The organism is Micromonospora sp. WMMB235 (assembly GCF_001855515.1).
Classification (GTDB): domain Bacteria; phylum Actinomycetota; class Actinomycetes; order Mycobacteriales; family Micromonosporaceae; genus Micromonospora; species Micromonospora aurantiaca.
Genome location: NZ_MDRX01000001.1, coordinates 748,154 through 971,960 on the forward strand (window position 1 = coordinate 748,154; position 223,807 = coordinate 971,960).

Genomic DNA, 223,807 nt, shown 5'->3' on the forward strand with positions numbered 1-223,807 from the left:
AGCGGGCTCTCCGGTTCCGGCCGGCCCGGTTCTGGCCGGTTCATCGCGTCCGGCGGGCTCGGTTTCGGCTGGCTTGTCGGCTCCGAACGGCACGGCCGCCTCGGCGGACCGCACGGCTGAGCCGGAACCGACCGGCGTGCAATCGGCGCCGCTCGTCATCTCGCCGATCGTGCGGCGGCTGGCCAAGGAGCACGGCATCGACCTGGCGTCGCTGCGCGGAACCGGGCCGGGCGGCGTGATCCGCCGGGCCGACCTTGACGCCGCCGTGGCCGCGCCCGCTGCTCCGGCGGCCCGGCTGGCAGCGGTGCCGGACGCCCCGGCCGCGCACGTCGGGCTCGCCCCGGCCGGCGACGGCGACACTGTCATCCCGCTCACCGGCATCCGCAAGGTGATCGCCGACAAGCTCTCCCGCAGCCGGCGGGAGATCCCCGAGGTGACCATCTGGGTCGACGTGGACGCCACCGGCCTGCTGGAGACGCGCGCCGCGATCAACGCGGCCACCCCTGACACGCCGGTGAGCATCCTGGCGCTGCTGGCCCGGATCTGCCTCAGCGGCCTGCGGAAGTACCCGCAGCTCAACGCGCACGTCGACACCGAGGGCCAGCGGATCGTCCAGTCCGCGGGCGTACACCTGGGCATCGCCGCGCAGACCGACCGGGGCCTGGTCGTGCCGGTGCTGCGCGACGCGCAGCGGCTCACCACCCGGGAGCTGGCCGCCGCACTCGCCGAGACCACTGCGGCGGCCCGGGCCGGCACGCTGCCGCCGGCGCGGCTGACCGGCGGGACGTTCACGCTCAACAACTACGGCGTGTTCGGCGTGGACGGCTCCACGCCGATCATCAACCACCCGGAGGCGGCGCTGCTCGGCGTCGGCCGGATCGTGGACAAGCCGTGGGTGGTGGACGGGCAGCTCGCCGTCCGCAAGGTGACCCAGATCAGCCTCACCTTCGACCACCGCGTCTGCGACGGTGGCGTGGCCGGCGGCTTCCTGCGCCACGTCGCCGACTGCGTCGAGCAGCCCGCCCTCTTGGTCGCCAACGTCTGACCCCGCCCTCCCGGCCCCGGCCCCGGCCCTCCCCACGGAGAGCCGGGGCCGCTTCCGTCCCCGCCGCCCGCCCGCTCGCGATCTTGCACTTGCGGCCCGCGGTGTGCCCGATTCGCACCCTTCTCCAGGGCCAGGGCCGAAACTGCAAGATCGCGCGGCAGTGGTGCGGGCGGCGCGGCGGCAGTGGTGCGGGCGGCGCGGCGGCGGTGGCGGGTGGCGCGGACGAGAGCCGGGCTCGGCCGGCCTGCGGCGTCCAGCGCCGCCCTTGCGAGATCGTTGTTCCGACGGGTGGGACCGGTCGAGATCTTGGTACGAAAGTGCCCCTATGGGGGCCGTTTCGTACCAAGATCTCGCTCTGCCTCGCGCCCGGCGGTGGGTGAGGGGGTGGGGAACCGGGCGGAGGGCGCGTGGGGCGCAACCGGGGACGGGAATTACCTGTCCGGCACAATTCGCGCAGCTGTTTCCGAGCAATTCCGCCGAAGGTGCCACGGCGGGATCCCAGGCCTACAGAATGTGGGCGAGAGGGTTCGGAAATGGGGGGCGAAATATGTTTGCGAGGCGCCGACTGACGCTTTTCGCGATGACCGTCGCAGCCGCGCCGCTGGCGGTCGGCGCGTGTACCGCCGGCCCGAAGTCGGTGACGAAGCGGGCCGAGGCCGCGCCGCCGTCGGTCGCCGTGACGCCGGCCGACCGCACCCGGGACGTGCCGATCAGCGCGGAGGTGGGGACGAAGGTCAGCAACGGCAAGGTGACAGCCGTCAAGCTGACCGACGACAAGGGCAACGCGGTGCCGGCCCAGCCGCGTGAGGACGGCTCCGGCTGGGTGCCGGACCGGCCGCTCGCCAATTCCCGGACGTACACCGCGGAGGTGACCGCGACCGGCGATTCGGGCAGGACCGCCACGCAGAAGACGACGTTCACGACAATGGCGAAATCCACCAAACCGGCAGTCACCAGCGAATTGTATTTCCGGCCGAATCAGACGTACGGGACGGCGATGCCGGTCGTGCTCGGATTCGACCCGCCGATTCCGAAGGAGGCGCGCGCGGACGTCCAGCGCCGGCTGTTCGTGAAGACCGACCCGCCGCAGCCGGGCACCTGGTCGTGGGTGGCCGACGGCAAGCAGGCCGAGTACCGGGCGCCGGACCGGTGGAAGCCGGGCACGAAGATCAGCGTGCGCAGCGCGTTGCAGGGTCTGCCCATCGGCAAGGAGGCGATCGGCGACTCCGACCGGGTCGCGAGCGCCAAGGTCGGCCGGCAGGTGACGCTCGACATCGACAACGAGGCCAAGCAGATGACCGTCTACCAGGACGGCAAGGTGCTCAAGAAGATCCCGGTCAGCCTCGGCAAGCCGAGCACGCCGACGTCGAGCGGCAACATGGTGATCATGGAGAAGCACGAGCACACCACGTTCGACACCCGCGGTGAGCCCAACGGCGGCTACGTGGTCGACGTGGACGACGCCCAGCGGCTGACCTGGGGCGGCGAGTTCATCCACTCGGCGCCGTGGTCGGAGGGCGACCAGGGCAGCACGAACGTCTCGCACGGCTGCACCAACGTCTCGGCCACCGCCGCGGACTGGCTGATGGGCTTCACGCAGGTCGGTGACCTGGTGACGGTCAAGGGCACCGAGGTGAAGCTCGACCAGGGCAACGGATTCACCGCCTGGAACGTCGGCTGGGACGAGTTCGCCAAGGGCAGCGCGCTGCCCGTACCGGCGGGGCTGAAGCCCACGCAGAGCGCCACGCCGCACCCGGGCGCGGTGGCCGGCGGGTCGTCACCGGCCCCGGCCCCCTCGCGGAGCAACAGCGGCGGCTGAACCTGGGGAGGAACGGCCAGGGGGCCGGCCCGCGTCCGCGCGGGCCGGCCCCCGTCGCGCTCAGTCCAGGCCGACGCGGGCCACCCCGGTGGCGGTCAGGCTGCCCAGCCAGAGGTGGCGGCCGTGCTGCCGCACACCGGTGACCATCGGGTACGCCCCGCTCGGGCCGTGCAGCGTGCGCAGCACCCGGCCGTCGCCGTCGACCAGCGCGACCAGCCCGTAGCGGCGCGGCTGCGGCTGCACCGCGCCGGGCAGCAGGGCCACGATCTGCCGCACCCGGGGATGCGGCAGCAGCCGTTCCATGGCCCGCAGCCGCGGGCTGGGCAACGCGACCCAGTAGGTGCCGTCGCCGACGCCGGAGATGTTGTCCGGGTACGCGGGCAGGTCGGTGAGCACCGTGGCCCGCCCGCTGGGCAGGTCGACCCGCAGCAGCCGGTGGGTGGCGGTCTCGGCGAGCATCAGCGCCGACTCGTCCGGGGTGAGCGCGAGCCCGTTGGGGAAGTAGAGCCCGTCCGCGACCACGTCGGTGCGCCCGGTGCGCCTGTCGTACGCGAGGACCCGCCCGTTGGGCCGATGCTCCAGCAGGTCGCGCTTCCAGTGCGAGAGCGGGAACCGGTCGGACGAGTCGGTGAAGTAGACGGTGCCGTCGCGCCCCACCGCCGCGTTGTCGGCCAGGTGCACCGGCGGCGCGGTCCCGGTCAGCTCCTGCACCCGGCCGGCCGGGTCGACCCGCAGCAGCCCTCGGTAGGCGTCGCAGACCAGCAGCCCGCCGTCGACCGGATCCCGCTCGATGCCCAGCGGCCGTCCGCCGGTCTCGGCCAGCAGCGTCGGCGGCGTGCCGGGCGGGGAGTCGGCCGGCCACCACCAGAGCCGGCCGTCCTCGTCGCCGCTGATTACCCGGCCGTCGCCGTCGACCACCACGTCCTCCGGGCCGTGGCCGCCGGCCGGCAGCGGCAGCAGGTCGGCCCGGTCGAGCCGGGTGTCAGCGGGCGACCAGGGGCCGGTGAGCGGCGGCGGCACCGTCGCCGGCTCGCGGACCGGCCGGATCAGCAGTGGCGCTCGCGGGCGGGGGACGACCATCGGCTCATTGTGGCCCGGCGGCGTCGCGCTGGGCAGCCCCCGACGGCGTTTCGCCGTTTCCCGCGCGACGTGGCGTGGCGGTTGCGGGATGACCCTGAGACGGCTCGGGGTCGGTTCCCGGACACTACCCGGAACCCCTGCCGCGAGGTCCGGAAATGTCGGTGGGCCCGGGTAGGTTTGGCCGCATGGTACACAGCGGTGAGCGCTTCCACGTGGTGACGGACGTGCACGATCACGTGGTCGAGCTGCGCCCGGTCGGCGAGATCGACATCGCCTCCGTGACGGCGTTCCGGGCGGCGCTCTGGGCGGCGCCGGCCCGGCCGGTGCTGCGGGTCGACCTGTCCGGTGTGCGGCTGCTCTCCGCCGCCGGGGTCCGCGCGCTCGTCGCCACCCACCTGCGGGTGCGGGCCCGCGGCGGCGAGCTGGTGCTCACCGACCCCGACCCGGTGGTGGCCCGGGTGCTGCGGGTGACCGGCCTGCACCGGGTGCTCCCGGTGCGCTGCACCGACCGCGCCCAGGATCCGTCCGGCCGCGCCCATGAGCTGATGGCCTGCGCGGCCTGAACGGCCGGCGGCCCGAGGGCACGCGGCCCGGGCGCACGCCGGGCCGCCGGCGCGGAAGCCGACGGCCCGATGTGAACGGCGTTGCGCTCAGCGCACGCCGAGCAGGTCCACCACGAAGACGAGCGTCTCGTTCGGCTTGATGACGCCGCCCGCGCCCCGGGCGCCGTAGCCCAGGTGCGGCGGGATGGTGAGCTTGCGCCGGCCGCCCACCTTCATGCCCACGACGCCCTGGTCCCAGCCGGCGATGACCTGGCCGCCGCCGAGCGGGAACTCGAACGTCTCACCCCGGTTCCACGAGGCGTCGAACTCGCGGCCGTTCGAGTGGGCCACGCCCACGTAGTGCACGCTCACCAGCTGGCCCGCGCGGGCCTCCGGGCCGTCGCCGACGGTGATGTCCTCGACGACCAGATCGGCGGGCGGCGCGCCCTCGATCGGGCCGATCTGGGGCTTGTCCATGAGCGGGTCTCCTCGGTGCTGACGGTGTGGTCACAGTCGATCCTGCCGGATCGCGACCGGCCGATACGCGCCGGTCCCCGCACACCGGCGTGGCGGGTACACGAAAGAGGCGGGCGTCGCCTGTCGGCGACGCCCGCCCCGGGGCGAGCTGGTCACTTCAGCCAGGGGAGACGCTGGACCAGGGGGAGCCTCGCCCAGGCCCGGCCGAGGCCGAGGGTGTTGCCGGCGCCCACCAGGGCCAGGCCGGCCAGCAGGCCCGCGTAGATGAGGTGGTCGTCCATGAAGGGGTTGTTCGCCGGGGGCAGCACGGCCGTCCACATCAGGACCAGGAGCAGACCGCCCGCGACGGCGGCGACCCGGATGCCGATGCCGAGCATCAGGGCGACACCGATGCCGAGCAGGCCGACCATGAACAGCCAGTCCGCCCAGGCCGCGCCGGCCAGGTTCTGGTAGATGCCCGCGAACGGTCCCTCGACGGCGTGTCCGAGGAAGCCCTTGGTGGGGCTGCCGCCGTTGATCCAGGCGTTCTTCGCCGGGGTCTCGTGGCCGAGGCCGAACATCTTGTCGAGGAAGGCCCAGAGGAACACCCAGCCCAGGGCGAGCCGCAGCCCGGCCCAGACGTACCGGGTGGCCTTCTGGCGGGTGGTCTCGGTGTGCGCCGCCGGAGCGATGGTGGCGGCGGGGGTCCGCTTGACGGCGGGGGTCCGCTCGATTGTCGCGGTCATGGTCTCCACGTCCCTTCCTGTGCCTCGCACCGCGCTTCCCGGTGGCACATTCATTCCACCGCCGCGCGGCGCCCGGGAGCAGGGCCGAGAGGTGCCCTCGTGACCGGGTCATTGGTCCCGTCCGTACCCGGTCCGGTCGGCCCCTCGCAGCCGGTCCGCCGCCCCTGACCAGGCCTTACGCCGGCGGCCTACCGTCGCAGGTGGAGACCCGGCACGAGGAGGTCGTGATGAGGACGTGGCAGGTTACCGACGTGATGACCAGGGACGTCGCCACGGTGACGGAGGAGACCCCGTACCGCGAGGTCGTCGACGTGCTGGTGCGGCAGCGGATCAGCGGTGTGCCGGTGGTGGACTCGTTCCGCCGGGTGCTCGGGGTGATCTCCGAGGCGGACCTGCTGCACAAGGTGGAGCGGTCCGGTCACCCGGACGAGCGGCGGGTCTTCGAGGGACGGCGCCGCCGTACCGCGCGGGAGAAGGCGGGCGCGCTCGTCGCCCGGGACCTGATGACCGCGCCCGCGGTCACCACCCACGAGCGGGCGTCGCTCGCGGCGACCGCCCGGCTGATGGACCACGAGGCCGTCAAGCGGCTCCCGGTGCTGGACGACCTGGGCCGGCTCGCCGGCATCGTCACCCGCGGTGACCTGCTGCGCGTGCACCTGCGTTCCGACGCGGAGATCCGCGAGGAGGTCGTGCACGAGGTGCTGCGGCGGGTGCTGTCGGTGCGCGACGGCCTGGTCACGGTCCAGGTCCGCGGCGGCGAGGTCACCATGGACGGGCGGCTGGACCGGCGTAGCGCCGTCGAGCTGGCCGGCCGTCTCGCCGCCCAGGTCGCGGGCGTGGTCGCGGTGCACAACGCGATCGGGTACGACGTGGACGACACCACGCTGATGGAGCTGGACCCGGTGCACGCCACCCCGGTCGCCTGAGCGCCGCCACCCGGGCCCCGCCGGTCAGGTGGGGCCCTCGGTGGCGAGCTGGGCGGCCAGCAGCGCGGGGGCCTCGGCCAGCGACGGCCCGTACCAGGTGAGGTGCCGGCCGGACACCAGCGCCGCCGGCACACCGGGGAACGCCTCCGGCCCGTCGTCGGCGGTGAACCGGTACGGCTCGTCGGGCAGCACCACCAGTTCCGGCGCCCGGGCGCGCAGCTCGTCCAGGCTCGGCCGGGGATAGCGTTCCGCGTCGTCGGCCCAGCCGTTGCGCACACCGAGCCGGGCCAGCACGTCCCCGGCGAACGTGTCCCGCCCCAGCACCACCCACGGCCGTCGCCACACCGGCACCACGGCGGTGCGGACGCGTCCCGGCGCGGGCAGTGCGGCCCAGGCACGGCGGGCCTCGCGCAGCCACTGCGGCTCGGCCGGCGCGCCGAGCGCGTCGACCAGCTCACCGAGCTGGTCGAGGGCCTCCGGCACGGTACGCGGGAAGGTGACCCGGACCGGCACCCCGGCCGCGCGCAGCGCCTCGGCGTCGGCCAGCCGGTTCTCCTCCTCGTTGAGCAGCACCAGGTCCGGCTCCAGGGCGAGCACCCGGTCCAGGTCCGGGTACTTCGTCCCGCCGACCCGGGCGACGTCCAGCCCGGCCGGGTGGGTGCACCAGTCGGTCGCGCCGACCAGCGCCTCCGGGCGGGTGGCCGCGACCGCCTCGGTCAGCGACGGCACCAGCGACACCACCCGCACCGCGTCTCCTCCCCTTGAGCCGGACCGCCGGTCAGCGGGCCGCCGCGGTCACGGCGTCGGCGGTCTCCGGCGGCAGGCCCGCCACCGGAAGGCCCTTGCGTACCGCCCAGTCGACTGCGGCGCGCAGGTCCGCGGTGGGCAGCGGCCGCCGGGTGGTCACCCCGACCGCCGCGTGCACTGTGTACGCCATGAACGGGTACGACCGGGCCAACGCGCCGATCGCGTCGTGCAGTCGGCGCACCACCTCCAGCGCGGCCGGTTCGTCGAGCCCCGGCAGGAGGAGCTGGAACTCGTTCTCGGTGACGCGCAGCGCGCGGTCGACCGGCCGCAGCACGGCGGTGATCGCGGTGAGCACGGCGTGTCCCTCGCGGGCGACGCCGCGGCGGCCGAAGCGTTCCGGCGAGCCGGGCGGCGCGTCCACCCGCAGGCCGACCAGCGCCACCGGCAGCGTGCCGCAGGCGGTCACCCCGTCCGCGCCGGACCACCGGGCCAGGCCGGGCTCGTCCAGCATCGTCTCGGCCGGCTCGACCGGCTGGTTGTTCCGGTCGCCGCGGCGGGCCAGCAACCGCAGCGCCGCCTCGGCACGCGGTTCGCCGGGCCCGGCCGGGATGTCCCGCACCCGGGCGATCGCCTCGTCCAGCGCGGTACGCGCCGCGGCGGGCAGCCGCTCGGCGAGCTGTTCGCGCAGCCGGATCGCCTCGTGCAGCGCCTCGTCGCGGCGGAAGCCCCAGCGTCCCTCGAACAGCCGGCCGGACTCCAGCGTCGGCGCGGGCGCCACCTCGGCCCGGTCGTGCGCGACGAGTGTGGCGCCGAAACGCGGGCTCAGCGCCACCACCGTCCACTCCCGGGCCAGCGCCTCCGCCTCGTCCAGCGCCACGCCGTAGGTACCGTCCGGCAGGTCGGGCGGCGGTCCGCCGACCATCGCCACCACCGTCACGGCGGCGCGGCCGGCGATGCGCCGGTAGACCTCGCGCTCCCGGGCGAAGTACGGCAGCCGCTGGAACAGCGCGAGCACGACGAGAGGGCCGTCCTCGGCCTCGGCGAGCGCCGCGCGTTCGATGGCGTGGGAGACGGTGACGAGACTGCGTTTGGTGAACTGTTCCGGGGTCCGTCCGCTGGGCACGGGCAGAGCCTAGAGGGACGGGCGCGGTAGCGCACCGGTCGGCCGGACCGGTCGTGCCGCACGGCCTACACTCGGGCGTCGACCGGACGAGGGGGATCGGGGCGAGATGACGAGCACAGGCAGCGTGACCGCCTCCTGGCTGCGGCCGATCCCGCCCGGCGCCGCGCCGTCCCTGGTCCGTGCCGGCCACCTCGGCCACACCGGGCGGCGGCTCGGCGACCTGGTGCAGGGCCGCCCGCCCGGGGTCACCGGCAGCCAGTGGAGCACCGCCGGGCGGGCGTCGCTCGACCTGGTGGTCTGCGCGGCCGACACCGGGCTGCCGCGTTTCGCGGTGCGGTTCACCGTGCCCGCCCCCGACGGATCGGCCGCGCGACGGTCCGAACGGCTGACCGACGCGGTCTGCGTCGCCGTCGGCCTGCCGCTGGTGCGCGTCGAGTCGCCGACGCTGGGCGGCGCGGAGCAGGTCCGCCGGTTCGTCGAGTACGTGCTGGACGCGCGGGCCTACGCCGACGGTACCGACCCGGACGGCGGTGACACGGTCGGCTTCCGGGACATCATCGGCCGGCTGCCGGACGGCCGGCGCGGACCGGTGAACGACCTGGGCGCGCTGGCCCGGGTCGAGGCGGTCGAGGCGTACGTGGCGGGCCGGATCGCCGACCCGATCGTGCGCGGCCTGCACGTGCGCTGGACCGACGGTCCGGCGGAGGGCTGGGCCTGGGCCGAGGTGCGGCCCGGCCGTTGCCTGCTGGAGCGGGTACGGCTGACCTCGCGCGGTTTCTCCTGCGGCGTCGACCCGGGGCGGCTCGCCGAGGACCTGGCGGCTGTGGCGCTGGGGGAGCGGTTGCGTGACCTCGACGGTGCCGCGCCGTCCCTGCTGGACCGCGACGAGCTTCTCCGGCGGGTACGCGCGCTGGCCGCCCGGCGGGACTCCTTCGACGGCGGGTTCGCCTTCGATCACCTCTGCGCCGACTGAGCCGTCCGTCCTCGCCGGCGAGGACGGCGACTTTTCGATTTTTTTCCGATCTCCGGTTGAACCTTCGCCGACGGCGCTCCGTACCTCATCGGGAATGGACGCAGATCTTCCCCGCCGCGCCCGGACGGCGCGGAGACGGTGCGGAAAGGGCATCGTCGGCCATTGACGCGCGACTGAGCGTCGCAGTGATCTCACACCCCGAATTCGTCGGTCCGCCGGGATCACCAGTCAACTACCGGATCGTGAAGGAGAGCAATTCGATGCGCAGGTCCACACGGGCGCGCCGGTCATCCGGTAACGCGCGGAGCAAGCGGATGCTGGCGGTTGTCGGCACGCTCGCGGTCTTCGGCGGCATCGTCGCCGTCACCCAGATCTCGTCCGCCCAGGACCGGCGGACGACCACCCGCGCCGCCTCGGCGTCCTGCGTGCCCGCGAGCCCCGGGGCGACCGCCCCGGACGGCCAGGGCAGCACCACCCGTACCTGGCAGAACGGCCGCTGGGTCCGCAACCACTGGGGCGACGGGCAGATGTCGCCGGCCGAGTGCCAGCAGACCAACGCGGGCGGCGCGGGCGCCGGCACCCCGACCGTGGCCTGCCCGGACGTCCGGGGCCGGCTGCCGCAGGTGCCCGGTCAGGCCCGTGCCGAGGTGGACCGCACCCTGGCTCTGCTGGAGTCGCAGATCGTCGACGCGAACCGGCGGCTCGCGGCGGAGGGCCGCAAGGGCGGCGAGTTCATCAACAACGCGATCCTGCGTCCGCTCGCGGACAAGCGGACCGCGGCGCTCAACCGGATCGCCACCGCCATCGGCCGGGTCGCCCAGCGCCCGCAGGGCCTGGACCAGCTCGCCCAGTGTGCGGTGACCGACACCCCGCAGAACGGCGGCCAGAACGGCGGGAACAACAACGGCGGTCAGAACGGCGGCAACAACAACGGGGGCCAGAACGGCGGCAACAACAACGGCGGTCAGAACGGCGGGAACAACGGCGGCGGGAACAACAACGGCGGCGGCCAGAACAACGGTGGCGGCAACGGCCTGAACGTGCTCGCCAAGGACTGCTCCGGCAGCCAGCTCCAGGCGCACGACGGCTTCCAGAACGGCAACCGGTGCGTGAGCACCGCGTTCGGTGAGGTGGGCGCCGCGGCGAACAACCCGTCGCTGCTGATCACGCAGTTCCCGAACCAGGTGCGGCGCAACCAGCCGTTCACCCTCCGGGTCACCACCAAGAACCTGGTGCGGGACCGCTTCCTCGCCGCCGGCCAGGGCGGCTACTACCTGGAGAGCTCGCTGCTCAACGGCCAGGGCCTGGTGCGCGGCCACTTCCACACCGCCTGCCGCATGCTCGGCAGCACCCGGCAGCCTCCGAACCCGCAGGACGTGCCGGCCTTCTTCGTGGCCACCGAGGACGGGCGGGGCGGCAACCAGCCGGACGACGTGCTGATCCAGATTCCGGGCCTGGCGCAGTCGGGCGTGGCGCAGTGCGCGGTCTGGGCCGGTGACGGCTCGCACCGCATCCCGATGATGGAGCGGGCCAACCAGACTCCCGCCATCGACGTGGTGCGCATCCGGGTCAACTGAGCGGGCGAACGGCAGCGGCCGTCCGGGGGACTCCTCCGGGCGGCCGCTGCCGTTCCCGCGTACGGGCACGGTGGAAGGTGATCCCGGAAGAAATTTCGTGCCGGCGGTATCCGGCCGGATGAAAAGCGCTGACCGTAGAAAGCCGATCGGGCCCCCGCCGATTTCTCAGCGTGACCCCGGGATGCCCGACGGTGAACCGGTGGCGGTCAGCGGTTCTTGTACGCCTCGACCACCGACACCGGGATGCGCCCGCGCTCGGAAATCTCGAACCCGTTCTTGGCGGCCCATTCCCGGATGGCGCGGTTCTGCTCGCGGTCCATTCCCGAGGTGCTCGGCCGGGCGGTGCGGCGGGCGCCGCGGGCGACCTCGGTCGCTCCCCGGCCGATTCGCCTGCCAGCGCTGATGTACGGATCCAGCGCCTTGCGCAGGACGCCCGCGTTCTCGTCGGAGACGTCGATCGTGTACGCCACGCCGTCCAGGCTGAACTCGACGGTCCGATCGGCCTTTCCGCCGTCGAGGTCGTCGGTCAGAACGGTGATTACTTTCCTTGCCATCGCCATTACTCCCTGTGTCGGGCGGGGTGTGGCTAAGAGTTTGACCTACCGCGCGGTAATTCCGCAACAATAGCCGACTGTTTCCATTCGGCGGGTCGCGGTAAAGGGCGCCGCCATTGGGTGCGGAGCGCGGGAACGCGGCCCTTCGTAGTGGCGTGGGTCACAACCCGGAACAAGGGGCACGTTTTGTTACTTGAGCCAGACACGCTCAACCAACGTGATGGCAGGTGTTCGATGGCAACTCTTCCGGTACTCCCACTGACCGACGCCGTCCTGCTGCCCGGGATGGTCATCCCGGTGACCCTCGACCCGACCACCCAGGCCGCCGTCGACGCGGCCCGCGCCACCGGCGACAAGGAACTCCTGGCCGTACCCCGCCTCGACGGCGAGTACGGCTCCGTCGGCGTGGTCGCCACGATCGAGAAGGTGGGCCGGCTGCCCAGCGGCGAACCGGCGGCGGTCGTCCGCGGTCTCACCCGCGCCCGCATCGGCTCCGGCGTGCCCGGCCCCGGCGCCGCGCTCTGGGTCGAGGCGACCGAACTCGACGAACCCGCACCGGCGGGCCGCGCCCGCGAACTCGCCCGCGAGTACCGCGCGCTCATGACCTCGGTGCTGCAGCAGCGCGGCGCCTGGCAGGTGATCGACGCGATGGAGCGGATGACCGACCTGTCCGAGCTGGCCGACTCGGCCGGTTACGCGCCCTGGCTCAGCCTGACGCAGAAGACCGAACTGCTCGCCGCGCCGGACGTCACCGCCCGGCTGGAACTGCTCGTCGGCTGGGTGAAGGAACACCTCGCCGAGCAGGAGGTCACCGAGCAGATCAACAGCGACGTCCGCGAAGGGCTGGAGAAGTCCCAGCGCGAGTTCCTGCTCCGCCAGCAGCTCGCCGCGATCCGCAAGGAACTCGGCGAGGACGAGCCGGACGGCTCCGCCGACTACCGCTCCCGGGTGGAGTCCGCCGACCTGCCGGAGAAGGTCCGCGAGGCGGCGCTGCGCGAGGTCGGCAAGCTGGAGCGGGCCAGTGACGCCTCACCCGAGGCGGGCTGGATCCGTACCTGGCTGGACACCGTCCTGGAGATGCCGTGGAACACGCGTACCCAGGACAACATGGACCTGGCCGCGGCCCGGGCCGTGCTCGACGCCGACCACGCCGGCCTGGCCGACGTGAAGGACCGCATCCTGGAGTACCTCGCGGTGCGCAACCGGCGCGCGGAGCGCAACCTCGGCGTGGTCGGCGGACGCGGTTCCGGCGCGGTGCTGGCCCTGGCCGGTCCGCCCGGTGTCGGCAAGACCAGCCTCGGCGAGTCGGTCGCCCGGGCGCTGGGCCGCAACTTCGTCCGCGTCTCCCTCGGCGGTGTCCGGGACGAGGCGGAGATCCGCGGTCACCGGCGCACCTACGTGGGCGCGCTGCCCGGCCGGATCGTGCGGGCGCTGCGCGAGGCCGGCTCGATGAACCCGGTCGTGCTGCTCGACGAGGTCGACAAGCTGGCCGCCGGCTACTCCGGCGACCCGGCGGCGGCCCTGCTGGAGGTGCTCGACCCGGCGCAGAACCACACGTTCCGCGACCACTACCTGGAGGTCGACCTCGACCTGTCCGACGTGCTGTTCCTGGCCACCGCCAACGTGGTCGAGGCGATCCCCGGCCCGCTGCTGGACCGGATGGAGCTGGTCGCGCTGGACGGCTACACCGAGGACGAGAAGGTCGCCATCGCCCGGGACCACCTGCTGCCCCGGCAGCGGGAACGGGCCGGGCTGACCACCGACGAGGTCACAGTCGCCGACGAGGCGCTGGCGCTGATCGCTGGTGAGTACACCCGGGAGGCCGGCGTCCGGCAGCTCGAACGCGCTCTCGCCAAGATCTTGCGCAAGGTCGCGGTCGCGCTCGCCACGGACTCCGCGCCGGTGCACGTCGACGCCGGCAACCTGGCCCGCTACCTGGGCCGGCCCAAGTTCACCCCGGAGTCGGCCGAACGGACCGCAGTACCCGGCGTGGCGACCGGACTCGCGGTCACCGGCGCCGGTGGCGACGTGCTGTTCATCGAGGCCACCACGATGGAGGGTGAGCCGGGGCTGACGCTCACCGGCCAGCTCGGCGACGTGATGAAGGAGTCCGCGCACATCGCGTGGTCGTACCTGCGGTCGAACGGGCGGCGCTACGGGCTGGACCCGAACGCGCTGGCCGGGCGGCGGATCCACCTGCACGTCCCGGCGGGCGCGGTGCCCAAGGACGGCCCGAGCGCCGGCATCACCATGGTGACCGCGCTGGCCTCACTGGTGACCGGGCGGCCGGTTCGGCCCGAGTTCGGAATGACCGGCGAGGTGACGCTCTCCGGCCGGGTGCTGCCCATCGGCGGCGTGAAGCAGAAGCTGCTCGCCGCGCACCGGGCCGGCCTCACCGAGGTGATCATCCCGAAGCGCAACGAGCCGGACCTGGACGACCTGCCGGCCGAGGTGCGGGAGGCGCTGACCGTGCACACCCTGTCCGACGTGGCGGACGTGCTCGCACTGGCGCTGCGCCCGGTCGAGATCGGCACGGAGTCGCTGGACGGTCCGGCGCTCGCCGCGGCCTGACGACCGTCGCCCCGGCCACCGTACGCACGGTGGCCGGGGCGCCGTCGTGGTCCGCCCCCTGTGGTCTCCACGCCGACCGGCACGGAAGCCGGTCGCGCCGGGCTCAGCGGCGGTCGCGCCGCTCGTAGCCCCGGTCGCGGCGCTCGCCCGGCCCGTCACCGTCCCGGTCCCGGCGTACCGTCGCCTTGCGTCCCTTGATGGTGGTGCCGCGCAGCCCCGCGATGATCTCGTCGGCGACCCCCTGCGGCACCTCGACCAGCGAGAACCGGTCGGCGATCTCGATTGAGCCGATGTCCCGGCCACTGATGCGGGTCTCCCCGGTGATCGCGCCCACCAGGTCCTGCGGCCGTACCCCGGCCCGGCGGCCCAGACCGATGAAGACCTGGGTGGTGCCGCCGGTACGCGGGCGCGCCGGACCCCGGCGCTCACCCCGCCCGCCGGCCTCCGGGCGGCCCTCGCGCGGACCCCGGACCGGAACCTGCGGGATCTCCTCCTCGTCGTCCGAGCCCGGCGACGTCGCCTCGTGCGCCAGCTTCACCGCCGCCAGCGCCACCTCGACCAGGTCGAACTCGTCGGTGAGCGACTCCACGATCGCCCGGTACGGGTCGAGGTCGTCCTCCAGCAGGCTCTCCCGCAGCGCGCCCTGGGTCAGCTCCAGCCGCCGGGTACGCATGTCCGCGACAGTGGGGATCTTGTCGATGGCGATCCGCTGGCCGGTGACCCGCTCGATGGTCTTGAGCATCCGGTGCTCACGCGGCTCGGCGAGCGTGATCGCCACACCCTCCCGCCCGGCCCGGCCGACCCGCCCGATCCGGTGCACGTACGACTCCGGGGCGGACGGCACGTCGTAGTTGACCACGTGGGTGAGCTGCTCGACGTCCAGGCCACGGGCGGCCACGTCGGTGGCGACCAGCAGGTCCGCCGTACCGGCGCGCAGCCGGCCCATCACCCGGTCCCGCTGCTCCTGGCTCATCCCGCCGTGCAGCGCCTCGGCCCGGTAGCCCCGGCCGTTCATCGTCTCGGTGAGCCGGTCCACCTCCTCCCGGCTGCGGCAGAACACGATCGCCGCGGTGGGCGACTCCACGTCCAGCACCCGGCCCAGCGCGGCCGGCTTGTGCGCCCGGGCCACGATGTACGCGCTCTGCCGCACCCGGGGCGCCTCCCCGGCGACGGGCCGCTCCCGCTCGATCCGGATGCGGACCGGGTCGGTCAGGTGCTGCCGGGCCAGCCCGTCGATCCGGGCCGGCATGGTGGCCGAGAACAGCACCGTCTGCCGGCCGGCCGGAGCGTGCTCCAGGATCGCCTCGATGTCCTCGGCGAAGCCCATGTCGAGCATCTCGTCCGCCTCGTCCAGCACCACCGTGCTCAGCGCGCCCAACCGCAGCGTGCCCCGGGCGATGTGGTCCAGCGCCCGGCCGGGCGTCGCCACCACCACGTCCACCCCGTGGTCGAGCGCACGCAGCTGCCGGCCGATCGGCTGCCCGCCGTAGATCGGCAGCACCCGGGCGCCCAGGTCCTTGCCGTAGCGGTGGAACGCCTCGGAGACCTGCACGGCCAGCTCCCGCGTCGGCACCAGCACCAGCGACACCGGGTCGCCGTCGGCCCGCCCCACCGGCATCCGCTGCAACAGCGGCAGCGCGAATGCGGCGGTCTTGCCCGTACCGGTCGCCGCCTGGCCCAGCAGATCCTGCCCGGCCAGCAACGGGGGGATGGCCTCCCGCTGGATCGGCGTCGGTTCCTCGTAGCCGAGCGCGGACAGCGCGCCCAGCAACTCGGTGCGCAGCCCGAGATCGGCGAAGGCGATGCCGTCCTCGGCGTCGGCGGGAAGGGCGGGGTCGGTCGGGGTCGGTGCGGCGTTCATGCGACAAGCTTTTCATCACCGCCGCGCGGCGGTCGCGGCGACCGGGTCAAACGTTCGCCGCGCCACCTGTGTGCCGTCCCCTCCGGGTGATCCGGCGTGGCCCCGTGCCCCCGCCGGATCACCGGGACAGGACGGCCAGCAGCGTGGTGAGGCCCACTCCGACGTCGAACACCGCGCACCACAGCGCGTACCCGCGCGGTACCACCGCGCCGGTGCGGTGGTACCAGCCGTCCCAGGCCGCGTGGACGAGCCAGCCCACCCCGACGAGCACCCCGGCGACGTCGGCGGACGCGATCATCGCCACGACCGCCAGGCCGCCCCACACGGCCGCCCCGGCGAGCTGCGCCGCCAGCGCGCGCCGGTCGCCCCACTGCCGCCGCCAGGTGCCGATCAGCAGGTAGCCGGCCGGCAGGACCAGCAGCGTCCACGGCGCGAAGACGCTGGGCGCGAACCACATGTCCACCGTCATGAGCAGCCCCAGCCCGGCGGGCCACCCGCGCGCCACGGCCGCGGCGACCGGGTGCCGGCGCGGCGGCGCGGCGGGCGTGTGCCGGTGCCGCAGCGCCACCAGCAGCATCGCCGGCACCATCAGCAGGTGACCGCCGAGCAGCAGCGTGTCGTCCCCGACCCACCCGGCCCACCAGGGCGGGAGCAGCAGCAGGAACGGCACGTACATGGCCGCCGACATCTCCGCGGTGGCGGCCCGGCCGTCCCCCCGGTACCACATCCACGCGGCCATGCCCGCCGCCATGTTCGTCGCCATCACCAGCGCGCCCACGTCCGGCCGCGCCAGCACCGCCGCACCCCCCAGCAGGTTCCCGCCCACCTGCCACAGCGGCCCGAGCAGCACCATCCCGGCCACCATCGCCACCACCATCCCGGCCAGGTGCCGGGTCCGCGCCCACCCGGCCCACCGCCGGGGTACGCCCACAGTCATCTCCGTCATGCCCCGACCCTGCCGCCGCCCGGCGCACCGGAGAAGGCGCGTCAGTCATCGGGAAACCGTGCGGATCGCACGGTCCGGCCGTGACGTTTCTCGGGGGTGGGCGGGGCGCCGCACGCCCTAGGATCGGCGGGCATGACAGTCGATTCCGCCGACCACCGGCTGCGCCGGGCCCGGCGGGTCACCCTGCTGTCGCTGGCCACGAACGTGTGGACCACGGTGCTGCTGCCCGTCGTCGGCCTGGCCCGCGAGCCCGACCCGGTACGCGTCGCGCTGGGCGCCGCCGGGCTGCTCGGATTCGCGGTCGCCCAGATCGCGGTGCTGCACGCCGCGGTCACGCCGTGGCTGCCCGTACCGGCCCGTCGTCGCCGGCACGCCGCGCTGATCGCGGCGGCGCTGCTCAGCCTGCCGCTGCTCGGCCCGGTCGCGGCCGGAACCTGGCCCACCTGGGCGTGGCTGGGCGCGTCCCTGGTCGGCATGACGCCGCTGCTGTTCCGGCCCGTCGTCGCGGTGGTGGCGGCGGCCGGCGTCCTCGCGGTGTCGGCCGTCGTCACCTGGTCGACGGGCGGGCCGGTGACCACGGCGCTGCTGGTCACCGGCGTGGTGGGCGCCGGGATCGCCGCGCTCACCTGGGTCCAGGTCTGGTTCTGGGACCTGCTCGTCGAGGCCCGGCAGGGGCAGGCCGCCCAGGCGCGCCTCGCCGCCGCCGAGGAACGGCTGCGCTTCGCCCGGGACGTCCACGATCTGCTCGGCCACGACCTGACGGTGATCGCGCTCAAGGCCGAGCTGGCGGAGCGGCTGGCGCCGCGCGACGCCGGCCGGGCCGCCCGGGAGGCGGCCGAGGCCCGGCGGCTGGCCGGCTCGGCGCTGACCCGGGTCCGGGCGGCGGTGCACGGCTACCGCGCGGTCGACCTGGCCGAGCAGGCCGCGGCGGTGGGGGAGGTGCTGCGTTCCAGCGGCGTCCGCACGACAGTGGTCCCGCCCGCCGGTGAGGTGCCCGCGGCGGTCGCCGCCGACCTGGCCGCCGTGCTGCGTGAGGCCGGGACGAACGTGCTGCGGCACAGCCGGGCCGGCTGGTGCCGGATCGAGATCACCCGGGAGGACGGCGTGGTGACGCTGACCGTACGCAACGACGGTGTCCGCGACGACGCCGGACCGGACCGGCTCAGCGGCGGCCTGCGCGGCCTGGCCGACCGGCTCGCCCCGGCCGGCGGACGGGTCCGGGCCGATGCCGCCGACGGCGTGTTCAGCCTGGTGGCGACGGTGCCGGTGACGCCGTGATCCGGGTACTGCTGGCCGACGACGAGGAGCTGATCCGGCTCGCCCTGGCCGCGCTACTCGACCTGGAACCGGACATCGAGGTGGTCGCGCACGCCCGCGACGGGCGCAGCGCCCTGGACGCGGCGCTTGCCCACCGCCCCGACGTCGCCGTGCTCGACCTGGAGATGCCGCCGCCCGGAGGCGTCGAGGTCGCCGCCGAGCTGACCCGGGCGCTGCCCGGCTGCGCGCCGGTGATCCTCACCGGACACGGCCGGCCCGCCCAGCTCCGGCCGGCGCTCACCGCCGGGGTACGCGGGTTCCTCGCCAAGGGGGCCCCCGGCGGCGCGCTGGCCGACGTGATCCGCCGGGTGCACTCCGGGGCGCGTTACGTCGATCCCGCGCTCGCGGCCGACGCGCTCACCCTGCCGGAGTGCCCGCTCACGCCGCGCGAGCTGGAGACGCTGCGGCTGGCCGAGCTGGGCACCCCGGTCGCGGTGATCGCCCGGCGGACCCATCTGGCCGCCGGAACGGTCCGCAACCATCTCAGCGCCTGCGTGCAGAAGCTCGGCGCCGCCGACCGGGCGGAGGCGGTACGGCGGGCGCGCGAGGCCGGCTGGCTCTGACGTACGGGGCGTCGCGGGCGGCCGACGCCGACTAGCCTGATCACGTGCGGACGGTCGAACTGCTCTGCTCTCCCGAACTGGAAGCGGCGGTTCGCGCCGCCTGGGACCGGCTCGCCGCCGCCGGGCTGCCCAGCCTGGCCCGCAACACGCACCCGACGAACCGGCCGCACCTGACGCTCGCCTCGGTCGAGGAGTTCCCGCCCGGCGTCGAGCAGCGCCTGGCCGACCTCTGTGACGCGGCGCTGCCGCTGCCGGTGCGGCTGGGCCGGGTGGCGGTGCTCGACGGCAGCGCGCCACTGGTGTGGCTGGTCCGCCCGACCCCGCAGCTCGTCGCGCTGCACGGCGCGGTCTGGGACGTGCTCGCCGAGGCGTCCGGCGGGCACTCGTGGCACCAGCCCGGCCGGTGGGTGCCGCACCTGAGCCTGGCGCTGCGGTTCGGCGCGGCGGACCGGCGCCGGGCCCGGGCGGTCGCCGGGGCACATCCGCCGGCCGGGGCGTTCGTGGCGGCGCGCAGCTACGACGGCGACACCCGCACCGTCAGCGAGCTGACCACCGCCTGCCCTCGTTCCGGCGGCTGAGCGGGGCCGCCCCCAGGGGAGGGGACGGCCCCGGACGTCAGCGGTGGAAGCGCAGGTAGTCGAACTCGGCGGTCACCGCTGGTGTGGCCCCGCCGTGCGCCACCAGCCCGATCCGCGGTGTCGTGTCCGCCGGGAACGTCCACACCGCGCCCCACGTCCAGTGCTTGCCGTCGCGGCTGGACCCGGCCCGGAACTCGTGCTCGCCGTTGACCGGGTCGACCCGGTGGGCCAGCCGCAGCCAAGTGGTGGTGCCGGGGGTGCCGACGATGCTGCCGCCGTACACCGGCTGACCGGCGAACGGCAGCTCGTAGCCGTACTCGACCTGACGGGTGTTCCAGATGGCCACCTGGGTCAGCCGGGCGAACCGGTCGTCGTCGACGTACGCGACCAGGCCCGCCTGCTGGTAGTTGCGCACGCTGTCCTCGCCCAGGTCGAGCGTCACCTTGGTCTCGGCGACGTAGTTCCCGGCCGGGGCGTCGCGCAGCAGCACCCCTGCGGTGTTGCCGGTCCCGGACAGGTCGGCGTCCTGCACCGGCCAGCGCAGCGCGCCGCCGGACACGGTGGCGGCCGGGTCCTGGCGTACCCACCGCCACGCCGGGTCGAGCCCGCCGGTGAACTCGTCGGAGTAGCCGCGCAGCACCGGTCCGACCCGGGGGTCGGGGACGGTGTGCCGCGCCGGACGGTACAGCCGGACGGCGCTGACGTTGTCGAACTCGGCCGGGCCGCCATCGGCGCGCACTGACAGCTCACCGGCGCCGGGGCGGGGCAGCCGCAGCGACACCTGGGCGACCGGGTCGCCGAGGCGGGACGGGCTGAGCGTGGCGACGAGCTGCCGCCCGCGTACCTCGATGGCGAGATTGTGCCGGTCGCCCAGGTCGAGGCCGGCGGGCAGCACGGTGGTCGCGCCGCCCGCACTCAGCCGGCCGCGCCCGACGCGGACGTCCACGCCGTGAAGCCGCAGCCCGGCGGTGGCCGCGCCGGTCAGCCGCAGGTCGGTCTCCGCGCGCAGGTCACCGCCGATCCGGGTACGCGAGGTGAGCGTGCCGCTGCCGGTCAGCACCCCGCCGGTGGCCTGCCAGCGGCCGTGCCCGGCCCGCCAGCCGCGCAGGTCGGCGGTGGCGAAGCGGGCGTCGACCGGGCCGGTGGTGACCGGCGCGGGCCGGATGCTGTCGGAGGGACCGGCGCCCGCGTTGACTGTGGGCCACCCGTCGATCCAGTCGAGCCGGTCCAGGAGCATCGGCCGCTCGTTGACGCCGAACGGCTCGTCCAGGTACGGGTCGGCGCGGTCGATGGCGTGGTAGGCGATCCAGTCCTGCCCGGACAGGTCGGTGAGCACCGCGTTGTGCCCGGTGCCGATCCAGCGGTTGCCGTTCTGGGTGAGCACCGGTGTGCCGCCGGCCCGGGACACGTCGAGGCGCTGCCCGTCCCGGTCGGTGAACGGGCCGCGCGGGTCACGGGACCGGCCGACCTGGACGGAGTAGCCGGTGGCCGGGCCGGCGCAGCAGTTCGCGGTGGACGCGAACAGGTAGTACCAGCCGTCGCGGCGCAGCACGTACGCGCCCTCGAACTTGTTGTCGATAGCGACGGGCGTGGGCGTGCCGACCGCGCGCAGCCCGTCCGGGGACAGCTCGGTGACCGAGATGCCGCCGTAGTAGCTGCCGTAGTAGAGCCAGTGGCGGCCGTCGGCGCCGGTGAGCTGGCTGGGGTCGATCGTCCACAAATACCCGCCGCCGGCGCCCGGTCGCGGCGCGACCACTGGTGTGTCGGCGAACGTCCACGGCCCGGCCGGGCTCGGCGCGGTGGCCACACCGACCGCGGTGTCGAACGTGTCGTCGGAGACGCCTGTGTCGGTGACCGTCACGTACATCACCCACCGGCCGGCCACCCGCCGCACGTCCGGCGCCCAGAACGCGGCGCCGGGAGCGGCGTAGGCGGGCCGCTGGTCCGGGGCGAACGCGTCGCCGGCGTAGGTCCAGTCGACCAGGTCGGCGGAGCGGGCGATCGGCACGCGATGCGTGCGGCCCTCGCCCTCGCGCAGCGGGTCGGAGGTGCCGAAGGCGTACCAGAGTCCGTCGTCGCCGCGCACCACGACCGGGTCGGCGAAGGTGTCGGCGAACCCGGCGGAGACCGGGTTGCGGTAGCGGTCGGGCCCGGCGGCGGACGCGGGGGCCGCGCCGGCGAGCAGAAGCGTGAGTACGGCGGCGAGCGCGCCACCGCGGCGGAGGTGTCCCATCGGGCCTGCCCTCGGGGATAGACGGAGGTGCGGTGCCACCGTTTCTACAACGTTGGAGAGAGTGCTGTAAAGAACCCCCTGACCGTTCGGCGCGGCCCGAACCGTGCCCGTGTCAGCATGGGCCGATGACCACCGGTGCCGACGGCCGCGGACTCGCCGGGTTCGCCGCGCTGCTCGCCGACCCCACCCGGGCCGGCTTCTGCCTGGCCCTGCTCGACGGCCGCGCCTGGACCGCCGGAGAGCTGGCCCGCGCCGCCGGGGTCGCCGCGTCCACCGCGAGCGACCACCTCACCCGGCTGGTCGCCGGTGGCCTGCTCGTCGAGCAGCGGCAGGGCCGCCACCGGTACGTCCGCCTCGCCGACCCGGGCGTCGCCCAGCTCGTCGAGGACCTGGCCGCGCGGGCGCCCGCACCGGCGACCCCGCCCCGCACGTTGCGCGCCGCGTCGGCCGGCGCCGCCCTGGCGTATGCCCGCACCTGCTACGACCACCTGGCCGGGCGGCTCGGCGTGCTGCTGCACGACGCCCTGCTCGACCGAGGCGTCCTCGACCGCACCGGCGGCCTCGCGCTGACCGGGGCCGGCATGACCTGGCTGGACCGTCTCGGTGTACCGGTCGAACCGCTGCGCGCCACCCGGCGACCCCTGGTCCGCGACTGCCTGGACTGGACCGAACGGCGCCCGCACCTGGCCGGCGCGGTCGGGGCGGCGCTGTGCGGGCGCTTCCTCGACCTCGGCTGGACCGCGCGCGGCACCGGCCGGGCGGTACGGCTCACCGCCACCGGGCGGGACGCGCTGGCCGAGACGCTCGCCGTCGACCCGGCGCTGCTGGCCCCGCCCGCCTCCCGCGACACCGGCCCGGCGCGCGCCTGACCCGCCCGTGCCCCGCGGCACCCGTCCCGCCCGCGCCGGGCCGCCGGATGTGCCCGGCCGGATCGTTCGGTTCGGACCGAACTGTCGGCGCCCTACGGTCGGACGATGGATTCACCGACGATCACGGCTGCTCCGGGCACACCGCCCTGCGGGCCGCCGACCTCGGACGACGGCGGCTGGGTGGTCACCCGGTACGCGGACGTTGTCTCCGTCCTGACTGATCCCCGCTGCGTGGTGCCGCCCGCCGAGCAGGCGCCGGAGGGCGGCCTGGCATGGCTGCGCGCCTCGGTGAGCCGGTTCAGTCCGCCGGACCGGCATGCCGCGCGGCGAGCCGTCGGGGTGGCGGCGCTCGACGCCCTCGACCCGCGGGAACTGCGTGTGGCCGCGGAACGGCTCACCGGGCGGATCCTCGACCGCGCCGCGACCGGGGACAACGGCGGTGACCGGGTGGACGTGACCGGTGACCTGGCTCGGCGCGTACCCCTCGTGGTGCTGGCGGAGCGGCTCGGCCTGGCCGACCCGGCGGCGGCCGTCGCGGAGGTGACGGCGGTGGCCGCCGCCTACCACCCGGGCGCCGAACCGGCGGCGGTGCGGCGGGCGGACCGGGCGGTGGCGGCGCTGCTGGCCATGTCGCCGCCCGCTCCGGCCGAGGTGACAGCGAACCGGCTCGGGCTGCTGGTGCAGGCCGCCGACGCCACCGCCGGGCTGATCGTGGCCGCCGTCCGGCACGGGCTCGCCGCGCCGGACGGGCTCGGGACCGACGCGCTGCTCGCCGAGGTGCTGCGCCTCGACCCGCCGGTACGGGTCACCCGCCGGGTCGCCGCCGACCCGCTGAGCCTGGGCGGCCAACCGGTGCGCGCGGGGGAGCGGCTGCTGCTGCGGTTCGACGCCGCCAACCGCGACCCGGCGGCCTTCCCGGAGCCGGACCGCTTCCGCGCCGGCCGGGCGAACGCCGCGCTGACGTTCGGCGCCGGTCCCCGCGGCTGCCCCGGGCAGCGGCACGCGCTCGCCCTGGCCGCTGGCGTGGTCGGCGTGCTGCGCCGCCGCTGCCGTCCCGCCCGCCCGACTCCTGACGTTCCGACGACCCGACTCGAGGTGATCCTGCGATGACCGACCGGTACCGCGCATTTCGTGACCTGCACCGGCGCGGCGAACCGCTGCTCCTGCCGAACGCCTGGGACCACGCCTCCGCCGCGGCGCTCGCCGCCCGGGGACATCAGGCGATCGGCACGACGAGCCTGGGCGTGGCGGCGGCGGCCGGGCGGCCGGACGCGGTCCGCGCCACCCGCGCCGAGACGCTGGAGCTGGCGTACCGGCTGCGGAACCTGCCGGCGCTGCTGACTGTGGACGTCGAGGACGGCTTCCACGACTACCCGGCGGAGGTGGCGCGCTTCGTCGGCGAGCTGGCCGCGCTCGGCGTGGTCGGCGTGAACGTGGAGGACGGCCGCCGGGACGGGCGCCTGGCCCCGGCGGAGCACGTCGCCGCCGTGATCGCGGCGGTCCGCGCCGCCGTACCGCAGATCTTCGTCAACGCCCGCACCGACGCCTGGTGGCTGGGCGTGGCGTCGCCGCTGGACGAGGCGCGGCGGCGGGCGGCGCTGTTCCGGGCCGCCGGGGCCGACTGCCTGTTCGTGCCGGGCGCGCCCGACGAACTGGTCGGTGTGCTCGCCGCCGAGGCGGGGTTGCCGCTCAACGTGCTGTACCGGCCGGGCGGCCCGGACCTGGCCGCCCTCGGACGGCTCGGCGTGGCCCGGGTCAGCACCGGCTCACTGCTGTTCCGGGCGGCCCTCGGAACGGCGCTGCGCCTGACCGACGCGATCGGCGCCGGGCGCGACGCGGGCCTGCCGGCACCGCCCACGTACGAGGAGGTGCAGGCGCTGGTGCCACCGTCCGCCACCTGATCGGGCGCATCGGGGGAGATGGGGCGATTGCCGCCCTCTCGGCTCATTACGGTGTGTGCAGGCCCAATCACGCCGTGTCCTGACCGAGAGGGGACGGAGACCATGCGAGTGCCCAGCCGCAGCCCCGGTCGCCAGCCCGGTCCCGCCGTCACGTCCACCGCTCCCGCCCGGCGGGTGCCCGCCGGTGGCCGGCGCGCCGGCACCGAGCCGGACCTGTCCGCGTACCGGGCGGCGGTGGCGGAACTCCTGGTCGAGGTGGGCGCGCTCGCCGACGCGCCGTCCACCACCGCCCGCCAGGTGCTGCTCGACCAGCGGCTGCGCGAACCGGCCATCGCCGCCGTCCTCGACGCCACGCCGCAGGGCCTGATCGGCGCCCGGGAGACGCTGCTGCTGGAGATGGCCCGCTACCAGCCCAACGCGCGCAGCTCGGCGCAGGACCTCACCGCGCTGGTCCGCATCTACCTGCTCTCCCGCGTCGACGTGCTCTGGTGGCGGGACAGCCCGACGTTCCTCACCGACGACCAGGTCCGCACCAGCACCGAACTGGTCGACCTGGAGTGGCTGCGCCGCCGCGGCCTGATCGAGTTCCGCTACCAGGAACAGCCCGCCACAGTGGTGGGACGCGGGCTGCGGGCGGTGCGGCGACGGCTGCGCCCGGACGCCACCCCGCGTACCGCCGGGCTGCTGTTCCGCCGGGCCCGCCGCGAGATGATCGCGTTCCTCAACGACCTGGCCCGGGAGTTCACGGCCGTCGCGCCGGACGGCACGCCGCCGCTCTGGGTGACCAGCCTGGCCCGCAGCGCCGAGCACCAGTACCGGCTGCGCCGCCTCGGGTACGCCGCGATGGTGCCCAGCGGGCACTGCCTCGGCTGGGCCGCCGACGTCGAACTGGAGTGGTACGACCGCTTCGGCGCCCGCCCGGCGCTCGCCGGGCTGCTGCTGGCCCGCCAGGACGCCGGCGAGGTGAACGTGGTCGACGAGGGACAGGCCTGGCACGTGTGTCTCGCCCCGGCCGCCCGTCGCCGGTACCGGCGGGCGTACGAGTCCGAGATGGGGGTGTGACCCGGTGTGCGGCATCGCGCTGAGCATCGGCCCCGAGGCGGATCCGGCCACCTTCCGGCGGATGCTCGCCGCGCTCGCGCCGCGCGGTGAGGTCACCGAGACCCGGCAGGAGAACGGCCTGCTCGCCGGCGTACGGCGGCTGAGGATCGTGGACCGGGAACGGTCCGTCCAGCCGTGGATGTCGCCGGACGAGCGGCACCTGCTCTGCTTCAACGGCGAGATCTTCAACCACCACGAGCTGCGCGCCGAGCTGACCCGGCTGGGCCACCGGTTCATCACCGCGGGCGACACCGAGGTGGTGCTCACCGCGTTCCGCCAGTGGGGCGAGAACGCGGTCCGCCGGCTGCGCGGCGAGTACGCGTTCGTGATCGTCGAGCGCGACACCGGCCGGACGTACCTGGCCCGCGACCCGCTCGGCGTCAAGCCGCTCTACTGGTCCCGCCTGCCCGGCTGCCTGCACCTCGCCTCCGAGGTCAAGGCGCTGGTCGGGCACGGCGCGCCGATCGGCGAGGTGGCGCCCGGGCACCACGGCTGGGTCGAGCCCGGCGGACCGGTCCGGGTCGGTCCGCACGTCGACCTGCTCACCCTCGGCGACGGCCTGCCGGTGATCGACGACCCGGACGAGGCGGCCCTGCTGGTCCGCGTCGCGCTCACCGACGCCATGCGCGCCCGGCTGGACACCGACCTCACCGTCGGCGTGGTGCTCTCCGGCGGTCTGGACAGCTCACTGGCGCTGCTGCACGCCCGGGAACTGCACCCGGACTGCGTGGCGGTCACCATCGGCGTGCCGGAGAGCCCGGACGTCGCGTACGCCCGGCGGCTCGCCGCCGACCTCGGCGTACCGCACGAGGTGATCGAGCTACGGCCCCGCGACATCCGGCTCGCCGACGTGCGCGAGGCGATCCGGGTCTCCGAGCTGACTGAGTACGGCGACATCATCAACGCGGTCGTCTCGGTGCCGATCTTCCGGCGGCTGCGCGAGCTGGGCGTCCGGGTGGTGCTCACCGGCGACGGCTCGGACGAGCTGTTCGGCGGGTACCCGATGTACCACCGGGTCGGCCCGGAGCGGTCCCGTCGCCTGTTCCTCCACAAGATCCGCAACCTGTGCCGGACCGAGCTGCAACGGGTGGACCGGGCCAGCATGGCGCACGGCGTGGAGGCCCGGGTGCCGTTCCTCGACCTCAGCGTCGTCGAGCTGGCCATGCGGCTGCCGCTGGACGTCAAACTGCGCGACGGGCAGGAGAAGTGGGTCGTCCGGCGGGCCTTCGCGGACGTGCTGCCCTCCTACGTCCGGCAGCGGCCGAAGAACCCGATGTCGTACTCGTCCGGGCTGCACGAGCGGGCCCGCCTCTACAAGCCGCTGTTCGCCCGGCTGCACCGCTCCTTCGGCTACGACCTTCTGGAACCGGTCCGCCGGGACTTCGACAGCGTGCTCACCCGCTGCGGCAACGACCTCGACCGGGCCATCGCCGAGGGCATCGCCCGGCCCGACTACACGGTGCTGGAACACGCCCGGGACCTGGTCGGCGCGGCCCGCTGGAACGCCGCCCCGATGGTCCGCCGGCTGGTCAACCCGCGCCGCACCCGAGGCGACGAGGCGCCCCTGCCCGGGTGAGCCCGGTCAGCGTCGCAGGTCCACGTCGGCGGCCACGCCGGAGACCGGGTCGACGCAGTGCACAGTCGGGCCCGGACGCAACCGGGCGTCCGAGGCGTACCGCCGGGCCAGCTCCCGCCCGGCGGCGGCGTCGCCGCGGTCGGCTGCCACCAGCAGCGCGGCGACCTCGTCGACGAGCGTGAGGTCGGCGCCGGTCAGATCCTCGGTCATCGCACCGAACCCGTCCCAGAGCAGCACCTCGTCCTTGTGCCGGTGGGCCAGCTCCAGCAGCACGTAGTCGTGGACGAGCCAGTCGCCCCGGATCGGCAGCGACGGGTCCACGCCGTAGGTGCCGGGGTCGATCCGGCCCGCCCGGTACGCCAGCCACACCCGGGCCGCCGACTCGAAGTGCCCCGCCTCCGGGTCGATGTCGTAGCCGTCGAACGGCCGGTCGACGGCCGGGTCCAGCTCCGGGTCGGACCAGACCCAGCGTTCGCCGTCCCACCACTCCGCGAGCACGTGGTCGTGGTGCCAGTCCGGGGAGAAGTAGCTCACGAACCCGATCCGGCTGCGGGCCGGGATCCCGTGCTGGCGCAGCGCCGCGACGGTGAGCAGCGTGTGGTCCCGGCAGCAGCCGGCGACCCGCTCGACGGCCGGGCGTTCGGCGGTCAGCGGCAGCGGGAACCGGGACTGGTCGGCGTCGAGGATGCGGTCCAGCCAGCGCAGGTTCACCTCGGCCCGGCGGACGTCCGGCAGCTCCACGCCACCGGCGCGGTAGTGGACGATCACGTTGCGGGCGGTCGCCGCGACGGTGGGCAGGTCGGCGGGAACGGCGTCGAGCAGCGCCGCGTGGTGGCGGGGATCGCTGTACGGGGAGTGGGTCCGGTAGTCGTCGACGTCCATCCGGTCATTGTCGGCGCCGGATGCGGCCCGCGGGTGCCCGCTCGGCGCGCATTTTCGCGGTACCCGAACGCCAGGTCCGATCACCGCCAGCGCCGCGGTCCGGGCCGCGCCAGGCTGGGACCGTGACGACCACCCGTACCGCGTTTCTGATCCGCCCACTGCCCGCCGGGACGCTCGCTGAGCTGCGTCGCACCGGCCGCGACGCCACCGGGCAGCCGCCCGAGCACCGGCGCGCCACCGGCGGCGAGCCGCTGCGCTGCTGCCTGCGCGACGCCCGGCCGGACGAGGAGCTGCTGTTGTTCGGGTACGCCCCGCCGCTGCCGCCGGGCCCGTACCGGGAGGTGGGGCCGGTGTTCGCACACGCCGCCGGCTGCGCCGGCCCGGACGACGTGACGGCGTACCCGTCGCAGTGGCGCGGACGGGAGCAGGTGCTGCGCGCGTACGACAGCCGGGGCCGCATCGTGGGCGGACGGCGACACGACGGCGGCGACCCGGAGGCGGTGATCGCGGAGCTGTTCGCCGACCCGGCGGTGGACCAGCTGCACAGCCGCAACGTGGTGTACGGCTGCTGGATGTTCGCGATCGTGCGGAGTTGACCGAGTCCCGGATGGACATCGGCGGACGCCTCTTCTAGCGTCGCAGTCATGCGGAGGACCCTCATCGCCGGCGGGCTCGCGCTGCTCCTGCTCGCCACGGCCTGCGGGGAGAGCCGCCGGTCCGGCCCACCGGCCGCGGCCGGCTCACCGACCGCGTCCCGGCAGGACCCGGCGCAGGTCGAGCGGACCCTGGCCAGCCTCCGCAAGATCGACGACCTGCCGATGTACGAGATGACGTACGACGGCGACTACGACCCGACCGCCGGGCTGGCCGGGTCCACGCCGCCGAGCCCGTTCGGCTGCTCGCTGTTCGCCGCGCTGGCCGACCGGGACCGGCCGCTGTTCGCCCGCAACTTCGACTGGGAGCCCAATCCCGCGCTGGTGCTGCGCACCGACCCGCCGGACGGGTACGCCTCGATCTCCCTCGTCGACATCTCCTACCTGGGCGTGTCCGCCGACCCGACCGGGGACCGGCGGCTGCTGGACGCGCCGCTGCTGCCGTTCGACGGCATGAACGAGCGGGGTCTCGCGGTCGGGCTGGCCGCCGACGACGGGGCCCGCGCCGAGCCGGTGCCCGGCCTGCCGAAGGTCGGCTCGGTGCGCATCCTGCGCCTGGTGCTCGACTCGGCCGCCACTGTGGACGAGGCGGTCGCCGTGTTCCGGCGCTACAACCTCGACTTCGACGGCGGGCCGCCGCTGCACTACCTGCTGGCGGACGCGACGGGCGCGTCCGCCGTGGTGGAGTTCGTCGACGGGAAGCTCACCGTGGACCAGCGGCAGGGCCCGTGGCAGGCGCTGACGAACGTGCCCGCCGTCGGCGTGCCGGACCGGGAACTGCGCCAGGACCACAGGTACGGGGTGCTGGCGAAGGAACTCGACCGTACCGGCGGGGTGGTGGACGCGGCCGGTGCGCTGCGGCTGCTGAACGCGGTACGCCAGTCGCACACCCGCTGGTCGGTGACGTACGGGCTGCGCAGTGGCGAGGTGCGGGTGGTCACAGCGGGCGGCGGCACCCGCGACTACCGGCTGCCGATGAGCGACTGACCACGGCTGCGGCGCCGCGCCCTCTCAGACGATCGGCTGTCGATACCTGGCGGCGAGCGTGGGCAGGTCCGGCTCGCCGAACCGCTCGACGAGTGCCGCGAACCGGTCGACCTTGTCCGGGCCGAAGCGCCGCACCGCGACCGCGTAGGAGGCGGCGGAGACGAACGCCGGTGGCGTGGTCTTGCTGTGGAACTTGTCGGCGTACATCACGAGGTGTTCCTCGGCGGTGACGGCCGTGTAGTCGGCGGCCGGGATCGGCAGGCCCTGCCGGCGCACGTCCGCCCGGGTGATCCCGACGCCGGTGTGACGGGAGCAGAACCGGGCGATCACCTCGGGCAGCCCTGCCTCCCGTGCCAGCGCGTGGCCCAGCACGCCGTGCCGTACGTAGTTCCGCTCGTCGAGCCGCCCGGCCTCGTCGTAGAGGCGGTAGACCCCGATGTCGTGGAGCAGGCTGCCGGCCCGCACGAGGGCGGCGTCCGCGTCCGCACCGCTGCTGTCGAGCAGTTGTCCGGCGATGTCGCACACGATCCGGCAGTGCGTCCAGACGAGGTGCAACGCCTCCCGGGACGGCGCGAGCCGTTCGTGCAGAGCCCGGATCCGGGCGTCGCTCGGCACCGCCGTCCGGTCGTCGATCGTCACCGGCATGCGTCCGTTTCCCTCCCGGGACAGCACCGGGCCCGGCGCCCCGTGCGGGGAACGCCGGGCCCGGCCACGGTCAGCGGGTCACCAGCTCAGGTAACCGGCCTGCGTCTGCACGTTCAGCTCGGGCACCAGCAGGAACTGCGCCAGCCAGGTACGCGGGTCACGCAGCTCCAGCACGTCCAGTCCCTTCTGGATGTCACTGGAGTAGATGTGGCCGTTGTACCAGTAGGCCGACCAGGACCCGCCGGTACGCAGCTGCGAGGCGTCCAGCGGCCCGCGCTCCCAGTAGGCGATCTCCTTGGGCTTGCGCGAGTCGGTGAAGTCCCACACCGAGATGCCGCCCTGGTACCACGCCTGGACCATGATGTCGCGGCCGGGCACCGGGATCAGCGAGCCGTTGTGGGCCACGCAGTTCTCCGTGTCCGCGTTGACGCGGGGGATCTTGTAGTAGCTACGGAACTCCAGCTTGCGGGCGTCACCGCGGCCGGTGATGTCGTAGATGGCGTCCGCGCCGCGGTTCGGGCCGACCACCTCGTTGCAGGTGGCCGCGCCGCCGCCGCCCAGCTCGTCGGTGAAGACGACCTTGGTGCCGGCGTTGTTGAACGTGGCCGAGTGCCAGAACGCGAAGTTCTCCGCGTCGGTGACCCGCTCGATCACCCGGGGCGCCTCGCGGTTCTTGATGTCCAGCAGGACGCCGTCACCCATGCAGGCGCCCGCGGCCAGGTCCTTCGACGGGTACGCGGTGATGTCGTGGCAGCCGGTGGTGGCCGACGACTGGCCCGGGATGCCCGGGTAGCCGCCGTCCGGGAAGAGGTTCGGCGTGGCGACCACGGAGGCCGTGGTGGGGTTCTTCACCGGCACCTTGACGATGGAGATGGAGTCGTGTGGCGGCTGGCAGTCCGGGAACTCGGCCCGCGGGCTGTACGAGGAGACGTACAGGTAGACGTTCCGCTTGTCCTTGCCGGGCACCAGCGTGTGGGTGTGCGAGCCGCACGCCGTCTCGACCGACTTGATGTAGCGCGGGTTGCGCTTGTCCCGGATGTCGAAGATCTTGATGCCCTCCCAGGACTCCTTCACCGACGCCGGCTGGCTGGTGCTGGCGCAGGAGTCGTCGCTGCGGGAGGAGTCGGTCGACAGGAACAGCAGGTTGCCGTGGACCGAGATGTCGTTCTGTGAGCCGGGGCAGAGCACCTGGGACACGATCGTCGGGCGGCTCGGGCGGGAGACGTCGTAGACGACGAACCCGTCGTAGTTGCCGACGAACGCGTACCGCCCCTGGAAGGCGATGTCGGTGCCGAGGGCGGCCGTGGTGTCGAACGGCGCCTGCTTCGGCAGGTTCGCCACCTGGCGCAGGTTGGGGCTGCTGGAGATCTCGTCGACACCGGGGACGGCGTTGTCCACGGTGGCCGGCGCGGCCTGGGCGCGGGGGATCTCCTGGGCGCTGCTCGGCGGCGCGGTGACGACGCCGGCGAGCAGCAGGCCGGCGGCGGCCAGGCTGACGATCCGGATACGAGACGTGCGGATGTTGATCATCGGCAACACCCTTCGAAAGGGGGTCATGATTCGCCACACCTTACCTATTGGAGACGGCCATCAATGTGATCTGGGTCACACTGGGGAACTTTCGTCTATGGATAGGATCGCTGTCACCTTGACCGGAGGAGGCGTCGTATGACCAGCCGGCAGGCGCGCGTGTGGGTGGGCGTCACAGCACTGGTGACCCTCGTCGTGGTCGGGGCGCTCGCGCTGACCGGGCGCGAGGACGCCCGTACCCCGGAGGCTGCCGGAACCGCCGCGGCGGCCGCGCCGAGCGCGAGCGCCGCCGCGTCGGCGCCGCCGGTGGTGGTCCCGGGACGCCCGGGGGAGCCGGCCGCGACCCGCCCCGCCGAGCAGGTCCGGGGCGCCACCACGCCGCGATGGAACAGCCTCGACGTCTGGTACGTCCGGATGATGATTCCGCACCACGAGCAGGCCCTGGAGATGGCATCCCTCGCGCCCGAGCGCGCCGCCGACGCGCGGATCCGCGCCGTGGCCGAGCGGATCCGCGCCGCACAGGGCCCGGAGGTCGGCCTGCTGCGCGCCTGGCTCAGTACCCGCGACCTGCCCGCCGACGTGCCCGGGCACGACCACGGCAGCATGCGCGGGATGCAGTCCGCCGAGGCGATGCGGCGGCTCGCCGACGCCCGCGGCGCGGCGTTCGACAGGCTGTTCGTGCAGATGATGTCCGACCACCACCGGGGCGCGATCGTCATGTCCACCGACCTGCTGAAGGTCGGCGTCGACCAGCCGATGCAGGAGTTCGCCACCTCGGTGGCGGTCGAGCAGTCCGCCGAGATCACCCGCATGCAGGCCCTCCTGACCCCCTGACCTGAAGCGGGCTGGGGAGGACACAAGGGCGGGCCTAGGCTGGGGGATCGTGAACCGCCTGATCCTCGGTCGTCCGCTGCGGGGTGTCGCGTTCGACGCGGCCGTCTGCGGGCTCGTCGTGTTCTTCGCGCTGTCCGGGTACCTCGCCGGGCAGACCGGGCGCTCGGCGCGGACTGAGCACCGCCGCCCGGACACGGACGAGCCGGCTCCGCCGTGGGCGGGGCCGGCTCGTGGGTGCGTGGGTCAGGGCTGCGTGGCCGGCTGTCCGCCGGTGTCACCGCCGCCGGTGCCGGTGCCCGGGTCGGCGGTGGTCGGGTCCGGCGCGGGCGGCGTGGTGGGTGCCGTCGTCGTGGGCGCGCTGGACGGCGTGCTGCTCGGCTCGGCCGACGGGGCCGGCTCGTCCGTCACGCTCGGCTGCGCCGACGGGGTCGGGGAGGAACTCGGCGTCACCGAGGGTGTGGCCGACGGCCGGCCGCCCGGACCGACCGGGCGGTAGGTGTACTCGTCGTCCGCCGACGGCTCGTCGGCGACCGGCTCCGCGGCCGGATCGCTCGGCGCCACCGCGGGCGCCGTCTTGTCGATCTTCGTGGCCGGTTCGGCCGTGTCGTTCGCGGCGGCCACGAGCGCGCCCAGCGCGCCCATCGCCACCAGCACCGCGCCCAGCGCACCGACGAGCGTGCCGCGCCGGCCCCGCCGCCGCGACGTCGCCACCGCGGCACCCGGGCGGACCGCCGGCTGGTCGTCCCGCGACCGCGCCTGGCCCGCCGCACCGCGCAGCGCCACCGTCGCGGTCGGCGAGTCGGTACGCGCGGCCCGCGCCGCGTCGGCCATCGCCGCCGCGCTCGGGTAGCGGTCGGCCGGATCCTTGGCCAGCGCCCGGGAGACCAGCTCCCGCACCGACGCCGGGATCTCCGCCGGCAGCTCCGGCGGCTCGTCGTCGAGATGGCGTACGGCCACCTGGAGCGGGTTGTCGCCGGTGAACGGCGGGCTGCCGGTGAGGCAGCAGTACGCGACGGCGCCGAGCGCGTACACGTCGGTGGCGCCCGAGACGGGCCGCCCGGCGGCCTGCTCCGGCGCCATGTAGAGGGCGGTGCCGGGCACCGCGTTCGTGCTGGTGATGCTCGTGACGTTGGTCGAGCGGGCCACCCCGAAGTCGACCAGGACCACGGTGCCGTCGTCCTGCACGAGCAGGTTGCTCGGCTTCACGTCCCGGTGGACGATGCCCCGGCCGTGCGCCGCGTGCAGGGCCTGCGCCACCTGGGCCACGATCGACATGGTCTCGGCGACCTCGAGGCACCCGGCGGTCTCGATCCGCCGCGACAGCGGCTCACCGGCGACGAACTCCATCACCAGGTAGTCGGCCCGGCCGCCGCTGGGCAGGTCGTCCTCACCGCAGTCGAAGACCTGGACCACGCCGGGGTGGCGCAGGGAGGCCATGATCCGGGCCTCGGAACGGAACCGGGCGATGAAGTCGGGGTCGGACACCAGGGCGGGAAGGAGTACCTTCACCGCGACCGGGCGACCGAGGACAAGGTCTGTGGCACGCCAGACGTCGCCCATGCCGCCGGTGGCGACACGGTCATCAAGGCGGTACCGACCGCTGAGTACGACGTCTGAGGACAGCACCCCCATACCGTACCCACAGCAGGCCTGAAGTATTTCCCGCGATATCCGCGGCCGGTCCGGCCGGCCGTTCGGCCGGGTGTCCGGCACCCGGGACGCCGATCGGCTGATCGTGATCGACCCGGTACGATCGGCCAGAAAGTGACGCGCCCCCGCGCTCCCGGCCCGCCGTACCGGCGGGGGTCCGATCCGGGGAGCGTCGCGCCCGCCGTCGGTGTTACCCCGACACGCCGGTGGCGCAGGTAGACATTTCTCTCTGTTTCTCCGCCGTGCGGAGGCTTGCCGACGCATCCCGCCCGCCCCGGCGTCGGCCCGACTCCCGGCCGCCCCCGGACGCCGGTACGGTATGTCCCGCCGACGCCCGTGCCGCGCGCGGCAGTTTCCACGGCGCACCGCACCCTCGTGCGGGTGCCCGATCAGCTCACCGGGGGGCCGAGTGCGGATGGCGGTGTGGTCACTGGCACCCGTTGACGCCCGGCTCCGGGCCGTCATCCGGGTGGGGCGGCGCGCGTGACGGCCGAACTGAACGAGGCGGTCGCCGGGGCGCAGGCGGGCGACGAGGAGGCGTTCCGGTTCCTCTACCGCAGCCTGCAGCCCGCGCTGCTGCGTTACCTGACCGCGCTCGTCGGCGCGGACGCCGAGGACGTGGCCTCGGAGGCGTGGCTCCAGATCTCGCGCGACCTGCCGTCGTTCACCGGTGGCGAGTTCCGCGCCTGGGTGGTCACGATCGCCCGCAACCGGGCCATGGACCACCTGCGCCGGCAGCGGCGGCGTCCCTCCGTGCCGGTGCCCGTGCAGGCGCTCAACGACCTGGCCGCCGACGTCGACACCGCCGACCGGGCCGGTGAGGCCATCGCCACCGAGAGCGCGCTGGCGCTGATCCGTACGCTGCCACCGGCCGAGGCCGAGGCGGTGATGCTGCGGGCCGTCATCGGCCTGGACGCGGAGACCGCCGGGCGGGTGCTGGGCCGGCGGGCCGGCGCGGTCCGTACCGCCGCGCACCGGGGCCTGCGCCGGCTGGCCGCGATGCTGGAGCGCTCGGCGGCGCAGGCCGCGCCGGACGACACCCGGGACGCCGTCGCGCCGCGTCCCCGTACCGACCGCCAGGTGCCGCACGCGCCCGAGGCCGAGCCGGCGGAGGGCTGACGTGAGGGGAGACGACGGCATGCACGCTCGCCGGTCCGGCGGGCCCGCCGACCGGGCGGAGTCCGACCGCCTGCTCGACGCCGCGCGCGCCGGCACGCCGCCGGTGGCCGACGCCGACCCGCTGACCCGGCTGCTGTCCGCCGCCGCCGGACCGGCGGCCCCCGGCGAGGTAGCCGGGGAGGAGCGGGCGCTCGCCGCCTTCCGGGCGGCCCGCGCGGCGCGGGGAACGCAGCCGGCGGCCGGATCGGTGCCCGCACCGGTGGCCGCACCGCGCGCGCGGCGGCGCCTGCGCATCGCCGCCGCGTTGTCCGGGCTCGCCGCCACCGCTGTCGCCGGGGTGGCGTTCGCCGCAGTGCGCCTGGACCGCGAGCCGGAGCCGGTGGCCCCGCCCGCGACGACGGCCGGGCCCAGCAGCGCCGGCCCGAGCGGCACCGGCCCGACCGGCACCGGCCCGGCCGTCACCGGGCCGTCGCGGCCGGCGCCGAGCACCCCGGCCGGTGACGCGTCCGGTGCGGCGTCGCCACCGGCTCCGTCGCCGACGCCGGCGCCGTCCGGAACGCCGAGCGCCGCGGCCGGGAAATCCGCACCCCCGCCCGGCGGGCCGCAGACGGCCGGCCACTGCCGTGCCTACCTGGCCAAGTCGGAGCGGCAGCGGGAGAAGGCGCTCACCAAGCCGGGCTACGCCGAACTGGTGGCTGCCGCCGGCGGCCCCGAGCAGGTGGAGAGCTACTGCCGGAACCTGCTGGGCGTGCCGGCGGACGACCCGGCCGACGCGCCGGAGCCGGCGCCCCCGGGCCCGGCAGCGGACGGCTGAGCCGCCGCGGCGCAATCAGATTCCGGACAAAATTTCATCTCCCCGGGCAAGCGGATCTCGTCTGCTAGACAGAGGATGGTGGGGCGGCGTCCCGTGCCGTCCCGGCCGGGCGCGTCGCCACGACGTTGTCGCCCATCGCCGAGGAGGAGCCGTCCCATGGTGATGTCGCCGGATCTGGACCGGGCAGTCGTCCTGGGGGACGAGGAGGCGGCCCGGGGCCACCTCGCCCGGATCTGCTTCAAGACCGGGCCACCCGCACTCGTCGGCGTCGAACTGGAATGGACCGTGCACGACGCCGCGGACCCGGCCCGGCCGGTCGACCGCGAGCGACTACGCGAGGCGCTGGGGCGGCACAGCCCCGTGACCCTCGACCCCACCAGCCCGGCCGACGAGCTCCGGCGCGGCGGCGCCGTGACCGTGGAGCCCGGCGGGCAGGTGGAGATCTCCGCGACACCGCGATCGTCGGTCGCCGCGCTCATCCTGGCCACCGAGGCCGACGTCGCCGAGCTGCGGGCCCGGCTGGACGCCGCCGGCCTGGTGCTCGGCCGCAGCGGCATCGACCCCTGGCGCCTTCCCCGGCCTGTCGTGGAGACCCCGCGCTACCAGGCCATGCGGTGCGCCTTCGACCGGCGCGGCCCGGCGGGACGGGCGATGATGTACAGCACCGCCGGCCTCCAGGTCTGCCTGGACGCGGGCGAACCGGACCACGTGGCGCAGCGGTGGGCCGCCGCGCACGCCGTCGGCCCGCCGCTGCTCGCCGCCTTCGCCACCGCCGACCGGCACGCGGGCCGCCGCACCGGCTGGGCCTCCGCCCGGATGGCCACCTGGCTGGCCATCGATCCGGCCCGGACCCGTCCGGTCTGGTCGCCCGAGCGTGCCGACGAGGACCCGGTGGCGGCCTGGACCGGGTACGCGCTGGCCGCGCCGCTGCTCTGCGTACGCGGCGACGGCCCGGACTGGACCGCGCCGCCCGGTGTCACGTTCGCCGACTGGCTGGCCGGGGCGCTGCCCCGCCCACCGACCACCGACGACCTGGAATACCACCTCAGCACGCTGTTCCCGCCGGTACGCCCGCGCGGCTACCTGGAGCTGCGCTACCTGGACACCCAGCCCGGCCCGGAGTGGACCGTGCCGCTGGCGGTGCTGGCGGCGCTCTTCGCCGACCCGGCCACCACCCGGGACGCGCTGGCGGCGGCCGGCCCGGTCGCCGACCGGTGGCGCGCGGCGGCCCGGTGCGGGCTGGCCGAGCGTCCGCTGGCCACCGCCGCGGCGGCGCTGTTCGACCTGGCCCTGACAGCCCTGCCCCGGCTCGACCTGCCGGCCGGCATCCACGACGAGACCCAGCGAGCGATCCGGCGGCACCGCGCCGCCGCGGAGAGGGGACACCGGTGACCATCACCGAGCGACTACGCGACCGGATCGCCGCGGAACTGGAGCGGACCCGGGCCCGTACCGCGCTGCTGACCGACGCGGTGGACGACGACGACCTGGTCCGGCAGCACTCCACGCTGATGTCGCCGCTGGTCTGGGACCTGGCGCACGTCGGCAACCAGGAGGAGCTGTGGCTGGTCCGCGACGTCGGCGGCCGCGACCCGGTGCGCCACGACATCGACGACCTCTACGACGCGTTCAAGCAGCCCCGCAAGGACCGGCCGGCGCTGCCGCTGCTGCCCCCGGCCGAGGCCCGCGCGTATGTCAGTACGGTACGGGACAAGGTGTTCGACCTGCTCGACGGCATCCGCTTCACCGAGCGTCCCCTCGTCGCCGACGGGTTCGCGTTCGGCATGATCGTGCAGCACGAGCAGCAGCACGACGAGACCATGCTCGCCACCCACCAGCTGCGTGCCGGCGCCCCGGTGCTGGACGCGCCGCCCCCGCCGGAGCCCCGGGCCCGGGTCGGCGGGGAGGTGCGGGTGCCGGCCGGGCCGTTCACCATGGGCACCTCCACCGACCCGTGGGCGCTGGACAACGAGCGCCCGGCGCACACCGTCGACCTGCCCGCGTACGTCATCGACGCCGCGCCGGTGACGAACGGGCAGTACAGGGCGTTCATCGCCGACGGCGGGTACGACGAGCCGCGCTGGTGGAGCGAGGCCGGCTGGCGGCACCGGATCGAGGCGGACCTGAGCGCGCCGATGCACTGGCGGCGCGACGGGGACGGCTGGGCGTACCGCCGGTTCGGCCGCTGGTCGCCGGTACGCGACGACGAGCCGGTGGTGCACGTCTGCTGGTACGAGGCACAGGCGTACGCGGCGTGGGCCGGCAAGCGGCTGCCGACGGAGGCGGAGTGGGAGAAGGCGGCCCGCTGGGATCCGGCGACCGGCCGGTCCCGCCGCTACCCGTGGGGCGACGAGGACCCGGCCACCGAGCACGCCAACCTGGGCCAGCGGCACCTGTGGCCGGCGCCGGTGGGCGCGTACCCGGCGGGCGCCTCGCCGCTGGGCGTGCACCAGCTCGTCGGCGACGTGTGGGAGTGGACCTCCTCGCCGTTCCGGGGCCACCCGGGCTTCACCGCGTTCCCGTACCGGGAGTACTCGGAGGTCTTCTTCGGCGACGACCACCGGGTGCTGCGCGGCGGCTCGTTCGGCACCGACCGGTCCGCCTGCCGGGGCACGTTCCGCAACTGGGACTACCCGATCCGGCGGCAGATCTTCAGCGGTTTCCGCTGCGCCCGTGACGCCGGACCCGAGGAGTGAGCCGGCCCGATGTGCCGTCACCTCGCGTACCTCGGTCCACCCGTGCTCCTGCGCAGCCTGCTGTCCGACCCGCCGTACGGGCTGCTGCGCCAGTCGTGGGCACCGCGTGACATGCGTGGCGGCGGCACGATAAACGCCGACGGTTTCGGCGTCGCCTGGTATCCCGACGACGGCGACCCGGTCCGCTACCGGCGGGCCCAGCCGATGTGGAGCGACACCACGCTGCCGGAGCTGGCCGCCGTGACGCGGGTGCGGGCGGTGCTGGCCGCGGTCCGATCCGCCACCGTCGGCATGCCGCTGCACGAGACCGCCGCGGCGCCCTTCGCCGAGGGGCGGTGGCTGTTCAGCCACAACGGCGTGGTGAAGGGCTGGCCGGACAGCCTGGTCCCGCTCGCCGCCGGCCTGCCCGTGCGCGACCTGATCACACTCGACGTGCCGACCGACTCGGCGCTGCTGTGGGCGCTGGTCCGGCACCGGCTGCGGGCCGGCGCGCCACCCGACGAGGCGGTGGCGGACACCGTCGCGGCGGTCGCCGCCGCCGCTCCCGGCTCGCGGCTGAACCTGCTGCTCACCGACGGTACGACTGTGGTGGCGAGCACGGCCGGGCACGCGCTGTCGGTGCGCCGCGGCCCGGACTCGGTGCTGCTGGCGTCCGAACCGTTCGACGACGACCCGGCCTGGCGGGCCGTGCCGGACGGCCGGCTCGTGGTGGCGACCACGGGCGGGCTCGACGTGCGGGAGACGACCGCCGTCCGACGATCCGTACCCACCGCAAGAGAGGACACTCGATGAGCGCGGAGCCGCTGGAGATCCACCTGGAGCAGCAGGACCTCGACCGTGGGTTGCGGGAGGACGTGCGGGTCGGGCTGGCCGCGACGCCGAAGTGGCTGCCGCCGAAGTGGTTCTACGACGCCCGGGGCAGCGAGCTGTTCGAGGAGATCACCCGCCTGCCGGAGTACTACCCGACGCGGGCCGAGCGGGCGGTGCTGGCCGCGCACGCCGACGACGTCGCCACCATGACCGGGGCGAAGACGCTGATCGAGCTGGGTTCGGGCTCGTCGGAGAAGACCCGGCTGCTGCTCGACGCGTTCACCCGCCACGGCGACCTGGGCACGTTCGTGCCGCTGGACGTGTCGGTGAGCGCGTTGCGGTCGTCCACCGAGCAGATCGCCGCCGCGTACCCGGGGCTGCGGGTGCGGGGGATCGTCGGTGACTTCACCCGTCACCTGGACCGGCTGCCCACCGGCGGCCGTCGTCTGGTGGCGTTCCTCGGCGGCACGATCGGCAACCTGCTGCCGGTGGAGCGGGCCGAGTTCCTCACCGCGATGCGCGCGGCGCTGGAGACCGGCGACTGGCTGCTGGTCGGCACCGACCTGGTCAAGGACCCGGGCGTGATCGTGCCCGCGTACGACGACGCGGCGGGCGTGACCGCCGAGTTCAACCGCAACGTGCTCCGGGTGATCAACCGTGAGCTGGGCGCGGACTTCGACGTCGACGCGTTCCGGCACGTGGCGGTCTGGGATCCCGACCGGGAGTGGATCGAGATGCGGTTGCGCGCCGAGCACCCGGCCCGGGTGCGGGTCCTGGACACCGACGTGGTGTTCGCCGCCGGCGAGGAGCTGCGGACCGAGGTGTCGGCCAAGTTCCGGCCGGAGGGGATCGCAGCCGAGCTGACCGCCGCCGGGTTCGACCGGCGGGCGTTCTGGACCGACCCGGACGGGCTGTTCGGGGTGAGCCTGGCCCGGGCCGACTGAGGGCCGCCGTGGCCCCGCCCACACCCGGTGACCGGGGCGGCCGGTGATCGGCTAGGCTGGCGGCGCGAAGGGGAGTAGCCCCCAATGTCGTGGTCGACACACTGGTGCGTTCCGCATCCGGCCACGCGGCCCCGGTCTCCGGGGCGGGCGAGACCTTCGACTCAGGCTGTCGCAGCCGGGTCGAGGGCGCCCCCGTTCCTCCTCCCGGCTTGATCGGGAAGGTTCACATGGAGGGTTTCCTCGTCGCGCTGGTGGTCAGCTTCGGCGTCATCTTCGTCGCCGAGCTGGGCGACAAGTCCCAGCTCATGGCACTGACGTTCGCCACGCGGTTCAAGCCGGTGCCGGTGCTCATCGGCATCACGATCGCCACCGCCGTCGTCCACCTGGCCTCGGTGGCCATCGGGTACGGCCTGAACGCCGCACTGCCCACCGACTGGATCTCGCTCATCGCCGGTCTGGCGTTCCTCGGCTTCGGCGCCTGGACGCTGCGCGGCGACAGGCTGACCGAGGAGGAGAAGCGCAAGGCCGAGCGCGGCGGCCGGTCCGCCGTCATCGCCGTCGGTGTGGCGTTCTTCCTGGCCGAGCTGGGCGACAAGACCATGCTCGCCACCATCACGCTGGCCACCAAGTACGGCTGGTTCGGCACCTGGCTCGGGTCGACGCTCGGCATGGTCGCAGCGGACGCGCTGGCGATCCTGGTGGGCCGGATGCTCGGCCGGCACCTGCCGGAGCGGACCATCCGCTACGGCGCGGCGGTGCTGTTCGCCATCTGCGGCCTCTGGCTGATCTTCGAGGCGGTCTCCGAGCTGACCTGAGCGGAACCGACGTGAGTGGTGCGGCGGCGCCCGATGATCGGAGAGCGCCTCGGTGGGTAAGTAGCCCGGGTGAGCGCCGTGGCGGTGACCGCCCGGCGGAGGACGAATCGGCACGACCGGGAGGTTCCGCCCATGAGCAGGCACGACGAGCCCAACGAGTACGGCTTCGCCGGGGGCGCCACCGCGCCGGAGCCGCCGCCGGGCGGGCGCGAGGACGAGCAGGACCGCGCCGAGCAGGTGGCCGTGCCCGGTGACGACCTCACCGCCCCGGCCGCCGAGGCGCTCGAGGAACCGGAGCGCAAGCGCGAGCCGCGCCCGGCCGAGCGCCGGCGCTGAGGCGTACCGCGCCGACCCGTGCGGCGGGCGTGACCGGCTGGTCACGCCCGCCGCGCCGGTTCAGGCCGGGCCCTCCTGGTAGACGTCCGGGACGCCGTCGCCGTCGGCGTCCCGGCTCTCCCGTTCGCTGATCCGCCGGTAGACCCGGTTGCGGCGGACCAGCACCACCGAGGCCAGCAGCGCGGAGGTGAGCGAGCCGAGCAGTACCGCCACCTTGACGCCGTCCTCCTCCGGGCTGCCGGCGCCGAACGCCAGCTCGCCGATGAGCAGCGACACGGTGAACCCGATTCCGGCCAGCAGCGCCAGCCCGGCCAGGTCGGCCCAGGTGATCTCCTCGTCCAGTTCGGCCCTGGTGAACCGGGCGAGCAGGTACGTCGAGCCGAACACGCCGATCACCTTGCCGAGCACCAGCCCGGCGGCCACCGCGAGCACCACGGGGCTGGTGAGCACGCCGCCCAGGTCCACCCCGACCAGCGTCACCCCGGCGGCGAAGAAGGCGAAGACCGGTACGGCCAGGCCCGCGGAGACCGGCCGCCAGCGGTGCTCCAGCCGCTCGGCGAGGCCGGGTGCGCCGTCGCGTCCGCGCAGTACCGGCACGGTGAAGCCGAGCAGCACGCCCGCCACCGTGGCGTGCACACCGGAGGCGTGCACCAGCGCCCAGGCGGTCACCGCGAGCGGGATCAGCGCCCACCACCAGGTCCGCCGCCGCTGCACGAGCAGCCCGAACGCGGCGATCGGCAGCAGCGCGGCGAGCAGCGGCAGCGGGTGGAACCCGTCGGTGTAGAAGACCGCGATGATGGTGATCGCGAAGAGGTCGTCGACCACGGCGAGGGTCAGCAGGAAGGCGCGCAGCCCCTGCGGCAAATGGGAGCTGATGACGGCGAGCACGGCGAGCGCGAAGGCGATGTCGGTGGCGGTGGGGATGGCCCATCCGCGCAGGCCGTCGCCGCCGGCGCTGAGCGTCACCGCCAGGTAGACCAGCGCGGGCGCGATCATGCCGCCGAGCGCGGCGACCACCGGCAACGCGGCCCGGCGGGGGTCGCGCAGGTCACCGGCGACGAACTCGCGCTTGAGTTCCAGGCCGACCACGAAGAAGAAGATCGCCAGCAGCCCGTCGGCGGCCCAGGTGCGCAGGTCGAGGTCGAGGTGCAGGCCGGCGCCGCCGGGCCAGGGCACCCAGTGGCTCAGTTCGGCGTACGTGGCGCGCCACGGCGAGTTGGCCCAGATCAGGGCGAGCACCGCGCCGAGCAGGAGCAGGCCGCCGCCGACGGTCTCGGTGCGCAGCACGTCGGCCAGGAAGCGGGCCTCCGGCCAGGAGCGGCGGGACAGCAGGCGGGAGCGGTGCGGGGTGTGCTGGGGCATGCGGCGTCCGTTCGGAAGCTGGGGTCGGCGGAACCATCGCCGACCAGGCTTCCCGGCACACCTGGACCAACCCTAACGGGCGCCGCCACCGGCGGCGAGCCGAGCCGGCCGATGGGACGCCCGTCTCACCACCTGGGTGGGGCGTCCCGTCGGCCGGCGGGTCAGCGCTGCCCGGGCAGGGCCGGCAGGGACGCCCCGACCGGGTCGCAGAACGCGGCCATCCGCTTGATCAGCTCGTCCGGGTCGGCGTACGGGTCGAGCCCGCGCACCTCGTCCGGGTCCAGTTCGGGCACGGGGACGTGGGAGATGAGTGGGTGCAGCGGCCGGCTGTCCACCTCGTCTGCGCCGAACAGGTGCTCGTGCAGCTTCTCGCCCGGTCGCAGGCCGGTGAAGACGATCTCCGTAGGGCGGTCCGCCTCGGCGGCCAGCCGGCGCGCCACGTCGGCGATCCGGACCGGCTCGCCCATGTCGAGCACCAGCGCCTCGCCGCCCCGGCCGATCGTCGCGGCCTGGAGCACCAGGTGCACCGCCTCCTGCACGGTCATGAAGTAGCGGGTCACATCGGGGTGGGTGACGGTGATCGGCACCCCGGCCCGGATCTGCGCCTGGAACGCGGTGAGCACCGAGCCGCGGCTGCTGAGCACGTTGCCGAACCGGACGCTCAGGTATCGGCCGTTGAGCCGCTGCGCGTGGTAGGCGGTGAGCCGTTCGGTGATCCGCTTGGAGTAGCCGAGGACGCTCGCCGGGTTGGCCGCCTTGTCGGTGGAGATGTTCACGAACTCGGCGACGTCCCGGCACGCCTCCAGCACGTTCAGCGTACCCAGGATGTTGGTCTTGATCGCCTCGCCGGGATGGCGCTGGAGCAGCGTGAGGTGCTTGAGCGCCGCGGCGTGGAACACCACGTCGGGCTGCCGGTCGGCGATCACCCGGGCGATGCCCTCGGCGTCGCGGATGTCGGCGAGGATCAGCTCCGGCCCGTCCAGCAGCGCGCGCCCGTGCAGGGACATCTGCAAGGCGTGCAGCGCGGACTCGTCCCGGTCGAGCATCATCAGCTCGTCCGGCTCGCAGCGGGCGATCTGCCGGCACAGTTCCGAGCCGATCGAGCCGCCGGCGCCGGTGACGAGCACCCGGCGCCCGGCCAGCCCGCCGCGCTCCACGCTCAGCTCGGCCACCCGGTGCGCGCGGCCCAGCAGGTCGGTGAGCTGGAGGTCGCGTACGTCGGTGGCGGCCACCGGGCGGTCGAGGACCTCGCGTACCGGCGGCAGGACCTTGAACGCCGCGCCGGCCTCCAGCGTGCGGGTCCGGACGTCGCGCAGCAGCTGCGGGTCCGAGCCGCTCATCGAGAAGATGACTGTGCTCGCCCGGGTGGCACGGACGGCGGCGGCGATCTGTTCCCGGCCGCCGAGCACGCGCAGCCGCTCCAGCCGCAGACCGCGGCTGTCGGGCGCGTCGTCGAGCAGGCCCACCGGCCGGTAGCTGCTGTCCGGGTCGTGCAGCAGCACCCGGACGAGCCGCTCGCTCGCCGCGTCCACCCCGTAGATCAGGCAGCGCTCGGCGTGTCGTGCGGCGGGCGGCCGGCGGTCGGCGTGGGCCCGCCAGACTCCCCGGGCGGTCGCCATCACCACGAGTGCCACCGAGCCGCCGATCAGCGGCGTGCTGGCCGGCACCGGGTGCTGCGTCCACGGCAGCAGGGCGACGAAACCGACGGCCGCGACGAGCGCGACGGTGGTGGCCAGGCCCTGCGCGTCGCCGGCGCTGCCGATCGGATACCGGCCGTAGAGCCGGGACCGCAGCAGCGTGAGCACGGCGTACAGCGCGGCGCAGGCCAGCGCCATGCCGAGCGTACGGGCGCTGGCGGCGGCGGTGAGGTCGAATTCGTACCGCGTCCAGGCGGCGCCGAGAAAACCTCCGCACCACGCGGCCGTGTCCAGCGTTAACAGGGAAAGGGTGGCGGCGCGGTGGGTGATCCGGCCGGCGGGTCGAACGGCTGTGATCGCGTCACGATCCATGGGCTGCCCTCTACGTCCTATCCGTATTGAAAGGATTAGACCGTCTGTGCCTGTTCGGTCGTTTACTGTCGTCCAGTCACGTAACGTCGTGAATAGGCGATTCGATCCTGGCACGGCGACTGGTGTTTTTAGGGGGCTTTCGTGCAGTTTCATCGGCAGACCGGCGTGTCGCGAGGGGGAGCGTGATGGACGTTCTCGGCTACCTGCGCCTGGTCCGACGCCACTGGTGGATCGTGCTGGTGACGGTGATGCTCGGTCTGGGCACCGCCGCGCTGGTGACGGTCCGGACGGCGCCTCGGTACGAGGCCTCGGTGACGTTCTTCGTCACCACGCCCAGCCAGGGGGTCACCGACGCCTACCAGGGCAGCCTCTTCCTCCAGCAGCGGGTGAAGTCCTACGGTGACCTGCTCACCAGCGACCGGCTGGCGCAGAGCGTGGTCGCCGACGCGCCGCTCGGCCTCACCGCCGACCAGGTGCGCAGCCGGATCCACACCACCGCCACGGCCGGCACGGTCCTGCTCCAGGCGACGATCACCGACACCGACCAGACCCGGGCGTTGAAGACCACCGAGACGCTCGCGACGAAGTTCACCGATCTGGTACGCAAGGTCGAGACGCCGCCGGACGGCAAGGCCCCGCCGATCAAGATCGAGGTGGTCAGCGGTCCCCGCGTCACCTCCAACCCGGTCTCGCCGCAGCCCACCCGCAACCTGGTCCTGGGCGGTCTGCTCGGCCTGCTGCTCGGCGTCGGCCTCGCAGTGCTGCGCGGGGTGGCCGACGTCCGGATGCGCGACGGCGCCGGGCTGCAACGGGTGACCGGCAGTCCGCTGCTCGGCGAGATCCCGTACGAGACCGGCGCGCGGTCGGCGCCGCTGATCGTCGGCGACGCGGCCACCTCCGCCCGGGCCGAGGCGGTCCGCAAGCTGCGTACCAACCTGCGCTTCGTGGACGTGCACGAGCCGGCCCGGGTCATCGCGGTCACCAGCGCGTTGCAGGGCGAGGGCAAGACCACGATGGCCTGCAACACCGCCATCGCGCTGGCCGAGGCGGGCTGGCGGGTGCTGCTGATCGACGCCGACCTGCGCCGCCCCAAGGTCGCCGACTACCTCGGGCTCGACGGCGGCGTCGGCCTCACCGACGTGCTCGTCGGCGACGTCCAGGTCGGTGACGTGGTGCAGCGCTGGGGGGAGAAGTCCCTGCTGGTGCTGCCCAGCGGCGCCACCCCGCCCAACCCGAGCGAGTTGCTCGGCTCCAAGTCCATGGCGGACCTGCTGGTCGCGCTGCGGGACTCGGCGGACATCGTGGTCATCGACACCGCGCCGCTGCTGGCGGTCACCGACGGCGTGGTGGTGGCCGTGCAGGCCGACGGCGCGCTCCTGGTCACCCAGCAGGGGCGTACCTCCCGCAGCCAGGTCGCGGCGGCGGCGCACGCGCTCAGCTCGGTCTCGGTGCGCCTGCTCGGCTGCGTGCTGAACATGGCCAAGGTGGCCAAGTCGGACGCCTACCAGTACGAGGCGTACAAGGTGGTCGTGCCGCCAGCGGCGCCCTCCGTACCGGCCGACCGGGCCGGCACCCGGCGGGGCGCGAAGGCCGTGGGCGACCGGACGCAGGAACTCACCCGGCTGTCACGATGAGTGCGAGCACGGGCCGGATCGACCGCTCGATCTCCTCGGCACAGCGCCGGAAGTCGGCGGGCGAACCGCCGATCGGGTCGCGCAGGTCCTCCGCGTCGGGGGCGGCGGGTTGCAGCCGCCCCCGGGCGCGGACCGCGGCCGACACCGCCGCCCGCAACGGCGTGCCCGCCTCCGCCTCCGCCTCGGCGGGGCGGGCCTCGGCCGCCAGCCGGGCGAACTGCCGCAGCGTGAACGTCCGGGTCAGCGCGGCCGGCGCCAGCGAGGTGCAGGCCGAGCGTTGCCGGCGGGTCGCGGTCAGCACCAGCGCCGCCCCGGTCAGGTGCTCCGGGCGAAGCCGGCGGGTGCGGAAGGCCGCCGGGTCCGCGCCGGTGGCCGCGGTCACCTCGACCGCGTACGGGTGCATGGCAGCACCGTCGATCGCGTCGGTCCCCGCGCTGGCCACCGCCAGCGGCAGCCCGGCCAGCATCCGGCGGGCGATGAACTCCGCCATCGGTGACCGGCACATGTTCGCGTGGCAGACGAAGAGCACCTCGTCGACCATCTGCACCCCTCTCGTCGGCACGGTCGCGACGGAGGGTGCCGCGACGGCGTTCTTCCGGCGGTCGCGGCCGGACGCAGAGGGGATGCGGGAATGGTACGCGCTGCGGTGCCCGGCCGTCCGGGAAGCCGCGCCGGGAGCGCGGTCATGAGGGTCGGCATCCTCACCTACCACTTCCCGCCGGAGCCGGCGTTCGTCCCGGGCAGCCTGGCCGAGGAGCTGGTGGCCCGGGGCCACGAGGTACGGGTGCTCACCGGCTTCCCGGACTACCCGGGCGGCCACGTCTATCCCGGCTGGCGGCAGCGCTGGCGGCACCAGACGCACAGCGAGCGGCTGACCGTGCGCCGGGTGCCCCGGTACGCCGCGGGCGACGGTTCCGCCCGTGCCCGCGCCGCGACCTGGCTCTCCTTCGCCGGCAGCGCCGCGCTCGCCGGCCGGGGCCTGCTGCGCGACGTCGACGTGCTCTACGTCTACGGCCATCCGGCGGTCACGTTCGCGGCCACCGGGCTGCTGCGGCTGCTCGGCCGTACGCCGACCGTGCTGCACGTGCAGGACGTGTGGACGGAGCGGGACGGGCGCTCGGCGCAGGACAGCGGGTGGCCGGCGCGGCTGGAGGCCGCCACCCGCCGCCTCTACCGGGAGTCGGCGGTGGTGGCTGTCGGTTCGCCGTTCATGGCGGATCTGGTCCGCGCCGGCGGGGCCGACCCGGGCCGGGTGCGCGCCGCGCCGAACTGGACCGACGAGCGGATCTTCCGGCCCACCCAGGCCGGTCCGGCCGTGCGGCGGCTGGTCCGCCGGGACGACCGCTGCCTGGTGATGCACGCCGGGACGATCGGCGCGCGCCAGGATCTGGAGACGGCGGTCCGCGCGGCTGCGGCGCTCGGCGACCGGATGGATCTGGTGCTCGTGGGTTCGGGTCCGCAGGAGCGGCGGGTGCGAGGGCTCGCCGCCGACCTCGGCGCGGACAACGTCCGGTTCCTGGAGCGACGGTCCGCGGTGGACATGCCGCAGCTCTACGCCGCCGCCGACTACCAGCTCGTGGCCCAGCGCGACCTGCCGGAGCTGCGTGGCCGGGTGCCCGGCAAGCTCCAGGCCGCGCTCTCCTGCGCCGCGCCGGTGGTCGCCTCCGCGGCGGGGGAGACGGCGGAGGTGGTGGAGCGGGCCCGCGCCGGTCTGTCCTGCCCGCCGGAGGACTGGGCGGCGCTGGCCGACCGCTTCTGGCTGGCCGCCGCCATCCCGCCGGCTGCCCGGCTCGACATGGGCAGGCGGGGACATGACGCGTACCTGCGGGACATGTCGATGCGGGCCGGTGTGGACCGGATCGAGGCGCTGCTGTACGAGGCGGCCGAGCGACCGTCGAACCGAACAAAGTTCGCACACAGCAGTTAAATCGTTCAGAGTGTCGAATAATGCCTCGAACGGGCACTTTTTCATGCTAAAAAGCACTCGATCGCGAATTGTGTCTGATTCGACCGACGCATAGGGGGAATCCGTGAGCGGACCTGGTGCCACGCCCGTCCGGCGGCGCCGCTCGCGACGGCGCCGGCGCACCCGGGTCCGCCGGATCCTGCTGACCGGGCTGGTCGTCGTGTCGGTGCTGCTCAGCGCCGGCGGCTGGGTCGCGTTCCGGGGCTGGCAGGCCCGCGCTCACCTGGTGAACGCCGCCGGGCTGGCCCGGGAACTCAGCGCCCAGGTGCTCGACGGCGACGTGGCCCGGGCCCAGCGCACGCTCGCCGCATTGCAGGAGCAGGCCGCCGCCGCGCGCGGCGAGACCGGGGATCCGGTGTGGTGGGTCGGCCAGCAGACGCCGTATGCGGGGGACAACCTCGCCGCGGTGCGGCAGATCTCGGTGGCGGTGGACGATCTGGCCCGGCTGGCGTTCCCCACGCTGCTGCGCGTCGACCTCGCCTCGCTGGTGCCGAAGCAGGGCAAGCTGGATCTGGCCCGCCTGCGCGCCGTCTCGGCCGAGGTCTCCGCCGCCGACCAGGCGGTGCGCCGGACCGCCGACCGGCTGCGGCAGGTGCCCACCGGTGACCTCGTGACGCAGGTGCGCGACGCGGTCACCGCGCTGCGCGCCGAGCTGGACCAGCTCGGCGAGCTGACCTCGGCGGCTGACCGCGGCGCCCGGCTGCTGCCGCCGCTGCTCGGCGCGGACGGACCGCGCAGTTATCTGCTGGTCTCGCAGAACCCGGCCGAGCTGCGCGCCACCGGTGGCATGTTCGGCGCGTACGCCGTCCTGCGCGCCGAGGGTGGGCGGATCCGCCTCGTGAAGCAGGGCAGCTCGTCGGACCTGCGCTTCTTCGACCCGCCACTCAAGGTCGACGCGGAGGCGAAGCGGCTCTGGGGCGAGCTGCCGGGCATCTATCCGGCGGACGTGAACCTCAACCCGGACTTCCCGGCCGCCGCCGCGCTCTACCGGGACATGGTGCGCCGCCGGACCGGTACCACTGTGGACGGGGTCCTGGCGGTCGATCCGGTGGTCCTGTCGTACCTGCTCGGCGTCGTGGGTCCGGTGAACGTGCCGGACGGGCCGTCGCTGGGCGCCGCCACCGCCGTACGGACGCTCCTCAGTGACTCGTACCGGGACCTGGACACGAAGGACCAGGACGAGTACTTCACCAAGGCCGCCTCGGGCGTCTTCGACACCTTGTTCACCAAGACGGTCGACCCGCGCGCACTTTTGACCGTTTTTACCCGTTCAATCAATGAACGTCGGATATTGTTCTGGAGTGTCCGATCTGAGGAGCAACGCGCACTGGCCGGCAGCCGACTGGCCGGTCAGCTCCCGGAGAAGGACTCCGTGCCGACTGTCGGCGTGTTCCTCAACGACGGCAGCGGCGCGAAGCTCGGCTACTACCTCAGGTTCTCGGCCACCGTGACGGTCGGCGAATGCCACCCGGACGGGCGCCGTGAGCTGCGGCTGCGGGTCACGGTGCACTCCACCGCCCCGAAGTCGGGCCTGAGCAAGTCGGTCACCGGGCTTGCTCTGGCCGGCGACAAGTACACCGCACGCACCTTCGTCTCCGTCCACACGCCCACCGGCGGCGCCGTGCTCACCGGCCGGCTGGACGGGCGGGACACCGCGATGGGCAGTGGCACCCACGGCCGCCGCCAGGTTGCGGTGGCGAACGTGGAGACGCGCCCGGGGCAGACCCGGACGCTCGACGTCACGGTGCTCACCGGCAAGACCGGCGCCGGGACGGCCGAGCTGGTGCACACGCCCACCGTCACCCCATGGACCACCCAAGTAGTCAACGCACCAAGCTGTGAACAGTAGGAGGGAAACCATCATGCGGCTATCCCGCATCATCATGGCGCTCACGGTGGGCCTGGCCGTAGCGGCCGTGCCGACCGCGGCCGGGGCGGCGCAGCCGCAGCCCCCGGTCTACCCGCCCGAGGTCGCGTCGCTGACCGTCTCACCGACCACCATCCGGCTCGGCGAGACGTTCACCCTGCGGGGTTCGAACTTCGCGCCGAACGAGTCGGTGCGGATCGACGTGGCGATCTCGGGCCTGCCCGCGGCCGCCCCGGCCGAGGGGACCGCGCGGCGCAGCGACGGCAGCACGGTGGCGATGGCGCCTGTCGCCTACACGCCCAACCGTGCCCAGCCGCAGCCGGCGCCGACCACGTTCACCGTGACGGCCGACGCCAGCGGCAACTTCACCGTCACCTACCGGCCGACCCGGCCGGGCCGGTACACGTTCACCGCCACCGGTCTGACGTCCGGACGGATCGCCAGCGCCACCGGCACCGTCCTGCCGCCGCGGCCGACCCGGCCGCCGCACAAGGGTGGACTGCCGGTCACCGGTGACAGCATCGGCACGCCGCTGAAGCTCGGTGGTGGCCTCGCCGCCGCCGGTGCGGTGCTGCTCCTGGCCTCCATGGCCTGGCGCCGCCGTCGCCTCGGCTGATCCGAGGCGCGCCGGGGACGACCCGGCTCGATCGTGAGTGCCCGCCGGACCCGGTCCGGCGGGCACTCACGTGTCCGGCCGACACGACACAATGAGCCATGGACGCGACACCGTGGACCGACCAGGCCGGCCTGCTCACGCTGCCCGGGGGCGCCACCGTGCGCGGACGCCGGGTCGCCGAGTCCGGTTCGCCCGCCGACTTCGCCCTGCTGCTGGCGCCCGGTCCCGAGCCGGAATGGCCGGTCCGGCGGGTCCGCTGGCCCGACTTCTGGATCCCGGCCGACCGCGCCGACGCCCTCGACGCGCTGCGGGAGGCGTGGCGGCGCGCATACGCGGGGGAGCGGGTCGAGGTGGCCTGTCACGGCGGCGTCGGGCGCACCGGCACCGCACTCGCCGCGCTCGCCGTGCTGGACGGGCTGCCGCCCGCGCGGGCAGTGGCCTGGGTCCGCTCCCACTACCACCGGCGCGCGGTGGAGACGCCGTGGCAGCGGTGGTGGCTGCGCGGCGTGCGCTGACATCCCGGCCGGTCACCCACCGGGAGCGTCCGGTCGGCGCGGCGTCACGACACCGGTGAGCCGTCCCGACCTGATCATCGGGCTCGGTAGGGTGCCTTCTCATGAGAGCCCGGGCCCTGGCCGCCGCCACCGCCGTCACCCTGCTCGCCGCCGGGACGGCCGCCCCGGCAGCCGCCGCCCCGGCCACCACACCCGCCGCCCCGGTAGCCGCCCCTGGCGCCGCTCCCGTGCCCTGCCCGCGCCTGCCCGCCCCGAAGGTCAGCCGGCCGCCCCGCCCGGCACCGCCGGCCACGACGCCCGAACAGGCGGCGGTGGGCGGCGAGGCGCTGGCCGGCGCCGGGCTGGTCGTGCCACCGGGCAGCCCCGCGCCCCCGGCGGTCACCGCCACCACCTGGCTCGTGGCGGACCTGGACACCGGCGAGGTCCTCGGCGCGTGCGGCGCACACGTCCCCGGCACCCCGGCCAGCACCCAGAAACTGCTGCTGGCAGCCACCATGCTGAGCCGGCTGGACCCGAAGCACGTCGCCGTCGCCACCCGCGCCGACCTGGACATCGAGCCGGGCAGCTCGGCCGTCGGCCTGCTCGTCGGCGGCCGCTACAGCGTGGAGACGCTGTGGCTGGGCCTGCTGCTCCAGTCCGGCAACGACGCCGCGAACATGCTGGCCCGCCTCGGCGCCGGCAGCGCGCAGGCAGGCGTAGCCGAGATGAACGAGCAGGCCCGCCGGCTCGGCGCCGGGCAGACGCACGCGGTCACGCCGTCCGGCCTGGACGGTCCCGGCCAGTTCACCAGCGCGTACGACCTGGCGCTCATCGCGCGGGCCTGCTTCGCCGACGCCGCGTTCCGCCGGTACGCGCTCACCGAGCGCACGCAGATCCCGGCCCAGCCCGCGCTGAAGAAGGGCGGGTTCCAGATCCAGAACGAGAACCAGCTCATCTACCGCTATCCCGGCGCGCTCGGCGGCAAGACCGGCTTCACCGAGCTGGCCCGGCACAGCTACGTCGGCGCCGCGCAGCGGGACGGACGCCGCCTCGTGGTGACGCTGCTCGGCGCCGAGGCCCGCCCGGTACGCGGCTGGCAGCAGGGCGCCCAGCTGCTCGACTGGGCCTTCCGGCTGCCCCGGGACGCCTCGGTCGGCCGGCTGGTCGAGCCGGGTGAGCGGGACGCCGAGGCGGCGGAGCCCCGGCAGGCGGCGGCCGCCGAACCGAGACGTACCGCCTCCCCGCCGTGGCGGGGACCGGCCGGGACGGCGCTGCACCGCATCGGCGACGGGGACTGGCGGGTGATCGTGCCGGTCGCCGGTCTGCTGGCCCTCACCGTCGGCGGGGTGGCGGCGGTGCTCGCCGCCCGCCGCGGCCGATCCCGCCGCCGCGGACGCCGCCGCGCCTGACCCGGTCACCGGCGCCCCCGGGCGGGGTCGCGTGGACACCGGTTCCGTGGGTATGCGCCCGGCATGGAGCACCCGGGCCGGATCGTGGTGGTCTCGGCGGACATCGGCGCCGGACACGACCGGGCTGCCGACGAGCTGGCGCACCGGCTGCGTGCGCGGGGCTTCGCGGTGGACCGGCTGAACCTCCTGCACCTGCTGCCCCACCCGGTCCACCGGGTGGTACGCGAGACGTACCGGGGCGTGCTGCACCGGCTTCCCTGGGGCTACCACGCGCTGTTCCGGCTGACCGGCAGCTCGCAGACCGCCGTACGCGCGATCCGCGCACTGCTGCGGCCGTTCCGGCGTCACCTGCGCCGCCGCATCCCGCCCGACACGCGGGCCGTGGTCACCACGTATCCGTTCGCCAACCAGCTCCTCGGCCCGCTGCGGCGCCGCGGGCGGCTCCGTGTTCCGGTGATCACCTATGTGACCGATTTCGTGGTGCACCCGACCTGGCTCGCGCCGGGCGTCGACGTGTACTGCGCGGTCCGCCACGCCGAGACGCACCAGGCCCCCGCCGCCGACGTCACCGCGGTGCAGCCGCTGGTGTCCCGCGCCTTCACCCGCACCGGCCCGGAGGACCGGCGGCGGGCCCGGCAGCGGTTCGGTCTCCCGGCCGAGGGTGTGCTCGCGCTCGTCGTCGCGGGCTCCTGGGGCGCCGGCGAGGTGGCGGCCACGGTGGCCGAGGTCGCCGCCGCGGGCGTCCGGCCGGTCGTGGTGTGCGGGCACAACGCGGCGCTGCGCCACCGGCTGCGCGGCGCCGGCCGGCACGTGCTGGGCTGGGTCGACGACATGCCGGCTCTGATGCGCGCCGTCGACGTCATGGTGGAGAACGCCGGTGGGCTGACCTGCCAGGAGGCGCTGGCGGCCGGGCTGCCGGTGGTCACGTACCGGCCCATCGCCGGGCACGGACGCGCGAACGCCGCGATCCTGGCCCGCGCCGGCCTGAGCCGGTGGGCTGCCACACCGCAGCAACTCGGGCCGGTGCTCGCGGCGGTGATCGGGACCGGACCGGTGGCCCCGTCCCGCGACGACGTGTCCCAGGACCCGGCCGGCCTGGTCGCCGAGGCGGCACGCCGGGCACCGCCCGCGGGCCCGGCCGGTACACGTCGCCCCCTGCTGGACCCGGTCGGCGACGCGGTCGCCGTCCTCGCCGCGCTGCTCCAGTCCACCGGCGGGCTGCGATGAGAGCCGCCACCCTCGCCCGGGCCGCCGCGGTCGCGCTGCCGGCGGTGCAGGCGGCGCCGGTGGTGACGGCGCTGCCCGCCGTACGGCGGCTGCTGCTGCCCGGCCTGCACGGGCTCGGGGCGCCCGACCGGGTCGCGCTGACCTTCGACGACGGCCCGGACCCGGAGTCCACCGGCCACGTCCTGGACGTGCTGGCGGCGCACCGGGTCCGCGCCACGTTCTTCGTGCTCGGCGCGATGCTGCGGCGCCACCCGGCGCTGGGTCGCCGGGTGGTCGGCGACGGCCACGAGATGGCCGTGCACGGCTGGACGCACGACAACCTGCTGCTGCGCGGTCCGGCTCGCACGGTTCGCGATCTGACCCGTGCGTACGACCTGGTCACCGACGTGACCGGCCGTTCGCCCCGGTTCCTGCGACCGCCGTACGGCGTGCTCACCACCGCCGCGCTCGTGGCCGCCCGGCGGCTGCGCCTGCGGCCGGTGCTGTGGAGCTGCTGGGGCCGGGACTGGACCGCCACGGCCACCGCCGGCACCGTCGCACGCACCGTCCTGGCCGGGCTGGACGGGGGCGGCACGATCCTGCTGCACGACTCCTCCCGTACCGCCGCACCGGGCGCCTGGCGGGCCGGTCTCGCCGCGCTTCCGCGCGTGCTGGCCGAGTGTCGCCGGCGCGGATGGCACGTCGGCCCGCTCGCCGGCCACGGGCTCCGCGCACGCTGATCCGCGAACGGGCGGCGGAGCCTACCGCGTGCCCGCGGCGCCGGAACGCGAATCCCGGAGCCGGTGACCCGTTCGGGTCGGCGTGGCTAGCGTCCGGGTCATGAGGACCTGGGGACCCTTCGTGGCGCTGGCCGCCGCCCTGCTGCTGCCGGTGCCGGCGACACCGGCCGTGGCCGCCGTCCGCTCGCCCGTACGCCGGCTGCCCGCCGCGCCGCCCTGCCCGAACGTGCCGGCCCCGTCGACCCGGCCGCCGCAGCCGCCACCGGCGCCCGACCCGGCCGCGCGGGCCGTCGGCGGCGCCGCGCTCGACACCGCCGGCCTGGTCGTCCCGCCCGCGTCGAGCGCGCCGCCTGCGGTGACAGCCACCTCCTGGGTGGTCGCCGACCTGGACAGCGGCGCGGTGCTCGGCGGCTGCGGCCCGCACGAGTACGGCGTACCGGCGAGCGTGCAGAAGCTGCTGCTCGCCGCCACCATGCTGCCTCGGCTGGACCCGCACCGGGAGGCGACGGTGACCGCCGGGGACCTGGCTGTCGAACCGGGCAGCTCGGCGGTCGGGCTGGTGGAGGGCGGGCGCTACCGGATCGAGACGATCTGGCTCGGCCTGCTGCTGCGTTCCGGCAACGAGGCGGCCAACGCGCTCGCCCGCCTCGGCGGCGGCCCGGACGGGCTGGCCGGCGGGGTGCGGGCGATGAACGAGGAGGCGCACCGCCTGGGCGCCCGGCAGACGCACGCGGTCACCCCGTCCGGGCTGGACGGACCGGGGCAGTTCACCAGCGCGTACGACCTGGCGCTGATCGCGCGGGCGTGCTTCGCCGACCCGGCGTTCCGCAGGTACGCCGCCACCCGGATCGCGCAGATCCCGGCCCAGCCGGCGCAGCGGGCGAAGGGGTTCGCGATCTCCAACGACAACATGCTGCTGGACCACTATCCGGGCGCGCTCGGCGGCAAGACCGGCTTCACCGACCTGGCCCGGCACACGTACGTCGGCGCGGCCGAGCGCGGCGGGCGGCGTCTCGTGGTCACGCTGCTCGGCGCCGAGGTGACCACGCAGCGGGGCTGGCAGCAGGGCGCGGCGCTGCTGGACTGGGGGTTCGCGCAGCCCCGCGACGCCGCGGTGGGACGGCTGGTCGAGCCGGGGGAGCTGGACCGGCCGGCGCCACCGGCGGGCGGGGCGGCCTCGGCGCTGGCCGGGCAGGCCGGTCTGCGGGGCGGCGGGGCGGCACCCGGGCCGCGTCCCGGCACGGGCGTGACTGTGGCGGTGGGCGCGGTGCTGACGGCCGGGGGAGCGCTGCTGCTGGCCCGGCGTCGCCGTAACGCCGCCGCCGTCGCCCTGTCGGCCGGGTCGGCTCTACGGGAGCCGGAAATTCCGGAACAGGACTGAAAGGAGCGGCCCGGATCAGCGGTAGGCGGGCCCCGCTGTGCTGTCCCGCACCACGAGTTCGGTGGCCAGCTCGACCCGGGGCGAGTCGATCTCCTCGCCCTGGGCCAGCCGCAGCACCGTACGCGCGGCGAGCCGGCCCATCTCCACCAGCGGCTGGCGCACCGTGGTCAGCGGCGGTGAGGCCCACCGCGCCTCGGGCAGGTCGTCGAAGCCCACCACGCTCACGTCGTCGCAGACCCGCAGCCCGCGGCGGCGCACCGCCTCGTACACGCCGAAGGCCATCTGGTCGCTGGCGGCGAAGATGGCCGTCGGCGGGTCGTCCAGGTCGAGCAGCGCGCCACCGGCGGTGAACCCGGAGGCGTGGTAGAAGTCGCCGGGCTGCACCAGCCGGTCGTCGGCGGCGACTCCGGCGGCGGCCAGCGCGGCCCGGTAGCCGTCCAGCCGGGCCCGGCTGCACAGCAGATGCGGCGGGCCGGCCACGAAACCGATCCGGCGGTGGCCGAGCTTGAGCAGGTGCTCGGTGGCGGCCAGGCCGCCGGTCCAGTTGGTGGCGCCGATCGCCGGCACGTCGGTGGCGGCCACGCCGGCCGCCGGGTCGACCACCACCACCGGCACGTTGAGGCGCCGCAACTGGGCCTGCACGGCCGGGCTCAGGTGCGAGGTCACCACGATCACGCCGTCGGACGCGCGGGCGCGCAGGTTGTGCAGCCACTGCCGGGTGGAGCTGGACTCGCGGTGGATCGCCGAGACGACGGTGCCCACCCCGGCGGCGTGGCTGACGTCCTCCACGCCGCGGATGATCTCCACCGCCCACGGGCTGTCCAGGTCGTTGAAGACCAGGTCGACCAGGTCCGCCCGGCGCACGGTACGGCTGCCGCGGCGCCGGTAGCCGTGGTGGCGCAGCAGCTCCTCGACCCGTTCCCGGGTGTCCGGCGCGACGTCGGACCGCCCGTTGAGCACGCGCGACACGGTCGGGACCGAGACGCCGGCCTCCCGTGCGATCGCGGTGATGGTCACCCTGCGCTCGTCGTCCGCGCTCACCCGTGTTCCCTTCGCCGGCTGCCGGAACCGACCGGTAGACCGTCCCGCCCCACGCACATCTTGCCGTACGCCGAGGGCTTGACGACAGGCCGGACCGGCCCTAGCGTTCGCACGAGTTGCGGAAACGTTCCGGAAATGCGCCCGTCATCTTCCGACGGCTCGCCGTCCACCCCCGACGAACGACGAGGAAACCGAGGCGTGTTCACCGACCTGACCGAGGCCGAACTCCGCACCTACCGCAGCGACCTGCACGAGCCTCCGGACTTCGACGCCTTCTGGGCTGACACTCTGGCACAGGCGCGCTCCTGCGGCGACCCCGTGACGGCGACCCCGCTGCCCACGCCGCTGACCGCTGTCGACGTCTTCGACGTGACGTTCCCCGGCTTCGCCGGACAGCCGATCCGCGCCTGGCTGCGGGTGCCGCGCGGCGCGGCGGAGCCGCTGCCCACGATCGTGCAGTACGTCGGGTACGGCGGCGGCCGCGGCCACGCGCTGGAGAACCTGCTCTGGTCCGTGGCCGGCTTCGCCCACCTCCAGATGGACACGCGCGGCCAGGGCTCGGGGTGGAGCCGGGGCGACACACCCGACGTCGCCGCCGCCGGACCGCAGGCGCCGGGCATGGCCACCCGGGGCATCGAGGATCCGAACAAGTACTACTACCGGCGCTTCCTCACCGACGCGGTCCGCGCCGTGGACGCCGCGTGCGAGCTGCCCGCTGTCGATCCGGACCGGCTCGCCGTACTCGGTCACAGTCAGGGCGGCGCCGCCGCGCTCGCCGCCGCCGCGCTGGCCCCGCGGGTACGCGCGGCTGTCGCGCACGTGCCGTTCCTCTGCGACATCCCACGCGCCATCACGATCACCGACGCCACGCCGTACCGGGAGATCCGCGACTACCTCGCCGTGCACCGCGACCGCGAGGAGCAGGCGCTGCGCACGCTCGGCTACGTCGACGGCGTCGCGTTCGCCCGCCGCGCCACAGTGCCGGCCCGGTTCTCCGTCGCGCTGATGGACGAGATCACGCCGCCGTCCACCGTCTACGCCGCCTACCACGACTACCGGGGCGACAAGGATCTGACGGTGTGGCGGTTCAACGGCCACGAGGCGGGCGGCATCGACGACGACGCCGCCGCTGTCGACTTCCTGCGTACCGTGCTGGGCGGCTGACCACCGGTTCCGCCGATGCCGGCCCGTTCGGGCTGGTAGACACGGCGGATGGGCACCGGCATGCGCGCGACGGCGGTCCTGGCCGTCGCGGCCGCGCTGCTCGCCGCCTGCCAGCGGCCCGCGCCGTCCCCGTCGCCGACCGCGCCGCCCTCACCCACCCCGGCCGGCCCCCGGGCCCCGGCGGACATCGTGGACCTCACCACCGTCGACCCCACCGTCCGCACCGACATCCGGTACGCGGGCCCGCACAACTTCGTCGGCCGTCCGATCGACGGGTACGCCGAACCGCGCTGCCTGCTCACCCGCCCGGCGGCGCAGGCGCTGCACCGGGTGCAGACCGCCGCGCTCGCCGGCGGGCACAGCCTCAAGGTGTACGACTGCTACCGCCCACAACGCGCCGCTGACGACTTCGTCGCCTGGGCGAAACTCCCCGGCGAGCAGCGGATGAAGGGGGAGTTCTATCCCGGCGTAGCCAAGGACCGGCTGTTCGCCGACGGCTACATCGGCGCGCCCACCGCGCACAGCCGGGGCAGCACGGTCGACCTGACACTGGTCCCGGTCTCCGGGCCGCCGCAGGCCGCGTACACGCCCGGCCAGCCGCTCGTGCCCTGCACCGACCCGGCCGGGCGCCGCTTCGCCGACGACTCGATCGACATGGGCACCGGGTTCGACTGCTTCGACCCGCGCGCCCACACCGCCGACGCGCGGATCAGCGACACCGCCCGGAACAACAGGGACCTGCTGCGCCGGCTGATGTCCGCGCAGGGCTTCGAGAACTATCCGCTGGAGTGGTGGCACTACCGGTACGTCGACGAGCCGTACCCGGACACCTGGTTCGACTTCCCGGTGGCCGGTTCGTCACTGCGGTGACGCGGTCGTTCCACCATGATCGATTGCGGCTAGGCTCGACGCTCATGGAGACCGAACGGATCGGCCCGCCGCTGCTCGCCGGCGAACGGGAGTCGTTGCGCGCCTTCCTCGACTTCCACCGGGCCACGCTGGCCCTCAAGTGCGAGGGGCTGACCGACGAGCAGTTGCGCCGGCAGGCGTCGCCGCCGTCCACGCTGTCCCTGCTCGGCCTGGTCCGCCACATGGCGGAGGTGGAGCGCACCTGGTTCCGCCGGGTCATCGCCGCCGAGGACGTGCCGCTGGTGTGGTCGGACAGCGGCGACTTCCAGCAGGCGTACGACGCCCGCGACGCCGACGCGGCGGAGGCGTTCGAGGCGTGGCAGCGGGAGATCGGGCACGCCCGGCGCATCGAGCGGGAGGCCGAGTCGCTCGACGTGACCGGCCACCAGGCACGCTGGGGCGAGGACGTCTCGCTGCGCCTGGTCATGCTGCACATGCTGCACGAGTACGCCCGCCACAACGGGCACGCCGACCTGATCCGCGAGGCGGTCGACGGCACCGTGGGCGTCTGAGCCCGCTCAGCGCCCGCGCACCGGTCAGCGCGTGCGCAGCGGCAGCCAGGCCAGCACGTCGGAGATCCGCGCGTCCCAGTACGCCCAGTCGTGGTCACCCGGGCCGAAGTCGACGGTGACCGGCACGTCGCGCTTCCGGGCCACGTCGAGGAACCGCAGGCTGTCCTCGTACAGGAAGTCCTCGGTGCCGCAGGCGACGTAGAGCGCCGGCCGGTCGTCGCCGGAGCGCTCCAGCAGCCCCACCGTGTCGTCGTCGGCGGGCACCGGGCCGTCACCCCAGACGGTGCGCCACACCGCCGGGTCGACCGGACGGGTCGCATGGTGGCGGCGGCGCGTCACGTCCAGCGCGCCGGACAGGCTGGCCGCCGCCGCGAACCGCTCCGGGTGGCGCAGCGCCCACTTCATCGCCCCGTAGCCGCCCATCGACAGGCCCGCGACGAACGTGTCCTCCCGCCGCGTGGACAGCCGGAAGAACGACCGGCACACCTCGGGCAGCTCCTCGCTGAGGAACGTCCAGTACCGGTTGCCGTGCGCCTCGTCGCAGTAGAAGCTCCGCTGCACCTGCGGCATCACCACGGCCAGCCCGAGCGGCGCCACGTACCGCTCGATCGAGGTGCGCCGGGTCCACACCGTGTCGTCGTCGGTCAGGCCGTGCAGCAGGTAGAGCACCGGCGGGTCGCCGTCGGCGGCGGCGCCCGGCACGCCGATCCCGGCCGCGCCGCGATCGGGCAGCAGCACCGTCATCGACGTGCCCATGCCCAACGCCTCGGAGAAGAAGTCACACCGGATCAGCGCCATGAGGCGGCAGCGTACCTCGGAGGGGTTCGATGAGGGCGTTCCTATTGCCCCGGGACCGTCACACGGGAAAAGATGGCCGTGCGTGCCGGAAACACACTCGTAACCTGCGCGCTGCTGGTCTCTGTCACGAGGAAGTGGGAGTCAGTCATGAGCGACGTGTCGGCCGCACTGGGTGTGCGCCTCTACCCGGACCTGGTCGAGCCCGGCGGTCTCGCCCCCGCGCTCGTGGCGACCGCCGCCGCGCACCAGCTCGACGTGGGCGAGGTGACCGCGCCCGAGCAGGGGCGCAGCCGGTTCACCTGCGCCGAGATGACCTCCGCCCGGGGCGTGGTCTGCGTCAGCCTCGGCTCTCAGGCCCGCTACTTCATGATCGACCTGCGGGTGGACGGCGACGTCCAGGCCCGGGGCGACGCCACCGATCTGCTCCAGGTCGCGCAGGTGGCGGCCGCGTGGCGGGCCGGCATCACGCTCGCCGAGCTGACCGCGCGCTACCCGTTCATGGAGGAGATGCGGCGCCACCCGGTGGCGCACGCCGGCTAGCCGCCGGTCCGCCGGGCCGGCCCGGCACTCATGGAGCCGCGAAGCCGAGGGCGTCGTTCGTCGCCCCGCGGTCGCCCACGCGCGAAGGAATATCGCGTTGCCGCCCGAGTGCGGCGGCCGTACCGTGAGCGGGCAACGTCGATCCGATCCACCAGGGAGACTGCCGTGTCGCAGCAGAACCGCACCCGCGCCGAGCGGCTCGCGCCGCGCGCCGGTGTCCTGCTGCCCGAATCGGGCACGGGCCGGCGACGGCAGTGGCAACCAGGGTGGTGGCGCGTCTAGCGCCGGCGCGACGATCCGCGCGAACCGCCCGCCCCGACACCGGAGCCGGGCGGTTCTTCGTGTCCGGGGCACCTATCTCAGACGGACATGAGCAAGGAGACGACGATGGGTTTCACCCCGCTGGCCGGTACCCGGGCACCGGTCCGGGTCTGGACCGACCCGTACGCGATCGAGGCGCAGGCGGCCCGGCAGCTGCGCAACATCGGCGCGCTGCCGTGGGTGCAGGGCGTCGCGGTGATGCCGGACGTGCACTTCGGCAAGGGCGCCACTGTCGGCTCGGTGATCGCGATGCGGCAGGCCGTGTCGCCGGCCGCGGTCGGCGTGGACATCGGCTGCGGCATGTCGGCGGTGCGGACCTCGCTGACCGCCGCCGACCTGCCCGACGACCTCGCGCCGCTGCGGTCGGCGATCGAGGCGGCGATCCCGGTCGGCTTCGCGATGCGTGACGACGCTGTCGATCCGCGCCGGGTCCGGGGGCTGGAGCAGGCGGGCTGGGACGAGTTCTGGCGGCGGTTCGGGACGCTGGACCGGAAGGTGGCGCAGCTCCAGACGCGGGCGCAGCGGCAGCTCGGGACGCTCGGCGGCGGCAACCACTTCATCGAGGTCTGCCTGGAGCAGGGTGGCGCGGACGACGGCCGGGTCTGGCTGATGCTGCACTCCGGTTCCCGCAACATCGGCAAGGAGCTGGCCGAGCGGCACATGGCGGTGGCGCGCGGCCTGCCGCACAACACCGACCTGCCGGACCGGGACCTCGCGGTGTTCCTCGCCGGCACGCCCGAGATGGAGGCGTACCGGCGGGACCTGTGGTGGGCGCAGGAGTACGCCCGGCGTAACCGGGCGGTCATGCTCGCCCTGCTCTGCCAGGTGGTCCGGGAGGCGTTCCCGCACGCCGGCTACGACGAGCCGATCTCCTGCCACCACAACTACGTGGCGGAGGAGAGCTACGACGGGGTGGACGTGCTGGTGACCCGCAAGGGCGCGATCCGGGCCGGCCGGGGTGACCTGGGCATCATCCCGGGCTCGATGGGCACCGGCTCGTACATCGTGCGCGGGAAGGGGAACCTCGACGCGTACTGCTCGGCGTCGCACGGCGCCGGGCGGCGGATGTCGCGGGGGCAGGCGAAGCGGACGTACAGCACCGCGGACCTGGCCGCGCAGACCGCCGGGGTGGAGTGCCGCAAGGACGCCGGTGTGGTCGACGAGATCCCCGGCGCGTACAAGGACATCATCGAGGTGATGGCCCAGCAGGAGGACCTGGTCGAGGTGGTCGCCCACCTCAAGCAGGTCGTCTGCGTGAAGGGTTGACCGGCAGGGCCGGCGTCGAGGGGGCGCCGGCCCTACCGGGTACGCCGGGCGACGCGTACGCCGATGGCGACCGCGCCGATGACGAGCAGTGCGGACAGGAACTGGAGGCCGGGGGAGTCGTCGGCCTCGCCGTACACGAAGCCGGTGACGCCGAGCACGACGGCGAGCAGGGCGACGACGACGGCCAGGTATCTCATCGGTCCTCCTCGTCGGCGACCCATTCGAGCAGGTCGCCGGGCTGGCAGTCGAGCACCCGGCACATGGCCTCCAGGGTGCTGAACCGGACGGCCTTGGCGCGGCCGTTCTTGAGCACGGCGACGTTGGCCGGGGTGAGCCCGACGCGCTCGGCGAACTCGCCGACGCTCATCTTGCGCTTGGCCAGTTCGACGTCGATGCGCACGACGATCGGCATCAGATCACCGCTTCCATGTCGGTGCGCAGCGTGGTGGCCTGGCGCAGCAGCGCGCGCAGGACCACCATCAGCAGCCCCAGCACGCTGACGCCGGTGACCAGCAGGAACAGCAGCAGCGGCAACCCCGGGTCGTCGGCGTTGAAGCCGACGTAGAGGAACACGCCGACGAGCACCACCCATGCGGCGGCGACCGCCCAGACGATCCCGTCGACCCAGCCCAGGGACGCCTCGGTGAAGATGCGGTCGTTCTTGACCAGGGTGAGCAGGTGCCAGGTGCAGACGATCACCACCTGCACGCACAACACCCAGAAGATCGTCACCGCGGTGGCGGGCCACCGCAGGTACGCCATGTCCGGGTTCTCGCGCGCCATGTGCGCGAACTGCCCGGGCAGCGACATGGTCTGGAACAGCACCAGGATCGCGAACAGCAGGACCAGGAAGGCGCGGAGTGGTGTCACCGCGCGTTGCGCCGTCAACATGCATCGACTATCGCGCGGAACCTATCGAAAGTCAATCGGTATCACTCGCGCGACGGCCAACGGCGTACCTGACGTGCACCGCGTGGCGCGAGTGGTGCACGGCGCGGATCTCCAGGTCGACGTCCCGGTCGAAGCCCTCGAAGAGCCGCTTCCCGCGACCGAGGATCACCGGCGCGGTGGACAGGCCCAGCTCGTCGACCACGCCGGCCGCGAGCGCCTGCCGGATCACGTCGGCGCCCCCGCCGATGACCACCGCGCCGTCACCGGCCGTACGCCGGGCCGCCGCCAGCGCCGCGTCGAACCCGTCGACCATGAGGAAACCGGCGTCCGGGTCGGGCTGGTCGGCGGTGCGGTGGGTGAGCACGACCAGTGGAGCCTCGAACGGGTTGCTGCCGCCCCAGGCGCCGGCGCTGTCGTACATCCCCCGGCCGCACAGCGCGGCGCCGACGCCCGCCAGCAGCTCGTCGAAGTACGCGCGGTCCTCGCCGGTCATGCCGGTGCCGGGTTCGCGCGGCGTGTCGTACGTCCACGGCCCGCCCATCACCCAGTGGTGCAGCCGCTCGCCGCCGACGCCCAGCCCCTGGCCCGCGTGGTCGTCCGGACCGGTGACGTACCCGTCCAGGGACACGGTGACGAACGCCCGCACCCGGCCCCGCGTTTCCTTGGTGCTCATGCTTCCTCCCGGAGATCGGAGAACACCGACCCAGGGCAGACCGGCGGCCGATGCCGGACTCATCGGCGCCGTCGGTCCGGCGTCAGCCGTACACCGGATGTTCCGCCTGGAACGCCAGCCGCCGGTCCGCGCCGGCGGCCAGCTCGGCGAGGACGTCGTCGAGGTCCAGGAACGTCTGCCAGCGCTCCTGGCCGGTGATGGCGGCGAGCCGGTCGACCACGAGCTGCTCCAGGTCGGTGACCCGGCGGCCCTTCCACACCTTGTCGGCGAGGCTGACCAGCAGGTCCTCCAGCTGCACGCCGGGGGAGTGCCAGGCGGCGTGGGTGACGGCGAAACGGGCCCGCTCCTCCGGTACGCCGAAGCGCAACAGCAGCTGGTAGCCCGCCTCCTCGTGCGCCGACCCGGGGCCGGTCAGCTCGCCGGGATGCTCGACCTTGCCGAGGTCGTGCACTGCGGCGCCGAACAGCACCGCCTGCCTGTCGAACGGCACCGCGCCGAACCGGTCGGCGAACGCGGCGGTCAGGTGCCAGGCGACGTCGTGCACCAGCCGCAGGTGCGCGCCGAGGCGCGGCGGGGCGGCGAGGGCGTCCAGCAGCTCGACCGCCACGCCGGGAAGCGGGAGCAGCGGCGGGTCGCCCGGTTCGGTGAGGGCGCGGCGCAGCGCGTCGGAGGTCATCGGGGCGAGCGTACCGGGCCGCCACGGGCTCACCTCTGGTGATGGACGAGCAGCCGAGCGTGAAGCGGCCACTCGTCCGATTCCGGTGCGTCGATCCACTCGCGAGTGTGGGGGCCACGTCTCACACGGGGGTTGTCGAATGACCGCAATGAATCGTCGTGCCCTGCTGCGTACCGCCGCGCTGACCGGAGTCGCCGCCGCGACCGGGCTGGCCGTCGGGCCCCACGCCGCGTCCGCCGCACCCGCGTCCGCCGCCGACGTGGTGAACGGGTCGTGGCTGGTCAGCGTCGGCTGGGGTGTGCTCCAGGTCGACCCGGGCCGCACCACGCCGCGGGAGCTGCTGCCGAACGGGGACCACGCGAAGGCCTCGCCGGACGGCCGGTACGTGGCCTGGGTCAACACGGCCCGCTCGGGCGACGGCACGCTGGAGCCGTACGTGGCCGTGTACGACCGGGTCACCGGCCAGAAGCGCACACTGCTCGCCGACCCGTTCGGTGTCCGCTACGGCGCGCCGACGTGGTCGCCGGACGGCACCGAGATCGCGCTGGTCACCGGGCAGGGCAACGACCGGCTGATCGCTGTGGACGTGGTCACCGGCGCCACCCGCGTGCTGGTCGAGGGGCACTCCATGAGGGACCCGGACTGGTCCCGGGACGGCTCGATGATCGTCGTACGGTGGCGCAGCCGTTCGCAGGGCTGGCAACTGCGGGTGCTGGAACTCGCGACCGGCACGGTGCGGCCGATCTACACGCCGGTGGCGGGCGAGATGTTCATCTCGCCGGTCTTCATGCCCGACTCCGGGCGCGTCGTCTTCTGCACCAACCGCTGGCACCTGGACCGGGAGGTCTACAACCAGTCGCTGGCGTCGGTGCGGATCAACGGCACCGGGCTGAAGAAGCTCACCGACGAGCCCCGGTTCTACCTGTCGCCGGTGTTCTCCCCGGACGGCCGCTACTGCGCCGCGCTGTCGATCCCGCCGGAGAACGAGTACCCGGACGGCGGCAACATCATCGTGTCCACCAGTGGCTTCGGCGAGCAGTGGTGGATCCCCGGCGACGAGTACGACGACAGCACCCGGCTGGACTGGGCGCGGGCGATCTGACGTAGCGCCGCGCGCACATCCGGTGGGCCGGATGTGCGCGCCGCCGGGCGTAACCGGTGCGAGGCTTGGTGCGGACGCCGCCGAAGGGGCCGGCGTCCGCTGTGGAGGGGTGATGGCCGAGCCGCCGACCGGGACGTCGTCGCACCGCGCGCAGGCGCACGGCAGGCACGCCAACCACCGCCGCTACCACGACGGCGCCGAGGTCGACGGGTACGTCGACGACCCGTACCACCGGGTGCGCCGCGCGGTCGCGGCCCGGCTGATGACCGAGGGGGTGACCCGACGCGGGCCGGTGCTGGAACTGGGCTGCGGACCGCGCGGCATGCTCGACCCGGCCGCGCTGCCCGGCCCGGTGGTGCTCGCCGACACGGCCGAGACGGCGCTGCGCACGGCCCGCGCCGCGGCCCGCGGGCGGGCGCTGCCGGTCTGCCTGGACGCCACCCGCGGGCTGCCGTTCCGGGCCGGCAGCTTCGCCGGGCTGCTCGCCGGCGAGCTGATCGAGCACGTGTACGACCCGCTGGCGCTGCTGCGGGAGTGCCACCGGGTGCTGGCGCCCGACGGCCTGCTGGTGCTCACCACGCCGAACCTGGCGCCGGTGCAGGACCGGCTGGCGTTCCTCGCCGGGCGGGCGCCACGTCAGGTCGATCCGCTGCACCCGTACCTGTGGCTGCACATCCGCCCGTTCACCGCCTCGCTGCTGCGCCGGACGCTGCGCCGGGCCGGGTTCACGCCGGTGGCGCTGCGGTCCAACGAGGTCGGCTGGCGGCTGCCGGGCGGCCGGTGGGTGGCCTCGCGGCGGCTGGCCCGCGCCGCACCGGGGCTCGGCGGTTCGCTGATCTGCGCCGCCCGCCGGCACGGCGCACCGCCACCACCGCAGAACAGGGCGTGATGGCGACATTGACAGCGGGCTATCATGGAGGTTCCGTCGTCGACCGGGGGATGTCATGACGCGCCTGCTCGCCTGGGTCGTGACCAATCTCGACGCGTTCATCGGCCTCGTCCTGGCCCTCACGGTGTCCGTGCTCGGCCTCACCAACGCGGTCGACCAGGAGGTCGTCAACAGCGCGATCCTGCTGGTCCTGGGCCTGCTCGCGCAGGCGATGCTGCGGGACCGGCTGCGCCGGCGCACCACCGAGCGGGAGGTCCGCCAGGTCATCTCGGACACCCGCGACCGGCTGACCGACCTGGTGCCGCAGATGCAGGAGATCACCGGGCCGGAGGGCGCGCTGAACCGGGCCCGCGAGGCCATCGACAGCGTCTCCATGGTGCGCGTGCTGCACGGCAGCGAGGTCGGGCAGGCGCTCGCCGAGGCGCGGCGGCACACCGACCAGTGGAGCTTCAAGGGCGGCACCGGCACCTACCTGCGCGCGGTCACGCTGCCGGACTGTCTGGAACACGCCCGGCGGCGCAACGCCACGCTCACCGTCGCGATCGAGATCATCGACCCGACCGACGAGGAGGTCTGCGAGCGGTACGCGCGGTTCCGGCGCAGCCTCGACCCGGACGCGCCCGGCGAGCCGTGGACCGTCGACCGCACCCGCAAGGAGTCGTACGCGACCGTGCTGGCCGCCTGCTGGCACCTGCAACGCTCCGGCCTGCTCACCATCGACGTCCGGCTCTCCGCGCAGATGACCACGTTCCGCTACGACCTCTCCTCCTCCTGCGTCGTCATCACGCAGGAGAACCCGCAGACGCCCGCGCTGCGCATCGACCGCGGCGAGGTCTACTACAACCGTTTCAACATCGAGCTGGACTACAGCCGCCGGCAGAGCCGGCGCGTGCCGATCGAGGCGGCGGCCCAGGTCAAGCTCGACGACGAGCCGTCGGTCGAGCAGGTACGGCGGTTGTTCACCGCCCTCGGCCTGACGCTGCCCCGGTCCTTCGGCGACCGTGAGGTCGCCGGCATCATCGGCAAGGCCGTCCAGGCGAGGAACCCCTACTCATGACCAGTTACGCCGACCTCGAACGGGAGATCGACCGGGGCACCCGGCCGGAGATGCTGCGCGGCTGGGTGCTGGACGTGCTCGGCGACGTCGCCGACGGGCGGCGGCCGGTGCGCGCGGTCCGGCACCCGCTCGGCTTCACCTGCCTGCCCGTGGAACGCGACGGCCCGGACGGCATCTGCGTGCACGCCTGGCCGGCCGACCCGCCGCCGGTGCGCCCGACCACCTCCACCATGCACTCGCACAGCTGGGACCTGCTCAGCCACGTGCTGCACGGCACCGTCCGCAACGAGCTGATCGAGGTCGACGACGCGCCGGCCGACCCGGCCTGGCGGATCTACGAGGTGCACAGCCTCGGCGAGGTGGACGAGATGGCCGCCACCGACCGGCTGGTCACCGCGATGACCGCGACGGTGGAGACGCACTCGGCCGGCGACTCGTACGCGCTGCGCGCCGGCGGCTTCCACACCTCGGAGGTCGACGCCGGTGAGCCGGCGGTGACAGTGGCGCTCGGCCGGACCACTCCCGGCGCGTGCGACCTGAGCCTCGGCGCGGTGGACGGGCGCAGCCACCGGGTACGCCGGGACCGCTGCGACGCGGCGGAGACCGCGCGGATGGCGCGGGAGATCGCGCGACTGGTGGCACGGGGCTGACTGGCTGGAGGAGCCATGGACGTGGAGCCGAGCAGAGGCGGGCCCGACCTGCGCGACGCGCACCGGTTCGCGGTGGAGGCAGCGCAGGCGGCGGGCCGCCTGCTGCGCCGGGGCACCCGGGGGGAAGTGCACGCCCGGGCCAAGAACGACACCGGTGACCTGGTGACCGACCTCGACCTGGCCGCCGAGCGGCTGATCGTCGACCGGATCCGGGCCCGCTGGCCGGAGCACGGCGTGATCGCCGAGGAGGGCGGCGAGTACGCCCCGGACACCGCGTGGGCGTGGCTCGTCGACCCGCTCGACGGCACCAACAACGTGGCGATCGGCCTGCCCGCGTACGTGGTCGGGATCGCCCTATGCGACAACGGCTCGCCGGTGCTCGGCGTGGTGCACGACCCGGTCGCGGGCCGTACCTGGTCGGCGGTGCGCGGCCGGGGCGCGTTCGTGCACGCGTCCGGCCCGGCCGCGCGGCCGCTGCGGGCCGCGCAGCGCCCGGTGCCGTCCGCGCCGGTGCTGGCCTGGACCCAGGGGCACGAGGTACGCCGCGACGACAGCACCGCCCGCGCGCTGAAGGTGGTGCTGGACACCAGCGCGCGCCGGGTGCTGCAACTGTGGGCGCCGTTGCTGTCCTGGGTGATGCTGGCCCGCGGCGACATCGACGGCATCGTCGGCTACCGTCCCGAGGCGGTCGACCTGCCGGCCGGGATGCTGCTCGCCGTCGAGGCCGGCATGGCGGTCCGCGCGCTCGACGGCGGCACGTTCGACGACCGGTACGGCTGCCCCGCCGACCGGCGCAGCTTCGTGGCCGGGCCACCGGAAACCATCGACCGGCTGGTCAAACTGGTCACCGCGGCACAGTGGATCGAGCCGCAGGTACGCCGCCTCACCCCGGTCGGCCTCGGCTCGGTCGGCTGGTGAGCCGGGTCGGCTAGCCTCGGCGGGATGGCCGCCAGACAGCTCAAGATCGGGCTCCGGGTCCGCGACCTGGACCGCTCCCACCGGCTCTACCTGCGACTCGGCTTCAAGGAGATCCCGCAGACCGACCAGACGAACCTGCGTTACCTCACGTTCGGCCACACCTGGCTGATCCTGTCCGACCTGCACCGCCACGGGCACCACAACGCGGAGCGGGAACGCGAGGTCAAGGCCGGGCCGCCGGGGCTCGGTGTCGTCCTCACCGTGCCCACCGCCGACCTGGACGCCACGTACGCGCTGTGGCGCGACGAAGGGCTGCCGGTGACGCTGGAGCCGGAGGACGTGGGATGGGCGCGGATCTTCTACGGGCTCGACCCGGACGGCTACGAGGTCATGTGCGAGCAGTTCCACCCCGTCACGGGCGCCTGACCGTACGTGCCGGATGTTGCCGCCTGTTCATACGATTCGATGCCACGCCGCCGTGGCTAGGCTCCTCGCGTGTTCTCGCTGAGTAGTCCACATCAGACGGAAACCGGCCGGCCGATCGGGCCGCGCCATGGGTGAGCCGGACGAGTACTGGACGGACGTGCGGGACCGTTGGTCGCGGGTCGTGTCCGCTGTCGACAACTCCGGCGCCGGCCACTCGGGTGGCGGGCGGGTGTCGATCGCCGAGACCACGCGACGACCCACGAGTGACATCATCCCGGTGTTGGTGGCGGGCCAGCGCGGGGTCGGGAAAAGCGCGCTGTACCAGGCGTTGCTCGGCGACAACGGCTACATCCGGCGGCGGGACGAGGACCATGTGCCGCACCGCCTCGCGCTCGCGTCCGGCCGGCGCCAGGCCCATGTGACGCTGGTGGTGAGCCCCGGCCAGACCGCGGGCGGCGACTACTCCTCCGGCGAGGTGGACAAGTGGGACGCCATGCTCAAGCCGCCGAACCACCCGACGGGCGTCATCTACGTCGCCGCCGCCGGGTACGACGAGCCGTGGGATCCCCGCGAGGTCAACGTCCTCGAGGAGCGGCGGCAACGGCGTGAGGACGAACTCCGTCGGCAGGTCGAGGCCCGGCTCTGGGAGCAGTGGCAGGCATCCCTCGACGCGACGCCCACCGAGGAGGAGCGGCGGGACCGGGCCGAGCAGATCGCCCGCGAGGTCGAGGCGGCGATCCCGTCGCCGTCCGAGCAGCTCTGGGCGCAGAACCGGAACGTCGAACTCGAGCACTTCTCCCGGTTCTGCCAGAACCTGCTGCCCTGCTGGGTCGACAATCCGGCCGCCAAGGACCTCTGGTTCGTCCTGGCGGTCACCAAGGCCGACCTCTACTGGACCGACCAACTGGGCCAGGTCGAGGAGTACTACCTGCCGGGCGCCGACGGTGAGCCCACATCGGACTTTCAGCGACAGTTGGTCACTCTCATCCGTGCCTTCGGCCACCGCAATCGCCCCCGGCTGGCTGTGCTGCCGGTCGCCGGCCGCCGGCAGGACTACCGCTTCATCCCTGGAGTCGGTGAGAAACAGGCGATGTTCGACGACATGAAGTTCGCCGCGGTGCAGCGGAGCCTCCGGACGACCGTGGGAGAGTTCTGTGGGCTGGGATCCTGAGCGGGGCGGTGACCTGTCCGGCCCGGAGTTCGAGCGGCTCCTCGGTGGCGCGGAGCACCTGCTGACCCGGGTGGACGCGGCGCGGGAGCGGCTGCGCTGGTACGAGGCACTGCGGGCGGTCGTCCTGGCCGTACTGGTCCTCGTGGGCCTGGTCGCGGCCGTGTCGGCGTCCGACTGGTGGACCGGGGCGGGCGTCGCGGCAGGTGCCACGGTGGTCGTCGCGTGGTTCGCCGGGACCTTCCGCCGAAGCGTCGTCAAGCCGCTGCTGAGCCAGATCTACCGCGACGAGAAGCTGATGGTCGCCACCGTGAACATGCTGCGCGAGCTGCTGCCGCTGCTGAGCCACGACGAGCGGTGGAGCGAGGTGAGGCAGGATCGAAGCCGCCTGCGTCTCGGCCGCTTCCCCATCGAGCCACGGGGCCTGTGATGGCGCGGACGGAGAACGCGGCAGGCGGTCGGCGCGAGGCCGGCATCTGGCTCGTCGCCGGACGTGTCGGTGTCGCGCTCGGCGTGGTCAACGGGATCGTGCAGGTCGTCCGAACCGTCGTCGCCGGGCGGGTGGGAATCCGTGGCGTGCTCACCGACGGGTGGGTGCTCGGCAGCGCGGCGCTGACCGGAGGCTTCGCTCTGGTGTTCGGAGCGGTGATGGTGCTGTACGCCCGCTTCTGGTTCCGGTCGAGCCCGTTCGACGACTTCCGCCCGGACCGGCAGGCCGTGCGCCGGCGCATCGACCGTGGCGGCTGGAGCCTGGCCGGGCTCGGCGCGGTGATCCTCGCCGCCACCGGGGCGGCCTGGTTGACCCTTCGCTGAGCGGCGCTCCGGCGGCTCAGGCGACCGGCCGCGACGGCACTCGGTCAGCCAGGAAATCGGTCCAGGTCCGCACACCTCTCGCGGCGCCCGGCCGGGCGAGGTTCGCGCCTTCCCGGTACGCCCGGCCGGCCCGCCCGGGGATGTATACCGGCAGGCGTGCCCGGCGCTTCCCGGCGGCGGTCAGGTAGTCGGTCAGCATCTCGCCGATGCCGTACGTGTCCGGCCCGGCCAGGTCCGGCACCAGCCCGGCCGGTGCGCCGAGCGTGAGTTCGGCCAGCCGGGCCGCCACCTCGGCCGCGTCGACCGGCTGCAACCGCAGCCCACCCGGAACCGGCACCACCGGCAGTCTCGTCATCGCCGTCAGCATGGTGAACACCAGGTCGTGCACCTGCGCGGCGCGCAGCACCGTCCACGGGACGCCGGAGTCCACCACCGCGCGTTCGGCGTCGAGCTTGGAGCGGATCCAGGCCAGCGGCACCCGGTCGGCGCCGGTCACCGAGATGTGCACCAGGTGCGCCACACCGGCCCGGTGCGCGGCGCGGGCCAGGTGGGCGGTGGCGCGGTCGTCGCCCTTCGCGCCGCCGGCCAGGTGCAGCACAGTGGACACCCCGCTCAGGGCGGGGCCGAGGTCCGCGCCGCTGAGCAGGTCGGCGGCCACGTGGGTGACACCGTCGCCGGGCCGCCCGCCGCGCCGGCTGAGCACGCGCACCGGGTGCCCGGCGGCGCGCAGCAGCGGCACGACGTGCCGGCCGATCGTGCCGGTGCCGCCGGTGACCAGAATGGGTGCGTTCATCGTCGTCCTCCCGTTGTCGGTGCTGCCACCTCGACCCGCGCCGGCCTGCCGACGTGACAGGTGTGACGGCTGTCACCTGTGGTCACATCGGTGACCCGGCGCGGGTCGAGTCGATGTGCGGGAGGGGAGGCTCAGGTGATGGACCTGGCGGAGCGGTTCGAGCGGGAGCGGCCACGGCTGCGCGCGGTGGCGTACCGGCTGCTCGGGTCGCTCACCGACGCCGAGGACGCGGTGCAGGAGACCTGGCTGCGGCTGTCCCGCACCGACGCGGACACCGTGGAGAACCTCGACGCCTGGCTCACCACTGTGGTCGCCCGGGTCAGCCTCAACACGCTGCGGTCCCGCGCCGCCCGCCGGGAGGACCCGCTGGACGTACGCCTGCCCGACCCGGTGGTGGACACCGGCGCCGACGATCCGGCGCACGCCGCGGTGCTCGCCGACTCGGTGGGGCTGGCGCTGCTGGTGGTGCTGGACACGCTGACCCCGGCCGAGCGGCTCGCGTTCGTGCTGCACGACATGTTCGGCGTGCCGTTCGACGAGATCGGCCCGCTCGTCGACCGCTCACCGGCGGCGGCCCGGCAGCTCGCCAGCCGGGCCCGCCGCCGGGTACGCGGACAGGCGCCCACGCCCGATCCCGACCTGACCCGGCAGCGGGCGGTGGTGGACGCCTTCCTCGCCGCCGCCCGCGACGGTGACCTCGACGCGCTGATCGCGGTGCTGCACCCGGACGTGGTGCTGCGCTCCGACGCCGGGACCGCCCGCGCCCGCCACACGGTCGTGCTCACCGGCGCGACGACTGTGGCGGCGCAGGCCACCACGTTCGGCCGGCTGTTCCCGCACGCCCGGCCGGTGCTCGTCAACGGCGCCGCCGGGGTGCTGGTGACCGCCGGCGACCGCCCGCTGTCGGTGATGGCGTTCACCGTTGCCGGCGGACGGATCGCCGCCGTGGACGTGATCGCCGACCCGCGCCGGCTGGCCGCGCTCGGCCTCGCCGGCTGACCCGGAGTCGCGGACCGTCAGTCGACCAGAACCAGATTGGCCATGTCGACCACCGGCCGGAATCCGAGCCGGGCGTAGAGCCGGTTCGACACCGGGTTGGCCTGGTCGGTGAACAGGCACACCCGCGCGCCCTCGGCGGTGAGCAGCCGGCACACCTCGGCGACCGCGTTGCCGGCCCAGCCGCGTCCGCGCTGCTCCGGTGGCGTGTAGACCGGTCCGACGCGGGCCACGCCGAACGACGGCGGATTCGCGGCGGTCAGGTGCACCGGAGCCCCCGACTCGTCGGTCCAGAACCAGACCCGCCCGTCCCGGATGCGGCGCAGCAACTCGGCGCGGTCGGGCGTCTCGTGTGCGCTGGTGCCGGGCGGGCGGCCCGCCTGCTCGTCGGCGTCGGCCGTGAACGCGCCGAACCACGCGGCGACCAGGTCGACCTCGTCCGGCCCGGCGGCCCGCAACGCGCCCGGCACCGGGGCGGGCGGCGTCAGGTGGTCGAGCAGGTGCAGCCGGGTGTGCTGGGCCACAGCGACCCGCCCGCCGTCGAGGCGTGCGACCTCGTCGGCGCAGGCGCGCGCGGCGGGCAGCGCGCCGTTCACCGCGCGGACCCGCTCGCCGCGCCTCTGCCACGCCCGGGCCAGCGCCACCGCGGCCTCTTGCGGCATCGGCAGCAGGAACGGCGGTCGCGGCGGGAACGGCGCGGTACGCATCGCGGCGCCCACCACCGCCCCGGAGGCGTCGCGCACCACCAGCCACCAGTCGTCCTCGGGCAGCGCGACGCCCTCGGCGCGGCGGGCCGCCATCCGGCGCGTGACGCTGGCGACCACAGTGCCGACCACCGGGTCGGCGGCCAGGTACGCCTCGGCGGCGGCGAGGAACTCGCCCGGGTCGGTGCAGAAGTGCAGAGTGGGTGCGGCGGTCATGCGGGCACGGTAGCCACCGCCCGGGATCGGGCCGTACCGGTTTTTCCGCCCCGGCGAAAATGGGCGATGCCGCGATGCTAGGCGCCGGGACCGACAAGAAGCGCCGTCACGGTCGCGGCCGTGGCGAGCACGGCGAGCGCGGCACTGGTGGCCACGAACCGGCCCAGCGGTACGGCGACCCCGGCGGCCCGGCAGCGCTCGTACCAGATCAGTGTCGCCAGCGACGCCCACGGCGTGGCCAGCGGACCCACGTTCGTGCCGATCAGCAGCGCCAGCAACTGGGTGTGCCGGTCGGCCGCGATCACCGCCTCGCCGGCCAGGTACGCGGGCAGGTTGTTCACCGCGTTGCTGAACAGCGCGCCGACCGCGCCCGCCCGCAGCGCCCCCTCCGCGCCCGGGTCGGTGCCGATGAGCGTGCCCATCACCGTGTCCAGGCCGTGCCGGCCGATGGTCTGCACCACGAGGAACAGCCCGGTCACGAACACCAGCAGCCGCCACGGCACCAGCGCCGGACGCAGCCGGTGCCGGGCCCGGACCGCGAAGCCGGCGACCAGGATCGCGGCGGCCGCCCCGGAGGCGATGCCGATCTCCACCCCGGCCAGGATCCCGGCGACGAACAGCAGGCAGGCCGCCAGCGCGGTGCGGTAGAGCACCCGGTCCGGCGGCACGTACGGCGGCGGCGGGACGAACGGGTCGGCCCCGGCGCGCGCCGGCCGCCAGTACCACCACCACAGCAGCAGCGCGGTCACCGCGACGGCGACCAGTTGCGGCCACCACATCCGGGCCGCCCACGGCACCGGGTCCAGGTCGACCCGGTCGCTGGCCAGGATGTTCGTCAGGTTGGACACCGGCAGCAGCAGGCTCGCCGTGTTCGCCAGCCACACGGTGGTCATGGCCAGCGGCGTCGGCGGCACGTTCAGCGCCCGGGCCAGCGCGATCATCACCGGCGTGAGCAGCACCGCCGTGGTGTCCAGGTTGAGCGCGATCGTGGTCACCGAGGCGAAGCCGACGCACAGCCAGAACAGGGCCCGGAAACTGCCCCGCGCGGTCACCGCCACCCGGGTCGCGAGCGCGTCGAACACCCCGGCCACGGCGGTCAGCTCGGCCAGCACCACCACCGTGCCGAGGAAGATCAGGATGGGGATGATCCGCCGCATCGTCGCCTCGGCGTCGGCGCGGGGGAGCAGCCCGGTGAGCACGAACACCGCGCCGAGCACGGCCAGCCCGATCGCGATCCAGTCCAGCACGTGCAGGCGGCCCCAGCGGGAACGGTCAGGCACGGCGTTCGGCGGATCGCCGGGGGTCTCCACGAGGGATGATCCTCGCACATGCCGGCGCGGGCGCAGGAGCCGACGCGGGACGATCCGAGCTGCCGAGGGTGTCGATCTGTTGACCGTCGGTGGCCATAATGACCATGTGGTTGTAGGCGCGCACCCCACCCGGTCCGACCGCCCCATCGATTTCTTCATCAGCTACTCGCCGGCCGACGAACGCTGGGCCACGTGGCTGGCGTGGGAGTTCGAGGCGGCCGGCTATCGCACGTTGTTGCAGGCGTGGGACTTCGTGGCAGGCACCAACTTCATCGACTTCATGGACCGTGGCGTCCGCGAGGCCGAGGTGGTGGTGGCGGTGCTGTCCGAACGCTACCTGCACTCCACGTACGGCAAGCTGGAGTGGCAGGCCGCGCTGCGCGCCGACCCGGACGGCACCGGCAACAAGCTCGTCACGGTACGCGTCGAGGACTGCCCGATCGACGGCCTGCTCGCCACCATCACCTATGTGGACCTGGTCGGCGTGGACGACCCGGTGCAGGCCCGCAACCGGGTGCTCGACCGCATCCGGGAGGCGCTCGACGGGCGCGCCAAGCCGATGCGGCAGCCGGCGTTCCCGCACCACCCGGCCGACCCGCACGGGGTGCTCGCCGCACCGGCCGCCGGAGCGCCCGCGCCCCGCCGCGCCCGGCGTACCCCGATCAACCCGCCGCCGTTCCCGCCCGCCGCGGCGGCGCCACCGACCGCCCGGGACACCGTCACCGTGCTCCAGGTCGCCGGGCCGCGCTTCGGCCGGGGCGTGATCACCCCCGGCGCGCCGGTCACCCCGGGCGAGGTGCAGGAACACCTGATGGGCGACCTCACGCTGCTGATGAACGACGGCGTGCCCCGGCCGGACCTGCTCGTCGTCGCCGGCAACCTCACCGAGTCGGGCAGCCCGCGCGAGTTCTCCGACGCGCTGAGCTTCCTCACCGGCCTGCGGGTGCTGCTCGGGCTGGAGCCGCACCGGCTCGTCGTGGTGCCCGGCCCGCGCGACGTGACGATGGCCGCCTGCCGCGCGTACTTCGCCACCTGTGAGGCCGACGACGTCGACCCGCAGCCGCCGTACTGGCCGAAGTGGCGGCACTACGCGCGCCTGTTCGACGACCTCTACCAGGGCCTCGACGACCGGATCTTCGACAGCGAGCAGCCCTGGACGCTGTTCCCGGTGCCCGACCTGCGGGTGGTGGTGGCCGGGCTGAACTCCACCATCGCCATCACCCACCGCGAGGAGGACCGGTACGGCTTCCTCGGCGAGGCGCAGTCCAGCTGGTTCGCCCAGCGGCTGCGCCACTACCAGCAGTCCGGCTGGCTGCGGCTGGGCGCGATGGCGCACGCGCCGGGGGCGCGCAGCCCGTACGCCGACGAGGTGCCGCCGGACCCGGTGTCGCTGCGCGACCGGGGCTCGGTCAACCGGCTGGTCGGCCCGATGCTCGACCTGCTGCTCTCCGACGCCGCGCCGTCGGCCCGGGTGGACCCGGTGGTGCCGCTGGCCGCCGCGCCCCGCGACGGCCGGGCGCAGGTGCTGCGGCTGGGCGCGGACGGGATGACCCGCTGGGTGCTCGGCCGCGACGACCGGCTGGACGGCGGCGCGGTGACCGCCGTGTCCTGGCCGCACGCCGAGGCCACCTTCGGCGCGTCCGGCCCGGCCCAGGTACCCGACCCGCGCCGTCCGGTCGCCGTCGAGGGGGCCACCCAGGGCGCCGCGGTGGCCGCCGCGCCGGTCGCACCGGTGCAGCGGCTGCTGGACCGGCTCGCCGAGGTCTGCGAGGCCCGCTACGACCGGGTGGTGGTGCGCCGCGTCGGCACCGACCCGCCGCACCTCTACATCAGCTACCGCTCCGACGGGGTGGTCCGTCAGCAACGCGTCGGCGCGCACGTGGGCACCCCCACCGCCGCCGATGTGGACGTCTTCGCCCGGCGGGTGCACGCCACCGACCCGGACATCGCCTCCGAGCTGGTCTACGACGGCGACCGGGTGCCGCGCGGGCTCGCCGAGGAGGCACAGCGGCGGGGCGTACGCGTGCTGCACCTGACCGAGTTCCAGGGCCTGCTCGACCTGCGCGAGTACGTCGCCGCGCAGACCGCCCGGCTCCAGGCGGACCGGCTCTACCCACCCGGGCAGTACGTGCCGCAGCGCTACCGCCACCTCGTCGGCGCCGACCAGCGCGTCCGCGACGACGTGGTGGACGAGCTGCTGGAGACCGTCTCCGCGCCGGACGGCCGGTTCGTGCTGGTGCTCGGCGACTTCGGCCGGGGCAAGACGTTCGCGTTGCGGGAGGTGGCCCGGCGGCTGCCCACCGCAGCGCCCGACCTGATCCCGATCCTGGTGGAGCTGCGGGCGCTCGACAAGGCGCACTCCGTGGACGGCCTGGTCGCCGCGCATCTGGCCAACCACGGCGAGCAGGTGATCGACCTCAAGGCGTTCCGCTACATGCTGCGCCAGGGTCGCATCGTGCTGCTGTTCGACGGGTTCGACGAGCTGGTCGCCCGGGTGACGTACGACCGGGCGGCCGACCACCTGGAGACGCTGCTCCAGGCCGCCGAGGGCAACGCGAAGATCGTGGTGAGCAGCCGTACCCAGCACTTCAAGACCAACTCGCAGGTGCTGACCGCGCTCGGCGAGCGGGTCGGCCTGCTGCCGCACCGGCGCGTGCTGGCCGTGGAGGACTTCACCCCCGGGCAGATCGAGGCGTTCCTGCGCAACCGGTACGGCGGCGACGAGCGGGCCGCCCGCGAGCGGATGGACCTGCTCGCCGGCGTCAAGGACCTGCTGGGGCTCTCCCGTAACCCGCGCATGCTCGGCTTCATCGCCAACCTGGACGAGGGGCGGCTCGCCGCCGTGGCCGGGGCGGGCGGCACGTTCAGCGCCGCCGCGCTGTATCGGGAGATCCTGGAGTCCTGGCTGGACTTCGAGGAGCGCCGCACCCAGGGCATCCCGGGCGCACCGGTCAGCCTGCGCCGGCCCGAGCTGTGGCAGGCGGTGAGCCGGCTGGCGTTCCAGCTCTGGGAGAGCGGCGAGGCATACCTGCGCCTGGCCGAGCTGGCCGAGTCCACCGGTCAGCTCGCCGGGCGGGCCGACTCGCGGCTGTCCGGCCCGCAGGCTGCGCACGCGGTCGGCGCGGGCAGCCTGCTGGTCCGTACCGACGACGGGTTGTTCGGGTTCATCCACACCTCGGTGATGGAGTGGCTCGTGGCCGAGGGGGTGGCCGAGCAGATCAACCGGGGCGAGGAGCCGGGCGCGCTGGCGGTCCGGTCGCTGTCCGCGCTCGCGGTGGAGTTCCTCGGCGACCTCGCCGACCCGGCCCGCTGCACCGCGTGGACCGCCCGGGTGCTCGGTGACGAGTCGGCGGGCGAGACGCTGCGCGCCAACGCGCTGCGGCTGTCCGCCCGGCTGCGCCTGCCCGACCGGGCCGATCTGCGCGGCGCGGTGCTGCGCGGCGAGGACCTGTCGCACCGCGAGCTCGCCGGGGCCGACCTGACCGGGGCCGACCTGACCGACGCGCGGCTGGTCGCCACGAACCTGACCGAGGCGCGGCTGGAGCACGCCCGGCTGCGCGGCGCCCGCCTGGACCAGGCCCGCCTCGCCGGGGCCGACCTGCGCGACGCGGAGATGGCCGGCGCCCGCCTGTTCCGTACCGACCTGCGGGGTGCGCGCGTGGCCGGCAGCAGCTGGCACCGCACCGCGCTGATCGATGTCAGCGCCGACCCGGCGCTGCTGCGCGCCCCGGAACTGCGCGGCGCCGTCGTCGCGCCGGGCCGTCCGGTCGCGCCGGGCCTGGCCCCGCCCGCCGTGGGCGTCGGATACGGCTTCGAGGTGGGCCGGCTGCCGGTGCCGGTGGCGTACAGCCCGGACGGCGCGGTGCTCGCCGTCGGCAGCGACGACGGCGGTGTGCTGCTCTGCGACACCGCCACCGGGCTGCCGGTGCGCACGCTCCAGGGACACCGGTCCCGGGTGTACGCGGTCCGCTACGACGCCGCGTCCCACCAGCTCGTCACCGGCTCGGCCGACCTCACCGTACGGCTGTGGGACGCCGACCACGGCGACGTGCGGCACGTCATCGAGGACGTCTTCACCGGCTGGGTGTGGCCGATGCTCACCGACGGCCGCCGCGGCCGCCTGGTGGTCGGCGACGCGGCCGGCGTGGTGCGGCTCTACGACACCCGTGGCGCCCGGCTGCGTCACGAGTGGCCCGGCCACTCCGCGCCGATCTGGGGCACCTCGTTCAGCCCGGACGGGCGGCGCGTGGTGGTGGCCGACAGCGCCGGCACGGTCCGCGGCTGGGACATCCCCACCGGCAAGCTGGCGTTCGAGGTGCAGGAGCCCGAGGTGGTCTACCGGGTCGTGCACTCACCGGACGGCCGGCTGCTGGCCGCCGTCGGGCAGCACGGCCGCATCTGGATCCGCCGGGCCACCGACGGCGAGCTGCTGCGCGCGCCGCGCGGCCACGAGGCCGACGTGTACGCCCTCGACATCCACCCCGACGGCACGCTGATGGCCACCGGCGACACGCACGGCGCGCTGCGGCTGTGGGAGACCGAGACGGGCCGGCCGGTCCGGGTGCTCGGCCGGCAGCGCGGCGCGATCTACAGCGTCCGGTTCAACGGCGACGGCAGCCTGCTCGCCACCGCCGCCAGCGACGGCGCGATCCAGCTCTGGGACACCGACGACGGGCAGGTGCGGCACGAGCTGACCCGGCACCGCGGCTCGGTGTGGCCGGTGGTCTGGCGGCCGGACCAGAACCAGGTGGCGACCAGCAGCAACGACGGCACCACCCGGCTGTGGGACGTCCGCAGCGGGCAGCTCCAGCACACGCTGCGCGGGCACGGCCGCAAGGTCACCGCGCTGTCCTTCCGCGACGACGGCGAGGTGCTCGCCGCCTGCGGCAACGACGGCGTGATCCGGCTCTGGGAGCCGCGCACCGGCCGCCTGGTGCGGCAGCTCGCCAGCCCGGCCGACCGGCTGCTGTCCGTGGTGTTCTGCCCGGAGGAACCGCTGGTGGCCACGCCCAGCGGCGACGGCGGCGTGCACCTGTGGAACACCGACACGGGCGCCGACGAGCGTGAACTCAACGTGGACACCGACCACGTCTGGGCGGTCGCGTTCAGCCCCGACGGCGACGCACTCGCCACCGCCAACGACGACGACACGGTACGCCTGTGGTACCGCCGTACCGGCCGGCACTTCGCCACGCTCACCCCGCACCGGGGGCGCGTGCGCACCGTCGCGTTCAGCCCCGACGGCGAGACCATCGCCACCGGCTGCGACGACCAGGCGGTACGGCTCTGGGACGCCGCCACCGCCACCTGCCGGCTCACGCTCGAACACCACACCGACCGGGTCTACTCGGTCGGCTTCAACAGCGAGGGCACGCTGCTCGCCAGCGCCGGTAACGACGGCACGGCGGTGGTCTGGGACGCGGTCACCGGCGAGCGGCGCCTGGTGCTCACCGAGCACGACGGCCGGCTCTGGTCCTGCGCGTTCAGCCCGGACGGCAACCTGCTCGCCACCGCCGGCGACGACCTGGTGATCCGGCTGTGGGATCCGGTCACCGGCCGGCTGCACGGCACCCTTGCGGCGCACACCCGGCGCGTCTGGTCGGTGCACTTCAGCCCGGACAGCAGCCTGCTCGCCAGCGCCGGTGACGACGGCACGGTACGGCTGTGGGACGTGGCCGACCCCGAGCACGCCCAGTTGCGGACCACGCTCATCGGCCTGCCGGACGGGTGGGCGGCGGTCAGCCCGGACGGCCGGTACAAGCTGGACGGCGACCCGGGCGGCCAGTTCTGGCACGTCATCGGCACGTGCCGCTTCGAGGTGGGCGAGCTGGACCCCTACCTGACCCAGGTCCGCCGCCTCTCAGTAGACGCCCCCTTCTGACCCCCCCGGCCCCGGTGATCAAGGAGTTCGTGTCCGGCTCGGACGTCGTCTCCGACACGAACTCCTTGGTCAACTCCGGGCAGGCGGGGGAGACAGGGCGGCAGGTCCGGTCCAGCGGACCTCGCCGTCTTGCCACACGTCGGTCGGGGCCAGGCCGCAGGCCGTGGCCACCGCGGCCGACGCGCGGTGGTCGGGATGGATGTGGGCCACGAGGGTACGCACACCGCGCCGCCCCATCCAGCCGACCATGCCACGGGCGGCCTCGGTGGCGATCCCGCGCCCCTGCCACCGTGTTCCCACCACCCAGGCGATCTCCGCGACCGGTCCCGCGGTGGCCGGTGTCGCCTCGTCGAGGTGCCGGTGTCCTACCGCCCGCGCGCCCGCCGTGGCGGCGTCCGTCACCGTCCCGTGTGCCTCGGTGACTGTGGCCTGGACGAAGCCGGTCAGCCGGCCGCCGTCCCGGAGCCGGATGACCCAGTTGCACCACGACTCGGCCGGGTCGGGCGAGCCGGCGACAAGCCGTTCGTAGCGGGCCCGCAACGCCGCCGGGGTGGCGGGTTCGCCGCCGATGAAGGTGTGCAGCGCCGGGTCGGCGAGGACGGCTGCCATCTCCTCGGCATGCTCGACGCCCAGCGGCAGCAGGACCAGCCGGGCGGTGGGGATCGGTTCCGGCGTGAACCCGCTCATCGACGTCAGCGCGCCGGTCGACTCATCCATGATCGCGCTTCCAGTAGAGCGATGACCTGGTCTCGCGGGAGCGAAACGGACCTCACGGTATCCCAGACCGCCCAGAGAAACGCAACGCCGTCCGCGACCCTCAGGGCGGGCAGCCCCGGGCCGGCAGCCCTCGCTGATCTTGCAGTTTGTGCCCGGGCGAATGGGACATTCACGTCACCGCTCGGGCCGAAAGTGCAAGATCGCGGGGGAGAGGGGGAGGGAGGGCGGGGGCGGGGGGCGGGGGCGGGGGCGGGGATGAGGGGCGCCGGGGCGGGCGGGGTGCCGCCCGCCCCGGGTCGGGGACCGGTCAGCGCCGCCACTTCTGGTTGGCGCCGCCGGTGCAGTCCCAGATCTGCAGCCGGGTGCCGTCGGCCGAGCTCGGACCCGTCGCGTCCAGGCACTTGTTCGCCTGGGGGTTCACGATGTCCCCGGCCGCGCTGAACACCCACTTCTGCGCGCCGGTGCCGTTGCAGTCGTAGAGCTGCACCTTGGCGCCGCTCGCGGTCGATCCGGCGGCCACGTCGAGGCACTTGCCGAGTGCGCGGACCGAGCCGTCGGCGTTCCAGGTCCAGCGCTGGGCGGCGGTGCCGTTGCACGTCCAGAGCTGCACCGGGGTGCCGTTGGCGGTGCTGGCGCTCGCCACGTCCACGCACTTGTTGCCGTACCCGACGATCTGGCCGCCGGTGCCCCCGCCGCCGTTGTCCCAGGCCTGGACGCGGACGTAGTCGACGGTCATGGTCTGCGGGAACGTGGTGCTGCCGTCCGGCGAGCCGGGCCAGTTGCCGCCGACCGCCACGTTCATGATCATGAAGAACGGGTGGTCGAAGACCCAGCGGTTGCCGCCGATGTCGGCGGGCGTCTTGCGGGAGTACGCGACGCCGTCGAGGTACCAGGTGATCGAGTCCGGCGCCCAGTCCACTGTGAACGTGTGGAAGGCGTCGGCGAGCGCCTGGCCGCCTGGCAGCGAGGTGGACGCGCCGACGCCGCCGCCGCCGGAGTAGCCGGGGCCGTGCAGCGTGCCCCAGACGGTCGAGGGGGCGTAGCCGACGTTCTCCATGATGTCGATCTCGCCGCTGCCGGGCCACGGGTTCGTGCCGATGTCGTTGCCGAGCATCCAGAACGCCGGCCACAGCCCTTGTCCACGCGGGACCTTGATGCGTGCCTCGAACCGCCCGTACGCCTGGGCGAACGTGCCGTTGGTGAGCAGCCGGGCCGAGGTGTACTGGCAGCTTCCGTACCAGCAGGAGTAGCCGCCCGGGTTCTCCTTGCGGGCGGTGATGACCAGGTTGCCGTTGCCGTCGAGCGCGGCGTTGCGGGTGCTGTTCGTGTAGTACTGGAGCTCGTTGTTGCCCCAGCCGCCGCCACCGATGTCGTAGCGCCACTTGCTCGCGTCGGGGGCGGCCCCGGCCGGGCCGTTGAAGTCGTCGGACCAGGTGACCGCGCCGGGGGCGGCGGCCGCCGGGGTGCTGGGGACGGCGGTGAGGGCGGCGGTGAGGCCGACCGCTGTCACCGCCAGGGCGGCGAGGGTACGGATGGTGCGCACGGGGCGCCTCCTGCGGGGGTGGTGGCCGTTACCGTCACGGCGGCCGGCCCCGCCCAACGGTTAACAAACCATACAAATAGACTTCGATGAAAGTATGAATGAAGTCGGTCGATGTCAAGAGAGCGCTTCCCGCTGGCGCTCCGACGTCGGCTCGGGCTCCCGCTGCCGCACCACAGTGGATCGGCGCATGTCCCGCCACGGCCCGCCCAGCAGCGGCGTCAGCACCACCAGCAGGTAGCAGGCGCCCATCACGACGAGCGTGGACGTGGGGCCGAACCGGTCCGCGGCGAATCCCGCGCCGACCGCGCCGGCCGGCATGGCCGCCCACGCGCCGGCGCCGATCACGCCGTACACCCGGGCCCGCATGGCCGGCGGCACCCGCTCCAACTGGACCGCGCCCATCAGCGGGTTGAGCGCGCCGGCGGCCAGCCCGGCCATCGCCACCACGGCGGCCACCACCGGCAGCGGCGGCGCGGCGGCGAGCGCCCACAGTGGTGGGGCGCCGCACAGCACGTACGCGGTGACGAACGTGGCCCGGCGGGGCAGCCGGTGCCCGATCGCGCTGAACACCAGCGAGCCGACCAGCGCGCCGCCGCCCATGACGCCCACCAGCAGGCCGAACGCGGCCGGCCCGCCGAGTTCCCGTTCGGCGACCACCGGGAGCAGCACGTTGCTCTTCGCCGCGTCGAACAGGTTCGTCACCAGCACCAGCAGGACCATGGCGCGCAGCAGCGGCTCCCGGACCAGGAAGCGCAGCCCGGCGGCGAACTGCCGCCAGTAGCCGCCGGTCTCCGGCTCGCTCCCGTCGTCGGACGGCCGCAGGCCGCGCGGCACCAGCAGCGTCACCACGAGGGCCGACACGGCGAACGTCACCGCGTCGAGCGCCAGCACCGGCACCGCACCGAACACACCGACCAGCAGGCCGGCCACGGGTGCGCCGATCATCCGGGCGCCGCGCGAGGTCGCGTCCTCCCACCCGGCTGCCCGCTCGATCGGCACCCCGGCCGCCGCCGCGGCCTCCGGCAGCAACGCGGTGCGCGCGGTCTGCCCCGGCGTGTCGAGCAGGCCGCTGACGAAGACCAGGGCCAGCAGCGCCGGGAACGGCAGGCCGACTGTGGCGTGCAACAGGGGTACGGCGGCGATCGTCACGCCGGAGACCACGTCGGCGAGCACGCTGGAGCGCCGGTAGCCGATCCGGTCGACGAGCACGCCGCCGAACGCGCCGCCGAGCACCACGGGCGCGGTGGCGAACGCCCCGGCCAGCCCGGTGGCGGCGGGTGAGCCGGTCTCGGCCAGGACGTAGAGCGGCAGCGCGATGAGCGTGAGCACGTTGCCGGTCAGCGAGACGGCGTGCCCGATCAGCAGTCCGGCCAGGGGCCGGCGGTCGCGGGTCACTGCGGCCCCCGGTACGCCTGCCAGATCAGCGTGACCATCTCGGCGCCGGGCCGGCCGGGTGCGCCGCGCTCCTGCCAGCGCCGGCCCAGCGCGGACAACTCGTCGCGCAGCTCGACCAGTTCGTCAGGTGTCAGGCGCAGCACCATGTCGCTGCTGGTGGTGCCGCGGACCCACGCCGGGTCGAGGCTCGCCTCCGACTCCAGGTATGCCTGGTAGCGGTCCACATAGCGCTGCATGGCTGCCTGGCGCAGCATGTTGCCGGCGAGCCGGCGCTCCGGGTCGTCCAGCAGTTCGAGCGGATCCCAGTCGGTGGTGGCGTGCGCGGCCCGCCACCACCGCTCGCGCCGGTCCCGGGCCAGCTCGGGCGCCTCGGCCACGAAGCCGTGCTCGGCCAGCTTGCCGACGTGGTAGCTGACCGACCCGACCGCCTCGCCGGTCCGTTCGCTCAGCATGCCGACCGTCTGCGGGCCGCGCAGGCGCAGTTCGCCGAGCAGCCGCAGCCGGGTGGGGTGGGCCAGCGCCCGCATGGCTCGCGGGTCACTCACCCGCCGGTTGCCGGTTCCGTCAGTCATGCCGCCAGGTTAGACCGACAAGGAATGATGTACAAGGAGTCTTGTATTCATCGCGCCGCTTCCGGTGTATGGCGGTACAGGTCGCGCAGCAGGCACACCTCGGACAGGTGGTGGATCACCTCCCGGTTGATGTGCAGCACGAGCGTGGCCATCGGGACGTCGGCGAACGGCCCCTCAGCCGGGCCGCAGGGGCGGGCCAGGCCGTCCTCGCCGAGCGCCTCGACCCCTGCCGTCCAGGCGGCGTACTCCTCGTCGAGCTGGGCCAGCGCGCCGGCCGCGGTCGGGGAGTAGGGGAACGAGGCGTAGTCGGTGGGCGCGCGGCCGAAGTGCGACGCGTTGCGCATGGCCAGCACGCCCACGATGACGTGGGCGAGCCGCCAGGCGATGGTGGTGAACGGCGGCGGGTCCGGCTGCGGCATCGCGAAGTCGATCGCCGGAATGCCGTCGTCGCCGCGCGGGCGCACGCTCCAGCAGCCGGGGACCGGCGCCCAGAGGTATTCGGCGTCGGTGAGCCCGGCGAGGCGGTCGCGCAACTGGTAGGTCCAGTGCCAGGTGAGCTGCTCGCGGAGCAGCGGGTTCCAGGTCAGATCGGTCATACGCCTCAGCGTGCCACCGCCCTGGGACAGAAAACGGCGCGCTCAGCCCCGCCGCGCCGCCGTCCGGCCCTTGAGCCGGCGGCCCATCTCCCGGGCGATCTCGCGTTTGGCGTCCCGCTCGGCCAGCGCCTGGCGCTTGTCGTACGACCGGCGGCCCCGGGCCAGGCCCAGCTCCACCTTGGCCCAGCCGTCGGCGAAGTACATCGACAGCGGCACCAGCGTGATGCCGCCGTCGCGCAGCTTCTCCAGGATCCGGGCGATCTCCACCCGGTGCAGCAGCAGCTTGCGGGTGCGCCGGGGCGCGTGGTTGGTCCAGGTGCCGAAGCCGTACTCGGCGATGTGCAGGCCGTACAGCATGATCTCGCCGTCGCGCTCCTGGGCGAACGCGTCGACCAGCGACACCCGCCCCTCGCGCAGCGACTTGACCTCGGTGCCGGCCAGCACGATGCCCGCCTCGTACGTCTTGAGGATGTCGTAGTCGTGCCGCGCCTTCTTGTTCGAGGCGATCAGCTTGCGCCCGTTCTCCCTGGCCACGCGAGCAGAGTACCCGCCGGGGGCGGCTGCGGGCCGGTCGCCGGGCGCGCCGCGGCCACCCAGCCGGTGGTGATGAGCAGCAGCGCGGCGCAGTAGGTGGTCATCACCAGCAGGCCCCGCCCGGGCAGGTCCACACCGGCCGCGCCCACGCCGATGAGTAGGTCGGAGACGAGGAAGAGCGCCCCGCCCGCGGCGACCCGCGCGGACACCCCGGTCGCGGCGGCGGCCATCAGGCACAGCGCCAGGCTGTAGCCGAGCACCGGCAGCCGCAGCGGCCCGAGCATGCCCCAGAGCAGCGCGTTCGCGCCGGCCCAGGCGAGCAGGTAACCGGCCCACGCCACGCCCCGGGCGTGCCGGTACCGGACGAAGGCGGTGATGAACGCGATCTGGGTGACCAGGAAGAAGCCCATGCCGGCCAGGAACGCGGTGTCTCCCGGCAGGAGCAGGGCGACGTCGCCCGCGGTGGCGGCGACCAGGCCGACCGCCACCGCGTCGACGCGGTGGCGGTGCGCCCAGAGGTACGCCAGCAGCACCGGCGCGAGCAGCGGCTTGGCCAGCCACTGGAGCGCGGTCGAGTCGAGCGCGACCCCGACCAGTTCGACGGCCGCGACCAGCCCGAACAGGGGCAGCAGCCAGGAGCGCCTCATCGGGCCGGCTGCCAGCCGGGACGGCCGAACAGGTAACCGAGGCGGTGCCGCCAGGAGTCGGCCCGGCGTACGTCGGACCAGATCGCGGCGAACTCGTGGGTGGCCACCCGCAGCGGGTTGTAGGTGCCGATGTTCTTGGTGAGCCCGTAGCGCGCGGTGGCCCGCTCCGGCTCGAAGCTGCCGAACAGCCGGTCCCAGACGATCAGGATGCCGCCGTAGTTGCGGTCCAGGTACTCGGTGTTCGAGCCGTGGTGCACCCGGTGGTGCGACGGCGTGTTGAAGATCCACTCGATCGGCCGGGGCAGCACGTTGATCCGCTCGGTGTGCAGGAAGAACTGGTACAGCAGGCTGACCGACTGCTGGAGGAAGATCATCCACGGTGGGATGCCGAGCAGCGCCAGCGGCAGCCAGAACGGCAGCGAGGTCATCGGCGTCCAGCTCTGCCGCAACGCGGTGGAGAAGTTGTAGTAGACGCTGGAGTGGTGCACGACGTGGCTGGCCCAGAGCACGCGTACCTCGTGGTGCGAGCGGTGGAACCAGTAGTAGGCCAGGTCGTCGGCGAAGAACAGGATCACCCAGGTCCACCAGTCGCCGGGCGACAGGTGCACCGGCGCCACGGTCCACAGCGCCGCGAACAGGCCGACTGTGAGCAGCTTCCACGGGAAGCCGATGATCTGGCTGCCCAGCCCCATCGACAGGCTGGTGGTGGTGTCGCGCAGCTCGTAGCCGCGTTCGTCGTCGTCGGGCAGGAAGCGGTAGGAGACCGCCTCGATGACGATCAGGAGCAGGAACGCCGGGACGGCGTACAGCACGGCGGGGATCATGCGCGCGCTTCCCTTCCGGGTGTGGGGGTGGTGGGGGTGGTGACCGGCGCGGTCAGCAGCGCCCGGGCGTGCCGGGCCGCCGCCGCGCCCTGACCGGAGGCGACCGACGTGGCGAGACGGCGGTGCCCGGCCACGTCCAGCAGTTCGGCCGCGCGGGCGTCCGGGGGGACGTCGCCGACCGCGAACGTGCCGGCCACGAGGCTGTTGAACGCGAGCTGGTAGGCGGTGTTACCGCTGCCGCGCACGACCAGCCGCCAGATGGCGATGTTCGCCTCGTTCATCAGGTCCAGGTCGGGGGCCAGGTCGCCGTACTCCTCGGCGGCCCGGACCAGGGCGGCGACGACCGCGGCGTCCGCGCGCTCGGCGCAGAGCCGGGCCGCGTCGATCCCGACGCAGGCCCGCATCTCCAGCATGTCGCGCACCAGCGTCTCGACCGGGAGTACGTCAGTGGAGCGGGCCAGGGACAGCGCCAGGTCCAGCCCGGCGTGGACCCGCCAGTCCAGCACCCGGGTCGCGCCGCCCTGGCTGACCCGGACCAGGCCGAGCTGTTGCAGGCGGCGCAGCGCCTCCCGGACCGCGTGCCGGTTGACCTCGAACGCGCCGGCCAGCTCCCGCTCGCCGGGCAGCGTCTCGTCCGGTGCGTACCGGCCGGACACGATCGCGTCGCGCAGCCGCCCGAAGACGTGGTCGGAGACCGAGACACGAGGCGCGGGATCGAAGGTCATGCGCAGAAGTGTGGCCCCGAACACATCAACCCGTCAACTGGTTGTACCAGTGGATTTCGGGGGCGGCCGGTGCGTGCCGCAGCCGTCACCCCTCGTATCCTTTCCGCCGTAGGCCCGCCAGAGGAGAGGGAGTCGGTGTGAGCAACCGCGTCGAGACGTTGGAGTTCCAGGCCGAGGCCCGCCAGCTGTTGCAGCTGATGGTGCACTCGATCTACTCGAACAAGGACGTCTTCCTGCGCGAACTGATCTCGAACGCGTCCGACGCGCTGGACAAGCTGCGGCTGGAGTCGCTCGTCGACAAGGAACTGTCGGCGGACACCTCCGACCTGCACATCGAGATCGAGGTCGACAAGGACGCCCGTACGCTCACCGTGCGGGACAACGGCATCGGCATGAACCGCGACGAGGTGGTCGGCCTGATCGGCACGATCGCGAAGTCCGGCACCGCCGAGCTGCTGCGCAAGCTGCGCGAGTCCGCCGACGCCGCCGCGTCCCAGGAGCTGATCGGCCAGTTCGGCGTCGGCTTCTACGCGACCTTCATGGTCGCCGATAGGGTGACGCTGCTGACCCGCCGCGCCGGGCAGTCCGGCGGCACCCGCTGGGAGTCCGCGGGCGAGGGCACCTACTCGATCGAGGAGGTCGAGGACGCGCCCCAGGGCACCTCGGTCACGCTGCACCTCAAGCCGGTCGACACCGACGACAACCTGCACGACTACACCGCCGAGTGGACGATCCGCGAGATCGTCAAGCGCTACTCCGACTTCATCTCGTGGCCGATCCGGATGACTGTCGACAAGCCCGGCGAGGACGGCGCCACCACCCGCGAGGAGCAGACGCTCAACTCGATGAAGGCGCTCTGGGCGCGCTCGCGGGACGAGGTCGACGAGGCCGAGTACAAGGAGTTCTACCGGCACGTCGCGCACGACTGGGCCGACCCGCTCGAGACGATCCACATGCGCGGCGAGGGCACCTTCGAGTACGAGGCGCTGCTGTTCCTGCCGTCGCACGCCCCGCTCGACCTGTTCTCCCCGCAGGGCCGCCGGGGTGTGCAGCTCTACGTCAAGCGCGTGTTCATCATGGACGACTGCGACGCGCTGATGCCCAACTACCTGCGCTTCGTCAAGGGCGTCGTGGACGCGCACGACCTGTCGCTGAACATCTCCCGGGAGATCCTCCAGCAGGACCGGCAGATCCGCGCGGTGCGCCGCCGGCTGGTCAAGAAGGTGCTCGCCACGCTCAAGGACATGTCCGCCGAGTCGTACCGCACGTTCTGGACCGAGTTCGGCGCGGTGGTCAAGGAGGGTCTGCTGGAGGACCCGGACAACACCGAGACGCTGCTGGAACTGGTTCGCACCGCCAGCACCCACGACCCGGCCGAGCCGACCACGCTGCGCGACTACGTGGAGCGGATGAAGGACGGCCAGACCGAGATCTACTACGCCACCGGCGAGAACCGGGCCACCATCGAGAACTCGCCGCACCTGGAGGCGTTCCGCGCCAAGGGCTACGAGGTGCTGATCCTCACCGACCCGGTGGACGAGGTGTGGGTCGAGCGCGTCGGCGCGTACGACGGGAAGACGCTGCGCTCGGTCGCCAAGGGGCAGGTGGACCTGGAGACCGAGGAGGAGAAGGAGAAGGCCGAGGCGGAGCGCCAGGAGTACGCCGACCTGCTCACGTTCCTCGGCGGCGCGCTCGCCGACAGCGTCAAGGAGGTGCGCCTGTCCACCCGGCTGACCACCTCACCGGCCTGCGTGGTGGGCGACGCGCACGACATGACGCCGACGCTGGAGAAGATGTACCGGGCGATGGGCCAGGAGGTGCCCCGGGTCAAGCGGATCCTGGAGCTGAACCCGGCCCACCCGCTGGTCACCGGGCTGCGCAAGGCGCACGGGGAGGGCGGCGACACGGCCGCGCTGACCGAGACCGCCGAGCTGCTGTACGGCATGGCGCTGCTGGCCGAGGGCGGCGAGCTGGCCGACCCGGCCCGGTTCACCCGGATCCTCGCCGACCGCCTGGCCCGCGGCCTGTAGCCCCACCCCGACCCGGTTCGCCCGACCCGCCCCGGCGGGCCGGCGTGATCGACTCCATGCCGCCGAAGTGGCGGTATCGGCATGCCACCGATACCGCCACCTCGCCGAGCCGGTGTCGACCCCGCTCGGAAGTCGATGGTCGGGCGGGTGTCGTGATCCACTCCAGCTCGCCGAAGTGGTGGTATCGGACGGGCTCTGACCCCGCCATTTCGCCGAACTGGTGTTGATCACGGTGGGTCTCCCAGACTGGGGACGAGCGCTTGGGTGTCCCAGAGTGGGGGAGGCTGGTCCCAGATGGAGGGACCTCAGGCGGTTGTCGTGGCAGCCGGTTGGTCGGCAACGGCTCGCCGAGGTGGCGCCGCCACCTTGGAGGCGGGTCGGCTCAGGGGAGCGCGGGGTAGAGCGCGGCCACACCGCCGGACAATCCGGCCTGGACCCGGCGCGCCACGTCGTCGGCGAGGATCTCGTAGCTGTCGGACTCGATGCCGTCGGCCGCGAGCCGGGCGACGTCGGCCGGGTGGGCCTTCGGGCCGGGTACGGCGGCGGCCATCTCGGTGTCCATGTAGCCCACGTGCAGGCCCGCGACGTGGACGCCCCGGCCGGCCAGCTCCAGGCGCAGGGCGTTCGTCATCGACCACTCGGCGGCCTTCGCCGCGCCGTACGCGCCGACGCCGGGGAACGTGAACCAGGACAGCGCCGACAGCACGTTCAGGATCGTGCCGCCGCCGTTGGCCACGATCTGCGGCGCGAACGCCCGTACCACCGACAGCGTGCCGAGGTAGTGCGTCTCCATCTCCAGCCGGATCTGCGCGAGGTCGCCGTCGAGCAGGTCGGTGCCGGTGCTCACGCCGGCGCTGTTGACCAGCAGCGTCACGTCCCCGGCCCGCTGCGCGGCGGCGGCCACCGACTCGGGGTCGGTGATGTCGAGGCGTACCGGGGTGACTCCGGGCAGGTCCACGGTGTCCGGGTTGCGGGCGCCGGCCCAGACGGTGGCGCCGCGTGCGATGAGTTCGGCGGCCAGGTGCCGGCCGAAGCCGCGGTTGGCGCCGGTGACCAGGGCGGTGCTTCCAGCGATCTTCATGTCTCGCTCCGAGGTGTGGGGAAGGGAGGGGTCAGGCGGACAGCAGGCCCGGACCGGGCAGGACGGCCAGCTCGCCGGGGGGTACGTCGTGCCCCGCGCCGCAGCGCAGCCGGGCGTGTACCGCGGCGCCGCACTCCTCGTGGGCCACCCGCACCGCCGGGCCCGCCTCGTCGGCGGCGTACGTGTCGCCCCACTGCCGCAGCGCGACGAGCACCGGGATCAAGTCGCTTCCCTTCGCAGTGAGCACGTACTCGTCGCGGGTGCGCTGCCCGGGCTCCCGGTAGGGACGCCGGTCGAGCAGCCCGTCGGCGACGAGCTGCTTGAGGCGTGCGGCGGCCACCGGCTCGCTGACGCCGACCCGCCGGGCGAAGTCGTCGAAGCGGCGGGTGCCGAACGACGCCTCCCGCAGCAGGAGCAGCGTGGTGCGGTTGCCGACCACCTCCAGCGCCCGGGCGATCGAGCAGTTGGCGGTGGACCAGGAGTCACGCTGCGCAAGGAGGTCCGTCATGGCGTCGACGGTACCCCCTGACTTAAGTAAGCAGAAGCCAGCTACCTCACAGCTGGCCGGGGAAGAACCCGTGCCGGGCCAGCGGCTCGACGATCTGGTGCTCCTCGTACGACAGGTGCGACAGCAGCGTGTCGGTGAGCAGGTCCACCGCCTCCTGGAGCTGCGTGAAGTCGCCGGGCCGCCGGACCAGCTCCACGAGCGCCCGGTCGACGCTCTCCACCACCCCGTGGATCACCACGTGCTCCTCCTCGAGGCGGTCCAGCACCGCGGCCAGCCCGGCCTCTGAGCGGCGCAGGTGCGGGAAGACCGAGGCGTCCTCCAGCCCGTGGTGCTGGGTGACCATCGTGCAGTAGGCCGCGCAGTACGCCCCGAGCGTCCAGTTGTTCTGCCGCATGGTCATCTCGTTGAGCGCGGCCCGCGCCCGGCCCGGCGAGACCGAGCCCTGCTTGACCTGTTCGAGCAGGTCGCGCACCTGGGCCAGCTCCTGGCGCAGATGGTCGTGCACGTCCACCAGGTGCTGCCCGGCGGCCTGTCCCCGGGCCGGGTAGACGTGTCCGGCCGGCGGCGGCGGAGCGCTCGGGCGGGTGGACTCGTCCCACGGGCGGCGTGTGCTCAGGCGTACCCCCGGGTCGGGGGTGGGGGTGACGCGGAGCGTGCTCGGGCCGTCGGCGGTGGTCGGCTCGTCGGCGGCCTCCCGGGCGCCGCCGGCGGGCGTGGCGCGCTCGGCGGCGACCAGCTCCCGGACCGCGGGGGCCACCTCCTGGCCGAAGATCTGGATCGCGCGCGGCTCGTCGCTGCCGAGGATGAACGTGGTGATGCCGTGCTCCAGGGTGAGCCCGGCCAGTTCCTCCACCCACTGCTCCGGCGGCCCGGTCAGGAAACCGGCCGACGAGCGGGCGAACGTGCCGGTCACGTTGAGCATGCGGCGGATCGCGGCCGGGTCGCGCCCGGCGGCCCGGGCGCCCTCGTCCACGAGCGCGTTCAGGGCGGGCAGCTCGTCGGGGCCCTTGGGCAGGTACGACAGGGACGGCAGCCAGCCGTCCGCGGCGCGGCCCACCAGGCGCAGCATGCGCGGCTTGTACGCGCCGACCCAGATGCCGACCGGATGCGCGGGCGCCGGGCCGCGCTTGGCGCCGACCACCCGGTAGTGCTCGCCGTCGACACGGATCATGCCGCGGCTGCCGGTGTCCCAGACCTCGCGGATCACCCGGATCGCCTCGTCGAGGGCGTCGACGGCGGCGCCGGGGGACAGGCGCCGCCCGCCCGCCCCCTCGATCGCGTCCCAGAACGCGCCCGCGCCGAGTCCCAGCTCGACCCGGCCGCCGGTGAGCAGATCCAGGCTGGCGACGCTGCGGGCCAGTACCACCGGCTGGCGCAACGGCAGGTTGAGGACGTTTCCGGCCAGGCGGATGCGTTCGGTCGCCGCGGCCACGTAGGACATCAGCGTCCAGGTGTCCAGGAAGCCCGGCTGGTAGGGATGGTCCTGGAACGTGACCAGGTCCAGCCCGACCTGCTCGCACAGCCGGGCCAGCGCCACGACCTGGTCGGGCTGCCCGGCGGCGGGGGTGATGAAGCCGCCGAAGGTCAGCTCGTGTCCGTGATCGGTCATCCGTCAAGCCCTCCCGTGATCTTGCCTGGCCCTGCCACCGTAGCGCCGCCGCCGGTAGCCCGGCCGGGTGAAGAGCGTCACAAGAAGTGGACGATCGTCGCAAATCGCTCCTAGCGTCGGTTTCGTTCGCAGACGCGGACACCGCGGGCCGGAAACGCCAAATCCCGCCGCCGTCCCCGGTAACCGGACCTCGCGCGGGAGCGGGGGAACCACACGTTCCACGGTGCATCGTCACCTCGGGGTGAAGCCGCCACCGGCGGCCGGGCTCCTCGGCCCGAACCCGACAGCTCACCTCGTCGGCGTGGAGGAATCCACATGGCAACTGAATACTCAGCCCGAAGCCGCCGTACCGCCCTCGGAGCGGTCCTGGCCGGCGCCGCCGTCGGCGCCGCGACCCTGTTCGGCCCGGCCGCTCCGGCCAGCGCAGGCGTCAACTGGGACGCGGTCGCGCGCTGCGAGTCGGGCGGCAACTGGAAGATCAACACCGGTAACGGCTACTACGGCGGGCTCCAGTTCTCCCGCGCCACCTGGAACGGCTACGGCGGCAAGAAGTACGCCGCCCGCGCCGACCTGGCCAGCCGGTCCGAGCAGATCGCCGTCGCGGAGAAGGTGCGGCGCGGCCAGGGCATCGGCGCGTGGCCGGTCTGCGGCAAGAAGGGCGGCTCGGCGAGCGCGGCGACCCGGTCCGAGCGGGCCACCACAAAGGCGGCCCCGAAGCGGGCCGCCACGCGCGAGGCCGCGCCGGAGCGGGCGGCCACCCGCAAGGCCGCGCCGGAGCGCGCCACGACGACGGTGGCGCCGCAGCCGTCGTCCGGCGCCGGGACGTACCTGGTCCGGCGTGGGGACACGCTGTCGGAGATCGCCGTGACGCAGCGCGTCGACGGCGGCTGGCGCGCCCTGCACGAGCGCAACCGCGCAGTGGTCGGCGACGACCCCGGCCTGATCTTCCCCGGTCAGCGGCTGCGGCTGCGCTGACAGCGGTCCGAGAACGCCCGGCCGGGGCGACCCGGCCGGGCGTTCGCCCCGTCCGCGACACGCCGCGTCGACGGTGTCCGGCCTGCTCCCGGCGTCCGGGAGACGGTCCGCAACGGTGGTGACCGCGATTCGTCGGAGCCGGTTGCTAGGGTCACGATGCTCGGCTAAGACGTGAAGAAAGCGCGGATATGACCAACGACCCGTTCTCGGCGGCCGCGAGCATCGACGAGCTGCTGACCCGCACGCAGCAGGCGCTCACCGCGATGCGCTCCCGGGCCTCGGCGCACGCCGACGGCGAGCCCGGCGACCTGCTGCGCGCCGAGGGCACGGCCGCCGGCGGCCGGGTCCGCGCGGTCGCCGTCCAGGGTGGCCGGCTGGATTCCGTGACGATCGACCCGGAACTGGCCGGCGAGCCCTTCGACGTCCTCTGCGGACACTTCGTCACCGCCGCCAACGCCGCGCTGTCCGAGCTGGACGCCCGGGTCAGCGCGTCGGCGCGGGCCGACGCCGACGCGCTCGCCGCCCGGCTCGGCAGCATGGGCGACCAGGCCGAGCTGTTCGGCCGCGCGATGCACGAGGCGGCCGCGCGGATCCACCGCGACCGCGGCACCGCGTCCCAGGGCGCGCGCCGGGCCTGACACGGCGAAACGGCCGGCCCGACACGGCGGGACGCCGGTCCGGACACGGCGAGGCGGCCGGCCGCCGGGAGGACGACGACCGGCCGCGCACGCCACGGTCAGCTCAGGGTGACCGCGGTGTCGTCGACGACGAAGGACGTCTGCAACGAGCTGTCCTCCACGCCGCTGAACGAGATGGTCGCCGTGGTGCCTGCGAGCGACGAGATGTCGAAGGACCGCTGCACGTAGCCGGTGGCCTTGTTCAGGTTGGAGTACGTGGCCAGCGTGGTGCTGCCCGCCTTGACGGTGAGCTTGTCGTACGCGGTGCTGGTGGTCGACTCCGCGCTGTCGATGTGCAGCCAGAAGCTCAACGTCGCCCGGCAGCCGGCCGGGATCGTCACCGACTGGCTGAGCGTGTCGGTGTGCGACGAGCCGTACCCGTCCAGCCACGCCTTGTACGAGCCGCCGTGCGCGGCCTGGCCGCTGTCGGTGGTGATGACGCCGGACGAGGCGCTCCAGCTCACGTTGCCGGACTCGAAGCCCGGGTTGGCGAGCTTGTTGCCGGAGCAGCCGCCCGACGGCGGGGTGGTCGTGGTGCTCGGGGTGGGCGTCGGGGTGCCGCCGGCGCAGGTCGGGTCACCGGACTGGGCCGGCACGCTCACCGCGTCCCAGGCCGCCTTGACCGTGTTGAACTCCGCGCAGCTGCCCGGGTAGAGGTTCTTCGCCGCCTGGAGCGTCCAGGTGCGGTACTTCAGGTACGACGAGGACGAGGTCTTCAGCAGCATGCCGTTGTACATGATCTTCATGGCCTTCTGGATGCCCAGGCCGGTCACGCTGCTGCCGTTGCAGGTCGAGCTGGACGGTTGCCCGTTGGTGGGGCTGCTGCCGTTGGTGAGCAGGTAGAACCAGTGGTTGCCCGGGCCGGCCGCGGCGTGCACCTCGGTCGACGGGATGCTGCTGGAGTAGCAGTTCGGGTCGCCGAGCGCCGACGGGTTGTACATGTTGCGGATCGGGCCGGAGCCGACCAGGTTGATCTTCTCGCCGACCAGGAAGTCCGGCGCGTCGTAGCTGGACGGCTCGTTGGCGAACCACTCGGTGGCCGCGCCGAACGTGTCAGCCACGAACTCCTGGGTGCCGCCGCCGGAGATGCCGCCCGGGGTGTTGTCGTCGATGCCGTGGCCGATCTCGTGCGCCACCACGTCCAGCGAGCCGATCCACTGGCCGGCGGTGTTCTTGCCGATCTGCACCTGGCTGCCGTCGTAGTAGGCGTTCTGGTCGTTGAGGCCCACCCGGATCGGCCAGTAGCCGCCGTTGCCGTTGGCGCCGTTGCGGCCCAGCCACTGGGCGAGCATCTTGTGCTCGGTCTGCGCGGAGAACAACGCGTCCACGCAGCCGGTCTCCTTGTTGGTGGCGGTGCCGTTGCCCCACACGTCGTCGGAGCCGCTGAACGTGGTGTTGTTGGCCGCGTCCTGGCAGCTCAGGTTGGTGACGGTCGGGTCCTTCATGGTGTACGTGGAGCCCGACTGGGTGGTGTTGAGCGTGAGCGGGCTGGGCCCGTTCCAGGCGCCGGTGCCGGTGCCGCGGACGACGTGCTCCTGCTTGCGCAGGACCGCGCCGGTGCGGGCGTCGACGTCGACGGTGAGCCGGCTCGGCCCGTCCGCGCCGGTGCCGCGAACAGTGGTCTCCCAGGCCAGCGCCGGTGCGGCGCCGAGCGTGTAGACCACGAGCGTGGTGCCCTCGACCGCGTTCACGGTCTTGAGCTGGGCGCGCGCCGTCTTCGCGGCGGCGGCCGGAGTCAGCGCGGGCGTGGTGGCGAGGGCGCCGATGGGCCGCTGCTGGGCGACCGAGGCGTACTTCAGGTTGCCGGCCGAGTCCGTGGCGAGCACGAAGTCGCCGCCGACCACCGGGAGGCCCTTGTAGGTGCGCTCGTAGGGTACGTACTGGGTGCCCTCGGAGGAGATGACCGGCTTCTGGACGAACGCGTCGTCGGAGCCGGCCTGCAGGTAGGCGGGGCGGTTCGCGACCAGGGCGCGGGCCGAGTCGGCGGCGGTCGCGCGGGCCTGCGCCGGGTCGGGGGCGGCGGGTCCGGGTGGCGCGGCCTGCACGGCGGCGGCGGTGCCTGCGGCGAGTAGGCCGGCCGCGGCCGCGCCGGTGAGCGCGGCGAGGCGAGGTGAGAGTTTCACGGGGGTTTGCTCCTGTTCTACAGGCGCGCCGCACGGAGCCCGGTGGGGACGGGCGGCGCGGTGGTGCGAGGCAGGGTGACGGCCGGTCACCGGAGCTGCCGGCGTGGCTCCGGGTCGACAGATCGACCGTCGCGAGTCGCCGGGGGTCGGCGGCTCGCTGGTGCACAATCACACGCCGCCCGAGCCCGGAGCAATGGGTGACCTGGGCAACGGCTGACAGTCGGGCGCGCCGCCGCGCGCGCCGATCCAGGCAACCATGATCTTCAATAGGCCCTGATCAGGGCGAACATCGCCGACGGTGGATGGATGCCGGCGCAAATTGCGGACGTTGCCGCTGTGTGCGAATGGCGCGCATAGACGCGAGGCCGCCGTCAGCGCGGCCGGGCGGCGGCCGGACCGCCGCCCGGCCGGGTCAGCGTGGGCCGCGGGTCCGCGTCGGCGACACGGTGGGCAGCGGCGGCAGCGACGGCGTCAGCGTCGGCCGCGAGGTCGGCCGCCCGGTCGGGTCCGGGCTCGGGCTCGACGAGGAGATGCTCGGGCTCGGCGACTCCGACGGCGTCGGCGCGGCGGTGGTCGCCGGCGGAGGCGCCGACCGGGTCGGCTCCGGGGTCTCGCCGGGGAACTTCGGCTGACCGAAGCGGTACTTGTCCGGGTCGAGCTTCATGGCCGCGGTGGCCCGGGTCATGAACTGCCGCCAGATCGGCGCGGCGCCGGTCGAGCCGTACACCTCGTAGCTGCCGCCCCTGGTCCGCAGCGGCTTGCCGTCGGTGGTGCCCAGCCAGACGGCCGAGGCGAGCGAGCCGGTCCAGCCGACCATCCAGGTGTGCACGTTCTGCGTGGTGCTCTGCCCGGCCTGCCAGGTGCCGGTCTTCCCGGCGGAGTCCCAGCCGTTGCCCAGCTCGGCGGCCCGCACACGGCGCAGCGTCCAGTCGAGCTGGTCGATCGCCTCCCGGTCCAGGCCCAGGTCCGTCGTACGGAGCTGCTCGGTCCACACCTCCTCGTCGTCCTTGGTCACCGACCGGACGAAGTGCGCGTCGGCACGCTTGCCGCCGGCCGCGAACGTCGCCATCCCGTTCGCGTGGTCCTGCACGGTGATGCCGTACTGCCCGATCCCGACCTCGGTGGAGAACCGCTTCGCCACCTCGTCGGCCGGGTCGCTGCGCAGGTCGACGCGCTGCGGCCGGGGATTGCCCCGCACCGTCTCCCACATCGACTCCACGCCGGCCTGCCGCGCGGTCTCGATCACCTTGGCGGTACCCAGCTTCTCGGTCAGCTCGAAGTAGGTCACGTTCAGCGACGCGACAGTGGCCTCCCAGAGCGCGCAGTCCGGCTGGCAGGGCGCGCGCTCCGCGTTGCGGATCGGCCCGGCCGCGCTGCCCTTCGTCCGCCCCGAGGCGGGGAACTCCTTGGTGTCCGGCGAGTCGAACCGCTGCTTCACCGAGATCCCGTCGCGTACGGCGGCGGCCAGGTCGTACACCTTGAACGACGACCCCGGCGGATGCTGGCCGAAGCCGCGGGTCTCGCCGTTCTCGTCGTGGTACCAGCCGGCGTAGTCCGCGCCCGAGCCTTTGTCGCCACCGTAGTAGCCGAGCACCCGGCCGGTGCCCGGCTCCACCGCCACCAGCGCGGCCTGCCAGTTGCGCGGCTGGCCGCGTACCGCCTGCGGCGCGGTGTCGCGGCGGATGTCCGCCGCCGCCTCGGCCGCGTCCTGCACGCGCTTGTCGATCGTGGTGACGATCCGGTAGCCGCCGTCGCGGATCACCTCGTCCGGCTTGCCGCGGAACGGCTCGGTCTCGCGCAGCTCGGCGAGCACATGGTTGACCACCAGGCCGGTCGGCCGGTCCAGGTCGGAGCGGCCCGCGTCCTTGTCGATCGGCCGGACCGTGTCCGGGTACGCGAGATCCGCCGCCTGCTGCGGCGTCAGGTAGCCGAGCTTGACCATGCCGTCGCGGATGTAGTTCCACCTGTCGATCGAGTTCTGCCGGGCCAGCGCGTTGCGGCGCGGATCGTAGCCGGGCGAGCCCTCCGGGTCGGCCGGGTCCGCCTCCGGCTGCTTCACCATCGCGCAGAGCACCATCGCCTCGGCCGGCGTGAGCTGCCGCGCGGCGGGCGCGTCCCGGCGCACCGTCTTGCCGAAGTACGTCTGCGCGGCCGCCTCGATGCCGTACGCGCCCCGGCCGAACGGCACGGTGTTCAGGTAGAAACCGAGGATCTCCTCCTTGGAGTACGCGTCGTCGAGCTTCCACGCGATCACCGCCTCGCGCAGCTTGCGGGAGTAGGTGACCCCGCGCAGGTCCGCGGCGATGCGCGCGTACTGCTGGGTGAGGGTGGACGCGCCCTGCCGCTGCCCGCCGCTCACGTTGGCCCAGGCCGCCCGCATCACACCCTTGAAGTCGATGCCCTGGTTCGTCCAGAACGTACGGTCCTCGGCCGCCACGATCGCCTGCTTCGCCGAGTCGTTCATCTGGTCGTACGGCACGATGGTGCGGTTCTGCGCGCCCAGCTTCGCCATCGGCGTGCGCCCGTCTGCGTAGTAGACGGTGGTGGACTCGGGCAGCTTCAGGTCGCTGGGCGTCGGCACGCTGTCGAAGTAGTAGCCGCCGGCGACCAGCCCGCAGCCGGCCAGCAGCGTGCAGACCGCGAGGACGACCAGCAGACGCCGCCGCTTGCGCCTGGGGCGCACCTGGGTCGCGCCGCCCGGTTCCGGGGTGGATCCGCTGTTCCGCACGCGTTACCTCCGACTGCTCGGCTGAGTCGTGCCCGGCTCGCAGGCTAACCGAGCTGCGCCGACGGCACCGGCCGAAGAACCCGGACGGTGTGGCGCCGGTCCGGGCCGGGGCGGCGGTCGTCCGCCCCGGCCCGGGGCTCAGCCGGTCAGCGTGCCGCCCAGCCGACGGCCCGGTCGTCGCGTTCCCGGCGGGCGGCCCGGCGGGTCCGCCACCTGTCGTTGCCGCCCGCGTGGAACGGCGCCGACCGCCACAACGACCGCACCGGCGTGCCGTCCGGGGCGGCGAACGTCTCCCGTTCGGCGTAGCCGAGCCGCCGCAGCAGCTCCTCCTCCTGCTCACCGGCGCACGGGTGCGCGTACGTGGGCAGGCTCAACGTGTCCATCCGGCGCTGCGCCGCGGACAGCGCCTGCGTCGCGCCGCCCCGGGGCGCGGCCAGCAGCGCCAGATGGTTGTGCGGCTCGGCAGGACGGCGTGCCGCCAGTTCCTCACCGAGGCGGCGGAACCGGTCCTCGTCCGTCCCGGCGGCGCCGGCGAGCCGGTCGGCGTACCGGTGGGGGGCGGGGATCGGGCGGTAGCGGTGGAACCACACGGTGGCGGCGCTGCCGTCGGGCAGCAGGAACGCGTCGCCGAACAGCAACGCGTGTTCGGTCCAGATCCGCGCCACGGCGGCGAGGACCGGCAGGCGGCGGGACTTGTCGGGGACGAGCCAGGCGGCCAGCGCGGTGGGCGCGAGGGCCTCGGCGACGAGATCGGCGATCCGGCCGATGTCGCACCATCGGGCGCGGACGACGGGCAGGGCTGTGCTCATGAACGAACTCCTGTTTTCCAGGCGTGGTCGGGTCGGTTACGGGCGCCGGACGACTGTCGACGGCGCCGCCGCGGCATGCGGCAGTCGGGCGGGACACGCCCGTGCTCCGGATCGGAGGTGGTGCCTGTGGAGTCCGCTCAGGCAGGTCTGGTGCCGGGGCGCGACGTGCGCGACGGCGGCAGCGGGTCGGCCGACGGTCGCGCGTACCCGTGGGTCAGCGTCGGCAGTCGCCAGCGGTTCGCGTCCGCGTCGGCGGCCTCGCTGTGCACCGCGCCGCCGCCGTGGGTGACGCCGTCGAGCGGCAGCGGCAGGGCGGGTGTGGTCGTGACGTGCGCGGCCGGACCGACGGTCGCCGGTGCCCGGCTGCGTACGGGCTCGACCCACCGCGTGCCGACGACGGTGAGGCTGCGCGCCGCCGGGGCGGCGAGGACCGGCCCGCCGAGGCGGGGCGGCGTGTCGTGCGCACGCTCGGGAGCCGGTGCCGGCGTCGCGGCCGGGTCGGCCGGGACGATCGGGGCGCCGGGAGCGGCCGGGCCGGGCACGGGCTCGCCGGGCGCCGGGGGCGAGCCGGGTTCCGGCGCGGCCGGCGGGTCGATCAGATCGGTCACCGGGCTGAGCGGATCGAGCACCGGATCCAGCGGGTCGAGTACCGGTTCCAGGCCCCGCCAGACCGGGCCGAGGATCGGGCGCAACGGCTCCACGACCGGGGCCAGCACGTCCGCCACCGGGTCGAGCACGCCTGCCCTCAGCGGGTCGGTGACCGGGCGCAGGCCCTCCGCGACCGGCGCGAGCACGTGGTCGCGTACCGGGTCGGTGACGGGGCGCAGGCCGTCGGTGACGGGCGTGAGCACGTGGTCGTGTAGCGGCGTCACCACCGCCTCGACCACCCGGCCGGTGGCCGGCGTCGCGGGGGCCGGCTGCGCCTTCGGCCGGCCCGTGCCGGGCAACGGCGTTCCGGACGCGGGCGTGCCGGGCTTCGGCGCGCTCGCGTCGGGTGCGGGCACCGGCGCGGCGGAGTCGGACGCGGGTGCGGCGGGGCCGGGTGTGGCGGGGTCGGGAGCAGGCGCGGGCGCGGCGGGCGTCGCCGGCTGCGCCGCGGCGTCACCGGATCCAGTGGAGGGCGCGGCACCCGTTCCGGACGTGGGCAGGCCGAGCACCGTTCCGAGCGTGTGGGTGAGCACCCCGACGGTGGCGGTGAGCGGGCCGGACGGCTCGCGGTCGGCGGCGTGGGCGGCCGAGCCGGATGCGACCTCGTGGGCGCCCCAGACGACCGCCACGGCACCGAGCAGCAGGCCGAGGCGCAGCGTGCAGCGCGCCATCCACCCGGTCCGTTCCGACATCCCGCACCCTTCGGATCCACGCCCGGCGGCACCGATCGACGCCCCGCACTGTACCCAACGTGGCGGCCCGGGCACAGTACGCCGTCGATCCGTGTCGGGCGCGTCGCGCCGGGCGCAGGCGTGGGATCCGCGGCGTCCGGGTACCAGCCGGCCATGGACACGCGCACGGCCGAACGCCCGGACACCACCCCCGCCCCCGCCGCGCCCCCGGCCGGTGTGATCGCTGTCGTCGCCCACCGGAAGAAGACGTTCGGGGGTGGGCTCGACGAGCTGCGCTCCCGGCTCGTCGCCGCCGGGGTCGGGCGGCTGCTCTGGTACGAGGTGCCGAAGAGCCGCAAGGCGCCCAAGCGGGTGCGCGCGGCCCTGGACGAGGGCGCCGAGCTGGTGCTGGTGTGGGGCGGCGACGGCATGGTGCAGCGGTGCGCCGACGCGCTCGCGGGCAGCGGCGTGCCGATGGGCATCCTGCCCGCCGGCACGGCCAACCTGTTCGCGGTGAACCTGGGCATCCCGGTCGACCTGCCGGAGGCGGTGCGCATCGCGCTGCACGGCCGCCGGCGCGAGCTGGACCTGGGCCGGATCAACGGCGAGCACTTCGCGGTGATGGCCGGCGCCGGGTTCGACGGCGACCTGATCCGTGACGCCGACCGGCAGCTCAAGGGCCGGTTCGGCCGGATCGCGTACGTCTGGACCGGGCTGCGGCACGTGCGCGGCGAGTGCGTACGGACCCGGATCCGGGTCGACGGCGCCGACTGGTTCGACGACGAGGCGAGCTGCGTGCTGTTCGGCAACGTCGGCACCATCACCGGCGGCATCCCGGCCTTCGACGACGCCCGCCCGGACGACGGGGCGCTGGAGGTCGGCGTGTCCACCGCCAGCGGCGCGGTGGACTGGGCGCGCACGCTGGGCCGGATGGCCGCCGGGCGCTCCGAGGAGTCGCCGTTCGTGCGGATCACCCGGGGTCGCAAGATCAAGGTCCGGTTCGACGCGCCGAAGACGTACGAGCTGGACGGCGGCGCCCGGGGCAAGGCGAAACGACTCAAGGTGAAGGTGGTGCCGGGCGCGCTGACCGTGTGCTGTCCCGACCCGGCGGACTGACCGCGCCCGGGCCGGGGCAGGATGCCGGAATGCGCGACGACATCCGCGACTACCTGGCCGAAGTGGTCCGCCGCTCCCGGGACGTGCTCGGTGAGGACCTGGTCGGCGCGTACGCCGCCGGGTCGGTCGGGCTGGGCGCGTACCAGCCGGGCCGCAGCGACGTGGACGTGGCGCTGGTGGCCGCCGGGCCGATGCCGGAGCCGGACAAGCGCCTGCTCGTGGACCGGCTGCGGCACGAGTCGCTGCCCTGCCCGGCGCGCGGCCTGGAACTGGTCGTCTACCGCCGCGACGTGGCCGCCTCCGGCACCCCGGAGCCGGGCTTCGAGGTCGAGCTGAACACCGGTGCCACCATGCCGTTCCGCGCCACCTACGACCCGGCCGACCGGCCCGCCGCCGACGGGCGGTTCTGGTACGCGCTGGACCGCAGCATCCTGCGCCAGTCCGGCCGGACGCTACTGGGCCCGCCCGCCGCCGACGTGTTCGCCGACCCGTCACCCGAGGCGCTGCGGGCGCTGCTCGCGGACGCGCTGCGCTGGTGGCTGGCGCTGCCCACGCCACCCGGCGACGAACCGGCCCCCGGCGCGGAGGACGCGGTGCTCGGCGCCTGCCGGGCGCTGGTGCGCATCCGCGACGGCGTCTGGCTGGGCAAGGTCGACGCCGGGCTGCGGGTGGCCGCCGACGACCCGGACGCCGCGCTGATCCGCGCCTCGATCGCGGCCCGCCGGGGCGGCACGCCGCCGTCCGGCCCAGCCGCCCGCGCGTTCCAGCGGCGGGTGCTGGACCGGATCACCGCGCGGTGAGCCCCGCCGTGCGTGACTACTGTGAGCCGGGGGAGGTGCGGTGATCATGACGAAGCTGAGCGCGTCCACGCGGGCCGGGCTGGAGTCGGTGGTGCCCGGCGGCGTGACGACCCGGGCCGCGGACCGGCTGCGGATGGCCCACGACGCCTCGCACTACCTGCTGCACCCCGGCGCGGTGATCACGCCGGCCGACGCCGGTCAGGTAGCGGCGCTGCTCGCGTACGGGCGCCGCACCGGCACCGCGCTGACGTTCCGCTCCGGCGGCACCAGCCTCAGCGGCCAGGCGGTCACCGACGGGCTGCTCGTCGACGTGCGGCGGCACTTCCGCGACCTGACGGTGCTCGACGACGGGCGGCGGGTACGGGTGCAGCCCGGGGTGGTGCTGCGGCAGGTGAACGCGCGCCTTGCGTCGTACGGCCGCAAACTCGGCCCCGACCCGGCGAGCGAGTCCGCCTGCACGGTCGGCGGCGTGGTCGCCAACAACTCCAGCGGCATGACCTGCGGAACCGAGTTCAACACGTACCGGACGCTGGAGTCGCTGGTCCTCGCCCTGCCCGGCGGCACCGTGCTGGACACCGGCGCCCCGGACGCCGACGCCCGGCTGCGCGCCGCCGAACCGGACCTGCACGCCGGGCTGCTGCGGCTGCGCGACCGGGTACGCGGCAATCCCGACTCGGTGCGCCGCATCCGCGCCCAGTACGCCATGAAGAACACCATGGGGTACGGCGTGAACGCGTTCCTCGACCACGACGACCCGGCCGACCTGCTCACCCGGCTCGTGGTGGGCAGCGAGGGTACGCTCGCGTTCGTCGCCTCGGCGACGTTCCGCACCGTACCCGTGCACCGGCACGCCGCGACCGGCCTGCTGGTCTTCGACACCCTGGGCGCGGCGATGGCCGCCATGCCGGCGCTGGTGGCCGCCGGGCCGGCGGCGATCGAGCTGCTCGACGCCGCCGCCCTGCGCGTCGCCCAGCGCGACCCGAAGGCGGACGCCACGCTGCGCGGCCTGGCCGTGCGCGGGCACGCCGCGCTGCTCGCCGAGTGGCAGGAGTCCGACCCGGCGGCGCTCGCCGACCGGGTCGCAGACGCCGGACCGGTGCTGTCCGGCCTGCCGCTGAGCGCCCCGGCCCGGCTCAGCGGAGAGCCGGCCGCCCGCGCCGCGCTGTGGCACATCCGCAAGGGCCTGTACGCGGCCGTGGCGGGCGCCCGCCCGTCCGGCACCACAGCGCTGCTGGAGGACATCGCCGTCCCGGTCGAGGCGCTCGCCGGCACCTGCGCGTCGCTCGCCGACCTGTTCGAGCGGCACCGGTACGCCGACAGCGCGATCTTCGGCCACGCCAAGGACGGCAACCTGCACTTCATGCTCAACGAGCGGTTCGACGGCGGCGAGGCCCCGGCGCGCTACGCCGACTTCACCGAGGAGATGGTCGACCTGGTGCTCGGCCACGGCGGCACGCTCAAGGCAGAGCACGGCACCGGCCGGGTGATGGCCCCCTACGTGCGCCGCCAGTTCGGCGACGAGCTGTACGAGGTGATGCGCGAGCTGAAGACGCTCTGCGACCCGGACGGCGTGCTGAACCCGGGCGTGCTGCTCAGCGACGATCCGGACATCCACATGCGGCACCTCAAGACCGTGCCGGCGGTGGAGGAGGAGGTGGACCGCTGCGTCGAGTGCGGCTACTGCGAGCCGGTCTGCCCCAGCCGTGATCTCACCACCACGCCCCGGCAGCGCATCGTGCTGCGCCGGGAGATCGCCGCCGCGCAGGCCGCCGGAGACACCGCGCTGGCCCGGGAGCTGACCGACGACTACGACTACGACGCGGTGCAGACCTGCGCGGTCGACGGCATGTGCGCCACCGCCTGCCCGGTGCTGATCAACACCGGTGACCTGGTCAAGCGGCTGCGCGCGCAGGAGCACGGCCGGACGGCGGGGACCGCCTGGCGCGGGGCGGCCCGCCGCTGGGGCGTCACCACCCGGGGCATGGCCCGGGGACTCGACCTGGCCGGGGCGCTGCCGCCCGCGCTGCCCGAGGCCGCCACCCGGGCCGCCCGCGCGGTGCTCGGCGCGGACCGGGTGCCGCGGTGGCAGCGGGACCTGCCGCGCGGCGGCACCCCGCGCCGCCCCCACCCGGCCGACGACCCCGACGCGGTGTTCGTCCCGTCCTGCCTTGGCACGCTGTTCGCCCCGGCGCAGGGTGGCACCGGCGTGGCCGCCGCGCTGCTCACGCTCGCCGAGCGGGCCGGCGTACGCCTGCTCGTGCCGGACGGCATCGGTGACCTGTGCTGCGGCACCCCCTGGTCGTCGAAGGGCCTCACCGACGGCTACCGGTCGGTCCGCGACCGCGTGCCCCCGGTGCTGCGCGCCGCGAGCCGCGACGGCGCGCTGCCGGTGGTCAGCGACGCCGCGTCCTGCACCGAGGGCTTCGAGCGGCTGGTCGACGGCGCCGGGGACGTGCGGGTCGTCGACGCGGTCGCGTACACCGTCGGCACGCTGCTGCCCCGGCTGACCGTGCGCCGCCGGATCGGCTCGCTCGCGCTGCACCCGACCTGCTCGTCGGTCCGGCTCGGCCTGGACGACGCGCTGCTCACCGTGGCCCGCGCGGTCGCCGACGAGGTGGTGGTCCCGGACGGCTGGCAGTGCTGCGGCTTCGCCGGTGACCGGGGACTGCTGCATCCGGAGCTGACCGCGTCGGCCACCCGGGCCGAGGCCGCCGCCGTCGCGACGCGCCCCTTCGACGGGTACGCCTCGGTGAACCGGACCTGCGAAATCGGGCTTGCGCGGGCCACCGGGCAGCCGTACCGGCACCTGCTGGAGCTGCTGGCCGAGGTGACCGCGCCGTAGCGGTCCGGTCCCTCAAGATCGACACCAGTTCGGGGGAGTGGCGGGGTCGGGCCGGGTCTGAAGGCGCCACTTCCCGATGGTGGTGTTGATCTTGGTTGCCTTGGCCTGGGCTTTGGCCGGGTGGCTCGCTTCTCATGCAGGGGATGCCGCCGCTTCGGCGAGGTGGTGTCGGCCTTTGGTGGCGTGGGGTGCCGGGCGTGGGCAGGTCATACGTGATCGACACCAGTTCGGGGGAGTGGTGGGGTCCGGGTGGGTCGGATGTGGCCACTTCCCCGTACTGGTGTTGATCTTGGCCTCGGTCGGGTGTCGGTTGCTCGCGTGATCGACACCAGTTCGGGGGAGTGGTGGGGTCCGGGTGGGTTGGATGTGACCACCTCCCCGTGCTGGCGTTGACCTTGGATCGGCGGGTGCACGTGGGGTGCGTGCTTGACGCCAACTCCGGGAGGTGGCTGGTTCTGTCCAGAGGTGCGCCTCCACTTGGGCGAGGCGGTCGCCGGTTGAGGGAGGCATCGGTGATGAGCGGGCCGGGGTGCGGTGAGCTGGGCGGGCGTACGGGGATCTCGATTGCAGGCGGGGCGATGGCGGCAGGGCTTACGGTGCGAGAGGGGAGTCCACGGGAGGGGTGACGCGGTGGCGGGGGTGCTGTCGGGGCGGGTCGCTGTGGTCACCGGCGCCGCGCGGGGGATCGGCCGGGCCGCGGCGGTGGCGCTGGCCGAGGCGGGCGCGGACGTGGCCGGGATGGACGTCGCCGGGCCGGTCAGCCCGATCCTGGACCTGCCGCCCGCTACCCCGGAGGACCTGGCCGAGACCGGCCGGCGGGTGACGGCGGCGGGCGCCCGCTGGTCGGCGCACGTGGCCGATCAGCGCGACATCGGCGCGGTACGCGCTGTGGCCGAGGCGGTGGAACGCGAGCACGGCGGTGTGGACGTGCTGTTCGCCAACGCCGGGATCCAGGCGTTCGCGCCGCTGCTGGAGATGACCGACCGGCACTGGCACGACCAGATCGACGTGAACCTCACCGGCGCCGCGAACGTGCTGCGGGTCTTCGCGCCGTTGCTGGTACGTCGCGGCGGCGGCCGGATCGTGGTCACGTCGTCCACCCAGGGGCAGCACGGCACCACGAACGGGTCCGCGTACTCGGCGTCCAAGTGGGGACTGATCGGGCTGGTCAAGTCCGCCGCGCTGGAACTCGGGCCGCACGGCGTGACGGTGAACGCGGTGATCCCGGGCCTGGTCGACACCGCCCTGACCCGGCACCGGGACCGGTACGTCCAGGCGCTCGTCGAGGCGGGCAAGCCGGCCTCCGGTGACCTGGCTCAGGTGGAGGACGCCGCGATTCAGGCGCTGCGGGCGAAGACGCCGCTCGGCGTGCCGTGGGTGGAGCCGGAGGACGTGGCGCCGCTGGTGGTGTTCCTCGCCTCCGACGCCGCGCGGATGGTCAGCGGCACGTCGTTCGCCGCGACCGCCGGCGACAGCGCCCACGTGACCGCCTGACCTCGCCGGGCTGCCGCTGCCGGCGGTCGTGGCTAGGCTCGGGCGATGCATCGATCGAGGTTGTACGCCCTGATCATCGACGCGCCGCGGGACGAGGCGGGGGAGTGCGCCGCGTTCTGGTCCGCCGCGCTCGGCGCGAGCCTGCGCACCGATCCGGCCGAACCGGAGTTCACCGGCCTGGCCGACGTGGTGCCGGGGCTGGTCACCGCCGTGCAGTCGGTCGACGACGCGCCCCGTCACCATCTCGACATCGAGACCGACGATGTGGCGGCCGAGGTGGAGCGGCTGTGCGGGCTGGGCGCCACGCCGGTGTCCCGCTGGCTCGACTGCCACGTGCTGCGCGCGCCGGGCGGGCACCTGCTCTGCGTCATCCCGGTGGCGAGTGACAGCGAGGTGTTCGAGGCCACCGCGACCCGCTGGCCGTGAACCGGTAGGCACGAGCCGGCGCCCCGGCCGCGCGGGCCGGGGCGCCGGAACCGTGGGTCAGGAGCCGTACGGCAACGTGACCGTCGAGGCGTTGCCGACGCCGAGGATCGTGGGCGCGCCACCGATGGCGTTCCACACCTCGACGCGTACCGTGCCGCCGGACAGGTTGCCCAGCGTGCCGGTGGCCGAGAGCAGGCCCTGGGTCTGCCGGTAGCGCTCCGCACCCGGGATCGGATCGGTGGCGAAGTACCGGTAGGTCTCCACCCGCTCGACGCTGCCGTTGCCGGTCAGGTCGTACGAGACCCGGATCTGGACGCCGTTGCCGATCGCGGTCCCCGCGTCGACGGCCAGGTCGAACGCGGTCGCCCCGCCGGTGTACGTGCCGGTCAGCCCGGTGGCGGTGAACACCTGCGGGTTGGCCGGTGTGCCGTCGGAGTTGCCGTTCGCCGCCGCCACGTTCACCGTGCCGGCGGTGCCGGTGGTGCCGTCCAGCCCGCCGCCCGTACGCAGGTAGCGGACCGGTGTCAGCGGGGTGCCGGTACTCGGAGTGGGGCTGGCGGTGGTCGGCGTCGGCGTCGGCGTCGGGCTGGCCGTGGTCGGTGTCGGACTGGCGGTCGTCGGGGTCGGCGTCGGCGTCGAGGTCGGCGGCGGACCGGTCGGTACGGTCACGCCGCCGGTGGCGTCGCCGCCGCTCCACGCGTACGCCCCGGAGGTGGCCGTCCTCCCGGCCGGCACGGTGAGCGTGGTGCCGTTGGAGAACGTGACTGTGAGCGGCCGGGCGGTGATGTTCGACGCCACGTAGGTGCGGGCGCCGTTCTTGACGAACACCTTCGCCAGCGGGTGGTTCGCGGTGACCGTGGTGTCCACGGTGCCGAGCGCGGCGAGGTTGCGGATCCAGTGGAACGTGTGCGCCTTGCTCTCGCCCTCCTCGCTGGTGAACCCGCTGTTCGCCCGGAAGTTGCGCAGCGCCTGCTCGCCGTCGCCGAGGGCCAGGAACTCCCAGATGATGTCCTGCCACACGGTCGGCGGGCCGCCCTTGTTGGTGACCAGCTCGGCGTAGTTGGCCTTGACGTACTCGGGGTGGTCGCCCAGGTAGAGGTGACCGCCGGTGATCGGCAGCATGTTGATGCCCTGGATCATCTCCGGCGCGGAGGAGAACCAGGTCGCGTACGCCCCGCCGTCGCCCCACACCATGCCGACCGTCTTGTGCCCGAACGCGGCCGGGAAGTTCTGGTCGTACACGTCGAACCAGTACTCGGAGATGGCCGCCGACTGCGTGGTCCACAGGTAGACCCCGGCGTCGCGGACGGCGGTGTCGCCGGTGGCCTGACCCCACTGGATCAGCGCGTTGGCGAAGTTCATCCCCTCCGAGGAGGACTCCTGGTTGTTGCCGGCGAAGAACGGCGCCAGCCCGGAGGCCCAGTCGTGCCCGGCGTAGATGTCGAAGTCCCGCAGGTAGGGGAAGCGGCTGTCGGCGCGGTCGTAGTTGTTGGCGTCGCGGATGAGCAGGTCGATCATGCCGCCGTAGCGGCTGTCGTCGGCCCAGCCCGGGTCGAACTTGGCGACAGTGGCGGCGGCGGCGATGAAGTAGCCGTAGTGGAAGTGGTGGTCGTTGAGGTCCTCGTCGGAGCCGTACGAGGCCGGGTAGCCGATCAGCGTGCCCCAGTTGCGGTCGTAGTAGAACAGCTGGCTGGTCTCGCCCGAGCCGGCGGTGAGCCAGTTGGTCAGCCGGTTCTTCATCGCGGTCACCGCCGCGTCGCGGACCGGGGTCTGCCCGAGCTGGTCGGCGATCTCGGCGATCCGGGCGGCCCGGCCGAGTCCCTTGCCCGCCCAGTAGGTGTCCCGGCCGCTGACGCCCTCCGGGTTGCCCTGCTCGGCGTTGAGGTAGCCGGTGACGGTGGCCAGGTCCGCGCCGCTGGAGTCGCCGACGGCGGGCACCTCGGGCAGCACACCGGTGAAACGCATCGTGGTGGTGAACGACGGCACGCCGGTGAGCACCCGCATGGCGCCGCGCGCCGAGACGTACGTCGGGGTGATCGGGGTGGCGCCGGTGAGGCTGCGCCACTGGTGCGGGTAGAGCGCCACCACTGTCTTCGTCTCGCTGCCCTCGCGGGGCGTGGTGGTGAACGCGTACGTGGTGCGCACCGTTCCGGCCGACGGGTCGTACGTGTAGCTCATCCGGGTGCCGGTGACGTGGGCGTGGGCGTACCGGCCGTAGGTGTCGGCCAGGGCGGCCCGGTCGCCGCCGCCGGGCAGCACCGCGACCGAGAAGTACCCCTTGCCGGCCAGCGTCGAGCTGATGCCGGCGCCGTTGACGGTCCAGGTCGCGCCGGTCGGTGCGTACGCGACGTAGTCGTGGCCGTTGACAGTGAAGCCGATGGTGGCGCCGGAGTTGCGCCACACGGTGGGCGTCGCGGTGGCGGTGAGCTGCGCGGTGCCGCCGCTGACCGTGTAGTAGCTGAACGGCAGCCCGTGGCCGATGGTGGCGCGCATGGTGCGGCTGCCGTCGCTCCAGTCGGCGGTGACCGTCCAGTCGCTCCAGCCGGCGGCCTTGACGACCGGCGCGGACAGTCCGGGCATCCCGACGCGGACGTCCTCGCCGTACGGGTAGTGGAACTCGCCGACACCGGTCGCGGTGCCGCTGATGGCCGGGGTGGTGGTGTACGACAGGCCGAGCCCGTTGTTCTCGGCCTTGAACGCCAGCGGGTGGGCGTGCAGGTTCTCGCTGCCGGCGCAGTTGTTGCGCTTCCAGATCAGCGACGACCACCAGTCGTTGGTGGGGATGGCGCCGGCGGGCGCGTCGGGGGTGGTGAAGATGCGCGGGTTGGTGCTGATCGCGCCGCAGCCCTTGGGCAGCTGGGCGCCGGGCGGCAGCGTCTCGGTGTAGCTGCCCGCGCCGACGGCGCCGGCGGTGGCCGTGCCGCCGCCGCCGGCCACGGCGCCCAGCAGGCCGGCGGCGAGCACGGACGCGGCGACGAGGGCGGTCGCCCGCAGACCGCGACGGCGGGCCGGGGGCGGGACGGGCGCGGTCGGGGGTACGGGGTCGGGAGAGAAGTCCCGCAGGAGGTTCATGGAGGTCCCCTTCACGAGGAGAAGGCGGGGTACGAAGTGGTGTTCCGGCAGTCGTGAGAGCGCTCTCTTGAGAAGGGACAGTAAGGTTCGGGTTACGGCTCCGTCAATGTCTTGTTACCAAAGAGAGCGCTCTCCCGTGCGCACGGAAGGCCCTCCGGTCACCTCGCGAAGCGCCCTGACCAGCGTCGACGGCCCGCACGAAGCGCCGCCCCCGACCGAGGCGGCCGGGGGCGGCGCGAGGACGCGTACGCCTACGCTGAGTCAGGCGGCGGTGGCGGCGAGACTCCGCACGTCGGCGCGTGCCGCAGCCGTGCCCGGCTCGCCGGCGGCACCGGCTCGACCGGCGCCCGGCTGCCCGGCGACCGGCCGCGACGCGGACTGCGGGGAGCCGGCGGACTGCCGGGGCGCGGCGGGCTGCCGCGGCGTCCGGGCGGCGCTCAGCCCCGCCTGCGCGTTGTTCCAGGCCGCGCACGGCCACGCCGCCCCGACGCAGCTCGGGCTGGTGCAGACGCGCTCGGCGTCCGGCTGGTGCGCGTCGGCCACCGCGGCGGCCAGGTCCCACAGCAGCGGATCGGTCACCTCCGCGGGGCGGTCGGCGACGCGGTCTGTGCTGGCTTCGGACATGATTCGGTCCCCCTGTCGTGAACGGCCCCCACCTGTTTCCGGAAACCGCCCCGGCCAAACCTGCGCCCGCCCGGGCGTGGACATAGGCTGGCCGGCGTGGCGAGGTACTACGACCTGCATCCGGACAACCCCCAGCCCCGCGTGATCCGGCAGGTGGTGGACCTGCTGCGCGCCGACGGGGTGATCGCCTACCCGACCGACTCCTGCTACGCGCTCGGCTGCCGGATCGGCAACCGCGACGGCGTGGAGCGGATCCGGGAGATCCGGCGGCTCGACGACCGGCACCCGTTCACCCTGATGTGCGCCGACTTCGCCCAGCTCGGCCAGTTCGTCAAGCTCAGCAACGCGGTCTTCCGGCAGGTCAAGTCCGTCATCCCGGGCAGCTACACCTTCCTGCTGCCGGCCACCGCCGAGGTGCCCCGCCGGTTGCAGGACCCGCGGCGCCGGGTGGTCGGGGCGCGCGTACCCCGGCACACCGTGACCCAGGCGCTGCTCGCCGAACTCGGTGAGCCGCTGCTGACCAGCACGCTGCTGCTGCCCGGCGAGGACGAGCCGATGACCCAGGGCTGGGAGATCAAGGAACGGCTCGACCACCTCGTCGACGCCGTGGTCGACGCCGGGGACTGCGGGCTGGAGCCGACCACAGTGGTCGACCTGTCCGGCCCCGAGCCGGAGATCCTGCGCCGCGGCGCCGGCGACCCGGCCCGCTTCGAGTAACGATCACCCGTTCCGCCCCGCCGGACCGCCGCCGTAGGGCACCGTGATCCCCGGCGGACGGTGACGGGGGTACGGCGTGGAAGCACTCGTGCTGATCACGGTGCTGGGTGCCACCGTGCTCGTCGGCACCACGATCGGCGGTCGCTACAGCGTCGCGCCGCCGGTCCTGCTGATCGCGATGGGCGCGCTGATCGGCCTGCTGCCGCCGTTCGAAAACCTGATCCTCGAACCCGAGGTCGTGCTGGTGCTGTTCCTTCCGGCGATCCTCTACCGGGAGAGTCTGGTCATCAGCCTCCGCGAGATCCGGGCCAACCTCACGGTGATCGTCGGGCTCGCCGTCGTGCTGGTGATCGTCACGATGGTCGCCGTCGCGTACACCGCGCAGGCCCTCGGCGTGCAGCCGGCCGCCGCGTGGGTGCTCGGGGCCGTCCTGGCGCCGACCGACGCCGCCGCCGTGGCCGGCCTGGCCAAACGGATGCCGCGCGGCATCCTCACCACGCTGCGCGCGGAGAGCCTGGTCAACGACGGTACGGCGCTCGTGCTGTTCGCGGTGGCGGCGGGCGTGGTCGCGGGCGGTACGGTGCCCGGTGCGCTGACGCTCAGCGGCGAGTTCGTCGGCAAGTCGGCCGGCGGGGTGGCCGCGGGCCTGCTCGTCGGCGCGGTCGTCGTGCTGATCCGCAAGCACGTGGACGACCCGATGCGCGAGGGCGGGCTGAGCATCCTCACCCCGTTCGTCGCGTTCCTGCTCGCCGACGCGGTGCACGCCAGCGGGGTGCTCGCGGTGGTCGTGTCCGGGCTGCTGCTGTCGTACGCCGCGCCCCGGGTCATCCGGGCCCGTTCCCGGGTCACCGCGTTCGCGTTCTGGGACCTCTCCACCTTCATGATCAACGGTGGGCTGTTCGTGCTGCTCGGCACGCAGGTGCCGCGCTCGCTGCGCAGCATCACCAGCCACTCGCCGACCGCGTCGCTCGGCATCGCGGTGCTCGTCGCAGCGGTCGTGGTGGCGATCCGCCTGCTCTGGGTGCACCTGTCGGTGTCGGCGCTGCAACGGGTGGACCGGCGGGAGTCGAGCCGGGCACGGCACTTCGACGGCCGGATGCGTACCGCCGTGGGCTGGGCCGGCTTCCGGGGCGCCGTCTCGCTCGCCGCGGCGCTCGCCGTGCCGGTCACCATGCACGACGGGAGCCCGGTACGCGAACGTGACCTGATCATCTTCGTCACCGTCGTGGTGATCGTGCTGATCATGCTGGTGCAGGGCACCACGTTGCCCGCGGTCGTGAGCTGGGCCGGCCTGACCGGCGACCGGGAACGCGACGAGGAGGTGCGCTGGGCCCGGATCCGGGCCACCGAGGCGGCACTGGAGGCGCTGCCCCGGGCCGCCAGCGACGTGGGCGCCACCCAGGACACCGTGGACCGGCTGCGCGCCGACTACGAGGATCACCTGGCCGACGCCCGCGACCCGGGTGGCGAGGACGCGGAGGCGGAGCGGGAGATGGCCCGCCGGCTGCGGCTGCGGGTGCTCGACCACAAGCGGCAGGAGATCACCCGGCTGCGCAACACCAGGCAGATCGACGACGCGGTGCTGCGGCAGCTCCAGGCGGCCATCGACATCGAGGAGATCCGGCTGCTCGGCCCGGAGATGGAGGAGTGAGCGACGCCGCCCGCGCCGGACGTCCGGCGCGGGCGGCGGCCCGCTCAGCGTGCGTCGACGGCGACAGCCGTGTACGGGGTGGCCGGCGTCGGCGGGGTGGAGAACCGGGCGTTGGGCAGGTAGAGCCGCCCGAGGGCGCTGGCGACGGTGGTCGGCACGTCGAAGTCCGGATCGGTGAGCACCCGGCGCAGCACACCGGTGGTGCCGGCGCGGTTCAGCTCGACCGCGGCGACCTGGTTGAGCCGGTTCTGCACCACGTACAGCGTGCGGCCGAGCAGCAGCAGGCCGTCGCCGTTGACGAACGTGCTCCCCGGCACGTCGACGGTGGTGGTGACGCCGGTGGCCGGGTCCACCCGGAACAGCGTGCCGGTGTTCGACTGCACGACGATCAGCGCCCGCCCGTCCGGCGTGGGCGCGATGCCGTTGAGGTTGATGCCGGTGCCGGTCTGCTGGAAGTCGCCGGTCAGCGGCAGCGTGGTGAAGCCGCCGGCGGGCGGCAGCGTGCCACCGCGCCCCAGCGGCAGGCGGTACAGCACCGGCCGGTTCGAGTCGGTGAACCAGGCGGCGTCGCGGGTGAGCGCCACGTCGTTGACGAACGTCGGCGCGTCGGCGAACCGGTAGCTCGCGAGCACGGCGCCGGTGCGCGTGTCGATCACCCGGGCGTCACCGGCGGTGCCGCCGGCGACGAAGAGCCGGCCCCGCGGGTCGACCTTCAGGCCGAGCGAGGGGGTGCCGGTGGCGGGGCTGACCTGCCGGCCCGCTCCGGTGATGAGGTCGGCGCGGTAGATCTCGCCGGTGGCCCGCGACCCGAACCAGGCGTACCGGCCGGCGGCGGCGACGCCCTCCGGCTGGAAGCCGTCGGGCAGCGCGATGACGCTCGGGCGGCGGTCGTGGGCGGTGGCGGGGGCCGGGGCGGCGGTGGTGACGAGGGCGGCGGTCAGGGCGACGCCGAGGGCGGTCCTGATGCGTCGGTTCACTGTGGTCCTTCCGGCGAAACGGTGGAACAGGACCTACCCCACTGTACGGTCGCGGGCCGCTGCCCGCCCGGGACGCGACCCGGCACGGTGGCCCCGTGCCGGGTCGCGTCGACTGTCAGCCAGCCGCGCAGGCCGGCGTGCCGGAGGGCGCGGTACCCGTGCCCTGGAAGCCGAACTCGGTGGTGCCACCGGCACCGACCTGGCGGTTGTAGTCCACGTTGCGGAAGGTCACCGCACCGCTGGTGCCGCTGGCCTGGGCGCTCCAGGTGTTCGTGATCGCCGAGCCCGAGGGCACTGTCAGCGACACGGCCCAGCCGTTGAGTCCGGAGGAGCCCGCGGTGATGCGGACGTTGGTGACGAAGCCGCCCGGCCACTGGTTGACGGTGAGCGTGGCGGTGCAGGCGCCGGTCGGCGGGGGAGTCGTGGGCGGCGCGCTGGTCGGCGGCGTGCTGGTGGGCGGCGCCGAGGTGGGCGGCGTGCTGGTCGGCGGCGCGGTGGTGGGCGGCGGGGTGCCGCCCTCGTTGAGCGCGTTCAGCACGGCGGTGTACGCCTGCTTCTTGTTGCCGCTGCCGTCGAACAGCAGCGGGGTGCCGCTGGCCCGCCAGGAGTCGGTGTCCCGGATGCCCCAGACGGTGATGCCGTTGCAGCGCGGCACGGCCAGGCAGTCCCGGGTCACGTTGCCGTACGTGGTGGCCTGGCTGCTGCCCGAACCCTCGATGTCCAGCTCGGTGATCTGCACGTCGACGCCGAGCGCGGCGAAGTTCTGCAGCGTGGTGCGGTAGTTGCTCGGGTACGGCGACCCGCTGTTGAAGTGCGACTGGAGACCGACGCAGTCGATCGGCACGCCCCGGGACTTGAAGTCCCGCACCATGTTGTAGACCGCCTGGGTCTTGGCCCACGACCAGTTGTCGGTGTTGTAGTCGTTGTAGCAGAGCTTGGCGCCCGGATCGGCGGCGCGGGCGGCACGGAACGCGGCCTCGATCCAGTCGCTTCCGGTGCGCTCCAGGTTGGAGTTGCGGCGGGCGCCGCTGTTGCCGTCGTCGAACGCCTCGTTCACCACGTCCCAGGAGTGGATCTTGCCCCGGTAGTGGGTGGCGACCTGGGTGACGTGGTTGAGCATCGCCTGGCGCAGCGCGCTGCCGGACATGTTCTGCGCCCAGCCGGGCTGCTGCGAGTGCCAGGCCAGCGCGTGTCCGCGTACCCGCATGCCGTTGGCCTGGGCGTGCGCGACGAGCCGGTCGCCGCTGCTGAAGTTGAACTGGTTCTGGGACGGCTCGGTGGCGTCCCACTTCATCTCGTTCTCGGCGGTGACCATGTTGAACTCGCGGTTCAGGATGCCGACATACGTGCTGTCGGACAACTTGTTCACCGCCACCGCCGTGCCGAAGTACCGGCCCTGCTCCGCCGCCGACGCGCCGAGCGTCGTACCGGCGCTGGCGCTGGTCGCCGCCGCTATCGTGGCGGCGACCACCGCGGCCCCCGCCACCATCGCGACCACAGCGGTCCGCGGGCGTGACCGGGCTGCCGCGCTCCCGCTGCCGCGGGCGAGCACCTTGTCCATCTGAACGCCTCTCTAGCCTGTCAATGGGATCGGCTCGCCTCGGCCACCGCCCGCCACGATGTCGGCTCCGCGCGGCCGCCCGGTGGCCGCGCCAGGTGGGGGAGTGGATCCCCGGCACATCGTGAGTGGATCGAAGCGAATCTCTGCCCGGAGCCTACCGGAAGCGTTCCGAAAACTTAATCACCTCGATATGTCGACATCGGGGCACGCGGCGCCGGGCGAACGGGCGGAATCCCGGGCGGGGGCGGTAGGCGGGCACGCGCGTACCGCCCGGCGCGGCTCCGGAAGTTTCGGGGAGCGCCGGTTCTGCCGGTTGAGTCGATCGCGTCGCCGGGCCGATGCTTGACGAATCGACCGTAGACGATGGAGGAGGTCCTGGAGGATGCGCCGACCCGCGCTCGTCGTACTCGTCCTCGCCGCCCTGCTCGCCGGCACCCCGGCGGTTGCCCGGGCCGGCGCCGCCGCACCGCCGCCCGAGCCCGCCGCGCTCGCCGCGATCCGCACGCCCGGCACCGCCTGGGGGCACGACCCGGCCACCGGCCGGCTGACAGTCACCGCCGACGACACGGTACGCGGGCGCGAGCTGGCCGCGTTGCGCCGGACCGCCGACCGGGCCGGCGCGGTGCTGCGCCACGAACCCGGGCGGCTGCGCACGCTCATCGCCGGCGGTCAGGCGATCCACGGCGGCGGCGGGCGCTGCTCACTGGGCGCGAACGTGCGCAGCGGCGCCACCTGGTACTTCGTGACCGCCGGGCACTGCACCCGCCTCGCCGCCACCTGGTACGCCGACAGCGCCCGCACCACGGTGCTGGGCAGCCGGACCGGCAGCAGCTTCCCCGGCAACGACTACGGCGTGGTCCGCTACACCGGCACCGTCGCCCACCCGAGCGCGATCCACACCTACCCGGGGCAGGTCACCGTCACCGCCGCGGGCAGCGCGTACGTCGGGCAGGCGGTCTGCCGCAGCGGCGCCACCACGGGCGTGCGGTGCGGCACCGTCACCGGGCTGAACGCGACTGTCAACTACGCCGAGGGCAGCGTCACCGGGCTCATCCGCACGAACATCTGCGCCGAACCGGGCGACAGCGGCGGCCCGCTCTACGTGGCGGCGACCGGCACCGTCATCGGCGTCCTGTCCGGCGGCAGCGGCAACTGCACGAGCGGCGGCACCAGCTACTACCAGCCGATCCTGGAGATCCTCGCCGCGTACGGCCTGACCATCCCCTGACCGGCCGCGCGGGCGGCACGACCGCCGCCCGCGCCGGACCGGTCACCCGGTCAGGCGTCGCCCGGCACCGCCATCTCGCCCAGGCGCGACCAGTCCTGCTGTGGCACCGTCACGTTGACGATCCGGGGCGTCTCGGCCAGGTGCGGCGGCAACGTGCGCTGGGCGGTCCGGAAGTGCTCCGACTGCACGTGCGCGGCGCCCGCCTCGTCGTCCCGGAACGCCTCGACCAGCACGTACTCGGTCGGGTCGTCCAGGCTGCGGGACCAGTCGAACCACAGGCAGCCGGGCTCGGCCCGGGTCGCGGCGGTGAAGTCGGCGGCGATCTGCGGCCAGCGGTCGGCGTCCTCCGGGCGGACCCGGAACTTGGCGGTAATGAAGATCATGGGATCAGGCTACCCAGGGCCGGCGGCCACCCGCGCGGCATCAGCTCTTGGCCGCGGGGCCGAGCAGCTCGGCCGCCCGCCGGTCGGCGAACGCGGTGACCGCCTGCTGCCCGGCACCGAACACGATCGCCAGGCCCAGCAACGCGGCGGTGCTGCTCACGCTGGTCTCCACCAGGCCGCCGATGACCAGCATGATGCCGACCACCGCGACCAGCGGGCCGACGGCGAGCTTGAGCAGCCCCTGCTGGAACGGCAGCTTGTAGGGCAGCCCGCCGGACCGGGAGGTGATCATCGACGGCAGCGCGCTGAGGAACGCCCCGAGGGCCCCGGCGATCAGCACGAAGAACAGCAGCCGCCAGGCCGGTACGCCACCGGCGTCGGTCGGCGCCTCCAGCAGCCGGACGTCGTGGCTGAGCCACTGCACCAGCACCACCAGGACCTCCGCCAGCAGCGCGAACACCGACAGGCCCAGCATCCGGTTGCGCAGCCGGCGCGCCGACTCGTGGAACTCGTCGGACGCCGAGTGGTAGCGCAGCAGCAGCGCCTGCACCCGGGCGCGCAGCAGCGCCTCGGACGGGGCGCCGGCCGACGGGTCGAGGTCGGTGAGCACCTTGTCGTCGGCGGGCAGCACCTGCGCCGCCGCGCTGCGGTACGCGGGCAGCAGCCCGGTCAGCTCGTCCGTGCTGCGCAGCGCCACCATGGCCCGCTCCACCGAGTGGATCGTCTGCCACGCGTACTCCAGGTTGCCGCCGCGCAACCACTCGACCACGCCGCTGCGTCCGAGCACCACCTCCACCCGGGACAGCTGCGCGCGCAGCGCCTCGGCCCGCTCGGGGTCGCGCGGGGACAGCACCGCGAGCTGCTGGTACAGGTCGTCGAGCTTGGTCCGTACGCGGACCTGCCACACCGCACCGGGAACCGACGCGGCGGGCCGGGACGGCCCGCCCTCCGGCGCGTTCCGGGGCTCGGGTATGGCCTCCGGCTGGGTCTCCTGCTCGATCATCGTGCCCCACCTCTTTCCCCCCACGCCGCGCGGACCTGCTATCAGTATTCGCAGGTCAGGGCCATAATGGCTAGAGCACACCGGACAGTCGACCCGGCTCGCGAGGTGCGGGATCCGGCCCGACGGACGAGGCCGCAGCCGTCGGGCGGTCGGTAGCCTGAGCCGGTGACCGTCTACGCCCTCGCACAGCTCACCATCCACGACCGGGCGCGCTACGACAGGTATGCCGCGGCCTTCCCGCCGGTGCTGGCCCGATACGGCGGGAAGCTGCTCGCCGCCGACACCGCCCCCCGCGTGGTGGAGGGGGAATGGCCGCACCAGAAGGCGGTGCTCCTGTCCTTCGACAGCCGCGAGGACTTCGAGCGCTGGTCCACCTCGCCGGAGTACCGGGAGATCTCCCGGGACCGGGAGGCGGCCACCGAGGGCGTCGTGCTGCTGCTCGACGGGATCGGGCACGCCTGGCCGGCCTGACCCGCGGGCCCGCTCAGAGCCGGTGCCGCACCCACACGTTCGGCTCGACGTACGCGGCGTGGTCGTGGTCGGCGTCGACGAGCACCGGCGTCAGCGCTCCGGGCACGCGTACCGGGCCGGAGGTGTCGAACGGCAGCCCGGTCCAGCGCCGCCAGTCGGCGAGCGTGCCGGTCACCGTCATCGAGCGGGGCGCGATCCGCTCGATCACCCCGCCCGCGCGGACGTGCACCCGCAGCCACGGGTCGGCCGGCAGCCCGTCCGGGCGGTGCCGGGCCACGTACTCGGTCATCGGCACGTCCGGGACGGCGGCCTTGCCGCTCGGGCGCACCGGCGCCACCAGCGTGTCGAAGCCGGCGCGGGCCACCGCCGCGCGCATGGCCGTGAGCATCAGCCCGGACACCCCGCCGCCGCGCCGGTCCGGTCGCACGCAGATCTCCAGCGCGGACACCAGGTTCGGCGTCGACCCGGTGAGCCGGCCGAGCGTGGCCCGCTGGATCACCCGATCCCAGCCGCCGTCGGGCAGCTCGTCCTCGGTCCAGCGCAGCGGCACCGCGTACCCGCGGGCCACGGCCCGGCCCGGCTCGGCCGGGTCGACGGCGGCGAAGACGAACTCGGGGTGCAGCTCGTGCGCGACGCCGTAGTAGAGCGCCCCCATCGGATCCCAGAGCATGAACGGCGGCCAGGCGCCGTCGAAGTCGTTGTCCAGCAGCGGCGCCAGGTCGGGCCGCTGCGCCAGTGTCACGATCTCCAGGGTCACGCCGGGCAGGCTAGGGCCGCGCGGCCCGGACCGCACGCGGATTACCGCTGCGCCCCTGGTTAGGCTGCCGGCATGGCAGATCCGTTCCGGGTACGCGTCACCGTGCGCGGCTACGAACTCGACACGCAGGGGCACCTCAACCAGGCGGTCTACCTCCAGTACGCCGAGCACGCCCGCTGGGAGTGCCTGCGCGCCTCCGGCATCGGCCAGGAGCGGCTGCTCGCCGGCGGCGTCGGGCCGGTCGCGCTGGAGGTGACGGTGCGTTACCTGCGGGAGCTGCGCGGCGGCGACGAGGTCGACGTGACCTGCGAGTTCCACTGGGGCGAGGGCAAGACGTTCCGGATCGGCCAGGACTTCACCCGGGCCGACGGCACCCCCGTCGCATCGGTCAGCGGCGTCGGCGGGCTGCTCGACCTCACCGCACGGCGGCTCGTGTCCGACCCGCGCGAGCGGTTCCGGGCGCTGGCCACCGACCCCGGGCCGATGAGCCTGTAACGCCCGGTCAGCGCGCCGCGCGCAGCCAGGCGAGCACTGCCAGCACCCGCCGGTTGGTGTCCTCGTCCGGCGGCAGGCCGAGCTTGGCCAGGATGTTGCCCACGTGCTTGCCCACCGCCGCCTCGGTGACGTGCAGGCGGGCCGCGATCGCGGCGTTGGAGTGGCCCTCGGCGACCAGCCCCAGCACCTCCCGCTCCCGGGGGGACAGCGGGCCGAGCGGGTCGCGGGGGCGGCGCAGCAGGTGCCGCACCACGTCCGGGTCGACGGCGGTGCCGCCGGCCGCCACCCGGCGCAGCGTCGCGGCGAACTCGGCGACGTCTGCCACCCGGTCCTTGAGCAGGTAGCCGACCCGGTTGCCGTCGCCGCTGTCGAGCAGCGCGGCGGCGTACCCGCTCTGCACGTGCTGGCTGAGCACCACCACGGCCAGGTCCGGGCGCTCGGCGCGTAGCGTGACCGCAGCGCGCAGGCCGTCGTCGCGGTGCTGCGGCGGCATCCGGATGTCGGTCACCAGCAGATCGGGCCGGTGCGTGCGGACCGCGTCGAGCAGCTCCGGGGCGGAGCCCACGGCGGCGTCCACCGCGAAGCCGAACCGGGTCAGCAGGCCCACCAGGCCCTCCCGCAGCAGGATCTCGTCCTCGGCCAGGACGACCCGGATCACGGACGGCACGGCAGCTCCACCCGCACGAGGGTAGGCCCACCGGGCGGGCTGGACAGCAGCAGCCGCCCGTCCACCGCGGCCACCCGGTCCGCGAGCCCGGTCAGGCCGGTGCCGCGCGCCGGGTCGGCGCCGCCCCGGCCGTCGTCGCACACCTCCACCACCAGCAGCCGTTCGTCGCGGATCAGCCGCACCTGCGCCCGGGTTGCCCCGGTGTGCCGGGCCACGTTGCCGAGCGTCTCCGAGACCACGTACCAGGCGGTGGTCTCCACCAGCTCCGGCACCGGGCGGGTCAGGTCGGCGTGCACGGCGACCGGGACGACCGACCGGGCGGCCAGGTCACCGACGGCGGCGGGCAGGCCGAGTTCGGTGAGCTGCGCCGGACGGATGCCGTGGACGATCCCGCGCAACGTCACCATCAGCCCCTTGGCCTGCTCGTGCGCCGCCGCGAGCGGCCCCGCCGCCGGGGAGTCGTCCGGCACGTCGAGGCGGGCCAGCCCGAGCTGGAGCGTGAGGCTGGTCAGGCGCGGCTGCACGCCGTCGTGCACGTCCCGCTCGATGCGGCGGCGCTCCGCCTCGTACGCGCTCACCAGGCGGGCCCGGGACCGGGTCACCTCGCGCAGCGCCGTACCGGCGGGCGCGTCGTCGAGCAGCAGGCGGGCCACCGTCGCCTGGACCGCTACGAGCAGGCCGGCCAGGTAGACCAGCGCCGGGACCGCCAGCAGACCGGCGAGCGCGTACGGCACCGCCTCGGCCGGGGAGTCGACTGTGGCCCAGACCAGCACGATCCGGTCCTCGCCGCCGGCCAGCCACGGACCGGCGATCAGCACCGCGTCCAGCAGCGCGAGCAGACCGACCGTTCCGTACGCCGGCGGCACCGCCACACCCAGCACGGCCAGGTACGCGGCCTCCCGCCACCCGGCGGCGGTGGTGAGGCGGGCGGCGAGCCCACGCCACCGCGGTGCTGTCACCGGGCGGTCGTCGGCCAGGCCGAGGCGCCACCGCTCGACGGCAGCCACCGGCGCGCAGGCCAGCGGGGCGAGCGCCACCACCGCGAGCGCCAGCACGGCCAGCACCGCCAGCGCCGGGGCGTCGACCGGGCGGCCCCGCCGCAGCGCGCCGGCCACCAGCAGCAGTGGCGCGGCGACCACCGCCGCGCCGAGCGCCGCCGCGCCGGCCAGGGGCAGCGTCGTGACGGCGTACGCCAGTGCCCGCCACGGCCACGCGGACAGCAGGTAGCGGCGGCGGCGCAACGCGCCGGCCAGCCCGTGATCAACGGTCATGCGGTGACGCTAGCCAGGCCACGCCGTGCTTCCCAGCCGGCTGGACCCCGCTCTCCGGGTAGGCCTGGCCCTACCTCGAACCGGCCCGCCACGCCCCGTGCGCCGGGATGCCCCGGGACGGTGCACTCGGCGGATGAGAAACCGCCTCGCGGGCGCCTGCTGGCTGCTCGCCGCCGTGTCGTTCCTGGTCGCCAACGTGGTCGTCGGCCTGGCCTGGGAGCAGCCCCGGTTCAGCTGGGCCGAGCACAACATCAGCGACCTCGGCAACGTGACCTGCGGCGTGTGGGACAGGAGCCGCCCGCGTCCGGTCTGCTCGCCGTGGCACCCGGCCATGAACGCCGTGTTCGTCGGCGCCGGGCTGCTGCTCGCGCTCGGCGCGCTGCTCGCACACCGGGCGCTGCGCCCGGGGCGCGCCGCGGCCGTCACCGTCGCGTCGGCAGTGGCTGCCGGATCCGGGTACGTGCTGGCCGGCCTCCACCCGGCCGACGTGGACGAGAACCTGCACGTGCTCGGCGCGCTGCTGGTCTTCGCGCTCGGCAACGCGGCGCTGCTGGCCGCCGCGCTCGGCCGGTCGCCGCTGCTGCGCGAGCTGCGGCCCGTCAGCGCGTTCCTGGGCCTGCTCGGCCTGGCCGGCACCGTGCTGTTCCTGTCCCGGGTGGACGCCGGCATCGGCGTGGGCGGCATGGAACGCGTCGCCGTGTTCCCGCTGTTCGTCTGGGTGACGGTGACCGGGCTGCGGCTGCTGCGGTCGCGTCGGTCCCGGCCCCTATCCTGACCGGATGGAGCTGGCGTTCAGCGGCGAGGTGTGGTTCTGGCGCGGCCCGGCGCCGTACCACTTCGTCACGGTGCCCGACGAGCAGAGCGCGGCCATCGAGGCCGCCTCGGCGTCGGTCACCTACGGCTGGGGCATGATCCCGGTGACGGTCCGCATCGGCGGCACCGGCTGGCGGACGTCGCTGTGGCCCAAGGACGGCCGGTACGTGGTGCCGCTGCGGGTCGCGGCGCGCCGGGCCGAGGGCATCGAGCTGGGCGACCGGGTCGACGTGCGGCTGACGGTGGACGTGTGACCGGGCCGGAGCTGGCCGAGGCGGGCCGGCTGCTCGCCGCCGCCCGGCGGCCGGTGGTGTTCACCGGGGCCGGCATGTCGGCCGAGAGCGGCGTGCCGACGTTCCGGGACGCCCAGACCGGGCTCTGGCAGCGGTACGACCCGCAGGAGCTGGCGACCCCTGCCGCGTTCCGGGCCGACCCGGCGCTGGTCTGGGGCTGGTACGAGGCACGCCGGCACGGGGTGCGCCGGGCCCGGCCGAACCCGGGGCACCGGGCGGTGGCCGCGATCCGGGCCCGGTGCCCGGAGACCGTGGTGATCACGCAGAACGTCGACGACCTGCACGAGCGCGGCGGTGTGCCGGCCCCGGTACGCCTGCACGGCAGCCTGTTCGCGCCCCGCTGTTCGGCCTGCGCCCGGCCTGCGCCGCTGCCGTCCGACCTGCCGCCGCCCTCCGACGCGCCGGTGCCGTTCGGCAGTCCGGAGGCGCACGACGAGGCGGAACCGCACGGCGGGCCGGTGCCGCATGCGCCGGAACCGCACGACGGGCCGCTGACCCCGCCCGCGTGCGCCGGATGCGGCGCGCCCGTGCGGCCCGGGGTGGTGTGGTTCGGCGAGGCGCTGCCGTCGGCCGCGCTCGACGCGGCGGTCGAGGCGGCGTCCGGCTGCGACCTGCTGCTGACGGTGGGCACCTCGGCGCTCGTGCACCCGGCCGCCGAGATCCCGCTCGTGGCGGCCCGTCTCGGCGCGCCCGTGGTGCAGGTGAACCCGGTGCCGACGCCGCTGGACGCGATCTGCGCGGTGAACCTGCGCGGCCCGGCCGGCGAGGTGCTGCCCGCGCTTGTCCGCGCCGCCTGGCCGGACGCCGACGCCGGCTGAGCCGCCCGCCGCCGCCCTGCCTGACAGCCCGGCCGCGCCGCCTCGTCGTGCCGCTCAGCGGGCACCGGTCCGGCAGACCGCGCCGGGCGTGATCGCGGGAAACACCCGACCGCCCGTCCGGGGCCGCCTACCGTCGGCGCAGGAGGTGGACCGGCGGAGGGCGGCGGACGTGGCACGCGAACGGGTGCGAGGGCGGCTGCGCCCGCCCCGGCCGGGGCCGGACCAGCGCCGGGTCACCCCCTTCGAGATCTTCTTCGACCTGGTCTTCGTCTTCGCGCTCACCCGGATCATGGCGCTGATCGAGCCGCACCCGACCCTGACCACGATGGCCCAGGGCATGCTCCTGCTCGTGCTGCTCTGGGTGGCGTGGCTGTCGTACGCCTGGTTGGGCAACCACACGCCCGCCGACGTCGGGGTGGTGCGCGGCGGGTTCCTGATCGCGATGGCCGCGTTGTTCCTGGCCGCGCTCGCCATGCCGGAAGCGTGGACGCCGGGTCCGGGGCTGGACGGGCCGCTGATCGTCGTGCTGGCGTACGTGGTGCTGCGCGTGGTGCACCTGACGCTGTTCCACTGGGCCGCCGCGGACGACCCGGAGCTGCGCGCCCGGATCCGGTTCTTCGCGCTCGTCAGCGCCGTGGGCTGGGTGCCGTTGCTGCTCGGCGCGCTGCTGGACGGGGCCGCACACGCGGTGCTGTGGGTGCTGGGCTTCGCCGTCGAGGTGGCCGGTCAACGGCTGTCGTACGCCCGCCGGGGAGCCTGGCCGCTGCGCAGCCCGACGCACTTCGCCGAGCGGTACGGCCTGGTACTGATCATCTCGCTGGGGGAGTCGGTGGTGGCCGCGGGGGTGGGCGCGGCCTCGGCGGTGACCGAGCCGCCGGTCCTCGCCGTGGCGCTCGTCGGTTTCGTGGTGACCGCCTGCCTCTGGTGGCTGTACTTCCACCGCACGTCCCCGGCGGCGGCCCGGGCGCTCGCCGCCGCGTCGCCGGCGCAGCGGGACCGGATCGCCGCGGACGCCTACAGCCAGACCCATCTGCTGCTGGTCGCCGGCGTCATCTACCTGGCGCTGGGTATCGAACAGGTGCTGGAGCACGTCGCGGACCCGGAGGCCGGGCCCCGGCTGGACCGCTCCGCCGCGGTGGCGCTGTTCGGCGGCGCGGCCGTCTACCTGGCCGGGCGGCTGCTGTTCCGCCGGCTGACCGGGCAGCCGGTCGGACCGGCCCGGCTCGCCGTCGCCGGGGCGGCACTGCCGCTGGCCGCGCTCGGGACGGTGCTGCCGCCACCGCTGGCGCTGGCGGCGCTGGCCGGGCTCTTGCTGGCCGCGATCGCCGTCGATCGGCTCGGTGAGCCGGCCGCCGCCGGACGGCCGGGGGTCACCGACGCGCATCGACCGCTCTGAGGCCGGATCGCCGGCGCGGTCGGTGATCCTCACGCGTCGCGCGGCGCCCGCTTCGGGAAGACGGTGTACGCGACCGGCCAGAACACCAGCCAGCCGGCCATCACCACGCTGAGCCGGCCGGTCCACGCCCACAGCTCGGCGGTGCGCTCGCTGTCGCCCACCACGGCGATGCCGGCCAGCAGCACGGCGCAGGCGACCGCCCAGCCGATCATGCCCTTGCCCCACTCCCGCCACTCGTGCCGGGCCCGCGCCATCCCGTACCGGGGTGGCCGGCTCGGGGGAGGGCCGCCGGCGAACCGGTGTGCGAACCGCTGGTCGGCCCAGCGCACCATGCTGTGCCCGAACGCCACCGAGAACCCGAGGTACGCGGCGGCGAGGCCGTGGGCGAACGTGGCGGTCGCGCCCCGGCGCAGGTCGATCATCGTGGCTGCCAGCAGCACGAGGTCGACCACCGGCACGGCGATCAGCAGGGCGGCGCCGAGGCGGGGCCGTCGCAGCGGGTACCGGGCGATCAGGCCGGCGAGCAGCACCACCCAGAACGCCACCTCGCATCCGACGATCACTGCCACGAGCATGTGCCCTCCTTTTTTAGTACGCTGTGCGATAACCGTAACAGCGCTCGTCGACCAGGTTCCGGAGGGGCCCGTGCCCAAGATCGTCGACCACGACGCGCGCCGTGCCGAACTGGCACGGGCGATGTGGCGGGTCGTCTACCGCGACGGCGTCGGCGCCGCCACCGTCCGCAGCATCGCGGCCGAGGCGGGCTGGTCACCGAGCGCGCTGCGGCACTACTTCGCCACCCAGACCGAGCTGCTCGTGTTCGCCATGGAGCACGTGCAGGCCGAGGCGGCCGAGCGGATCACCACCGGGGACCGCACCGGCAGCCCGCGCGAGGTCGCCCAGCGGATCCTGGAACAACTGCTGCCGCTGGACCGTCAGCGCGTCCGCGAGGCCGAGGTGTGGCTGCTGCTCGCCGCGCGTACCCGGACCGACCCGGCCGCGCGCGCCCGGATGACCGAGGCCGACGAGGGCATCCGCCGCGCCGTCGAGTTCGCGGTCGTCCTGCTCACCGGGGAACCGGCCGCCGACCCCGAGGCGGTCGCCGGGCTGCACGCCCTGCTCGACGGGCTCGCGCTGCACGCGCTGCTGCACCCCGAGCGGATGCCGCCCCGGCGCGCCCGGGAACTGCTCGGCGCACACCTGGACGCGCTCGCCGCGCCCTGACGGTCAGTCGCCCGGCGGACGTCCCATCGCCGCGCCCAGCTCGGCGCGGCTGGCGATGCCCAGCTTGCGGTAGACCCGGGCCAGGTTGGCCTCCACAGTCTTCGGGCTGATGTAGAGCGCGTCGGCGATGAGCCGGTTGGTCTGGCCTCGGGCGGCGAGCCGGGCGACCCGCTCCTCGGTCGCGGTGAGCGTCGTCGGGGCCGGGGTGCGGGCGCCGATGCGGCCCAGCTCCGCCCGCGCCCGGTCGGCGAACCCGGACGCGCCGAGCGCGTCGAACTCGGCCACCGCCGCGTCGAGCGCCGCCCGCGCCTCCCGCCGCCGCCGCACCCGCCGGTACGTGCGGCCGGCGGCGAGCAGGCAGCGGGCCCGGTCCAGCGGCAGCACCGCCTCCGGCACCGCCGCCCTGGCCTGCGTCAGCGCGTCCAGCGCCGCGCCCGGATCCGCCCCGGTCGCCCCGGCCAGCAGCACCCGGCTGCGGGCCAGCCCGAGCGTGGTCCACGGGCGCGGCAGCCGGCTGTGGCGCCGCGCCAGCCGGTCCAGCGCGGCGTGCGCGGTGTCCAGGTCACCGGCGCCCACGCACGCCTCGATCCAGTCCGGCTCGAAGCGCTGACCCAGCGGTTCGGCGATGCCCGACCCGTCCAGGTCGGCGGCGAGCGCGCCGTACGCCGTCGCCGCGGTGGCCCACTCCCCGGAGGCCAGCGCCACCAGCCCGGTGAGCTGGTGGTGCAGCCGCCGGCTCCAGGCGTCGCCGAGGTCGTCGTCGCGGCGCAGTCCGGCGGCGGCGGCGCCCGCCTGCGCCAGCCGTCCCCGGTGCGCGTCGAGCACACCGGCCAGCCAGCTCTCGCCCACCAGCCCGGTGCCCAGCTGCTCACCCAGGTCGCGGGCGGCGGCGATGTGTGTACCGGCCTCGGCGAAGCGCCCCGCCAGCAGTTCCGTCTCGCCGAGGTGGGTCAGCACCTCGTGCCGCAGCGGGTCGTCGCCGCGTGCCACCGCCAGGTCCAGCATCACGTGCAGCCGGGCCCGCGCCCGGTCGTGGTCGTCGACCGACTTCCACCAGATCGCCGGCACCGAACCGGCCAGGAAGGACGGCTCACCGCCCTCCAGCGACAGTGCCCGGTCCAGCAGCTCGGTGGGCGCCGGGCCGCCGGCGCGTACCTCGTGGAAGAACAGCAGCAGCAGCGCGGCGGTGAGCAGCGGGCGGTGCTCGTCGCGGTCGGACAGCCGGGCGATCGCGGCCCGCGCATGCCGGCGGGCCGGCTCCGGCTGGTCGTGGAACATGGTCAGGTGGGTGTGGATCCGCCCGGCCAGGTCGCCGTCCGGCCCGGCGGCGGCGAGCGCCTGCTCGGCGACCCGGACGGCGGTGACCAGGTCGTCGGCGCACCACGCGACGAGCGCGCGCAACAGCAGCGCCTCGCCCCGCTCGGCGCCGGTCAGCTCGCCGGCCGCCGCCTCGGCGGCCCGCCCGGCCGCCGCGTAGTCGCCGCTGTCGATGCGGCACTGCACCGCGTCGAGGCGACGCCGGTTCCGGTCGGCGGTCACGGACGGCGGGGTCAGCTCGGCCGCCCGGGCGTACCAGTCGGCGGCGAGCGCTGACGCGCCGCGCATCCGCTGCCGGGCCGCCGCGGCGGCCAGGTCGGCGGCGACGGCGGCGTCCGGCGCCACAGTGCAGCGGGACAGGTGCCGGGCCCGCTCGTCCGGGTCGGCGACAGCGGCGGCGAGCAGCGCGTGCAGCCGCCGCCGGGCGCCCGGCGGGATGCTCTCGCGCACCGCCGCCGCGTACCGGGGGTGCGCGAAGTCGATCCGGCTCGCCGTGACCACGACCAGCCCGGCGTCCTCGGCCGCGTCCAGCGCCCCGGCCGGCACTCCCGCCGCCGCCAGGTCCCGCAGCGTCGGCACGGTCAGCAGCGCGGCCAGCCGCACCGCGTCGCGGCTCGGGCCGGGCAGCGCCCGCAGCGTCTCGGCGAGCAGCAGGCGCAGCGACGACGGTACGGGTAGATCCTCGTCGTGCGCGGGCGGGCGGGGCAGCCGCAGCACCGCCCGCGCGAGTTCGATCGCGAGCAACGGGTTGCCGTCGGCGTCGCGGGCCAGCCGGTCGGTGAGCGGACGGCTGAGCGTGCCGCCGAGCCGGGCGGCGAGGACGCGGTGCAGGTCGGGCGGGGAGAGCGGGGGTACGTCGGCACGCAGCAGCGGATGCCGTCCGGTCGGGTCGTCGTCCAGCCCGAGCGGCACCGGCACCGGCGGGCTGTCCCCGGCGCGGTGGGTGGCCAGGACGGCGGGCCACCGGGTCAGCCGGCGCAGCGCGAACCGCAGCGCCCGGGCGCTCGGCGGGTCCAGCCACTGCGGATCGTCGACGGCGAGCAGCACCCGGGGCGCGTCGGTGACCGCCGCGTCGAGCAGCGTACGGGTGGCCGCGCCCACCGCCCGCTCGTCCACCGCGCCGTCGTACTCGCCGGTCAGCAGCACCATGTCGGCGGCGACCCGTTGCGGCGCGGGCAGCCCCGGCAGCGCGTCCGCGAGCGGGCGGAGCACGTCGGCGAGTGCCGCGTACGGCAGCGCGGTCTCGGCCTCGGTGGGCGCGGCGGACAGCACCCGCCAGCCGGTCCGCCCGGCGTGGGCGACCACTGCCCGCCACAGCGCGGTCTTGCCGATGCCGCTCGGGCCGTCGAGCAGCACCGGCGTACCGGAGGTCAGGGCACGCCACACCCGCTCGACGACCGCGTCGCGGCCGACCAGTGCGGCGTCCATGGCGGGATGGTGGCACAGCGGCGCCCGCTAACCCAGCGTCGGCGCGGCCTAGCCCGGAAGCTGTCCGCATATCGAGACGGGCGGGATCACCTCCTGGTTGCGGTAGACGTCGGCGCTCCAGCTCGGCCCGCCCGACGCCACGATCGGCGGTATCCGGGGCGCCCGGGACGGGCTGAGCAGGCTGAGGAACTTGTTGATCACCTGGACGACGGGTTCCAGGATCCGGTAGCCGATCCCGAACCGCGCCCGCACCCCGAGCCCGACGCCCCGGCACAGCGCGTACGGCGCGCCGAGCGCGGAACCGATGGTGGCGCCGTACGAGGTGATCAGCTCGAACCAGATCCCGGCGGTGAACAGGAACGCGCTGATCCCCATGGTGAACCGCACGCCGTGCCGGACGACCAGGCCCATCACGCCGACCGGCACGCCGGTGAGCGAGTCGAGCAGACTGGCCCGGCGCGCGAAGCCCTCGGTCACGCGCGAGCCCACCCGGCCGTCGGCGTAGCCGAACCCGAGCTTGCCGGCCAGCGCGTACTCGCCGGCGCCGCGGAACGTGCCCCGGCGCGCGCCGAACGCGGTGGCCACCTCCAGCGTCTGGCTCACGGTGAACGACAGCGGCAGGCCGGCGACCAGCCCGATCGGGAACGCGATGTCGACCGGGACCGGGAACGTGCGGCGGTGGTTCTGGCCGCCGTCGATGCCGGCGGTGAAGTCCACCTTGATGCCGAAGCCGCCGCCGATCTCCAGCTCGGCCCGGTTCACCCGGCCGGCGCCGACGGCCAGGTGGAACGACGCGGCCGGGCGGCCGACGGTGAGCGTCACGGTGCCGGCCAGCCGGAGCCCGCCGTCGTCGTACGTGAAGTGCGTGCCGACGCCACCGGCGCAGCAGAACGTCTGCACCCGGTAGCCGTGGGCGGTGGCGCCCGCCTGCCCGCCCGGCGCGGGTGGCGGCTGCGCGGGCGCGACGGCGAGCGGACGCGACCGGCCCAGCGTGCCGCCGGCCGCCGCGGTCTCCCGGGTCCACGACGGTTCACCCGCCACGTAGACGGTAGGGCGGTCGAGGATGACGTCGTCCCCGCCGAACGTGCCGTCCCGGATCACCTCGGTGAGCGTGACCGGGCCGATCGTGACGACCAGGTCGCCACCGTCCTCGGCCAGGTCGAGCACCCGACCCACGCCGCGTCCGGTGAGGAACATGACCCGGCCGGGCGCGAGCCGGTCGGCGTCGCGGGCGCCCGGGTCGAGCCGCCAGGTCAGGCCGTCCGGGCTCACCGACCGCACGGTGCGGCTGCCGCCGCCGACCAGCACCACGTCCGGTTGCAGCGTGACGTCCTTCCCCGGCGCCGGGGCCTGCCCGTACCGGGGCTGCTCGCCGTCGCCCGCGCCGGCCGGGCCCGGCTCCGGCCCGAACGCGCCGCAGCCGGTCAGCGCGAGCAGCACCACCAGGCCGGCCGCGAGCAGCCGCCGGCCGCGCACGGGCCGCCTCACATCCGGCCGGCGACGGTACGGGCGAGCCGTTCCAGCGGCGCCCGGTTCTCCTGCGGGTCGTTGAGCCGCACCAGCCGCACCGCGACCCACAGCTCGCCCCTGCGCAGGAAGAACGCCTCGGCGGTGAGCAGCGCCTCGTCAGCCGTCCCGGCCAGCTCACGGATCTCGTGCCCGAGCTGCCGCTCGATGTCGAGGTACTTCTTGGCGCCCTCGCCCACGAACACCTCGACCTGGGCGGTCGGCCCGCTCACCGGTCCGGTGTAGGTGCACGACTGCCCGGCCACCACCGGTTCGTCCAGTGGCGTGCCGGCGAGGCGTTCCGCGTCGGCCTTCGACACCAGCGCGCACGCCTGCGGGGCGGCGTCGTCCACCGGTTCGGCGCTCGGCTCGGCCGGCGCCTCTCCGGTCGGCTCCGCGACCGGAGCGCCCGCCCCGGGTGCGGCGCCGCCGGGGGCCGGCGGCTCGTCGCCGCCGCAGCCGGCGGACGCGGTGAACAGGATCGCGGCCAGCGCGAGCGCGATCAGTCGGCGGGTTCGCATGCCTGCCCCGCTCAGGCCGGGATCGCGTCGAGCGTGCGGCGCAGGATCTGTTCGTTGCCGGCGGTGCCGCCGCCGAAGCTGCTGATGGTCACCGTGTAGGTGCCCTTGCCGTCGATCAGCACCGCCTCGCCGCGGACGTCCTTCACCGCGAGGTAGCCCCGCTCGCCCCGGTCCAGGTCGACGACCTTCTCGTACTGCTGGCCGGCCTGGTCGTGCTGGTAGTCGTAGGTGGCCTTGCCGGCGGTGGCGGAGGCGGTGGTGACCGCCAGCTGGGCGATGCCGTCGCCGAACGAGCAGTTGCCCTCGTCGCGCAGCTTCCGGTCGACCAGCTCGGAGACCTGGGCGGCGGTGAACGGGCACGGCGGACGGACGCCGTCGACCGCGCCCGCGTCCACGCCGCCGCCGTCCTCGCCCGCCGCCGTGTCGGCCGACCCGCCGTCGACGATCCCGTCGCCGGAGTCGCACCCGGCCGGCGCGAGCAGGGCGAGCAGCAGCAGGGGCAGCGCCAGGCGGGCGCGGTGGGTACGGGCGGTCCGGGCCGGTGTGAGCGCGTCAGATGCCATGGCTCCGACGCTAGGCGCGCCGTCACCGGCCGTAATCGGGGGTTTCCCTACGCGGTGACCTTGCGGACGGACGGATCCGCCCCGGCGGGCGTCGGCTGCACGTCGGTCGGCCGCCCGACGCGGATCGCGAGCCGCTCCAGGTAGCCGACCATGAGCGCGGCGAACAGCAACACGTACAGCACCAGCAGGGGAAGCGGCATGACCAGGCCCAGCGGAGGCCCGCCGTCGGCGCCGAAGCGGCGGTCGGCGAGCATCTGCACCAGCACCGGCGCGGTCATGCTGTCCGGACCCCGGCTCACGAGCATCGCCCACAGTGGCGCCTGGGCGTGCGCCAGCCAGGTCGGCAGCGCGGTCACGGCCAGCATCGGCAGCGCCGGCAGGAGCAGCGTACGGCCGACGCCGCCGCCGGAGCGCCACCGGGCGTGCTGGCCCCGGAAGAGCAGCGTGAACGCGAACAGCGCGGGCACCGACAGCCAGACCGGCGGGACCAGGCCGAGGAACGAGCCCAGCTGCCCGGACTCCTGGGTGCGCTCGTAGCCGGCGATCGCCAGCGGGCCGACGCCGACGAACAGCCACGGCGCGAACGGCACCAGCAGCAGCTCGCTGAAGCGCCCCAGCGGGCGCAGCGCGCCGATGCCGAACCCGGCGAGCGCCGCGACGCCCACCGCGACGAGCGTGGACAGCAGCGGCGGCAGCCAGGTGTTGACGAGCACCGTCGAGGTCTCGACCGCGGCCGGTAGACGCCCGGTGCCGGAGGAGGAGTTCCGCAGCCACGGCAGCGATGCCCAGACGGTCACGCCGACGACGACCAGGAGCGCGACCGCGACCAGCGCGGCGAACAGCGGCCGGCGGCCGGGGGAGGACTCCGCCGCCCCGACGGCCGGCCGGTCCCGCCAGCCGTCGAACTCGATCCGCAGCCGGGTGGCCAGGACGAGCCCTGCCGCGGCCAGCCCGAGCAGCCCGAGCAGCACCAGCAGCAGCGTCGACGTGGCGGATCCGAGACCGAAGCGCATCGTCCGGAAGGCGCCCTGCACGGTGGCGAACACCGGGGTGGCGGAGTCCCCGCGCGGCCCGCCGGCGGTCAGCAGCGCCGGGGCGGCGTAGGTCTGCAGGGCGGTGGCGAGAACGCCCAGGGTGAGCAGCCCGCCGACGGCGAGCACGGCGGGCGCGGGCCGGTCGCCGGGCTCGCGGCGGCGCAGCGCGCTCAGGTACAGCGTCGCGGCCACCGCGACGACCAGCCCGAACGTCACCTGCGCCAGCGCCGAGGTGAGGAACAGCCGAGGGGACTGCAGGTCCCGGGCGAGGGTGCCGTCCTCGATGCCCTCGGCGCGCAGGCCGAGGAGCACGGCGACCGGCGCGTACGCGGCGAGCGGCAGCGCGAGCACGCCCCGTGTCACCAGGCGGGCGGCCCGGCCGGCCCGGTCGGCGAGGACCGCGAGCAGCGGCGCGGCGAGCAGCGCCACCGCCAGCGGGGCCAGGCCGAGCAGCACCGCGAACCCGATCTGCCCGACCACCCCGTCGGTGAAGGCGGCCTCGTAGTTCGCCGTGCCGACCGACTCGCCCGAGCGGCGCGGCCCGTCCGCCTGGAAGCTGCGGGCCGCAGTGGACAGCGTGGGCAGGACGTACGACCAGACCCAGGCGATCACCGCCGGAACGGTCAGCGCCAGCCCGATCAGGACTCGCGACGGCCGGTACGGCGGCGTGGGCGGGGGCACTGGTGCTGTCGCCTGCGGCGCTGCCGGCTGACTCATCTGGACATCCACCCTCGAAGATCGACGATCATGGCCGTCGCGACGATAACCGATGTCGTCCACCCGTGCGCCGATCCGTCGCCGCCGCGGCGGATAGGGTCGCAACCGTGCGGACCAAGCAGGAGCTGTCGACGGCGATCCGGGAACGACGGCGGGCGGCGCTCGTGGTCAACGCCCACTCCCGCCGCGGCCGCCGGCTGTACGACACCGTCCACGCACGCCTGCGGGCGGCCGGTTTCACGCTGCTCGGCGCGTACCCGGTGGACCGGCCCGGCGAGCTGGACCGGGTACTCGCCGAGGCCGCCGACCTCGGGCCGGACCTGCTGGTCACCGGCGGCGGCGACGGCACCGTCGGCGCGGCGGCCCGGCTGCTCGCCCACCGGGACGTCGCGATGGGCCTGCTGCCGTTGGGCACCACTAACAACTTCGCCCGCACCGTCGGCGTCCCGCTCGACCTGGACGCGGCGATCGCGGTGCTCACCGACGGCAAGGTGATCGACGTCGACCTGGGCCTGATCGGTGACACCCGGTTCACCAACCACGTCGGGATCGGGCTGTCCGCCGACATCATGCAGGCCGCGCCGCCGGGGCTGAAGCGGGTCGTCGGGCGGCTCGCGTACCCGCTGACCGGGCTGGGGCTGCTCGCCCGGCACCGGCCGCTGGCCGTGACGGTCCGCGCCGAGGGCCGCGAGCACACGTTCACCACCCACCAGGTGTACGTGGCCAACGGCGGCTTCCACGCCGGCCGGCCCATCACCGCCGACGCCACCGCCGACGACCGGCTGCTGGTCGCGTACCCGGTGGGTGGGCCGACCCGGCGCGGGCTGCTGCGCGAGACGGCGCGCAACGCGGCGGCCGGCCACCGCCGCACCCTCGGCGACGAGCCGTTCCTGGCGGTACGCCAGCTGTGGCTGGACACCGACCGGCCGGCCCGCATCGAGGTCGACGGCGAGCCGTACGGGCAGACGCCGGTCCGCATCGGCCTGGACCCGAACGCGTTGCGGCTGATGGCCCGGGCGGACAGCCCGGATCACTGACCGTCAGGCCCAGTGCTCCTCGTCGGGCAGCGGGATCTCCGTGTTCTGCTCCACCGCGTCGGCGGCGGTGAGGTCGTCGCGCACCGACTCGCCCAGGCCGGCCCGGTCGCTCGGCGGGCGCAGCACGCCCTGCTCGGCCAGGTCCGCCTCGCTCGCCTCGGGCACCGCCGCGTCGACCGTGTCGGGCGGCCCGACGAGCGTCTCGTCCTGCCGCTGCTCCTGCGCGTCGGCCGCGGGCGGGCGGCGCAGCGCGTCCTCGCTCATCGCGTGCCCGTCACGCCGAGCGCCGTACGTACGGGGCGCTCTGGTCGGCCACGTCGCCGTACTCGGCCGGGAGCTGCCCGACGACCTGGGCGTAGACGGCCGGGTCGACGGCGTCGCGCAGTACGTCGAAGACCGCCGTGACCCCGTCCCGGGCGGCGTCCACGTCCACGTCGGCGCGTCCGCTCACCCGCTCCACGAACACGTCGAGCCCGAACGGCTCGGCGTCCTCGGCCGGGCCGAACGCGTACGCCCGCAGCGCCTCCGGCAGCCGGTCGGCGAGGTCGCGGGCCTCCCCGCCGTCGATGCGCTCGGCCAGCGTGGTCAACGTCGCCCGGGTGATCGCGGTGGCCTGCTCCGCGGACGCGCCGCACCGCTGGGCCACCGCGCCGATGAACTGGTCCTGGTCCATCTCGCCGCCTTCCTCCGCCGGGATCGCCGGATTCCCACGCTGGACCTCCGCAAACGGCCGCCGGGCCGGGGGGTAGCGTGCAGCGCGGAACCCGCAGCGAGGAGGCCCGGCAGTGCAGCCGACGACCGTGGACGTGCCCACCCCCGACGGAACCGCCGACGCCTACCTGGCCACGCCGGGGACCGGCGGGCCCTTCCCGGCCGTGCTGCTGTTCATGGACGCGTTCGGGCTGCGGCCCCGGGTCGCGGAGATGGCCGCCACGATCGCCGAGCGCGGGTACGTGGTGCTCGCCCCCAATCTGTTCCACCGCGCCGGGCGCGCCCCGCTGATCGACCTCGGCGCGCTCGCCGACGACAGCCGCCGGGGCGCCCTGTTCGAGAGCATCGGGCCGATGATGGCCGCGTTGACGCCGGACGCGGTGGCCCGCGACACGGCCGCCTACCTGGACTTCCTCGCCGCCCGTCCGGACGTCGCGCCGGGTCCGGCGGCGATCACCGGCTACTGCATGGGCGGCACGAACGCGCTGCGTGCCGTCGAGGCACTCCCGGACCGGATCGCCGCGGTGGCCGCGTTCCACGCCGGCCGGGTGGTCACCGACGCCCCGGACAGCCCGCACCTGGCCGTCGGCGCGGTGACCGGCGAACTCTACTTCGGGCACGCCGACGCCGACCCGTCGATGACCGCCGAGCAGATCGCCACGCTGGAGAAGACGCTGGACGCGTCCGGGGTGACCTACCGCTCCGAGGTGTACGCCGGCGCCCGCCACGGCTACACCCAGTCGGACACCCCGATGTACGACGAGCAGGCCACGCAGCGGCACTGGACGGCGCTGTTCGACCTGCTCGACCGCACGTACCGCCGCTGACCCGCCCACGGCGCGCGGGAGCGCGGCAGACGATTCACCGGCCCGGAGCCGGGTAACCGCCGTCATGACCGACCGCCGCGCCGACACCGTCCGCTCGCCCCTGGACCGGGCGGTCGAGCGGGGCGGTCTCGCGCTCTCCCGGGCCCGCGCCCAGGGCGGCGCGGCCGGCCGGAACCGGCTGCGCCAGCTGGAGATCACCGTGGTGATCTCCGCGCAGGCCGGGCTGGCCGCGGCGCTCGCCGCGCTGCTCGCCCAGGAGCTGCTCGGCTCCGGCGCGCACGTCTTCGCTCCCGCCGCCGCGGTCGGCACCATCGCCACCGCCATCGGCCAGCGCGCCCGTCGCACGTTCGAGCTGCTCGTCGGCGTCGGCCTCGGCATCGTGGTCGGTGACCTGCTGCGCGCGCTGCTCGGCAGCGGTTCCTGGCAGACCGGCCTGGTGGTCACGCTCGCCATCGCCACCGCCCTGCTGGTGGCCGGGCGCGGCGGCGCGCTCGTCGGCCAGGCCGGCGGCACGGCGGTGCTGATCGCCACGCTCGCGCCGGTGCAGCCCGGCCTGGAACTGCCCCGCATCTTCGACGCGCTGGTCGGCGGCCTGGTCGGTCTGTTCGTGGTGGCGCTGCTGCTGCCGGTCAACCCGATCCGCGTGCTGGACCGGGCGGTGGAACCGGTGGTCGCCCGGCTCACCGAGCAGCTCGACGCCGTCGCCCACGCGCTGACCCGGCGGGACGCCGACGCGGCCCAGCGCGCCCTGGAGGACCTGCGCGGGCTCGAACCGGACATCGGGCGGCTCAACGACGCGCTCAGCGGGGCCGAGGAGGTGGTCACCATCGCGCCGGCCCGCTGGCACCGCCGCGCCCAGTTCCACAGGTACGCCGACGCGACCCAGCACCTCGAACGGCTGCTCCTGTACGCCCGCTCGATCGCCCGCCGCTCCGCCACCGCGTTGCAGTACGACGAGCCGATCCCGCCCGCGCTGCCCGACGCGGTGGCCCGCCTCGGCGAGGCGGTGCGGGAGCTGAAGCGGGCCTGCAAGTCCGGAGAGGATCTGGAACGCACCCGGGAGCTGGTCCGGCAGGGCGCCGAGCTGGCCGGGCGCGCCTGGTCGCAGGGCGTGCGCACCTACGGCGAGGCGATGATCAGCGACCTGCGGACCGGGCAGAGCGAGCTGCTGCGGGCCACCGGCTGCCGGCCCGAGGACGCCAACGGCACAGTGCGCCGGGCCGCCGGGGCGGGGGAGGCGGAGGCGCGCCCGCCGGTCCGGGCCCGGATGAGCCGGCCGGTCCCGCGCCGGCCCGCCGGACGGCACCAGCCGAAGGCCACCGGGCGTGAACTGGCACCTGCCCGAGCCGGTCCGGCTGGTTAGCGTCGGCGCATGGACATCCGTCAGGACGCACCGGCCGCCCGCTTCGCCGCGCTCACCACCGCGCACGTCGCCGACGCCTGCCTGCGCGCCGGTGTCCCCGTCCGCTGCGCCCCGGCCGCCGTCGTCCCGGTGCTGCCCGGGCGGCGCCTGGCCGGCCGGGTCCGCCCGGCCCGGCACGCCGGCAGCGTGGACGTCTTCCTGGAGGCGATCGAGCAGGCCGCCGAGGGGGACGTGCTCGTCGTCGACGACGGCGGGCGCACCGACCGGGCCTGCGTCGGCGACCTGGTGGTGCTGGAGGCGCGGGCGGCCGGCCTGGCCGGGCTGGTGGTGTGGGGCGCGCACCGGGACACCGCGGACCTGGTCGCGGTCGGGCTGCCGGTGTTCAGCCTCGGCGCCACCCCGAGCGGGCCCCTGGAGCTGGACCCGCGTCCGGACGGGGCGCTGGCGCACGCCATGGTCGGGCCGTTCACCGTCGGCCCGCAGGATCTGGCGCTGGCCGACGACGACGGTGTGCTGTTCGTACCCGCCGATCGGGCCGGGGAACTGTTCGACCTGGCCGAGTCCATCCGGGACACCGAGCGGCGGCAGGCCGACCGGATCCGGGCCGGGGAGTCGCTGCGCGCGCAGGTCGGGTTCGGCGCGTACCTGGCGGCCCGGGAGGCGGACCCGGCGCTGACGTTCCGGGCGCACCTGCGGGCGGTGGGCGGCGCGATCGAGGAGTGACCGGGTCAGCCGCCGCGCGCCCACAGTGCCAGGCGTACCCGGTTGGCGCTGCCGGTCTTGGTCATCAGGCTGGTGATGTGCGTCTTCACCGTGGTCACCCCGATGTGCAGCCGGTCGGCGATCTCGGTGTTCGACAGCCCGTCGGCGACCAGGTCCAGCACGTCCTGCTCGCGCGCGGTCAGGTCGGCCGTCCGCCGGGGCGCGCCGGCGCGGGCGTGCACCGCGCGTTCGACCAGCCGGCGCAGGACGTCCGGGCTGAACGGGCTGTCCCCGGCGGCGGCGCGGCGGACGCCGTCGAGCAGGTCGGCCGGGGGCGCGTCCTTGAGCAGGAACCCGCAGGCACCGGCGGTGAGCGCGGGGTAGAGGTGGTCGTCGTCGCCGAACGTGGTGAGCACCATGATCCGGGTGGCGGGCCGGTCGGCGAGGATCCGGCTGGTCGCGGTGATCCCGTCGACGCCGGGCATCCGCAGGTCCATCACCACCACGTCGGGTCGCAGCCGCGCCGCGAGGGCGACCGCGTCCCGGCCGTTGTCGGCCTCGCCGACGACCTCGAGGTCGGGCTGAGCGTCGCAGAGCATCCGCAGGCCGGCCCGGATGAGGTGCTGGTCGTCGACCAGCAGCACCCGGATCACGCCGGCTCCGGCGTGCCCGCCCGGGGCCGGGGCGCCCGGTGGGCGGACTCGGCCGGGGGCAGCACGGTCCGGACCCGCCAGCCGGACCCGGTGGGCCCGGCCTCCAGCCGCCCGCCGAGCACCTCGACCCGCTCCCGCATCCCGACGATGCCGTGGCCGCCGCCGGTGGGCACCCCGGCCGGCGCGGCGCCCCGCCCGTCGTCGGTCACCGTCCAGTGCACCGCGCCGTCCTCGACCGACACGGTCAGGTGTGCGCGGGCCGCCGCGCCGGCGTGTTTCGCCACGTTCGTCAACGCCTCCTGGGTCAGTCGCAGCACCGCCTGGCCGCGTACCGCGTCGAGCGTGCCGACCGCGGGGTCGATGTCGGCCTCCACCACGACGCCTGCCTGCCGGGCCCGGTCGACCGCCGCGCCGAGCGCGGCCGGCAGCGCCGTCGGCTCGATCGCGGTCAGGGCGGCGTCGCCGCGGAGGCCGTCCGGGTCGCGCAGCACCGCCACCAGCCGCCGCAGGTCGGTCAGGGCGGCCGTGCCGGTGGCGTGCACGTCGTCGAACACCTCGCCGACCCGGGGGTCCAGGTCCGGCAGCACGTGCCGGGCCACGCCGACCCGTAGCACCATCGACGCGACGTGGTGCGCGAGCACGTCGTGCAGTTCCCGGGCGATGGCGCCGCGCTCGTCGGCACGGGCCGCCCGGCTCTCCGACTCGCGCCGTCGCCGTTCCGCCTCGGCCCGCTCCTCGGCCTGCCGCCCGAGTTCCCGGGTGGTCCGCACGACCAGCCCGAGCAGCAGCGGCAGGCCGACGGTGACGGCCAGCCCGAACAGGCCGGTGAGCGCCGCGCGGACCGGTTCGCCGATCAGGCTGGTCAGGTCGACGACGGCGAGCAGCCCGGCGCCCAGCCAGACGGTGCGGGGCCGGGTGGCCCGCATCGTCAGCTCCAGCAGCGCCCAGCTCGCACCGACCTGGTTGATCATCACGTCGTCGACCAGGACGAGCGCGGCGACCAGCAGGACCGCCTGGATCAGCAGGTTCAGCAGCGGACGGCGGTGGCACAGCAGCGCCAGCACGAACGCCGGGACCGCCAGCGCCCACTGCGTACCGGTGGCGGCCGGCCCGCCGTGCGCGCCGAACACCAGATAGCCGATGCCGCTGAGGTCCAGCAGCAGGACCCGCGCGAACGTGTCCCGCGCGTCGAACAGCCGACCGACCCAGCCCACCGCGTCAGCCTAGGCAACCGGTGCGGCCGGAGGCCACCGCGTTCACCGGCCGCCGCCACCCGCCCGGCGGTCCGAGGTGGACTGCCGGGCCGAGCGGGCCGGAGACCGTGGTGCTCATCCGACCAGCACCACACCGGTACGCCGGCTCCGGCGGGCCAGCACCAGCGTGGTGGCCGTCGCCGTGGCCGCCACCAGCACCCCCGCCGCGGCGAGCGTGAGCGCGTCCGGGGCCACCAGCGGCTGGCCGCGCAACGCCTGCCCGGTCACCAGCAGGGTGAGCCCGGCGTACGCGGCACCGCCGACGAGCACCAGCCGGGCCCGGGTCAGCTCGTCCAGCCGCGCGCCGAGGAACCGGTCGAGCAGGATCGCCAGCAGCGGCAGCGCCTGCAACGCGTGCATCCCGACGAAGTGCCCGACGCGCAGGTCACCGCCGGTGGTGCTCCAGCCGAGCAGCGGCAGCCCCGGGCCGCCGTCGGGCACACCGACGCTGTGCGCGCCGCTGATCCCGGCGGCCGCGCCGGCCGGGCGCTGCACCACCATCGGGAACGCGACGAGCATGCCGAGCAGGGACACGGCGAGACCGAGCCGGACCGCGTACCCGCCGGCCCGGTCCGGAAGGGACCGGCGGGCCAGCACGACCGCCAGCACGAACTGGGCCGCGAACAACACGGTGATCGCCACGCCCATGACGTCGAACAGCACCGCGTTCAGCGTCGTGGTGCCGTTGAAGTGACTGGTGGTGCCCCGGAGCACCTGACCCACGATGACGACCATCTCCAGCACGGACATGGCCACGATCACGGTGGCGGCCCGCTCGGCCGCCCGGCTGCGGCGGGGCAGCAGGGACAGCATCCAGGCGAGCGTGACGCCGTAGAGCACGAACGAGATCGCGAACTTCAGCGGCTTGAGCCAGATGGGCGCGCCGGTGAGCACGCGCGGGTCGGCCACGACGCCGACCGCGGCGACGACGGTGAGCACCGCCATCGCGGACACGAGGAGCATCAGGGGGCGGTGCCATCCGGCCGCCCGGTTCCGCAGGGTAGTCATGCCTGTAGATGCTCGTGACGGGCCGGGCCGGTCGCGCCCGCCCGGAGGCCGCACCCGCGGCCACGGGTCGGAGCCCGTCTCCTACTCCGGGAGGAGGCCGGGCGGTCAGTCCGGCAGCCGGGGCATCTCGACGCCCGGGTCGCGGCCGAGCAGCACGCCGCGGGTCAGCGCCCGTGAGCCGAAGCGGTCCCGCACCGCATCGACGGCGGCGTCCAGCGCCGGACCGGGTTCGGCGGTGAACGGCAGGGTGAGCTGGGCGTGCCCGCTGCCCAGGTTGCCCACCGACACGCCGAGAAGCGTGACGCCCCGTTCCGCGATCTGCGGCAGCGCGGCGCGCAGCAGGTCACGGGCGGCGGCCCGCAACGGCCCGGTCTGCGCGGTCGGCTCGTCGATGGTGTGCGACCGGGTGGCCCGCGTGTAGTCGGCGAAGCGCAGCCGCAACGTCACCGTGCGGCCGGTGCGCCGGGCCGCGCGCATCCGCCCGGTGACCCGGTCGACCAGCCCGGCCAGCACCGCGTCCAGGTCGGCGGGGGAGTGCGGGCCGCGTCCCAGCGCGTGCTGCGCGCCCATCGAGGAGCGACGGCGGCCCACCTGCACCGCCCGGGGGTCGCGGTTGTGCGCCAGGGCGTGCAGGTGCCGTCCGGCGCCCGCGCCGAGCAGCGACACCAGCGCCGGCTCGTCCAGCCGGGCCACCTGCCCGACGGTACGGATGCCGCGGTCGCGCAGCCGCGCGGCGGTGACCGGGCCGACGCCCCACAGCCGTTCGACAGGCAGCGGGTGCAGGAACGCCAGTTCCCGGTCCGGCTCGACCACCAGCAGCCCGTCCGGCTTCGCCACGCCGCTGGCCACCTTCGCCAGGAACTTCGTCCGGGCCACGCCGACGGTGATCGGCAGGCCGACCTCGCGGCGTACCCGTTCCCGCAGCGTGGCCGCGACGGCGGCCGGCGTTCCGGAGAGCCGCCGCAGCCCACCCACGTCGAGGAACGCCTCGTCGATGCTGAGCCCTTCGACGAGCGGGGTGGTGTGCCGGAAGATTTTCGAACACCGCCCGGCTGGCGGCCGTGTACGCGGCCATCCGGGGCGGCACCACGATCGCGTCCGGGCAGAGCCGCCGCGCCTGCCGGCCGCCCATCGCGCTGCGCACGCCCCGGGCCTTGGCCTCGTAGCTGCACGCGAGCACCACGCCGCCGCCGACGATCACCGGCCGGCCGCGCAGCCGGGGGTCGTCGCGCTGCTCGACCGAGGCGTAGAACGCGTCCAGGTCGGCGTGCAGGATGGTGGCCTCGCTCGACACCCCGCCATCTTCGCACACGTGTTCGAATCGACGGCGTTGACCTGCCTGGACATGACGACCGGCCGGCGGGAGCACCCGCCGGCCGGTCGCGTGCGGTCACCGTCCGTAGACCTCGAACTCGTAGAGCGAGAAGCCGTACGAGGTGGCCCGCGTGACGCCGTACATCCGCACGTAGCGTGCGCTGACCGGGGCGAACGTCACGTTGTCGACGCCGCCGTTGCCGGCGGTGGTGCTGAACACCGGCTGCCAGGAGTTGCCGTCACCGGAGACCTCGATCCGGTAACCGGTGGCGTACGCGGCCTCCCACCGCAGCACCGCCCGGCTGATCGTCCGGGCCGATCCGAGATCCACCCGCAGCCACTGGTTGTCGTTGTAGCTGCTGGCCCACCGGGTGCCGAGACTGCCGTCCACCGCCTTCGCCGGGGTGTTGCTGGTCAGGAACTGCGTGCTGGACGCGGTGGCGGTACGGCCCTGCGCCAGGTTGGTCACCGCGTCGCCCCGGCGCGCCGGGAACGAGACGACCTGCTGGTACGTGGGCCGGTTCTGCCAGGCGATCAGCGGGTGGGTGATGCCGCCGAGCCCGGACTGGGCGATCGAGTCCGCGCACCACTGGTCGCCCGCCCCGCAGGACGAGTCGCCCGGGTAGACGGTGGTCGCCGGCGCCGCCGCGGCCTGACCGAGCGTGTCCAGCAGCGACTGCCGGCACGCGCCCAGGTTGCCGTTGCCGCAGTACGTGCGCCCGAGGCCGCCGGCCACCGGGTCGCCGAGCACGGCCCGCAGGTCCTTGTCGACGTAGCCCCACCAGCCGTACTGGAACGCCGAGCCCTTGTGGGCCTGGCCCTGCGCCGCCCAGTTCACGGTGCCGTCGCGGGCGCCGTTCTGGCCGCCCGAGGGGGCCTCGTTGACCTGGAGGGCGCCGACGAGCGCGCCGTACAGGTCGGGACCGAGCCCGGGACGGAACTGCGCCGAGGCGAGCAGCGGCCACCAGGCGTCGAAGATCCGGATGGCCTCGGCGTGCTGGTAGACCTTCGAGCCGGGTGACGTCTCCACCCGCCGCGAACCGGCCTGTTGCCAGGCCCGCAGCTTGGTCACCGCGGCGGCCAGCGCCGGGTCGGTGACCGGCGTGCTGTCGAGCACCCGCAGCAGTTCGCCGAGGACCTGCTGGCCGCGCAGGTCGGTCACCGCCGCCTCGGCGGTGATCCGCACGATGTCGGCGCGGCCGACCTTGCGCTGGGCGATGGCCGCCTTCACCGGCCCGTCGAGCAGCTGACCCCGGTGCACCGCGCCGTAGCTGAAGTTGCCGTCGGCCGCGCCGAAGTCACGCGCCTGCTTGTTGTTCCAGCTGACGTAGTAGTCCTGGTTGACCGACTGCGGGTGGGCCGACGCCGGGGCGTACGTGGCGTCGTTGGTGTCCGGGTTCCAGCCGGCCCACTCGTACGCCGGCTCCGCCTTCGCGGGCAGGTTCGGGTCGAGCCCGGACGGGCGGACCGGGTTGGAGCCGGAGTTGTAGTACGCCGCCTCGGTCGAGTTGACGTAGAACCAGTTGAACGCGTACCCGACGCTGGCCGCGGACGCCTGGAACGCCGCCGCGCTGCCCATCGCCGCCGGGTCGTTGTACGCCTGGAAGCCGATCGCCGAGTCGGCCTCGTGCCGGTAGGTGGAGCGCAGCTTGGTGAACGCGGTGGGCTGCCCGTTCACCAGCCCCCGGTAGGCCACCAGCCCGTACTTGGTGCGCAGCGAGCGCAGCGTGTACGCGCCGGCCGGGGTGGAGTCGGCGAGCGTCGGCGACCAGGAGTTGCGCTTCTCCAGCACCTCCATGGCGAGGCACTGGCCGCGGTAGAGGTAGCGGTTGGAGCGCAGTGTCGGCGCGCTGCCGTCGGTGGTGCACAGCGGCACGGCGTACGTGTCGGTCAGGTCCTGGGAGGCGGAGGTGGCGCTCCACGCGTAGTCCTGGCCGCGGCCGAGCAGCACGTAGAGGTTCAGCCCGGCGAACGCCGCGCCGCGTGCGCTGATGCCCGGCCCCTGGAGTTCCTGGAGCATGAGCAGTTGCGGCGCGAAGTAGCCGGTCTGCGGGCCGAACACGGCCACCGGGTTGCCGGTGGTGGTGTGCCGGCCGGAGACCACTACCGCGTTGGACATGCCGTGCGCCCGCAGGTTGGACAGGCCACCGACCAGGTCCTTGGTGGCGGCGCTGCTGCCGGTGCGGGCGGCGGCTCCGCCGGTGGCGTCGTACGCGAGCGGCTCGGCGATCACCGTCCCGGCGTCCGGCAGCACCGCGCTGGTCGCGCCGGGCGGCGTCGCGCCGTACGGGAAGCTCTGCCCGTCGTGCAGCGTCAGCACGGTCTCCGGGTCGTTCTGCGAGCGGAACGCCGTCCAGACCCGGTCGCCCTCGGTCGGGCCGTACTTGGCCCGGGCGGCCACCCGGACCAGCGCGGACTGCATCTCGCTGCCGCCGCCCCCGCCGAACAGCCCGCCGATGACACCGGCGGTGGCGATCAGGTCGGTCATGGTGAAGTGCTTCGGCTTCCCGGCGCCGGTGAGCACGTACTCGCCGGGGTAGTTGTCGTCGGCGATCGACTTGTCGATGTAGGCGTTGATGCCGGCGATGTAGTCGACGACGTCGGTGTAGAGCTGCTGGCCCCGGGTGCCCTTGAGGCGCAGCGCGTCGACCTGGGCCTGGAGGTCCGCCTCGGTGTAGGGCGAGTTGGCCCAGACGCTCTGCTCCAGCTCCCGGTTGCCGGGGGCGCCGCCGGCGAACGAGCTGACGTTGCCGCGGCCGACGTGCCGCAGCAGGTCCATCACCCAGAGCCGGTCCTGGGCGCCGGCGTACCCGGCGCCGAACATGGTGCCGGCGCGGGTGGTGCCGGTGACGTGCGGGACGCCGGTGGCCTTGTCCCGCACGATGGTGACGTCCGAGCGCGGCGAGATCCTGCTCTCGACCTGGGCGTCGGGGACGCCGAACGAGGCGTCGTTGTAGAAGTGGGCGATCTGCTCGTCGGTCAGCCCGGCGTAGTTGTAGACCAGGTTGGCGTACTCGTCGAGCTGGTCGCTGGAGTGCGCCGGGCGGGTGCCGAGCGCCTGGTGGGCCAGGATGCCGGCGAGTGTGGCGTTGCCGTTCTGCCCGGGGGGCAGGATGTCGGCGCACTGGCCGAGGCAGTAGTCGTCGGGGGTGAACGTGGTGGCGGCGAGCGCCGGTGACGGCGCGATGACCGTCAGGACGCTCGCGGTGAGGGCGGCGGCGGTGAGCGCCGCGAAGCGGGCACGGATGGCGGGTAATGGCATGGCGATCCTCCGGGGGACGCGGAGTAGGGCCGTTCGGTACGCCCGGCTGACGGCGTCTCGGCCTCCGCGCCCGGGCGTTCTGCCCGGAGGTGAGAATGACTCATATCTATCTGCGGGCAATGATCGGCGCACCACCGCCGTCCGGGATAGCCGTCGTTCACCAGTCGTCAATGCCGACGTTTCGTCGCGTTCCATCCCGCAACGACGCGGTGGGGGTGGCGCCGTTGCCACCCCCACCGCTCTCCCCGCCGGTGCGCCGTCAGTGCTTGTGGAACGACTGGCGCACCACACCCCCCACGAGCGCGCACCAGGTAGTGGTGCTGATCTTGCCGTTGGGCGGTAGTCCGTGCAGGCGCTGGAGGTCCTTCACCGCAGTGCGGGTGGCGTGGTCGTACTCGCCGGTCGGGGTGACCTCGGCGTAGCCCTTGGAGGCGAGCATGAACTGCGCGGCCACCACCGGGACGCCCGACGACTTCTGGTCCAGCTCCGGGGCCAGGGTCTCCCACGTCGGCGCCGTGAGCGTGGCGTCGACGTCGACCGGGATGCCGTTGCGCGCCTGCCAGTCCTGCACGGCCGCGACCGTGGCCGCGTCGAACACGCCCGTCACCGGCACGGTGTAGCCGCGGAACGTGAGCAGGTACTGCGCGACCCGGACCACCGGGCCGCCGACGAAACGCCAGATGTCCGGCCAGCGGCGGGCCGGTACGTCGCCCAGCTTCGTGCCGAGCTTCTTGAACACCGCGCGGCGCAGTGCCGGGAACTCCCGATAGAACATCGCGCCCGGGCAGAGCGTGGCGCGGAAGTCCCAGTGACCGAAGATGTCGTGGGCGTGCAGCCCGTACTGCCGGCAGATCGCTGTGCACAGCCGGGCGAGGGAGTCGAGCAGCTCCTCCGGCGGCGTCTCGGTGACGTAGGTGCCCTCGTTCTCGATGCCGATGGCCCGCCCGTTCTCGCCCGGGCAGTGCGCGGCGATCATCTGCCGGTCGCCGGCGCGCAGCCGGTCCAGGCTGCCGTGGCGTCCCTCCAGGACGTGACCGCCGCGGCTCACAGTGAAGTGCTGCCCGGTGTCGGACCAGCCGTTGCCGTCCATGTGCAGGTCCTGGCAGTCACGGGCGAGCTGCTTGGCGTGCTCCTCGGAGTAGTCGGTGACGTTCGGGAACGCCATGTGGTGCACGATGATCTTGTTGGTCGGGATCGCGCTCACCGACAGCGGGTCGGCCGGCGGGCGGGCGGCCCATTCGTCGCAGCTGATGATCCAGTCGAGGTCCGCGCCCGGCGCGGCCTGCGCGGTGCCCGGCAGGGCGAGCTCACTGCCGACGACCGCGACCGCGGCGGCGCCGAGACCGGCCCGCAGCAGCGTACGGCGGTCCAGCTCGGGGTGGTCGAAGTGCATCTCGCCTCCTCGATGGCCCGGCCGGCGCCGGGCGATGTAAAGGAACTGCAACGACTGCGCGCGTGGTGGAGAATATTGCCAAGCTCGCGCGGTGCGCCAGAGGACAAAAGCGACGTTCACCGGTCGGTGAGCCGGTTGCTCCTACCGCCGGAGTAGGCGATCTCACGTCCGCTGACCGGGACGGACCATGGCCTTCCGCGACCCGCCGTGGCAGCCTGGGCCCGTGCAGTCGCCCAGCCCGACCGGGATCGTCGTGCTCGTCGCGGTGCTCGCGGCCGCCACCGCGTTCGGCTGGTGGCGCCGCCGCCACGACGGGCGGCTGCGCGCCGTCCGGAAGCGCCCATCGGCCGCCGACGCGCCGCACCGGGCCACCCTCACTGCCCTCGGGGTACGCCCCGGCGAGGTCACGCTGGTGCAGTTCTCCGCCCCGGTCTGCGCGCCCTGCCGGGCCGCCCGCCGGGTGCTCGCCGACGTCGCCGCCCGCCTCGACGGGATCGCGGTGCTGGAGGTGGGCGTGGACGAACACCTCGACGCGGCCCGGGAACTGGACGTGTGGCGTACCCCGACGGTGCTGGTGGTGGACGCCGCAGGCCGCGTGGTGCGCCGCGCCGCCGGCGTGCCCGACCGCGACGACCTGATCGCCGCGCTCACGGCCGGGGCGGCGCGATGACCGGCGTACGGCTGACCCGCCGCCGGGTGGTGGACCACGGCCGGCTCGCCACGAGCCTCTGTGCGGCGGCGCGTCCCGCCTGACCGACCGCCCCCCGCACGAACGGACCCACCCCATGCTGCTCGATTCCCGGGGACCGCGCTTCGCCGCCGTCCTCACCACAGTCGTCCTCGCGATCGTCCTCGTCACCGGCTCCGGGCTGCTCCTGCTCGCCCAGGCCGTCGTGTTCGCGCTCACCGCCCTGAACCCGCGCGTCGGCCCGTACGGCCTGCTGTTCCGCGCCCTGGTGGCGCCCCGGCTGGACCCGCCGGCGGAGCTGGAGCCGGTCGCGCCGGTGCGCTTCGCCCAGGTCGTCGGCCTGGTCTTCAGCGTCGTCGGCGCGGCCGGCTGGTTCGCCGGGCTGCCCGCGCTCGGCCTGGCCGCCACCGGCGCGGCGCTGGCCGCCGCCTTCCTCAACGCCGCGTTCGGGCTCTGCCTCGGCTGCGAGGCGTACCTGACGATCCGGCGGCTGGCCGGACGCCCGCTCGCCGCCCGGGTGGCGGTGCCCCCGCGCTGAGGTTCCGCCCGTACGCTGGCCCGGGCGGACGGGGGAGTGGCATGGCGGGTCGGGGGCGGCTGGACCGGCGCAGCGTGCTCGTCGCCGCGGGCGGGCTGGCGGTCGCCGGGCTCGGCGTGCCGATCGGGCTGGCCGCCACGAACGACGGGCCGCCGCCCCCGCCGCGCGGCCGGCGGCCGGTCAGCATGGCGATGCACCTGCACGCCTCGTTCAGCGAGGGCGTGGCCAGCTACGCTGCCCACCTCGACCAGGCCCGCCGCAACGGCGTCGACGTGCTGTGGTGGACCGACCACGACTTCCGGGTGGCCGCCCACGACCACCGCCGGGTCGTCCACTTCGACGGCCCGGAGGAACGTGAGGGCGGCCTCGCCTGGACCTGGCAGCCCGCCACCGAGGGACGGCTGACCGCCTCGGCCGCCGACTTCGTGGACGCGCCGGACGCCCCCGACGGCCCGGGCCGCGCGCTGCGCCTCACCGCCGCCGGTTCCGGCACCCTCTGGTACGCGGGCAAGGCGTGGAACTGGACGCACACCGCCAACATCTCCGACACCACACTGCACCTCGACGTACGCCCCGAAGCGGCGGGGCGGGACGCCACGCTCACCGTGGAGCTCGCGCTGTCGCATCACCCGGCCGGACCCGGCCGGCCCGCCGGGCAGCTCGTGCTGCGCTACCGCCTCGGCGGCGTGGACACGGTCCGGCACACGGTGGACGGCCGGCACGGCACCGTCGAGCTGCCCGCCCCGCCCGGCGCCTGGCGGCGGCACACGTTCGATCTGCTCGCCGACGTGCGGCGGCTCTGGCCCGACCTGGTCGCCGGGGACAACTCGCTGCGCGGGCTGCGCCTCGGCGTGACTGCGGCCGGCGGTGGGCGCGGCGCGTACCTGGTGGACCGGCTCGTCTTCGACCGCGCCCGCCGCGCCGGCCAGGCGGGCGAGGAGATGCGCGCCGAGGTGCTGCGCGGCTACGACGGCGCGTACCCCGGCGTCACCCACCACCGGGCGTACGAGGTGTCGATGGTGCGGCACCTCAACTGGTTCGGCGGCGACGGCACACTGCCGCGCTTCCCGTCCCCGCCGTACCGGGACAACGACGTCGACGCCACCGAACGGATGGTGGAGTTCCTGCACGCGCACGGCGGGGTGGTGTGCTGGAACCACCCGCTGGACACCGAACGCCGCGAATCACTGGCCCGCCTGCTGGTCAGCCGCGACGCGCTCGGCGTCGACCTGATCGAGATCGGACGCCGGCCGGTCGAGGACCACCTCTGGGCGTACGACGTGGCGGCCCGCAACGCGATCCCGCTCACCGCCGTCGGGGTCACCGACGACCACGACGGCACCGACTGGCGGGCTGGCCGGGACCGCAACGTCACATCCGTGTGGGCTGCCTCGACCGGCCGGGACGACCTGGTCGCGGCGCTGCGCGCCGGGCAGGCGTGGTTCGCCGACCTGACCGGCTACCGGGGCGCGCTGGACCTGGAACTGGGTGGCCGCAGCGCGATGGGCGCGCTCGCCGTGCTCGCCGAGGACACCGTCACGGTGCGGCTGCGCGCCACCGACCTGCCGGCCGGGGCCACGCTGGAGACGGTCACCGGCGACGTCGACCGGGCCGGTGTCGCGGACCCGACACCGGCGGTCCGGGTCGGGCAGGTCCCGTGGCGGCAGTTGCGGCAGGGCTGGTACGACCTGCCGGTGCGCGTCGGCGCCGGCACGTACGTCCGCACCCAGGTCCGCGACCGCGACGGCGAGATAGTGGGCGCGAGCAACCCCCTCTGGCTGCTCCGCACCCCGCCGCCCGCAGGCATCCCCGCGCCCCGCCGCTTCTGACCCGCGCCCCCTCTCCCGCCCGCTCCCGCCGTGCCCCCTCTCCGTCGATCATGAAGTTGACGGCGGGATCCGTCCTCTTTGTCCCTGTCAACTTCATGATCGACGAGGTGACGGCTGTTGCCGGGGTCTGGTAATCGTGACGGTGTGTCCGATACCGACCACCTGCCGCGCGGCGCAGCGCCGCGCGGGGAACCGGGCGCCGACCGGCGTCCGGAAACAGCCGTTGCGGCGATGGCCGTCGGCTGCGCCACGGTGAGAATGACGAGCGAGGCGGCGTCCGACATCCGCCCGTGGGACGCCGTGGAGTCTGTCGCATGAGCGGCTGGGAACTGTCCGGATACACCCCGGTCCGCCGGCTAGGCGCCGGCGCGTCGGGCAGCGTCGTGCTCGCCACCCACGACGCGACCGGCACCCCCGTCGCGATCAAGTACCTGATCCGCGACCTGGGCGAGGACTCGGCGTTCCGGACCGCGTTCCGCACCGAGGCCCGGCTCCTCGGCGAGATCGACGACCCGCACGTCAGCCGCCTCTACGAGTACGTGGAGAGCCCGCACGGCGCCGCCATCGTGATGGAACTGGTCGACGGCGTCTCACTGCGCCAGATGCTGCGCGAACACGGCCCGACCACACCCGAGGCCGCGCTCTGCGTCCTCAAGGGATCACTCGCCGGCCTGGCCGCCGCACACACCCACGGCGTCGTGCACCGCGACTACAAACCGGAGAACGTGCTGGTCACCGGCACCGGGCTGAGCAAACTCGCCGACTTCGGCATCGCCATGCCGATCGGCCAGGGCTCCGACACCACAGTGTCCGGCACGCCCCGCTACATGGCCCCCGAGCAGTGGACCGGCGCCCCGGCCGGCCCCGCGTGCGACGTCTACGCCGCCACCGCCACGTTCTTCGAGTGCCTCACCGGCCGCCCCCCGTACCAGGGACCGGACCTGCTCTCCCTGCGCGACCAGCACGCCAGCGCGCCGATCCCCGCCGAGGCGGCACCCCCGCCGGTGCACGAACTGCTGCGCCACGGCATGGCCAAACGCCCCGACGAGCGCCCGCCGTCCGCCGAGGCGTTCCTGGAGCTGCTGGAACGGGTCGCCGGCACCGGCTACGGCCCGGAATGGGAGGAACGCGGGCTGCGCGAGCTGGCTCGGCGGGCATTGCTGCTGGCCGCGCTGTGGCCGTTCCCGGACCGGGCCGAGGGCGCCACCGCCGTCGCGCACAACGAACTCGGCACGACCACCACCGGCCGGGGCGGACGGTTCCGTAAGGGCCGCACCCGTACCGTCCTCGCCGCCGGTGCCCTGGCCGCCGCCGTCCTGGCCGGCGGCGCAGGCTACAGCTACGCCGCCCACGACGACACGTCCGCCGCGGGCCCGACCGGCCCGGCGAGCGCCGCGCCCGCCACCACCGGCGCACCCGTACCGGACCCGACCGGCGCCGAGACGCCCAGCCCGTCACCGACACCCGGCCCGTCCACCGTGTCCGCCGCGCCGCCGCCTCCCGCGCCGTCGGCCACCCCCGATCCGACGGGGACGCCGACCCGAACAGGCACACCCACCCCCAGCGCGTCGCGCACCACCAGCCCGCCGCCACCGGACGTGACCGGGCCGGTCGTGGACGGCGTGAGCGCCGACCCGGGCGAGCTGGACCCGAAGGGCTGCCCCTACGGCGCCAAGAGCAGCACCGTCACCGCCACCGTCACCGACGACCGCAGCGGCCCGGCCGCGCTCACAGTCACCTTCGGTTACACCGTCGACGGCGCCACCGGCACGATCCGGATGGCCGCCGCCGGGCGCGGCGTGTTCACCGGCACGCTCGGCCCGCTGTCCACGCCCAAGCGCAGCGCCCGCATCCCCATCCGGGTCACCGCCGCCGACGCCGCCGGCAACACGACCACCTCGACGTCACCTGTGTACGTGACGCTCTACCACGACTGCACCCCCGGCTAGGAGTACGACAGTGCCCGCTGCCCCGCACCGCAGCCCGTCCCGGGGACGGTCGGCGTGACCCGCCCCGACGAGCCCACCGAGGCGCTGCCCACCCGCGCCCTGCCGCTCACCGGCGACGCGGACGCCGCCGAGCCCACCGTCCATCTCACCCGGCCCCGAGCCGACGCCGACCCGACGGTGCCGCTCGCCGTCATGCAGGCGGAGCCGGGTGCCGAGGGTGGGGAGCCGACGACGGCACTGGTCATCGAGAGCGCGGAGCCGACCGTCCGGCTCGCCGTCGACACCCCGCCGGCGACCGGCAGGTCGGAGCCCACCGTCCACCTCCCCGGGGCGGGGGCCGCCCAGCCACCCACCGCCGAACCCACAGTCCACCTGACGGCGATCCCCGGCGGGGACGACCGCACCGCAGACCTCGCCGCCTCGGCCACGGCGACACCGCCCGATGCCGAGCCGACCGTGCACATCCGCCCAGGCCGGGCAGACGACACAGGTGAGGCGACCGTTCACTTCGTGGCGGCTCCGGACAGCAGGGCGGGGGAGCGGACAGTGAGCCTGCGGTCGGCTCCGGTTGATCCGGCGGGCGAGGCGACGGTCCATATGCGCCCAGCACCGGCGGACGCGACTGGACAGGCCACCGTCTACCCGCGTCCGAGCGCGGAACCGCCCCAGCGCCCCGGCGCGGAACCGACCGCATCGTGGCAGCCCACCGCCTCCTGGCAGCCCGCCGGCGTACCGCATCAGGGTCACACCACCGGGACGGCGGTGACCGGCGCCGGGGCGTACCCGGATCGGACCGGCCACGCGCGGGCGGTGAGTGGCGTGCCGGCCCCGGGCGGTGAGCTGCGCTTCGGGCCGGGCGTGCCGGCGACGCCGCCGCCCGCGCCGCCCTGGCCCACCGCGCCGCCGATCCGGCCGCGTCCGGCCTGGCGTCGCGTCGTCTCGGTGCTGTCCACGCTGCTCACCGTGGTGCTGCTGCTGACTGTCGGCCTCTACCTGTGGCAGCGGCTGCGCCCGCTGGAGGTCGAGGGGGTCACCGTCGCGGTGCCCCGGCCGGCCGGTGTCGCCTGCGACGTGACTGTCGACGTGGTGGCCACCGTGCGCACCAACGGGCGCGGCGGAACGATCCGGTACCAGTGGTTCCGCTCCGACGCGCCGCCCGGCGCCGTGCTCACCGAACGGGTCGGCAGCGGGCAGCAGACCGCCGCGCTCACCCTCAAGTGGACGTTCACCGGGGCCGGGACGACCACCGGCATCGCCACCGTCAACATCGTCGAACCGACGACGGCGCAGGCCAGCACCCGCGTCGTCTACCGCTGCCCCGGAGGCTGACCGCGTTTCCGCGCGCGCCCGTCCGGGTAGCCCCACCCGAACAAACCTGGACCACGCACGTGGAGGCCCTTCGATGAGAGACAACTTCGGGGACGCGGTGGGCGACGCGTTCCGTTCGGTGATGCTGTTCCTGCCCAAGGCGGTCGCGTTCGTCGCGATCCTGGTCGTCGGCTGGCTGATCGCCAAGGCCGTGCTGAAGCTCGTGGACAAGGTGCTGGAGCGGGTCCACTTCGACCGGGCCGTCGAGCGCGGCGGGATCAAGACCGCGCTGGCCCGCTCGAAGTACGACGCCAGCGACATCGTCGCGAAGCTGGCCTACTACGGGGTGCTGCTGGTCACGCTCCAGCTCGCGTTCGGCATCTGGGGCCCGAACCCCATCTCCGACCTGATCGCCGGCGTGATCGCCTGGCTGCCCCGGGCGTTCGTCGCCATCGTCATCGTGGTGGTCGCCGCGGCCATCGCCCGCGCGGTGAAGGACATCATCTCCAGCGCGCTCGGTGGCCTCTCGTACGGCCGGGTGCTGGCGAACCTCGCCTCGGTGTTCATCCTGGGCCTCGGCGTCATCGCCGCGCTCAACCAGATCGGCGTCGCCACCACGGTCACCACCCCGGTGCTGATCGCGGTGCTCGCCACCGTGGGCGGCATCCTGGTCGTCGGCGTCGGCGGCGGGCTGGTCCGGCCGATGCAGAGCCGCTGGGAGAACTGGCTGACCCGGGCCGAGGAGGAGTCGCGCACCATCGCCACGCACGCCCGCGCATACCAGGCCGGCCGGCGCGACGTCGAGGCCCGGCTCGCCGCCACCGGCCCGTACGCGGAGTCCGAGCTGACCCAGCCGGTGAGCCGCGACGCCGAGGCGGACCGCACGCAGCCGGTGCCGGCGTACCCGGCCACCCCGTCGACCACGGCCGCCGCAAGTGAGGACCCCACCGAGCCGGTGCCGTCGCAGGCGGGCGCGGAGGCCACGCAGCACATTCCGGCGTACGCGGACTCCGAGCGCACCCAGCCGACCACGCCGCGCCAGCCGACCGCCGAGCAGGCCGCGGACAACGAGGCCACCATGGTCATCCCGCAGGCCGACGTGGAGAAGTTCCGCCGCTGACCCGAACAGCGGAGACGAACCGGGGCGGGACCACACGGTCCCGCCCCGAATTCGTGCCCGCCGGGGGACCACCCGGGCGCCTCGCGGCGGATAGGATCCCGGCATGACCTGGCGATGTTGATGCCTTCCTGAGCGACGAGGCCGCGGGCCGCCGCGGACGCCGTGCATTCCGACCGGTGTCCGTCACGTCCCGTGGGAAGGTTCCATGCTCGTCGCTCCTGCCCGCGTACCAGCGACCCGCCGCTTGGCGGCGACGCTCTACGGGTACGCGTTCCTCACCGACCTCGTCCTGCTCTACCCGCTCTACGTGCTGCTGTTCGCCGACACCGGGTTGTCGGTCGGGCAGATCTCCTCGCTGTTCGTGCTCTGGGCGGCCGCCGGCATCGTGCTGGAGGTGCCCTCCGGCGTGTGGGCCGACGCGGTGTCGCGCCGCCTGCTGCTCTGCCTCGCGCCGCTGCTGGCCGCCGCCGGGTTCGCGCTCTGGGTGCTGCTGCCGTCGTATCCGGCGTTCGCCGTGGGCTTCCTGCTCTGGGGTGCCGGCGGCGCACTGCGCTCCGGCGCGCTGGAGGCGCTCGTCTTCACCGAGTTGGAACGCCTCGGCGCGGCCGACCGGTACGCCCGGCTGATCGGCCGGACCCGCACCGCCGAGGTGCTCGGCGCGGTCGGATCAGGGGTGCTCGCCGGGCCGGTGTTCGCGCTCGGCGGCTACCTCGCTGTCGGCGCGGCGAGCGTGGTCACGTGCCTGCTGGCCGCTGCCGTCGCGGCCCGCTTCCCGGAGCACCGCCAGCCGCCGGCCGCGCCTGTCCCGAGCGCGGGTGACGACGAGCCCGGCTGGCTGGACAGCCTGCGCCTGGGCCTGCGCGAGGTGCGGGCCGACCGCCGCGTCCGCGCCGCCGTGCTGCTGGTCGCGGCGGTCACAGCGATCTGGGGTGGGCTGGACGAGTACACCGGGCTGCTGGCCGCCGACACCGGCATGGCCGAGGTCGGCGTACCGCTGCTGCTCCTGCTGGTGTGGGCCGGGATGACTGTGGGCGGGCTGCTCGCGCCGCTGGGCGAGCGGCTGTCCCACAGCGGGTACGCCGGTCTGCTCGTGTTCGCGGCCGCGGCGACGGCGGCCGGGGCGCTGCTGCGGCACCCGGCGGGGTTCGTGCTGCTGGCTGCGGCGTTCGCCGCGTTCCAGCTGGCCACGGTGCTCGCCGACGTGCGGCTCCAGGCCCGGATCACCGGGTCGGCGCGGGCCACCGTCACCTCGCTCGCCGGAATGGCCACCGACCTGACCATCGTCGCCTTCTACGCCGGGTACGGGCTGCTCGCCGGTGCGATGGGCAACCCGGCTGCCTTCGCGGTCGCGGTGCTGCCGTACCTGCTGGTGGCGCTCTGGCTGCTCACCGGTCGAGCATGAATCGCCAGAAAAGGGACCAATGGTCGCGTTCGCGGCCTAGCGTTGGTCCGGAAATTCGGCGACCCCGGGGGACGATCGCGGTGACGTTGGAAGCAGAGCGCACACTGCGCGACGAGGACCTGACCGGGCTGGCGGACCTGGCCGCCCAGCTGCGGGTGGACGCGATCAGGTGCAGCACGATGGCCGGCTCCGGGCACCCCACGTCCAGCCTCTCCGCCGCCGACCTGCTCGCCGTGCTCGTCGCCCGGCACCTGCGCTACGACTGGTCCTACCCGGGCAACCCCGGCAACGACCACCTGATCTTCTCCAAGGGGCACGCCTCCCCGCTGCTGTACGCGGTGTTCCGGGCCACCGGCGCGATCAGCGAGCAGGAGCTGCTGGAGACGTACCGGCGATCCGGGTCGCGCCTGCAGGGCCACCCCACGCCGGTGCTGCCCTGGGTGGACGTCGCCACCGGCTCGCTCGGGCAGGGCCTGCCGGTCGGCGTCGGGGTGGCGCTCGCCGCCCAGTACCTGGACCGGTCGCCCGCCCACGTCTGGGTGCTCTGCGGCGACAGCGAGACCGCCGAGGGCTCGGTGTGGGAGGCGCTGGACAAGGCCGGCCACTACGGGCTGCGCAACCTCACCACGATCGTGGACGTCAACCGGTTCGGCCAGCGCGGCCCCACCGAACTGGAGTGGGACCTGGACACCTACCGGCGGCGCGTCGAGGCGTTCGGCTGCCGGGCGATCGTGGTCGACGGCCACGACCCGGGCGCGATCGACGAGGCGTACGGGCAGGCACGCGACGCCACCGGGCCGACAGTGGTGCTGGCCCGCACGGTCAAGGGCAAGGGCGTGCCCGAGGTGGAGAACAACCCGTCCTGGCACGGCAAGCCGTTCGACCCGGAGCTGGCCGAGCGCGCCGTGCGGGCGCTCGGCGGCCCCCGGCGCATCCGGGTCGCCGGACCGAAGCCACCGCCCGCGCCCCGGGCCGCCGCGCCGGAGATCCGGCAACCGGAACTGCCGACGTACGAGCGCGGCGCGAAGGTCGCCACCCGGGACGCGTACGGCGACGCGCTGCGCGCCCTCGGCGCGGCCCGGCCCGACGTGGTCGCGCTCGACGGCGAGGTCAGCGACTCCACCCGGGCGGAGCGCTTTGCCACCGCGTACCCGGACCGGTTCTTCCAGATGTTCATCGCCGAGCAGCAGCTCGCCGCCGCGGCGGTGGGCCTGGCGGTGCGCGGCTACCGGCCGTTCGCGGCTACGTTCGCCGCGTTCTGGTCCCGGGCGTACGACTTCATCCGGATGGCGGGCGTCTCCCGGGCCGACATCGCGCTCGTCGGCTCGCACGCCGGGGTGGAGATCGGCCCGGACGGCCCGTCCCAGATGGGGCTGGAGGACATCGCCGCGCTGCGGGCGGTGCCCGGCTCCACGGTGCTGTGCCCGGCCGACGCGGTCTCCTGCGCGGCCCTCGTCGCCCAGATGCCCGACCAGCCGGGCGTCAGCTACCTGCGGACGACGCGCGGCGCGTACCCGGTGCTCTACGACGACGCCGAGCCGTTCCCGATCGGCGGCAGCCGGATGCTGCGCGACGGCGGGGACGTGGCGCTGCTCGGCACCGGCGTCACGGTGCACCTCTGCCTCGCCGCCGCCGACGAACTGACCCGCGAGGGCATCGACGCCCGGGTGATCGACCTGTACTCGATCAAACCGGTGGACCGGCAGCGCCTGGCCGAGACCGTCGTGGAGACCGGCGGACGGCTGGTGGTGGTCGAGGACCACTACCCGGAGGGCGGGCTGGGCTCCGCGGTGCTGGAGGCGCTCGCCGACCTGGGCGAACCGGCCCGGGTCAACCACCTGGCGGTACGCGGGCTGCCCGGCTCCGGCACCCCCGCCCAGCAGCTCGACCGGGCCGGCATCGGCGTCGGCGCGATCGTCTCGGCGGCGCGGGCCCTGGCCTGAGCCGTACCGCCGGGGCCCGCGGCGCGGCGGTGTTTGCCCGGACCGGCGGCGGGTAGCCACGGTGCCGTTGCGACGGGAGGACAGACGATGGCCGAACCGGAGTTCTACGCGCGGGTCTCCGCCCGTGCCGGCGTGCCGGTGGAGACGGCCCGCGCGCTGACCGAGGCGACACTGCGCACGCTCGCCGAACGGATCAGCGGCGGCGAGGCCGACGACCTGTCCGCGCACGTCGCGCACGAGCTGCGTCCGCTGCTGGCACGCGCCCGCGTCGAGGACCCCGAGGTCTTCGGGTACGACGAATTCCTGCGCCGGGTCGCCGAGCGCTCCGGCGCCACACCGTCCGACGCCGAGCGCGGCGCCCGGGCGGTGTTGCAGGCGCTGCACCGGGTGATCGGGCCGGCCCAGTTCAACCGCGCGCTGTCCCAGCTGCCCCGGGAGATCGCCGAGCTGGCCCAGCCCGCCCCACGCCCCGCCTAGGCGAAAGGAAGGGCCCCTTATTAACGCCTCCGGTAGAGGAAGGGCCCCTTGTTAACACCCGCCGCCACGGGCCGCCAGCGTCGGCGCCGGGGGAGGCGTCACTCGGGCAGCGCGTCCAGGTAGACCCAGCGGCCGTCCTCGCGGGCGAAGCGGCTGTGCTCGGCCAGGACGCCCGCCTGCCCGCCCTCGCGGTAGTGCGCCCGGAACCGCACCGTCCCGGCGCTGTCGAACAGGCCGCCCTGACCGGTCTCCACGATCTCCAGCCGGGTCCAGCGGGTGCCCGGGTCCAGCTCCAGCCGCTCGGGGCGGGTGGTGGAGTGCCAGCTGTGCCGCAGGTAGGCCGCGTCGCCGAGCGCGAACGCACTGAACCGGGACCGCATCAGCGCCTCCGCTGTCACCGCCGTCGCCTCGCCCCGGTGCACCGGGGCGCAGCAGTCCGCGTACGGCCGGCCGGTGCCGCACGGGCAGGCCGCCGGACGTTCACCCGCGCCCTCGCGCGCCTTCCGTCTCGCCACCCGGCGATTCTCTCCCACACCACGACCGCCCTCGCCGCCGGTAGGCCGGGGAATCCCGGACGGGACAGGATGAAAGGGCGCACTGTTCGAGGGCGAGGACGGTGGAGAGGGGCAGTCGCCGGGGAGGCGGCTGAGGCCACCAGCGTCGGCTGACCGACCTCGTATAGTCGCCTCCATGATCACTCGTGGGGCCACGGCCGACGCCACCACCGGCGGTTCCGGCGTTCGGAACCTCCGCGACGCAGGCGGCGTCGGGTCGTTGCGCCGTGGGGTCCTGTATCGCTCTGGCGCCCTGCATCTCCTGACGCCCGAGGGTGCCCGGGAGCTGGAGGATCTCGGGCTACGCACGGTCATCGACCTCCGCAGCATCCGAGAGGTGGCCGACCGGCCGGACCGGTGTGCGGGTCTCGGCGTCAAGCACTGCCACTTTCCGGTGTTCACCGAGCAGAGCTGGCCGGACGACCAGGTGGCGCTGTACCCGTACATGGCTGAGCAGGCGGGTCGTGCCACCGTCGCGATCATTCGGCAGCTCATCACCCCTGGTGCACTACCTGCCCTGGTCCACTGCGCCTCCGGCAAGGACCGCACCGGAGTCGTCGTCGCCGTCATCCAGACTCTCCTGAATGCTTCCGATACGGAGGTCACCCAGGACTTCCTGCGCTCGAACGCCGCTCTGGACCTCACCGGATCGCCGGCCGGCGCGGCGATCGGACACGGCACCCGCCCGGTGACCGCAGCGCACCTGCTTCATGCCATGGTGTGGATCCGCAGCCACCACGGCTCGGTCTCCGCCTATCTCCAGGCTGCCGGCGCCACCGAGGTCGAACTGGAGGCCCTGCGGGGGGTGCTTGCCTGACACGGTCGTGCCACCGGCCGGTACCGCACGTCTTCGCAATCGCTGCGCCCACGAGGCAGCCGCAGGCGCTACGCTCCCCGGACCATGAGCGTGAGCCCGACTCAGCGTGCCCTCGACCCGGATCAGGTCCGCCGCCACCTCACCGCCTCGTTCGGACCCGGCGCCGAGGTGGCCGACTGCGGGCCGCTGACCGGTGGCGGCTTCGCCGCCGTCTGGTGGGTACGCCTCACCGACGGCCGCGAGGTGGTGCTCAAGGTCGGTCCGGCGCCGCACGTGCCGCTGCTGCGCTACGAGCGCGACATGATCGGCGCGGAGGCGCACTACCTGCGCCTGGTGGCCGACCGCGCACCGGGGGTGCCCACGCCCGCGCTGCTGCACCACGGCACCGACCCCGGCCTCGGTGACTGGCTGCTCATGGCGCGGCTACCAGGTCGTACCCTCTGGGACCTGACCCAGGCCGGCGCGGACGTCGGGCCGCTGCGCGCGGAGTTCGGCCGCGCGCTCGCCGCGCTGCACGGCGTCACCGGCGAGCGGTACGGCTACGACGGCGACCGGGCCTCCGGGGCGACGTGGCGGGACGCCTACACGGCCATGGTGGACGACATGCTCGCCGACGCCGCGGACTGGGCGGTGCCGCTGCCGGCGCCCGCGACCCGGATCCGGGAGCTGGTGGCGCGGCACGCGGAAGTGCTCGACGCGGTACGCCGCCCAGCGCTGCTGCACTTCGACGGCTGGGCCGGGAACGTGCTGGCAGTGGACGGGCCGGACGGCACGCCCCGGCTCACCGGCCTGGTCGACGGCGAGCGGTACCTGTGGGGCGACCCGCTGATGGACCTCGTGTCGCCGCTGCTGTTCCGCCGCGCCGAGGACGAGCCGGACGACCCGCTGGTACGCGCCTACCGGGCGGCGGCGCCGTTCCCGCTCGACGCCGGGGCGCGGCGGCGGCTCGGGCTCTACCGGCTGTACCTCTACCTGCTGATGACTGTCGAGATGCCCAGCCGGAACATCACCGCCGACAACGACCCGGGCCGGGTGGAGCTGCTGGCGGACCTGCTCGGCGCGGAACTGGCCGACCTGGCGGACTGAGCGCAGGCTCACCGGGTCGCGGTGGCGAAGACGACGATGTTGTCCGGGTAGCTGCCGGTCCGCGGGTCGAACCGCCCGCCGCACGTGATCAACCGCAGCCGCGCCGCCGCGTCGCCGCCGTAGACCCGCGCGGTGGGGAAGCGCTCCTTCGGGTACGCCCCGACGCCGTCCACAGTGAACGTCGCGGTCCGGCCGTCGGCGCGCAGCACGCGAATGCTGTCGCCGCTGCGCAGCCGCCCGAGGTCGAAGAAGACCGCCGGGCCGTGCTGCGAGTCGACGTGCCCGACGAGCACCGCGTTGCCGGCCTGGCCGGGTGCGGGACCGGGGTGGTACCAGCCGGTGACCTCCGGGCGTTCCAGCGGCGGCACCTCCAGCGCGCCGTCCGCGTCGGTGGCGACCGGGACGATCTCGGCGTCGACGCCGATGCGGGGGATGGTGACCCGGACCGGCGTGGACCGGGGGAGTGCCGGGCCGGCCGTACCCGGTCGTTCGGTGGCGGGCGCGGCGGAGACGCCGGGCTGCGGTGGTGCCGCCGACGTGGTGCCGAGCCCGGCCGAGACCAGGCCGGCGCCCGCGGCGGCGGCGACCGTGACGGCGGTGACCACGGCGGCGGTGCGCAGTCGCGACCGGCCGCCGTGCGGCGACGAGGCCAGCATCCCACCTCCGTCCGACAGGGACGCGGCGCCCGCGCCGGAGCATCCGGCGCGGGCGGACCGCTCGGCGAGCCGGTCAGGCGGCGGCGTCCGCGCGGCGCCGGCGGATGACCGCGTACGCGCCTCCGGCGAGCGCCCCGGCGGCCAGCACGCCGCCGGCGATCAGCACTCCGGTGTCGCCGTCGCGTCCGCCGCCACCGGCCTGCGCGCCGCCGATCGGGGTGACGGTGAACGTGGCGCTGCCGCCGTCGCTGCCGTCGCCGCACGTGGTGGCGACCGTGTACGTGCCGAGCGTGAACCCGGCGGTGAACAGTTCGGCGCTCAGGCCACCGCCCGCGGCGGCCGTGGTGGACCGGACGTTCTGGTCCCGGTCCGGGCCGGTGACCCGGAAGATCGCGTCACCGGCGTTCGGGTTGCACGTCGTGGTCAGCACGACGGTGCCGCCGACCGGGGTGGTGGCGGGTGAGACTCTGGTGTCCGCCAGCGCGGCGGCCGGGAGCAGCAGTGCGCCGAGGCCCACGCCGAACGCCGCCGATCCGAGAAATGACTGTGCCTTCATCCGCGTCTTCCCTCACTTTTCGTCCGCTGTAGGCGTGGGACGTCGTTCGGGTGGCCAACTCCGTGACGAGCACCGGTGTGGCCAACACTAGGAGGGTTGCGGCGGTCACTGGGGGTAATTGAGAAATCTTCGTTGCCGTCCGGTGTGCTCCCTGCCGCCACGACACGGCGGACATGCCGGGCCAGCCCGGACGGCGAACCGGTACGGTTCGCCGTGTCTGGGGTCTGGTGTCCCGTTCGCGACTACCGGACCGGCGGCTCCGGCCGGACCAGCCCGGTGTCGTACGCGAGCACCACCGCCTGGATGCGGTCGCGCAGGCCCAGCTTGGTGAGGATCGCCGAGACGTGGGTCTTCACGGTGGCGGTGCTCAGGTGCAGCCGGGCGGCGATCTCCGCATTGGACAGTGCCCGCGCGGTGAGCGTCAGCACCTCCCGCTCGCGGGCGGTCAGCACGGCGAGCACGTCGCCGGCGGGCGCGGGCGCGGGCAGCCGGTCGGCGTACCGGTCCAGCAGCCGCCGGGTCACTGTGGGCGCGAGCAGGGCCTCGCCCCGGGCCACCACGCGTACCGCCTCGGCGAGGTCGGCCGGACGGGTGTCCTTGAGCAGGAACGCACTCGCCCCGGCGCGCAGCGCGGCGTAGACGTGTTCGTCCAGGTCGAACGTGGTCAGCATGACCACCCGGGCCGGGTTGCCGGCGGCCACCAGGTCCCGGGTGGCGGCGATGCCGTCGCGCCGGGGCATCCGCACGTCCATGAGCACCACGTCCGGCCGGGTCCGCGTCGCCACCGCGACCGCCTCGACACCGTCGGCCGCCTCCCCGACGACGCTCAGGTCGGGCCGCGCGTCGAGGACGGTACGCAGCCCGGCGCGGATCAGCTCCTGGTCGTCGGCGACCACCACCCGCACGGTCACCGGCCCGCCCCGACCGGCAGTCGCGCGTGGACCCGGAACCCGCCGGCCGGCAGCGGGCCGGCGTCGAGCGTGCCGCCGAGCAGCCGGGCCCGCTCCCGCATGCCGACGATGCCGCGCCCGGTGGGCGTACCGGGCCGGCGGGCGGGCGCCGGGCCGTCGTTCACGACCTCCAGCCGCAGTACGCCGTCGCGATAGTGGACGTCCACGTCGGCGCGGGTGGCGTGCCCGTGGCGCAGCGCGTTCGTCAGTGACTCCTGCACGATCCGGTACGCCGACAGCTGTACCCCGCCGGGTAGCGCCTCGCCGTCGCCCTCCCGGTGCAGCGTCACCGGAAGGCCGACCGCCCGGACCGCGTCGGCGAGCGCGTCGAGCTGCGCCAGCCCCGGCTGTGGCCCGCCCTGCTCGGACCCGTCGTCGACGGCGAGCGCGTGCAGCATGGACCGTAGTTCGGTCAGCGCCGACCGGGCTGCCGTGTCGATCGCGGCGAGCGCGGCGCGGGCCTGCGCCGGGTGCTCGTCGAACACGTCCTCGGCGGCGGCGGCCTGGACGGCGATGACCGCGACGTGGTGCGCCACCACGTCGTGCAGTTCTCGGGAGATGCGTTCCCGCTCGGCCGCCAGCACCTGCCGTTCCCACGCGCAGCGCCGTTGCGCCTGGCCCCGTTGCAGCTCGCCGAGCGTCCAGCTCAGGGCCAGCGCGGTCACCGCCAGCAGCAGGTCCCGCCAGCCGCCGGTGACCAGCTTCCACGGCGTGGGCGCCAGCAGCAGCCCGAGCGCGACGAGCGAGTACCGGGGCGGGCGCAGCCGGGCCACGTACGCCATCGGCACCGCGACCAGGCCGAGCCAGCCGAGCTGCGGGCAGAGCGCCTCCAGGCCGACGCCTGCCAGCGCGGCGACGGTGAGGGCGTACCCCGGGTGGCGCCGGATCCACAGCAGACAGCTCGCCTGCGCCACAGCGAGGCCGACCGCGACGGCGGTCGCGCCGGGCGTGTCCGGGCCGGCGTCGGAGGCCAGCAGCGCGAGCAGGCACACGGCGATGCTCACGGTGGCGATGCCGCCGTCGAGCAGCAGCAGGAACCGGGACCGGGACGCGCACCTCATGTCCGGATGCTAGGCCGCCGGTCCACCGCTTCTCATCGGTCGCCAGACGGAGATCCGGGCCGGTGGTCGTTCGGGCGACGGAGCCGGGAACCGCTCCGCAGCCCGATCCGCGCGGCGGCCGCCGGACCTAGCGTTTCCGGCAGTCGTCCCGATGTGGAGGAGTCACCGATGGAGACCACGATCCCGACAGTCACCGCCCGCCCGAACCGCCGCCGGGACCGCCTGCTCACGGTGTTCGCGGCGACCGCCGCCGCGCTGCTGGGCTGGGTGGTCGCGGTACCGGTCGCGGGGGTGGAGCTGATCGCGCGCAGCGGCTCTACGGACCAGCGGGTGACGCCGGTGGCCGTGGTGGTGAGCACGCTGCTCGCCGGGCTGGCTGGCTGGGCGCTGCTGGCCCTGCTGGAACGGCTCACCGCCCGTGCCCGCACCGTCTGGACGGTGGTCGCGGGCCTCGTGCTGCTGGTGTCCCTGCTCGGGCCGCTGGGCGGGGGAGTGGGGAGTGCGGCGACGCTGACGCTGGTGGCGTTGCACCTGGTCGCAGGCGCGGTGCTGATCACCGGCCTGCGCCGGACCGCCGCCCGCTGACGGCCGGGCGATCCGCTGACGGGTCCGGACCGCCGCGACGGGGGCAGGCGGCCCGGACCATCAGAACTAGCCTCCTAGGATGGCTTACGCGATGTGACGCCGAAATTCCTCCGCCACCGATGTCGAGAACGCAACGCCGGCTTCGTCCCCGGAGTGAACGCGGCCAGAATGGGTCGCACCCTCCACGAGGAGACACTCATGAAGTACCTGCTCCTGAAGCACTACCGCGGCGGCCCGACCCCGGTGTCCGACATGCCGATGATCGACAAGTGGACGCCGGAGGAGATCTCCGCGCACGTGCACTACATGCAGGAGTTCGCGGCGAAGCTGCAGGAGAGCGGCGAGTACGTCGACGGCCAGGCGCTCGCCCCGGAGGGCACGTTCGTCCGCTACGACGGCGAGGGACGCCCGCCGGTGACCGACGGCCCGTTCGCCGAGACGAAGGACCTCATCGCCGGCTGGATGGTGATCGACGTGGACAGCTACGAGCGCGCGCTCGAACTGGCCGCCGAGCTGTCGGCCGCGCCGGGGCAGGGCGGCAAGCCGATCCACGAGTGGCTGGAGCTGCGCCCGTTCCTGACCGCGCCGCCGACCATCACCGAGTGATCCGTCCGATGGACGAGGTCGCGCTCCGCAGCCTCATCCCGGGCGTGCTCGGTGTCCTCGTCCGCCGCGGAGCCGACTTCGCGGCGGCCGAGGACGCCGTGCAGGACGCGCTCATCGAGGCGCTGCGCGTCTGGCCGGCCGACCCGCCCCGCGATCCGCGGGGCTGGCTGGTGACCGTGGCCTGGCGGCGGTTCCTGGACGTGGTGCGCGCCGACGCCGCCCGGCGCCGGCGCGAGGACCTCGTGGACGAGGAACCGCCGCCCGGCCCGGTGCCGGCGGTCGACGACACGCTGCGGCTCTACTTCCTCTGCGCGCATCCGTCGCTGAGCCCGTCGTCGGCCGTCGCGTTGACGCTGCGCGCCGTCGGCGGGCTCACCACCCGGCAGATCGCGCAGGCGTACCTGGTGCCGGAGGCCACCATGGCGCAGCGGATCAGCCGGGCCAAGCGCACCGTGTCCGGGGTGCGGTTCGATCAGCCCGGTGACGTCGCCACCGTGCTGCGCGTGCTGTACCTGGTGTTCAACGAGGGCTACTCCGGCGACGTGGACCTGGCCGCCGAGGCGATCCGGCTCACCCGGCAGCTCGCCGCCGCGATCGACCACCCCGAGGTGGCCGGGCTGCTCGCGCTCATGCTGCTGCACCACGCCCGCCGGGCCGGGCGGACCGCGCCGGACGGCAGCCTGGTGCCGCTGGCTGAGCAGGACCGCGGCCGGTGGGACACCACGCTGATCGCCGAGGGCGTGAGCATCCTCCAGACCGCCCTGTCCCGCGACCGGCTGGGCGAGTTCCAGGCCCAGGCCGCCGTCGCGGCGCTGCACGCCGACGCGCGTACGGCGGCCGAGACCGACTGGGTGCAGATCGTCGAGTGGTACGACGAACTCGTGCGCCTGACCGGCAGCCCGATCGCCCGGCTCAACCGGGCGGTGGCGGTCGGCGAGGCGGACGGCCCGCGCGCCGGGCTGGCGGCGCTCGCGGCGCTCGACGACTCGCTGCCCCGGTACACGGCGGTGGCCGCGTATCTGCACGAACGCGACGGCGACCCGGACCGGGCGGCCCGGCTGTACGCGGAGGCGGCCCGCCGCGCGTCCAGCCTGGCCGAACGCGACCACCTGAACCGGCAGGCGGCCCGCCTCAACACCCGCCGCCCCGGATAAACCGGTCGGCGGCGCGCGTCGCCGCTGGTAGGTTGCCTCGCCGTGACGGGGGAACGGCTCGGCGGGCGCTTCGCCCGACTGTGGACGGCGAGCACGCTGTCCGCGCTGGGTAGCGGGACGGCGACGGTGGCCGCGCCGCTGTACGTGGCGTCGATCACCGACGATCCGCTGGTGGTGTCGGCCGGGGCGGCGGTGTCGTGGCTGCCGTGGCTGCTGTTCGCGCTGCCCGGTGGCGTGCTGGCGGACCGGGTGGACCGGCGGCGGCTGATGGTGCTCATCGACTGGGTACGCGTCGGCGCGCTGGCCGTGCTGGCGGCGGCGATGCTGGCCGACCGGGCCGGGATCGCGCTGCTCTACGCGGTGCTGTTCGTGGTGAATACCGGCGAGGTGGTGTTCCGGACCGCCGCGCAGGCGGTGCTGCCGGCGGTGGTGCCGCGCTCCCTGCTGGAACGCGCAAACGGGTGGCTGGGCGGCGGCACCCAGGTGATGCAGAACATGATCGCCGGTCCGCTCGGCGGGTTCCTGTTCGTGCTGGCGGCGTCGCTGCCGTTCGCGCTCAACGCCGGCACGTACGCGCTGAGCGCCGTGCTGGTCGGACTGCTCGCCGGGACGTACCGGGGCGGGCCGGCGCCGGAGGAGCGGCGCTCGGTGCGGGCGGAGGTCGCGGAGGGATTCCGCTGGCTGTGGGGGCAGCGGCTGCTGCGCACCATGACGGTGCTGATCGGCCTGCTGAACGTCACGCTCACCGCGGCCGTGGCGGTGCTGGTTCTGCTCGCCACCGAGCGGCTCGGTCTCGGCTCGGTCGGCTACGGCGCGTTGTTCACCTGCATGGCGGTCGGCGGGGTGCTCGGCTCGCTGGTGGGGGACCGGCTGATCGCCGCCATCACACCCACCTGGACGGTGCGGACCGGGCTGCTGGTCGAGGCGGGACTGCACCTGGCGCTCGCCGCGTCCCGCAGCGCGGCCGTGGTCGGGTTCGCGCTGTTCGCGTTCGGGGCGCACAGCGCGCTGTGGAACATCGTGGCGAACTCGCTGCGGCAGCGGCTCACCCCGCCCGCGTTGATGGGCCGGGTCGGCAGCACCACGTTGTTCGTCGCGGCGGGCGGCAACTGCGTCGGCGCGCTGCTCGGCGGTGTGGTGGCGGCCCGGTTCGGCATCACCGCGCCGTACTGGGTGGGTTTCGTGGTGGCGGTCGCGGTGATCGCCGCGACGTGGCGGGTCTTCGACCGGGCGACGGTGGCCGCCGCCTACGCCGAGCCGGCCCCGCAGAAGCCCGCGCCGGTGGCCTGAGCGCGGGTCGGCCGGTGGCCGCCTCCGCCGGTGTGGCAGCGTGGCCGGATGCACGCATCCTTCCCGGTCGACGTCGACCTCGCGCTGGTCGGCGGCGGCGGCGCCGCGTCCCTGGTCCTGGCCGCGCTGGACCGCCACGACGTGACCGGGCTGCGGGTCGCGGTGGTCGACCCGGTGCACAAACGCGGCCAGGACCGCACCTGGGCGTTCTGGGGCCTGCCCGGCGACGACCTCGACCCGATGCTGAGCGCGAGCTGGTCGCAGGTCGACGTGGTCACGCCGGCCGGCCGCCGTGTCCTGTCGCTCGACCCCCTGCGGTACGCCATGCTCCGCTCCGCCCCGGTCTACGACCGGGCTGCCGAGGCCGAGCGGCGGCTGGACGTGGTCCGGATCAGCGTCCCGGCGGGGGAGCTGCACGACGACGGTGAGCGGGTCACGGTCCGCGACCCGGACGGGCGGGACCTGGTGCGGGCCGGGTGGGTGCTGGACTCGCGGCCCCGGCGGCCGAAGCGGCCGGGGCGGACCAGCTGGTTGCAGCACTTCCGGGGCTGGTGGCTGGCCGCCGACCGGCCGACGTTCGACCCGGAGCGGGCGGTGCTGATGGACTTCCGCACTCCGCAGCCGGCGCGCGGGGTGTCCTTCGGGTACGTGCTGCCGGTCGACGACCGGTTCGCGCTCGTCGAGTACACCGAGTTCGGGCCGGCCCTGCTCGACGACGCGGGCTACGACGCGGCGCTGCGCGGGTACGCGGACCTGCTCGGCCTGGACCTGACCGCGCTGCGGGTGCGGGAGGTCGAGGACGGCGTGATCCCGATGACCGACGGGCCGTTCGAGTCCCGCCCGAGCCCGCGCGTGGTGCGGCTGGGCACCGCCGGTGGGGCGACGCGCCCGTCCACCGGGTTCACGTTCTCGGCGATGCTGCGCCAGGCCGACCAGGTGGCCGGGGCGCTCGCCGCCGGCCGCCCGCCGGTGCCGGCGCCCGCGTACCCGGGCCGGCACCTGTGGATGGACGCGGTGGCGCTGCGCGCGCTGGACCGGGGACACGTCGGCGGCGTGGAGTTCTTCGAGCGGCTGTTCGACCGCAACCCGCCGGAACGGGTGCTGCGGTTCCTCGACGGCGTGACCAGCCCGGCCGAGGATCTGGCGGTGATGCGGTCCAGCCCGCTGCTGCCGATGACCGGCGCGGTGCTCGGCGACGCGGCCGGCCGGCTGCGGGCCCGCCTGCGGCGCTAGCCTCGGTGGCCGGTCGCCGCGGCGACGCGGTCGCGCACCAGCGTCCGCAGTTGCTCCATCGGGTCGCCGTCGCCCGCGCCGAGCCGGTTGCGCACCGCCGCCACCGTCAACCCCAGTTCCGGGTACGCGAACGCGAGGCTGCCGCCGCTACCGGCGGTGCCGAACGATCCGTCGTCGTCGACCGCGTACCCGAGCCCGAACGTGCTCTCCTGCCCGAACACCCACTCCTGGGCGCGTACCGCCGGGGCGGACACCTCCCGCATCCGCTCGGCGGAGATCAGCCGTACCCCGTCGACCGGACCGAGCAGCGCCGCGTACATCCGGGCCACCGCGCGGGCGCTCATCGTGCCGACCGACGGCACGTCGGCGCGCAGCACGTCGGGGCGGGAGCCGATGACGGTGTCCGGCCGTACGCCGGGTGGCGCGACCGCGTCGAAGTGCGGCAGGTTGACCCCGGCCCAGGTCATCAGCGCGGACAGGCCGGCGTCCTCCAGCCGGGCCAGGCGGGGCAGGTCCGCCTCCGGTACGCCGAGGAACAGTTCCCGGTCCACGCCGAGCGGCCCGGCCACCTCCTCGGCGAGCACCCGCGACACCGGGGCGCCGGTGACCCGCCTGATCACCTCGCCGAGCAGCCAGCCCCACGTCCAGGCGTGGTACGCGAGCCGCTCGCCCGGTGCCCACAGCGGCCGCGCGTCGGCGAGCAGCTCGCACATGCGCGTCCAGTCGGTGAAGTCCTCCGGCGTGACGTCGGCCGGCAGCGCGGGCAGACCGGCGGTGTGGGTGAGCACGTGCCGCAGCGTGATGCCGTCCTTGCCGTGCCGGGCGAACTCCGGCCACACCCGCGCCAGCGGCAGGTCGTAGTCGAGCCGCCCCCGCTCGGCCAGCACGTGCACCACTGTGGCGGTGAGGCCCTTGCCGGTGGAGACCGCGTGCACGGGCGTGTCGGCCGTCATCGGCCGGCCGGTGGTGGTGTCGGCGAGCCCGGCCTGTTCGGTGACGATCGCGACCCCGTCCAGGTAGGCGGCCACCTGCACACCGGCCTCCCGCCCGGAGGAGACCAGCTCGCCGATCGTCGCCCGTACCTCGGCCCGCAGGCCGTCCCACCGCGTGTCCACGATCCCGCAGCGTGCCAGACCATGGCATCGACGTCGTCCGCATTTCGGGGGACGGCGACGGCGGCCGGCGGTGCTCTACCGGCCGGCCGGCGTCGGCGTACTGCCGGTGGTGCCCTGGGTGGGCAGCGGGATGGAGTCGCCGGTCAGCAGCCGGGCGCGTAGCGCGTCGATCGTCTCCTGGCCGACGCCGAGCCGGCCGGTCACGTACCCGTGCACCGAACCGTGGGCGGCCCGCAGCTCGGCCAGCACCAGCCGGATGATCTCGGCCGGCGCCCGCCCGTACGCGGGCCAGCCCGGCGTGGCGCCGCCGTTGCGGTCCCGCCACTCGGCGACCAGGCGGTCGGTGGCCTGCTCGGTGAGCGCGAAGTCCGCTGCGATCTGGTCCTCGTCGACGCCGAGCAGGGACAGCACCAGCGCGGCGAGCAGTCCGGTGCGGTCCTTGCCGGACGCGCAGTGGAACACCAGCGGGTGCTCGCCGTCCGCGATCACCTCGATCGCCTGGCGCAGCTCGGCCACGCCGTCCTCGGCCACCTCGGCGTACCGGTCGGCCAGGTAGCGCCACGGGTCCACGTCGGGGTCGATGTCGGCCTGCACGTACGGCCGGTGTTCGATGCTCAGGTTGTGCCAGGTGACGCCGAGGCTCTCCGGGGCCCGGCCGCGGTCGGCGATCTCCCACGGGTACCGCAGGTCGATCACGGTGCGGACGCCGAGCGCCGCGAACCGTTCCAGATCCTCACCGGCGAGCTTGGCCAGCGAGTCGGAGCGGTAGAGGCGGCCCCGGGCGACGGTGCGGCCGTCGCCGGTCCGCCAGCCACCGAGGTCACGGAAGTTGCAGAGCGTGGCGAAGTCCGGGGGAGTGGTCACACCGGCACGCTAGCCGGGCGCGGCGGGTCGGGTGGTCCCGCGTGCTCGCGTACCCGGTAGGTTGCCGGGCATGGCGGAGGCGGAGACCGGCCGGGTCGTGGAGATCTGGACCGACGGCGCGTGCAGCGGCAATCCCGGGCCCGGCGGGTGGGGTGCGGTGCTGCGCTGGGGCGGGCACGAGCGGGAGCTGTGCGGCGGCGAGGCCACCCCGACCACCAACAACCGGATGGAGCTGACCGCCGCGATCCGGGCGCTGGAGAGCCTCACCCGACCGGTGACGGTACGGCTGCACACCGACAGCACGTACGTGCGCAACGGCATCACCGGCTGGCTGAACGCGTGGAAGCGCAACGGCTGGCTGACCGCGGCGAAGCAGCCGGTGAAGAACGCCGACCTGTGGCAGGCGCTGGAGGCGGCCTGCGCCAGGCACGACGTGACGTGGCTGTGGGTGAAGGGCCACAACGGGCACCCGGAGAACGAGCGCGCCGACGCGCTGGCGAACCGGGGCATGACCGAGGCGCGGAGCGGCGCGGCGGCCGCCCCGCGTACGGCTCAGCGCAGCGGCCGGCCCTCCTCGATCTCCTCCGGCTCCTCGGACGGGTCGCCGGTGCCGGAGACCGCATCGACGTCGTAACCGGCGCGGCTGACCTCTCGTGCCGAGCGCCGGTCCTCGGCGGGCAGGTCGGCGAAGTCGTCACCGGTGTCGTCGGTGGTGTGCAGGGATTCGCCCGGCGGGCGCAGGGACGCCTCGTACGCGGTCGCGCCGTCGGGTTCGTCGCCGGTCGCGCGGCCGAAGGACTCTTCACTGGTCATGTCGCACTCCTGCCCGCAGCGGGTGACGGCAAACGTTCAGCGGGCGGCGTCCCGTCCGCGGGCCGCGTCCGGGTGGGTCGGCATCGAGGAGCCGCCCGAGCTGCTGCCGGAGGCGCCGCCCGCCATGCCGGATCCGTCGTCCTCGGTCACCTCGTCCGGTTTCGGCGCACCGGGAGCGGGGGCCGGCACGTCGGTGTCCGCGGCCGTCTGCACCAGCGGCACCTGCCCGGCCTCGTCCTCGGCGTGCGCCGGGTCGACCGGCTCCTCACCGTCGCGTGCCCGATACCCCACCGGTGGCCCTCCTGTCGGTCAACAGTCGTCCGCGCCGCCTACCCCACCCCACCCCCACCAAACGCGGCCCCGGCCCGTCTCGCGGTGATCAAGGAGTTCGTGTCCCGATCCGGCCCCGAACCGGACACAAACTCCTTGATCACCGCTGTGCGAGCGCGAGCGCGGGCGCGAGTGCGGGCGGGGTGGCGTCAGCGGGGTCGGGGGCGGCGCCGGCGCGGCTGGGGGCGAGTCGGAGTCAGCGTCAGGGACCAGTGGGATGGGCGGCGTAGTCCGGGCGGCAGCACCGTGCGGTGGTCGCCGCGTGCGGCGTCGAGCTGCGACTGGTGCGTGAACAGGCACCCGCCCAGGTCCGCGCCGCGCAGGTCGGCCCCGCGCAGGTCCGCGCCGGTCAGGTCGGCGGCGCCGAGGCGTACGCCCCGCAGGTCGGCCCCGATCAGGCAGGCGCCGCGCAGGTTCGCCCCGGTCAGCGGGGTACGGCGCAGGTCCGTCCCGATCAGCATCGCGCCCCGGCGGTCCGGGCCGGCCCGCCCGGCGCGGGCCTGTTCGGCGGCGCGGGACAGCAGCCGGTTGGCCCGGTCCCGGTGCGCGTCGACGTCGAGGGCGAGCAGGTCGTCGGGGGTGCCGTCGGTGAGCCGGCCGGTCTCGTCGAGCGCGGCGGTCAGCTCGTCGCGCAGCGGGCCGGGCGGGGTCAGGCGTACCGCCTCGGTCAGGTACCACAGCAGCTCGTGCAGCGGCCGCAGCACCGCGAAGCTGTCGAACATCCGCGCGGCGGTGGCCGGGTCGGCACGCCAGTCGCGGCCGGCATACGTGTGCTGGGTGAGGTGCTGACCGGCGCCGAAGCAGTCGAACACGGTGCAGCCGGGGAAGCCGCGTTGCCGCAGCTCGGTGTGGATGCCGCAGCGGAAGTCGGCGCCCAGGTTCGGGCAGGGCCGCCCGGCGGGCTTGTCGATGGCGAAGTCGGCCGACGCGGTGAACGCGGGAGCGACGCAGCACACCCCGGCGCAGCGCGAGCAGTCCGCCCGCAACTCCCGCCCGCCGCCCCCGCCCGCCACCGGTCCGTCCACCCGCACAGTCTCCCCTCCGAACACCCCGCCCCCATTCTCCGCACCCACCCCACCCACCTCCCGACCCACCCCGTCGATCATGAAGTTGACGGCGACAAAACGGACCGGAACCGCCGCCAACCTCATGATCAACGCGACAAGGTGAGGCGGGGTCAGAAGGTGAAGAGGGAGGCGGTGGTGCGCTGCATCAGGCAGGCGTTGCCGAACGTCCGGGTGTAGGAGACCGGGCGGTCCTGCCAGATGCCCACGGCACGCGCGACGACCGGGTCGTACTGCGAGGTGCACGGCGCACCGTCCACGTCGAGCGCGTCCAGGTCGCCGTCGACGCGGGCGACGAGCCGGCAGGCGGTGATCGGATCGGGGTGCAGGCCACCGGTGGGCCCGCAGGTCAGCACCGTGGCGCGCAGGCCGGCGCCGTCGTCGACGGTGAGCAGCAGCACCGAGGGGGTCTCCGGGCCGGGGCGCGGTGCGGCCTGCGCGGGAGAGGCCGGCGCGGCGAGGCCGCCGAGCGCGGCGGCCAGGGCCAGAGCGGCGGTACGTCGGGCGAAGGGCATGGGTGGTCCTTCCGTCGGGGCCCCGGGTGAGGGCCGGTGGACGGCCCGGCACGTCGTGCGAACCGGACCGCCGAGAACCCTAGGTGGACGGTGTGAACGCGAAGAGTCACGAAGTGTTACGCCAGTCGACCCCGCCGCCGGTCCGGTGTTACATCGGCGCACGGGAATGCCCGAACGGCTGACAACCGCCCGAGTGCCTCGCGGGAGCGCATTCCGAATTGGCGGTACGGCCACCTGAAAGGCTGACAACCGAATCGGGCCGTTATTGCGCCGATGCATTCCGTACGCCGGATCGTTGTCAATGCACGGCAACCGGAACGGCCGTTACCGGAACGATTCTTTTGAGCACCTCATAGCGCATTACCGTCGGGTGGCAGGGCGTTTTCGTCCCCGTCGGGAGGACTGCTCATGAGCGAACTGTCGCACCCACCGGCCGCTCCCGGCCCCGATGTCGAGGCCGTTCCCGGCCCCGCCGGCCAGCCCGGCGAATTCGTCGGCCGGTCGCCCGGCCGGCTCGCCTGGCTACGGCTCAAACGCGACCGTACGGCCAAGGCCAGCGCCGTCACGCTCGCCGTCGCCGCCCTGGTGGCGCTCGGCGCGCCTCTGCTGGGACGGCTCACCGGAATCGACCCGACCGACAAGTTCGTGGACCGCCTCAACGATTTCGGAATGCCGATCGGGTACGCCGGCGGAATCAGCTCCGACCATTGGCTAGGGCTCGAACCCGGCAGCGGCCGGGACATCCTGATGCAACTGGTCTACGGCCTGCGGACGTCCCTGTTCATCGCGTTCACCTCGGCCCTGCTGGCATCCGGCATCGGTGTCGCTGTCGGGGTGCTGGCCGGGTGGGCCAGAGGCTGGCTGGACAGCGTCGTCAACTGGCTGATCGACCTCACGCTGGCGTTCCCGTTCCTCATCTTCGCGCTCGCGGTCATCCCGATCCTCCAGGACCGCTTCTACTCCGACCGGGAGGCGCCGTCGCCGGCCTTCCGGGTGGCCCTGATCGTCGCGACCTTCGGCCTGTTCAGCTGGACGTACACCGCGCGGCTGGTCCGCGGGCAGGTGATCTCGCTGCGCGAGCGGGAGTTCGTCGAGGCGGCCCGTGCGGCCGGCGCCGGCACCACGCACATCCTGCTGCGGCAGCTGCTGCCAAACATCTGGGCGCCGATCCTGGTCACCGTCTCGCTGATGGTGCCGCAGTTCATCGCCATCGAGGCGGCGCTGGCGTTCGTCAACATCGGCGTCACCGAACCCACGCCCGACCTGGGCCGCATGATCTTCAACAGCATCGGCTACGTCGCGAGCGACCCCTGGTACACCCTGTTCCCCGGGTTGACGGTCTTCCTGCTGGTCCTGGCGTTCAACCTGCTCGGCGACGCGCTGCGCGACTCGCTGGACCCCCGCTCCACCCGGTAGTCCCACGGCCATCAGTGCCCGGCCGGCGGGGGCCGCCGGGCAGGAAGGAGCACACCGTGCGCGCACGAACCCGGACACTGACAGGTGTCCTCGCCGCGGCGGCGCTGGCCGCCGCCGGCTGCAGCCCCACCACCGACGACGGCGGCGGCGACGACCAGAAGACCAAGACCCAGAGCGGATCGATCTCGTACGAGGCCGCCGACAACCAGGGCCCGGCGAAGGACGTCGACGGGGCGACCCGCGGCGGCACCCTCACCGTGATGCAGCCGGCCGACTTCGAGCACCTCGACCCGGCCCGCAACTACGTCAACGTGCAGCAGGTCGCCGGTGGGCTGCTGTACCGCGCGCTCAACGGCTACAAGGAGGACGGCAGCGGCAAGCTGCTGCTCGTCGGCGACCTGGCCACCAACCCCGGCAAGGACGTGAACGGCGACTGCAAGGTCTGGGAGTTCACCCTGCGCGACGGCGTGAAGTACGAGGACGGCACGCCCGTGTCCAGCAAGGACGTCGCCCACGGCATCGCCCGGTCGTTCGCGGCGAACCTCAACGAGGGCCCGCACTACATCCAGCAGTGGCTCTACCCGGGCGGGGCGTACAACGCCACCTACAAGGGACCGTACGACGGGGGCAAGCCGGTGCCCGACGGCGTCGCCACACCCGACGACCGGACCATCCGGTTCACCTTCCCGCAGCCGCACTGCGACCTGCCGTACGCGGCGGCGCTGCCGACCAGCGCGCCCGTGCCCGCCGCGAAGGACACCCGCGCGAACTACGACCTGCGGCCGTTCTCGTCCGGGCCGTACCGGGTGAAGACCTACCAGCGCGACGTGTCGCTGGAGCTGGAACGCAACCCGAACTGGGATCCGGCGACCGACCCGATCCGCAACGCGTACCCGGACGCGATCCGGATGACGTTCGGCCTGGAGCAGGCCCAGATCGCCGAGCGCCTGGTCGCCGACGGGCCGGCCGACCAGGCGGCGCTGAGCTGGTCGGACGTGCCGCCGTCGGTGCTGCCCCGCACCACCGGATCCGGCGTCTCCGACCGGGTGGTACGCGGCCCGACGCAGTACAACTGGGTGCTGAGCATCAACACCCAGCGGGTCACCGACCTGAGCGTACGGCGGGCGCTGAACTACGCCGTCGACAAGGACGCCCTGCTCAAGGTGCTCGGCGGGCAGGCCGCCGGCTCACCCGCCACCACGCTCATGTCGCCCACCACCGCCGGATTCGTCCCGTACGACCTGTACAACGCCCCGGTCACCGGCGACAAGGCCAAGACCGCCGAGCTGCTCGCCGGCAAGCGGCCGAAGCTGGTGCTCGCCCACTCCAACCTGGAACTGCGCACCCAGCAGGCCGAGGCGCTGCGCAAGAACCTCACCGACATGGGCTTCGACATCGTGATGAAGCCGATCGACAACAGCAGCTACTACGACGAGGTCGGCCGCAAGGACAACCCGTACGACCTCTACCTCACCGGCTGGGGCTCGGACTGGCCCACCGGCTCCACTGTCATCCCCCCGGTCTACGACGGACGGGAGATCGTGGCCGAGGGCAACCAGAACCTGTCGTACCTCAATGAACCGTCCGTCAGCGCGGAGATCGACCGGGTCCGCGACCTGCCGGCCGCGGAGCAGGACGCCGGCTGGATGGCGCTCGACCGCATGATCATGGACAAGTACGCCCCGGTGGTGCCCTGCTACTACGACGCCACCTACGAGCTGCACGGCTCGAAGGTCGGCAACGCCTTCCTCAGCGACGCGTTCGGGATCATCTCGCTCAACGGCATCTACGTGAAGAAGTGACAGCCGCGCGGGGGCGGCTGCCACGGCGTCCGCCCCCGCGCCCACCCCGGGGGAGGTGCTCCCGTGCTCCGTTTCGTCGTACGGCGGCTGCTCGTCGCCGCCCTGACCCTGGTCGTCATCAGCCTGGTCACGTTCGGTCTCTTCTTCGCGGTGCCGAGCAGCCCGGCGAAGGTGATGTGCGGCAAGAACTGCACGGCCGAGGACATCGCCCAGGTCGAGCGCCGCCTCGGCATCGACCAGCCGCTGCCCCGGCAGTACGCCGACTTCGTCAGCGGCGTCTTCGCCGGCCGTACCTACGGCGAGGGCGACTTCCGGCAGGACTGCCCGGCACCCTGCCTCGGCTATTCGTTCCGCAACAACCAGCCCGTCACCGAGATCGTCGCCCAGCGCGCCCCGGTGACCTTCAGCATCGTCCTCGGCGGCGCCGTGCTCTGGCTCGGCCTCGGCATCTCGCTCGGCATGGTGTCGGCGCTACGCCGGGGTACGGCGTTCGACCGCGCCGCGATCGGCGTCACACTGGCCGGGGCGTCGATGCAGGTCTACTTCTTCGGGCTGATCCTGCTCTACCTGCTCGTCTACTCCACCGGGCTGCTGCCGTTCCCCAGCTACACCCCGCTGACCGAGAACCCGTTCCGCTGGGCGGCCGGGCTGATTCTGCCCTGGATGACGCTCGGCTTCCTCAACTCGGCGTTGTACGCCCGGCTGTCCCGGGCGCAGATGGTGGAGACGCTGTCGGAGGACTTCGTCCGTACCGCCCGGGCGAAGGGGCTGCCCGCCCGGAAGGTGCACACCCGGCACGCGCTGCGGGCGGCGATCACCCCGATCGTCACGATCGCCGGGCTGGACATCGGCACCAGCCTCGGCGGCACGTTCATCACCGAGACCATCTTCGGCCTCCAGGGTCTCGGCAAGGCGACTGTGGAGGCGGTGCAGTTCCTCAACCTGCCGGTGGTGATGGCGACGGTGCTGCTGGCGGCGGTGTTCATCGTGGTCGCCAACATCGTCGTCGACGTGCTGTACGCGGTGATCGACCCACGGGTCCGGCTGAGCTGACGGGAGGAGACGGACATGGTGGAGCTTCCGGCGCCGCGTCGCGGCGAGGGCCCGTACCTGCGGGTCAGGGATCTGCGGGTGTGGTTCGACACCGAGGACGGTGTGGTGCGGGCCGTGGACGGTGTGTCGTTCGCCGTGGAGCGGGGTCGCACGCTGGGGATCGTGGGGGAGTCCGGTTCCGGTAAGAGTGTGACGTCGCTGGCGATTCTGGGTTTGCACAACGCGAGGCGGACGACCATCTCGGGGGAGATCTGGGTGGGTGGGCGTCAGCTGGTGGGGTTGGGTGAGGAGGAGGTGCGGCGGCTGCGGGGCCGGGACATGGCGATGGTTTTCCAGGATCCGTTGTCGGCGTTGCATCCGTACTACTCGGTGGGTAGGCAGATCGCTGAGGCGTACCGGGTGCATCATCCGAGGGCCGGTCGGCGGGAGGCGCGGACGCGGGCGGTGGACATGTTGGGCCGGGTGGGGATTCCGCAGCCGGCGCGGCGGTTCGATCAGTATCCGCATGAGTTCTCGGGTGGGATGCGGCAGCGGGCGATGATCGCGATGGCGTTGGTGAATGATCCGGATCTGCTGATCGCGGATGAGCCGACGACGGCGTTGGATGTGACGGTGCAGGCGCAGATCCTGGATCTGCTTGCCGATTTGCAGGAGGAGTTCCGGTCGGCGATCGTGTTGATCACGCATGACCTGGGCGTGGTGTCGCAGGTGGCTGATGACGTGTTGGTGATGTATGCGGGTCGGGCGGTGGAGCACGGGAGTGTGGAGCGGGTGTTGCGGGCGCCGCAGCATCCGTACACGTGGGGGTTGTTGTCGAGTGTGCCGTCGTTGCACGGTGACGCGGACGCGGACCTGTTGCCGATTCCGGGTAACCCGCCGTCGTTGATCAACCTGCCGTCGGGGTGCGCGTTTCATCCGCGGTGCCGGTGGGCCGACGTGAACGGCGACCGGTCGCGCGCCGAGGTTCCGGAGCTGGTTCCGGCGGGGGCGGCAGGGCATCTGGTGGCGTGTCATCTGCCGGTCGCTGCGCGGGAGCGGATCTATCGCGACGAGGTCGCGCAGGTGGGGGTGGCCCGATGAGTGCTGACCGGGACGCGACGGGCGCGGTCGACGGCCGGCGGGGTGAGGCCGTCCGTGCGGCGCCGGGCGGCGAGCCGCTGCTGTCGGTGCGGGGGCTGACCAAGCACTTCCCCGTCCGGCAGGGCCTGCGCAGCACGGGTGCGGTGCGGGCGGTGGACGGGTTGGACTTCGACGTGCGGCCGGGCGAGACCCTCGGGCTGGTGGGGGAGTCGGGGTGTGGGAAGACCACGACCGGGCGGATGCTGGTCCGGCTGTTGGAGCCCACCGCCGGGTCGATCACCTTCGCGGGGCGGGACATCACCCACGCGAAACGTGGTGAGCTGCGCGGGTTGCGGCAGGACCTGCAGATCATCTTCCAGGACCCGTACGCGTCGCTGAATCCCCGCCACACGGTCGGGCGGATCGTGGCGATGCCGTTGCAGGTCAACCGCATCACCCCACCCGGCGGCGTCAAGAAACGCGTCCAGGAACTGCTCGAACTCGTGGGCCTGAACCCGGAGCACTACAACAGGTATCCGCACGAGTTCTCCGGCGGGCAACGCCAGCGCATCGGCATCGCCCGCGCCCTCGCCCTCAAACCCAAACTCATCGTGGCCGACGAACCCGTCTCCGCCCTCGACGTGTCGATCCAGGCGCAGGTCATCAACCTGCTGCGCAGCCTGCAACAAGATCTCGACCTGGCGTTCGTGTTCATCGCCCACGACCTCGCCGTCGTGCGGCACTTCTGCCACCGCGTCGCCGTCATGTACCTCGGCAAGATCGTCGAGATCGGCGACCGCGACACCATCTACACCCGTCCCCAGCACCCCTACACCCGGGCGTTGCTGTCGGCGATCCCGGACGTCACCACCCTCGGCCCCGCCGGACGCATCCGCCTCACCGGCGACGTGCCCACCCCACTCAACCCGCCGTCCGGCTGCCGCTTCCGTACCCGCTGCTGGAAAGCCACCGACCGGTGCGCCACCGAAGAACCCGCCCTGACTACCCGCGACGACGGCAGACAGCAAACCGCCTGCCACTACCCCGAGAACGAGCCCACAAGCTCCCGAGCGGATGCGGCGGTGGGAGCCACCCCCGAACCCGGCAGCAACGAACGCACCTGACCCACGACGGGGCCGGGGGCGACCGTGCCCGGCGCAGGGATCAAGCCTGACCGCCCGGAGCCGGGCACGGTCGCCCCCGGCCCTGAACGGTGACCGGAGCCTGAACGGTGACCCGGTACGGACCCTAGACCGAACGCCACGAATGGGAGGAAAGCGCAGAAGCCTGCGGACCCATCAGCAGCATCCCCCCGTCCACCGCCCACGACGCCCCCGTCACGTACGCCGCAGCCGGCGAGGCGAGCATCGCCACCACCGCTGCCACCTCGCGGGCGTCACCGGGGCGCCCCACCGGCACGCCGGGACGCTCCTGCGTGAACGGGTCGACGTCCTCCTGCCCGGTCATCGGCGTGGCGATCTCGCCCGGCGCCACCGCGTTGACTGTGATCCCGTCGGCCGCCAGTTCCTGCGCCATCACCTTCGTGAGCAGGCCGAGCCCGCCCTTCGCCGCGCAGTACGCCGACGAGCCGACCCGGGGCGCGTGCTCGTGCACGCTGGTGATGCTGATGATCCGGCCACCTCGCCCGGCCGCGCGCATCCGCCGGGCGGCCCGCTGCGAGCACAGGAACGGCCCGTCCAGGTCCACCGCCAGCACGTCCCGCCACTTCTCCCAGCTCACGTCCACGAAGGGCTCGGACAGGCCGGTGCCGGCGTTGTTGACGAGTACGCCCAGGCCACCGAGCCGGTCGGCCAACTCGTCGACCACCGCCGCCGCTTCGGGCAGCCGGGTCAGGTCCAGCTCGGCGGTCTCGCAGCGGCGGCCGGTGGCGCGTACCTCGGTGGCGGTACGGTCGGCGCCCGCCGCGTCGCCGTACCAGGTGATGCCGATGTCGTAACCGGCCTCGGCGAGCGCCACCGCGCACGCCTTGCCGATGCCGGAGTCCGCGCCGGTGACGATCGCGACGCGGTCGTAGTCCTCGTATCGTTCGGGCATGTCCGCGCACTACCCGCGGGTGGCGACCTCAACCGGCCGGACGACCCCGGCTCGCCCGGCGGTTTCGTCGTAGCCGCTCGCTAGGGTACGGGCGTGATCGCCGATGACTCCGACGCTGTGACAATCCGTTTCCTGCGCATGATGCGTGCCGAGATAGGCACCGAACGGGTGGGCGAGGATTCGCTCGGCCGCACCGTCGACCTCGCCCGGCGCTTGTGGGGCACCGGTGACGCCGCTGACGCGCGACTCGCCGACGCCCTGCGCGAGCTGCACGGCGAGCCGGTCGACCTGGCCGATCCGCACGACGTGGCGGGCGCCGCGAGCGCCCTGACGGCCGACGCCGGGCTGCTCACCGAGCCGGACCCGCGCGGCGCGGCGACGGCCCGGTTCGCCGCCAACGCCCGGCGGCTGCGCACCGGCGAGATCACCCCGGCCGAGTTCGACGAGCTGATGGCGCGCGACCGCACCGACCCCGACGCCTGACGACGAGCTGATGGTGCGCGACCGCACCGACGACCCCGATGCCTGACGACGAGCCGGGCAGCTACCGGCGTCGTCGCCGGACGCCCGGAGCCTGCGTCACGCCGCGCGACCGGCCGTCACCACGCCGGCGGGTCAGCCCGTCCGGACCGGCACGGCCAACTCGGGCGCGTCAGCGGTGAGCAGCGCCGTCCGTGACGGCACGCGCCACAGCTCGTCCAACGCCGCCGCCAGGTCGTCCAGCATCCGGCGCACGGTCGGCGCCGCCCCCTCGTGCATCGCCTCGACCACCACCAGCACCTCGGTGGTGCCGGCCCGTACCGCTGACGTGCCGCTCTGCCGGTGGCACCAGCGCCGGGCGTGCGCGTTCCCGCCCTGGTCGGCGAAGATCACCTCGCCGGGCGCGGGCTGCTCGCTGTCACCGCCGAGCCCTAGGTAGGACTCCGTGCCGTCGGCCGGGCGCACTGTCAGGTCGTCGCCGATCCGGGCCAGGTCGAGCACTGCGACCGGGACCGCGCACCGGACCGAGAGCGCGTTGCCGAGGTCCACGAGCGGATGCAGCCGGGGCAGGTCCCCGTCCCGCCGCAGCCGGCGCAGCAGCGACTCGGCCGCGCAGCGGTAGCGGGTCGGCGGGCAGCCCATCCGGGCGAACGCGCGACGCCACGCCTGGATCTCCGGGAAGCCGCCCTCCGGCCCGGCGGCGAGCCGGTCCCGGGCGGCGCCGAGATACCCGGCCAGCCGTGGCGTGACGTCGACGTCGGGCGTGACGCCGGTGGCGTGCAGGACGCCGCAGGTCAGTTCGGGAAAGGCCGACCAGATCTCGGGGGAGTGCCGGAAACGCACGGGAAGACTCCTTCCAGGTGCTGAGGGCTAGGCGGTGAACGCGAGGCCGAGGCCCAGGACGAGGAAGCTGCCGGCGAAGGCGTGCCGCAGCAGCCCGGTCAGCCGGGGCCGGGACAGCACCCGTCGGCGCAACGCCCCGGCCAGCAGCGCGTACCCGGTGAACACCAGCAGCGTGACGGCCATGAACACCAGGCCGCAGGCGAGCATGCGCGCTGCGGCGGCGGGCGCGTCCGGCGGTACGAACTGCGGCAGGAACGCCACGAAGAACACAGTCACCTTCGGGTTCAGCAGGTTCAGCAGCACCCCGTCCCGGAACACGGCCGCCGCCGGACGCGGGGGCCGGTCGCCGTCGAGGGCGAACGTGCCCCGGTCGCGCAGCGCCGACCAGGCCATCCAGAGCAGGTACGCCACGCCCAGCCAGGTCACCACGCGGAACGCCGGGGTGCCGGCGCGCAGCAGGGCGGCCAGTCCGGTCACCGCGGCGATCACGTGCGGGACGAGGCTGAGCGTGCCCCCGGCGGCAGCGGCCAGGCCGGCCCGGCGTCCGGCGGTCACAGTGGTGGCGAGCGTGTGCATCACCCCGGTGCCCGGAGTGATCGCGACGACGAGCGACGTCAGCAGGAAGGCGACTGTCATGCGGTCCAGCCTGTGCCCATAATGGCCCGATGGACAGGGCCAAAGCTGCCGTTCCCGAGGAGTCCAAAGCGGCCGGCGCGGACTTCCTCCAGCTCGACGTCGGCGAGGCGCCGCCCGGCGGCCGCGCGGACTGGCTCGCCGCCCGGCTGCGATCCGCCATCGCCGACGGACGGGCGCCGGTGGGCACCCGTCTGCCCGCTAGCCGGGTGCTCGCCGCCGAGCTGGGTGTCTCCCGCGGTGTGGTGACCGAGGCGTACCAGCGGCTGGCCGAGGACGGGCAGGTGGCGGGACGCGGCCGGGCCGGAACGGTGGTGGTCGCCACGCCGGCCGCCGTGGTCACCCGGCCGCCCGAGCCGAGGAGAGCACCGCAGGTGTTCGCCACCCGGCCCGGCGTCGACGCGTTCGACGAGCTGCGCGCCGTACCGGCGCAGGTGGACCTGACTCCCGGCGTACCCGATCTGGCGGCCTTTCCCCGCGCGGCCTGGCTGCGGGCCGAGCGGGCCGTGCTGCACCGGATGACGCCCGCCGCGCTCGGCTACGGCGACCCGGCCGGCACGCCCGCGCTGCGGCTCGCGGTCGCGAACTGGCTGGCCCGCAACCGGGGCGTCCGTGCGGACCCGGCCGAGGTGGTGATCGTGGCCGGGGTGTCCCAGGCGCTCGGCCTGCTCGCGCGGGTGCTGCACGAACGGGGTACGCACACCGTCGCGGTGGAGGATCCCGGCTCGCTGGGCGTACGGCAGCACCTGGTCTACTCCGGGCTGGCGACACCGCCGATCCCGGTGGACGACAGGGGCCTGTGTGTCGACGAGCTGGAGCGTTCCGGCGCTCCGGCCGTGCTGCTCACCCCGGCGCACCAGTTCCCGACCGGGGTGGTGCTCGACGGCGACCGGCGCCGGCGGCTGCTGCGGTGGGCACGCGACGGCGGCCTGGTGGTGGAGGACGACTACGACGCCGAGCACCGCTACGACCGTCCGCCGGTGCCGGCGCTGCGTGCCATGGCGCCGGATCGGGTCTGCTACGTCGGCAGCATCTCCAAGCTGCTCGCGCCGGCCCTGCGGATCGGGTGGATGCTGGTGCCGCCCGCGCTTCACGCCGACGTGGTGGCCGCGAAGCGGGCAGCCGACCTCGGCAACGCGGCGTTGCCGCAGCTCGTGCTGGCCGAGCTGATGGAGTCCGGCGCGCTGGAACGGCACCTGCGGCTGCTGCGCCACCGGCACGTACGCCGGCGGGACGCGATGATCCGGGCGGTCCGCGCGTACCTGCCGGGGGCGGTGGTGCACGGCGCGGCGGCCGGGCTGCACCTGATGGTCACGCTGCCCGGCGACGTCGACGACCGGGCGCTGGCGGCGGCGGCGCTGCGCCGCGGCGTCAAGGTCCACCCGCTGTCCTGGCACAGCCGGCGCCCGCAGCCACCAGGCCTGGTCCTCGGCTACGCGGCGACCCCGCCCTCCGAGATCGACCGAGCCCTCGCCACGGTGGCCCACGCCGTCACCCCGCCCCCGTGATCAAGGGGTTTTTGTCCGAGTCGATCTCCTGGAAGGACACGAACTCCTTGATCAACCGGGGAGAGGCGGGGCGGAGGGCGGGTGGTAGAGGGCAGCCAGGGCGGCGGCGGTTTCGGACAGGCGGGTGCGCAGCGCCGCCGGGGCGAGGACCTCCACGTCGGCGCCGAGCCGGAGCAGGTCGCCGTGGGCGTGGGTGAGCGACTCGATCGGGATGACCGCGTGCACCCAGCCGGTGGCGTCGGGCGGGCCGGCGCTCGCCTCGGCGGCGGCCACCACGACGTCGCTGCCGATCTCGCGCAGCCGGGCGAACCCGCGTGGCGACAGCCGGATGCGCGCCTCGTCGCGGTGCAGGCCGGCCCGGAACTCCACCACGTGCGCGCGCCACCACGCCGGCAGGTCGAACTCCGGCCGCTCGAACGGCTCGTCCAGCGGGGTCAGGTCCAGGATCTGGTTGACTCGGTAGGTGGCCGGGTCGGCGCGGTCCGGCCGGGCGGCGACGAGATACCAGCGTCCGCCTTTGAGCACCAGCCCGTACGGTTCGAGGACCCGGGTCGTCTCGCCCCGCCAGCCCCGGTACCGCACCCGGAGCCGGTGCTGCCGCCACACCGCCTCGGCGGCCTCGGCCAGGTGCGGCGACGGGTCGCCGTCGGAGTACCAGCCCGGTGTGTCCAGGTGGAACCGCTGTTCCAGCCGGGCCGCCCGGTCGGCCAGCGGCGCGGGCAGCGCGGCCCGCAGCTTGAGCTGGACGGCGGCGACGACCGACTGGTAGCCCAGCTCGGCCGCAGGCCCGGGGAGCCCGGCGAAGAGCAGGCGGTCCGCCTCCTCGGCGGTGAGCCCGGTCAGCCGGGTGCGCCAGCCCTCCACGAGCCGGTAGCCGCCGTCGTATCCGGCCTCGCCGTACAGCGGGATGCCCGCGGCGTGCAGCGCCTCCACGTCCCGGTAGATCGTGCGCGCCGACACCTGGAGGCGGGCGGCCAGGTCGGCGGCGGTGAGCCGGCCGTGCGCCTGGAGGAGCAGCAGGATGGACAGGAGTCGACTGGCCCGCATTCCACTGACACTAGCTGTCAGGAGAGCGGTCCTAGCGTGCCCACATGGCTTTTCACGACAAGGAGCTGACCGTGCCGGGGACCGTCGAGGTGGCGGGCCGGCACGTCAAGCGTTACCACATGGACCAGCCGGACCGCCGCCTCGAACCGCGGGTGGTCGACGCCGCGTACGCGTACCTGCCGTCGCTGCTGCCCGGCCCGGACGGCTCCACCCCGCCGGCGAGCTGGGTGGTGCTGCACCGGGGCGCGGACACCGGGGCGTACCTGCTGGCGTACAGCTGGTTCTTCGACAACGTCGTCGAGTGCCGCATCGCGATCGCCGGGCAGCCCGCGCTGGACTGCCCGGACGACGACCCGGCGCACTTCGTCGACCTCACCCGCCCCGGCGTCGGCTGCGTCTGGGAACTGGGCGTACTGGAACACGAGCGCACCGCCTGGATCCGGCACGTGCTCGCACCGGACCGGCCGGACCTGGCCGGCTACCTGGCCGACGCCCGGGCCGAGGGGCCGGTGGGCCGCTGATGGGCGACTTCGACTTCCTCGTCGGCACCTGGGACGTGACCAACCGGCGCCTGCGGCAGCGCCACGTCGGCGGCGACGACTGGGACGAGTTCGCCGGTGTCAGCGAGGCGCGCTCGTTCTTCGACGGCGCGGGCAGCTTCGACGAGATGCGCTGCCCGAGCCGGGGCTTCTCCGGCTCCACGGTGCGCATCCTGAACCCGTCGACCGGGCTGTGGTCGATCTACTGGATGCACAGCAGCCGTGGCGTGCTGGAACTGCCCCCGGTGGTCGGCCGGTTCACCGGCGGCGTCGGCACGTTCTACGCCGACGACACCGACGAGGGGCGGCCGGTACGCTGCCGGTTCCTCTGGTCGGCGGTCACCGTCGACTCATGCCGCTGGGAGCAGGCGTTCTCCACCGACGGTGAGCGCACGTGGGAGACCAACTGGGTCATGGAGTTCCGCCGGACGCGGTGACCGGCGGCGTGGCGGTCCGGTAGATCGCGGTCAGCCACACGTCGAGCAGCACGTCCACCACGTCCCGCTCGGCCACCGCCGGGCCGTCCCCGGCGAACGTGGCATACCAGACGCGCTCGTTCATCGAGTTCAGCGCGATGGCGAGGTCCCGGGCGGGCAGCCCGTCCGGGGCCGCGCCGCGGGCGCGTTCGGACTCGATCGCGGCCTGCACCGCGCGGACCCAGCGCTCCAGCACCTCGGCCCAGAGCCGCCGCACCTCGGCGTTGGTGCCGCGCACCTGGGCGCAGGCCAGCACCACGTCCCGGTGCCCGCCGAACGTGGCGTGGAACCGGGCGATCAGCTCCCGCCAGTGGGCGCGCGGATCCTCGGCGAGCCGCTCGAACACGCCCCCGGCGGCGGCGTCGGCCTCCTCGGTGACCCGGTCGAGCAGCGTGAGCAGCACCGCGTCCTTGGACGGGAAGTAGAAGTAGAACGTGGGCCGGGAGATCCCCGCGCCGCGCGCCAGGTCGTCGATGGAGATGTCGGCGAAGGGACGCTCGGCGAGCAACCGCTCGGCCGTGGCCAGGATCGCGGTCTCCCGGTCGTCGCCGGTGGACCGGCCGGCCCGCCGCCCGCGCGTCGGCGCGGCGCCGGTCGGCGTACGGGCGGTCGTCATGTCGGCAGATGCTACACCCGCTCGACACACTGTCGATTCGACTCGACACGGTGTTGACTGCGGTCGACGGCGATGGATAGTGTCCGGTCCACCGCCGGTGCGAACGGGAGAAGCGATGGCCGCAGACCACGTCGACGTCCTCATCGTCGGGGCCGGCCTGTCCGGCATCGGCGCCGCCGTCCACCTCGGACGTGAGTGCCCCGGCAAGACCTACGTGGTGCTGGAGGCCCGGGGCGCCATCGGCGGCACCTGGGACCTGTTCCGCTACCCGGGCATCCGCTCCGACTCCGACATGTACACCCTCGGCTACTCGTTCAAGCCGTGGACCGACCCGAAGGCCATCGCCGACGGCGACTCCATCCGGGCGTACGTCCGGCAGACCGCCCGCGAGTACGACGTGGAGCGGCACATCCGCTTCCATCACCGGGCCGTCCGCGCCGAGTGGGACAGCGCCACCGCGCGCTGGACCGTGCACGCCCACCGCGACGACACCGGCGAGGACGTCACCCTCACCTGCGCCTTCCTGTTCACCAACTCCGGCTACTACCGCTACGACGAGGGGTACACGCCGCGGTTCCCCGGCGTCGAGCGGTACGCCGGCACGCTCGTGCACCCGCAGCACTGGCCCGACGACCTGGACTACACCGGCAAGCGGGTCGTGGTGATCGGCAGCGGCGCCACGGCTGTCACCCTGGTCCCGGCCATGGCCGAGCGGGCCGCCCACGTCACCATGCTCCAGCGCTCACCCACGTACGTGATCGCGCTGCCCTCGCGCGACCCGTTCGCCGACGCCGCGCGGCGCTGGCTGCCCCCGAAGGCCGCGTACGCGGTGGCCCGGTGGAAGAACGTCACGCTCGGCGTGGCCAACTTCCAGCTCAGCCGCCGCGCCCCCGGCGTGGTGAAGCGGTTCCTGCGCCGGGCCGCGAAGGGCCGCCTCCCGTCCGGGTACGACGTCGACAGGCACTTCTCGCCCCGCTACAACCCGTGGGACCAGCGGCTGTGCGTGGTGCCGGACGGGGACCTGTTCGCCGCGCTGAGCGCCGGCCGCGCGTCGGTGGTGACCGACACCATCGACACGTTCACCGAGCAGGGCATCCGGCTCGCCTCCGGTGAGGAGCTGCCCGCCGACGTGGTGGTCACCGCCACCGGCCTCAACCTGCTCGCGCTCGGCGGCATGACGCTGGCTGTCGACGGCGCGGAGGTCGACCTCGCCTCGACTGTCGCCTACAAGGGCATGATGCTGTCCGGCGTGCCGAACTTCGCCATGACCATCGGCTACACCAACGCCTCCTGGACGCTCAAGGCCGACCTCGTCGCCACGTACGTGTGCCGGCTGCTGCGCCACCTCGACGACACCGGCCGGCAGATCGTCACGCCGCTCGCCCCGGACACCGACGACCTGGTGCCGATCATCGACCTTCAGTCCGGCTACGTGCTGCGCGCCGTCGACCAGCTGCCCAAGCAGGGGCCGCAGGCGCCGTGGCGGCTGCACCAGAACTATCCCCGAGACGTACGCCTGATGCGGCACGGCCCGCTCACCGACGGCGTACGGTTCGACCGCGCCGGCATACCCGCCACGGCGGCCACCACCTCGGGAGGAACCGATGCGTGACCTCGTCTTCCCCGGCGGCACGGCGGTGCTCACCGGCGCGGCGAGCGGCATCGGCGCGGCACTGGCCCACGGCCTGGCCCGGCGCGGCGCCGATCTGGTGCTGCTCGACCGGGACGCCGACGGCCTGGCCGCCACCGTGGCCGCGATCCGGGCCGCGTACCCGGACCGGCGGGTGGAGACCCATCTGGTCGACCTGGCCGACGCCGACGCCACCGACCGGGTCGCCGCCGAGATCCACAGTGCGCACCCCCGGATCCGCCTGCTGATCAACAACGCCGGTGTGGCGCTGGGCGGACGCTTCGACCAGGTCACCCTGGAGGAGTTCCTCTGGGTCATCGAGATCAACTTCCGGGCGGTGGTGCGCCTGACCCAGGCGCTGCTGCCCGCGCTCAAGGCCGAACCCGGCGCCCACCTGGTGAACGTGTCCAGCCTGTTCGGCCTGATCGCGCCCGCCGGGCAGGCCGCGTACGCGGCGAGCAAGTTCGCCGTACGCGGGTTCACCGAGGCGCTGCGGCACGAGCTCGTCGACGACGGCGTCGGCGTCACATCGGTGCACCCGGGCGGCATCCGCACCCGGATCGCCGCCAGCGCCCGGGTGGGCAGCGGCGTGGCCCTCGACGAGTACGAGGCCGGACGCAAGCAGTTCGAGAAGCTGCTCACCATCGACCCGGCGACCGCCGCCGAGGTGATCCTGCGCGGCGCGCAGCGCCGTCGCGGCCGGGTGCTGATCGGCTGGTCGGCGAAACTGCCCGACCTGCTCGCCCGCGTCGCCCCCGCCGGGTACGGCCGGGTGCTGGCCCTGGGCATGCGCCTCCGTCCGGCCCGGCGGGCCGACGCCGGCGTGCCGGTGCCGTCTCCCCGGACCGGCGAGGAGGCCGGGGCGGAACCCGGACGCCGGGCGTGACGCTCGCCCTGCCCCCGGCCGGCGAGCGCACCGTCGACGGGCGGCGTACCCGCTGCCGGATCAGCGGCGACGGGCCGCCCGTGGTGCTGCTGCACGGCATCGGCCGTACCCTCGACGACTTCACCGCCCTGCACACGGAGCTGGCCCGCGACCACCTGGTGCTCGCGGTGGACCTGCCCGGGCACGGCGGCTCCGCGCCGCTGGACGGACCGCACACGCTCCCGGCGCTGGCCGCCGCGGTGGCCCGCTTCCTGGACGTGGCAGGGGTGACCGGCCCCGCCCACCTGGTCGGCAACTCCCTCGGCGGGGCGGTCGCGATGCGCCTGGCCGCCGACGAACCGCGGCGCGTCGCCAGCCTGGCGTTGCTCAACAGCGCCGGCTTCGGCCGCGAGGTGACGGTGGCGCTGCGGCTGCTCGCGGTACGCCCGCTGGCCCGGCTGCTGCTGCGCCCGCACCCGGGGATCGTCCGCCGGACCGAACGGGCGATCTTCCACGACCCGGCGTACGTCACCGCCGAGCGGCTCGCCACCGCGCTCGCGGTGGCCCGGCAGCCGCACGCCGCCCGGGTGATGCTGGAGCTGGTCCGCGACCTGGGCACCTGGCGCGGCGTACGCCCGCAGTGGCGCGCCGACCTGCTCGACGCGGTGGCCGCGCTCGGCCTGCCCACGCTGCTCGTCTGGGGCGAGCGCGACCTGGTCCTGCCCGCCGCGCACCTGGCGTACGCCAGCACCCGGCTGCCCGAGGCGCGCAGCCACCTGTTCCGCGACACCGGGCACATGCCGCAGATCGAGCGGACCGCCGAGGTGGAGGCGCTGCTGCGGGAGCTGTGGGCCTGACCGTGGCCTGCGCCACTGTCCCGGCCCGCGCCGGGCCGGCGGGCGGCCGGCGGAGCAAGCTTAGATACATGACGCATCCCAGCCGGACCGCGCCGTCCGCCGCCGAGCGGGCGTACCGGCACCTCAAGCAGGCCATCCTGGAACAGGTCTACCCGGGCGGCCAGCTCGTCAGCGAGGGCGAGGTCGCCGAGGCGACGGGGGTGTCCCGCACCCCGGTCCGGGAGGCGCTGCTGCGGCTGGAGACCGAAGGGCTGGTCAAGCTCTACCCGAAGCGCGGCGCGCTGATCCGGCCGGTGTCGGCCCGGGAGATCGCCGACGTGATCGAGGCCCGCCGCCTGGTCGAACTGCACGCCGCCGACCGGGTCTGGCCGCGCCGCGCCGAGCTGCGCGCCGACCTGGCCCGCTGGCTGGACGAGATGCGCCGCGCGCACGCCGCCGGTGACATCACCACCCTGATGGCCGCCGACCGCTCGTTCCACGCCGCAGTGGTCGAGGCCGCCGGCAACGAGATCCTCGCCGAGCTGTACCACCGGCTGCGCGACAGGCAGCTCCGCATGGGCGAGGCGAGCTTCCGGCTCTCACCCGGCTGGGCCGAGGTCGCCCTCACCGAGCACGCCGGCCAGCTCGCCGCGCTCGACGGCGACGACCCGCAGGCCTGGCACGACGCGGTCGCCGCGCACATCGACACCGCCGCGCGGATGCTCGGGACGCTGCGGTGAACGCGGGTCGCCGCCCCGCCGCCCTGGTGTACGCGGTGGCCGTCACCGCCTATCTGACGGCCGTGTTCCACCGCAGCTCCCTCGGCGTGACGGGGGTCGACGCGGCGGAGCGCTTCCACATCAACGCCGCCGCGCTCGCCACGTTCTCCGTCGCCCAGCTCGCCGTCTACGCCGCCATGCAGGTGCCGGTCGGGGTGCTGCTGGACCGCTACGGCTCACGCCGGCTGCTGCTTGCCGGCGGCGCGCTCATGGTGGCCGGGCAGCTCCTGTTCGCGGTGGCCGGCGATGTACCGGCCGCCGTCGCCGCCCGGGTGCTCGTCGGTCTCGGCGACGCCATGACCTTCATCAGCGTGCTGCGCATCGTCGCGTTCTGGTTCCCCGGCCGGCGCAACCCGCTCCTGGTGCAGCTCACCGGCACCGTCGGCCAGTTCGGTGCGGTGCTCGGCGCCGTACCCCTGGTGCTGCTGCTGCACCGCGCGGGCTGGACCCCGGCGTTCCTGACCGCCGCGGCGCTCGGCGCCACGGTGGTGCTGCTGGTCCTCGTCGCGGTACGCGACACCCCGCACGCCGAACACGCCACCGCGCTCGCCCCCGACCTGCCTACCGTACGGCGGCAGCTCGCCGACGCCTGGGCGCAGCCCGGCACGCGGCTGGGCCTGTGGACGCACTTCGTCACCCAGTTCTCCGGCGCGGTGTTCGCGCTTCTGTGGGGGTACCCGTTCCTCGTGCAGGGGCAGGGGTTCTCGCCGACCGCGGCGGCCGGGATGCTCACCCTGATGACAGTGGTGACGCTCGTGTGCGGGCCGGTGATCGCGCACCTGTGCTCGCGCCACCCGTTCCACCGCTCGGTGGTGGTCTTCGCGATCACCGCCACCACCGCCGGGGTGTGGGCGGTGGTCCTGGCCTGGCCCGGCCGCGCGCCGCACTGGCTGCTGGTGGCGCTTGTGGTGGTGCTCGCCGTGAACGGACCCGGCTCGATGATCGGGTTCGACTACGCCCGCACGTTCAACCCGGTGCACCGCATCGGCAGTGCCACCGGCATCGTCAACGTGGGCGGCTTCGTCGCTTCGATCGCGCTGATCCTGGCCGTCGGCGTAGTGCTCGACCTGGCCACCCCGGCCGGGAGGGACGCGCCGCCGCTGTCCGCGTTCCGCTGGGCGTTCGCCGTGCAGTTCCTGCTCTGGGCGCTCGGCGCGGCGCAGGTGCTGCGCTACCGCAACGCCGCCCGCCGCCGCCTCGCCGACGAGCGGGCCGCCGCTGCGGTGCCGGCGGCGGCCTGAGTACGCGGGCGGCCGGGCGCGGTTTCGGCGCGGCCGGCTCAGGGCCGGTGCCGCACCAGCGAGTCGAGCACCAGGGTCAGCCCCGCGCCGACCAGCCACACGTCCTTGGCCAGGCCGATGCCCTCCTGGCTCGGCCGCAGACTGGTGCCCTCGCGCATGCCCGGCGTCTTCAGGTAGAGCTGCACCAGACCCGCGCCGAACGCGGTGAGCGCGGCTCCGGCCAGCAGCGACGGGACGAACGGGGCGAGCAGCGCCGCGCCGAGCGCGACCTCGCCCCGGGACAGCAGCACGGCGAACCGGTCCGGCGGGATCTGCCGCAGCTGCGGCATCGCGCCGGCCGCCATGCCGTGCATGCCCGCGGCGGCCTCACCCTCCAGGCCCCGCTTGCCCAGCCCGGAGTTCAGGATGTACGCGCCGATGGCGACCCGCAGCGGCGCATGCGACAGCCTCATGATCACTCCCGTCCCACCTGGTAGAACCGGCACACCGGGTACCCGGTCATGACCAGGACAATCCGGCGGCCTTCATTGGTTCGCGGGTCATGATCAGCGGTAGGTTCTGGGTGCAGATGCACGCAACGAAGGAGGCACCGTGAGCCAGGAAGTCCGGGGAGTCGTGTCGCGGCGCAAGGGCGCGCCCGTGGAGGTCACCACCATCGTGGTGCCGGACCCGGGGCCGGGCGAGGCGGTGGTCCGCATCCAGTCGTGCGGCGTCTGCCACACCGACCTGCACTACCGCGAGGGCGGCATCAACGACGACTACCCGTTCCTGCTCGGCCACGAGGCCGCCGGCATCGTGGAGCAGGTGGGCGACGGCGTCACCGACGTGGCGCCCGGCGACTTCGTGGTGCTCAACTGGCGCGCGGTCTGCGGGCAGTGCCGGGCCTGCCGGCGCGGCCGCCCGTGGTACTGCTTCGCCACCCACAACGCGACGCAGAAGATGACGCTCACCGACGGCACCGAACTGACGCCCGCGCTCGGCATCGGCGCGTTCGCCGAGAAGACGCTCGTCCACGCCGGGCAGTGCACGAAGGTCGACCCGTCGGCCCGGCCGGCGGCGGTCGGCCTGCTCGGCTGCGGCGTGATGGCCGGTCTCGGCGCGGCCATGAACACCGGCAACGTGACCCGGGGCGACTCGGTCGCGGTGATCGGCTGCGGCGGCGTCGGCGACGCGGCGGTGGCCGGCGCGGCCCTGGCCGGCGCGACCACGATCATCGCGGTGGACACCGACTCCCGAAAGCTCGACTGGGCGCGCAAGTTCGGCGCCACCCACACCGTCAACGCCTCCGAGGACGACGCGGTGGAGGCCATCCGCGCGGCCACCGGCGGCTTCGGCGCCGACGTGGTGATCGACGCGGTCGGCCGCCCGGAGACGTGGAAGCAGGCGTTCTACGCCCGCGACCTGGCCGGCACCGTCGTGCTGGTCGGCGTGCCGACCCCGGAGATGACAGTCGACCTGCCGCTGCTGGACGTCTTCGGCCGCGGCGGCGCGCTCAAGTCCAGCTGGTACGGCGACTGCCTGCCCAGCCGCGACTTCCCGATGCTGACCGAGCTGTACCGGCAGGGCCGGCTGGACCTGGACGCGTTCGTCACCGAGGAGATCGCACTCGACCAGGTCGAGGAGGCGTTCGCCCGGATGCACCACGGCGACGTGCTGCGCTCGGTGGTGGTCTTCCCGTGACCGCCCGCGTCGACCACGCCGTCACCTCCGGCACGTTCTCGCTCGACGGCCAGACGTTCGACGTGGACAACAACGTCTGGGTGATCGGTGACGACTCGGAGTGCGTCGTCCTCGACGCGCCGCACGACGTGGCGGCCGTCCGCGAGGTGATCGGTGACCGGCGGGTGCTGGCGATCATCGCCACCCACGCCCACGACGACCACGTCCGGGTCGCGCCCGAGCTGGCCCGGGCCACCGGCGCGCCGGTGCTGCTGCACCCGGCCGACCGGGTGCTGTGGGACATGGTGCACCCGGGCACGGCCCCGGACGGCGACCTCACCGACGGGCAGACGTTCGCCGTCGGCGGCACCACGCTGCGGGTGCTGCACACGCCCGGCCACAGTCCCGGCGCGTGCAGCCTGTACGCCCCCGACCTGGGCGCGGTCTTCACCGGCGACACCCTGTTCGCCGGTGGACCGGGCGCGACCGGGCGGTCGTACAGCGACTTCGGCACCATCGTCGAGTCGATCCGTACCCGGCTGCTCACGCTGCCGCCGGAGACGGTGGTGCACACGGGGCACGGCGACGACACCACGATCGGGGCCGAGGCGCCGCACCTGGACGAGTGGATCGCCCGGGGCCACTGAGGACCGAACACCCGCGCGGGCCCGGCCGGAGCAGTCCGGTCCGGGCCCGCGGCGTCTCCCGGCCCGTCCGCGCGCCGGCGGGCGTCCGTCCGCTTCGGACGGCACCGAAACCGTGTGGCCGGGCGAGGTCCCGTCCGGTGATACTCGGGCCCGTGTCCGTCGCCACACTCACCGCCGCCCAGTCCGCCGCGCTGCGCCACGTCCGCGACGTCGCGCTGCGCGACCGCCCGGCGGCGCTCGCCGTCATCGCCCGCCACCTCGCCGCCTCCGGCGCCAGGTACCGGTACGAGGAGGTCGTCGCCGCGGTGACCGGGTACGGGCGCCTGACTGTCAACTTCCACCCCGACCGGGTGCTGCGGGACGGCCGCACAGTGGTCGAGGCGCTGGACGAGGAGGGCGTCTACCGCAGCCAGTTCGAGACCGGCATCTCCAACGGCGGGCTGACCGCGTACGCGGGCGGCGACCGGGACGTCTGGGAGCAGGCGATGTTCGGCGGCGCGTACCAGCGTCCCGGCGTGCTCCCCACGGAGCGCCCGAAGTACGGCGGCCTGAACCTGCTCGACCACGCCGACGGTGCTTGCCCCCGGTTCGGTTCGTGTCACCTGCGGCTGCGCCCGGAGGTGCTGGCCCGGGCGACGTTCAGCTTCGGTGACAGCCACATCGAGCCCACCGAGTTCGGCACCGTCGACGTCTTCGAGCCGGTGTTCGCGGCGCTGCTGGCCGCCACCGCCGGCACCGGCGTCGCCCTGGGCGTGGCCGGCATGGACACCGGCACGCTGCTGCGGACGCTGCTGCGCCGCCGGGAACGGGAGTCCGGGCGGGTCGGCCGGGCGTTGGACGACTACATCGAGGCGCAGGTGCACGGCGAGATCAGCCTGGCCCGCGACGTCGAGGCGCTCGTGGTCGACCCGTCGTTCCGCGGCACCGACGTGGGGCGCCGCCTGGAGGGCATCGCCGCGCGGCACGGCGTGGCGCTGCGCTTCCACCCCGGCTTCGTGCTGCCCGTCGACGCCGTGGACGCCGAGTTCCGCGGCCCGGACATCCCGCCGCTGGCCGTACGGGTCGCCGCCGAGTTCGCCCGCCCGGGGGAGCCGCTGCACGCGGCGCTCGTCGGCCGCGCCGCCGCCTCGGTGGTGCGCGAGCCGCAGCGCTGGGCCGACCGGGGGCCGGCCGCGGTGACGCTTCAGCACCTCAAGCAGCTCTGGCACGTGCTGGTCCGGTTCGGCGTTCCGGCCTGATCATCCCTGTTCGTCCCGTCCGCCGCGCTCCGGCAGCCGCTGCCCGGAATCGCGGGTGACCTGGACCGCAGCCTCGGCCCTGCCCGGCATTTCCGGAATGACCGACACTGCGGGCTGGTTGTGTCCCCCGTACCGCCGGAAGCCAAACACCTACCCGGCGGTAGTCCCTCGAGGGGCGCTCACCCCGGAGCGCGTCGTAACGATCGAAAGGGCAACCATCGTGAAGCAGCACTTCACTCGATGGCTCCCCGCCATCGCGAAGACCGCCGTCGCGAAGACCGCCGCCGTCACCCGTAACCGCCGCGCCGCGCTGAGCGTGGCGGGTGTGGCAGTCCTGGGCGGCCTGGCCGTCGGCCCCGTCGCCGTGGCCGCGCCCGTGACCAGCGGGCCGCACGCCGGCGCCAAGGCCGCGATCGACCTGGCCACCGGCAAGAAGACCTCCACCGAGGCGGTCAAGCCCGGCCAGACCACCGGCCTGGACAAGGTGCCGACCCGGGCCGACCGGCCGGCCAAGGAGAAGCTCGTGCCACACGGCGTCGAGGGCGCGCAGTCGCGCATCCCGCTCGACGACGCGCAGCTCGACAACGCCAAGGCCATCGTCGAGGCGGCCAAGGAGACGGGCGTGGGGGAGCGGGGCGCCGTGATCGGCGTCGCGACCTCGCTCCAGGAGTCGAAGCTGTACAACCTGGGTCACCTCGGCGCGTACAACGACCACGACTCGGAGGGCCTGTTCCAGCAGCGCCCGTCGTCCGGTTGGGGCACGTCCGAGCAGATCACCGACCCGGAGTACTCCAGCAAGGCGTTCTTCAACGCGCTGAAGAACGTGGGCGGCTGGCACGAGCTGCCGCTGACCACCGCCGCGCAGACGGTCCAGGTGTCCGCCTACCCGTACGCGTACGCGCAGTGGGAGGAGCAGGCGGCGGACATCGTCCAGCAGGTCTGGTGACCCGACACCCGTAAGAGAACGGCCGGCCCCGGAGGGGCCGGCCGTTCTCGCATGGAGCAGGCCCGGCCCTCGCCGATCTTGGAGTTGTGGCACCTCGCAGACCTCGTGAAACCAGAAATCCTGGGCGCCACAACTCCAAGATCGACGGGGCGGTGGGGACTGTGCGCGCCGTGTCCGGTTCGGCTGTGGTGGGCGGCACCTGGTGGGCGGAATCGGGGGGTGGGCGGATGGCGTTGTAATCCGGTGCGCGACCGGAGCGGCGCCGCCGAGCGCCCACCGGGAACAGCCCCGGGCTGCCGGTCGTTGCAGATGCACCCGGCACGCCCCGCGCTGCCGGATCCCCCCGAGAAACCTGAGCGCCTGACGGTGCCCACGCATCCCCCCGGATGCGTCGACCCCCGAACGGAGCCCACCATGAACACGATCCTGCGCAAGAGCATCCTCGGTATCGCCGGTCTGGCCTTCACCGGTGGCGTGTTCGCCGGTCCGGTCGCCGCCCACGCGGCGGACACCGCCAAGCCGGCCGCCGTCGCGGTCCAGGGCGTGAGCCCGCAGGGCGCGCAGTCGCACGTGGACCTGAACGACGAGCAGGTCGCCAACGCCAAGGCCATCATCGCGGCCACCAAGAAGGCGGGCCTGCCCGAGCGCGCCGCGGTCATCTCGATCGCCACCGCGCTGCAGGAGTCGAAGCTGGAGAACCTGGGTCACCTGGGTGACCGCAACGACCACGACTCGCTGGGCCTGTTCCAGCAGCGGCCGTCCAGCGGCTGGGGTACGCCGGAGCAGATCACCGACCCCGAGTACTCGACGCTGGCGTTCCTCAAGGGCCTCAAGCAGGTCGACGGCTGGCAGGACATGCCGCTGACCGAGGCCGCGCAGACCGTGCAGGTCAGCGCCTACCCCGACGCGTACGCGCAGTGGGAGAAGCAGGCCGCCGAGATCGTGGCCGAGCACTGGAACAAGTAAGACCTGACGAAAGGCCGGTACCCGATCCGGGTGCCGGCCTTTCGCGTGCCCTCAGCCGCTGTGCGCGGCGAGCCACGACAGCACCGGCTCGACCACCGACGGGTCCAGCGGCTGCTTCGCCTCGTCCCGGTACGCCCGCAGCGACGGCGGACCCGCCCGGCGGCGCAGCACGTGGGTGACGTCCGGCAGCACCCCGGTCTGCACGGGCCCGCCCGCGTGCGCGGCGATGACCGGCAGGTCCGCCGGATCGGTCTGGAGATCCTTGTCGCCGGTGAGCGCGAGGATCGGCGCGTCGACGCGGGCCAGGTCCGGCCGGGGGTCGTAGCGCAGGAACTCCCGGAACCAGCGGGCGTTGAGCCGCTGCCCGCCGACCCGCGCCACGTCCTTGTCGGTGGCGAGGATCTTCTCGTGGTTGCGGGCCACCTTCGCTACCAGGTCGGTGCGGGTGAGCCGGAGGACGAGGCGTACCGGCGCGGGCAGGGTGGGCAGCAGCAGCCCGGCCTGCCGGCGCAGGACCTCGGCGCCGGTGCGCCCGGGCGCGGAGAGCAGGACCAGGCCGGCCACCGGTACGCCGCGCGCGGCGAGCGCGACAGCGGTGAGCGCGCCCTCGCTGTGCCCGACCAGGAACAGCCGCCCGGCGTCCACGGCCGGGTCGTCGCGCACCGCGGCGAGCACGGCGGCCGCGTCGTCGACGTTGTCGTGGAAGCCGGTACGCAGGAACTCGCCGCTGCTCTCGCCGACGCCCCGCCTGTCGTACCGGGCGACAGCGATCCCGGCCCCGGTCAGCGCGGCGGCCAGGTGCCGCTGGATGCCCAGCGGCAGGCGGCGGTGGTCGCCGTCGCGGTTGATCGGCCCGGAGCCGGGCAGCAGCAGCGCCAACGGATGCGGTCCGGCGCCGTCGGGCAGCGTGAGCGTGCCGGACAGCCGCTGCCCGGCCGAGTCGACGGCGAGCGGACGGTCGACCGTCACGGCAGCACCGCCGCGGCCAGGGCGGAGGCGTCGTCGGCGCCGATGAGCAGGGAGTCGTACGCCTGGCCGGTGAGGGTGATGCGGACGGCCGGCTGGCCGCCGCGGACGCTGACGAACTCCTTGCCGGCCCTGCCGCGCCAGGTGCCGACGTTGCGCGTGCCGGGGACGCCGAGGCCGGGCGCCCGGATGCCGCGGGTGGCGCGCGCCCCGTCCGGTACGACGACGGCGCCGCTGACGGCGGAGCGGGGGAACGACAGGTCGCCGCGCAGCGCCCAGACCTTCTCGGCGGTGGTGAGCCGGACGTCGATGCGGTCGGGGGTGAGGTCGATGGTGGCCATCGGCGAACTCCTCGCTTCTGTTATCGTTGCTGAGAACATTACCGGAGGCGATAACAAAAAGGGGAGCCACTGTGGCACTCGACACCGTGGAGCTGCTGCTGCACCCGGTCCGGCTGCGCATCGTCCAGGCGTTCCTGGGTGGCCGCACGCTCACCACCACCGACCTGCGCACCGAACTGAGCGACGTGCCACCGGCCACGCTCTACCGGCAGGTCGCCACGCTCGCCGACCACGGCGTCCTGCACACGGTGGGGGAGCGGCGCGCCCGCGGCGCGGTCGAGCGCAGCTACCGGCTCAACGAGGCCGCCGCGTCGGTCGACCCGGACGAGGCCCGGTCCATGAGCCCGCAGCGACACCGCCAGGCGTTCCTCACCTTCGTCGCGGGCCTGCTCGCCGACTTCGACGGCTACCTCGACCGCGGCGACGCCGACCTGGCCCGCGACGTGGCCGGCTACCGGCAGAACGCGTTCCACGCCACCGACGCCGAGACCGCCGAGTTCGTCACCCGGTTCCGCGACCTGTTCGCCGAGTACGCGGCTCTCGGCCCCGGGCCCGGCCGGACCCGGCGGCTGCTCACCACAGTCCTGCTGCCCGCCGCCGATCAGGAGCGGCCCGCGGACCGCCGGTGACCGAGCGCGATGTCCGCCACCGCGGCGCCGAGCGCCAGCACGATGATCCCGGCGGCGAGCAGCAGTGAGTGGCGGAACGCCGTACTCCAGTCGCCGCGGTCGTCGGCGATCGTCGAGAAGAACAGCGCGCCCACCGCGGCGATGCCGGCGGCCGATCCGATCCGCTGCCCGGTCTGGAGCATCCCGGCGCCGCTGCCGGCCATCGGCACCGGCACCTCGGACAGCGTGAGCGTCTGGTTCGGCGCGATCACCAGGCCGCTGCCCAGCCCGGCGACGAGCAACGGCAGCGCGGTCCGCAGCGGCACGTCGTCGTGCGGACCGCCGGCCAGCACCAGGTCGGTCGCGATCAGCCCGGCCACCACGGCCAGCAACCCGATCGCGACGAGCGGACGGCCGTAGCGGGTGACCACCCGGCCGCCGAGCGCGGAGGCGAGCGCCGAACCGAGCGCGAACGGGGTGATCGCCAGACCGGCCACGAGCGCGCTGTAGCCGAGCCCCATCTGGAGGTAGAGCGTGAAGATGAAGAAGATCGCGGTGAACCCGGCGAAGTAGATCAGGCCGATCAGCGCGCCCAGCGTGTACGAGCGCACCGTGAACAGCCGCAGGTCGAACAGCGGCTGGGCGCGCCGGGCGTACCGGTGCTCCCAGAGCGCGAACCCGGCGAGCAGCAGCAGGCCGGCGGGGATCAGCAGCCACTTGCCCGGGCCCCGCCACTGCTCCCGCTGCACAAGCGGCAGCAGGATCACCGTGACTCCGGCGCCGAGCAGCAGCACGCCGAGCGGGTCGAGCCGCCCCCGTCCGGCGGGGTTGGTGGGCCGGGCCGGCATCAGCCGCCAGCCGAGCAGCATCGCCACGATCCCGACCGGGATGTTCACGAAGAACACCCACCGCCAGCCGTGCTCGGCGCCGCCGAGCTGGATGAGCAGCCCGCCGAGCAGCGGACCCACGGCGGTGGAGATGCCGATCGTCGCGCCCAGCAGCCCGAACGCCCGGCCCCGGTCCGCGCCCCGGAACAGCTCCTGGATCATGCCACTGACCTGGGGGTTCACCACACCGGCGGCGGCGCCCTGGACGAGGCGGGCGACGACCAGCCACTCCGGCGAGCGCGCCAGCCCGGCCAGCGCGCTGGTCAGCGTGAACAGCCCCACCCCGACCACGAACGCGGTACGCCGCCCGCGCGCGTCACCGAACCGCCCGGCCGGCACCAGCACCAGGCCGAACGTCAGCGCGTACCCGGACAGCACCCACTGCAGATCGCTCGGCGTGGCGTGCAGCGCCCGGTCGATCGACGGCACCGCGACGTTGACGATGCTGACGTCCAGCAGCGTCATGAACGCCGCGATCAGGCCGACGCTCAGCGCGCGCCAGCGGCGCCGGCCGTCGTACCCGGTGTCAGGCACCGGCGTCGACGACCGGCCCTCGCTCATCGTGCCCCCCACAGACCGTCGATCACCCGACTCCGATCGCTACCCGGTGCCCGGTGGGGCAAACGACTCGATCACGCCATCTGGCGCGCGCACCACCGGGGTCCGAAGTCCAGGCCGGACATCGGGGAGTCCTCGCGGTGCAGCAGCCCCCGCTCGGTGAGCGAGTGCAGCGGCTCGCGCAGCTCCTCCTCGGTCATCCCGGTCTCCTGGGCGATCAGGTCCGGGTAGGGGACGTGTCCCTGCACCTCCAGCGCGGACACCGCCTGGTAGACCCGTTCCTCGACCGCAGACAGCTGGACCTGAGGCATCGCTTCCCTCCTCGGCGTGGACCGCCCGACCCGCGGACGGCCGGCGACCGGCGGTTACCCGGACGGGCCGCGATGATGCGCACCCGTTCGACTGTCGTACCGGGCGGCGAGGCACGGCGGTGCCCTAGGCTGCACCCGTGATCATGGATCTCGTCGTGGTCGGCGGCGGGCCCGCCGGACTCTCCGCCGCGCACGCCGCGGCCCGGGCCGGCGTGCGCACGCTCGTGGTCGAACGGGCCACCCACCCCCGTTACAAGACCTGCGGCGGCGGCCTGATCGGCACGTCGCTGGCCGAGGTCGCCGGCCGCGTCGAGGTGCCCGCCCACGACCGGATCGGCCGGGTCACGTTCACCCGGGACGGGCGACGCGCGTTCACCCGCCGGCACCCCGCGCCGCTGGTCACCATGATCCGCCGGGAGGAGTTCGACGACCGGCTGCGCGCCGCCGCCGTCGCCGCCGGGGCGCAGGTCCGCGAGGGCGTCGCGGTCCGCGCGATCGAGCAGGACCCCGACGAGGTACGCCTGCGCCTGGCCGGCGGTGAGACGGTACGCGCCCGTACCGTCATCGGCGCGGACGGCTCGTCCGGCGTGACGGCACGCCACGTCGGGGTGCGCTTCCGGCAGGTCGACCTCGGGCTGGAACTGGAGCTGCCGGTGGACGCCGCCGAACGGGACCGCTGGCGCGGCCGGGTGCTGCTCGACTGGGGGCCGCTGCCCGGCTCCTACGCCTGGGTGTTCCCGAAGGGCGACCGTCTCACTGTGGGTGTCATCTCCGCCCGGGGCGACGGCGACCGCACCCGCGCCTACCTGCGCGACTTCACCGACCGGCTCGGCCTGTCCGGGATGACCCCGGAGCACGACTCCGGTCACCTGACCCGCTGCCGCACCGGGGACTCCCCGCTGCGGCACGGCCGGGTGCTGGTCGCCGGGGACGCCGCCGGGCTGCTGGAACCGTGGAGCCGCGAGGGGATCAGCTACGCGCTGCGCTCGGGCCGGCTGGCCGGGGAGGCGGTGGCCGCCGGTGACCTCGACGCGTACGCCCGGGAGGTCGACCGGCGGCTGACGCCGGAGATGCGCGCCGGGCACCGGCTGCTGGAGGTGTTCGAGCGGCGGCCCGACGTGTTCCACGCGATGCTGGCCAGCCCGCCCGGCTGGCGGATGTTCGTCCGGTTCTGCCAGGGCCGGGCGAGCTTCGCCGAGGTGCTCGACCGGCGGCCGGTACGGGCCGCGCTGGCGATGCTCGACCGCCTGCCCGCGAAGGTACGGTCAGTGGCCGGTTGACCGGGCGCCGTGCCGGTGTTCCCGCACCACTGAGCGCCCCGCGTCAGGGGACGATGACCGCCCGCCCTCGCACCTCGCCCCGGCGCAGCGCCTCGTACGCCTGCGGCGCCTCCGCGAGGGGGAACGTGTGCACGTCGGCGTGCAGCCGGCCGTCGCGGGCCAGCGCGATCACCTCGTGCAGTTCGGCCCGGGTGCCCCAGAACGGCACCACCACACCGGTCTCCAGCGGCACCGGGGGCGGCTCGTCGGCGACCGGGCGCACCGGCAGCGTGCCGCCGGCCAGGCCCACCAGCAGGATCTGGCCGCCGGTGGCGACGACCTGCCGGGCGGTGTCCAGCGTGGGCTGCGCGCCGACGAAGTCGAGCACCACGTCCGCGCCGTCCGGCGCCGGTCCGACCAGTTCGCGGATCTTCTCCACCGCGTCCGGGCCGGCCTGCACCGTGTGGTGCGCGCCGAGGCGGCCGGCCAGGTCCAGCGCGGCGGTGTTGGTGTCCACCGCGATGATCCGTACCGCTGTGGTGGCGAGCAGGATCTGCAACCCCATGTGCCCCAGGCCGCCGATGCCGATCACCACGCAGGAGGTGCCGGGTCGCAGCCGGGGCCGCGCCAGGTCCACCGCGTGGTACGGCGTCAGCCCGGCGTCGGTGAGCGGCGCCGCCTGGGTCAGGTCCATGTCGCCGACCGGCAGCAGCCGGGACGCGGGCACCACCACGTACTCGGCCAGCCCGCCGTCGCGGCTGAGCCCGATGCCGCCGACCGGGATGACCCGGCAGCGGTTCTCCTCGCCCCGCAGGCAGGCCCGGCACCGGCCGCAGCCGATGATCCCGTAGACGGCGGCCCGGTCGCCGGGCGACCAGCCGTCCACGCCGGGGCCGACCGTGTCGACGGTGCCGGCGATCTCGTGACCGAGCGTCATCGGGATCGGGAACACGCCCGCCGGGGCGTCGAGGATGTGCAGGTCGGAGTGGCAGGCGCCGACCGCGCCGACGCGCAGCAGCACCTCACCCGGGCCGGCCTGCGGCGTGGGCACCTCCGTGTGCTCCAGCACACCGGGTGCGGTCATCCGTACTGCGCGCATGTCTCCTCCACCTCGTCGCCGACGGTCGACGCGGCGGCATACCCGTGCCGTGGCGGTTGATGCGGAGACGGGACGGGTGGGCGCACAATGCGGTCATGAGCGAGCCGGCCGAGTCGTTCACCGACGAGGAGTACGCGTTCCTGCGGCACGTCCGCTTCGGCGAACTGCCCGCCCGGGTACGCCCGGAGGAGCGGGTCGAGTCCGCCGAGACCGAGTTCCCGCCGGACCGGCCGGACCCGGTCGGCGGGGAGTCGGAGTGGCACCTGCGCGCGGGCGGCTGACGGGGCCCGGACACCGCCGGGCCCCGCCGCCTCACGGTCAGAAGACCGGCACGCCGTCGCGGACCAGCTTCCAGTTGGGTACGAAGAAGTCGGCCGGGTCGATGACGCCCTTGGCCTGCGCCCAGTCGATGAGCAGCTGGCGGATCTCCTGCTGGGCGTTGTAGACCTGGGTCTTCACGATGCCCGGGAAGTTGCCGCCGCCGCTGCGCCGGTAGTTGTTCACCGCCACCACGAACCGGGCGTCCGCCGCGACCGGGGTGTCGGTGCCGGCCAGCACCAGGCGGGTGATCCGCTGGCCGACCGGCTTGGCGATGTCGATGTCGTAGTCGACGCCGGAGAACACGTCGTAGTTGTAGTCCGGCACCGCCGGGTCGCTGATCGTCTCCGGGTTCACCGGCGCGCCCGCCGGCAGCGTGACGAAGTACTTCGCCGAGTACTCCAGGTACGCCTTCACCTCGGCGCCGGTCAGCACGACCGCCTCCAGCGTGTTGTCGTACACGTAGAGGCCCGCCACGTCGCGGATGCGCACGTCGCCCTGCGGGAACACCGCGGTACGGCTGAACGGCGCGGCGATGGACAGCACCGGCAGGCCCGCGTACTCGCCGCCGGCGAGCGCCTCGGTGACCACCTCGGTCTGGACGTGGTTGATGAAGTCCAGGATCGGGGTGTCCTTGTACCGCGACTCGGCGGCCGACAGCTCCACGCTCGACTGGGCGACGACCCGGTTGACGTACTCGACGGTCTTGGTGTGCTGGCCGCGCACGGCCGCGAGCACCGCCGGGTCCTCGACCACGGTGTTGGTGTTCAGCGTGGTGGCCGACTTGGCGGTGACCCTCCAGCGGCCCTTCTCCCGGGTCAGCGTGAAGTCCATCCGGGTCAGCCGCTGGCCCCACTTCGACGGCTCCGAGGTGAGGACCCGCTCGCCGGTGGTGAGGTTGGTGACGAACTTCTCCGGCACCTCGTTGTGCGCGTGGCCGAACAGGATCGCGTCGATGCCGGGGACCTGCTCGGCGATCAGCGCGGTCGGGTTCTCGTTCGGCAGCTCCGGGCCGTAGCTGGAGGTGCCGCTGTCGCCGCCGTGGGCGGAGATGACGACCAGGTCGGCGCCGCGGCGGCGCATCTCCGGCACCCATTTCGCGGCGGTGGCGACCATGTCGGCGAAGACCAGGCGGCCCTCGACGTTGCCCTTGTCCCAGATGGCCACGCCGGGGTTGGTCAGGCCGAGGATGCCCACGCGCAGCTTCGGCGCGCCGTGCCCGCCGAGCTTGATCTCCTTGATCACGTACGGGAGGAACGCCGGCTTGCCGGTCTTCGCGTTGAGCGCGTTCGCGGCCAGCGCCGGGAAGCCGAGCTGCTCGATCCAGGTCGCCAGCAGCGGCAGGCCGTAGTTGAACTCGTGGTTGCCGAGCGTCACCGCGTCGTACTTGAGGATGTTCATGGCGCGGGCCATCGGGTGCGTCTCGCCGGTGCTGGTGATCGGCTCCTGCTTGGCGTAGTACGTCGCAAGCGGCGTGCCCTGGATGGTGTCGCCGGCGTCCAGGACCAGCGTGGCCCTGCCCTTGCGCTCGGCGCGGATCTGGTTGACCAGGGTGGCGAGCTTCGCGACGCCGACGTCGTTGTGCTTGCTGTCGTCGAACTCGGCGTCCTTGTAGTAGTCCCAGTTGTAGACGTTGCCGTGGGTGTCAGACGTGCCGAGGATCGTCAGGTCCCAGGTCTTCGGCTGCTTCGGCTTCGCCTCGGCGGGCGCGCCGGCCAGCAGGGGAGCGGTCGCGGCGGCGGCCGCGACGGCCAGCACCTGGCGCCGGGAGGCGCCGGAGGAGGAAGTCATGGAGGTGCCTTTCCAATGGGGGTACGCGCCTCGTGGGCGCCGTTGCGCACCATAACCACCACATGTCACCTGCGCCACACCGGCCCGAATCGTTTCCCTTCCGGTCACAGGCTGCTGTTTTCCCGCCCGTCACCGGGGTAGGGCGCATCCATGAGCGAGGACCAGTTCACCCAGCAGCACCCGGCCGAGCAGTACGGACAGCAGGAGGGCCAGCCGTCGCAGCAGCAGACGCCGCCCGGCAACGAGCAGGAGATGGGGCCGAAGCCCGACCACGGCGAGGAGTCGTACCGGGGCAGCGACCGGCTCACCGGCAAGCGCGCCGTCATCACCGGCGGTGACTCCGGCATCGGCCGGGCCGTGGCCATCGCCTTCGCCCGCGAGGGCGCCGACGTGCTCGTCACGTACCTCGCCGACGAGGAGGAGAAGGACGCCCGGGAGACGGTCGCCCTGATCGAGCAGGCCGGGCGCACCGGCGTCGCAGTCCGGTGCGACCTGCGCGAGGAGGCCAACTGCCGCGCCCTGGTCGACCAGGCCGTCCGCGACCTCGGCGGCGTCGACATCCTGGTCAACAACGCGGCGTACCAGATGTCGCAGGACAACGGCCTGCTCGACATCACCACCGAGCAGTTCGACCGGGTCTTCAAGACCAACGTGTACGCCATGTTCTGGCTCTGCAAGTTCGCGGTGCCGCACATGAAGGAAGGTTCGACGATCATCAACACGTCGTCGATCCAGGCGTTCGACCCGTCGCCGCAGCTGCTCGACTACGCCACCACCAAGGCCGCCATCGCCAACTTCACCAAGGCGCTCGCGCAGAACCTGGCCGACCGGGGCATCCGGGTCAACGCGGTCGCGCCTGGCCCGATCTGGACGCCGCTGATCCCGGCCACCATGCCGGAGGAGAAGGTCAAGCAGTTCGGCACCGACACGCCGCTGGGCCGTCCCGGTCAGCCGGCCGAGCTGGCGCCCGCGTACGTCTACTTCGCCTCGCAGGAGTCCAGCTACGTCACCGGCGAGATCCTCGGCGTCACTGGTGGCCGCCCGACGAAGTGAGCCGTCGTCCGGTCCGGCTTTTCCCGTTCTGGCTCGCTGGCCCGTGCCGGCCGCCTGGTCCCGCCCCCGGTCGTCTGGTTCCGCCGCTCAGCGGGGCCAGGCGGCCATCCGGCGGCGCACCTCGGCGATGCGTGGCGCGTCCAGGCCGTAGCGGGTGAACCGGCGGTCGGCCAGCCCGTCGAGGTAGCGGCCCGCGGCGCGCACATCCTCGTCGTCCAGCGCCGGGTCGACCTGCCGGGCCAGCTCCAGCAGCTCCGCGACCGTGTACCGGTCCAGCGCGGCGGAGACGTCGATGTAGTCGCGTACCTCCCGCCGGTTCACCAGCGCGGCGGTCTTGTTGGCGATCAGGTCGCGGACGTCCATGACCGGGCCGAGGTCCATCACCACCGGGCTGCGGTGCCGGTCCAGGCGGGCCAGGCTCAGGCGGATCTGCCGGCCGTCCCGGCTCACCACGAAGTCCCGCAGGTCCCGGTCGAATCCGTCGAACACCTCACCCAGCCCGCCCGGGTCCACCTCGGCCACCCGGTAACCGGCCCGTTCCAGCGCCGCGCGTACCCCGTCGGCCGCCGCCGCTGCGGCGCCCTCCACGTCGGCGAACAGGTCGACGTCCTCGGTGGGGCGGGTGACCAGGCCGTGTACGGCCCACGCCACTCCGCCGCCGAGCACGAAACGGTGCGGGCCGGCCGCGGCCAGCGCCACCCGGGCCACCTGCCGGTAGAAGTCGTGCGGATGGGTCACGCGGCGCGCAGGCTCCGGTGCCGGCCCTCCCAGGCCAGGCGTACGCCCCGGGGCAGGTTGAGCAGCGGCCACAGCCGGCGCAACGTGCCCGCGTGGATCAGCTCGCGCAGATCCTCCACCCGGGTCGTCTCGCGCAGCACGTTCTCGTACATCCAGAGCAACTCGTCCGGGTCGCCCAGGTCGAACGCGCGTTCGCTGCTCCACATGAGGCGTACCGGCAGCTCGACGATGCCGGTCGTGGGACCGGTCAGCTCGTCCAGGGTGCGCGCCACCACGGCGGGTCGCCCGGGACGGGCGAGGTACGCGTGCGCGCTGACCGACATGGCATCAGGGTAACCCCAACCCGGCCCAACACCCCCCGCCCTTCCCGCCCCCACCCCGTCGATCATGAAGTTGACGGCGCGCGGCGTCCGTTTCGTCCCCGCCAACTTCATGATCGACCGTTGCATCCTCGCTACCTGTTCGCCTTGTTCGCCTAGCGCGGCGCTCCGCCGGAGATCTTGGAGGATTCGGGCCCCTATGGCGGCCGTTTCCTTCCAAGATCTCCCACGGTGGCGCGTGCGCCAACGCCGGCGCACGGGCCCCGGCGTTCCGCCGACGAGAGATCTTGGTACGCAACGGCCCCCATAGGGGCACTCTCGTACCACGATCTCCGTCCGGCAGTGCGGACGTCGCCGCGAGCATGGGGCCTGTCTCGCTAAGGGTGTTTCCGGCGATCTTGGTTAGTAGGTTTCAGCGGCTGGGAAGCGGTCGCTGAAGGTGATGGCGAAGGCGTTCAACGCGGGTTTCCAGCGCATCGTCCATCGGGTTCTGCCTGCTCCGGTGGGGTCCAGGGACCGGGTCACCAGGTACAGACACTTCAACGCGGCCTGCTCGTTGGGGAAGTGGCCGCGGGCCTTGACTGCCCGCCGGTAGCGGGCGTTCAACGACTCGATCGCGTTGGTCGAGCAGATCACCCGCCGGATCTCGACGTCGTAGTCGAGGAACGGGATGAACTCCGCCCAGGCGTTGTCCCACAGCCGGATCACCGCCGGATACCTGCCGCCCCACTTCTCGGCCAGGTCGTCGAACGCGGCCCGGGCCGTGGTGGCGTTGACGGCGGTGTAGATCGGTTTGATGTCGTGCTTGAGCGCGTCCCAGTACTTGCGGGAGGTGAGGCGGAACGTGTTGCGGATCAGATGGATGATGCAGGTCTGCACGATCGTGGCCGGCCACACGTTCGTGACCACTTCCGGGAGGCCTTTCAGACCGTCGCAGACGAGGAAGAACACGTCTTTGACGCCCCGGTTACGCAGGTCGGTCAGCACGCTCATCCAGAACTTCGCGCCCTCACCGCCCGAGCCGGCCCACAACCCGAGGATGTCTTTGTCCCCGTCGAGGGTGACTCCGATCGCGGCGTAGAACGGCCGGTTGGCGACCTGCCCGTCACGGACCTTGACCACGATCGCGTCGATGAACACCGCCGTGTAGATCTCGTCCAGCGGGCGGTGGGACCAGTCGGTCATCTCGTCGATGACCTTGTCGGTGATCCGCGAGATCGTCTCCTTCGACACCGAAGCCCCGTAGATCTCCGCGAAGTGCGCCGAGATCTCCCCGGTCGTCAGGCCTTTGGCATACAGCGACAACACGACCTCGTCGACCCCTGACAGGCGCCGCTGCCGCTTGCGCACGATCTGCGGCTCAAAGGTGCCTGCCCTGTCCCGCGGCACGTCGATCTGCACCGGCCCGTTGGCCTCGGTCAACACGGTCTTCGACCGGGTGCCGTTGCGGATGTTGCCCGAACCAACACCGGCCTGGTCGTGCTTCTCGTAGCCGAGGTGCTCGGTCATCTCCTCGTTCAGCGCGGTCTCCAGGACCGTCTTGGTCAGCTGCTTCAGCAGCCCGTCCGGACCGGTCAGGGACAGCCCTTGCTCCTTGGCTGCCCGGACCAGCTCGGCGGCGGCCTTCGCCTCCGCCGACGGCTCGGGCCGCTTCCTGCGTCCGGTCTGGTCGTTCAGTGTCGCGGTCATCACGGCACCCTCCTCACCAGGCACAACGCCCGGCAGGTCAGGCCGGAAACACCCTTAGATCCACACTCCCCGAGCATGCCCCGATCATGAAGTTGGCTGCGACAAACCGGACACCGTGTGCCGTCAACCTCATGTTTGACGGGGCCAGGTGAGTCCAGGCGGAGGACGGGGCCGGGATCGGATCGGCCGGGACGGAACGGATGTTGAGGCTGGGCGGGACGCCGGAGGACCAGGGGATGGTTCGGGGGCGGTGTCCGAGGGTGGGGCGGGTGTCGGGTTTCGGGGTGGTGGGGGACACCCGGGTGGTGGAATCGTGGGCGGGGCCGGGGCGTTATACCTGGTGAACGACCGCAGCAGCACCCCCGCAGCACACGAACGCGGGTGCAGGCCCCCGGAATGATCCCGGGTCGGCGGTCGTTGCACATGCCTCCGGCGCCCCGGACCACGGGCAGCGAGCCGGATCCCCCGAAGACTTCTTGAGCGCCTGACGGTGCTCGCACCCGCACCGAACCCCCCTTCGGCGCGGGCGTCGACCCCCGAATGGAGCCCCCTCATGAACACGATCCTGCGTAAGAGCATCCTCGGTATCGCCGGTCTGACCGTCGCCGGTGGCCTCGCCGCCGGCCCCCTCAACCACGACACCAGCACCCCCACCGCCCGGGACGCCGCGGTCACCACCACCCAGGCCGCCGCGAAGCTCGACACCGCCACACTCATCCCGCACGGCGTGCAGGGCAACCAGTCGCGTATCGACCTGAACGACGAGCAGACCGCCAACGTCAAGGCCATCATCGCGGCGACGAAGAAGGCCGGTATGGACGAGCGTGCCGCGGTCGTGTCGATCGCCACGGCGCTGCAGGAGTCGAAGCTGGAGAACCTCGGCCACCTCGGCGACCGTAACGACCACGACTCGCAGGGCCTGTTCCAGCAGCGCCCCTCCAGTGGTTGGGGCACGGTCGAGCAGATCACCGACCCGGAGTACTCCACGACGGCGTTCCTGAAGGGTCTGAAGCAGGTCGACGGCTGGCAGGACATGCCGCTGACCAAGGCCGCCCAGACCGTCCAGGTGTCGGCCTACCCGGACCACTACGCCCAGTGGGAGCAGCAGGCCGCCGACCTCGTCGCCCAGCACTGGAACAGCTGACCCCGCGGTGACCGGGGTCACGACGAACGAGCGGAAGAACCGTGACCCCGGTACCGTTGTGCAGAGCGTCGGTGTGTTCAGTGTCCCCGGGCCTCACCTAAATTGCCTTCGCGGAATACCGTTCGGCTGGAGCCGCGTCGCGCCACTCGCCGAGAGGCGACATGCACACCGACGCCCAGAGCCGCCCCGGCCATCCGGCCGGGGCGGCTCTGTCTGTGGGCTCGAGTCGCACGCCCCGGGCCGCTGGCCTAGGGTTACTGGCAGAGGTGAGCCGTTCTCGACGGAGAGGGGGGTGCCCGGATGGGTTTCAAGACGTTCATCCAGGGGTGGCCGGTCTACCGGCAACTCACCGGCACCGACCCGCTCGGTCGCGGCGCCGCCGCCCAGTCGGCGCGCTCCGCCGGCCTGACCGCCCGCACCGAGACCGCCGACGGCATGGCCCGCTCGGTCTGCCCGTACTGCGCGGTCGGCTGCGGGCAGCGCGTCTTCCACTCCGACGGCCAGGTCACCCAGATCGAGGGCGACCCGGACAGCCCGATCTCGCGCGGCCGGCTCTGCCCGAAGGGCTCGGCCAGCAAGAGCCTGGTGACCAGCCCGCTGCGCCAGACCACTGTGCGCTACCGCCGGCCGTACGCGACCGAGTGGGAAGACCTGGACCTCGACGTCGCGCTCGACATTATCGCCGACCGGATCCTCGCCGCCCGCGCGGAGACCTGGGAGGACGTCGACGACGAGGGCCGCCCGCTGAACCGGACGCTGGGCATCTCCAGTCTCGGCGGCGCGACGCTCGACAACGAGGAGAACTACCTCATCAAGAAGCTGTTCACGGCGATGGGGGCACTCCAGATCGAGAACCAGGCCCGTATTTGACACTCCGCCACCGTCCCCGGTCTGGGGACCAGCTTCGGTCGCGGCGGCGCCACGGACTTCCAGCAGGACCTCGCCAACGCTGACGTCATCGTCATCCAGGGCTCGAACATGGCCGAGGCCCACCCGGTGGGCTTCCAGTGGGTGATGGAGGCGAAGAAGCGCGGCGCGAAGGTCTTCCACGTCGACCCGCGGTTCACGCGTACCAGCGCGCTCGCCGACACGTACCTGCCGATCCGGGCGGGCACGGACATCGCGCTGCTCGGCGGCGTGGTGCGCTACATCCTGGAGAACGAGCTGGACTTCCGGGAGTACGTGCTGGCGTACACGAACGCGGCCAACATCGTCAGCGAGCAGTTCGTCGACACCGAGGACCTGGACGGCCTGTTCTCCGGCTACAACCCGGACACCGGCTCGTACGACCACGCGAGCTGGCAGTACGAGGGGCAGGAGGACAACGCCAAGGTCCGGGGCACCGGCAAGGAACGCGACTCGGCCTCCGGGCTGGAGCACGAGTCGCACGGCGAGCCGGTGCCGGCGAAGGCCCCGCGGGACGAGACGTTGCAGCACCCGCGCTGCGTCTACCAGATCCTGAAGCGGCACTTCTCCCGCTACACCCCGGAGATGGTGGCCCGCGTGTGCGGCATCCCGGAGGAGAAGTTCCTCGAACTGGCGCGCGCCTGGACGGAGAACTCGGGCCGGGAGCGCACCGGCGCGCTCGTCTACTCGGTCGGCTGGACGCAGCACAGCGTCGGCGTGCAGTACATCCGCACCGGCTCGATCATCCAGACGCTGCTGGGCAACATGGGCCGCCCGGGTGGCGGCATCCTGGCGCTGCGCGGGCACGCCAGCATCCAGGGATCGACCGACATCCCGACGCTGTTCAACCTGCTGCCGGGCTACCTGCCGATGCCGCACCACGCCGACCACCCGACGTTCGACGAGTGGGTGGACAGCATCCGGCACCCGGGCCAGAAGGGCTTCTGGGGCGACTCGCGGGCCTTCGCGGCGAGCCTGCTCAAGGCGTACTGGGGTGACGCGGCGACGCCGGAGAACGACTTCTGCTACGGCTATATGCCCCGGATGACCGGCGACCACGGCACGTACCAGCAGGTCCTGAACATGATCGACGGGAAGGTGAAGGGCTACTTCCTGCTCGGCCAGAACCCGGCGGTCGGTTCGGCGCACGGCCGCGCTCAGCGCCTGGGCATGGCCAACCTGGACTGGCTCGTGGTCCGCGACCTGTTCATGATCGAGAGCGCCACGTTCTGGAAGAACAGCCCGGAGGTCGCCACCGGCGAGATCGTGCCGGAGGAGTGCCGCACCGAGGTGTTCTTCCTGCCGGCGGCCTCGCACGTGGAGAAGGAGGGCACCTTCACCCAGACGCAGCGGCTGCTGCAGTGGCGGGAGAAGGCCGTCGACCCGCCGGGCGACGCCCGCTCCGAGCTGTGGTTCTTCTACCACCTGGGCCGGGTGCTGCGGGAGAAGCTGGCCGCCTCCACCGAGCGCCGGGACCGGGCGCTGCTGGACCTGACCTGGGACTATCCGACGCACGGTCCGCACGCCGAGCCGAGCGCCGAGGCGGTGCTCAAGGAGATCAACGGGTACGAGGTGGCGACCGGCCGCCTGCTGAACGCGTTCGGCGAGGCCCGCGACGACGGCTCCACCGCGATCGGCTGCTGGATCTACTCCGGCGTGTACGCCGACGGCGTCAACCAGGCGGCCCGCCGCCGGTCCCGCCACGAGCAGGACTGGGTGGCGGCCGAGTGGGGCTGGGCGTGGCCGGCGAACCGGCGCACGCTCTACAACCGCGCCTCCGCCGACCCCGAGGGCCGGCCGTGGAGCGAGCGCAAGAAGTACGTCTGGTGGGATCCGGACGCCGGCGAGTGGACCGGGTACGACGTGCCGGACTTCGAGAAGACGAAGCCGCCGTCATACCGGCCGCCGGAGGGCGCGTCGGGCCCGGCGGCGCTCGCCGGTGACGACGCGTTCGTCATGCAGGGCGACGGCAAGGCGTGGCTGTACGCGCCGAGCGGAGTCCTCGACGGTCCGCTGCCGACGCACTACGAGCCGGCCGAGTCGCCGATGCGCAACCCGCTCTACGGTCAGCAGGCCAACCCGACCCGCAAGATCTACGAGCATCCGATCAACCGGATGAACCCGAGTCCGCCGGAGCCGCACAGCCAGGTCTTCCCGTACGTGTTCACGGTCAGCCGTCTCACCGAGCATCACACGGCCGGTGGGATGAGCCGTACCGTGCCGCGCCTGGCCGAGCTGCAGCCGGAGATGTTCGTCGAGGTGTCCCCGGAACTGGCCGGCGAGATCGGGCTGGCCCACCTGGGCTGGGCGCACCTGATCAGCGGACGCGCGGTGATCGAGGCGCGGGTGCTGGTCACCGACCGGCTCACCCCGCTGCGGGTGGACGGCCGGATCATCCACCAGGTCTGGCTGCCGTACCACTTCGGCACCGAGGGTCTGGTCACCGGCGACTCGGCGAACGACCTGTTCGGCATCACGCTGGACCCGAACGTCCTCATCCAGGAGAGCAAGGTCGGCACCTGCGACATCCGGCCCGGGCGGCGGCCCACCGGCCCGCCGCTGCTCGACCTGGTCGGCGACTACCAGCGGCGGGCCGGGATGACACCGGACCGCAAGGTGCCGGTGGTGACCACCGACGCTGCCGGCGGGGACGACGCCGCCGGCAGCACCGACGAGCAGTCGGCCGCCGCGCACCAGGACGGGGATCGGGATGCCTGACGCCAACAGCCTGTACGGCCCGCTCGACCCGGCCCCGGACGCGGGCTGGATCTCCGCGCCGCCCCGGATGGGCTTCTTCACCGACACCAGCGTCTGCATCGGCTGCAAGGCGTGCGAGGTGGCCTGCAAGGAGTGGAACGGCGTCCCCGACTCGGGTTTCGACCTGCTCGGCATGTCGTACGACAACACTGGCGCGCTGACCGCGAACTCGTGGCGGCACGTCGCGTTCATCGAGCAGCCCCGCCCGGCCGGGCACCGCACGCCGCCGTTCGCCGGTGACCCGACCGGTCCGGCGACCAGCCCGGCGTCGGCGGCGGCCGGCGCGCTCACCGCTCCCGACACCGGTACGAATCCCGGCCTGCCGCCGGGGCAGCCGGAGGCGGCGGCGCGGATGGCCGCCGGTCCGGAGTTCCTCGGCATGCCCGGCGCCCAGCCGCCCGGGCGGGCCACCGGCCCGGAGAGCCGCACCGACTTCCGCTGGCTGATGATGTCCGACGTGTGCAAGCACTGCACGCACGCGGCCTGCCTGGACGTGTGCCCGACCGGTTCGCTGTTCCGCACCGAGTTCGGCACGGTGGTGGTGCAGGAGGACATCTGCAACGGCTGCGGCTACTGCATCTCCGCCTGCCCGTACGGCGTGATCGACCAGCGCAAGGGCGACGGCCGGGCGTGGAAGTGCACGCTGTGCTACGACCGGATCGGCGCGGGCATGACGCCCGCCTGCGCGCAGGCGTGCCCGACCGAGTCGATCCAGTACGGCCCGCTCGACGAGCTGCGGGAACGGGCCGCCAAGCGGGTCACCGCGTTGCACGAGCGGGGTGTGCCGGAGGCGCGCCTGTACGGCCACGACCCGACCGACGGTGTCGGCGGCGACGGCGCGTTCTTCCTGCTGCTGGACGAGCCGGAGGTGTACGGGCTGCCGCCGGACCCGGTGGTCACCACCCGGGACCTGCCGAAGATGTGGAAGCGGGCCGGGTTCGCCGCCCTGGCCATGGCGGCGGCTGCCGTCGCCGCGTTCGTCGGAGGATCGTCGTGAGTCCGGACCGCCCGGTCGGTGACCTGTTCCGCCGCTTCCGCGAACGCCTGTCCGCGGAACAGGAGGACGGCGGCGCCGCCGAGCGGGAGAACGGCAGCCGGGCCACCGCAGCCGGTCCCGGCGTGGGCCGCACCGACGCGGGCTCCCACGACGCCGGCCTCGCCCCGCATCCGCCCCGCGACGCGGCACCGCGCCGACGCCGCAAGGGCGGCAAGGGCGGTGGGGAGCAGCTCAACGTCCCGCCGGCCGAGTTCACCTCCTACTACGGCCGGCCCATCCTCAAGCCGCCGGTGTGGCGGTGGGACATCGCCGCGTACCTGTTCACCGGCGGTCTCGCCGCCGGTTCGTCGCTGCTCGCGGCGGGCGGGCAGCTCACCGGCCGCCCGGCGCTGCGGCGCGCCGGCCGGGTCACCGCGCTCGCGGCGGTCGGCGCCAGCACGTACTTCCTGGTGAACGACCTGGGCCGGCCGTCGCGCTTCCACCACATGCTGCGGGTGGCGAAGGTGACCTCGCCGATGTCGGTGGGCACGTGGATCCTCAGCGTGTTCGGCCCGGCCGCCGGGGTCGCGGCGATCGCCGAGGCGGCCCCGCTGCTGCCCGAGCGCGGCGTGCTGGGGCTCGGCCGCCGGCTGCTGCCCCCGGCCGGGCACGCCGCCGGCCTGGTCGCCGCCGTCACCGCGCCGGCGCTGGCCACGTACACCGGGGTGCTGCTGGCGGACACGGCGGTGCCGTCGTGGCACGAGGCGTACCCGGAACTGCCGGCCATCTTCGCGGGCAGCGCGCTGGCCAGCGGCGCGGGTGTCGGGCTGGTGGCCGCGCCCGGCGCGCAGGCCGGTCCGGCGCGGCGCCTCGCGGTCGCGGGCGCGGCGATGGAGCTGTGGGGTTCGCACCGGGTGGAGAACCGGCTCGGGCTGCTCAGCGAGCCCTACACGCAGGGCACACCCGGGAAGCTGCTGCGCGCGGGCCGTGCGCTGACCGCCGCCGGTGTCGTGGGCGCGCTGCTCGGCCGCCGCAGCCGGGTGCTGTCCGCACTCTCCGGCGGCGCGCTGATCGCCGCGTCGGTGTGCACCCGGTTCGGCATCTTCCACGGCGGGGTCGCCTCGGCGCGCGATCCGCGGTACACGGTGGTGCCGCAGCGCGAACGCGCCGACCGGCGGGCCGCCGAGCAGGACTGAACCTCCCCGGGCGGCCTTCCGTCCGCTGTGGTTGACTTCTGCGTGGAGGCGTTCAGGCGGCTGGTGCCCCTCCCGGTCTTCAAAACCGGTGTGGTCCGGGATCCGGGCCAGGCGGGTTCGATTCCCGTCCGTCTCCGCCAAACCGTTCCCGGGAGTGCGCCGATGCGTGAGGTCGACCCGCGACGGCGGGTGCCGCGCACCGACGCGCTGCTCGCCGATCCCGCGCTGGCCGCCGCCGTCGGCACGCTCGGCCGCGACCGGGTCAAGGCCGCGATCGTCCGCGCGCAGGACCGCGCCCGCCGCGGTGAGCTGACCCCCGAGGGGGTACGCGACGCGGCGCTGGCGGACCTGCCCGGCCGTACGCCGCGCGCGGTGCTCAACGCCACCGGCGTCGTGCTGCACACCAACCTGGGCCGCGCGCCGCTCGCCCCGTCCGCCGTGGACGCCCTGGTCGCCGCCGCCGGGCACACCGACGTGGAACTGGACCTGCGGACCGGGCGGCGGGCCCGGCGCGGCCGGGAGGCGCTCGACGCGCTCGCCGCGGCGGTGCCCGACGCCGGGGCGGTGCACGTGGTGAACAACGGCGCCGCCGCCCTGGCGCTCGCCGCCACCGCGCTGGCCGCCGGCCGGGAGATCGTGGTGAGCCGCGGCGAGCTGGTCGAGATCGGCGACGGGTTCCGCCTGCCGGACCTGCTGGCCAGCACCGGCGCGCGGCTGCGCGAGGTGGGCACCACGAACCGCACCACGCGCGCCGACTACGAGGCCGCGATCGGCGAGCACACCGGGTTCGTGCTCAAGGTGCACCCGTCGAACTTCGTGGTCACCGGGTTCACCTCGGCGGTGCCGGTGGCCGAGCTGGCCACGCTGGGCGTACCCGTGGTGGCCGACATCGGGTCGGGGCTGCTCGCGCCGGACCCGCTGCTGCCGGCCGAGCCGGACGCGGCCACCACGCTGCGCGCGGGCGCGCACCTGGTCACCGCCAGCGGCGACAAGCTGCTCGGCGGCCCGCAGGCCGGTCTGCTGCTCGGCGACGCCGACCTCGTGCACCGGCTGCGCCGCCACCCGCTGGCGCGGGCGCTGCGAGTGGACAAGCTCACCCTCGCCGCGCTCGCCGCCACCCTGTACGCGCCGTCCACGCCCACCCGGGACGCCTTGCACGCCGACCCGGCTCGGCTGCGGCAGCGGCTGGAGCGGCTGCGTGACCGGCTCGGCGAGGACGGCTGCAAGGCCGAGGTGGTGCCCGGCGTCGCTGTGGTCGGCGGCGGCGGGGCGCCCGGCGTGGAGCTGGACTCGTGGGCGCTGAGCCTGCCCGAGCGGTACGCCGAGCCGCTGCGCACCGGCGACCCGGCGATCCTCGGCCGGGTGCTGCACGGCCGGCTCCTGCTGGACCTGCGCGCCGTGCCGGAGAGCGCCGACGACCGGGTCCGCGCGGCCGTGCTGAGCGTGGGGGACTGACCGGCATGTGGGTGGTGGCGACCGCCGGGCACGTCGACCACGGCAAGTCCACGCTGGTGCGCGCGCTGACCGGGATGGAACCGGACCGGTGGGCGGAGGAACGCCGCCGGGGCATGACCATCGACCTCGGCTTCGCCTGGACCACACTGCCGTCGGGCGGCACCCTCGCCTTCGTCGACGTACCGGGGCACGAGCGGTTCGTGCCGAACATGCTCGCCGGCATCGGCCCGGTCCCGGCCGCGCTGATCGTCGTGGCCGCCGACGAGGGCTGGATGCCGCAGTCCGCCGAGCACCTGGCCGCGCTGCACGCACTGGGTGTGTCGTACGGGCTGCTCGCGGTCACCCGCGCGGACCTGGCCGACCCCGGGCCGGCGGCGGCGCGGGCCCTCGCAGAGATCGCCGCCACGTCGCTGGGCGCTGTGGAGGCGGTGCCGGTCTCCGCGGTCACCGGCGCCGGTCTCCCCGAGCTGCGCGCCGCGCTGGACCGCCTGACCGCCCGGCTGCCCGACCCGGCCCGGGACGCCCCGGTACGGCTCTGGGTGGACCGCGCGTTCACCGTACGCGGCAGCGGCACGGTGGTCACCGGCACGCTCGGCGGTGGCCGGCTGCGTGCCGGCGACGAGTTGGAGCTGGCCGCCACCGGCGAGGCGGTGCGCGTACGCGGACTGCACTCGCTCGGCGTCGCGCGCACCGACCTCGAGGCGGTGGCCCGGGCCGCGGTGAACCTGCGCGGCCTGCCCCGGGACCGGGTCGGGCGCGGCGACGCGCTGCTCACGCCCGGCCGGTTCGGGCGTACCGACCTGCTCGACGTGCGGCTGTCCGGCGACCCCGCCGCCGACCTGCCGGCCACGCTCACGCTGCACGTGGGCTCGGCGGCGGTGCCCGCCCGGGTCCGGCCGCTGGGCCCGGACACGGTACGGCTGCGCCTGGCCCGCCCGCTGCCGCTGCTGATCGGGGACCGGGCGCTGCTGCGCGACCCCGGCCGGCACCACGTCGCGGGCGGCGTGACGGTGCTGGACGTGGACCCGCCGCCGTTGCGCCGCCGGGGCGCGGCGGCCGCCCGCACGGCGGTGCTGGCCGGCCTGGACGGGCGGCCGGACCTGGCCGGGGAACTGCGCCGGCGACGGCTGGTCCGTGCCGGTGACCTGACCCGGATGGGCGTGCCGCCGACCGCGACGCCGGTGGCCGGGCAGTGGCTGGCCGACCCGGAGCACTGGCGGGACCTGGGTCGTCGCCTCACCGAGGAGGTGGCCCGGTACACCGCCGAGCATCCGCTCGCCGCGGGCATACCGGTCGACGTGCTGCGGCACCGGCTCGACCTGCCCGAGCGTGCTCTGGTCACGGCGCTGCTGCGCCCGCCGCTGCGACTGCGCGACGGTCTGGTCACCGCCGCCCCGCAGGGGACTCTGCCGGACCCGGTGGCCCGGGCGGTGGACCGGGTCCGGGCCGAGTACGGCGACCGGCCGTTCCAGGCCCCCGAGGCGCACCACCTGGCCGACCTCGGGCTCGGGCCCCGCGAGATCGGCGCCGCGGTACGCGCCGGCGCGTTGCTGAAGCTGGCCGAGAACGTGGTGCTGCTGCCGGGCGCCCCGGACGACGCGGTACGCGTGCTCGCCGGGCTGCCGCAGCCGTTCACGCTCAGCGCCGCCCGGCAGGCGCTCGGCACCACCCGCCGGGTGGCGGTGCCGCTGCTGGAACTGCTGGACCGGCGCGGCGCCACCCGGCGGCTCCCTGACGACGCCCGCGAGGTGGTCCGCCCGCCGGGCTGAGCCAACCGGTGCCACCGGCCCACGCCGGTCACCTACCGTGACGCCATGGACCCTTCCGCGGTCTGGCGGGACAAGAACCACAAGTGGCGGATCGAGGCGTACCGGGCCCCGGACCTGCGCTTCGCGATCTTCGCCACGAACGGCCCCACCGAGTCGGCGCCGCTGTGGCTGTTCGGGATGGCCGCGCTGGCCCGCTGGCTGATGACCCACGCGATCTCGCTGGACGACCTGGAGACCGACTGATGGGCGTGCAGGTCGCGCTGGTGCTGGTGCTGATCCTGATCAACGCCGCCCTGTCCGGCAGCGAGATGGCACTGGTGAGCCTGCGGGAGGGGCAGTTGCGCCGGCTGTCGCGGTCCGGGCGGGCCGGGGCGCGGCTGAGCCGCCTCACCCGCGAACCGAACCGCTACCTGGCCACCATCCAGCTCGGCATCACGCTCGCCGGGTTCCTCGCCTCGGCCGCCGCCGCCGTGACGCTGGCCGAGCCGCTGG

General features: G+C 74.2%; 211 protein-coding genes, 1 tRNA gene, 1 pseudogene and 1 riboswitch (2 of these 214 cut by a window edge). Of the genes and pseudogenes, 122 read left to right on the top strand and 91 right to left on the bottom strand.

Annotation, left to right across the window (positions count from 1 at the left end):
• Window positions 1-1,045, top strand: partial view of a dihydrolipoamide acetyltransferase family protein gene (locus BFV98_RS03015; RefSeq protein WP_041799260.1) — the 3' portion only. Its footprint begins 485 nt before the window's first position; the window shows 1,045 of its 1,530 coding nt (coding positions 486-1,530); its start codon lies off the left edge, out of view; the stop codon is at window positions 1,043-1,045.
• Window positions 1,046-1,592: 547 nt separating this feature from the next.
• Window positions 1,593-2,864: an Ig-like domain-containing protein gene (locus tag BFV98_RS03020; RefSeq protein WP_041799038.1), complete on the top strand. Its 1,272-nt coding sequence runs from the start codon at window positions 1,593-1,595 to the stop codon at window positions 2,862-2,864.
• Between the two features lie 60 nt (window positions 2,865-2,924).
• On the opposite strand, the gene BFV98_RS03025 is transcribed toward BFV98_RS03020, so the two are convergent.
• Entirely contained in the window at window positions 2,925-3,944 is a 1,020-nt protein-coding gene (locus BFV98_RS03025) for an SMP-30/gluconolactonase/LRE family protein (RefSeq protein WP_071094811.1), read from the bottom strand.
• A 185-nt stretch (window positions 3,945-4,129) separates the two neighbouring features.
• Between BFV98_RS03025 and BFV98_RS03030 the strand changes: the two genes are divergently transcribed.
• Window positions 4,130-4,507: an STAS domain-containing protein gene (locus BFV98_RS03030; protein WP_041799037.1), complete on the top strand. Its 378-nt coding sequence runs from the start codon at window positions 4,130-4,132 to the stop codon at window positions 4,505-4,507.
• Between the two features lie 87 nt (window positions 4,508-4,594).
• Here BFV98_RS03030 and BFV98_RS03035 read toward each other — a convergent pair whose 3' ends face one another.
• Both BFV98_RS03035 and BFV98_RS03040 read right to left on the bottom strand, forming a co-directional pair.
• Window positions 4,595-4,963, bottom strand: coding sequence for an FKBP-type peptidyl-prolyl cis-trans isomerase (locus BFV98_RS03035; protein ID WP_013286592.1), 369 nt, complete (start codon window positions 4,961-4,963; stop codon window positions 4,595-4,597).
• Window positions 4,964-5,115: 152 nt separating this feature from the next.
• Window positions 5,116-5,697: a DoxX family membrane protein gene (locus BFV98_RS03040; RefSeq protein ID WP_030272549.1), complete on the bottom strand. Its 582-nt coding sequence runs from the start codon at window positions 5,695-5,697 to the stop codon at window positions 5,116-5,118.
• Between the two features lie 218 nt (window positions 5,698-5,915).
• Here BFV98_RS03040 and BFV98_RS03045 point away from each other — a divergent pair, with 218 nt between their 5' ends.
• The gene (locus tag BFV98_RS03045; protein ID WP_013286590.1) at window positions 5,916-6,614 is read left to right on the top strand and encodes a CBS domain-containing protein; all 699 of its coding nucleotides are present in this window, start codon (window positions 5,916-5,918) and stop codon (window positions 6,612-6,614) included.
• A gap of 24 nt (window positions 6,615-6,638) precedes the next feature.
• Here the strand turns inward: BFV98_RS03045 and BFV98_RS03050 are convergent, their stop codons facing one another.
• Both BFV98_RS03050 and BFV98_RS03055 read right to left on the bottom strand, forming a co-directional pair.
• Complete coding sequence (locus BFV98_RS03050; protein ID WP_013286589.1) at window positions 6,639-7,361, bottom strand: helical backbone metal receptor; 723 nt, start codon at window positions 7,359-7,361, stop codon at window positions 6,639-6,641.
• A 31-nt stretch (window positions 7,362-7,392) separates the two neighbouring features.
• Complete coding sequence (locus BFV98_RS03055) at window positions 7,393-8,484, bottom strand: DICT sensory domain-containing protein (protein ID WP_071094813.1); 1,092 nt, start codon at window positions 8,482-8,484, stop codon at window positions 7,393-7,395.
• A gap of 106 nt (window positions 8,485-8,590) precedes the next feature.
• Here BFV98_RS03055 and BFV98_RS03060 point away from each other — a divergent pair, with 106 nt between their 5' ends.
• Both BFV98_RS03060 and BFV98_RS03065 read left to right on the top strand, forming a co-directional pair.
• Window positions 8,591-9,457: a DUF2726 domain-containing protein gene (locus BFV98_RS03060; protein ID WP_013286587.1), complete on the top strand. Its 867-nt coding sequence runs from the start codon at window positions 8,591-8,593 to the stop codon at window positions 9,455-9,457.
• Window positions 9,458-9,771: 314 nt separating this feature from the next.
• Window positions 9,772-11,034: a hypothetical protein gene (locus tag BFV98_RS03065; RefSeq protein ID WP_071094815.1), complete on the top strand. Its 1,263-nt coding sequence runs from the start codon at window positions 9,772-9,774 to the stop codon at window positions 11,032-11,034.
• 206 nt (window positions 11,035-11,240) lie between these two features.
• Here BFV98_RS03065 and BFV98_RS03070 read toward each other — a convergent pair whose 3' ends face one another.
• The gene (locus BFV98_RS03070; RefSeq protein WP_013286585.1) at window positions 11,241-11,588 is read right to left on the bottom strand and encodes an Lsr2 family protein; all 348 of its coding nucleotides are present in this window, start codon (window positions 11,586-11,588) and stop codon (window positions 11,241-11,243) included.
• Between the two features lie 234 nt (window positions 11,589-11,822).
• Between BFV98_RS03070 and lon the strand changes: the two genes are divergently transcribed.
• Complete coding sequence (gene lon, locus BFV98_RS03075; RefSeq protein WP_013286584.1) at window positions 11,823-14,159, top strand: endopeptidase La; 2,337 nt, start codon at window positions 11,823-11,825, stop codon at window positions 14,157-14,159.
• 103 nt (window positions 14,160-14,262) lie between these two features.
• Here the strand turns inward: lon and BFV98_RS03080 are convergent, their stop codons facing one another.
• Both BFV98_RS03080 and BFV98_RS03085 read right to left on the bottom strand, forming a co-directional pair.
• Window positions 14,263-16,020 carry a DEAD/DEAH box helicase gene (locus BFV98_RS03080; protein WP_013286583.1) on the bottom strand — a complete coding sequence of 586 codons (1,758 nt, stop codon included), beginning with the start codon at window positions 16,018-16,020 and terminating at the stop codon, window positions 14,263-14,265.
• A 118-nt stretch (window positions 16,021-16,138) separates the two neighbouring features.
• Complete coding sequence (locus tag BFV98_RS03085; RefSeq protein ID WP_013476605.1) at window positions 16,139-16,966, bottom strand: hypothetical protein; 828 nt, start codon at window positions 16,964-16,966, stop codon at window positions 16,139-16,141.
• Window positions 16,967-17,098: 132 nt separating this feature from the next.
• On the opposite strand from BFV98_RS03085, the gene BFV98_RS03090 reads away from it, so the two are divergent.
• Genes BFV98_RS03090 through BFV98_RS03100 form a run of 3 tightly spaced genes read left to right on the top strand, consistent with a single transcriptional unit; the run spans window position 17,099 to window position 19,424 of the window.
• Entirely contained in the window at window positions 17,099-18,244 is a 1,146-nt protein-coding gene (locus tag BFV98_RS03090; RefSeq protein WP_013286581.1) for a sensor histidine kinase, read from the top strand.
• A complete protein-coding gene (locus tag BFV98_RS03095) occupies window positions 18,241-18,846 on the top strand; it encodes a response regulator transcription factor (RefSeq protein ID WP_013286580.1) in 606 nt (201 codons plus the stop codon). The genes BFV98_RS03090 and BFV98_RS03095 overlap by 4 nt, the downstream gene beginning before the upstream one ends.
• A 44-nt stretch (window positions 18,847-18,890) precedes the next feature.
• Window positions 18,891-19,424 carry a 2'-5' RNA ligase family protein gene (locus BFV98_RS03100; RefSeq protein ID WP_030272535.1) on the top strand — a complete coding sequence of 178 codons (534 nt, stop codon included), beginning with the start codon at window positions 18,891-18,893 and terminating at the stop codon, window positions 19,422-19,424.
• Between the two features lie 37 nt (window positions 19,425-19,461).
• Here BFV98_RS03100 and BFV98_RS03105 read toward each other — a convergent pair whose 3' ends face one another.
• Complete coding sequence (locus BFV98_RS03105) at window positions 19,462-21,657, bottom strand: family 43 glycosylhydrolase (RefSeq protein ID WP_071094817.1); 2,196 nt, start codon at window positions 21,655-21,657, stop codon at window positions 19,462-19,464.
• 125 nt (window positions 21,658-21,782) lie between these two features.
• Between BFV98_RS03105 and BFV98_RS03110 the strand changes: the two genes are divergently transcribed.
• The 5 genes from BFV98_RS03110 to BFV98_RS03130 all read left to right on the top strand — a co-directional run bounded on the left by BFV98_RS03110 (window position 21,783) and on the right by BFV98_RS03130 (window position 27,104).
• Complete coding sequence (locus tag BFV98_RS03110; protein WP_013476607.1) at window positions 21,783-22,526, top strand: helix-turn-helix transcriptional regulator; 744 nt, start codon at window positions 21,783-21,785, stop codon at window positions 22,524-22,526.
• A 105-nt stretch (window positions 22,527-22,631) separates the two neighbouring features.
• Window positions 22,632-23,636 carry a cytochrome P450 gene (locus BFV98_RS03115; RefSeq protein WP_255367981.1) on the top strand — a complete coding sequence of 335 codons (1,005 nt, stop codon included), beginning with the start codon at window positions 22,632-22,634 and terminating at the stop codon, window positions 23,634-23,636.
• The gene (locus BFV98_RS03120; protein WP_071094820.1) at window positions 23,633-24,427 is read left to right on the top strand and encodes an isocitrate lyase/phosphoenolpyruvate mutase family protein; all 795 of its coding nucleotides are present in this window, start codon (window positions 23,633-23,635) and stop codon (window positions 24,425-24,427) included. The genes BFV98_RS03115 and BFV98_RS03120 overlap by 4 nt, the downstream gene beginning before the upstream one ends.
• Before the next feature lie 102 nt (window positions 24,428-24,529).
• Entirely contained in the window at window positions 24,530-25,489 is a 960-nt protein-coding gene (locus BFV98_RS03125; protein ID WP_013476610.1) for a hypothetical protein, read from the top strand.
• Between the two features lie 4 nt (window positions 25,490-25,493).
• The gene (locus BFV98_RS03130; protein WP_071094822.1) at window positions 25,494-27,104 is read left to right on the top strand and encodes an asparagine synthetase B; all 1,611 of its coding nucleotides are present in this window, start codon (window positions 25,494-25,496) and stop codon (window positions 27,102-27,104) included.
• A 6-nt stretch (window positions 27,105-27,110) separates the two neighbouring features.
• On the opposite strand, the gene BFV98_RS03135 is transcribed toward BFV98_RS03130, so the two are convergent.
• Window positions 27,111-27,986, bottom strand: a complete 876-nt coding sequence (locus BFV98_RS03135) for a transglutaminase domain-containing protein (protein ID WP_071094824.1) — start codon at window positions 27,984-27,986, stop codon at window positions 27,111-27,113.
• 122 nt (window positions 27,987-28,108) lie between these two features.
• Here BFV98_RS03135 and BFV98_RS03140 point away from each other — a divergent pair, with 122 nt between their 5' ends.
• Together BFV98_RS03140 and BFV98_RS03145 are read left to right on the top strand one after the other, a co-directional pair.
• Window positions 28,109-28,582, top strand: a complete 474-nt coding sequence (locus BFV98_RS03140; RefSeq protein WP_013286571.1) for a DUF1203 domain-containing protein — start codon at window positions 28,109-28,111, stop codon at window positions 28,580-28,582.
• Window positions 28,583-28,630: 48 nt separating this feature from the next.
• Entirely contained in the window at window positions 28,631-29,626 is a 996-nt protein-coding gene (locus BFV98_RS03145) for a carcinine hydrolase/isopenicillin-N N-acyltransferase family protein (RefSeq protein WP_071094826.1), read from the top strand.
• A 24-nt stretch (window positions 29,627-29,650) separates the two neighbouring features.
• Here BFV98_RS03145 and BFV98_RS03150 read toward each other — a convergent pair whose 3' ends face one another.
• Window positions 29,651-30,271, bottom strand: a complete 621-nt coding sequence (locus BFV98_RS03150) for an HD domain-containing protein (protein WP_013286569.1) — start codon at window positions 30,269-30,271, stop codon at window positions 29,651-29,653.
• A 78-nt stretch (window positions 30,272-30,349) separates the two neighbouring features.
• On the bottom strand, window positions 30,350-31,801 hold the full coding sequence (locus BFV98_RS03155; protein ID WP_071094828.1) for an LVIVD repeat-containing protein: 1,452 nt from the start codon (window positions 31,799-31,801) through the stop codon (window positions 30,350-30,352).
• Window positions 31,802-31,939: 138 nt separating this feature from the next.
• Between BFV98_RS03155 and BFV98_RS03160 the strand changes: the two genes are divergently transcribed.
• On the top strand, window positions 31,940-32,635 hold the full coding sequence (locus BFV98_RS03160; protein WP_013286567.1) for a DUF305 domain-containing protein: 696 nt from the start codon (window positions 31,940-31,942) through the stop codon (window positions 32,633-32,635).
• Between the two features lie 243 nt (window positions 32,636-32,878).
• On the opposite strand, the gene BFV98_RS03165 is transcribed toward BFV98_RS03160, so the two are convergent.
• Window positions 32,879-34,267, bottom strand: a complete 1,389-nt coding sequence (locus BFV98_RS03165; protein WP_013286566.1) for a serine/threonine-protein kinase — start codon at window positions 34,265-34,267, stop codon at window positions 32,879-32,881.
• A 501-nt stretch (window positions 34,268-34,768) separates the two neighbouring features.
• Here BFV98_RS03165 and BFV98_RS03170 point away from each other — a divergent pair.
• From BFV98_RS03170 to BFV98_RS03205, 8 genes are all read left to right on the top strand, one after another.
• Window positions 34,769-35,404 (top strand): RNA polymerase sigma factor, encoded by a 636-nt coding sequence (locus tag BFV98_RS03170; RefSeq protein WP_013476621.1) that lies wholly within the window; start codon window positions 34,769-34,771, stop codon window positions 35,402-35,404.
• Between the two features lie 19 nt (window positions 35,405-35,423).
• Window positions 35,424-36,218, top strand: coding sequence for a hypothetical protein (locus tag BFV98_RS03175; RefSeq protein WP_255368368.1), 795 nt, complete (start codon window positions 35,424-35,426; stop codon window positions 36,216-36,218).
• 156 nt (window positions 36,219-36,374) lie between these two features.
• Entirely contained in the window at window positions 36,375-37,610 is a 1,236-nt protein-coding gene (gene egtA, locus BFV98_RS03180) for an ergothioneine biosynthesis glutamate--cysteine ligase EgtA (protein WP_071094832.1), read from the top strand.
• Window positions 37,607-38,914, top strand: coding sequence for an ergothioneine biosynthesis protein EgtB (gene egtB / locus BFV98_RS03185; RefSeq protein ID WP_071094833.1), 1,308 nt, complete (start codon window positions 37,607-37,609; stop codon window positions 38,912-38,914). Before egtA ends, egtB begins: the two co-directional genes overlap by 4 nt.
• 9 nt (window positions 38,915-38,923) lie before the next feature.
• Window positions 38,924-39,706: an ergothioneine biosynthesis protein EgtC gene (egtC, locus tag BFV98_RS03190; RefSeq protein WP_013286561.1), complete on the top strand. Its 783-nt coding sequence runs from the start codon at window positions 38,924-38,926 to the stop codon at window positions 39,704-39,706.
• A complete protein-coding gene (egtD, locus tag BFV98_RS03195) occupies window positions 39,703-40,668 on the top strand; it encodes an L-histidine N(alpha)-methyltransferase (RefSeq protein ID WP_013286560.1) in 966 nt (321 codons plus the stop codon). The genes egtC and egtD overlap by 4 nt, the downstream gene beginning before the upstream one ends.
• Before the next feature lie 227 nt (window positions 40,669-40,895).
• Window positions 40,896-41,483 carry a TMEM165/GDT1 family protein gene (locus BFV98_RS03200; protein ID WP_013286559.1) on the top strand — a complete coding sequence of 196 codons (588 nt, stop codon included), beginning with the start codon at window positions 40,896-40,898 and terminating at the stop codon, window positions 41,481-41,483.
• A 132-nt stretch (window positions 41,484-41,615) separates the two neighbouring features.
• Window positions 41,616-41,819: a hypothetical protein gene (locus BFV98_RS03205; protein WP_013286558.1), complete on the top strand. Its 204-nt coding sequence runs from the start codon at window positions 41,616-41,618 to the stop codon at window positions 41,817-41,819.
• A gap of 60 nt (window positions 41,820-41,879) precedes the next feature.
• On the opposite strand, the gene nhaA is transcribed toward BFV98_RS03205, so the two are convergent.
• Together nhaA and BFV98_RS03215 are read right to left on the bottom strand one after the other, a co-directional pair.
• Window positions 41,880-43,181, bottom strand: coding sequence for a Na+/H+ antiporter NhaA (nhaA, locus tag BFV98_RS03210; protein ID WP_071094835.1), 1,302 nt, complete (start codon window positions 43,179-43,181; stop codon window positions 41,880-41,882).
• 161 nt (window positions 43,182-43,342) lie between these two features.
• Entirely contained in the window at window positions 43,343-45,190 is a 1,848-nt protein-coding gene (locus BFV98_RS03215) for a nucleoside-diphosphate sugar epimerase/dehydratase (protein ID WP_013286556.1), read from the bottom strand.
• 185 nt (window positions 45,191-45,375) lie between these two features.
• On the opposite strand from BFV98_RS03215, the gene BFV98_RS03220 reads away from it, so the two are divergent.
• Window positions 45,376-46,824 carry a polysaccharide biosynthesis tyrosine autokinase gene (locus BFV98_RS03220; RefSeq protein WP_013286555.1) on the top strand — a complete coding sequence of 483 codons (1,449 nt, stop codon included), beginning with the start codon at window positions 45,376-45,378 and terminating at the stop codon, window positions 46,822-46,824.
• Here the strand turns inward: BFV98_RS03220 and BFV98_RS03225 are convergent.
• Window positions 46,805-47,386, bottom strand: coding sequence for a low molecular weight phosphatase family protein (locus tag BFV98_RS03225; RefSeq protein WP_255367983.1), 582 nt, complete (start codon window positions 47,384-47,386; stop codon window positions 46,805-46,807). The two genes, BFV98_RS03220 and BFV98_RS03225, sit on opposite strands and share 20 nt — an antisense overlap.
• 123 nt (window positions 47,387-47,509) lie before the next feature.
• Between BFV98_RS03225 and BFV98_RS03230 the strand changes: the two genes are divergently transcribed.
• From BFV98_RS03230 to BFV98_RS03265, 8 genes are all read left to right on the top strand, one after another.
• The gene (locus BFV98_RS03230) at window positions 47,510-48,751 is read left to right on the top strand and encodes a glycosyltransferase family 4 protein (RefSeq protein ID WP_071094837.1); all 1,242 of its coding nucleotides are present in this window, start codon (window positions 47,510-47,512) and stop codon (window positions 48,749-48,751) included.
• A 103-nt stretch (window positions 48,752-48,854) separates the two neighbouring features.
• Window positions 48,855-50,639: a DUF4012 domain-containing protein gene (locus tag BFV98_RS03235; RefSeq protein ID WP_013286552.1), complete on the top strand. Its 1,785-nt coding sequence runs from the start codon at window positions 48,855-48,857 to the stop codon at window positions 50,637-50,639.
• Between the two features lie 13 nt (window positions 50,640-50,652).
• A complete protein-coding gene (locus BFV98_RS03240; RefSeq protein ID WP_013286551.1) occupies window positions 50,653-51,273 on the top strand; it encodes a hypothetical protein in 621 nt (206 codons plus the stop codon).
• Window positions 51,274-51,371: 98 nt separating this feature from the next.
• Window positions 51,372-51,788 (top strand): protein-tyrosine phosphatase family protein, encoded by a 417-nt coding sequence (locus BFV98_RS03245; protein WP_030272514.1) that lies wholly within the window; start codon window positions 51,372-51,374, stop codon window positions 51,786-51,788.
• A 101-nt stretch (window positions 51,789-51,889) separates the two neighbouring features.
• Window positions 51,890-53,176 (top strand): D-alanyl-D-alanine carboxypeptidase family protein, encoded by a 1,287-nt coding sequence (locus BFV98_RS03250; protein WP_030272512.1) that lies wholly within the window; start codon window positions 51,890-51,892, stop codon window positions 53,174-53,176.
• 63 nt (window positions 53,177-53,239) lie between these two features.
• Complete coding sequence (locus BFV98_RS03255) at window positions 53,240-54,403, top strand: glycosyltransferase (RefSeq protein ID WP_071094839.1); 1,164 nt, start codon at window positions 53,240-53,242, stop codon at window positions 54,401-54,403.
• Complete coding sequence (locus tag BFV98_RS03260; protein WP_071094841.1) at window positions 54,400-55,122, top strand: polysaccharide deacetylase family protein; 723 nt, start codon at window positions 54,400-54,402, stop codon at window positions 55,120-55,122. Before BFV98_RS03255 ends, BFV98_RS03260 begins: the two co-directional genes overlap by 4 nt.
• 100 nt (window positions 55,123-55,222) lie before the next feature.
• The gene (locus BFV98_RS03265; RefSeq protein WP_071094843.1) at window positions 55,223-56,503 is read left to right on the top strand and encodes a D-alanyl-D-alanine carboxypeptidase family protein; all 1,281 of its coding nucleotides are present in this window, start codon (window positions 55,223-55,225) and stop codon (window positions 56,501-56,503) included.
• Between the two features lie 15 nt (window positions 56,504-56,518).
• On the opposite strand, the gene BFV98_RS03270 is transcribed toward BFV98_RS03265, so the two are convergent.
• On the bottom strand, window positions 56,519-57,544 hold the full coding sequence (locus BFV98_RS03270; protein WP_013286545.1) for a LacI family DNA-binding transcriptional regulator: 1,026 nt from the start codon (window positions 57,542-57,544) through the stop codon (window positions 56,519-56,521).
• Between the two features lie 198 nt (window positions 57,545-57,742).
• Here BFV98_RS03270 and BFV98_RS03275 point away from each other — a divergent pair, with 198 nt between their 5' ends.
• The 3 genes from BFV98_RS03275 to BFV98_RS03285 are packed head-to-tail and all read left to right on the top strand — an operon-like array spanning window position 57,743 to window position 60,129.
• On the top strand, window positions 57,743-58,708 hold the full coding sequence (locus BFV98_RS03275) for an acetylxylan esterase (RefSeq protein WP_071094845.1): 966 nt from the start codon (window positions 57,743-57,745) through the stop codon (window positions 58,706-58,708).
• 60 nt (window positions 58,709-58,768) lie between these two features.
• Window positions 58,769-59,578 (top strand): M15 family metallopeptidase, encoded by an 810-nt coding sequence (locus BFV98_RS03280; protein WP_083395354.1) that lies wholly within the window; start codon window positions 58,769-58,771, stop codon window positions 59,576-59,578.
• 44 nt (window positions 59,579-59,622) lie between these two features.
• Window positions 59,623-60,129: a DinB family protein gene (locus BFV98_RS03285; protein WP_071094847.1), complete on the top strand. Its 507-nt coding sequence runs from the start codon at window positions 59,623-59,625 to the stop codon at window positions 60,127-60,129.
• Between the two features lie 24 nt (window positions 60,130-60,153).
• On the opposite strand, the gene BFV98_RS03290 is transcribed toward BFV98_RS03285, so the two are convergent.
• Window positions 60,154-60,927, bottom strand: coding sequence for an alpha/beta hydrolase family protein (locus BFV98_RS03290; RefSeq protein WP_071094848.1), 774 nt, complete (start codon window positions 60,925-60,927; stop codon window positions 60,154-60,156).
• Between the two features lie 147 nt (window positions 60,928-61,074).
• Here BFV98_RS03290 and BFV98_RS03295 point away from each other — a divergent pair, with 147 nt between their 5' ends.
• Together BFV98_RS03295 and BFV98_RS03300 are read left to right on the top strand one after the other, a co-directional pair.
• Window positions 61,075-61,467 carry a hypothetical protein gene (locus BFV98_RS03295; protein WP_013286540.1) on the top strand — a complete coding sequence of 131 codons (393 nt, stop codon included), beginning with the start codon at window positions 61,075-61,077 and terminating at the stop codon, window positions 61,465-61,467.
• A gap of 387 nt (window positions 61,468-61,854) precedes the next feature.
• On the top strand, window positions 61,855-63,054 hold the full coding sequence (locus BFV98_RS03300; RefSeq protein ID WP_071094849.1) for an RtcB family protein: 1,200 nt from the start codon (window positions 61,855-61,857) through the stop codon (window positions 63,052-63,054).
• 32 nt (window positions 63,055-63,086) lie between these two features.
• Here BFV98_RS03300 and BFV98_RS32180 read toward each other — a convergent pair whose 3' ends face one another.
• The 5 genes from BFV98_RS32180 to BFV98_RS03320 form a co-directional block, all read right to left on the bottom strand.
• Window positions 63,087-63,251, bottom strand: a complete 165-nt coding sequence (locus BFV98_RS32180) for a hypothetical protein (protein WP_013286537.1) — start codon at window positions 63,249-63,251, stop codon at window positions 63,087-63,089.
• Complete coding sequence (locus BFV98_RS03305; protein WP_013286536.1) at window positions 63,248-63,466, bottom strand: helix-turn-helix transcriptional regulator; 219 nt, start codon at window positions 63,464-63,466, stop codon at window positions 63,248-63,250. The genes BFV98_RS32180 and BFV98_RS03305 overlap by 4 nt, the downstream gene beginning before the upstream one ends.
• Window positions 63,466-63,945, bottom strand: coding sequence for a DUF2975 domain-containing protein (locus tag BFV98_RS03310; protein ID WP_013476640.1), 480 nt, complete (start codon window positions 63,943-63,945; stop codon window positions 63,466-63,468). Before BFV98_RS03310 ends, BFV98_RS03305 begins: the two co-directional genes overlap by 1 nt.
• A gap of 31 nt (window positions 63,946-63,976) precedes the next feature.
• Entirely contained in the window at window positions 63,977-64,618 is a 642-nt protein-coding gene (locus BFV98_RS03315; protein WP_071094850.1) for a dihydrofolate reductase family protein, read from the bottom strand.
• 82 nt (window positions 64,619-64,700) lie between these two features.
• The gene (locus BFV98_RS03320; RefSeq protein ID WP_013286533.1) at window positions 64,701-65,294 is read right to left on the bottom strand and encodes an HD domain-containing protein; all 594 of its coding nucleotides are present in this window, start codon (window positions 65,292-65,294) and stop codon (window positions 64,701-64,703) included.
• Between the two features lie 148 nt (window positions 65,295-65,442).
• Between BFV98_RS03320 and BFV98_RS03325 the strand changes: the two genes are divergently transcribed.
• From BFV98_RS03325 to BFV98_RS03365, 9 genes are all read left to right on the top strand, one after another.
• A complete protein-coding gene (locus BFV98_RS03325) occupies window positions 65,443-66,396 on the top strand; it encodes an LpqB family beta-propeller domain-containing protein (protein WP_255367984.1) in 954 nt (317 codons plus the stop codon).
• Window positions 66,397-66,508: 112 nt separating this feature from the next.
• Window positions 66,509-67,285 carry a class I SAM-dependent methyltransferase gene (locus BFV98_RS03330; RefSeq protein ID WP_071094852.1) on the top strand — a complete coding sequence of 259 codons (777 nt, stop codon included), beginning with the start codon at window positions 66,509-66,511 and terminating at the stop codon, window positions 67,283-67,285.
• A 55-nt stretch (window positions 67,286-67,340) separates the two neighbouring features.
• Window positions 67,341-68,342, top strand: coding sequence for a hypothetical protein (locus BFV98_RS03335; RefSeq protein WP_013286530.1), 1,002 nt, complete (start codon window positions 67,341-67,343; stop codon window positions 68,340-68,342).
• Window positions 68,339-68,992, top strand: a complete 654-nt coding sequence (locus tag BFV98_RS03340) for a hypothetical protein (protein ID WP_071094854.1) — start codon at window positions 68,339-68,341, stop codon at window positions 68,990-68,992. Before BFV98_RS03335 ends, BFV98_RS03340 begins: the two co-directional genes overlap by 4 nt.
• Before the next feature lie 15 nt (window positions 68,993-69,007).
• Window positions 69,008-69,910 carry an inositol monophosphatase family protein gene (locus BFV98_RS03345; RefSeq protein ID WP_013286528.1) on the top strand — a complete coding sequence of 301 codons (903 nt, stop codon included), beginning with the start codon at window positions 69,008-69,010 and terminating at the stop codon, window positions 69,908-69,910.
• 24 nt (window positions 69,911-69,934) lie between these two features.
• Window positions 69,935-70,336 (top strand): VOC family protein, encoded by a 402-nt coding sequence (locus tag BFV98_RS03350; RefSeq protein WP_013286527.1) that lies wholly within the window; start codon window positions 69,935-69,937, stop codon window positions 70,334-70,336.
• 127 nt (window positions 70,337-70,463) lie between these two features.
• Entirely contained in the window at window positions 70,464-71,507 is a 1,044-nt protein-coding gene (locus BFV98_RS31800) for a hypothetical protein (RefSeq protein WP_030272498.1), read from the top strand.
• Window positions 71,491-71,934: a hypothetical protein gene (locus BFV98_RS03360; RefSeq protein ID WP_013286525.1), complete on the top strand. Its 444-nt coding sequence runs from the start codon at window positions 71,491-71,493 to the stop codon at window positions 71,932-71,934. The genes BFV98_RS31800 and BFV98_RS03360 overlap by 17 nt, the downstream gene beginning before the upstream one ends.
• Window positions 71,934-72,317, top strand: a complete 384-nt coding sequence (locus BFV98_RS03365) for a hypothetical protein (RefSeq protein ID WP_013286524.1) — start codon at window positions 71,934-71,936, stop codon at window positions 72,315-72,317. The genes BFV98_RS03360 and BFV98_RS03365 overlap by 1 nt, the downstream gene beginning before the upstream one ends.
• A gap of 16 nt (window positions 72,318-72,333) precedes the next feature.
• Here the strand turns inward: BFV98_RS03365 and BFV98_RS03370 are convergent, their stop codons facing one another.
• Window positions 72,334-73,110: an SDR family oxidoreductase gene (locus BFV98_RS03370; RefSeq protein WP_071094856.1), complete on the bottom strand. Its 777-nt coding sequence runs from the start codon at window positions 73,108-73,110 to the stop codon at window positions 72,334-72,336.
• A gap of 138 nt (window positions 73,111-73,248) precedes the next feature.
• Here BFV98_RS03370 and sigJ point away from each other — a divergent pair, with 138 nt between their 5' ends.
• The gene (gene sigJ, locus BFV98_RS03375) at window positions 73,249-74,109 is read left to right on the top strand and encodes an RNA polymerase sigma factor SigJ (RefSeq protein WP_071094858.1); all 861 of its coding nucleotides are present in this window, start codon (window positions 73,249-73,251) and stop codon (window positions 74,107-74,109) included.
• Between the two features lie 17 nt (window positions 74,110-74,126).
• On the opposite strand, the gene BFV98_RS03380 is transcribed toward sigJ, so the two are convergent.
• Complete coding sequence (locus tag BFV98_RS03380) at window positions 74,127-75,026, bottom strand: GNAT family N-acetyltransferase (protein WP_071094863.1); 900 nt, start codon at window positions 75,024-75,026, stop codon at window positions 74,127-74,129.
• 77 nt (window positions 75,027-75,103) lie between these two features.
• The gene (locus BFV98_RS03385; RefSeq protein ID WP_071094865.1) at window positions 75,104-76,336 is read right to left on the bottom strand and encodes an SLC13 family permease; all 1,233 of its coding nucleotides are present in this window, start codon (window positions 76,334-76,336) and stop codon (window positions 75,104-75,106) included.
• Window positions 76,337-76,442: 106 nt separating this feature from the next.
• On the opposite strand from BFV98_RS03385, the gene BFV98_RS03390 reads away from it, so the two are divergent.
• Entirely contained in the window at window positions 76,443-82,217 is a 5,775-nt protein-coding gene (locus BFV98_RS03390; protein ID WP_030272488.1) for a TIR domain-containing protein, read from the top strand.
• Between the two features lie 69 nt (window positions 82,218-82,286).
• On the opposite strand, the gene BFV98_RS03395 is transcribed toward BFV98_RS03390, so the two are convergent.
• The 9 genes from BFV98_RS03395 to BFV98_RS03435 form a co-directional block, all read right to left on the bottom strand.
• On the bottom strand, window positions 82,287-82,934 hold the full coding sequence (locus tag BFV98_RS03395) for a GNAT family N-acetyltransferase (protein WP_013286518.1): 648 nt from the start codon (window positions 82,932-82,934) through the stop codon (window positions 82,287-82,289).
• A 307-nt stretch (window positions 82,935-83,241) separates the two neighbouring features.
• Window positions 83,242-84,477: a glycoside hydrolase family 16 protein gene (locus BFV98_RS03400; protein WP_013286517.1), complete on the bottom strand. Its 1,236-nt coding sequence runs from the start codon at window positions 84,475-84,477 to the stop codon at window positions 83,242-83,244.
• A 114-nt stretch (window positions 84,478-84,591) separates the two neighbouring features.
• Window positions 84,592-85,872, bottom strand: coding sequence for an MFS transporter (locus BFV98_RS03405; RefSeq protein ID WP_013476650.1), 1,281 nt, complete (start codon window positions 85,870-85,872; stop codon window positions 84,592-84,594).
• The gene (locus tag BFV98_RS03410) at window positions 85,869-86,444 is read right to left on the bottom strand and encodes a helix-turn-helix domain-containing protein (RefSeq protein ID WP_013286515.1); all 576 of its coding nucleotides are present in this window, start codon (window positions 86,442-86,444) and stop codon (window positions 85,869-85,871) included. The genes BFV98_RS03405 and BFV98_RS03410 overlap by 4 nt, the downstream gene beginning before the upstream one ends.
• 47 nt (window positions 86,445-86,491) lie before the next feature.
• Complete coding sequence (locus tag BFV98_RS03415; RefSeq protein WP_071094867.1) at window positions 86,492-87,040, bottom strand: DinB family protein; 549 nt, start codon at window positions 87,038-87,040, stop codon at window positions 86,492-86,494.
• Between the two features lie 42 nt (window positions 87,041-87,082).
• Complete coding sequence (gene smpB / locus BFV98_RS03420) at window positions 87,083-87,574, bottom strand: SsrA-binding protein SmpB (protein ID WP_013286513.1); 492 nt, start codon at window positions 87,572-87,574, stop codon at window positions 87,083-87,085.
• Complete coding sequence (locus BFV98_RS03425; RefSeq protein WP_071094869.1) at window positions 87,547-88,221, bottom strand: lysoplasmalogenase; 675 nt, start codon at window positions 88,219-88,221, stop codon at window positions 87,547-87,549. The genes smpB and BFV98_RS03425 overlap by 28 nt, the downstream gene beginning before the upstream one ends.
• Window positions 88,218-89,045 (bottom strand): sterol desaturase family protein, encoded by an 828-nt coding sequence (locus BFV98_RS03430; protein ID WP_013476653.1) that lies wholly within the window; start codon window positions 89,043-89,045, stop codon window positions 88,218-88,220. The genes BFV98_RS03425 and BFV98_RS03430 overlap by 4 nt, the downstream gene beginning before the upstream one ends.
• Entirely contained in the window at window positions 89,042-89,770 is a 729-nt protein-coding gene (locus tag BFV98_RS03435) for a FadR/GntR family transcriptional regulator (RefSeq protein WP_071094871.1), read from the bottom strand. The genes BFV98_RS03430 and BFV98_RS03435 overlap by 4 nt, the downstream gene beginning before the upstream one ends.
• A 137-nt stretch (window positions 89,771-89,907) precedes the next feature.
• Here BFV98_RS03435 and htpG point away from each other — a divergent pair, with 137 nt between their 5' ends.
• Window positions 89,908-91,800, top strand: a complete 1,893-nt coding sequence (htpG, locus tag BFV98_RS03440; protein ID WP_030273252.1) for a molecular chaperone HtpG — start codon at window positions 89,908-89,910, stop codon at window positions 91,798-91,800.
• A gap of 382 nt (window positions 91,801-92,182) precedes the next feature.
• On the opposite strand, the gene BFV98_RS03445 is transcribed toward htpG, so the two are convergent.
• The 3 genes from BFV98_RS03445 to BFV98_RS03455 are packed head-to-tail and all read right to left on the bottom strand — an operon-like array spanning window position 92,183 to window position 94,998.
• Window positions 92,183-92,881, bottom strand: a complete 699-nt coding sequence (locus BFV98_RS03445) for an SDR family oxidoreductase (RefSeq protein ID WP_071094872.1) — start codon at window positions 92,879-92,881, stop codon at window positions 92,183-92,185.
• Window positions 92,882-92,912: 31 nt separating this feature from the next.
• Window positions 92,913-93,389 carry a helix-turn-helix domain-containing protein gene (locus BFV98_RS03450; RefSeq protein ID WP_013286507.1) on the bottom strand — a complete coding sequence of 159 codons (477 nt, stop codon included), beginning with the start codon at window positions 93,387-93,389 and terminating at the stop codon, window positions 92,913-92,915.
• A 46-nt stretch (window positions 93,390-93,435) separates the two neighbouring features.
• Entirely contained in the window at window positions 93,436-94,998 is a 1,563-nt protein-coding gene (locus BFV98_RS03455; RefSeq protein WP_071094874.1) for an LLM class flavin-dependent oxidoreductase, read from the bottom strand.
• A 145-nt stretch (window positions 94,999-95,143) separates the two neighbouring features.
• A riboswitch (cyclic di-AMP (ydaO/yuaA leader) is annotated at window positions 95,144-95,315 on the top strand.
• Between BFV98_RS03455 and BFV98_RS03460 the strand changes: the two genes are divergently transcribed.
• Together BFV98_RS03460 and BFV98_RS03465 are read left to right on the top strand one after the other, a co-directional pair.
• Window positions 95,314-95,973, top strand: a complete 660-nt coding sequence (locus tag BFV98_RS03460; protein ID WP_013286505.1) for a transglycosylase family protein — start codon at window positions 95,314-95,316, stop codon at window positions 95,971-95,973. Its footprint overlaps the riboswitch before it by 2 nt.
• A gap of 188 nt (window positions 95,974-96,161) precedes the next feature.
• Window positions 96,162-96,611 carry a YbaB/EbfC family nucleoid-associated protein gene (locus BFV98_RS03465; protein ID WP_013286504.1) on the top strand — a complete coding sequence of 150 codons (450 nt, stop codon included), beginning with the start codon at window positions 96,162-96,164 and terminating at the stop codon, window positions 96,609-96,611.
• A 98-nt stretch (window positions 96,612-96,709) separates the two neighbouring features.
• Here the strand turns inward: BFV98_RS03465 and BFV98_RS03470 are convergent, their stop codons facing one another.
• The 4 genes from BFV98_RS03470 to BFV98_RS03485 all read right to left on the bottom strand — a co-directional run bounded on the left by BFV98_RS03470 (window position 96,710) and on the right by BFV98_RS03485 (window position 103,650).
• On the bottom strand, window positions 96,710-98,773 hold the full coding sequence (locus BFV98_RS03470; protein WP_071094876.1) for a M4 family metallopeptidase: 2,064 nt from the start codon (window positions 98,771-98,773) through the stop codon (window positions 96,710-96,712).
• Between the two features lie 412 nt (window positions 98,774-99,185).
• Window positions 99,186-101,501, bottom strand: coding sequence for a transglycosylase domain-containing protein (locus BFV98_RS03475; RefSeq protein ID WP_071094878.1), 2,316 nt, complete (start codon window positions 101,499-101,501; stop codon window positions 99,186-99,188).
• 146 nt (window positions 101,502-101,647) lie between these two features.
• The gene (locus tag BFV98_RS03480; RefSeq protein WP_047891959.1) at window positions 101,648-102,310 is read right to left on the bottom strand and encodes a hypothetical protein; all 663 of its coding nucleotides are present in this window, start codon (window positions 102,308-102,310) and stop codon (window positions 101,648-101,650) included.
• A 137-nt stretch (window positions 102,311-102,447) separates the two neighbouring features.
• Window positions 102,448-103,650 carry a hypothetical protein gene (locus BFV98_RS03485; protein ID WP_255367986.1) on the bottom strand — a complete coding sequence of 401 codons (1,203 nt, stop codon included), beginning with the start codon at window positions 103,648-103,650 and terminating at the stop codon, window positions 102,448-102,450.
• 153 nt (window positions 103,651-103,803) lie between these two features.
• Here BFV98_RS03485 and BFV98_RS03490 point away from each other — a divergent pair, with 153 nt between their 5' ends.
• From BFV98_RS03490 to BFV98_RS03510, 5 genes are all read left to right on the top strand, one after another.
• Window positions 103,804-104,745 (top strand): diacylglycerol kinase family protein, encoded by a 942-nt coding sequence (locus BFV98_RS03490; RefSeq protein WP_013286499.1) that lies wholly within the window; start codon window positions 103,804-103,806, stop codon window positions 104,743-104,745.
• 29 nt (window positions 104,746-104,774) lie between these two features.
• Window positions 104,775-105,545 carry a nucleotidyltransferase gene (locus BFV98_RS03495; protein ID WP_071094880.1) on the top strand — a complete coding sequence of 257 codons (771 nt, stop codon included), beginning with the start codon at window positions 104,775-104,777 and terminating at the stop codon, window positions 105,543-105,545.
• 46 nt (window positions 105,546-105,591) lie between these two features.
• On the top strand, window positions 105,592-108,387 hold the full coding sequence (locus BFV98_RS03500) for an FAD-binding and (Fe-S)-binding domain-containing protein (RefSeq protein WP_071098739.1): 2,796 nt from the start codon (window positions 105,592-105,594) through the stop codon (window positions 108,385-108,387).
• Between the two features lie 630 nt (window positions 108,388-109,017).
• Window positions 109,018-109,881 carry an SDR family NAD(P)-dependent oxidoreductase gene (locus tag BFV98_RS03505; protein ID WP_071094882.1) on the top strand — a complete coding sequence of 288 codons (864 nt, stop codon included), beginning with the start codon at window positions 109,018-109,020 and terminating at the stop codon, window positions 109,879-109,881.
• A gap of 45 nt (window positions 109,882-109,926) precedes the next feature.
• Window positions 109,927-110,307, top strand: coding sequence for a VOC family protein (locus tag BFV98_RS03510; protein WP_071094884.1), 381 nt, complete (start codon window positions 109,927-109,929; stop codon window positions 110,305-110,307).
• 57 nt (window positions 110,308-110,364) lie between these two features.
• On the opposite strand, the gene BFV98_RS03515 is transcribed toward BFV98_RS03510, so the two are convergent.
• Window positions 110,365-113,379 (bottom strand): glycosyl hydrolase, encoded by a 3,015-nt coding sequence (locus BFV98_RS03515; protein WP_071094885.1) that lies wholly within the window; start codon window positions 113,377-113,379, stop codon window positions 110,365-110,367.
• A 261-nt stretch (window positions 113,380-113,640) separates the two neighbouring features.
• Window positions 113,641-114,003 carry a hypothetical protein gene (locus BFV98_RS03520; RefSeq protein ID WP_071094887.1) on the bottom strand — a complete coding sequence of 121 codons (363 nt, stop codon included), beginning with the start codon at window positions 114,001-114,003 and terminating at the stop codon, window positions 113,641-113,643.
• 96 nt (window positions 114,004-114,099) lie between these two features.
• On the opposite strand from BFV98_RS03520, the gene BFV98_RS03525 reads away from it, so the two are divergent.
• Window positions 114,100-114,720 (top strand): L-threonylcarbamoyladenylate synthase, encoded by a 621-nt coding sequence (locus BFV98_RS03525; RefSeq protein ID WP_013286492.1) that lies wholly within the window; start codon window positions 114,100-114,102, stop codon window positions 114,718-114,720.
• A 76-nt stretch (window positions 114,721-114,796) separates the two neighbouring features.
• Window positions 114,797-116,371, top strand: a complete 1,575-nt coding sequence (locus tag BFV98_RS03530) for a Na+/H+ antiporter (RefSeq protein ID WP_030273226.1) — start codon at window positions 114,797-114,799, stop codon at window positions 116,369-116,371.
• Between the two features lie 44 nt (window positions 116,372-116,415).
• On the opposite strand, the gene BFV98_RS03535 is transcribed toward BFV98_RS03530, so the two are convergent.
• Complete coding sequence (locus tag BFV98_RS03535; RefSeq protein ID WP_071094889.1) at window positions 116,416-117,348, bottom strand: superoxide dismutase; 933 nt, start codon at window positions 117,346-117,348, stop codon at window positions 116,416-116,418.
• A 115-nt stretch (window positions 117,349-117,463) separates the two neighbouring features.
• Entirely contained in the window at window positions 117,464-118,909 is a 1,446-nt protein-coding gene (locus BFV98_RS03540; RefSeq protein ID WP_071094891.1) for an endo-1,4-beta-xylanase, read from the bottom strand.
• Between the two features lie 382 nt (window positions 118,910-119,291).
• Here BFV98_RS03540 and BFV98_RS03545 point away from each other — a divergent pair, with 382 nt between their 5' ends.
• A complete protein-coding gene (locus BFV98_RS03545) occupies window positions 119,292-120,137 on the top strand; it encodes a S1 family peptidase (protein ID WP_013476671.1) in 846 nt (281 codons plus the stop codon).
• 50 nt (window positions 120,138-120,187) lie between these two features.
• Here BFV98_RS03545 and BFV98_RS03550 read toward each other — a convergent pair whose 3' ends face one another.
• Together BFV98_RS03550 and BFV98_RS03555 are read right to left on the bottom strand one after the other, a co-directional pair.
• The gene (locus BFV98_RS03550; protein WP_013476672.1) at window positions 120,188-120,520 is read right to left on the bottom strand and encodes a putative quinol monooxygenase; all 333 of its coding nucleotides are present in this window, start codon (window positions 120,518-120,520) and stop codon (window positions 120,188-120,190) included.
• 40 nt (window positions 120,521-120,560) lie between these two features.
• Entirely contained in the window at window positions 120,561-121,523 is a 963-nt protein-coding gene (locus BFV98_RS03555; RefSeq protein WP_071094893.1) for a hypothetical protein, read from the bottom strand.
• Between the two features lie 165 nt (window positions 121,524-121,688).
• Between BFV98_RS03555 and BFV98_RS03560 the strand changes: the two genes are divergently transcribed.
• Complete coding sequence (locus BFV98_RS03560) at window positions 121,689-121,994, top strand: DUF1330 domain-containing protein (protein ID WP_013286485.1); 306 nt, start codon at window positions 121,689-121,691, stop codon at window positions 121,992-121,994.
• A gap of 13 nt (window positions 121,995-122,007) precedes the next feature.
• Here the strand turns inward: BFV98_RS03560 and BFV98_RS03565 are convergent, their stop codons facing one another.
• Window positions 122,008-122,751: an N-acetyltransferase gene (locus BFV98_RS03565; RefSeq protein WP_071094895.1), complete on the bottom strand. Its 744-nt coding sequence runs from the start codon at window positions 122,749-122,751 to the stop codon at window positions 122,008-122,010.
• A gap of 72 nt (window positions 122,752-122,823) precedes the next feature.
• On the opposite strand from BFV98_RS03565, the gene BFV98_RS03570 reads away from it, so the two are divergent.
• The gene (locus BFV98_RS03570; protein ID WP_071094897.1) at window positions 122,824-123,246 is read left to right on the top strand and encodes a thioesterase family protein; all 423 of its coding nucleotides are present in this window, start codon (window positions 122,824-122,826) and stop codon (window positions 123,244-123,246) included.
• Between the two features lie 7 nt (window positions 123,247-123,253).
• Here BFV98_RS03570 and BFV98_RS03575 read toward each other — a convergent pair whose 3' ends face one another.
• Entirely contained in the window at window positions 123,254-123,913 is a 660-nt protein-coding gene (locus BFV98_RS03575; protein ID WP_071094899.1) for a response regulator transcription factor, read from the bottom strand.
• Window positions 123,901-125,184: a histidine kinase gene (locus BFV98_RS03580; protein WP_071094901.1), complete on the bottom strand. Its 1,284-nt coding sequence runs from the start codon at window positions 125,182-125,184 to the stop codon at window positions 123,901-123,903. Before BFV98_RS03580 ends, BFV98_RS03575 begins: the two co-directional genes overlap by 13 nt.
• Window positions 125,185-125,317: 133 nt before the next feature.
• Between BFV98_RS03580 and BFV98_RS03585 the strand changes: the two genes are divergently transcribed.
• The 4 genes from BFV98_RS03585 to BFV98_RS03600 all read left to right on the top strand — a co-directional run bounded on the left by BFV98_RS03585 (window position 125,318) and on the right by BFV98_RS03600 (window position 128,504).
• Entirely contained in the window at window positions 125,318-125,959 is a 642-nt protein-coding gene (locus BFV98_RS03585) for a DUF998 domain-containing protein (RefSeq protein WP_071094903.1), read from the top strand.
• Window positions 125,960-125,963: 4 nt separating this feature from the next.
• Window positions 125,964-126,251, top strand: coding sequence for a DUF1905 domain-containing protein (locus tag BFV98_RS03590; RefSeq protein WP_013286479.1), 288 nt, complete (start codon window positions 125,964-125,966; stop codon window positions 126,249-126,251).
• Window positions 126,248-127,108, top strand: a complete 861-nt coding sequence (locus BFV98_RS03595) for a Sir2 family NAD-dependent protein deacetylase (protein WP_071094905.1) — start codon at window positions 126,248-126,250, stop codon at window positions 127,106-127,108. Before BFV98_RS03590 ends, BFV98_RS03595 begins: the two co-directional genes overlap by 4 nt.
• 169 nt (window positions 127,109-127,277) lie before the next feature.
• Window positions 127,278-128,504, top strand: a complete 1,227-nt coding sequence (locus BFV98_RS03600; protein ID WP_013476680.1) for a low temperature requirement protein A — start codon at window positions 127,278-127,280, stop codon at window positions 128,502-128,504.
• A gap of 29 nt (window positions 128,505-128,533) precedes the next feature.
• On the opposite strand, the gene BFV98_RS03605 is transcribed toward BFV98_RS03600, so the two are convergent.
• Window positions 128,534-129,079, bottom strand: a complete 546-nt coding sequence (locus BFV98_RS03605; RefSeq protein WP_013286476.1) for a hypothetical protein — start codon at window positions 129,077-129,079, stop codon at window positions 128,534-128,536.
• Window positions 129,080-129,149: 70 nt separating this feature from the next.
• Between BFV98_RS03605 and BFV98_RS03610 the strand changes: the two genes are divergently transcribed.
• A complete protein-coding gene (locus BFV98_RS03610) occupies window positions 129,150-129,728 on the top strand; it encodes a TetR/AcrR family transcriptional regulator (protein WP_013286475.1) in 579 nt (192 codons plus the stop codon).
• Window positions 129,729-129,731: 3 nt separating this feature from the next.
• Here BFV98_RS03610 and BFV98_RS03615 read toward each other — a convergent pair whose 3' ends face one another.
• The 5 genes from BFV98_RS03615 to BFV98_RS03635 are packed head-to-tail and all read right to left on the bottom strand — an operon-like array spanning window position 129,732 to window position 136,814.
• Window positions 129,732-132,473 (bottom strand): AAA family ATPase, encoded by a 2,742-nt coding sequence (locus BFV98_RS03615; protein ID WP_071094908.1) that lies wholly within the window; start codon window positions 132,471-132,473, stop codon window positions 129,732-129,734.
• A gap of 48 nt (window positions 132,474-132,521) precedes the next feature.
• Window positions 132,522-133,961 carry a hypothetical protein gene (locus tag BFV98_RS03620; protein ID WP_255367988.1) on the bottom strand — a complete coding sequence of 480 codons (1,440 nt, stop codon included), beginning with the start codon at window positions 133,959-133,961 and terminating at the stop codon, window positions 132,522-132,524.
• A complete protein-coding gene (locus BFV98_RS03625; RefSeq protein WP_071094911.1) occupies window positions 133,958-134,500 on the bottom strand; it encodes a hypothetical protein in 543 nt (180 codons plus the stop codon). Before BFV98_RS03625 ends, BFV98_RS03620 begins: the two co-directional genes overlap by 4 nt.
• A gap of 11 nt (window positions 134,501-134,511) precedes the next feature.
• On the bottom strand, window positions 134,512-135,063 hold the full coding sequence (locus BFV98_RS03630; protein ID WP_013286471.1) for a hypothetical protein: 552 nt from the start codon (window positions 135,061-135,063) through the stop codon (window positions 134,512-134,514).
• 47 nt (window positions 135,064-135,110) lie between these two features.
• Entirely contained in the window at window positions 135,111-136,814 is a 1,704-nt protein-coding gene (locus BFV98_RS03635) for a sugar ABC transporter permease (protein WP_071094913.1), read from the bottom strand.
• A 107-nt stretch (window positions 136,815-136,921) separates the two neighbouring features.
• On the opposite strand from BFV98_RS03635, the gene BFV98_RS03640 reads away from it, so the two are divergent.
• A complete protein-coding gene (locus BFV98_RS03640) occupies window positions 136,922-137,851 on the top strand; it encodes a diacylglycerol kinase family protein (RefSeq protein ID WP_013286469.1) in 930 nt (309 codons plus the stop codon).
• Window positions 137,852-137,854: 3 nt separating this feature from the next.
• Here the strand turns inward: BFV98_RS03640 and BFV98_RS03645 are convergent, their stop codons facing one another.
• Together BFV98_RS03645 and BFV98_RS03650 are read right to left on the bottom strand one after the other, a co-directional pair.
• Complete coding sequence (locus BFV98_RS03645) at window positions 137,855-138,115, bottom strand: hypothetical protein (RefSeq protein ID WP_071094915.1); 261 nt, start codon at window positions 138,113-138,115, stop codon at window positions 137,855-137,857.
• A gap of 10 nt (window positions 138,116-138,125) precedes the next feature.
• The gene (locus BFV98_RS03650) at window positions 138,126-138,524 is read right to left on the bottom strand and encodes a DUF2267 domain-containing protein (RefSeq protein WP_013286467.1); all 399 of its coding nucleotides are present in this window, start codon (window positions 138,522-138,524) and stop codon (window positions 138,126-138,128) included.
• Between the two features lie 112 nt (window positions 138,525-138,636).
• Between BFV98_RS03650 and BFV98_RS03655 the strand changes: the two genes are divergently transcribed.
• From BFV98_RS03655 to BFV98_RS03665, 3 genes are all read left to right on the top strand, one after another.
• Window positions 138,637-139,389: a dienelactone hydrolase family protein gene (locus tag BFV98_RS03655; protein ID WP_013476689.1), complete on the top strand. Its 753-nt coding sequence runs from the start codon at window positions 138,637-138,639 to the stop codon at window positions 139,387-139,389.
• 64 nt (window positions 139,390-139,453) lie between these two features.
• Complete coding sequence (locus tag BFV98_RS03660) at window positions 139,454-140,752, top strand: aromatic acid exporter family protein (protein WP_013286465.1); 1,299 nt, start codon at window positions 139,454-139,456, stop codon at window positions 140,750-140,752.
• Window positions 140,753-140,761: 9 nt separating this feature from the next.
• The gene (locus BFV98_RS03665) at window positions 140,762-141,475 is read left to right on the top strand and encodes an RraA family protein (protein WP_030273205.1); all 714 of its coding nucleotides are present in this window, start codon (window positions 140,762-140,764) and stop codon (window positions 141,473-141,475) included.
• Window positions 141,476-141,480: 5 nt separating this feature from the next.
• On the opposite strand, the gene BFV98_RS03670 is transcribed toward BFV98_RS03665, so the two are convergent.
• The 6 genes and pseudogenes from BFV98_RS03670 to BFV98_RS03695 form a co-directional block, all read right to left on the bottom strand.
• Entirely contained in the window at window positions 141,481-142,107 is a 627-nt protein-coding gene (locus BFV98_RS03670; RefSeq protein WP_013286463.1) for a response regulator transcription factor, read from the bottom strand.
• Window positions 142,104-143,321, bottom strand: coding sequence for a sensor histidine kinase (locus BFV98_RS03675; protein WP_071094917.1), 1,218 nt, complete (start codon window positions 143,319-143,321; stop codon window positions 142,104-142,106). The genes BFV98_RS03670 and BFV98_RS03675 overlap by 4 nt, the downstream gene beginning before the upstream one ends.
• Before the next feature lie 114 nt (window positions 143,322-143,435).
• On the bottom strand, window positions 143,436-144,368 hold the full coding sequence (locus BFV98_RS03680) for a hypothetical protein (protein ID WP_047892476.1): 933 nt from the start codon (window positions 144,366-144,368) through the stop codon (window positions 143,436-143,438).
• Window positions 144,369-144,473: 105 nt separating this feature from the next.
• A pseudogene (gene dinB, locus BFV98_RS03685) lies at window positions 144,474-145,662 on the bottom strand (DNA polymerase IV).
• A gap of 96 nt (window positions 145,663-145,758) precedes the next feature.
• The gene (locus BFV98_RS03690; RefSeq protein ID WP_071094919.1) at window positions 145,759-148,944 is read right to left on the bottom strand and encodes a penicillin acylase family protein; all 3,186 of its coding nucleotides are present in this window, start codon (window positions 148,942-148,944) and stop codon (window positions 145,759-145,761) included.
• 259 nt (window positions 148,945-149,203) lie between these two features.
• Complete coding sequence (locus BFV98_RS03695) at window positions 149,204-150,337, bottom strand: N-acetylmuramoyl-L-alanine amidase (protein ID WP_071094920.1); 1,134 nt, start codon at window positions 150,335-150,337, stop codon at window positions 149,204-149,206.
• Window positions 150,338-150,560: 223 nt separating this feature from the next.
• Between BFV98_RS03695 and BFV98_RS03700 the strand changes: the two genes are divergently transcribed.
• The 9 genes from BFV98_RS03700 (at window position 150,561) to BFV98_RS03740 (ending at window position 161,591) form a co-directional block, all read left to right on the top strand.
• Entirely contained in the window at window positions 150,561-151,007 is a 447-nt protein-coding gene (locus BFV98_RS03700; RefSeq protein ID WP_240638337.1) for a thioredoxin family protein, read from the top strand.
• A gap of 115 nt (window positions 151,008-151,122) precedes the next feature.
• Complete coding sequence (locus tag BFV98_RS03705; protein WP_071094924.1) at window positions 151,123-151,563, top strand: DUF4395 domain-containing protein; 441 nt, start codon at window positions 151,123-151,125, stop codon at window positions 151,561-151,563.
• Window positions 151,564-151,604: 41 nt separating this feature from the next.
• A complete protein-coding gene (locus BFV98_RS03710) occupies window positions 151,605-153,392 on the top strand; it encodes a hypothetical protein (protein WP_013286455.1) in 1,788 nt (595 codons plus the stop codon).
• Window positions 153,393-153,706: 314 nt separating this feature from the next.
• Window positions 153,707-155,341 (top strand): serine/threonine-protein kinase, encoded by a 1,635-nt coding sequence (locus BFV98_RS03715; protein WP_071094926.1) that lies wholly within the window; start codon window positions 153,707-153,709, stop codon window positions 155,339-155,341.
• Window positions 155,342-155,395: 54 nt separating this feature from the next.
• A complete protein-coding gene (locus tag BFV98_RS03720; protein WP_071094927.1) occupies window positions 155,396-156,670 on the top strand; it encodes a hypothetical protein in 1,275 nt (424 codons plus the stop codon).
• A 73-nt stretch (window positions 156,671-156,743) separates the two neighbouring features.
• Window positions 156,744-157,769 (top strand): hypothetical protein, encoded by a 1,026-nt coding sequence (locus BFV98_RS03725; protein ID WP_030273185.1) that lies wholly within the window; start codon window positions 156,744-156,746, stop codon window positions 157,767-157,769.
• Window positions 157,770-157,974: 205 nt separating this feature from the next.
• Window positions 157,975-159,171 carry an MFS transporter gene (locus BFV98_RS03730; protein WP_036311294.1) on the top strand — a complete coding sequence of 399 codons (1,197 nt, stop codon included), beginning with the start codon at window positions 157,975-157,977 and terminating at the stop codon, window positions 159,169-159,171.
• An 80-nt stretch (window positions 159,172-159,251) separates the two neighbouring features.
• Window positions 159,252-161,114 (top strand): transketolase, encoded by a 1,863-nt coding sequence (locus tag BFV98_RS03735; RefSeq protein WP_013476702.1) that lies wholly within the window; start codon window positions 159,252-159,254, stop codon window positions 161,112-161,114.
• A gap of 87 nt (window positions 161,115-161,201) precedes the next feature.
• Window positions 161,202-161,591 carry a DUF2267 domain-containing protein gene (locus BFV98_RS03740; RefSeq protein ID WP_030273179.1) on the top strand — a complete coding sequence of 130 codons (390 nt, stop codon included), beginning with the start codon at window positions 161,202-161,204 and terminating at the stop codon, window positions 161,589-161,591.
• A 98-nt stretch (window positions 161,592-161,689) separates the two neighbouring features.
• Here BFV98_RS03740 and BFV98_RS03745 read toward each other — a convergent pair whose 3' ends face one another.
• Window positions 161,690-162,106 (bottom strand): YchJ family protein, encoded by a 417-nt coding sequence (locus BFV98_RS03745; protein WP_071094929.1) that lies wholly within the window; start codon window positions 162,104-162,106, stop codon window positions 161,690-161,692.
• Between the two features lie 175 nt (window positions 162,107-162,281).
• Here BFV98_RS03745 and BFV98_RS03750 point away from each other — a divergent pair, with 175 nt between their 5' ends.
• Entirely contained in the window at window positions 162,282-162,962 is a 681-nt protein-coding gene (locus tag BFV98_RS03750; RefSeq protein WP_071094931.1) for a tyrosine-protein phosphatase, read from the top strand.
• An 84-nt stretch (window positions 162,963-163,046) separates the two neighbouring features.
• Complete coding sequence (locus BFV98_RS03755) at window positions 163,047-164,048, top strand: phosphotransferase family protein (protein ID WP_071094933.1); 1,002 nt, start codon at window positions 163,047-163,049, stop codon at window positions 164,046-164,048.
• An 8-nt stretch (window positions 164,049-164,056) separates the two neighbouring features.
• Here the strand turns inward: BFV98_RS03755 and BFV98_RS03760 are convergent, their stop codons facing one another.
• The 4 genes from BFV98_RS03760 to BFV98_RS03775 form a co-directional block, all read right to left on the bottom strand.
• Window positions 164,057-164,704, bottom strand: a complete 648-nt coding sequence (locus tag BFV98_RS03760) for a class F sortase (protein WP_071094935.1) — start codon at window positions 164,702-164,704, stop codon at window positions 164,057-164,059.
• A gap of 73 nt (window positions 164,705-164,777) precedes the next feature.
• Window positions 164,778-165,260 carry a hypothetical protein gene (locus BFV98_RS03765; RefSeq protein WP_013286444.1) on the bottom strand — a complete coding sequence of 161 codons (483 nt, stop codon included), beginning with the start codon at window positions 165,258-165,260 and terminating at the stop codon, window positions 164,778-164,780.
• Between the two features lie 242 nt (window positions 165,261-165,502).
• Window positions 165,503-166,171, bottom strand: a complete 669-nt coding sequence (locus tag BFV98_RS03770) for a response regulator transcription factor (protein WP_013286443.1) — start codon at window positions 166,169-166,171, stop codon at window positions 165,503-165,505.
• Window positions 166,168-167,271: a sensor histidine kinase gene (locus BFV98_RS03775; protein ID WP_071094937.1), complete on the bottom strand. Its 1,104-nt coding sequence runs from the start codon at window positions 167,269-167,271 to the stop codon at window positions 166,168-166,170. The genes BFV98_RS03770 and BFV98_RS03775 overlap by 4 nt, the downstream gene beginning before the upstream one ends.
• Before the next feature lie 168 nt (window positions 167,272-167,439).
• Between BFV98_RS03775 and BFV98_RS03780 the strand changes: the two genes are divergently transcribed.
• The 5 genes from BFV98_RS03780 to BFV98_RS03800 all read left to right on the top strand — a co-directional run bounded on the left by BFV98_RS03780 (window position 167,440) and on the right by BFV98_RS03800 (window position 172,139).
• Complete coding sequence (locus BFV98_RS03780) at window positions 167,440-167,856, top strand: DUF6069 family protein (RefSeq protein WP_013476710.1); 417 nt, start codon at window positions 167,440-167,442, stop codon at window positions 167,854-167,856.
• A 168-nt stretch (window positions 167,857-168,024) separates the two neighbouring features.
• Complete coding sequence (locus BFV98_RS03785; RefSeq protein ID WP_047893363.1) at window positions 168,025-168,462, top strand: YciI family protein; 438 nt, start codon at window positions 168,025-168,027, stop codon at window positions 168,460-168,462.
• Between the two features lie 8 nt (window positions 168,463-168,470).
• Window positions 168,471-169,616 (top strand): RNA polymerase sigma factor, encoded by a 1,146-nt coding sequence (locus BFV98_RS03790; RefSeq protein WP_013286439.1) that lies wholly within the window; start codon window positions 168,471-168,473, stop codon window positions 169,614-169,616.
• 42 nt (window positions 169,617-169,658) lie between these two features.
• Window positions 169,659-170,906, top strand: coding sequence for an MFS transporter (locus BFV98_RS03795; RefSeq protein WP_013286438.1), 1,248 nt, complete (start codon window positions 169,659-169,661; stop codon window positions 170,904-170,906).
• A 48-nt stretch (window positions 170,907-170,954) separates the two neighbouring features.
• Window positions 170,955-172,139 carry a lycopene cyclase family protein gene (locus BFV98_RS03800; RefSeq protein WP_176921671.1) on the top strand — a complete coding sequence of 395 codons (1,185 nt, stop codon included), beginning with the start codon at window positions 170,955-170,957 and terminating at the stop codon, window positions 172,137-172,139.
• Here BFV98_RS03800 and BFV98_RS03805 read toward each other — a convergent pair.
• Together BFV98_RS03805 and BFV98_RS03810 are read right to left on the bottom strand one after the other, a co-directional pair.
• Window positions 172,136-173,254, bottom strand: coding sequence for a serine hydrolase (locus BFV98_RS03805; RefSeq protein ID WP_176921672.1), 1,119 nt, complete (start codon window positions 173,252-173,254; stop codon window positions 172,136-172,138). The genes BFV98_RS03800 and BFV98_RS03805 overlap by 4 nt on opposite strands.
• A 75-nt stretch (window positions 173,255-173,329) precedes the next feature.
• Window positions 173,330-174,118 (bottom strand): tyrosine-protein phosphatase, encoded by a 789-nt coding sequence (locus BFV98_RS03810; protein ID WP_030273164.1) that lies wholly within the window; start codon window positions 174,116-174,118, stop codon window positions 173,330-173,332.
• Window positions 174,119-174,188: 70 nt separating this feature from the next.
• On the opposite strand from BFV98_RS03810, the gene rnhA reads away from it, so the two are divergent.
• Window positions 174,189-174,752, top strand: coding sequence for a ribonuclease HI (rnhA, locus tag BFV98_RS03815; RefSeq protein ID WP_013286434.1), 564 nt, complete (start codon window positions 174,189-174,191; stop codon window positions 174,750-174,752).
• On the opposite strand, the gene BFV98_RS03820 is transcribed toward rnhA, so the two are convergent.
• The 4 genes from BFV98_RS03820 to BFV98_RS03835 form a co-directional block, all read right to left on the bottom strand.
• On the bottom strand, window positions 174,671-174,931 hold the full coding sequence (locus tag BFV98_RS03820; RefSeq protein WP_071094942.1) for a hypothetical protein: 261 nt from the start codon (window positions 174,929-174,931) through the stop codon (window positions 174,671-174,673). The genes rnhA and BFV98_RS03820 overlap by 82 nt on opposite strands.
• Before the next feature lie 36 nt (window positions 174,932-174,967).
• Window positions 174,968-175,222: a hypothetical protein gene (locus BFV98_RS03825; protein ID WP_013286432.1), complete on the bottom strand. Its 255-nt coding sequence runs from the start codon at window positions 175,220-175,222 to the stop codon at window positions 174,968-174,970.
• Between the two features lie 188 nt (window positions 175,223-175,410).
• A complete protein-coding gene (locus BFV98_RS03830) occupies window positions 175,411-176,412 on the bottom strand; it encodes a pentapeptide repeat-containing protein (RefSeq protein WP_255368326.1) in 1,002 nt (333 codons plus the stop codon).
• 26 nt (window positions 176,413-176,438) lie between these two features.
• Window positions 176,439-176,840 carry an SSI family serine proteinase inhibitor gene (locus BFV98_RS03835; protein WP_013286430.1) on the bottom strand — a complete coding sequence of 134 codons (402 nt, stop codon included), beginning with the start codon at window positions 176,838-176,840 and terminating at the stop codon, window positions 176,439-176,441.
• 408 nt (window positions 176,841-177,248) lie between these two features.
• Between BFV98_RS03835 and BFV98_RS03840 the strand changes: the two genes are divergently transcribed.
• The 5 genes from BFV98_RS03840 (at window position 177,249) to BFV98_RS03860 (ending at window position 183,294) form a co-directional block, all read left to right on the top strand.
• Complete coding sequence (locus BFV98_RS03840; protein ID WP_013286429.1) at window positions 177,249-178,256, top strand: ABC transporter permease; 1,008 nt, start codon at window positions 177,249-177,251, stop codon at window positions 178,254-178,256.
• A 56-nt stretch (window positions 178,257-178,312) separates the two neighbouring features.
• Window positions 178,313-180,058 (top strand): ABC transporter substrate-binding protein, encoded by a 1,746-nt coding sequence (locus BFV98_RS03845; protein WP_013286428.1) that lies wholly within the window; start codon window positions 178,313-178,315, stop codon window positions 180,056-180,058.
• A gap of 63 nt (window positions 180,059-180,121) precedes the next feature.
• Window positions 180,122-181,111, top strand: coding sequence for an ABC transporter permease (locus tag BFV98_RS03850; protein WP_030275424.1), 990 nt, complete (start codon window positions 180,122-180,124; stop codon window positions 181,109-181,111).
• 15 nt (window positions 181,112-181,126) lie between these two features.
• A complete protein-coding gene (locus tag BFV98_RS03855; RefSeq protein WP_071094944.1) occupies window positions 181,127-182,191 on the top strand; it encodes an ABC transporter ATP-binding protein in 1,065 nt (354 codons plus the stop codon).
• Entirely contained in the window at window positions 182,188-183,294 is a 1,107-nt protein-coding gene (locus BFV98_RS03860) for an ABC transporter ATP-binding protein (protein WP_071094946.1), read from the top strand. The genes BFV98_RS03855 and BFV98_RS03860 overlap by 4 nt, the downstream gene beginning before the upstream one ends.
• Window positions 183,295-183,418: 124 nt before the next feature.
• Here the strand turns inward: BFV98_RS03860 and BFV98_RS03865 are convergent, their stop codons facing one another.
• Window positions 183,419-184,225: an SDR family oxidoreductase gene (locus BFV98_RS03865; protein WP_071094948.1), complete on the bottom strand. Its 807-nt coding sequence runs from the start codon at window positions 184,223-184,225 to the stop codon at window positions 183,419-183,421.
• A gap of 93 nt (window positions 184,226-184,318) precedes the next feature.
• On the opposite strand from BFV98_RS03865, the gene BFV98_RS03870 reads away from it, so the two are divergent.
• A complete protein-coding gene (locus BFV98_RS03870; protein ID WP_030275041.1) occupies window positions 184,319-184,708 on the top strand; it encodes a hypothetical protein in 390 nt (129 codons plus the stop codon).
• A gap of 132 nt (window positions 184,709-184,840) precedes the next feature.
• Here the strand turns inward: BFV98_RS03870 and BFV98_RS03875 are convergent, their stop codons facing one another.
• The gene (locus tag BFV98_RS03875; RefSeq protein ID WP_071094950.1) at window positions 184,841-185,548 is read right to left on the bottom strand and encodes a B3/4 domain-containing protein; all 708 of its coding nucleotides are present in this window, start codon (window positions 185,546-185,548) and stop codon (window positions 184,841-184,843) included.
• Between the two features lie 27 nt (window positions 185,549-185,575).
• On the bottom strand, window positions 185,576-186,184 hold the full coding sequence (locus BFV98_RS03880) for a LysE family translocator (protein ID WP_013476727.1): 609 nt from the start codon (window positions 186,182-186,184) through the stop codon (window positions 185,576-185,578).
• Between the two features lie 29 nt (window positions 186,185-186,213).
• On the opposite strand from BFV98_RS03880, the gene BFV98_RS03885 reads away from it, so the two are divergent.
• Window positions 186,214-187,689, top strand: a complete 1,476-nt coding sequence (locus tag BFV98_RS03885) for a PLP-dependent aminotransferase family protein (RefSeq protein WP_071094952.1) — start codon at window positions 186,214-186,216, stop codon at window positions 187,687-187,689.
• 51 nt (window positions 187,690-187,740) lie between these two features.
• Here BFV98_RS03885 and BFV98_RS03890 read toward each other — a convergent pair whose 3' ends face one another.
• On the bottom strand, window positions 187,741-188,736 hold the full coding sequence (locus BFV98_RS03890) for a YafY family protein (RefSeq protein WP_071094953.1): 996 nt from the start codon (window positions 188,734-188,736) through the stop codon (window positions 187,741-187,743).
• Window positions 188,737-188,780: 44 nt separating this feature from the next.
• Between BFV98_RS03890 and BFV98_RS03895 the strand changes: the two genes are divergently transcribed.
• On the top strand, window positions 188,781-189,257 hold the full coding sequence (locus tag BFV98_RS03895) for a hypothetical protein (protein WP_013286419.1): 477 nt from the start codon (window positions 188,781-188,783) through the stop codon (window positions 189,255-189,257).
• A complete protein-coding gene (locus tag BFV98_RS03900; protein ID WP_071094955.1) occupies window positions 189,257-189,712 on the top strand; it encodes a hypothetical protein in 456 nt (151 codons plus the stop codon). Before BFV98_RS03895 ends, BFV98_RS03900 begins: the two co-directional genes overlap by 1 nt.
• On the opposite strand, the gene BFV98_RS03905 is transcribed toward BFV98_RS03900, so the two are convergent.
• Window positions 189,687-190,367, bottom strand: coding sequence for a TetR/AcrR family transcriptional regulator (locus BFV98_RS03905; RefSeq protein WP_013286417.1), 681 nt, complete (start codon window positions 190,365-190,367; stop codon window positions 189,687-189,689). The two genes, BFV98_RS03900 and BFV98_RS03905, sit on opposite strands and share 26 nt — an antisense overlap.
• Window positions 190,368-190,482: 115 nt before the next feature.
• On the opposite strand from BFV98_RS03905, the gene BFV98_RS03910 reads away from it, so the two are divergent.
• The 5 genes from BFV98_RS03910 to BFV98_RS03930 all read left to right on the top strand — a co-directional run bounded on the left by BFV98_RS03910 (window position 190,483) and on the right by BFV98_RS03930 (window position 195,718).
• Complete coding sequence (locus BFV98_RS03910) at window positions 190,483-191,979, top strand: NAD(P)/FAD-dependent oxidoreductase (RefSeq protein ID WP_030275032.1); 1,497 nt, start codon at window positions 190,483-190,485, stop codon at window positions 191,977-191,979.
• Window positions 191,972-192,883: an SDR family oxidoreductase gene (locus BFV98_RS03915; protein ID WP_071094957.1), complete on the top strand. Its 912-nt coding sequence runs from the start codon at window positions 191,972-191,974 to the stop codon at window positions 192,881-192,883. Before BFV98_RS03910 ends, BFV98_RS03915 begins: the two co-directional genes overlap by 8 nt.
• The gene (locus tag BFV98_RS03920) at window positions 192,880-193,719 is read left to right on the top strand and encodes an alpha/beta fold hydrolase (protein WP_013286414.1); all 840 of its coding nucleotides are present in this window, start codon (window positions 192,880-192,882) and stop codon (window positions 193,717-193,719) included. Before BFV98_RS03915 ends, BFV98_RS03920 begins: the two co-directional genes overlap by 4 nt.
• A 68-nt stretch (window positions 193,720-193,787) precedes the next feature.
• Complete coding sequence (locus BFV98_RS03925) at window positions 193,788-194,438, top strand: GntR family transcriptional regulator (RefSeq protein ID WP_036311809.1); 651 nt, start codon at window positions 193,788-193,790, stop codon at window positions 194,436-194,438.
• The gene (locus BFV98_RS03930) at window positions 194,435-195,718 is read left to right on the top strand and encodes a nitrate/nitrite transporter (protein WP_030275030.1); all 1,284 of its coding nucleotides are present in this window, start codon (window positions 194,435-194,437) and stop codon (window positions 195,716-195,718) included. Before BFV98_RS03925 ends, BFV98_RS03930 begins: the two co-directional genes overlap by 4 nt.
• 38 nt (window positions 195,719-195,756) lie before the next feature.
• Here BFV98_RS03930 and BFV98_RS03935 read toward each other — a convergent pair whose 3' ends face one another.
• Entirely contained in the window at window positions 195,757-196,170 is a 414-nt protein-coding gene (locus BFV98_RS03935) for a hypothetical protein (RefSeq protein ID WP_013286411.1), read from the bottom strand.
• Between the two features lie 139 nt (window positions 196,171-196,309).
• Here BFV98_RS03935 and BFV98_RS03940 point away from each other — a divergent pair, with 139 nt between their 5' ends.
• From BFV98_RS03940 to BFV98_RS03960, 5 genes are all read left to right on the top strand, one after another.
• Window positions 196,310-197,398, top strand: coding sequence for an S-(hydroxymethyl)mycothiol dehydrogenase (locus tag BFV98_RS03940; RefSeq protein ID WP_013286410.1), 1,089 nt, complete (start codon window positions 196,310-196,312; stop codon window positions 197,396-197,398).
• Window positions 197,395-198,024, top strand: coding sequence for an MBL fold metallo-hydrolase (locus tag BFV98_RS03945; protein ID WP_013286409.1), 630 nt, complete (start codon window positions 197,395-197,397; stop codon window positions 198,022-198,024). The genes BFV98_RS03940 and BFV98_RS03945 overlap by 4 nt, the downstream gene beginning before the upstream one ends.
• A 137-nt stretch (window positions 198,025-198,161) precedes the next feature.
• Entirely contained in the window at window positions 198,162-199,262 is a 1,101-nt protein-coding gene (locus BFV98_RS03950) for a DUF3626 domain-containing protein (protein WP_030275026.1), read from the top strand.
• A 220-nt stretch (window positions 199,263-199,482) separates the two neighbouring features.
• A complete protein-coding gene (locus BFV98_RS03955) occupies window positions 199,483-200,208 on the top strand; it encodes a hypothetical protein (RefSeq protein ID WP_030275023.1) in 726 nt (241 codons plus the stop codon).
• Between the two features lie 414 nt (window positions 200,209-200,622).
• Window positions 200,623-201,174 (top strand): hypothetical protein, encoded by a 552-nt coding sequence (locus tag BFV98_RS03960; protein WP_071094959.1) that lies wholly within the window; start codon window positions 200,623-200,625, stop codon window positions 201,172-201,174.
• Window positions 201,175-201,225: 51 nt separating this feature from the next.
• Here the strand turns inward: BFV98_RS03960 and BFV98_RS03965 are convergent, their stop codons facing one another.
• Together BFV98_RS03965 and BFV98_RS03970 are read right to left on the bottom strand one after the other, a co-directional pair.
• Complete coding sequence (locus BFV98_RS03965; RefSeq protein ID WP_030275022.1) at window positions 201,226-202,143, bottom strand: S9 family peptidase; 918 nt, start codon at window positions 202,141-202,143, stop codon at window positions 201,226-201,228.
• Complete coding sequence (locus BFV98_RS03970) at window positions 202,140-202,481, bottom strand: hypothetical protein (protein WP_013286404.1); 342 nt, start codon at window positions 202,479-202,481, stop codon at window positions 202,140-202,142. Before BFV98_RS03970 ends, BFV98_RS03965 begins: the two co-directional genes overlap by 4 nt.
• Before the next feature lie 71 nt (window positions 202,482-202,552).
• Here BFV98_RS03970 and BFV98_RS03975 point away from each other — a divergent pair, with 71 nt between their 5' ends.
• Window positions 202,553-203,110 (top strand): helix-turn-helix domain-containing protein, encoded by a 558-nt coding sequence (locus BFV98_RS03975; RefSeq protein WP_013476744.1) that lies wholly within the window; start codon window positions 202,553-202,555, stop codon window positions 203,108-203,110.
• Here BFV98_RS03975 and BFV98_RS03980 read toward each other — a convergent pair.
• A complete protein-coding gene (locus BFV98_RS03980) occupies window positions 203,083-204,537 on the bottom strand; it encodes an MFS transporter (protein WP_030275019.1) in 1,455 nt (484 codons plus the stop codon). The two genes, BFV98_RS03975 and BFV98_RS03980, sit on opposite strands and share 28 nt — an antisense overlap.
• Before the next feature lie 71 nt (window positions 204,538-204,608).
• Window positions 204,609-204,845, bottom strand: a complete 237-nt coding sequence (locus BFV98_RS03985) for a hypothetical protein (protein ID WP_013286401.1) — start codon at window positions 204,843-204,845, stop codon at window positions 204,609-204,611.
• Between the two features lie 143 nt (window positions 204,846-204,988).
• Between BFV98_RS03985 and BFV98_RS03990 the strand changes: the two genes are divergently transcribed.
• Entirely contained in the window at window positions 204,989-206,125 is a 1,137-nt protein-coding gene (locus tag BFV98_RS03990) for a geranylgeranyl reductase family protein (RefSeq protein ID WP_013286400.1), read from the top strand.
• A 43-nt stretch (window positions 206,126-206,168) separates the two neighbouring features.
• Here BFV98_RS03990 and BFV98_RS03995 read toward each other — a convergent pair whose 3' ends face one another.
• Window positions 206,169-207,203 carry an NAD(P)-dependent alcohol dehydrogenase gene (locus BFV98_RS03995; RefSeq protein ID WP_013286399.1) on the bottom strand — a complete coding sequence of 345 codons (1,035 nt, stop codon included), beginning with the start codon at window positions 207,201-207,203 and terminating at the stop codon, window positions 206,169-206,171.
• Window positions 207,204-207,298: 95 nt separating this feature from the next.
• Between BFV98_RS03995 and BFV98_RS04000 the strand changes: the two genes are divergently transcribed.
• The gene (locus BFV98_RS04000; RefSeq protein WP_135240224.1) at window positions 207,299-207,484 is read left to right on the top strand and encodes a hypothetical protein; all 186 of its coding nucleotides are present in this window, start codon (window positions 207,299-207,301) and stop codon (window positions 207,482-207,484) included.
• A gap of 37 nt (window positions 207,485-207,521) precedes the next feature.
• Here BFV98_RS04000 and BFV98_RS04005 read toward each other — a convergent pair whose 3' ends face one another.
• On the bottom strand, window positions 207,522-209,312 hold the full coding sequence (locus tag BFV98_RS04005) for a bifunctional UDP-sugar hydrolase/5'-nucleotidase (protein ID WP_013286397.1): 1,791 nt from the start codon (window positions 209,310-209,312) through the stop codon (window positions 207,522-207,524).
• Between the two features lie 150 nt (window positions 209,313-209,462).
• Here BFV98_RS04005 and BFV98_RS04010 point away from each other — a divergent pair, with 150 nt between their 5' ends.
• On the top strand, window positions 209,463-210,365 hold the full coding sequence (locus BFV98_RS04010; protein WP_013286396.1) for an SDR family oxidoreductase: 903 nt from the start codon (window positions 209,463-209,465) through the stop codon (window positions 210,363-210,365).
• Between the two features lie 87 nt (window positions 210,366-210,452).
• Here BFV98_RS04010 and BFV98_RS04015 read toward each other — a convergent pair whose 3' ends face one another.
• From BFV98_RS04015 to BFV98_RS04025, 3 genes are all read right to left on the bottom strand, one after another.
• Window positions 210,453-211,103, bottom strand: a complete 651-nt coding sequence (locus tag BFV98_RS04015) for a nucleotidyl transferase AbiEii/AbiGii toxin family protein (protein WP_071094961.1) — start codon at window positions 211,101-211,103, stop codon at window positions 210,453-210,455.
• A complete protein-coding gene (locus BFV98_RS04020) occupies window positions 211,100-211,426 on the bottom strand; it encodes a hypothetical protein (protein ID WP_013476750.1) in 327 nt (108 codons plus the stop codon). The genes BFV98_RS04015 and BFV98_RS04020 overlap by 4 nt, the downstream gene beginning before the upstream one ends.
• 399 nt (window positions 211,427-211,825) lie before the next feature.
• On the bottom strand, window positions 211,826-213,112 hold the full coding sequence (locus tag BFV98_RS04025) for an IS256 family transposase (RefSeq protein WP_071094963.1): 1,287 nt from the start codon (window positions 213,110-213,112) through the stop codon (window positions 211,826-211,828).
• A gap of 553 nt (window positions 213,113-213,665) precedes the next feature.
• Between BFV98_RS04025 and BFV98_RS04030 the strand changes: the two genes are divergently transcribed.
• From BFV98_RS04030 to BFV98_RS04070, 9 genes are all read left to right on the top strand, one after another.
• A complete protein-coding gene (locus tag BFV98_RS04030; RefSeq protein ID WP_071094965.1) occupies window positions 213,666-214,256 on the top strand; it encodes a hypothetical protein in 591 nt (196 codons plus the stop codon).
• A 300-nt stretch (window positions 214,257-214,556) separates the two neighbouring features.
• On the top strand, window positions 214,557-217,880 hold the full coding sequence (gene fdh / locus BFV98_RS04040; protein WP_255367993.1) for a formate dehydrogenase: 3,324 nt from the start codon (window positions 214,557-214,559) through the stop codon (window positions 217,878-217,880).
• Window positions 217,873-218,916: a 4Fe-4S dicluster domain-containing protein gene (locus BFV98_RS04045; protein ID WP_071094969.1), complete on the top strand. Its 1,044-nt coding sequence runs from the start codon at window positions 217,873-217,875 to the stop codon at window positions 218,914-218,916. Before fdh ends, BFV98_RS04045 begins: the two co-directional genes overlap by 8 nt.
• Complete coding sequence (gene nrfD / locus BFV98_RS04050) at window positions 218,913-220,091, top strand: NrfD/PsrC family molybdoenzyme membrane anchor subunit (protein WP_071094971.1); 1,179 nt, start codon at window positions 218,913-218,915, stop codon at window positions 220,089-220,091. The genes BFV98_RS04045 and nrfD overlap by 4 nt, the downstream gene beginning before the upstream one ends.
• Window positions 220,092-220,135: 44 nt before the next feature.
• A tRNA-Sec gene (locus tag BFV98_RS32185) sits at window positions 220,136-220,231 on the top strand.
• 22 nt (window positions 220,232-220,253) lie between these two features.
• Window positions 220,254-221,546: an L-seryl-tRNA(Sec) selenium transferase gene (gene selA, locus BFV98_RS04055; RefSeq protein WP_071094973.1), complete on the top strand. Its 1,293-nt coding sequence runs from the start codon at window positions 220,254-220,256 to the stop codon at window positions 221,544-221,546.
• A gap of 5 nt (window positions 221,547-221,551) precedes the next feature.
• A complete protein-coding gene (selB, locus tag BFV98_RS04060; protein WP_030272209.1) occupies window positions 221,552-223,315 on the top strand; it encodes a selenocysteine-specific translation elongation factor in 1,764 nt (587 codons plus the stop codon).
• A gap of 45 nt (window positions 223,316-223,360) precedes the next feature.
• Entirely contained in the window at window positions 223,361-223,558 is a 198-nt protein-coding gene (locus BFV98_RS04065) for a hypothetical protein (protein WP_013286387.1), read from the top strand.
• Window positions 223,558-223,807 carry the beginning of a hemolysin family protein gene (locus tag BFV98_RS04070; protein WP_071094975.1) on the top strand. The gene runs 1,028 nt beyond the window's last position, so only the first 250 of its 1,278 coding nucleotides appear in the window; its start codon is at window positions 223,558-223,560; its stop codon lies off the right edge, out of view. Before BFV98_RS04065 ends, BFV98_RS04070 begins: the two co-directional genes overlap by 1 nt.

What these genes read in the sequence shown, in the direction of transcription:
- BFV98_RS03265 (WP_071094843.1), top strand. Translation starts at nt 55,223, where the DNA reads ATGAGGACCTGGGGACCCTTCGTGGCGCTGGCCGCCGCCCTGCTGCTG.
- nhaA (WP_071094835.1), bottom strand. Translation starts at nt 43,181, where the DNA reads ATGCCCCAGCACACCCCGCACCGCTCCCGCCTGCTGTCCCGCCGCTCC.
- BFV98_RS03785 (WP_047893363.1), top strand. Translation starts at nt 168,025, where the DNA reads ATGGGTCGCACCCTCCACGAGGAGACACTCATGAAGTACCTGCTCCTG.
- BFV98_RS03690 (WP_071094919.1), bottom strand. Translation starts at nt 148,944, where the DNA reads ATGCCATTACCCGCCATCCGTGCCCGCTTCGCGGCGCTCACCGCCGCC.
- BFV98_RS03430 (WP_013476653.1), bottom strand. Translation starts at nt 89,045, where the DNA reads ATGATCCCCGCCGTGCTGTACGCCGTCCCGGCGTTCCTGCTCCTGATC.
- BFV98_RS03750 (WP_071094931.1), top strand. Translation starts at nt 162,282, where the DNA reads ATGATCACTCGTGGGGCCACGGCCGACGCCACCACCGGCGGTTCCGGC.
- BFV98_RS03080 (WP_013286583.1), bottom strand. Translation starts at nt 16,020, where the DNA reads ATGAACGCCGCACCGACCCCGACCGACCCCGCCCTTCCCGCCGACGCC.
- BFV98_RS03330 (WP_071094852.1), top strand. Translation starts at nt 66,509, where the DNA reads ATGGCCGAGCCGCCGACCGGGACGTCGTCGCACCGCGCGCAGGCGCAC.
- BFV98_RS03260 (WP_071094841.1), top strand. Translation starts at nt 54,400, where the DNA reads ATGAGAGCCGCCACCCTCGCCCGGGCCGCCGCGGTCGCGCTGCCGGCG.
- BFV98_RS03925 (WP_036311809.1), top strand. Translation starts at nt 193,788, where the DNA reads ATGACGCATCCCAGCCGGACCGCGCCGTCCGCCGCCGAGCGGGCGTAC.
- BFV98_RS03835 (WP_013286430.1), bottom strand. Translation starts at nt 176,840, where the DNA reads ATGCCCTTCGCCCGACGTACCGCCGCTCTGGCCCTGGCCGCCGCGCTC.
- BFV98_RS03370 (WP_071094856.1), bottom strand. Translation starts at nt 73,110, where the DNA reads ATGAACGCACCCATTCTGGTCACCGGCGGCACCGGCACGATCGGCCGG.
- BFV98_RS03480 (WP_047891959.1), bottom strand. Translation starts at nt 102,310, where the DNA reads ATGAGCACAGCCCTGCCCGTCGTCCGCGCCCGATGGTGCGACATCGGC.
- BFV98_RS03435 (WP_071094871.1), bottom strand. Translation starts at nt 89,770, where the DNA reads ATGACCTTCGATCCCGCGCCTCGTGTCTCGGTCTCCGACCACGTCTTC.
- BFV98_RS03335 (WP_013286530.1), top strand. Translation starts at nt 67,341, where the DNA reads ATGACGCGCCTGCTCGCCTGGGTCGTGACCAATCTCGACGCGTTCATC.
- BFV98_RS03155 (WP_071094828.1), bottom strand. Translation starts at nt 31,801, where the DNA reads ATGATCAACATCCGCACGTCTCGTATCCGGATCGTCAGCCTGGCCGCC.
- BFV98_RS03665 (WP_030273205.1), top strand. Translation starts at nt 140,762, where the DNA reads ATGGACATCCGTCAGGACGCACCGGCCGCCCGCTTCGCCGCGCTCACC.
- BFV98_RS03995 (WP_013286399.1), bottom strand. Translation starts at nt 207,203, where the DNA reads ATGCGCGCAGTACGGATGACCGCACCCGGTGTGCTGGAGCACACGGAG.
- sigJ (WP_071094858.1), top strand. Translation starts at nt 73,249, where the DNA reads ATGGACCTGGCGGAGCGGTTCGAGCGGGAGCGGCCACGGCTGCGCGCG.
- BFV98_RS03970 (WP_013286404.1), bottom strand. Translation starts at nt 202,481, where the DNA reads ATGGCCACCATCGACCTCACCCCCGACCGCATCGACGTCCGGCTCACC.
- BFV98_RS03305 (WP_013286536.1), bottom strand. Translation starts at nt 63,466, where the DNA reads ATGCCGATCGTCGTGCGCATCGACGTCGAACTGGCCAAGCGCAAGATG.
- BFV98_RS03145 (WP_071094826.1), top strand. Translation starts at nt 28,631, where the DNA reads ATGCGGAGGACCCTCATCGCCGGCGGGCTCGCGCTGCTCCTGCTCGCC.
- BFV98_RS04045 (WP_071094969.1), top strand. Translation starts at nt 217,873, where the DNA reads ATGCCTGACGCCAACAGCCTGTACGGCCCGCTCGACCCGGCCCCGGAC.
- BFV98_RS03455 (WP_071094874.1), bottom strand. Translation starts at nt 94,998, where the DNA reads ATGACCGATCACGGACACGAGCTGACCTTCGGCGGCTTCATCACCCCC.
- BFV98_RS03410 (WP_013286515.1), bottom strand. Translation starts at nt 86,444, where the DNA reads ATGACTGACGGAACCGGCAACCGGCGGGTGAGTGACCCGCGAGCCATG.
- BFV98_RS03205 (WP_013286558.1), top strand. Translation starts at nt 41,616, where the DNA reads ATGAGCAGGCACGACGAGCCCAACGAGTACGGCTTCGCCGGGGGCGCC.
- BFV98_RS03345 (WP_013286528.1), top strand. Translation starts at nt 69,008, where the DNA reads ATGGACGTGGAGCCGAGCAGAGGCGGGCCCGACCTGCGCGACGCGCAC.
- BFV98_RS03660 (WP_013286465.1), top strand. Translation starts at nt 139,454, where the DNA reads ATGACCGACCGCCGCGCCGACACCGTCCGCTCGCCCCTGGACCGGGCG.
- BFV98_RS03860 (WP_071094946.1), top strand. Translation starts at nt 182,188, where the DNA reads ATGAGTGCTGACCGGGACGCGACGGGCGCGGTCGACGGCCGGCGGGGT.
- BFV98_RS03315 (WP_071094850.1), bottom strand. Translation starts at nt 64,618, where the DNA reads ATGAGCACCAAGGAAACGCGGGGCCGGGTGCGGGCGTTCGTCACCGTG.
- BFV98_RS03115 (WP_255367981.1), top strand. Translation starts at nt 22,632, where the DNA reads ATGGATTCACCGACGATCACGGCTGCTCCGGGCACACCGCCCTGCGGG.
- BFV98_RS03900 (WP_071094955.1), top strand. Translation starts at nt 189,257, where the DNA reads ATGGGCGACTTCGACTTCCTCGTCGGCACCTGGGACGTGACCAACCGG.
- BFV98_RS03605 (WP_013286476.1), bottom strand. Translation starts at nt 129,079, where the DNA reads ATGCTCGTGGCAGTGATCGTCGGATGCGAGGTGGCGTTCTGGGTGGTG.
- BFV98_RS03300 (WP_071094849.1), top strand. Translation starts at nt 61,855, where the DNA reads ATGGGTTTCACCCCGCTGGCCGGTACCCGGGCACCGGTCCGGGTCTGG.
- BFV98_RS03120 (WP_071094820.1), top strand. Translation starts at nt 23,633, where the DNA reads ATGACCGACCGGTACCGCGCATTTCGTGACCTGCACCGGCGCGGCGAA.
- BFV98_RS03245 (WP_030272514.1), top strand. Translation starts at nt 51,372, where the DNA reads ATGGACGCGACACCGTGGACCGACCAGGCCGGCCTGCTCACGCTGCCC.
- BFV98_RS04020 (WP_013476750.1), bottom strand. Translation starts at nt 211,426, where the DNA reads ATGTCGGTCAGCGCGCACGCGTACCTCGCCCGTCCCGGGCGACCCGCC.
- BFV98_RS03395 (WP_013286518.1), bottom strand. Translation starts at nt 82,934, where the DNA reads ATGGATGAGTCGACCGGCGCGCTGACGTCGATGAGCGGGTTCACGCCG.
- BFV98_RS03890 (WP_071094953.1), bottom strand. Translation starts at nt 188,736, where the DNA reads ATGCGGGCCAGTCGACTCCTGTCCATCCTGCTGCTCCTCCAGGCGCAC.
- BFV98_RS03865 (WP_071094948.1), bottom strand. Translation starts at nt 184,225, where the DNA reads ATGCCCGAACGATACGAGGACTACGACCGCGTCGCGATCGTCACCGGC.
- BFV98_RS03290 (WP_071094848.1), bottom strand. Translation starts at nt 60,927, where the DNA reads ATGGCGCTGATCCGGTGTGACTTCTTCTCCGAGGCGTTGGGCATGGGC.
- BFV98_RS03515 (WP_071094885.1), bottom strand. Translation starts at nt 113,379, where the DNA reads ATGAACCTCCTGCGGGACTTCTCTCCCGACCCCGTACCCCCGACCGCG.
- BFV98_RS03985 (WP_013286401.1), bottom strand. Translation starts at nt 204,845, where the DNA reads ATGCCTCAGGTCCAGCTGTCTGCGGTCGAGGAACGGGTCTACCAGGCG.
- BFV98_RS03350 (WP_013286527.1), top strand. Translation starts at nt 69,935, where the DNA reads ATGGCCGCCAGACAGCTCAAGATCGGGCTCCGGGTCCGCGACCTGGAC.
- BFV98_RS03220 (WP_013286555.1), top strand. Translation starts at nt 45,376, where the DNA reads ATGGACGTTCTCGGCTACCTGCGCCTGGTCCGACGCCACTGGTGGATC.
- egtD (WP_013286560.1), top strand. Translation starts at nt 39,703, where the DNA reads ATGAGCGCGGAGCCGCTGGAGATCCACCTGGAGCAGCAGGACCTCGAC.
- BFV98_RS03465 (WP_013286504.1), top strand. Translation starts at nt 96,162, where the DNA reads ATGACCAACGACCCGTTCTCGGCGGCCGCGAGCATCGACGAGCTGCTG.
- BFV98_RS03695 (WP_071094920.1), bottom strand. Translation starts at nt 150,337, where the DNA reads ATGCACTTCGACCACCCCGAGCTGGACCGCCGTACGCTGCTGCGGGCC.
- BFV98_RS03730 (WP_036311294.1), top strand. Translation starts at nt 157,975, where the DNA reads ATGCTCGTCGCTCCTGCCCGCGTACCAGCGACCCGCCGCTTGGCGGCG.
- BFV98_RS03340 (WP_071094854.1), top strand. Translation starts at nt 68,339, where the DNA reads ATGACCAGTTACGCCGACCTCGAACGGGAGATCGACCGGGGCACCCGG.
- BFV98_RS03310 (WP_013476640.1), bottom strand. Translation starts at nt 63,945, where the DNA reads ATGTTGACGGCGCAACGCGCGGTGACACCACTCCGCGCCTTCCTGGTC.
- BFV98_RS03415 (WP_071094867.1), bottom strand. Translation starts at nt 87,040, where the DNA reads ATGACCGATCTGACCTGGAACCCGCTGCTCCGCGAGCAGCTCACCTGG.
- BFV98_RS04000 (WP_135240224.1), top strand. Translation starts at nt 207,299, where the DNA reads ATGAGCGAGCCGGCCGAGTCGTTCACCGACGAGGAGTACGCGTTCCTG.
- BFV98_RS03645 (WP_071094915.1), bottom strand. Translation starts at nt 138,115, where the DNA reads ATGAGCGAGGACGCGCTGCGCCGCCCGCCCGCGGCCGACGCGCAGGAG.
- BFV98_RS32180 (WP_013286537.1), bottom strand. Translation starts at nt 63,251, where the DNA reads ATGAGATACCTGGCCGTCGTCGTCGCCCTGCTCGCCGTCGTGCTCGGC.
- selA (WP_071094973.1), top strand. Translation starts at nt 220,254, where the DNA reads ATGCGTGAGGTCGACCCGCGACGGCGGGTGCCGCGCACCGACGCGCTG.
- selB (WP_030272209.1), top strand. Translation starts at nt 221,552, where the DNA reads ATGTGGGTGGTGGCGACCGCCGGGCACGTCGACCACGGCAAGTCCACG.
- BFV98_RS03110 (WP_013476607.1), top strand. Translation starts at nt 21,783, where the DNA reads ATGACCACCGGTGCCGACGGCCGCGGACTCGCCGGGTTCGCCGCGCTG.
- BFV98_RS03035 (WP_013286592.1), bottom strand. Translation starts at nt 4,963, where the DNA reads ATGGACAAGCCCCAGATCGGCCCGATCGAGGGCGCGCCGCCCGCCGAT.
- BFV98_RS03030 (WP_041799037.1), top strand. Translation starts at nt 4,130, where the DNA reads ATGGTACACAGCGGTGAGCGCTTCCACGTGGTGACGGACGTGCACGAT.
- BFV98_RS03090 (WP_013286581.1), top strand. Translation starts at nt 17,099, where the DNA reads ATGACAGTCGATTCCGCCGACCACCGGCTGCGCCGGGCCCGGCGGGTC.
- BFV98_RS03840 (WP_013286429.1), top strand. Translation starts at nt 177,249, where the DNA reads ATGAGCGAACTGTCGCACCCACCGGCCGCTCCCGGCCCCGATGTCGAG.
- BFV98_RS03295 (WP_013286540.1), top strand. Translation starts at nt 61,075, where the DNA reads ATGAGCGACGTGTCGGCCGCACTGGGTGTGCGCCTCTACCCGGACCTG.
- BFV98_RS03325 (WP_255367984.1), top strand. Translation starts at nt 65,443, where the DNA reads ATGAATCGTCGTGCCCTGCTGCGTACCGCCGCGCTGACCGGAGTCGCC.
- BFV98_RS03485 (WP_255367986.1), bottom strand. Translation starts at nt 103,650, where the DNA reads ATGTCGGAACGGACCGGGTGGATGGCGCGCTGCACGCTGCGCCTCGGC.
- BFV98_RS03705 (WP_071094924.1), top strand. Translation starts at nt 151,123, where the DNA reads ATGCTGCTCGATTCCCGGGGACCGCGCTTCGCCGCCGTCCTCACCACA.
- egtA (WP_071094832.1), top strand. Translation starts at nt 36,375, where the DNA reads ATGGTGATGTCGCCGGATCTGGACCGGGCAGTCGTCCTGGGGGACGAG.
- BFV98_RS03540 (WP_071094891.1), bottom strand. Translation starts at nt 118,909, where the DNA reads ATGGACAAGGTGCTCGCCCGCGGCAGCGGGAGCGCGGCAGCCCGGTCA.
- BFV98_RS04010 (WP_013286396.1), top strand. Translation starts at nt 209,463, where the DNA reads ATGAGCGAGGACCAGTTCACCCAGCAGCACCCGGCCGAGCAGTACGGA.
- BFV98_RS03935 (WP_013286411.1), bottom strand. Translation starts at nt 196,170, where the DNA reads ATGAGGCTGTCGCATGCGCCGCTGCGGGTCGCCATCGGCGCGTACATC.
- BFV98_RS04065 (WP_013286387.1), top strand. Translation starts at nt 223,361, where the DNA reads ATGGACCCTTCCGCGGTCTGGCGGGACAAGAACCACAAGTGGCGGATC.
- BFV98_RS03175 (WP_255368368.1), top strand. Translation starts at nt 35,424, where the DNA reads ATGCACGCTCGCCGGTCCGGCGGGCCCGCCGACCGGGCGGAGTCCGAC.
- BFV98_RS03280 (WP_083395354.1), top strand. Translation starts at nt 58,769, where the DNA reads ATGCGCGCGACGGCGGTCCTGGCCGTCGCGGCCGCGCTGCTCGCCGCC.
- BFV98_RS03065 (WP_071094815.1), top strand. Translation starts at nt 9,772, where the DNA reads ATGCTGGCGGTTGTCGGCACGCTCGCGGTCTTCGGCGGCATCGTCGCC.
- BFV98_RS31800 (WP_030272498.1), top strand. Translation starts at nt 70,464, where the DNA reads ATGGGTGAGCCGGACGAGTACTGGACGGACGTGCGGGACCGTTGGTCG.
- BFV98_RS03585 (WP_071094903.1), top strand. Translation starts at nt 125,318, where the DNA reads ATGAGAAACCGCCTCGCGGGCGCCTGCTGGCTGCTCGCCGCCGTGTCG.
- BFV98_RS03800 (WP_176921671.1), top strand. Translation starts at nt 170,955, where the DNA reads ATGCACGCATCCTTCCCGGTCGACGTCGACCTCGCGCTGGTCGGCGGC.
- BFV98_RS03820 (WP_071094942.1), bottom strand. Translation starts at nt 174,931, where the DNA reads ATGACCAGTGAAGAGTCCTTCGGCCGCGCGACCGGCGACGAACCCGAC.
- BFV98_RS03460 (WP_013286505.1), top strand. Translation starts at nt 95,314, where the DNA reads ATGGCAACTGAATACTCAGCCCGAAGCCGCCGTACCGCCCTCGGAGCG.
- BFV98_RS03445 (WP_071094872.1), bottom strand. Translation starts at nt 92,881, where the DNA reads ATGAAGATCGCTGGAAGCACCGCCCTGGTCACCGGCGCCAACCGCGGC.
- BFV98_RS03755 (WP_071094933.1), top strand. Translation starts at nt 163,047, where the DNA reads ATGAGCGTGAGCCCGACTCAGCGTGCCCTCGACCCGGATCAGGTCCGC.
- BFV98_RS03635 (WP_071094913.1), bottom strand. Translation starts at nt 136,814, where the DNA reads ATGAGTCAGCCGGCAGCGCCGCAGGCGACAGCACCAGTGCCCCCGCCC.
- BFV98_RS03715 (WP_071094926.1), top strand. Translation starts at nt 153,707, where the DNA reads ATGAGCGGCTGGGAACTGTCCGGATACACCCCGGTCCGCCGGCTAGGC.
- BFV98_RS03765 (WP_013286444.1), bottom strand. Translation starts at nt 165,260, where the DNA reads ATGAAGGCACAGTCATTTCTCGGATCGGCGGCGTTCGGCGTGGGCCTC.
- BFV98_RS03650 (WP_013286467.1), bottom strand. Translation starts at nt 138,524, where the DNA reads ATGGACCAGGACCAGTTCATCGGCGCGGTGGCCCAGCGGTGCGGCGCG.
- BFV98_RS03775 (WP_071094937.1), bottom strand. Translation starts at nt 167,271, where the DNA reads ATGAGGTGCGCGTCCCGGTCCCGGTTCCTGCTGCTGCTCGACGGCGGC.
- BFV98_RS04030 (WP_071094965.1), top strand. Translation starts at nt 213,666, where the DNA reads ATGAACACGATCCTGCGTAAGAGCATCCTCGGTATCGCCGGTCTGACC.
- BFV98_RS03380 (WP_071094863.1), bottom strand. Translation starts at nt 75,026, where the DNA reads ATGACCGCCGCACCCACTCTGCACTTCTGCACCGACCCGGGCGAGTTC.
- BFV98_RS03615 (WP_071094908.1), bottom strand. Translation starts at nt 132,473, where the DNA reads ATGGACGCCGCACTGGTCGGCCGCGACGCGGTCGTCGAGCGGGTGTGG.
- BFV98_RS03450 (WP_013286507.1), bottom strand. Translation starts at nt 93,389, where the DNA reads ATGACGGACCTCCTTGCGCAGCGTGACTCCTGGTCCACCGCCAACTGC.
- BFV98_RS03060 (WP_013286587.1), top strand. Translation starts at nt 8,591, where the DNA reads ATGACGAGCACAGGCAGCGTGACCGCCTCCTGGCTGCGGCCGATCCCG.
- egtC (WP_013286561.1), top strand. Translation starts at nt 38,924, where the DNA reads ATGTGCCGTCACCTCGCGTACCTCGGTCCACCCGTGCTCCTGCGCAGC.
- BFV98_RS03495 (WP_071094880.1), top strand. Translation starts at nt 104,775, where the DNA reads ATGCGCGACGACATCCGCGACTACCTGGCCGAAGTGGTCCGCCGCTCC.
- BFV98_RS03125 (WP_013476610.1), top strand. Translation starts at nt 24,530, where the DNA reads ATGCGAGTGCCCAGCCGCAGCCCCGGTCGCCAGCCCGGTCCCGCCGTC.
- BFV98_RS03500 (WP_071098739.1), top strand. Translation starts at nt 105,592, where the DNA reads ATGACGAAGCTGAGCGCGTCCACGCGGGCCGGGCTGGAGTCGGTGGTG.
- BFV98_RS03590 (WP_013286479.1), top strand. Translation starts at nt 125,964, where the DNA reads ATGGAGCTGGCGTTCAGCGGCGAGGTGTGGTTCTGGCGCGGCCCGGCG.
- BFV98_RS03165 (WP_013286566.1), bottom strand. Translation starts at nt 34,267, where the DNA reads ATGGGGGTGCTGTCCTCAGACGTCGTACTCAGCGGTCGGTACCGCCTT.
- BFV98_RS03490 (WP_013286499.1), top strand. Translation starts at nt 103,804, where the DNA reads ATGGACACGCGCACGGCCGAACGCCCGGACACCACCCCCGCCCCCGCC.
- BFV98_RS03780 (WP_013476710.1), top strand. Translation starts at nt 167,440, where the DNA reads ATGGAGACCACGATCCCGACAGTCACCGCCCGCCCGAACCGCCGCCGG.
- BFV98_RS03680 (WP_047892476.1), bottom strand. Translation starts at nt 144,368, where the DNA reads ATGACTACCCTGCGGAACCGGGCGGCCGGATGGCACCGCCCCCTGATG.
- lon (WP_013286584.1), top strand. Translation starts at nt 11,823, where the DNA reads ATGGCAACTCTTCCGGTACTCCCACTGACCGACGCCGTCCTGCTGCCC.
- BFV98_RS03365 (WP_013286524.1), top strand. Translation starts at nt 71,934, where the DNA reads ATGGCGCGGACGGAGAACGCGGCAGGCGGTCGGCGCGAGGCCGGCATC.
- BFV98_RS03895 (WP_013286419.1), top strand. Translation starts at nt 188,781, where the DNA reads ATGGCTTTTCACGACAAGGAGCTGACCGTGCCGGGGACCGTCGAGGTG.
- BFV98_RS03135 (WP_071094824.1), bottom strand. Translation starts at nt 27,986, where the DNA reads ATGGACGTCGACGACTACCGGACCCACTCCCCGTACAGCGATCCCCGC.
- BFV98_RS03545 (WP_013476671.1), top strand. Translation starts at nt 119,292, where the DNA reads ATGCGCCGACCCGCGCTCGTCGTACTCGTCCTCGCCGCCCTGCTCGCC.
- BFV98_RS03630 (WP_013286471.1), bottom strand. Translation starts at nt 135,063, where the DNA reads ATGGCATCTGACGCGCTCACACCGGCCCGGACCGCCCGTACCCACCGC.
- BFV98_RS03215 (WP_013286556.1), bottom strand. Translation starts at nt 45,190, where the DNA reads ATGGATCGTGACGCGATCACAGCCGTTCGACCCGCCGGCCGGATCACC.
- BFV98_RS03200 (WP_013286559.1), top strand. Translation starts at nt 40,896, where the DNA reads ATGGAGGGTTTCCTCGTCGCGCTGGTGGTCAGCTTCGGCGTCATCTTC.
- BFV98_RS03240 (WP_013286551.1), top strand. Translation starts at nt 50,653, where the DNA reads ATGCGGCTATCCCGCATCATCATGGCGCTCACGGTGGGCCTGGCCGTA.
- BFV98_RS03045 (WP_013286590.1), top strand. Translation starts at nt 5,916, where the DNA reads ATGAGGACGTGGCAGGTTACCGACGTGATGACCAGGGACGTCGCCACG.
- BFV98_RS03960 (WP_071094959.1), top strand. Translation starts at nt 200,623, where the DNA reads ATGAACACGATCCTGCGCAAGAGCATCCTCGGTATCGCCGGTCTGGCC.
- BFV98_RS03160 (WP_013286567.1), top strand. Translation starts at nt 31,940, where the DNA reads ATGACCAGCCGGCAGGCGCGCGTGTGGGTGGGCGTCACAGCACTGGTG.
- BFV98_RS03580 (WP_071094901.1), bottom strand. Translation starts at nt 125,184, where the DNA reads ATGACCGTTGATCACGGGCTGGCCGGCGCGTTGCGCCGCCGCCGCTAC.
- BFV98_RS03855 (WP_071094944.1), top strand. Translation starts at nt 181,127, where the DNA reads ATGGTGGAGCTTCCGGCGCCGCGTCGCGGCGAGGGCCCGTACCTGCGG.
- BFV98_RS03085 (WP_013476605.1), bottom strand. Translation starts at nt 16,966, where the DNA reads ATGACGGAGATGACTGTGGGCGTACCCCGGCGGTGGGCCGGGTGGGCG.
- BFV98_RS03510 (WP_071094884.1), top strand. Translation starts at nt 109,927, where the DNA reads ATGCATCGATCGAGGTTGTACGCCCTGATCATCGACGCGCCGCGGGAC.
- BFV98_RS03025 (WP_071094811.1), bottom strand. Translation starts at nt 3,944, where the DNA reads ATGGTCGTCCCCCGCCCGCGAGCGCCACTGCTGATCCGGCCGGTCCGC.
- BFV98_RS03070 (WP_013286585.1), bottom strand. Translation starts at nt 11,588, where the DNA reads ATGGCAAGGAAAGTAATCACCGTTCTGACCGACGACCTCGACGGCGGA.
- BFV98_RS03555 (WP_071094893.1), bottom strand. Translation starts at nt 121,523, where the DNA reads ATGATCGAGCAGGAGACCCAGCCGGAGGCCATACCCGAGCCCCGGAAC.
- BFV98_RS03885 (WP_071094952.1), top strand. Translation starts at nt 186,214, where the DNA reads ATGGACAGGGCCAAAGCTGCCGTTCCCGAGGAGTCCAAAGCGGCCGGC.
- BFV98_RS04005 (WP_013286397.1), bottom strand. Translation starts at nt 209,312, where the DNA reads ATGACTTCCTCCTCCGGCGCCTCCCGGCGCCAGGTGCTGGCCGTCGCG.
- BFV98_RS03255 (WP_071094839.1), top strand. Translation starts at nt 53,240, where the DNA reads ATGGAGCACCCGGGCCGGATCGTGGTGGTCTCGGCGGACATCGGCGCC.
- BFV98_RS03570 (WP_071094897.1), top strand. Translation starts at nt 122,824, where the DNA reads ATGGCAGATCCGTTCCGGGTACGCGTCACCGTGCGCGGCTACGAACTC.
- BFV98_RS03915 (WP_071094957.1), top strand. Translation starts at nt 191,972, where the DNA reads ATGCGTGACCTCGTCTTCCCCGGCGGCACGGCGGTGCTCACCGGCGCG.
- rnhA (WP_013286434.1), top strand. Translation starts at nt 174,189, where the DNA reads ATGGCGGAGGCGGAGACCGGCCGGGTCGTGGAGATCTGGACCGACGGC.
- BFV98_RS03625 (WP_071094911.1), bottom strand. Translation starts at nt 134,500, where the DNA reads ATGCGAACCCGCCGACTGATCGCGCTCGCGCTGGCCGCGATCCTGTTC.
- BFV98_RS03740 (WP_030273179.1), top strand. Translation starts at nt 161,202, where the DNA reads ATGGCCGAACCGGAGTTCTACGCGCGGGTCTCCGCCCGTGCCGGCGTG.
- BFV98_RS03710 (WP_013286455.1), top strand. Translation starts at nt 151,605, where the DNA reads ATGGCGGGTCGGGGGCGGCTGGACCGGCGCAGCGTGCTCGTCGCCGCG.
- BFV98_RS03905 (WP_013286417.1), bottom strand. Translation starts at nt 190,367, where the DNA reads ATGACGACCGCCCGTACGCCGACCGGCGCCGCGCCGACGCGCGGGCGG.
- BFV98_RS03425 (WP_071094869.1), bottom strand. Translation starts at nt 88,221, where the DNA reads ATGAGGCGCTCCTGGCTGCTGCCCCTGTTCGGGCTGGTCGCGGCCGTC.
- BFV98_RS03320 (WP_013286533.1), bottom strand. Translation starts at nt 65,294, where the DNA reads ATGACCTCCGACGCGCTGCGCCGCGCCCTCACCGAACCGGGCGACCCG.
- BFV98_RS03880 (WP_013476727.1), bottom strand. Translation starts at nt 186,184, where the DNA reads ATGACAGTCGCCTTCCTGCTGACGTCGCTCGTCGTCGCGATCACTCCG.
- BFV98_RS04025 (WP_071094963.1), bottom strand. Translation starts at nt 213,112, where the DNA reads ATGACCGCGACACTGAACGACCAGACCGGACGCAGGAAGCGGCCCGAG.
- BFV98_RS03230 (WP_071094837.1), top strand. Translation starts at nt 47,510, where the DNA reads ATGAGGGTCGGCATCCTCACCTACCACTTCCCGCCGGAGCCGGCGTTC.
- BFV98_RS03150 (WP_013286569.1), bottom strand. Translation starts at nt 30,271, where the DNA reads ATGCCGGTGACGATCGACGACCGGACGGCGGTGCCGAGCGACGCCCGG.
- BFV98_RS03250 (WP_030272512.1), top strand. Translation starts at nt 51,890, where the DNA reads ATGAGAGCCCGGGCCCTGGCCGCCGCCACCGCCGTCACCCTGCTCGCC.
- BFV98_RS03790 (WP_013286439.1), top strand. Translation starts at nt 168,471, where the DNA reads ATGGACGAGGTCGCGCTCCGCAGCCTCATCCCGGGCGTGCTCGGTGTC.
- BFV98_RS03550 (WP_013476672.1), bottom strand. Translation starts at nt 120,520, where the DNA reads ATGATCTTCATTACCGCCAAGTTCCGGGTCCGCCCGGAGGACGCCGAC.
- BFV98_RS03990 (WP_013286400.1), top strand. Translation starts at nt 204,989, where the DNA reads ATGGATCTCGTCGTGGTCGGCGGCGGGCCCGCCGGACTCTCCGCCGCG.
- BFV98_RS03105 (WP_071094817.1), bottom strand. Translation starts at nt 21,657, where the DNA reads ATGGGACACCTCCGCCGCGGTGGCGCGCTCGCCGCCGTACTCACGCTT.
- BFV98_RS03520 (WP_071094887.1), bottom strand. Translation starts at nt 114,003, where the DNA reads ATGTCCGAAGCCAGCACAGACCGCGTCGCCGACCGCCCCGCGGAGGTG.
- BFV98_RS03980 (WP_030275019.1), bottom strand. Translation starts at nt 204,537, where the DNA reads ATGAGCGAGGGCCGGTCGTCGACGCCGGTGCCTGACACCGGGTACGAC.
- BFV98_RS03830 (WP_255368326.1), bottom strand. Translation starts at nt 176,412, where the DNA reads ATGAGGTTGGCGGCGGTTCCGGTCCGTTTTGTCGCCGTCAACTTCATG.
- BFV98_RS03760 (WP_071094935.1), bottom strand. Translation starts at nt 164,704, where the DNA reads ATGCTGGCCTCGTCGCCGCACGGCGGCCGGTCGCGACTGCGCACCGCC.
- BFV98_RS03910 (WP_030275032.1), top strand. Translation starts at nt 190,483, where the DNA reads ATGGCCGCAGACCACGTCGACGTCCTCATCGTCGGGGCCGGCCTGTCC.
- BFV98_RS03725 (WP_030273185.1), top strand. Translation starts at nt 156,744, where the DNA reads ATGAGAGACAACTTCGGGGACGCGGTGGGCGACGCGTTCCGTTCGGTG.
- BFV98_RS03020 (WP_041799038.1), top strand. Translation starts at nt 1,593, where the DNA reads ATGTTTGCGAGGCGCCGACTGACGCTTTTCGCGATGACCGTCGCAGCC.
- BFV98_RS03285 (WP_071094847.1), top strand. Translation starts at nt 59,623, where the DNA reads ATGGAGACCGAACGGATCGGCCCGCCGCTGCTCGCCGGCGAACGGGAG.